200 protein-coding genes, 6 tRNA genes and 1 pseudogene (2 of these 207 only partly in view) are annotated in these 230686 nt (G+C 56.6%); 116 read left to right on the top strand and 91 right to left on the bottom strand.

Annotated features, from left to right (window positions below):
- Positions 1 to 839, top strand: partial view of a cation acetate symporter gene (locus CA948_RS10550; RefSeq protein WP_108727979.1) — the final stretch only. 880 nt of this gene lie to the left of the window's left edge; 839 of the gene's 1719 nt are visible here — the last part of the coding sequence; its start codon lies beyond the left edge, outside the window; it ends in the stop codon at positions 837 to 839.
- A gap of 225 nt (positions 840 to 1064) precedes the next feature.
- Here the strand turns inward: CA948_RS10550 and paaX are convergent, their stop codons facing one another.
- The 4 genes from paaX to CA948_RS10530 form a co-directional block, all read right to left on the bottom strand.
- The gene (gene paaX, locus CA948_RS10545) at positions 1065 to 2024 is read right to left on the bottom strand and encodes a phenylacetic acid degradation operon negative regulatory protein PaaX (RefSeq protein ID WP_094198276.1); all 960 of its coding nucleotides are present in this window, start codon (positions 2022 to 2024) and stop codon (positions 1065 to 1067) included.
- Between the two features lie 159 nt (positions 2025 to 2183).
- Positions 2184 to 3653, bottom strand: coding sequence for a phospholipase D-like domain-containing protein (locus CA948_RS10540; protein WP_094195858.1), 1470 nt, complete (start codon positions 3651 to 3653; stop codon positions 2184 to 2186).
- Positions 3654 to 3657: 4 nt separating this feature from the next.
- Positions 3658 to 3888 (bottom strand): hypothetical protein, encoded by a 231-nt coding sequence (locus tag CA948_RS10535; RefSeq protein WP_094195859.1) that lies wholly within the window; start codon positions 3886 to 3888, stop codon positions 3658 to 3660.
- A gap of 368 nt (positions 3889 to 4256) precedes the next feature.
- Positions 4257 to 4332 (bottom strand) — tRNA-His (locus CA948_RS10530).
- A 194-nt stretch (positions 4333 to 4526) separates the two neighbouring features.
- Between CA948_RS10530 and CA948_RS10525 the strand changes: the two genes are divergently transcribed.
- The 6 genes from CA948_RS10525 (at position 4527) to CA948_RS10500 (ending at position 9202) form a co-directional block, all read left to right on the top strand.
- On the top strand, positions 4527 to 5153 hold the full coding sequence (locus CA948_RS10525; RefSeq protein ID WP_094195860.1) for an L-threonylcarbamoyladenylate synthase: 627 nt from the start codon (positions 4527 to 4529) through the stop codon (positions 5151 to 5153).
- Positions 5154 to 5306: 153 nt separating this feature from the next.
- On the top strand, positions 5307 to 5957 hold the full coding sequence (locus CA948_RS10520) for a site-2 protease family protein (protein ID WP_094195861.1): 651 nt from the start codon (positions 5307 to 5309) through the stop codon (positions 5955 to 5957).
- Between the two features lie 79 nt (positions 5958 to 6036).
- The gene (gene dapA / locus CA948_RS10515; RefSeq protein WP_108727978.1) at positions 6037 to 6942 is read left to right on the top strand and encodes a 4-hydroxy-tetrahydrodipicolinate synthase; all 906 of its coding nucleotides are present in this window, start codon (positions 6037 to 6039) and stop codon (positions 6940 to 6942) included.
- On the top strand, positions 6939 to 8072 hold the full coding sequence (bamC, locus tag CA948_RS10510; RefSeq protein ID WP_094195863.1) for an outer membrane protein assembly factor BamC: 1134 nt from the start codon (positions 6939 to 6941) through the stop codon (positions 8070 to 8072). The genes dapA and bamC overlap by 4 nt, the downstream gene beginning before the upstream one ends.
- Positions 8073 to 8502: 430 nt before the next feature.
- Positions 8503 to 8823 carry a sigma factor-like helix-turn-helix DNA-binding protein gene (locus CA948_RS10505; protein ID WP_108727977.1) on the top strand — a complete coding sequence of 107 codons (321 nt, stop codon included), beginning with the start codon at positions 8503 to 8505 and terminating at the stop codon, positions 8821 to 8823.
- 10 nt (positions 8824 to 8833) lie between these two features.
- The gene (locus CA948_RS10500) at positions 8834 to 9202 is read left to right on the top strand and encodes a FecR/PupR family sigma factor regulator (protein ID WP_159086133.1); all 369 of its coding nucleotides are present in this window, start codon (positions 8834 to 8836) and stop codon (positions 9200 to 9202) included.
- A gap of 16 nt (positions 9203 to 9218) precedes the next feature.
- Here CA948_RS10500 and bioD read toward each other — a convergent pair whose 3' ends face one another.
- From bioD to mutS, 7 genes are all read right to left on the bottom strand, one after another.
- Positions 9219 to 9911 (bottom strand): dethiobiotin synthase, encoded by a 693-nt coding sequence (bioD, locus tag CA948_RS10495; RefSeq protein ID WP_108727975.1) that lies wholly within the window; start codon positions 9909 to 9911, stop codon positions 9219 to 9221.
- Positions 9908 to 11248: an adenosylmethionine--8-amino-7-oxononanoate transaminase gene (bioA, locus tag CA948_RS10490; RefSeq protein ID WP_108727974.1), complete on the bottom strand. Its 1341-nt coding sequence runs from the start codon at positions 11246 to 11248 to the stop codon at positions 9908 to 9910. The genes bioD and bioA overlap by 4 nt, the downstream gene beginning before the upstream one ends.
- Positions 11249 to 11254: 6 nt before the next feature.
- Positions 11255 to 12421, bottom strand: a complete 1167-nt coding sequence (gene bioF / locus CA948_RS10485; RefSeq protein WP_108727973.1) for an 8-amino-7-oxononanoate synthase — start codon at positions 12419 to 12421, stop codon at positions 11255 to 11257.
- Positions 12418 to 13614, bottom strand: coding sequence for a cytochrome P450 (locus tag CA948_RS10480; RefSeq protein WP_108727972.1), 1197 nt, complete (start codon positions 13612 to 13614; stop codon positions 12418 to 12420). The genes bioF and CA948_RS10480 overlap by 4 nt, the downstream gene beginning before the upstream one ends.
- A gap of 684 nt (positions 13615 to 14298) precedes the next feature.
- Positions 14299 to 15543 carry a benzoate/H(+) symporter BenE family transporter gene (locus CA948_RS10475; RefSeq protein WP_108727971.1) on the bottom strand — a complete coding sequence of 415 codons (1245 nt, stop codon included), beginning with the start codon at positions 15541 to 15543 and terminating at the stop codon, positions 14299 to 14301.
- Between the two features lie 430 nt (positions 15544 to 15973).
- On the bottom strand, positions 15974 to 17164 hold the full coding sequence (locus tag CA948_RS10470; RefSeq protein ID WP_108727970.1) for a JmjC domain-containing protein: 1191 nt from the start codon (positions 17162 to 17164) through the stop codon (positions 15974 to 15976).
- Between the two features lie 379 nt (positions 17165 to 17543).
- Positions 17544 to 20180 (bottom strand): DNA mismatch repair protein MutS, encoded by a 2637-nt coding sequence (gene mutS, locus CA948_RS10465; RefSeq protein ID WP_108727969.1) that lies wholly within the window; start codon positions 20178 to 20180, stop codon positions 17544 to 17546.
- Positions 20181 to 20399: 219 nt separating this feature from the next.
- On the opposite strand from mutS, the gene CA948_RS10460 reads away from it, so the two are divergent.
- The 5 genes from CA948_RS10460 to CA948_RS10440 all read left to right on the top strand — a co-directional run bounded on the left by CA948_RS10460 (position 20400) and on the right by CA948_RS10440 (position 28646).
- Positions 20400 to 21512: a YncE family protein gene (locus CA948_RS10460; RefSeq protein ID WP_108727968.1), complete on the top strand. Its 1113-nt coding sequence runs from the start codon at positions 20400 to 20402 to the stop codon at positions 21510 to 21512.
- A 12-nt stretch (positions 21513 to 21524) separates the two neighbouring features.
- The gene (locus CA948_RS10455) at positions 21525 to 23720 is read left to right on the top strand and encodes a TonB-dependent receptor (protein ID WP_108727967.1); all 2196 of its coding nucleotides are present in this window, start codon (positions 21525 to 21527) and stop codon (positions 23718 to 23720) included.
- A gap of 362 nt (positions 23721 to 24082) precedes the next feature.
- Positions 24083 to 25261: an efflux RND transporter periplasmic adaptor subunit gene (locus CA948_RS10450; protein WP_108727966.1), complete on the top strand. Its 1179-nt coding sequence runs from the start codon at positions 24083 to 24085 to the stop codon at positions 25259 to 25261.
- Entirely contained in the window at positions 25255 to 27213 is a 1959-nt protein-coding gene (locus CA948_RS10445; RefSeq protein WP_108727965.1) for an ABC transporter permease, read from the top strand. The genes CA948_RS10450 and CA948_RS10445 overlap by 7 nt, the downstream gene beginning before the upstream one ends.
- Positions 27214 to 27215: 2 nt before the next feature.
- A complete protein-coding gene (locus CA948_RS10440; RefSeq protein ID WP_238988584.1) occupies positions 27216 to 28646 on the top strand; it encodes an efflux transporter outer membrane subunit in 1431 nt (476 codons plus the stop codon).
- Here the strand turns inward: CA948_RS10440 and CA948_RS10435 are convergent.
- The 6 genes from CA948_RS10435 to CA948_RS10410 all read right to left on the bottom strand — a co-directional run bounded on the left by CA948_RS10435 (position 28599) and on the right by CA948_RS10410 (position 36380).
- On the bottom strand, positions 28599 to 29363 hold the full coding sequence (locus tag CA948_RS10435) for a glucosamine-6-phosphate deaminase (RefSeq protein ID WP_108727963.1): 765 nt from the start codon (positions 29361 to 29363) through the stop codon (positions 28599 to 28601). The genes CA948_RS10440 and CA948_RS10435 overlap by 48 nt on opposite strands.
- A gap of 131 nt (positions 29364 to 29494) precedes the next feature.
- Positions 29495 to 31339: an ABC transporter ATP-binding protein gene (locus tag CA948_RS10430; protein WP_094195879.1), complete on the bottom strand. Its 1845-nt coding sequence runs from the start codon at positions 31337 to 31339 to the stop codon at positions 29495 to 29497.
- Between the two features lie 408 nt (positions 31340 to 31747).
- Positions 31748 to 33355 (bottom strand): gamma-glutamyltransferase family protein, encoded by a 1608-nt coding sequence (locus CA948_RS10425; RefSeq protein WP_108727962.1) that lies wholly within the window; start codon positions 33353 to 33355, stop codon positions 31748 to 31750.
- Positions 33352 to 34383: a Bug family tripartite tricarboxylate transporter substrate binding protein gene (locus tag CA948_RS10420; RefSeq protein WP_108727961.1), complete on the bottom strand. Its 1032-nt coding sequence runs from the start codon at positions 34381 to 34383 to the stop codon at positions 33352 to 33354. The genes CA948_RS10425 and CA948_RS10420 overlap by 4 nt, the downstream gene beginning before the upstream one ends.
- Before the next feature lie 75 nt (positions 34384 to 34458).
- Entirely contained in the window at positions 34459 to 35385 is a 927-nt protein-coding gene (locus tag CA948_RS10415; protein ID WP_094195882.1) for a LysR substrate-binding domain-containing protein, read from the bottom strand.
- Positions 35382 to 36380 (bottom strand): LLM class flavin-dependent oxidoreductase, encoded by a 999-nt coding sequence (locus CA948_RS10410; RefSeq protein WP_108727960.1) that lies wholly within the window; start codon positions 36378 to 36380, stop codon positions 35382 to 35384. Before CA948_RS10410 ends, CA948_RS10415 begins: the two co-directional genes overlap by 4 nt.
- An 88-nt stretch (positions 36381 to 36468) precedes the next feature.
- On the opposite strand from CA948_RS10410, the gene CA948_RS10405 reads away from it, so the two are divergent.
- The 3 genes from CA948_RS10405 (at position 36469) to CA948_RS10395 (ending at position 39560) form a co-directional block, all read left to right on the top strand.
- Complete coding sequence (locus tag CA948_RS10405; protein WP_108727959.1) at positions 36469 to 37080, top strand: class I SAM-dependent methyltransferase; 612 nt, start codon at positions 36469 to 36471, stop codon at positions 37078 to 37080.
- A 526-nt stretch (positions 37081 to 37606) separates the two neighbouring features.
- Complete coding sequence (locus CA948_RS10400) at positions 37607 to 38419, top strand: mechanosensitive ion channel family protein (RefSeq protein WP_162496942.1); 813 nt, start codon at positions 37607 to 37609, stop codon at positions 38417 to 38419.
- Between the two features lie 148 nt (positions 38420 to 38567).
- Positions 38568 to 39560 (top strand): LysR substrate-binding domain-containing protein, encoded by a 993-nt coding sequence (locus tag CA948_RS10395; RefSeq protein WP_338021504.1) that lies wholly within the window; start codon positions 38568 to 38570, stop codon positions 39558 to 39560.
- A gap of 183 nt (positions 39561 to 39743) precedes the next feature.
- Here the strand turns inward: CA948_RS10395 and CA948_RS10390 are convergent, their stop codons facing one another.
- Genes CA948_RS10390 through CA948_RS10350 form a run of 9 tightly spaced genes read right to left on the bottom strand, consistent with a single transcriptional unit; the run spans position 39744 to position 48765 of the window.
- On the bottom strand, positions 39744 to 40673 hold the full coding sequence (locus tag CA948_RS10390) for an acyltransferase domain-containing protein (protein WP_108727956.1): 930 nt from the start codon (positions 40671 to 40673) through the stop codon (positions 39744 to 39746).
- A 2-nt stretch (positions 40674 to 40675) separates the two neighbouring features.
- Positions 40676 to 41638 carry a triphosphoribosyl-dephospho-CoA synthase gene (locus tag CA948_RS10385; protein WP_203226719.1) on the bottom strand — a complete coding sequence of 321 codons (963 nt, stop codon included), beginning with the start codon at positions 41636 to 41638 and terminating at the stop codon, positions 40676 to 40678.
- Positions 41628 to 42332 carry a malonate decarboxylase holo-[acyl-carrier-protein] synthase gene (mdcG, locus tag CA948_RS10380; protein WP_108727955.1) on the bottom strand — a complete coding sequence of 235 codons (705 nt, stop codon included), beginning with the start codon at positions 42330 to 42332 and terminating at the stop codon, positions 41628 to 41630. Before mdcG ends, CA948_RS10385 begins: the two co-directional genes overlap by 11 nt.
- Positions 42332 to 43045, bottom strand: coding sequence for a biotin-independent malonate decarboxylase subunit gamma (gene mdcE, locus CA948_RS10375; protein WP_094195890.1), 714 nt, complete (start codon positions 43043 to 43045; stop codon positions 42332 to 42334). The genes mdcG and mdcE overlap by 1 nt, the downstream gene beginning before the upstream one ends.
- On the bottom strand, positions 43042 to 43944 hold the full coding sequence (locus CA948_RS10370; RefSeq protein ID WP_108727954.1) for a biotin-independent malonate decarboxylase subunit beta: 903 nt from the start codon (positions 43942 to 43944) through the stop codon (positions 43042 to 43044). Before CA948_RS10370 ends, mdcE begins: the two co-directional genes overlap by 4 nt.
- Complete coding sequence (gene mdcC, locus CA948_RS10365; protein ID WP_094195892.1) at positions 43941 to 44291, bottom strand: malonate decarboxylase acyl carrier protein; 351 nt, start codon at positions 44289 to 44291, stop codon at positions 43941 to 43943. Before mdcC ends, CA948_RS10370 begins: the two co-directional genes overlap by 4 nt.
- Before the next feature lie 34 nt (positions 44292 to 44325).
- Entirely contained in the window at positions 44326 to 46008 is a 1683-nt protein-coding gene (gene mdcA / locus CA948_RS10360; protein ID WP_108727953.1) for a malonate decarboxylase subunit alpha, read from the bottom strand.
- Positions 46009 to 46065: 57 nt separating this feature from the next.
- Positions 46066 to 47346 carry an amidase gene (locus tag CA948_RS10355; RefSeq protein ID WP_108727952.1) on the bottom strand — a complete coding sequence of 427 codons (1281 nt, stop codon included), beginning with the start codon at positions 47344 to 47346 and terminating at the stop codon, positions 46066 to 46068.
- Between the two features lie 9 nt (positions 47347 to 47355).
- Positions 47356 to 48765 (bottom strand): short-chain fatty acid transporter, encoded by a 1410-nt coding sequence (locus tag CA948_RS10350; RefSeq protein ID WP_108727951.1) that lies wholly within the window; start codon positions 48763 to 48765, stop codon positions 47356 to 47358.
- A 363-nt stretch (positions 48766 to 49128) separates the two neighbouring features.
- On the opposite strand from CA948_RS10350, the pseudogene CA948_RS10345 reads away from it, so the two are divergent.
- Positions 49129 to 49356: pseudogene (locus CA948_RS10345) on the top strand (integrase); the annotation flags it as partial.
- Positions 49357 to 49391: 35 nt separating this feature from the next.
- Here the strand turns inward: CA948_RS10345 and CA948_RS10340 are convergent.
- Genes CA948_RS10340 through CA948_RS10330 form a run of 3 tightly spaced genes read right to left on the bottom strand, consistent with a single transcriptional unit; the run spans position 49392 to position 51978 of the window.
- Positions 49392 to 50582: an MFS transporter gene (locus tag CA948_RS10340; protein WP_108727950.1), complete on the bottom strand. Its 1191-nt coding sequence runs from the start codon at positions 50580 to 50582 to the stop codon at positions 49392 to 49394.
- The gene (locus CA948_RS10335; protein ID WP_108727949.1) at positions 50579 to 50998 is read right to left on the bottom strand and encodes a carboxymuconolactone decarboxylase family protein; all 420 of its coding nucleotides are present in this window, start codon (positions 50996 to 50998) and stop codon (positions 50579 to 50581) included. Before CA948_RS10335 ends, CA948_RS10340 begins: the two co-directional genes overlap by 4 nt.
- On the bottom strand, positions 50995 to 51978 hold the full coding sequence (locus CA948_RS10330) for an aldo/keto reductase (protein WP_108727948.1): 984 nt from the start codon (positions 51976 to 51978) through the stop codon (positions 50995 to 50997). Before CA948_RS10330 ends, CA948_RS10335 begins: the two co-directional genes overlap by 4 nt.
- Before the next feature lie 96 nt (positions 51979 to 52074).
- Between CA948_RS10330 and CA948_RS10325 the strand changes: the two genes are divergently transcribed.
- Positions 52075 to 52980: a LysR family transcriptional regulator gene (locus tag CA948_RS10325; RefSeq protein ID WP_108727947.1), complete on the top strand. Its 906-nt coding sequence runs from the start codon at positions 52075 to 52077 to the stop codon at positions 52978 to 52980.
- On the opposite strand, the gene CA948_RS17940 is transcribed toward CA948_RS10325, so the two are convergent.
- From CA948_RS17940 to CA948_RS10310, 3 genes are all read right to left on the bottom strand, one after another.
- Positions 52977 to 53087 (bottom strand): DUF3363 domain-containing protein, encoded by a 111-nt coding sequence (locus CA948_RS17940; protein ID WP_159086132.1) that lies wholly within the window; start codon positions 53085 to 53087, stop codon positions 52977 to 52979. The two genes, CA948_RS10325 and CA948_RS17940, sit on opposite strands and share 4 nt — an antisense overlap.
- A 529-nt stretch (positions 53088 to 53616) precedes the next feature.
- Positions 53617 to 54387 carry an IclR family transcriptional regulator gene (locus tag CA948_RS10315; protein ID WP_094195896.1) on the bottom strand — a complete coding sequence of 257 codons (771 nt, stop codon included), beginning with the start codon at positions 54385 to 54387 and terminating at the stop codon, positions 53617 to 53619.
- Between the two features lie 136 nt (positions 54388 to 54523).
- Positions 54524 to 55372 carry an RNA methyltransferase gene (locus CA948_RS10310; RefSeq protein WP_094195897.1) on the bottom strand — a complete coding sequence of 283 codons (849 nt, stop codon included), beginning with the start codon at positions 55370 to 55372 and terminating at the stop codon, positions 54524 to 54526.
- 108 nt (positions 55373 to 55480) lie between these two features.
- On the opposite strand from CA948_RS10310, the gene CA948_RS10305 reads away from it, so the two are divergent.
- The 3 genes from CA948_RS10305 to CA948_RS10295 are packed head-to-tail and all read left to right on the top strand — an operon-like array spanning position 55481 to position 58801.
- On the top strand, positions 55481 to 56272 hold the full coding sequence (locus CA948_RS10305) for an inositol monophosphatase family protein (RefSeq protein ID WP_009457824.1): 792 nt from the start codon (positions 55481 to 55483) through the stop codon (positions 56270 to 56272).
- Between the two features lie 58 nt (positions 56273 to 56330).
- The gene (locus CA948_RS10300; RefSeq protein WP_094195898.1) at positions 56331 to 57914 is read left to right on the top strand and encodes a TerC family protein; all 1584 of its coding nucleotides are present in this window, start codon (positions 56331 to 56333) and stop codon (positions 57912 to 57914) included.
- Between the two features lie 26 nt (positions 57915 to 57940).
- Positions 57941 to 58801 (top strand): undecaprenyl-diphosphate phosphatase, encoded by an 861-nt coding sequence (locus CA948_RS10295; RefSeq protein WP_094195899.1) that lies wholly within the window; start codon positions 57941 to 57943, stop codon positions 58799 to 58801.
- 1032 nt (positions 58802 to 59833) lie between these two features.
- Here the strand turns inward: CA948_RS10295 and CA948_RS10290 are convergent.
- The 3 genes from CA948_RS10290 to CA948_RS10280 form a co-directional block, all read right to left on the bottom strand.
- Complete coding sequence (locus CA948_RS10290) at positions 59834 to 60640, bottom strand: UDP-2,3-diacylglucosamine diphosphatase (protein WP_094195900.1); 807 nt, start codon at positions 60638 to 60640, stop codon at positions 59834 to 59836.
- Positions 60630 to 61139 carry a peptidylprolyl isomerase gene (locus CA948_RS10285; protein WP_199827856.1) on the bottom strand — a complete coding sequence of 170 codons (510 nt, stop codon included), beginning with the start codon at positions 61137 to 61139 and terminating at the stop codon, positions 60630 to 60632. Before CA948_RS10285 ends, CA948_RS10290 begins: the two co-directional genes overlap by 11 nt.
- A gap of 169 nt (positions 61140 to 61308) precedes the next feature.
- On the bottom strand, positions 61309 to 61920 hold the full coding sequence (locus CA948_RS10280; protein ID WP_230019128.1) for a tetratricopeptide repeat protein: 612 nt from the start codon (positions 61918 to 61920) through the stop codon (positions 61309 to 61311).
- Between the two features lie 265 nt (positions 61921 to 62185).
- Between CA948_RS10280 and cysS the strand changes: the two genes are divergently transcribed.
- From cysS to CA948_RS10235, 10 genes are all read left to right on the top strand, one after another.
- Positions 62186 to 63637 carry a cysteine--tRNA ligase gene (gene cysS, locus CA948_RS10275; protein WP_094195902.1) on the top strand — a complete coding sequence of 484 codons (1452 nt, stop codon included), beginning with the start codon at positions 62186 to 62188 and terminating at the stop codon, positions 63635 to 63637.
- Entirely contained in the window at positions 63622 to 64293 is a 672-nt protein-coding gene (locus CA948_RS10270) for a DNA-3-methyladenine glycosylase family protein (RefSeq protein WP_094195903.1), read from the top strand. The genes cysS and CA948_RS10270 overlap by 16 nt, the downstream gene beginning before the upstream one ends.
- Before the next feature lie 26 nt (positions 64294 to 64319).
- Positions 64320 to 65285, top strand: a complete 966-nt coding sequence (locus CA948_RS10265; protein WP_042483971.1) for an acetyl-CoA carboxylase carboxyltransferase subunit alpha — start codon at positions 64320 to 64322, stop codon at positions 65283 to 65285.
- Between the two features lie 130 nt (positions 65286 to 65415).
- Positions 65416 to 66363, top strand: a complete 948-nt coding sequence (tilS, locus tag CA948_RS10260) for a tRNA lysidine(34) synthetase TilS (protein ID WP_420866725.1) — start codon at positions 65416 to 65418, stop codon at positions 66361 to 66363.
- A gap of 170 nt (positions 66364 to 66533) precedes the next feature.
- Positions 66534 to 67787: an aspartate kinase gene (locus CA948_RS10255; protein WP_094195904.1), complete on the top strand. Its 1254-nt coding sequence runs from the start codon at positions 66534 to 66536 to the stop codon at positions 67785 to 67787.
- A gap of 60 nt (positions 67788 to 67847) precedes the next feature.
- Positions 67848 to 67940 (top strand) — tRNA-Ser (locus CA948_RS10250).
- Between the two features lie 379 nt (positions 67941 to 68319).
- A complete protein-coding gene (locus tag CA948_RS10245; protein WP_230019130.1) occupies positions 68320 to 68880 on the top strand; it encodes a hypothetical protein in 561 nt (186 codons plus the stop codon).
- 172 nt (positions 68881 to 69052) lie between these two features.
- On the top strand, positions 69053 to 69193 hold the full coding sequence (locus CA948_RS17695) for a hypothetical protein (protein WP_022983530.1): 141 nt from the start codon (positions 69053 to 69055) through the stop codon (positions 69191 to 69193).
- Complete coding sequence (locus CA948_RS10240; RefSeq protein ID WP_094195906.1) at positions 69183 to 70106, top strand: prohibitin family protein; 924 nt, start codon at positions 69183 to 69185, stop codon at positions 70104 to 70106. Before CA948_RS17695 ends, CA948_RS10240 begins: the two co-directional genes overlap by 11 nt.
- Positions 70107 to 70195: 89 nt before the next feature.
- The gene (locus tag CA948_RS10235; RefSeq protein ID WP_094195907.1) at positions 70196 to 70555 is read left to right on the top strand and encodes a DUF4870 family protein; all 360 of its coding nucleotides are present in this window, start codon (positions 70196 to 70198) and stop codon (positions 70553 to 70555) included.
- A gap of 32 nt (positions 70556 to 70587) precedes the next feature.
- On the opposite strand, the gene CA948_RS10230 is transcribed toward CA948_RS10235, so the two are convergent.
- The 3 genes from CA948_RS10230 to CA948_RS10220 form a co-directional block, all read right to left on the bottom strand.
- A complete protein-coding gene (locus CA948_RS10230; RefSeq protein ID WP_108727944.1) occupies positions 70588 to 71571 on the bottom strand; it encodes an AraC-like ligand-binding domain-containing protein in 984 nt (327 codons plus the stop codon).
- A gap of 210 nt (positions 71572 to 71781) precedes the next feature.
- Positions 71782 to 72852, bottom strand: coding sequence for a nitrilase (locus tag CA948_RS10225; RefSeq protein ID WP_108727943.1), 1071 nt, complete (start codon positions 72850 to 72852; stop codon positions 71782 to 71784).
- 219 nt (positions 72853 to 73071) lie between these two features.
- Positions 73072 to 73329: a hypothetical protein gene (locus CA948_RS10220; protein WP_094195910.1), complete on the bottom strand. Its 258-nt coding sequence runs from the start codon at positions 73327 to 73329 to the stop codon at positions 73072 to 73074.
- 113 nt (positions 73330 to 73442) lie between these two features.
- Here CA948_RS10220 and CA948_RS10215 point away from each other — a divergent pair, with 113 nt between their 5' ends.
- Both CA948_RS10215 and CA948_RS10210 read left to right on the top strand, forming a co-directional pair.
- Positions 73443 to 74033 (top strand): phenylacetic acid degradation protein PaaY, encoded by a 591-nt coding sequence (locus CA948_RS10215; RefSeq protein WP_108728744.1) that lies wholly within the window; start codon positions 73443 to 73445, stop codon positions 74031 to 74033.
- A gap of 16 nt (positions 74034 to 74049) precedes the next feature.
- The gene (locus CA948_RS10210; RefSeq protein WP_108727942.1) at positions 74050 to 74355 is read left to right on the top strand and encodes a hypothetical protein; all 306 of its coding nucleotides are present in this window, start codon (positions 74050 to 74052) and stop codon (positions 74353 to 74355) included.
- Positions 74356 to 74524: 169 nt separating this feature from the next.
- Here the strand turns inward: CA948_RS10210 and CA948_RS10205 are convergent, their stop codons facing one another.
- Genes CA948_RS10205 through CA948_RS10195 form a run of 3 tightly spaced genes read right to left on the bottom strand, consistent with a single transcriptional unit; the run spans position 74525 to position 78268 of the window.
- A complete protein-coding gene (locus tag CA948_RS10205) occupies positions 74525 to 75529 on the bottom strand; it encodes an extracellular solute-binding protein (protein WP_108727941.1) in 1005 nt (334 codons plus the stop codon).
- A 16-nt stretch (positions 75530 to 75545) separates the two neighbouring features.
- Positions 75546 to 77213 carry an ABC transporter permease gene (locus CA948_RS10200; RefSeq protein WP_094195913.1) on the bottom strand — a complete coding sequence of 556 codons (1668 nt, stop codon included), beginning with the start codon at positions 77211 to 77213 and terminating at the stop codon, positions 75546 to 75548.
- 5 nt (positions 77214 to 77218) lie between these two features.
- Positions 77219 to 78268, bottom strand: a complete 1050-nt coding sequence (locus CA948_RS10195; protein ID WP_108727940.1) for an ABC transporter ATP-binding protein — start codon at positions 78266 to 78268, stop codon at positions 77219 to 77221.
- A gap of 655 nt (positions 78269 to 78923) precedes the next feature.
- On the opposite strand from CA948_RS10195, the gene CA948_RS10190 reads away from it, so the two are divergent.
- The 3 genes from CA948_RS10190 to CA948_RS10180 are packed head-to-tail and all read left to right on the top strand — an operon-like array spanning position 78924 to position 81800.
- A complete protein-coding gene (locus tag CA948_RS10190) occupies positions 78924 to 80042 on the top strand; it encodes an NAD(P) transhydrogenase subunit alpha (RefSeq protein WP_108727939.1) in 1119 nt (372 codons plus the stop codon).
- 4 nt (positions 80043 to 80046) lie between these two features.
- A complete protein-coding gene (locus tag CA948_RS10185) occupies positions 80047 to 80367 on the top strand; it encodes an NAD(P) transhydrogenase subunit alpha part 2 (RefSeq protein ID WP_009457776.1) in 321 nt (106 codons plus the stop codon).
- Positions 80364 to 81800 (top strand): NAD(P)(+) transhydrogenase (Re/Si-specific) subunit beta, encoded by a 1437-nt coding sequence (locus tag CA948_RS10180; RefSeq protein ID WP_094195916.1) that lies wholly within the window; start codon positions 80364 to 80366, stop codon positions 81798 to 81800. The genes CA948_RS10185 and CA948_RS10180 overlap by 4 nt, the downstream gene beginning before the upstream one ends.
- Positions 81801 to 81883: 83 nt before the next feature.
- Here CA948_RS10180 and CA948_RS10175 read toward each other — a convergent pair whose 3' ends face one another.
- The 3 genes from CA948_RS10175 to CA948_RS10160 form a co-directional block, all read right to left on the bottom strand.
- Positions 81884 to 82219 (bottom strand): hypothetical protein, encoded by a 336-nt coding sequence (locus CA948_RS10175; RefSeq protein WP_108727938.1) that lies wholly within the window; start codon positions 82217 to 82219, stop codon positions 81884 to 81886.
- 343 nt (positions 82220 to 82562) lie between these two features.
- Positions 82563 to 82639, bottom strand: a tRNA-Arg gene (locus tag CA948_RS10170).
- A 580-nt stretch (positions 82640 to 83219) separates the two neighbouring features.
- A tRNA-Arg gene (locus CA948_RS10160) sits at positions 83220 to 83296 on the bottom strand.
- Positions 83297 to 83571: 275 nt separating this feature from the next.
- Between CA948_RS10160 and CA948_RS10155 the strand changes: the two genes are divergently transcribed.
- Positions 83572 to 84741 (top strand): alpha-hydroxy acid oxidase, encoded by a 1170-nt coding sequence (locus CA948_RS10155; protein WP_094195918.1) that lies wholly within the window; start codon positions 83572 to 83574, stop codon positions 84739 to 84741.
- On the opposite strand, the gene CA948_RS10150 is transcribed toward CA948_RS10155, so the two are convergent.
- The 7 genes from CA948_RS10150 to CA948_RS10120 all read right to left on the bottom strand — a co-directional run bounded on the left by CA948_RS10150 (position 84735) and on the right by CA948_RS10120 (position 89415).
- Positions 84735 to 85748: a glutathione S-transferase family protein gene (locus CA948_RS10150; RefSeq protein ID WP_108727937.1), complete on the bottom strand. Its 1014-nt coding sequence runs from the start codon at positions 85746 to 85748 to the stop codon at positions 84735 to 84737. The genes CA948_RS10155 and CA948_RS10150 overlap by 7 nt on opposite strands.
- A 14-nt stretch (positions 85749 to 85762) precedes the next feature.
- Complete coding sequence (gene wrbA / locus CA948_RS10145) at positions 85763 to 86362, bottom strand: NAD(P)H:quinone oxidoreductase (RefSeq protein WP_094195920.1); 600 nt, start codon at positions 86360 to 86362, stop codon at positions 85763 to 85765.
- Between the two features lie 179 nt (positions 86363 to 86541).
- On the bottom strand, positions 86542 to 86949 hold the full coding sequence (locus CA948_RS10140) for a PaaI family thioesterase (RefSeq protein WP_108727936.1): 408 nt from the start codon (positions 86947 to 86949) through the stop codon (positions 86542 to 86544).
- A 6-nt stretch (positions 86950 to 86955) separates the two neighbouring features.
- Positions 86956 to 87270 carry an I78 family peptidase inhibitor gene (locus CA948_RS10135; RefSeq protein WP_094195922.1) on the bottom strand — a complete coding sequence of 105 codons (315 nt, stop codon included), beginning with the start codon at positions 87268 to 87270 and terminating at the stop codon, positions 86956 to 86958.
- Positions 87271 to 87328: 58 nt separating this feature from the next.
- Positions 87329 to 87946 carry a DNA-3-methyladenine glycosylase gene (locus CA948_RS10130; protein WP_108727935.1) on the bottom strand — a complete coding sequence of 206 codons (618 nt, stop codon included), beginning with the start codon at positions 87944 to 87946 and terminating at the stop codon, positions 87329 to 87331.
- Positions 87939 to 88976: an adenosine deaminase gene (locus CA948_RS10125; RefSeq protein ID WP_108727934.1), complete on the bottom strand. Its 1038-nt coding sequence runs from the start codon at positions 88974 to 88976 to the stop codon at positions 87939 to 87941. Before CA948_RS10125 ends, CA948_RS10130 begins: the two co-directional genes overlap by 8 nt.
- Positions 88977 to 89034: 58 nt before the next feature.
- A complete protein-coding gene (locus CA948_RS10120; protein WP_108727933.1) occupies positions 89035 to 89415 on the bottom strand; it encodes a DUF423 domain-containing protein in 381 nt (126 codons plus the stop codon).
- A 92-nt stretch (positions 89416 to 89507) separates the two neighbouring features.
- On the opposite strand from CA948_RS10120, the gene CA948_RS10115 reads away from it, so the two are divergent.
- From CA948_RS10115 to CA948_RS10080, 8 genes are all read left to right on the top strand, one after another.
- A complete protein-coding gene (locus CA948_RS10115; RefSeq protein WP_108727932.1) occupies positions 89508 to 90512 on the top strand; it encodes a magnesium and cobalt transport protein CorA in 1005 nt (334 codons plus the stop codon).
- 41 nt (positions 90513 to 90553) lie between these two features.
- Positions 90554 to 92155, top strand: a complete 1602-nt coding sequence (locus CA948_RS10110) for an acyl-CoA dehydrogenase family protein (protein ID WP_108727931.1) — start codon at positions 90554 to 90556, stop codon at positions 92153 to 92155.
- A 102-nt stretch (positions 92156 to 92257) separates the two neighbouring features.
- Positions 92258 to 92830, top strand: coding sequence for a thermonuclease family protein (locus CA948_RS10105; RefSeq protein WP_234354385.1), 573 nt, complete (start codon positions 92258 to 92260; stop codon positions 92828 to 92830).
- Complete coding sequence (locus tag CA948_RS10100) at positions 92824 to 95010, top strand: ABC transporter substrate-binding protein (protein WP_108727930.1); 2187 nt, start codon at positions 92824 to 92826, stop codon at positions 95008 to 95010. Before CA948_RS10105 ends, CA948_RS10100 begins: the two co-directional genes overlap by 7 nt.
- Positions 95010 to 95987, top strand: a complete 978-nt coding sequence (locus CA948_RS10095) for an ABC transporter permease (protein ID WP_094195929.1) — start codon at positions 95010 to 95012, stop codon at positions 95985 to 95987. Before CA948_RS10100 ends, CA948_RS10095 begins: the two co-directional genes overlap by 1 nt.
- A gap of 7 nt (positions 95988 to 95994) precedes the next feature.
- Positions 95995 to 97449: an ABC transporter permease gene (locus CA948_RS10090; protein WP_108727929.1), complete on the top strand. Its 1455-nt coding sequence runs from the start codon at positions 95995 to 95997 to the stop codon at positions 97447 to 97449.
- A complete protein-coding gene (locus CA948_RS10085) occupies positions 97446 to 99131 on the top strand; it encodes an ABC transporter ATP-binding protein (RefSeq protein ID WP_108727928.1) in 1686 nt (561 codons plus the stop codon). The genes CA948_RS10090 and CA948_RS10085 overlap by 4 nt, the downstream gene beginning before the upstream one ends.
- An 84-nt stretch (positions 99132 to 99215) precedes the next feature.
- Entirely contained in the window at positions 99216 to 99692 is a 477-nt protein-coding gene (locus CA948_RS10080; protein WP_108727927.1) for a DUF1178 family protein, read from the top strand.
- Here the strand turns inward: CA948_RS10080 and CA948_RS10075 are convergent.
- Positions 99643 to 101520: a sigma-54-dependent Fis family transcriptional regulator gene (locus CA948_RS10075; protein ID WP_238988582.1), complete on the bottom strand. Its 1878-nt coding sequence runs from the start codon at positions 101518 to 101520 to the stop codon at positions 99643 to 99645. The two genes, CA948_RS10080 and CA948_RS10075, sit on opposite strands and share 50 nt — an antisense overlap.
- A 242-nt stretch (positions 101521 to 101762) precedes the next feature.
- Here CA948_RS10075 and exaC point away from each other — a divergent pair, with 242 nt between their 5' ends.
- Positions 101763 to 103289, top strand: coding sequence for an acetaldehyde dehydrogenase ExaC (gene exaC / locus CA948_RS10070; protein ID WP_094195934.1), 1527 nt, complete (start codon positions 101763 to 101765; stop codon positions 103287 to 103289).
- Positions 103290 to 103423: 134 nt separating this feature from the next.
- Entirely contained in the window at positions 103424 to 104572 is a 1149-nt protein-coding gene (locus CA948_RS10065) for an iron-containing alcohol dehydrogenase (protein WP_094195935.1), read from the top strand.
- Positions 104573 to 104734: 162 nt separating this feature from the next.
- On the opposite strand, the gene efp is transcribed toward CA948_RS10065, so the two are convergent.
- The 11 genes from efp to prpB all read right to left on the bottom strand — a co-directional run bounded on the left by efp (position 104735) and on the right by prpB (position 117713).
- A complete protein-coding gene (gene efp / locus CA948_RS10060; protein ID WP_003802564.1) occupies positions 104735 to 105292 on the bottom strand; it encodes an elongation factor P in 558 nt (185 codons plus the stop codon).
- A 72-nt stretch (positions 105293 to 105364) separates the two neighbouring features.
- Positions 105365 to 106504, bottom strand: coding sequence for an elongation factor P maturation arginine rhamnosyltransferase EarP (gene earP, locus CA948_RS10055; RefSeq protein WP_159086131.1), 1140 nt, complete (start codon positions 106502 to 106504; stop codon positions 105365 to 105367).
- Between the two features lies 1 nt (position 106505).
- Positions 106506 to 107717, bottom strand: a complete 1212-nt coding sequence (locus CA948_RS10050; RefSeq protein ID WP_238988581.1) for a DUF2863 family protein — start codon at positions 107715 to 107717, stop codon at positions 106506 to 106508.
- Between the two features lie 153 nt (positions 107718 to 107870).
- A complete protein-coding gene (locus CA948_RS10045; RefSeq protein WP_108727924.1) occupies positions 107871 to 109793 on the bottom strand; it encodes a TRAP transporter large permease in 1923 nt (640 codons plus the stop codon).
- Entirely contained in the window at positions 109790 to 110422 is a 633-nt protein-coding gene (locus tag CA948_RS10040; protein WP_094195938.1) for a TRAP transporter small permease subunit, read from the bottom strand. The genes CA948_RS10045 and CA948_RS10040 overlap by 4 nt, the downstream gene beginning before the upstream one ends.
- Positions 110423 to 110566: 144 nt before the next feature.
- Positions 110567 to 111727: a TRAP transporter substrate-binding protein gene (locus CA948_RS10035; RefSeq protein ID WP_108727923.1), complete on the bottom strand. Its 1161-nt coding sequence runs from the start codon at positions 111725 to 111727 to the stop codon at positions 110567 to 110569.
- A gap of 316 nt (positions 111728 to 112043) precedes the next feature.
- Positions 112044 to 114629 (bottom strand): bifunctional aconitate hydratase 2/2-methylisocitrate dehydratase, encoded by a 2586-nt coding sequence (gene acnB / locus CA948_RS10030; RefSeq protein WP_094195940.1) that lies wholly within the window; start codon positions 114627 to 114629, stop codon positions 112044 to 112046.
- Positions 114630 to 114768: 139 nt separating this feature from the next.
- Complete coding sequence (locus CA948_RS10025; RefSeq protein ID WP_094198281.1) at positions 114769 to 115044, bottom strand: GNAT family N-acetyltransferase; 276 nt, start codon at positions 115042 to 115044, stop codon at positions 114769 to 114771.
- Positions 115045 to 115055: 11 nt separating this feature from the next.
- Positions 115056 to 115457 (bottom strand): hypothetical protein, encoded by a 402-nt coding sequence (locus CA948_RS10020; RefSeq protein ID WP_094195941.1) that lies wholly within the window; start codon positions 115455 to 115457, stop codon positions 115056 to 115058.
- Between the two features lie 88 nt (positions 115458 to 115545).
- Positions 115546 to 116709 carry a bifunctional 2-methylcitrate synthase/citrate synthase gene (gene prpC / locus CA948_RS10015; RefSeq protein ID WP_094195942.1) on the bottom strand — a complete coding sequence of 388 codons (1164 nt, stop codon included), beginning with the start codon at positions 116707 to 116709 and terminating at the stop codon, positions 115546 to 115548.
- 104 nt (positions 116710 to 116813) lie between these two features.
- The gene (gene prpB / locus CA948_RS10010) at positions 116814 to 117713 is read right to left on the bottom strand and encodes a methylisocitrate lyase (protein ID WP_108727922.1); all 900 of its coding nucleotides are present in this window, start codon (positions 117711 to 117713) and stop codon (positions 116814 to 116816) included.
- A 253-nt stretch (positions 117714 to 117966) separates the two neighbouring features.
- Here prpB and prpR point away from each other — a divergent pair, with 253 nt between their 5' ends.
- Positions 117967 to 119880, top strand: coding sequence for a propionate catabolism operon regulatory protein PrpR (prpR, locus tag CA948_RS10005; RefSeq protein WP_108727921.1), 1914 nt, complete (start codon positions 117967 to 117969; stop codon positions 119878 to 119880).
- 45 nt (positions 119881 to 119925) lie between these two features.
- Here the strand turns inward: prpR and CA948_RS10000 are convergent, their stop codons facing one another.
- Complete coding sequence (locus CA948_RS10000; protein WP_108727920.1) at positions 119926 to 121386, bottom strand: MFS transporter; 1461 nt, start codon at positions 121384 to 121386, stop codon at positions 119926 to 119928.
- Between the two features lie 100 nt (positions 121387 to 121486).
- On the opposite strand from CA948_RS10000, the gene CA948_RS09995 reads away from it, so the two are divergent.
- Positions 121487 to 122302, top strand: coding sequence for a helix-turn-helix transcriptional regulator (locus CA948_RS09995; RefSeq protein WP_108728742.1), 816 nt, complete (start codon positions 121487 to 121489; stop codon positions 122300 to 122302).
- Positions 122303 to 122509: 207 nt separating this feature from the next.
- Here the strand turns inward: CA948_RS09995 and CA948_RS09990 are convergent, their stop codons facing one another.
- The gene (locus CA948_RS09990) at positions 122510 to 123499 is read right to left on the bottom strand and encodes a malate dehydrogenase (RefSeq protein ID WP_022983546.1); all 990 of its coding nucleotides are present in this window, start codon (positions 123497 to 123499) and stop codon (positions 122510 to 122512) included.
- A gap of 289 nt (positions 123500 to 123788) precedes the next feature.
- Between CA948_RS09990 and CA948_RS09985 the strand changes: the two genes are divergently transcribed.
- The 7 genes from CA948_RS09985 (at position 123789) to gltA (ending at position 129571) form a co-directional block, all read left to right on the top strand.
- The gene (locus CA948_RS09985) at positions 123789 to 124559 is read left to right on the top strand and encodes a GntR family transcriptional regulator (protein WP_094198283.1); all 771 of its coding nucleotides are present in this window, start codon (positions 123789 to 123791) and stop codon (positions 124557 to 124559) included.
- Between the two features lie 101 nt (positions 124560 to 124660).
- Positions 124661 to 125074, top strand: a complete 414-nt coding sequence (gene sdhC / locus CA948_RS09980) for a succinate dehydrogenase, cytochrome b556 subunit (protein WP_094195945.1) — start codon at positions 124661 to 124663, stop codon at positions 125072 to 125074.
- On the top strand, positions 125074 to 125457 hold the full coding sequence (gene sdhD / locus CA948_RS09975; RefSeq protein WP_094195946.1) for a succinate dehydrogenase, hydrophobic membrane anchor protein: 384 nt from the start codon (positions 125074 to 125076) through the stop codon (positions 125455 to 125457). Before sdhC ends, sdhD begins: the two co-directional genes overlap by 1 nt.
- 3 nt (positions 125458 to 125460) lie before the next feature.
- Positions 125461 to 127239 carry a succinate dehydrogenase flavoprotein subunit gene (gene sdhA / locus CA948_RS09970; RefSeq protein WP_094195947.1) on the top strand — a complete coding sequence of 593 codons (1779 nt, stop codon included), beginning with the start codon at positions 125461 to 125463 and terminating at the stop codon, positions 127237 to 127239.
- 13 nt (positions 127240 to 127252) lie between these two features.
- Entirely contained in the window at positions 127253 to 127969 is a 717-nt protein-coding gene (locus CA948_RS09965; protein WP_094195948.1) for a succinate dehydrogenase iron-sulfur subunit, read from the top strand.
- Positions 127970 to 127987: 18 nt separating this feature from the next.
- On the top strand, positions 127988 to 128248 hold the full coding sequence (locus tag CA948_RS09960) for an FAD assembly factor SdhE (RefSeq protein WP_003802528.1): 261 nt from the start codon (positions 127988 to 127990) through the stop codon (positions 128246 to 128248).
- Between the two features lie 18 nt (positions 128249 to 128266).
- Positions 128267 to 129571, top strand: a complete 1305-nt coding sequence (gene gltA / locus CA948_RS09955) for a citrate synthase (RefSeq protein WP_094195949.1) — start codon at positions 128267 to 128269, stop codon at positions 129569 to 129571.
- 178 nt (positions 129572 to 129749) lie between these two features.
- Here the strand turns inward: gltA and lldR are convergent, their stop codons facing one another.
- Positions 129750 to 130529: a transcriptional regulator LldR gene (gene lldR / locus CA948_RS09950; RefSeq protein ID WP_094195950.1), complete on the bottom strand. Its 780-nt coding sequence runs from the start codon at positions 130527 to 130529 to the stop codon at positions 129750 to 129752.
- A gap of 220 nt (positions 130530 to 130749) precedes the next feature.
- Between lldR and CA948_RS09945 the strand changes: the two genes are divergently transcribed.
- A complete protein-coding gene (locus tag CA948_RS09945; protein WP_094195951.1) occupies positions 130750 to 132513 on the top strand; it encodes an L-lactate permease in 1764 nt (587 codons plus the stop codon).
- A gap of 95 nt (positions 132514 to 132608) precedes the next feature.
- Here CA948_RS09945 and CA948_RS09940 read toward each other — a convergent pair whose 3' ends face one another.
- Positions 132609 to 134903, bottom strand: a complete 2295-nt coding sequence (locus tag CA948_RS09940) for an NADP-dependent malic enzyme (RefSeq protein ID WP_108727919.1) — start codon at positions 134901 to 134903, stop codon at positions 132609 to 132611.
- 520 nt (positions 134904 to 135423) lie between these two features.
- On the opposite strand from CA948_RS09940, the gene CA948_RS09935 reads away from it, so the two are divergent.
- The 5 genes from CA948_RS09935 (at position 135424) to CA948_RS09915 (ending at position 143839) form a co-directional block, all read left to right on the top strand.
- Positions 135424 to 138291 (top strand): 2-oxoglutarate dehydrogenase E1 component, encoded by a 2868-nt coding sequence (locus tag CA948_RS09935; protein WP_108727918.1) that lies wholly within the window; start codon positions 135424 to 135426, stop codon positions 138289 to 138291.
- A 34-nt stretch (positions 138292 to 138325) separates the two neighbouring features.
- Positions 138326 to 139543 (top strand): 2-oxoglutarate dehydrogenase complex dihydrolipoyllysine-residue succinyltransferase, encoded by a 1218-nt coding sequence (gene odhB, locus CA948_RS09930; protein WP_094195954.1) that lies wholly within the window; start codon positions 138326 to 138328, stop codon positions 139541 to 139543.
- Between the two features lie 161 nt (positions 139544 to 139704).
- A complete protein-coding gene (lpdA, locus tag CA948_RS09925; RefSeq protein ID WP_094195955.1) occupies positions 139705 to 141132 on the top strand; it encodes a dihydrolipoyl dehydrogenase in 1428 nt (475 codons plus the stop codon).
- 217 nt (positions 141133 to 141349) lie between these two features.
- Entirely contained in the window at positions 141350 to 142441 is a 1092-nt protein-coding gene (zapE, locus tag CA948_RS09920) for a cell division protein ZapE (protein ID WP_162496938.1), read from the top strand.
- Between the two features lie 75 nt (positions 142442 to 142516).
- Entirely contained in the window at positions 142517 to 143839 is a 1323-nt protein-coding gene (locus CA948_RS09915; protein WP_108727917.1) for a tryptophan--tRNA ligase, read from the top strand.
- Between the two features lie 289 nt (positions 143840 to 144128).
- On the opposite strand, the gene CA948_RS09910 is transcribed toward CA948_RS09915, so the two are convergent.
- The 3 genes from CA948_RS09910 to CA948_RS09900 form a co-directional block, all read right to left on the bottom strand.
- Positions 144129 to 144779: a CatB-related O-acetyltransferase gene (locus tag CA948_RS09910; RefSeq protein WP_094195958.1), complete on the bottom strand. Its 651-nt coding sequence runs from the start codon at positions 144777 to 144779 to the stop codon at positions 144129 to 144131.
- A 236-nt stretch (positions 144780 to 145015) separates the two neighbouring features.
- Positions 145016 to 145528, bottom strand: coding sequence for a hypothetical protein (locus tag CA948_RS09905; RefSeq protein ID WP_094195959.1), 513 nt, complete (start codon positions 145526 to 145528; stop codon positions 145016 to 145018).
- 3 nt (positions 145529 to 145531) lie between these two features.
- Entirely contained in the window at positions 145532 to 147880 is a 2349-nt protein-coding gene (locus CA948_RS09900; RefSeq protein ID WP_108727916.1) for a Tex family protein, read from the bottom strand.
- A gap of 160 nt (positions 147881 to 148040) precedes the next feature.
- Between CA948_RS09900 and CA948_RS09895 the strand changes: the two genes are divergently transcribed.
- The 8 genes from CA948_RS09895 to CA948_RS09860 all read left to right on the top strand — a co-directional run bounded on the left by CA948_RS09895 (position 148041) and on the right by CA948_RS09860 (position 157503).
- A complete protein-coding gene (locus tag CA948_RS09895; RefSeq protein WP_108727915.1) occupies positions 148041 to 150095 on the top strand; it encodes a DNA repair helicase YoaA in 2055 nt (684 codons plus the stop codon).
- A gap of 374 nt (positions 150096 to 150469) precedes the next feature.
- Positions 150470 to 151951 (top strand): SulP family inorganic anion transporter, encoded by a 1482-nt coding sequence (locus CA948_RS09890; protein WP_094195962.1) that lies wholly within the window; start codon positions 150470 to 150472, stop codon positions 151949 to 151951.
- Positions 151952 to 152214: 263 nt separating this feature from the next.
- Positions 152215 to 152580 (top strand): ethanolamine utilization protein EutQ, encoded by a 366-nt coding sequence (locus CA948_RS09885; RefSeq protein ID WP_230019153.1) that lies wholly within the window; start codon positions 152215 to 152217, stop codon positions 152578 to 152580.
- Positions 152577 to 153902, top strand: a complete 1326-nt coding sequence (locus CA948_RS09880; protein ID WP_108727914.1) for an NAD(P)/FAD-dependent oxidoreductase — start codon at positions 152577 to 152579, stop codon at positions 153900 to 153902. Before CA948_RS09885 ends, CA948_RS09880 begins: the two co-directional genes overlap by 4 nt.
- A 48-nt stretch (positions 153903 to 153950) precedes the next feature.
- On the top strand, positions 153951 to 154943 hold the full coding sequence (gene dctP, locus CA948_RS09875) for a TRAP transporter substrate-binding protein DctP (protein ID WP_094195964.1): 993 nt from the start codon (positions 153951 to 153953) through the stop codon (positions 154941 to 154943).
- Positions 154944 to 154963: 20 nt separating this feature from the next.
- A complete protein-coding gene (locus CA948_RS09870) occupies positions 154964 to 155470 on the top strand; it encodes a TRAP transporter small permease (protein ID WP_108727913.1) in 507 nt (168 codons plus the stop codon).
- Positions 155471 to 155472: 2 nt separating this feature from the next.
- Complete coding sequence (locus CA948_RS09865; RefSeq protein WP_108727912.1) at positions 155473 to 156768, top strand: TRAP transporter large permease; 1296 nt, start codon at positions 155473 to 155475, stop codon at positions 156766 to 156768.
- A gap of 51 nt (positions 156769 to 156819) precedes the next feature.
- A complete protein-coding gene (locus CA948_RS09860) occupies positions 156820 to 157503 on the top strand; it encodes a TetR/AcrR family transcriptional regulator (protein WP_108727911.1) in 684 nt (227 codons plus the stop codon).
- 253 nt (positions 157504 to 157756) lie between these two features.
- Here the strand turns inward: CA948_RS09860 and CA948_RS09855 are convergent, their stop codons facing one another.
- On the bottom strand, positions 157757 to 158554 hold the full coding sequence (locus CA948_RS09855) for an outer membrane protein assembly factor BamD (protein ID WP_199827906.1): 798 nt from the start codon (positions 158552 to 158554) through the stop codon (positions 157757 to 157759).
- A gap of 95 nt (positions 158555 to 158649) precedes the next feature.
- Between CA948_RS09855 and CA948_RS09850 the strand changes: the two genes are divergently transcribed.
- The 5 genes from CA948_RS09850 (at position 158650) to phaR (ending at position 163605) form a co-directional block, all read left to right on the top strand.
- Entirely contained in the window at positions 158650 to 159615 is a 966-nt protein-coding gene (locus CA948_RS09850; RefSeq protein ID WP_094195969.1) for an RluA family pseudouridine synthase, read from the top strand.
- The gene (gene pgeF, locus CA948_RS09845) at positions 159597 to 160364 is read left to right on the top strand and encodes a peptidoglycan editing factor PgeF (RefSeq protein WP_108727910.1); all 768 of its coding nucleotides are present in this window, start codon (positions 159597 to 159599) and stop codon (positions 160362 to 160364) included. Before CA948_RS09850 ends, pgeF begins: the two co-directional genes overlap by 19 nt.
- A 143-nt stretch (positions 160365 to 160507) precedes the next feature.
- Positions 160508 to 162139, top strand: coding sequence for a PHA/PHB synthase family protein (locus CA948_RS09840; RefSeq protein WP_108727909.1), 1632 nt, complete (start codon positions 160508 to 160510; stop codon positions 162137 to 162139).
- A gap of 126 nt (positions 162140 to 162265) precedes the next feature.
- Positions 162266 to 163003 carry an acetoacetyl-CoA reductase gene (phbB, locus tag CA948_RS09835; protein ID WP_009457629.1) on the top strand — a complete coding sequence of 246 codons (738 nt, stop codon included), beginning with the start codon at positions 162266 to 162268 and terminating at the stop codon, positions 163001 to 163003.
- Between the two features lie 59 nt (positions 163004 to 163062).
- Positions 163063 to 163605, top strand: coding sequence for a polyhydroxyalkanoate synthesis repressor PhaR (gene phaR / locus CA948_RS09830; protein WP_094195972.1), 543 nt, complete (start codon positions 163063 to 163065; stop codon positions 163603 to 163605).
- 5 nt (positions 163606 to 163610) lie between these two features.
- On the opposite strand, the gene CA948_RS09825 is transcribed toward phaR, so the two are convergent.
- On the bottom strand, positions 163611 to 164753 hold the full coding sequence (locus CA948_RS09825) for a GNAT family N-acetyltransferase (RefSeq protein ID WP_094198285.1): 1143 nt from the start codon (positions 164751 to 164753) through the stop codon (positions 163611 to 163613).
- A gap of 129 nt (positions 164754 to 164882) precedes the next feature.
- Between CA948_RS09825 and CA948_RS09820 the strand changes: the two genes are divergently transcribed.
- Positions 164883 to 165848 carry a hypothetical protein gene (locus CA948_RS09820; RefSeq protein ID WP_108727908.1) on the top strand — a complete coding sequence of 322 codons (966 nt, stop codon included), beginning with the start codon at positions 164883 to 164885 and terminating at the stop codon, positions 165846 to 165848.
- A 216-nt stretch (positions 165849 to 166064) separates the two neighbouring features.
- On the opposite strand, the gene CA948_RS09815 is transcribed toward CA948_RS09820, so the two are convergent.
- A tRNA-Met gene (locus tag CA948_RS09815) sits at positions 166065 to 166141 on the bottom strand.
- Positions 166142 to 166937: 796 nt separating this feature from the next.
- Positions 166938 to 167014, bottom strand: a tRNA-Met gene (locus CA948_RS09810).
- Between the two features lie 132 nt (positions 167015 to 167146).
- Here CA948_RS09810 and scpB point away from each other — a divergent pair.
- The 10 genes from scpB to CA948_RS09760 all read left to right on the top strand — a co-directional run bounded on the left by scpB (position 167147) and on the right by CA948_RS09760 (position 180378).
- Positions 167147 to 168076 (top strand): SMC-Scp complex subunit ScpB, encoded by a 930-nt coding sequence (scpB, locus tag CA948_RS09805; RefSeq protein WP_230019160.1) that lies wholly within the window; start codon positions 167147 to 167149, stop codon positions 168074 to 168076.
- Positions 168077 to 168078: 2 nt separating this feature from the next.
- Positions 168079 to 169905 (top strand): 23S rRNA pseudouridine(2605) synthase RluB, encoded by a 1827-nt coding sequence (gene rluB / locus CA948_RS09800; protein ID WP_108727907.1) that lies wholly within the window; start codon positions 168079 to 168081, stop codon positions 169903 to 169905.
- A 324-nt stretch (positions 169906 to 170229) separates the two neighbouring features.
- On the top strand, positions 170230 to 170721 hold the full coding sequence (gene rimP, locus CA948_RS09795) for a ribosome maturation factor RimP (RefSeq protein ID WP_094195988.1): 492 nt from the start codon (positions 170230 to 170232) through the stop codon (positions 170719 to 170721).
- On the top strand, positions 170718 to 172202 hold the full coding sequence (nusA, locus tag CA948_RS09790; RefSeq protein ID WP_108727906.1) for a transcription termination factor NusA: 1485 nt from the start codon (positions 170718 to 170720) through the stop codon (positions 172200 to 172202). The genes rimP and nusA overlap by 4 nt, the downstream gene beginning before the upstream one ends.
- 67 nt (positions 172203 to 172269) lie before the next feature.
- A complete protein-coding gene (gene infB / locus CA948_RS09785) occupies positions 172270 to 175326 on the top strand; it encodes a translation initiation factor IF-2 (RefSeq protein ID WP_108727905.1) in 3057 nt (1018 codons plus the stop codon).
- A gap of 3 nt (positions 175327 to 175329) precedes the next feature.
- Positions 175330 to 175743, top strand: a complete 414-nt coding sequence (rbfA, locus tag CA948_RS09780) for a 30S ribosome-binding factor RbfA (RefSeq protein ID WP_094195991.1) — start codon at positions 175330 to 175332, stop codon at positions 175741 to 175743.
- Positions 175744 to 175776: 33 nt separating this feature from the next.
- Entirely contained in the window at positions 175777 to 176529 is a 753-nt protein-coding gene (gene truB / locus CA948_RS09775; protein ID WP_022983561.1) for a tRNA pseudouridine(55) synthase TruB, read from the top strand.
- A 3-nt stretch (positions 176530 to 176532) separates the two neighbouring features.
- Positions 176533 to 178350, top strand: coding sequence for a translational GTPase TypA (gene typA, locus CA948_RS09770; protein ID WP_094195992.1), 1818 nt, complete (start codon positions 176533 to 176535; stop codon positions 178348 to 178350).
- A 364-nt stretch (positions 178351 to 178714) separates the two neighbouring features.
- Positions 178715 to 179905: an NAD(P)/FAD-dependent oxidoreductase gene (locus CA948_RS09765; RefSeq protein ID WP_094195993.1), complete on the top strand. Its 1191-nt coding sequence runs from the start codon at positions 178715 to 178717 to the stop codon at positions 179903 to 179905.
- A 14-nt stretch (positions 179906 to 179919) separates the two neighbouring features.
- Entirely contained in the window at positions 179920 to 180378 is a 459-nt protein-coding gene (locus CA948_RS09760; RefSeq protein WP_203226718.1) for a DUF1641 domain-containing protein, read from the top strand.
- A gap of 75 nt (positions 180379 to 180453) precedes the next feature.
- Here the strand turns inward: CA948_RS09760 and hisM are convergent, their stop codons facing one another.
- The 4 genes from hisM to CA948_RS09740 all read right to left on the bottom strand — a co-directional run bounded on the left by hisM (position 180454) and on the right by CA948_RS09740 (position 183426).
- Positions 180454 to 181155, bottom strand: coding sequence for a histidine ABC transporter permease HisM (gene hisM / locus CA948_RS09755; protein WP_094195994.1), 702 nt, complete (start codon positions 181153 to 181155; stop codon positions 180454 to 180456).
- Positions 181155 to 181844 (bottom strand): ABC transporter permease, encoded by a 690-nt coding sequence (locus tag CA948_RS09750; protein WP_042484236.1) that lies wholly within the window; start codon positions 181842 to 181844, stop codon positions 181155 to 181157. The genes hisM and CA948_RS09750 overlap by 1 nt, the downstream gene beginning before the upstream one ends.
- A gap of 16 nt (positions 181845 to 181860) precedes the next feature.
- Positions 181861 to 182655 (bottom strand): ABC transporter substrate-binding protein, encoded by a 795-nt coding sequence (locus CA948_RS09745; RefSeq protein ID WP_094195995.1) that lies wholly within the window; start codon positions 182653 to 182655, stop codon positions 181861 to 181863.
- Positions 182656 to 182757: 102 nt separating this feature from the next.
- Entirely contained in the window at positions 182758 to 183426 is a 669-nt protein-coding gene (locus tag CA948_RS09740) for an LOG family protein (protein ID WP_094195996.1), read from the bottom strand.
- On the opposite strand from CA948_RS09740, the gene polA reads away from it, so the two are divergent.
- The gene (gene polA, locus CA948_RS09735; RefSeq protein WP_108727904.1) at positions 183425 to 186142 is read left to right on the top strand and encodes a DNA polymerase I; all 2718 of its coding nucleotides are present in this window, start codon (positions 183425 to 183427) and stop codon (positions 186140 to 186142) included. The genes CA948_RS09740 and polA overlap by 2 nt on opposite strands.
- 104 nt (positions 186143 to 186246) lie before the next feature.
- On the opposite strand, the gene CA948_RS09730 is transcribed toward polA, so the two are convergent.
- Both CA948_RS09730 and htpX read right to left on the bottom strand, forming a co-directional pair.
- Positions 186247 to 187911: a Na/Pi cotransporter family protein gene (locus CA948_RS09730; RefSeq protein WP_094195998.1), complete on the bottom strand. Its 1665-nt coding sequence runs from the start codon at positions 187909 to 187911 to the stop codon at positions 186247 to 186249.
- Between the two features lie 243 nt (positions 187912 to 188154).
- Positions 188155 to 189036, bottom strand: coding sequence for a protease HtpX (gene htpX / locus CA948_RS09725; protein ID WP_094195999.1), 882 nt, complete (start codon positions 189034 to 189036; stop codon positions 188155 to 188157).
- Positions 189037 to 189281: 245 nt separating this feature from the next.
- Here htpX and CA948_RS09720 point away from each other — a divergent pair, with 245 nt between their 5' ends.
- From CA948_RS09720 to CA948_RS09670, 11 genes are all read left to right on the top strand, one after another.
- Complete coding sequence (locus CA948_RS09720) at positions 189282 to 190190, top strand: DMT family transporter (RefSeq protein ID WP_108727903.1); 909 nt, start codon at positions 189282 to 189284, stop codon at positions 190188 to 190190.
- Positions 190183 to 191034 carry a sulfurtransferase gene (locus CA948_RS09715; RefSeq protein WP_108727902.1) on the top strand — a complete coding sequence of 284 codons (852 nt, stop codon included), beginning with the start codon at positions 190183 to 190185 and terminating at the stop codon, positions 191032 to 191034. Before CA948_RS09720 ends, CA948_RS09715 begins: the two co-directional genes overlap by 8 nt.
- 194 nt (positions 191035 to 191228) lie before the next feature.
- Complete coding sequence (locus tag CA948_RS09710; RefSeq protein ID WP_094196002.1) at positions 191229 to 191495, top strand: exodeoxyribonuclease VII small subunit; 267 nt, start codon at positions 191229 to 191231, stop codon at positions 191493 to 191495.
- Position 191496: 1 nt separating this feature from the next.
- Complete coding sequence (locus CA948_RS09705; RefSeq protein ID WP_108727901.1) at positions 191497 to 192405, top strand: polyprenyl synthetase family protein; 909 nt, start codon at positions 191497 to 191499, stop codon at positions 192403 to 192405.
- Between the two features lie 113 nt (positions 192406 to 192518).
- Positions 192519 to 194384, top strand: coding sequence for a 1-deoxy-D-xylulose-5-phosphate synthase (gene dxs / locus CA948_RS09700; RefSeq protein WP_094196004.1), 1866 nt, complete (start codon positions 192519 to 192521; stop codon positions 194382 to 194384).
- 149 nt (positions 194385 to 194533) lie between these two features.
- Positions 194534 to 195337: a GTP cyclohydrolase FolE2 gene (gene folE2 / locus CA948_RS09695; RefSeq protein ID WP_094198287.1), complete on the top strand. Its 804-nt coding sequence runs from the start codon at positions 194534 to 194536 to the stop codon at positions 195335 to 195337.
- 143 nt (positions 195338 to 195480) lie between these two features.
- Complete coding sequence (gene rpsF / locus CA948_RS09690; protein WP_003802446.1) at positions 195481 to 195879, top strand: 30S ribosomal protein S6; 399 nt, start codon at positions 195481 to 195483, stop codon at positions 195877 to 195879.
- Positions 195880 to 195892: 13 nt separating this feature from the next.
- Positions 195893 to 196210 carry a primosomal replication protein N gene (gene priB, locus CA948_RS09685; protein WP_094196005.1) on the top strand — a complete coding sequence of 106 codons (318 nt, stop codon included), beginning with the start codon at positions 195893 to 195895 and terminating at the stop codon, positions 196208 to 196210.
- An 89-nt stretch (positions 196211 to 196299) separates the two neighbouring features.
- Positions 196300 to 196572 (top strand): 30S ribosomal protein S18, encoded by a 273-nt coding sequence (gene rpsR / locus CA948_RS09680; protein WP_003802444.1) that lies wholly within the window; start codon positions 196300 to 196302, stop codon positions 196570 to 196572.
- 18 nt (positions 196573 to 196590) lie between these two features.
- Entirely contained in the window at positions 196591 to 197046 is a 456-nt protein-coding gene (rplI, locus tag CA948_RS09675; RefSeq protein ID WP_094196006.1) for a 50S ribosomal protein L9, read from the top strand.
- Between the two features lie 270 nt (positions 197047 to 197316).
- The gene (locus CA948_RS09670; protein ID WP_094196007.1) at positions 197317 to 198687 is read left to right on the top strand and encodes a replicative DNA helicase; all 1371 of its coding nucleotides are present in this window, start codon (positions 197317 to 197319) and stop codon (positions 198685 to 198687) included.
- A gap of 304 nt (positions 198688 to 198991) precedes the next feature.
- Here CA948_RS09670 and CA948_RS09665 read toward each other — a convergent pair whose 3' ends face one another.
- The 5 genes from CA948_RS09665 to CA948_RS09645 all read right to left on the bottom strand — a co-directional run bounded on the left by CA948_RS09665 (position 198992) and on the right by CA948_RS09645 (position 203750).
- Positions 198992 to 199960 carry a bile acid:sodium symporter family protein gene (locus tag CA948_RS09665; RefSeq protein WP_108727900.1) on the bottom strand — a complete coding sequence of 323 codons (969 nt, stop codon included), beginning with the start codon at positions 199958 to 199960 and terminating at the stop codon, positions 198992 to 198994.
- A complete protein-coding gene (gene pdxA, locus CA948_RS09660) occupies positions 199957 to 200949 on the bottom strand; it encodes a 4-hydroxythreonine-4-phosphate dehydrogenase PdxA (protein ID WP_108727899.1) in 993 nt (330 codons plus the stop codon). Before pdxA ends, CA948_RS09665 begins: the two co-directional genes overlap by 4 nt.
- Before the next feature lie 116 nt (positions 200950 to 201065).
- Positions 201066 to 202790, bottom strand: a complete 1725-nt coding sequence (locus CA948_RS09655) for a PhoH family protein (protein ID WP_108727898.1) — start codon at positions 202788 to 202790, stop codon at positions 201066 to 201068.
- Positions 202791 to 202842: 52 nt separating this feature from the next.
- Positions 202843 to 203310: a peroxiredoxin gene (locus CA948_RS09650; RefSeq protein WP_108727897.1), complete on the bottom strand. Its 468-nt coding sequence runs from the start codon at positions 203308 to 203310 to the stop codon at positions 202843 to 202845.
- Positions 203307 to 203750 carry an Mth938-like domain-containing protein gene (locus CA948_RS09645; RefSeq protein ID WP_108727896.1) on the bottom strand — a complete coding sequence of 148 codons (444 nt, stop codon included), beginning with the start codon at positions 203748 to 203750 and terminating at the stop codon, positions 203307 to 203309. Before CA948_RS09645 ends, CA948_RS09650 begins: the two co-directional genes overlap by 4 nt.
- 166 nt (positions 203751 to 203916) lie before the next feature.
- Here CA948_RS09645 and alaC point away from each other — a divergent pair, with 166 nt between their 5' ends.
- The 5 genes from alaC (at position 203917) to speG (ending at position 208680) form a co-directional block, all read left to right on the top strand.
- The gene (gene alaC, locus CA948_RS09640) at positions 203917 to 205104 is read left to right on the top strand and encodes an alanine transaminase (RefSeq protein ID WP_108727895.1); all 1188 of its coding nucleotides are present in this window, start codon (positions 203917 to 203919) and stop codon (positions 205102 to 205104) included.
- A complete protein-coding gene (locus CA948_RS09635) occupies positions 205101 to 206399 on the top strand; it encodes a homoserine dehydrogenase (RefSeq protein WP_108727894.1) in 1299 nt (432 codons plus the stop codon). The genes alaC and CA948_RS09635 overlap by 4 nt, the downstream gene beginning before the upstream one ends.
- Positions 206399 to 207808 (top strand): threonine synthase, encoded by a 1410-nt coding sequence (thrC, locus tag CA948_RS09630; protein WP_108727893.1) that lies wholly within the window; start codon positions 206399 to 206401, stop codon positions 207806 to 207808. The genes CA948_RS09635 and thrC overlap by 1 nt, the downstream gene beginning before the upstream one ends.
- A gap of 94 nt (positions 207809 to 207902) precedes the next feature.
- Positions 207903 to 208082 carry a hypothetical protein gene (locus tag CA948_RS09625; protein ID WP_094196016.1) on the top strand — a complete coding sequence of 60 codons (180 nt, stop codon included), beginning with the start codon at positions 207903 to 207905 and terminating at the stop codon, positions 208080 to 208082.
- A 40-nt stretch (positions 208083 to 208122) separates the two neighbouring features.
- Complete coding sequence (speG, locus tag CA948_RS09620; protein WP_009461630.1) at positions 208123 to 208680, top strand: spermidine N1-acetyltransferase; 558 nt, start codon at positions 208123 to 208125, stop codon at positions 208678 to 208680.
- A gap of 315 nt (positions 208681 to 208995) precedes the next feature.
- Here the strand turns inward: speG and hpnE are convergent, their stop codons facing one another.
- The 3 genes from hpnE to hpnC are packed head-to-tail and all read right to left on the bottom strand — an operon-like array spanning position 208996 to position 212009.
- Positions 208996 to 210282, bottom strand: coding sequence for a hydroxysqualene dehydroxylase HpnE (gene hpnE, locus CA948_RS09615; RefSeq protein WP_108727892.1), 1287 nt, complete (start codon positions 210280 to 210282; stop codon positions 208996 to 208998).
- Positions 210279 to 211142 carry a presqualene diphosphate synthase HpnD gene (gene hpnD / locus CA948_RS09610; protein WP_108727891.1) on the bottom strand — a complete coding sequence of 288 codons (864 nt, stop codon included), beginning with the start codon at positions 211140 to 211142 and terminating at the stop codon, positions 210279 to 210281. Before hpnD ends, hpnE begins: the two co-directional genes overlap by 4 nt.
- Before the next feature lie 6 nt (positions 211143 to 211148).
- On the bottom strand, positions 211149 to 212009 hold the full coding sequence (hpnC, locus tag CA948_RS09605; RefSeq protein WP_108727890.1) for a squalene synthase HpnC: 861 nt from the start codon (positions 212007 to 212009) through the stop codon (positions 211149 to 211151).
- Positions 212010 to 212079: 70 nt separating this feature from the next.
- Here hpnC and alr point away from each other — a divergent pair, with 70 nt between their 5' ends.
- The 12 genes from alr to phoU all read left to right on the top strand — a co-directional run bounded on the left by alr (position 212080) and on the right by phoU (position 222811).
- Positions 212080 to 213210, top strand: coding sequence for an alanine racemase (gene alr / locus CA948_RS09600; RefSeq protein WP_108727889.1), 1131 nt, complete (start codon positions 212080 to 212082; stop codon positions 213208 to 213210).
- Positions 213211 to 213228: 18 nt separating this feature from the next.
- Positions 213229 to 213945: an SDR family oxidoreductase gene (locus CA948_RS09595; RefSeq protein ID WP_094196022.1), complete on the top strand. Its 717-nt coding sequence runs from the start codon at positions 213229 to 213231 to the stop codon at positions 213943 to 213945.
- 9 nt (positions 213946 to 213954) lie between these two features.
- Positions 213955 to 215340, top strand: coding sequence for a DNA repair protein RadA (gene radA / locus CA948_RS09590; RefSeq protein WP_094196023.1), 1386 nt, complete (start codon positions 213955 to 213957; stop codon positions 215338 to 215340).
- 5 nt (positions 215341 to 215345) lie between these two features.
- Positions 215346 to 216125, top strand: a complete 780-nt coding sequence (locus tag CA948_RS09585; RefSeq protein ID WP_108727888.1) for a sulfite exporter TauE/SafE family protein — start codon at positions 215346 to 215348, stop codon at positions 216123 to 216125.
- Positions 216126 to 216134: 9 nt separating this feature from the next.
- A complete protein-coding gene (locus tag CA948_RS09580; protein ID WP_094196025.1) occupies positions 216135 to 216854 on the top strand; it encodes a 3-deoxy-D-manno-octulosonic acid kinase in 720 nt (239 codons plus the stop codon).
- Positions 216855 to 216943: 89 nt separating this feature from the next.
- Positions 216944 to 218038 carry a polyamine ABC transporter substrate-binding protein gene (locus CA948_RS09575; protein ID WP_395014077.1) on the top strand — a complete coding sequence of 365 codons (1095 nt, stop codon included), beginning with the start codon at positions 216944 to 216946 and terminating at the stop codon, positions 218036 to 218038.
- 5 nt (positions 218039 to 218043) lie between these two features.
- A complete protein-coding gene (locus CA948_RS09570; protein WP_094196027.1) occupies positions 218044 to 219174 on the top strand; it encodes an ABC transporter ATP-binding protein in 1131 nt (376 codons plus the stop codon).
- Positions 219171 to 220088 (top strand): ABC transporter permease subunit, encoded by a 918-nt coding sequence (locus CA948_RS09565; RefSeq protein ID WP_108727887.1) that lies wholly within the window; start codon positions 219171 to 219173, stop codon positions 220086 to 220088. The genes CA948_RS09570 and CA948_RS09565 overlap by 4 nt, the downstream gene beginning before the upstream one ends.
- The gene (locus CA948_RS09560; RefSeq protein WP_094196029.1) at positions 220088 to 220894 is read left to right on the top strand and encodes an ABC transporter permease subunit; all 807 of its coding nucleotides are present in this window, start codon (positions 220088 to 220090) and stop codon (positions 220892 to 220894) included. The genes CA948_RS09565 and CA948_RS09560 overlap by 1 nt, the downstream gene beginning before the upstream one ends.
- 27 nt (positions 220895 to 220921) lie before the next feature.
- On the top strand, positions 220922 to 221266 hold the full coding sequence (locus tag CA948_RS09555; RefSeq protein ID WP_094196030.1) for a Spx/MgsR family RNA polymerase-binding regulatory protein: 345 nt from the start codon (positions 220922 to 220924) through the stop codon (positions 221264 to 221266).
- 39 nt (positions 221267 to 221305) lie between these two features.
- Complete coding sequence (gene rpiA, locus CA948_RS09550) at positions 221306 to 221989, top strand: ribose-5-phosphate isomerase RpiA (RefSeq protein WP_094196031.1); 684 nt, start codon at positions 221306 to 221308, stop codon at positions 221987 to 221989.
- Positions 221990 to 222076: 87 nt separating this feature from the next.
- The gene (phoU, locus tag CA948_RS09545) at positions 222077 to 222811 is read left to right on the top strand and encodes a phosphate signaling complex protein PhoU (RefSeq protein WP_009461659.1); all 735 of its coding nucleotides are present in this window, start codon (positions 222077 to 222079) and stop codon (positions 222809 to 222811) included.
- Between the two features lie 105 nt (positions 222812 to 222916).
- Here the strand turns inward: phoU and CA948_RS09540 are convergent, their stop codons facing one another.
- The 3 genes from CA948_RS09540 to argA form a co-directional block, all read right to left on the bottom strand.
- Positions 222917 to 224203, bottom strand: coding sequence for an EAL domain-containing protein (locus tag CA948_RS09540; protein WP_108727886.1), 1287 nt, complete (start codon positions 224201 to 224203; stop codon positions 222917 to 222919).
- Positions 224204 to 224712: 509 nt separating this feature from the next.
- Positions 224713 to 224985 (bottom strand): oxidative damage protection protein, encoded by a 273-nt coding sequence (locus tag CA948_RS09535; protein WP_009461661.1) that lies wholly within the window; start codon positions 224983 to 224985, stop codon positions 224713 to 224715.
- A 70-nt stretch (positions 224986 to 225055) separates the two neighbouring features.
- On the bottom strand, positions 225056 to 226411 hold the full coding sequence (gene argA / locus CA948_RS09530) for an amino-acid N-acetyltransferase (protein ID WP_094196033.1): 1356 nt from the start codon (positions 226409 to 226411) through the stop codon (positions 225056 to 225058).
- 72 nt (positions 226412 to 226483) lie between these two features.
- On the opposite strand from argA, the gene hrpA reads away from it, so the two are divergent.
- Complete coding sequence (gene hrpA / locus CA948_RS09525; RefSeq protein WP_094196034.1) at positions 226484 to 230275, top strand: ATP-dependent RNA helicase HrpA; 3792 nt, start codon at positions 226484 to 226486, stop codon at positions 230273 to 230275.
- Positions 230276 to 230432: 157 nt separating this feature from the next.
- On the top strand, positions 230433 to 230686 hold the 5' portion of the coding sequence (gene dnaE, locus CA948_RS09520) for a DNA polymerase III subunit alpha (RefSeq protein WP_108727885.1). 3223 nt of this gene lie beyond the right edge of the window; the window shows 254 of its 3477 coding nt (coding positions 1-254); it begins with the start codon at positions 230433 to 230435; the stop codon falls past the right edge of the window.

Below are 230686 nucleotides of genomic sequence, written 5' to 3'. Positions count from 1 at the left end.
GTACCGCTGGTTTGCCACACATCCTGATGCGCTTTTTCACGGTGCCTGATGCAAAAGAAGCACGTAAATCCGTGTTTTGGGCAACCACCTGGATTGGCTATTTCTACATCCTGACCTTCATCATTGGCTTTGGCGCTATCGTGCTGGTGTCCACCAACCCTCGCTTCCTTGAAGATGGCGGAGTGTTGATTGGTGGTACCAATATGGCCGCTGTGCACTTGGCTGATGCCGTGGGTGGCGACGTGTTCCTGGGCTTTATGTCGGCGGTTGCTTTTGCCACGATTTTGGCTGTGGTGGCCGGCTTGACTCTCTCCGGTACGTCGGCTGTGTCGCATGACCTGTACTCCACGCTGATCAAAAAAGGCGAGGCCACGAACGAGGAAGTCATGCGTGTATCGCGTACGACTACCTTGGTCCTGGGGGTGATTGCCGTGTTGCTGGGTATTCTTTTCGAGAAACAGAATATTGCCTTCATGGTGTCACTGGCCTTCGCGATTGCGGCTTCGGCTAACTTCCCGGTTCTGTTCCTGTCCATTATGTGGAAGGGTTGCACGACGCGTGGCGCGACAATTGGCGGCTTCCTGGGTCTGATCGTGGCATTGCTGCTGACCTTGCTCTCGCCATCGGTGTGGGAAGCCACGTTGGGTAATCCGGCTGGCACGGCTCCATTCCCGTATGCGTCGGCGGCGCTGTTCTCCATGCCGTTGGCGTTCCTGGCGATCTGGTTCTTCTCGATCACTGATCGTAGTGCTCGCGCCGAGATTGATCGTGCCGGTTTTGAGGCTCAGTCTGTGCGTTCCGAGACGGGTGTGGGTGCTGCAGCGGCGTCTGCACACTAATCTGCTCTGACAGGCCGGGCCTGAGCGCCCGAGCCTGATCCTGAAAACGTATAAAAACCCCGGTGTGATTCAGATCACACCGGGGTTTTTATGTGTCCCTGCGTCAGTCCCTGCGTCAGTCCCTGCGTCAGTCCCTGCGTCAGTCCCTGCGTCAGTCCCTGCGTCAGTCCCTGCGTCAGTCCCTGCGTCAGTCCCTGCGTCAGTCCGCAAGCTCAGGCGTCGGGCTTAGGCTTGGCTCTCGGATGGAACCGGCAGACCGTCAAAGCGTTCATAAAAGTAGGCTGCTGCTTCAGGTGCCTGCTCGTCTTCGGCCCGCAAGGTGGACAGAATATAGCGCTCGGCCTTGGCGCACACCAGGCGATACACGTCCCGACACAGCTCATAGGCCTGTTTGCCGGCCCAGCCCGCTGGCAATAGCTCAATGGGCAGTTGGGGGTCATGCAACTGAATACGGCGAAACTCGTGAATCAACAGGGTGCGAATCACAAAGGCCAGCTCGTCGTTGTAATCCTGTCCTGCCTCCAGCATGGCCAGGGCAGGCGCAAAACGCCGGATGAACTGCCCGTAGCCGCTGGCTACCTGGGCCAGATCCCAACTGTCCTGAATCAGTTGAGACAGGGGACGGGTTTGGGGAAGTTGGGAGGGCTCCAGCTTAGCGACATAAACCAGTGACTGAGCCTGGGTAGCCTGCAGGATGTAATCCAGAATGGTGTGATCCGGGTTCGGGTGCAGGAAAGCGGTGGGTGACAGGGCGCAAAACCCTTCCCACAGCAGTTCCTTGCGCAGGTCGGCGCGTTGTTTGGAATTCATCATCAGGGTGGGCATGCTGAAGATCAGTGTCCATTGACCATCCCAGGCTAGGTAAGTGGGGGTGTAGATGCGTTGATAGGCATGCTCGAAGCGTTGGCTGGCTTCGGGACGCAAAGTGTATTGACTGCGTCGGCCCTCGCGTTGTGCGCTTAGCCAACCTTCTTCGGCCAGCCGGTATACGCTGGTGCGCACCAGCCGGTCGCTGATCCCGAAGGGGGCCAGCAACTGAATCAGGCTTCCCAGCCAGAGTTTGCCGCCATGAGGGCGAATCACGTCCCCAAACAAGGTCATGACCAGGGACTTGGCACGGGGTGGGCGGTGTTCAAGGTGGTGGGCGGCCCATTGGGCCAGGTCGGAATAAGAAAGCTCGGACATTGTTTTTTTAAAGGCGCTCATGGCTGTATGGGAACGGCACGCCTGTCTGTGTTGACCGTTTAAGCGCTTGATTATACGGGGTGGGTGCGCAAGCGGATTGAAAGATTGTGCAAGCCAAGGGCTTTCCTTAGGCTTGCTGTCGTGTCATCGACGCACACCCTATAGATAGGGGCTGGCCAGCCAGATCAGGCGGTTACGCAAGCGTTTACCAAAACCAATCGAACTTAAGGACTCCAGGCTGACGGCTTCGGCCTCTTCAATCTCCAGATCAATCAGGTTCTGGATTTGGCGGGCCGTATCGCGGCTGTAAATTTCCACGTCCAGCTCGAAGTTCAAACGCAAGCTGCGCGGGTCCAGATTGGATGAACCAATATAGGACCAGGCGCCGTCAATGGTCATGAGCTTGGAGTGGTTGAAGGGGCCGCGCGCGCGCCAGACCCGGCAGCCGGCGCGTAGAACCTGATCCAGTTGGGCTGTCATGGCGTAATTGACCAGACGCAGATTGTTTTGTCCGGGGATGACGATATCGACCTGAACGCCACGGCGGGCGGCGGTATTCAAGGCCCCCAACAGGATCTGGTCGGGCAGAAAGTAGGGCGATTGAATACGGATATGGCGCTGGGCAATGGCAAACGCACCTTGCAGCATATGGTGGGTGCTGGCCATGAAGCGGTCAGGTCCAGAGGCAATGCAACGGGCGGGCACATGGGGCCGAGGCGCGGGCGTGGAGCTGGCATGCCAATAGGCGGGGGACAGGTCCTCGCGCGTGGTGAACTGCCAGTCGTGCCGGAAAGAGGCCAGCAACTGCATGACAGCCGGGCCCTCCAGGCGAAAGTGTGTGTCCTGGGACGGTTTGCCCTCGCTGTACTGCGCCATAAAGGACTCACGCAAATTCATGCCGCCGGTAAAGCCTACTGTGCCATCCACAATCAGTAGCTTGCGGTGACTGCGAAGATTGGCGTAGGGCATGCGTAAAAAACCCAGCGGGTTGGTCATGAACAGAGCGCACCGTATGCCTTCGCGGCGCAGCAATCGCACAATCGGCGTGCGCGAGTATTTCGCTCCAATGGCATCGACCAGCACTCGAATCTGCACGCCACGTTGATGGGCTCGTGACAGAGCACTGACGAACTCGCGCCCCAGGCGGTCGCTATCGAAGATATAGCTTTGCAAGGCAATGGTGCTGTGAGCCTGCTCAATGGCCTGCAGCATGGCGGGATAGGTCTGATCTCCACCGACCAGGACGCGTACATTATTGCCGTTGCGTAATTGGCTGCGGCTGACGCGATCGCCCAGAATCTGCAAAGAGCGAAACGGTGCGCCGACCAGGGCGCCAATGTCCGAGACGGGGGGATGCAGGTAAGTGACCTGCTCATAGAATACGTCCGCACTTTGTTCCAGGCGGCTTTGTCTGCGTACGCGGTTGATTCCCGCAATTAAATACAGAAATGGCCCCAGCAGCGGAGACATGATGATGACGCCCACCCAACTGATGGCTGCGCGCACATCGTTCTTGGTCATGGCGGCGTGAATGGCTGCCGATGCGCCCAGTATCACGCTGAGCGCCAGAGCCAGATGCGGCCAGTAATCGTGCAGCAGGGAGCGCAAATGGATCAGATGCTCTTGCATGGGGTCAATTGCTACGGTCGGGTAGGTCAGGACGTTGGTAAAGACTGTGCATCCAGGAAGGGTTCGGCTCACCTCGGGCAGCAAATTGCTGTAGACGCGAGGGGGAACGCCAGACGCCACCTCCTATGCCGGGCGACGGTTGGACGCCATACCAAAACCATTGGCCGTCTTCATCTTGTGCCAGCCAATCCCAATGGGCGGGTGCCTGATCCCAGCAGGGGAAACCGAGTGTCATCAGCAAACTTCCAGGAAATGGGACAGATTAGAGTATAAGAAAGTGTGGTTTTGTGCCAGTTTCTATTACAGACGACGCGGGCCGAAACGCTAGGCGTTTGATGGAGGGCGACACGGTTGACGAGCGGACCTGCTAATTTGAAGGGCGGGGCGGCGGGTGCAAGTCAAGGCAGGCAAGGGTTTCACATTCAAACACAGTTTATTGTCCTGCCCGAACGTGTGTGGGGGTGTGCGAAGGCGCCAAACTTGCTACGATGAACAAACGCAAAAAAGCCCGCTACGTGGCGGGCTTTCAAGTATGTTTTTTTCAGTTCCTGGCTTTGGCTTCTTTTAAGGAGATACGCAAAACGCTGGAAGCGGTAAATTTTTTGGGGTGACCGATGGGGCTCGAACCCACGACAACCGGAATCACAATCCGGGACTCTACCAACTGAGCTACGGTCACCACTGTTTACTGCTTTTTGCTTCAGGCCTACTTTAGGGTGGGCTGTGAAGTAAAAAATGTATTCTAGCATGCTTTTTTTAAATAATGCAACACTCATGCACGAATACGCCGACCCTGAGTCCTGCTCCGGTCTTGCCGGTCACGGTGTGGCTCAGGTTTAATGATTTCCCCTCGTAATAGCAAGGAAGCGCGAAATGTCTCAATTATTCGTCGTTCATCCCGAAAACCCCCAACCCCGCGCATTGGCTCAAGCAGCCGAATTATTGGCTAAAGGAGGGCTGCTCGCCATTCCTACCGATTCCAGTTATGCCGTTGTCGCTCGTCTGGACGACAAGTCGGCCGCTGACAACCTGCGTCGTTTGCGTGGCTTGGATGACCGTCATCATCTGACCTTGCTGTGTCGTGATCTGGCCGAGATCAGCCACTTTGCCAAAGTGGACAACCCGCAGTATCGCCTGCTGAAAATGGCCACTCCCGGTCCGTGGACCTTTATTCTGGAAGCTACCAAGGAAGTGCCGCGCCGCGTGTCGCATCCTTCGCGAAAAACCATTGGTATTCGGGTGCCCGACCAGAAAGTGGCCCTGGCCTTGATGGAGCAAGTGGGCAGCCCCCTGATCTCCACCACCCTGATTCCCGACGGTGAAGACGAGCCCTTGAACGATGCCCAGGAAATTCTGGACCGTTATGCGCATCAACTGGCGGCGGTTGTCGATGGTGGACCGTGCCCCTTGCAGGCCACTACTGTCATTGATTTGACGGGCCCAACGCCCGAAGTGTTGCGTCGCGGGTCGGGTGATCCGTCTACGCTGGGCCTGTCTTGATCCCTGACTGACACAAAACTCGCGTCCAAGTGCGTATCCGTGTTTCAATTCTGAACCTTGGGGCAGCACTCGCTGTCCCAATCAGACGGGCCGCGTGTAGGTGGCTTATCCTTTGTGAGTGGATAGTCCCACGGCCCGGACCCAAGGATCACCATGGACTCTTTTATACAGACCTTGACGGTCTATGCTTTGCCTGTCATTTTCGGCATTACGCTACATGAAGCCGCCCATGGCTACGTCGCGCGTATGTTTGGCGACCCCACGGCGATGCTGGCCGGTCGTATCAGCCTGAACCCACTGCGCCACATTGACCCTATCGGCACCATTGTGGTGCCTGCGGTTCTGTTGCTCTCCAGCGCCATGATGGGCATGGGGGGCATTTTGTTTGGCTGGGCCAAACCTGTGCCAGTGGATTGGGGACGTTTGCGCAATCCCAAACGCGACATGCTCTGGGTTGCCTTGGCCGGCCCGGCCTCCAATATGCTGATGGCTATTTTGTGGGTCCTTTATGCCCATTTGATGGTCAAGCTGGGGCAGGGTGACAGCCGCTTCTGGATGGGGATGGCAGTGGCTGGCGTACAGGTCAACCTGGTGTTGATGGCACTGAATCTGCTGCCTTTGCCGCCTTTGGACGGTGGGCGCATTGTATTTAGTCTATTGCCTAATCGTTGGGCCTATCATTATTCTCGTATCGAGCCTTATGGCATGATCATTCTGATCTTGCTGATGTTTACCGGTGTGCTCTGGACCCTGATGAGTCCTTTGATTGCACTGGGTGAAGGCATATTGAAATGGTTCTTATGATTTAACGGCTTATCCGTTAAACTTGTGAGTCATATTTTTTTTGGGCTATAGGGCCTTAAACCCGGAGATTCATCTCATCATGGCAAGTTCGGACTCTGCTATTTCCAATTTTCAGGGCAGTATGGTTGCCCTTGTTACACCCATGGATCCCAATGGGGGTCTGGATTTTGCCGCTTACCGAAAGCTGATCGACTGGCACATTCAGGAAGGAACGCGTGTGCTGGTGGTTGTTGGGACCTCGGGCGAATCGCCTACGGTGTCGGTTGATGAACACGCTGAACTGATCAAGATTGCCGTTGAGCACGCCGCCGGTCGTGTTCCGGTGATTGCTGGTGTGGGTGGCAACTCCACCCGCGAGGCCATTGAGCTGTCGCGTCACGCCCAGCAAGTGGGTGCAGATGCCGGCTTGTCGGTGGTGCCTTACTACAACCGTCCCACCCAGGAAGGCATGTACCAGCACTTTCGCGCTATTGCCGAAGCGGTGAGCCTGCCCCAGTTTTTGTACAACGTGCCAGGCCGCACGGTCGCCGATTTGCAGAACGATACCGTGCTGCGTCTGGCTCAAATCCCCAACATCATCGGTATCAAGGACGCAACGGGCGACTTGGCTCGTGGTGGCTTGCTGCTGCGCGATGCGCCGGAAGACTTTATTGTGGTCAGCGGTGATGATCCTACCGCTGCTGCGTATATCTTATTGGGCGCCAAAGGCAATATTTCCGTGACGGCCAACGTGGCCCCACGCCTGATGAGCCAGTTGTGTCAGGCTGCTCTGGATATGGACGTACCGACGGTACGCCGTTTGAATGCCTATCTGGCAGGTTTGAATAAGAACCTGTTTATTGAGGCTAACCCCATTCCCGTGAAATGGGCCGTTGCAGAAATGGGCCTTACTCAGCTGGGATATCGTTTACCATTGACGCCGTTAAGTGCACAGCATCACGAATTGCTGCGTCAATCCTTGAAACTTGCGGATCTTCTTCCATGATTGCTAAGCCAGTTAATAAAAGCCTGATAGGGCTGTCTTTGAGCCTATTGGTACTGTCGGGCTGCTCGACAATGGACCAGATAATGGGTCAGGGCGAGTCGGTGAATTACAAGAGTACGGTTGCAGGCGATCCATTGAGCATTCCGCCGGATCTGACCCAGGCTAACCGCGACGCACATTACCGTGCGCCAGAAGGTGTCACGTCTTATTCGGTCTACTCGCAAGGCCAGAATGCGCAGCAACTCAAAGGCGGGGCAGATGATATCCTGCCTCAGTCCGACGCCATCAAGGTGATGCGTGACGGTGATCTGCGTTGGCTGGTTGTAGACCGGCCCGTGGAAGACCTGTTCCCCCGTATTATCGAATTCTGGGGTGATCATGGTTTTACCATTCAGTCTCAAGATCCTCGTGCTGGTTTGATCCAGACCGATTGGGCTGAAAACCGTGCCAAGATTCCAGAAAGCTGGATTCGCAGCGCCTTGGGTTCCATCATCGACCAGGTCTTTGACAGCGGCGAACGTGACCGCTTCCGCACCCGCTTTGAGCGTGTCGGCAACAAGACCGAAATCTATGTGTCTCACCAGCATATGGAAGAGACACCGACGGCAGACGGCACCGCCTTTAAGTGGGTGTTTGCCAAAGAAGATCCCGGTCTGAATGCCGCCATGCTGGCTCGCATGATGGTGTTTTTGGGCTCGGATATTGAAACCGCACGTGAACAAGTGGCCAATGCCACCAAGGATCCTGCTGGCGTTCAAGTCCAGACCTCAGACAAGGGCGATCAGGCCGAATTGATGCTGAACGAGTCCTTTGATCGTGCATGGCGTCGTGTTGGCGTTGCCATCGACTCCGCCGGCTTCTCGGTTGAGGATCGTGACCGTTCCGCTGGTGAATTCTTTATCCGCTATCTGGATTCGGATACCGGCGAGAAGATCGAACAGCAAAACATTATTGGTCGCCTCTTCGGCAGCCGCAACACCGCCGAAGCCACTCCGTTCCGCATCAAGCTCAGTGCCCAAGGTGCAGGCACTCGCGTAACGGTGCTGGATCAGCAAGGCCAGGAACAGACGACGGCGACAGCCAAGCGCATTATTAATGTGCTGTCCACCAATCTGCGCCCCGGTAGCTGATTGTTGTAAGCTGGCCTGCGGGTCGCCTGGAAAAAGCCCTGGTTTCGTGCCAGGGCTTTTTTTATGTCTTTGCCCCGTACTGCGTGACCTTGCTCTTTTTCTCTTATCGAAGAAGAGCTAACAGGGGCAAGGAATACTATGAGGTCAAGGTGATTAGCGCTTGTTTTCCCTTTACAGAAGAAGAGGCACTTGACGGCCTTTTCCTGAAAGGACGCAGTACTTTTTTCAGGCTACGCTGGGCTTTGTTGGTAGTGTCTGTATTGCTGTTGCCCCTGAAAGTGGCGCAAGGCCTTTTTCTGGCAGGGGTTTGAGAGAGAGCACCTTTTATTTTCTGAGCAGAGTAAATCTTTATCGAGCAGGGCTGGACTTTCTCCAAAACAGTAAAGATAATAGGAACTATTATCATTTAGTGTGTTTTAGGGAGTGGCCCATGCTGAAATCGTTTTACCGTAACGGTTTACGTTTTTGCCTGCGCATGCTGCGTGGCTCACAAGCCTCTGTTCATGCTCCTTCAGAACCGGGGGCTCGTGTGTTGGCGATGATCGAGGCCTTGCCTCGTCGTCGTCGCGAAGCTTTTGTGCTGCATCGCTTCGAGGGGCTGAACTACAAAGAAATTGCGACTCGCATGGGCACTAGCCCCCGAGTGGTTGAGCACTATATCCGCATGGCTATGCTGGCGTGCCGTCACAATCCGGCACAGGCCAATCGGGTGGATGGGGTCGTGCCGCGTCCGGCTGGTTCGTATGTCTAAGGACGAGCACATGCAGCACATTGATGAGCAGGCCTTGAGCTGGCTGCTTAAACATCATGATCCCAAACACCGGAACGATGCCCGCAGCCAGTCCGCGTTCCGTGCCTGGCTGTCCATTGATCCCCAGCACCAGGCTGCTTTCTTGCGTTGGAAGCTGGAGTGGGAAGCGATGGATGGAATCAGCCAGGAGCAACTGACCAATTTGCGTGCAACATCCCGGCAAGCCGCAGCAGGGCAGGGAACATGGCGTCAACGCGTGCTAAATCGCTGCGTGGACGTCTGGTCTGCCAACCCCGCCTTGCGTTTTGCCTTGGGCGGCGCGGTGTGTCTGCTGCTGGGCGTGGCGTTTCTAGGTAGCGTCGGCAGCTACTTTCTTTAAGCTCCATAAAAAGCGCTTAGTCTTTATCTTCCCAGGGTGAACGTAGATAGTGCGCCGCTTGCTGGATACGATCATCCAGTGTGGTGGCATTCAGTCTTGGAATGACACCCAGACAAGGGCCGGGCAGATAGTCATGCAGCGTTTGCAGGTTCTCCTTGGTATAACTCATCTCCGGGGCGATGTGGTTGGCGACCCAGCCCAGCAGGGGCAAACCACTGGCGCGTATGGCTTGAGCCGTCAGCAAAGCATGATTCAAGGCCCCCAAACGTAAACCAACAACCAAGACCACTGGTAGCTGCAAAGCCTGCGCCAGATCGACGCCTGTCCGACCTTGGCCCAAGGGCAGCATGAAGCCACCCACCCCTTCGACGACGACATAGTCCGCTGATTTCACCGCTGCTTGAACCGTCTTTTGAATCAGAGTCGGTTCCAATTCGATGCCTGCTTGCTCAGCCAGAATATGAGGGGCCGCAGCCGGTTTAAACAGGTACGGTGTCAGCGTTTCCGGGGCAGCGTTCAGGCTGGAGTGCCGCGCCAGGGCATTCACATCCTCGTTGTGTAGACGGCCATTTATTTCTTCCGCTCCCGATGCAATGGGTTTGATGCCTAGCGTGCTTGCGCCGCTTTGGTTCAGCACGTGGAGCAACGCCGAGCTGACCAGCGTTTTGCCAATCTCCGTATCGGTGCCCGTCACAAAGCAGGCCCTCATGCGTATTCCTTTAGCAGGCGACCTAAGCCAGTCAATACATGTTCGATTTCTTTCGTACCCCATAGATAGCCGGGCATCAGATATACCGTATTGCCGATAGGGCGCAGCATCAGCCCCTGTTGCAGGGCAGAGTGGTAAAAGCGTCGTGCGAAGCCCTGGTGATCGTACCGGGCTGGGCCCGTGTCCAGATCAAAGGCCCAGATCACTCCGCAGCGGCGCAGATGCTGCATCTTGGGATATTGCCGATTCAGTTTGTGCAAGCCGTCATCAAGTGCTTGTCCCAGCGTTTTTTGCAGCTCGTAGACAGGGTATTGCTGAAACAGCTCCAAGGTGGCCAGCGCTGCGCGGCAGGCCAAGGGGTTGCCGGTGTAGGAGTGGGAATGCAGAAAGCCCCGACGCAAGTCCTGGTCATAAAAACCTTGATAAATCGTGGGGCTGGATAGCACCACGGACAAAGGCAATGTCCCGCCGGTAATTCCCTTGGACAAGCACAGCAGATCTGGCCAGATACCTGCTTGCTCACAGGCAAAGAAGGTGCCGGTACGCCCGCAACCCACAGCAATTTCGTCCAGAATCAAATGCACCTGATAGCGGTCGCATAGCTCGCGCACACCGCGCAGATAGTCGGGTGAGTGCATGCACATGCCAGCCGCACATTGCACCAGGGGTTCCAAAATCACAGCGGCAATATCCTGATGGCTATTCAGAATCTGTTCCAAAGACTGCAGGGCGTTTTCGGTGATCTGGCTGTGTTCGTCCGGGCTCTTGGCCTGCCGCAGATCGGGGCTGGCTGCGGTGTACTGCTGGCCTAGCTGTGAGCCGTAGTTTTCTCGGAACAAGGGCACATCGGTCACGGCTAGCGCACCCAGCGTCTCGCCGTGGTAGCCCTGTGCGATGCCTACGAAACGGTGCTTGTGCTCCTGCCCCTGGTTGCGCCAGTAATGCACGCTTAGCTTGAGGGCAATTTCCACGGCGGAAGCGCCATCGCTGGCATAAAAAGCATGGCCTAAGCGATGATCGCTCAAGGCGGCCAAGCGCTCGGACAGTTGCACGACCGGCTCGTGGGTCAGGCCGCAGAGCATGATGTGGTCTAACTGCTGTACCTGATCGCTAATTGCCTGCACCAGATGCGGGTGGCTATGCCCGAACAGGTTTACCCACCAGGAGCTGATGGCGTCCAGGTAGGCGTTGCCGTGAGCATCATACAGCCAGGCACCTTGGGCGCGTTTGATGGCCAGTAGCGGCACGCCCCGATCATGGTGCTGCATTTGAGTGCAAGGATGCCAGACCGCTTGCAAGCTGCGTTGGGCCAAAGGAGGGAGGGAGTTTGAGTTCATGGCAAATCACCGTAAAGAGTGGGCGGCTTCATGTAGTGCCTGGACCAGTTGTTCAATGTCTTGATGCCGGTGCGCGGCAGACAGGGAAATGCGTAATCGGGCTTGATGGCGGGGAACGGTGGGCGGTCGTATGGCCGGTGCCCAAATACCTTTTTGAAGGAGCGTTTCGGATAGCTGCAAGGTGGGTTCGACCTCGCCAATCAGCAGGCTTTGTACCGGCGTCTTGGACGGAGCCAAGCGCCAGGGCAGATTCCGGCTCAGGGTTTGCAGCGTTTGGATGTGTTCTGTCAGCAAGGTCCGCTGTGCTTGAGCTTGTTTGATTAGTTGCAGACAGGCCAGCAAGGATGCGCAATGAGCTGGGGCCAGCCCGGTGCTGTACACATAGCTGCGAGCCGATTGAGTGAGCCAGTCCGCCAGGCTATGGGAGCAGGCGATAAACGCGCCGCCTTGACCGGCTGCCTTGCCAAAAGTCCCCAGATAAATCAGGCGCTGACGTTGCGTGGCCTTGAGCTGAAAATGTTCCGGCGCGCCGCGTCCGTTTTCACCCAATACCCCCAGGCCATGCGCATCGTCCAGATACAACAAAGCATCGTGGCGTTCGCATAAGGCGATCAGTTCATCAAGCGGGGCAATCGTTCCGTCCATGCTGAACAGGCTGTCCGAGATCACCAGCTTGAACCCTGTCGTAGGGCGGCTGAGTAAGTCATCCAGGCGTGCCATATCCCTATGGGGATAGACGTGTAAACGGGCGCCGGATAGACGGCTGGCATCAATCAGGCTGGCGTGGTTCAGCCTGTCACAGAAGATCGTGTCGCCAGTGCCGACTAGCGCGGGAATGACACCCAAGCTGGCCTGATAACCACTGACAAAAAGACGGCTGGCCTCAAAGCCACTCCAGTCTGCCAGATCCTGCTCCAGTGCCTGAGCCTGTGCATGATGCCCACAAATCAGCGGAGATGCGGTGGCTCCGGCGACGTCCTGTGCTTGTAGCTGCTTGAGCGCTGGGTGCTGACTCAGCCCCAGATAGTCATTGCCGGCGAAATTCAGCAAGACCTGGCCATTGCGTTCGATATGCGCGTTTGGCAAGGGACGGCTGATGGCTCTTTGTCGCCACAGCTTCTTGGCTTTCAACGCCTTCAGTTGTTGATCCAGGTGAGAGAGAAAAGCACTCATGACAGCAAGGCCCGGTATTGAACCGACAAGCGGTTCCAGCCCCGATAGGCGGGAAGCTGAATGCGTTCACCTTGGCCTAATTGAAGGCGAGGTAATAAAGGCAGGAACTGCTCAAGCGTCAGCCTGGCTTCCAACTGCACCAAACCAGCACCCAGGCAATGATGAATTCCGTGGCCCATGGAGAGCTCGGCCTGATTGTTGCGATTGAAATCCAGCTCGTCGGGATGGGCAAAAATCTCCGGGTCCCGGTTGGCAGCGCCCAAAAGCAACAGCAGCAATTGTCCCTTGCGTAAATGCTGACCGTGCCAGTGCTGGTCCTGCATCAAACGTCTGGCTGTGTATTGAATCGGGCTGTCGTGGCGCAGCACCTCTTTGATCGCGGCAGGAATCTTCTGGGGATTCGATAGCAAGTCTTGCTGCTTTGTGCAGTCGTCCAGCAGAGTTTGAAACAAGGAGCTGAGCAGATGCCGGGAGGTTTCATAGCCGGCAAAGAGCAACATACAGGACTGCGCCAAACGTTCGCGCCTGCCTTGAAGAGAGAGTTGCTTGTCATGCAAAAGCCGCCAAGCCAAGCCACCTTCTTGTAGGTTGGCGCTGTTCCCCAGAAAGTCGGCCATATCCAACAAGGCGTCCTGCGTGTCCATCAACAAGGGCTGATCTGGTGTCGCTTGTCCAATAAAACGCGCCAGTTGCTCTGACCAGGCCTGAAAAACAGATAAGGGTAGCTGCTGCAAACCGAGTACATCCATCATGACCAAGGCGGGGAGCGGACGGCAGACTTCATCCACCAGATCGGCAGAGCCGTGCTGTAGTTTGTTTTCCAAGCCCAGGTGGATTTGCGCAACGCGCTTTTCAATGGTGCCGTGTAGGGTGTCCAAGGCCTTTGCGCTAAAGGCGGCATTCACCACTCGCCGGACACGGGTGTGACGGGGACGATCCAGAAACACCAGTGTCCTGGCCATCAAGCCCTTGAAGGTTTGCAGACGCGGGGAGGGATGAGCACCTGCTTGAGATACCCACCCACCAACACGCCGCACACTTAAATCGGGATGCCGCAGGGCGGCTTGGACATCGCCGTGCCTGTGGACCAGCCACGCCCCACCACAGAAATCCGCATCCCACACCAAAGGTGGCCCCTGGCGAAGGCGGGCATAAGCCGGATAGGGAGACGCAAGATTGAAATCGCCAAACATGACACTGTTTCCTGAAGATCAAAGCCAGCGCAGGCTAGCACCTGAGCCGGAAAGAGGCAGTCAGGAGATTGTTTCTATTAATTCTTTCAGGGTGTTTTGAGCTAATTAATGAGTTATTTGCCGTTTATGACTACTGTTAGCTGTTTTTGTGTGACTGTTTTTTACAATAAAATTGATGAGCGAATTCGAGGTGATGGTCTTTTCTTTGCAGAAACCCTTTTTTCCTATGATTTAAAATTTTGTTTAAAATCAGATGCTTATGGGGTGGTGTGAAAAAAGGGTTTTAGTCGCAAAAAAAGCCATAAGATAGAGCCTGATTAGCATTCAGGGATGAACGCTCTAGTTTGCTGCCGAGTAGGCAGCTTAGAAAGTTTGCCCGTGACGCGACAAGCGGGACAAAGAGTTTGCTGCCGAGTAGGCAGTTCAGAGAAAGTATGGGCTGTGCTTTTTGCTAGGCGTTAAGTGTGGCGCGTCGTAAGCAGTTGAGAAAAGCTTCTGGGTTTGTATCGTGCGCAGATAAGGTTTGCTGCGATAGAGGCCGCTGAAAAGGTTTAAATTTCGGATGCCCAGCTAGCTTTTTGTCGTAGGCCATTGCCTATCCAGTGGCAAGGCCAGTGCTGGTAGCGGCCCTGCAGCAATGGCAGGCTAGGACTACCGCCCTAGTCTGCTATTTATTCCAACTAATCACCGGGCATCAGATGCTGCTGGCAGTCCATCAGTACTCAGTTTTTCGGTTTTACGCTGCGGCAACTTCCCATTCAAAATAAAGTATGCCAACAGACCGATCACCAGTCCCCAGAAGGCCCCGCCGATGCCAAATAGTGTGATGTTGGCGGCTGAGGCCAGGAAGGTGATTAACGCTGCTTCACGCGATTTGACGTCCGCCATGGCGCCGGCCAGGCTGCCACCAATGGTTCCCAGTAGCGCCAAGCCCGCCAGGGTGGTGATGAAGGTTGCGGGGAAGGCCATGAACACGGCGGCCAGCGTCAGGCCAAAAACACCGACAAGAATGTAGAACACGCCGGCTGCAATTCCGGCAACCCAGCGTTTGGAGGGATCCTGGTGCGCTTCTGGCCCGGTGCAAATGGCAGCGGTAATGGCCGCTACATTCATGGCGTGAGAGCCAAAAGGAGCCATGATCAGCGAGCCCAGACCGGTTACCCACACAATCGGGTTGGCGCTGGTACGAAAACCGTCGTTACGCAGGACCAGCATGCCTGGCATGTATTGGCCAGTTAGCGTAATCAGAAACAAAGGCAAGGCCACGCTCAGCAAGGCATTGAGCGTAAACACCGGCATGGTGAACACCGGCGCGGCCAGTTCCAGTTTCAGGCCACTGAGGTCGACGCGATGCTCCAACAGCAAAAAGCTCAGGCCCAGGATCAGAATGCCCACCACAGCATAGCGTGCGGAAAAGCGTTTGATGATCAGGTAGGCCAGGATCAGCAAGCCTGCCAGTTTAGGGTCCAGTGTCATGCTGCCAAATGCCCCAATGCCAAATTGCAGCAGAATCCCGGCCAGCAGGCCGGCGGCGATGCCGTTGGGAATCAGGCGGATCAGGCGCTCGAAGTAGGAGGACAGCCCCAGGGCGACGAAGGCTGCTGCCGAGATCAAGTAGGCGCCGATGGCTTCTTCATACGGCGTGGTGGCCAGCGCGGTTACCAGGAAGGCGGCGGCCGGGGTCGACCAGGCGGTGATGATGGGCTCGCGCGAGACCCAGCTCAAGAGCAGGCCGGTAACGCCGACGCCAATCGAGATCGACCAGACCCAGGACGCGGTCAGCTCGGGGCTGAGCCCGGCGACCTTGGCGGCCTGGAAAACCAGAATAAAGGTGCCACCGTAGTTAACGATGACCGATATGAGGCCGGCCACGATAGGCGGGATCAGATCGCTGACTAAATAGGATGAGGATGATCGAGAGGTAGACATAGTGCTCTGCGCTTTCCAAAAGGAGAGATGACAAACGAGCACTAGTTATAGCGACTAAATGGACTGGTCTGATAGGACGCTTTTCTGGTGTAGGGCAGACCACTTTTGAATTAAGTAGGCGCCTGACTATATTGAGTGGGGTGGCTACGTGATTTTTGAGAGTGGCCCGAGCTGGATTGAAGCTGGGCTGTAAAGCCACTAATGCTGGCTTTATGACGAGTTGCTCGTCTTGTGAATCGCGTTTTTCATGATAGTACTTTTTATTGCTGCACGGCGTGAATAATGCTGCCGCAACCGCAACCGCAACCGCAACCTCAACCAACAAATATATCGGACTTTTGATTCTTGGCGGGCTAGAAATAAGAAAGCGGGGCAGCTTGCAGGCTGCCTCGCTTTTTTGCTGAACTCGCCAGAGTTAGTGGCTCGGTGCTCAGTTTTCCTTGAATTGCAGCCAGCCGTCGTCCAGCCAGGCATTGAGCATTTCACGTTCGTCTTCATCCAGGGCTTCAAAATGCTCGCCGGGGATTGAGAGCTGACGCTGGTCAGCCAACAATTTCAGCGCCGGGCTGGCCGGGCAGGGGGCCACTTCACCGTTGATATACAGCTCATCGCCCCGGTACATCATGCGCGAGCAGCGGTCCAGCGCCAAGCGGCCTTCGGGCAGCTCGGGGTCGTGTAAATCAACCGGATCTTCGGCAATGTCGAACCAGCTATTGCTGGGCAATTCGGTCAACCAGACACCCAGGAAGCGAGAGGCTAGTGCCTCATCAAAACGAATGGCATTCAAGGCATCCAGCGACTTTTGAATCAGGTTTTCCGGCAAGGCGGCAGGTGTGGTGCTGGCCTGTGCGTCCGGGTCGGTGTAGCGCTGTTGCATGGACTCGGGCATGGGTATTGGCGGGTCGGCATACAGACCAAAGCCTTCACCACTGGCGGCGGCCAGTTGATCTGAGGCGGCATCCATCAAACCCCGAGCCAGCGTTGCCTGGGTGGGCGAGCGAAAGCCGATGGAAATCGTCATGCAGTCGCCAATCGCAATCCCGTCATGTGCTACGTGCGGGGGCAGATACAGCATATCGCCGGGTTCCAGGGTGAACTCTTCCTCTACCTGAAAATTGCGCAAAATCTTCAAGGGCAGATCAGGCACCAGACTCAAGTCTTTTTGCTGGCTGATGCGCCAGTGACGCTTGCCGTGGGCTTGCAGCAAGAACACGTCGTAGCTGTCGAAGTGCGGGCCTACGCCACCACCGTCAGAGGCAATACTGATCATGGCGTCGTCCAGACGGGCATCGCCAATGAAGCGGAACTGACGCATCAGGGCAGCGGTATTGTCGTCGTGCAGATCTACGCTTTGTGCCAGGGCGGTCCAGTTGGGCTGCGAGGCGGGCGGCAGCTCGTCAAACGGCCCGGTTTCCATTTCCCAGTCGTCGCCGTCATGGATGATCAGGCGCGACTCGACTTCTTCGCGCGTTACCAGCTCGCGGATATTGTCTATGCTCAGCGAGTGCTTGAAATTAGGGATGGCGCCGCGTATCAATAACGGTTTGCGTTGCCAGTAGGTTTGCATGAACTCATGCGCGCTGATGCCGCCCAAAAGGGTCAATGGCTGATCGATAGTCATGGACTGCCCGAACAAGAATTAAATTAGCCCGTAGCTTAACTGATCCGGCCTGTCACGGCTTGGGCGCAGTCAGCTGATAAGACGTGTATGGCGCAAAGAAAGCAGAAAAATAGGGACAAAATGCTGTGTCCGCGTTTGGACAGGGATGATTGGCAATCAGGCAATCAGGCAATCAGGCAATCAGGCAATCTAGACAGGTACGCCGATGCTCAGGTTTCTCCCTAGGGGCCTGGTAGGTAGACTGGCTAAACCTTTGCTGATGCCGTGGGGTCTTTGGTGTCAATGACACAGAGCAAGCAAAGGTCGTCAGATTGGCATCCAGAGAGCAGGCTGAAAGAACGGCCTGAAAAGGGAGCCGCCCAGGCTCCCTAGGCTTTGTCTACCCAGCGGATTTCATCTCTTTTTTCCAGCGATACAGCAGATCCAGGGCATCGCGTGCGCTCAAGTCATCCACATCCAGTTGCTTGAACTGATCCAGCAGTTCCAGTGCCTGTTCTGTGGTCGGGTCAGACTCTGTCGCCGTGGCTTCAGGCGCACTACCTGCATTGAACAGATCCAGTTGTGCACTAGGATCATTTTGTGCTTCCAGACGGCTTAGTTCACGGCTGGCCTGACGGATGACTGCAGAGGGGATACCGGCACGTTGCGCAACCTGAATCCCGTAACTGCGACTGGCCGGACCTTCCTGAACTTCGTGCAGGAACACAATGCCCGAAGCCGATTCTGCGGCGGCCAGATGCACATTGGCAGCCGCAGGCAATTCGTTGGGCAAACGCGTGATTTCAAAGTAGTGCGTGGCAAATAAGGTCAATGCCTGATTGTGGCTGAGCAGGCGATGCGCGATGGACCAGGCCAGGGCCAGACCATCGTAGGTGGATGTCCCGCGCCCAATCTCATCCATCAGCACCAGGCTGTAGGGGGTGGCGCCGGCCAGAATCGCGGCTGCTTCGGTCATTTCCATCATGAAGGTGGAGCGGCCACCGGCCAGGTCATCAGCCGCGCCGATACGGGTAAAGATGCGATCGATCTGACCAATGCGGGCTGTGTTGGCCGGCACAAAGCTGCCGATGCGGGCCAATAAGGCAATCAAGGCAACCTGTCGCATATAGGTGGACTTACCACCCATATTCGGGCCGGTAATCAGCAACATGCGGCGTTGTGCATGCATCTCACAATGGTTGGGTGTGAAACGCTCGATACTGTGTTCCACCACGGGATGACGACCCGCTTCGATCCAGATGCCAGCTTGCTCGCTTAGTTCGGGGGCGACCCAGTTATTGTCCAGTGCATGCAGCGCCAGTGAGGACAGGGTATCCAGTTCCGCCAGGGCGCTGGAGCACAGGGCCAAGGGACCCGCGTAGCTTTGCAGCTTGTCCAGCAATTGATCGAACAGGAACTTCTCGCGGCTCAGGCTGCGGTCCTTGGCGGACAGGACTTTGTCCTCCCATTCTTTTAGCTCAGGTGTGATGAAGCGTTCGGCATTTTTTAGTGTCTGGCGGCGGCGGTAATCGTCGGGGACTTTGTCGGCCTGACCCCGGCTGACCTCAATAAAGAAACCATGCACACGGTTGTATTCGACGCGTAGGGTGGCGATGCCGGTACGCTCGCGCTCCCGGGCTTCGATCTTGACCAACACATCGCCGCTGTCGCTGGCCAAGCTGCGCAATTCGTCCAGGTCGGCATCGTAGCCATCGGCAATGACACCCCCATCTCGTACGAGCAAGGCAGGCTCGGAGGCGATAGCGGCCTGCAGCAAAGAGGCCAGCTCTGGGTCCAGCGCCAGGTTTAACAAATGCCCATACAAATGTTCAGATTGAGCAAAGTTGTGTTCTAGTTCCTGACGCAGCTCGGGTAGCGTTGCCAGCGCATCGCGCAAACTGGCCAGTTCCCGTGGACGCACGCTGCGTAAGGAAATACGCGTGGCAATACGCTCCAGGTCTGGAAAACGACGCAGGGCATGGCGCAGCACACCCAAAGGATCGCCTGCATTCAGGCTGGCGCTTTGCTGGGTTTGGAAAAATAGGGACACCACATCCTGACGTTGCTGGACGGCGTGGTTCAGACGCAAGGGATGGTGCAGCCAGCGACGCAGCAAACGGCTGCCCATGGGGGTCTGGCAATGATCCAGCGTAGAGAACAGCGTCGGGCTGGTTTCACCGCTAATGGTTTCGGTAATTTCCAGATTCTTGCGCGTGACCGCATCCAGCACCAGAAAGTCCGAACTATGCTGAACACGGATAGCCGTGATGTGAACCAGGGATTGGGATTGCGTGCTGCCGACATAACGCAGCAAGGCTCCGGCTGCTGCCGTAGCCGCAGGCAGATCGTCCAGACCAAAGCTGGCCAAAGAGTCCAGATCGAAATGGTCCAGCAGGGTTTCGCGTGAACCGTCTTGCGCAAAGTGCCAGTCCGGCAAGGTGTGGCAACTGGCTTGCGGCAGTTCCGGGGCAGGGCGCAGCGATTCGGGGTAGACCAGCTCGACGGGGCCGATACGGTTCAGTTCCGTGTCCAGCATGTCCGGCTCGCACTGGCTGACCAGAAACTCGCCACTGGCCAGGTTCATCCAGGCCAGTCCGACCATTTCCTGGCGTTGTACTTTGATGAGCGTGCATGCGGCGATCAGGCGATCTGCCTTGGGAGGCAGCAAGGCATCATCGGTCAGCGTGCCGGGGGTGACTACGCGCATGATCTTGCGCTCGACCGGTCCTTTGCTGGTAGCCGGGTCACCGACTTGCTCACAGATGGCGACGGATTCGCCCAAAGCGACTAAACGCGCCAGATACCCTTCCATGGCATGAAAAGGCACACCTGCCATCGGGATGGGCTCGCCGTTGGAGGACCCGCGCTTGGTCAGTGTCAGGTTTAGCAGGCGCGCGCCGCGCTCGGCATCGGCGTAGAACATCTCATAGAAGTCCCCCATCCGATAGAACAGCAGATGCGAGCCGGCCTCCGCTTTGAGCTGAAGGTATTGACGCATCATGGGCGTGTGGGCGGACAGATCGGCAGCAGAAGTCATAGCACAGTTACAGGTCAGGGAATTCAACAACAAGGCCGCCCAGAAGGCGGCTGAGTCGATATTGTAGCGAGGGCAGTCAAGCGGGGGGGGAGGGAAGCGGCTGATTTAGTCCCGCGTGTTTCCCCTTACGGAGCAGGGATATCCCGGTTTTGAGCATAGAGGTGCTTAATGCAATAATAGAAATGATAATCACTTCTATTTCGAAAACAGGATATGCCCATGTTCACACGTTGTCTTGCTTTGTCTGTCTTGTCTGCCGCTTTGCTCAGTGCCGGATCGCTTGCTCACGCCCAGCCGTCAGAGGCTGTCTCGCTGCCCTTGACGCCGGAGCTGGCACAAAAAACCTCGATTACGGCAGAAGGAGCCTTGCGCAAGGATCTGGCCTACGGGATTTATCAAGCGGTTTACAGCCCCTTTGATAATTCCTTGTATGTGGCCTCGGCAGAGCGGGCGCCGTCGGTTCGTGGCGGCGTGATCTATAAGCTGGACCCCATCACTCTGGATGTGAAGGGGACCATGTATACCGACCAGAGCAATTTCGGCCTGGCAAGGAACGCCTCGGGCGATACGTTGTACGTGACCAATAGTCTGGCTGCTGCCGTCTCCAAAGTAGGGCTAAAGGAGGACGGAAACATAGAGCGCGTCCACTTCAACAATAAGAGTTTTGATGACACCAAAATGGGTCCGCGCACGATTCGTCACGATCCTCAGCAAGGTCGTATCTATGTGGGAGCCGTAGGCGCGCCTGCCGTGATCTGGGTGTTGGATGATCGCACTCTGGAGCTGATTGACACCATTGAAAACGCTGGCAAATGGGTCACGGGGCTCTTGGTGGATTCGGCCTCGCATCGTCTGTATGCCGCCAATGGTGATGGTGAGGTGATGGTGGTGAATACCCAAACCAATCAGATTGAACAGCGCTGGAAACCGGCGGGCGTCAAACCCGCCTTGCTCTTGAATTTTGCGCTGGACTCCAGCCGCAATCGTCTCTATGTGACAGAGACCAAGGACCAGAAAACCGTGTATGTGCTGGATGCCCGAGACGGCAAATTGCTGCAGACACTGCCGGTGGGCGACGCGATGGATATCTTGTACAACGCCGATCGTGATGAGTTGTACTTGACGCATCGTGAGCAAGGCAAGGTATCCGTGTTGGATGGCGCCAGCTATGCGGTCAAGGCGCAGTACAACTTGCCTGATAACCCCAACAGCCTGGAACTGGGTCCGGACAGCCAGTTGTACGTAACCGTTAAGGCGCCTGCTACCCCGCAGTACAAGGCCAGCAAGCGTGAAAGTGTGGTGCGCATTGATCTGAAGAACATCAAGGGTTGATAGGTAATCGTGATGACTTCTTTATTCAAACCTTGCCTGGGACGCACCTTGGTCTTGTCCTTGTTTGCTCTTCATGTTCAGGCTCAGGCCCAAGACAATGTCAATCGTGCCCAGACGCCGGAGTTATCAACCATTACCGTCAATGCCAGTGCCGATGCGTCGCGTCAGGGTTTGCTGCCGGAGTATGCTGGCGGCCAGGTCGCCAGCGGAGGCCGGGTTGGGGTACTGGGTTCCCTGGACAATATGGACTCGCCCTTTAGCGTCAATAGCTATACCAGCCGCTATATCGAGCAACTGCAGGCGTCCACGGTAGCCGATGTGGTGCGCCATGATCCTTCTGTGCGTGTGGCCCGTGGTTTTGGCAACTTCCAGGAAAGTTTTTTCATCCGGGGCTTTTTGACGGCTTCCGATGATATTGCCTACAACGGCCTGTTTGGACTGCTGCCCCGACAAGCGACGGCTGCGGAACTGGCCGAGCGCATTGAAGTGCTGCATGGAGCAGGGGGTTTTCTGTATGGTGCCGCGCCCTCTGGCGGTGGTATTGGCGGCACGATTAACGTGCTGCCCAAACGTGCCGGTGAGAACCCGCTGACCAAGCTTGGTGTGGGTTATGGCAGTGGCGGGCAAAGCCAGATCAAGGTGGATATGTCGCGCCGTTTTGCCGATGATGCGGCCGGTATTCGCGTCAATGCCATCAGGCGTAGTGGCGATACGGCTGTCGACAATGAACATACCCGTCTGGATCTGTACACAGTGGGGATGGATTGGCGTGGTGAGCGCGTACGGTTGTCGGCGGATCTGGGCTATCAGGAGCACAAGCTGCGTGAAGTCCGGCCTAATGTGGCGTTAAAGGCGGGCCTGTCCGCCTTGCCGGACTTGCCTTCACATAAGCGTAACTTCGCTCAGCCCTGGACGTACTCCAATGAGGAAACCGTTTTCGGCACCCTACGCGGGGAATATGATCTGAATGATTCCATTACCTTGTGGGCTGCCTATGGCATGAAACATGGCAAGGAAGATAATCAGCTTGCGACTCAGACGGTCACGGATGCGGTATCTGGCAAAACCACTTTCTCACGTTTCAACAATTCCCGACGCGATGATGTGAAAACAGGCGAATTGGGTTTGCGGGCCCGTTTTGAAACCGGGCCTGTGCTGCATGAACTGGTGGCCGCCGCCTCCTTGTATGACCACAAGGAGAAAAACGCCTGGGCCATGGGCAGCAAGCAGGACAGCAATCTTTATGATCCCGTGAACCAGGCCTTGTCGCCCATCGCCTTTACAGGTGGTGATCTGGGGTCTCCGGCGTTGGTAGGGCGCACCAAATTGACCAGTTATACCCTGGGTGATTTGATGTACCTCTGGGATGATCGGTTGGAAGTGATGCTGGGTTTGCGCCATCAAATCATGGAAACGCGCAGCTATGACTACGGCACCCAAGCCTTGCAGCGCAAAGACCGTCAGCAACATACCAGCCCTGCAGCGGGTGTGGTGTTCAAGCTGACGGATGAATGGGCCCTGTATGGCAACTACACGGAAAGCCTGGCACAAGGTGATCTGGCACCGACTCGCTTTAATAACCAGCCGGTTCAAAACGCCGGGCAGCGCTTGTCGGCCTTTGTGGCCAAGCAAAAAGAGCTGGGGGTCAAGTACGACAACGGTTCTCTGGGCGGCGGGCTAACCTTCTTTACCACGACCAAACCGCGTGGCGTGGTCAATGACGATCTGCGTTTTGTGGAAGCGGGCAAGGACCGCCATAACGGGCTGGAGTTAAGCTTTTACGGTCAGTTGACCGATTCCTTGCGCATTCTCGGTGGCGTGACTGCCCTGGACACCAAGCAGAAAAACACGGGTGATCCGCTTAGCGAAGGCCAGCGAGTGATTGGCGTGCCGCGCTGGCAAGGCAGTCTGGGTTTGACCTGGGATGTGCCGCAGGTGACGGGCTTGTCGCTGGATACACAGCTATTGGCCACTGGTGCCCGTTACGCGGATTCGGCCAATGCAATCCGTGTGCCAGGCTGGGTACGCTGGGACCTGGGGGCCAGCTACCAGCGCAAGATCTCCGGTGTGCCGATGACGTTCAGGGCCAGTGTCGAGAATGTCGCCGATACGACGTATTGGGCTTCGGTAGGCGGTTATCCCAATAATGGCTATCTGGTCTTATCGCAGCCACGCACCTTCATGTTGAGTATGTCCGCCGAGTTTTAAGGACGGGGCAGGGGAGGCTCTCCCCTGCCAGCTTTTTACTGCCTGGTTTTTCCTGACAATGAGGTAATGCGATTCTCCGCTAATCCGATTCGGCCTTATATCGGTTTGTCCAAGCCTGCCGCGATAATTTTTACAAAATAAATGTCCGGAAAATGGGCTCTCAAACGTCTTTATAGAGAAGGCCTGAAAAAGGATCTCTTTCCTTGCCCCCCTGTTGCGCCGTTTTGCCAGGACTCTAGGCCCGTTGTTAAGCAGCGTTGAGCCAGTGTTGGGGTGAGCAAGCCCCTTTCTTTTTGACCACTATTATTTTTTGATCACCTGCCCGCCATGAGCCGGGCGGGTGTAGATCCACGGGATTATGTATGAAGTCCAAAGCAGTGAAGCGTCGCTGGGCGTTCGCCCTGGTGGCGGTGCTGGTATTGGGGGCGCTGGCCGCACAGGCCGGGCGCTCGTCAGAGCAATTTGAAACGGTAGCCGTAGAGCAAGGCGATATACGCGCGACCGTTGCGGCGGTGGGAACCTTGAAGCCCAGTCGCTATGTGGACGTCGGGGCACAGGTGTCGGGGCAGATTACGGCGTTGCCGGTTGCGCCGGGCGATCAGCTTGAGCAGGGCCAGTTGCTGGTGGAAATTGACCCCAGTGTGCAACAGGCCTCGGTCGATGCAGGCCGCGCGTCGTTGGCGGCGTATCGCGCTCAGTTGGCCGAGCAGCAGGCGCAGCTTGTACTGGCGCGCCAGCAGTTGACTCGTCAGCGTCAATTGGAACGCCAGCAGGCCAGCCGTCAGGAGGATATACAAATTGCCCAGGCAAATCTGGCGACGGCTCAGGCTCGTGTTGCCCATGTGCAAGCGCAGATGGAGCAGACTCAGGCCACGCTGAAAGCGGACGAGGCCCGATTGGGCTACACGCGCATTTACGCACCCATGAGTGGCACCGTTATTGGTGTACAGGCGCGTGAAGGGCAAACACTGAATGCCACTTATCAAACCCCCACTATTTTGCGTATTGCCGATTTGGGCACCATGACGGTGTGGACCAGCGTGTCCGAGGCGGATATCCGCCGTATCAAACCGGGTATGGCCGTGACCTTTACAACCTTGGGTGAGCAGGGCGAGACACAGGCGCGTCAATGGCAGGCTACGGTGCGGCAGGTCCTGCCGGCGCCCGAGGGCAGCGCGCAGGAAGAAACCGCCGCAGCCGCCCCGAGCGCCACCAAGGCCATCATGTATACGGTGCTGTTTGATGTGGACAATAAAGACGGCGCGTTGATGCCGCAGATGACCGCGCAGGTGCTGTTTGAAATTGATCGTGCCGATCAGGCTTTGCTGGTGCCCTTGGCGGCCTTGCGCCCTGACCCGCAGCGCGGTCCCGATGCCTTCAAGGTGCCTGTGCTGGAGCAAGGCAAGCTGCAGGAAAAACCGGTCAGCCTGGGGGTGCGCAATCGCCATCAGGTGCAAGTTGTGGAGGGGCTGGCTAACGAAGAGCAGGTTGTTCTGGCGGTAGTCACACCTGAGCGTGGCTGGCGGTGGTTGCAATGGTAGGGGCTGCACCGTCTTTGATTGAGCTGCGCGACATCTGCCGTATCTATGGTGGCCCGCCCAGCACCACACCGGCTGTGCAGGTTTTGTTCGATGTCAGCCTGAGCATTGAGCCGGGCGAGTTTGTGGCGATTGTGGGGGCGTCGGGATCGGGCAAGTCGACTTTGATGAACCTGCTCGGTTGTCTGGACAAACCCAGCAGCGGCACTTATCTGTTCCAAGGCCAGGATGTTGCACAGTTAAGCGCGGATGAGCTGGCTGCCTTGCGTCGGGAGACCTTTGGTTTTGTGTTTCAGGGCTATCACCTGATACCTACCGAAACGGCCAGTGAAAACGTGCAGATGCCCGCTATTTATGCGGGCCTGGACGAGGACACGCGTGCTGCACGTGCCGCAGAATTACTCAGCAGTCTGGGACTGGCGGATAAGCTGGACAATCGCCCAAATCAGTTGTCTGGCGGTCAGCAGCAGCGCGTGTCCATTGCCCGTGCCTTGATGAACGGTGGTCGAGTCATTCTGGCCGACGAGCCCACGGGTGCGCTGGACTCACGTAGCGGTGCGGAAGTCATGGCTTTGTTGCGCGAGCTGTCGGATTCCGGGCACACGATCATTCTGATTACGCACGATCATCAAGTGGCTGCGATGGCGGACCGGGTGATCGAGATTCGTGATGGCTGCATCTTGTCCGATAGCCGCCCCGATGCGGCCCAGGAAACAAGGGCCAAGCCGCCTTTGACGGAGTCGGTGCATCGCCGCTCGCCCTGGCTCTCGGAAATCAAGGATGCGGCACGTAGTGCCTTGCGCAGCATGCTGATCAACCGGCATCGCACCGCCTTGACCTTGCTGGGGGTGATTATTGGTGTGGCCTCGGTCATTGTCATGCTGGCCGTGGGCGAGGGCGCGCGTCAGCGGGTGATGGATCAGATGGGCACGATGGGCACCACCATCATGTACTTGAGCAGTTCCTCGCCTCCCAATGGTTTGCCCAAAGGACAACTGACCGAGGACGACTTGGAGGCGGTCGGTGAACTGCCCCTGATACGGCGTGTGATGCCGGTGATCGGTGATCCCATTACGGTGCGCAGGGGCCGTGTGGACCGGCAGGTGTATGTGTTTGCCGCCAATGAAACCATGCCGGATATTCACCGCTGGCAGTTGGCACAAGGCCGTTACTACACCGATGCCGAGGACCGGGATCTGGCCCCTCTGGTTGTGCTGGGACATCGTGCCGCCAAGCATTTCTTCCCCGATAGGGATGTGCCTTTGGGGCAGCAGCTCCTGATCGGTAATTCGCCTTTTGAGGTGATCGGGGTGATGCAGGAGCGCGGTGCCGACTCAGGCGCACAGGATTATGACGATATGGTGTTTGTGCCTTACCACGCGGCGCGTGCTCGTGTGTATCAGGCTCAGACGCAACCCGATTATGTGGTGATTGATGCGCGGGACAGCGCGACCGTTCTGGAAGCGGAGCAGGACATGCGCCAGTTGCTGACACAACGTCACGGTGGGCGCGAGGACTTTTCAATCGGCAATGCGGCGGCTCGCTTGCAGGCCGAGGCGTCCACGCGTCAGGCCATGAGCATGATGCTGGGCCTGATTGCCGCCGTGTCTTTGGTGGTGGGCGGTATTGGCGTCATGAACGTGATGTTGATGACAGTGCGTGAGCGCACGCGGGAAATTGGCATACGTATGGCCACGGGGGCGCGACAAAGCGACATCATGCGCCAGTTTCTGACCGAGGCGGTGTTGTTGACGATCACAGGTGGCTGCCTGGGTGTGCTGGTGGGGGCTGTGGTAGGTATTGGTTTGATTTTTGGAGGGGTGGATGTGGTGTTTTCCTTGCGGGCTGCTTTGGGTGCCTTTGGCTGCGCCGTGGTGACGGGCATGGTTTTTGGCTATATGCCCGCACGGACGGCGGCCGCACTGGACCCCGTTCAGGCTTTGGCGGGGGAGTAAGCATGGCTCAGTACCGATGGATAGCAGGGGCCATGAGCACGCTGGTGCTGCAAGCGTGCAGTTCCTTGTCCTCTGATCTGGACAAGACAGCACCGACGCTGCCCCAGGCTTATCAGCAACAAGGCAAGGTGGCTTCTGAGCCGGTTCTGACCCAGGTGGAGCCGCAGTGGTGGCGCGCCTATAACAGTCCCGCTTTGAACAGTCTGATGCAGGAAGCCTTGAAGGATGTGGCGGTGCTACGTCAGGCTCAGGCCCGGATCTTGCAGGCGCAGGCCCAGGCACGCATTGCCGGAGCCAGTTTGCTGCCGGAATTGCAGGGCAATCTGTCTGTGCAAAGAGATGCGCCGTTTTCTTCCTCGCATGGAGACTCTCGCTCGCAATATGTGGCCGGTGTATTCATGAGCTACGAGCTGGATGTGTGGGGGCGCCATCGTGCTCAGGCCGACAGCGCCGTGTTCCTGGCTCAGGCGGCGAATTACGAGCTGGACGTGCTGCGTGTCAGTGTGCAGGCGCAGGTGGTGCATTTAAGCTTGCAGGCTCTGGGTGATAAACAGCGGGTCGCCATTGCCCGTCAAAACCTGGCCGTTGCACAACGCTTGTTGAGTTTGCTGGAGGCCCGCTTGCGGGCGGGGGCGGCTTCGCCTTTGGAGCTGGCACAGCAACGTCAATTGCTGGCTTCGCAACAGCGCAAACTGTTTGTGCTTGAAGAGCAGGCCATGCGCACGCGGGTGGAGTTGGCGACCTTGTTGGGCCGTACTGAAATCATGCCTGAACCGCAAGAAGATATTGCCAGTTTGCAGGTGCCGGAGCTGGAGGCAGGCTTGCCTTCACAACTGCTTTCGCAACGTCCTGACATTGCGCGCATCGAGGCCCAATTGTCAGCGGCGCATGCCGATGTGCGGGTGGCGCGCGCTGCCCTGTATCCCAGCCTGACTCTGGGGGCGCGGGCAGGGGCATCGGGCAATCATTGGGAAGAAAGCTTGCGCCATCCGGTCTACAGCCTGATCAGTGGACTGGTGGCTCCTATCTTCAATGCGGGTCGTCTGGAGGCGGGCAAGGATTTGAGCGACGCCCGTTTGCAGGAGTGGCTGGTGCAGTATCGTCAGACCATTGTGCAGGCCTATATGGATGTGGAAGGTGTGCTGGCGCAACTGCATAGCCTGGATGCTCAGGCGCAGATCATGGAACTGGAGTGGGAGCAAGCCAGGCTAGCGTTTCAACTGGCCGAAGCACGTTATCGCTCCGGCTCGGAAACCTTGCTGTCTTTATTGGATGCGCAGCGTACCTTGTACGCCGCTCAGGATGTGCGCGTCAGCTTGATGCAGTCGCGTTTGCAGTCCCGCGCGGCGCTGTTCAGAGCGCTGGGCGGGGGCTGGCAAGCCGGTTCAGGCGGCCTGGCTGATCAGGGGACGGTGGCACAGGCTGGGGTCTAGCAGGCTGGCAGCGGCCTCGTCCAGCAGGATGTGGGTGTTGGCGTGCTGCTTCAAGGCAGTGAACGGCAGCTCGGGCGTGATACCGCCTTCCTGATAATTGAGCATGGTGCGAGCCTTGTGCTCGCCGGTGACCACCAGGGCAATTTCACGGGCGCTCAGAATATCGGCAATCCCCATGGTGATGGCCGATGCTGGCACTTCGTCCATGGAGTCAAAAAAGCGGCTGTTGTCGATACGGGTGCGCTCGGACAGGGCCACCACATGCGTGCGGCTGTCAAAAGGGGTACCCGGTTCGTTAAAGCCAATGTGGCCGTTGGTGCCCACGCCCAGCAGTTGCAAGGCGACACCACCGCTGGCAGCAATCGCCGCAGAGTAGTCCTGGCAGTGCTGTTCCAGTTCTTTGGTCAGGCCATTGGGCAGGTGTAGGCGCGCGGCATCAAAAGGCAATTGGCTGAACAGGTGCTGGTGCATGTAGTAGGCGTAGCTTTGCTCGTGCTCAGCAGATAAACCGACATACTCGTCCAGATTGAAGCTATTGATCTTGGACACATCCAGCGCATTGTCACGCGCGTCCTGCACGAAACGGGCGTAAATGGGTTCCATGGTCCCCCCGGTTGCCAGACCCAGCGTCGCTTGTGGATCCTGACGAATAATGTCCTGAAGACGGGCGCTCAGGTGTGTCGCAATGGCGGCGGAATCGGGGAAGACTAAAAACATGATTTTTTTCTTCGTATGGCTCAATAAGTTGAAAAAAAACTTCGCCGCAAGCACGGCGAAGTTTGATCTTTCGAGATTCTAATGGGACAAAAGCGTAACGTCAGTATTTTTTGCAAGCAAGTGACACCGGCTTAGACATCTTGTTTGCCGGTCTCTCCCAGGAATCCGCCGCTTTGACGAGCCCATAAACGGGCATACAACCCGCCTTTTTCCAGCAATTGCTGGTGGCTGCCTTGCTCGATGATGCGGCCCTGATCCAGCACAATCAAGCGGTCCAGTGCCGCAATGGTGGACAGGCGGTGGGCAATGGCGATCACTGTCTTGCCTTGCATCAGGGTGTTCAGGCTTTCCTGAATGGCGGCTTCCACTTCGGAGTCCAGTGCGCTGGTGGCTTCATCCAGTAACAGGATGGGGGCATCTTTCAGCATGACGCGGGCAATGGCCACACGCTGACGCTGGCCGCCGGACAGTTTCACACCACGTTCGCCCACATGCGCGTCCAGACCTTCACGGCCCTGGCGGTCGTGCAGTTGCGGGATGAAGTCGGCAGCGGCGGCACGCTCTACCGCCATATGCAGCAACTCGTCGTTGGCATCGGGGCGGCCATACAGAATGTTATCGCGCATGGAACGGTGCAGCAGGGAGGTATCCTGCGTCACCATGCCAATGGCAGCACGCAAACTGTCTTGCGTGACATGGGCAATGTCCTGGCCATCAATGCGGATGGTGCCGCTATCGACATCATGGAAACGCAGCAGCAGATTGACCAGCGTGGATTTGCCCGCGCCTGAACGGCCAATCAGGCCAACACGTTCGCCCGGTTTGATGACCAGATTGAGTTTGTCGATAACCTGACGGCTTTTATCGCGGTAGGCAAAGCTGACGTCCTGAAACTCGATACGGCCTTGCTCGATTTGCAGGGGCTTGGCATCGGGTGCATCCACCACGGTGGGTTTTTGCGTCAAGGTGTTGATGCCGTCCTGAATCGTACCCACGTTCTCGAACAGGTTGGTCAGCTCCCACATCAGCCAATGGGAATGGCCCGACAGCCGTAATGCCATGGCAATGACGGCCGCCACGACACCGGCAGTGGATTGATCAATCGACCACAAATACAAGGCCAGGCCCGCCGAGCTGATCAGCAAGACTGTGGCCAGGACGTGGTTGGTCACTTCAAACAGGCTGATCAGGCGCATCTGGGCATGGCCCGTTTCCTGGAAGCGGCGCATGGCGTTTTTGGCGTGATCTGCTTCACGACGCGTGTGGGCAAACAGCTTGACGGTATTGATATTGGTGTAGGCGTCGGTAATGCGGCCCGTCATCAAGGCGCGGGCATCGGCCTGCTCCGCCCCGACTTTGCCCAGACGGGGCACAAAGTAGACGCAGGCTAATGCGTAGCCCAGCAGCCAGAACAGAAAGGGCAGAATCAGCAAACGGTCAAAGCTGCCGGCCAGGATCAGAATACCGATCAGGTAGGCGCTCATGCCCACAACCACTTCCACAGCCATGAACAGGGTCTCGCGTACCGCCAGAGCGGTTTGCATGATTTTGGTGGTGATACGACCGGCAAACTCGTCGGCGTAAAAAGACATGCTCTGGTTCAGCATCAGTTTGTGAAACAGCCAGCGCAGACGCATGGGAAAGTTGATGGCCAGCACCTGGTGCATGACCAGCGTATGCAGGCTGATCAGGGCCACGCTGCTCAGTAAAACAGCGGCAATCGTCAACAGGGTGCCACCTTGCTGGCTCCAGAACTGGGCAGGTTCAATCGAGGGCAGCCAGTCCACGATATAGCTGAGCAGGGCAAACAGCATGGCTTCGTAGGCTGACAGGCCAATCGAGGTCACGGTCATCAAGCCAATCCAGCCACGCGAATTTTTCGTACAGGCCCAAATGAAGGGGAAAAAACCTGTTGGGGGAGGGGCGACGTGTTGTTCGGGGTAGGGGTTTAATCGACGTTCAAAAAATGACAGCACCGAATGGGCTCCAGCGGACGGCCTCAAGGATGACAGGGCCGTTTAGACAAATAGAAAACCGCTCCCGGGGGATGAAGCGGCCATTTTTGATGGTACAGCAGTCATTCTGCCTGGCTGAAGAAAACCTGATAAAAACACAGTCTTTGTGTCGTGGAAGTGTCAGATATTGACCACGGTGTACGTTTGGGCAGCGAGCAGGGCAGATGCCACGCAATCTTCTTTGTCAGAGCACGGGCTGCGTAGTGTCCGGCGCCTAGCGTTCGGGGAGGCTGAAAGGATGGGTACGCCAACGCCGCTGCTCGGACGAACTGTTTATCGAACAAGTCAGGGCGACTAAGAGGCATTTGGGCCCGGATCACGAAATCCAGGCCCGAAGCAGAGGCAATCATCTCTGGAAGGCAAGCAGGCTTAGTAAGCCACCACCTGCCCGTCTTTACGTGGGTCGGAGCCACCCACGTAATGATTGCCCTGGCGCAGAATCAGTTGTGCCCCGCCAAAAGCGAACACACCGCTGCCGGGTTCAACGACGACTTCATGACCACGCTCGCGCAGGGCCTGCACCAGAGCGGGGTCAAAGCTAGGTTCTACCGCCACGCCACGGCCACCTGTTACACGCCAGCGTGGCGCATCGGCAGCAGCTTGCGGGTTCTGGCCGTACAGCAGAACACGCAGCGCCATTTGCATATGGCCTTGAGACTGGAAGGGGCCACCCATCACACCAAACGACATTTGCGGCGTGCCATCGGCATTCATGGCAAAGGCAGGAATGATGGTGTGAGAGGGGCGCTTGCCACCGGCCACTTCATTCACATGGCCGGGACGCAGGGTAAAACCATGGCCACGGTTCTGCATGCTGATGCCGGTGCCGGGGACCACCACCCCGGAACCAAAACCCATATAGTTGGACTGGATCAAGGACACCATCATGCCGCTGGAATCGGCCGCGGTGACATAGACCGTGCCCGAAGGACCGGGCAGGCCGTGCTTGGGGTCGCCAGCCTTGTCCCTTTGAATCAGGGCAGCGCGCTCGCGCAGATAAGCCGGGTCCAGCAGATGCTCGGGTTGATGAATCATGTGCTCCAGATCGGCGTGGTGCTCGTACAGATCGGCAAAAGCCAGCTTCATGGCTTCAATGCTCAGGTGTACCGTGTCGATATGATCGAGCGGTTGCTGACCGACGCCGGCCTGCTCCATGATGCCCAGTGCCATCAAGGCCGCCAGACCCTGACCATTGGGGGGGATTTCATGAATGACCGATTGGGCAAAAGGATGGCTGATGGTGCCACACCAGTTGGCACGATGTTCGGCCAGATCCTGCTCGTCCATGGCACCGCCATGCAGGCGGGAGAAGGCAGCAATGCGTTGGGCCAGTTCACCCGTATAGAAGTCCTGACCCTGGGTGGCGGCAATGCGTTCCAGTGTGTTGGCCTGGTCTTGATTCTGGTACCACTGGCCCGCCACAGGCGCTTTGCCATCGCGTAAAAAAGCGTTGGCAAAACCGGGCTGATCGCCCAGGCGCTGACGGCCCAGTTCCCACAAGCGTGCAATAACCGGCGAGACCGGAAAACCTTCTCGGGCGTAATGAATGGCGGGGGCGGCGACTTGTTCCAGACTCAGACGGCCCAGCTTGCTGGACAGCTCGGCCCAGGCAGAGACGGCACCGGGAACAGACACGCTTTCCCAGCCCTTGTCGGGGACAGTCGCGTGGCCTTTGAATCGATCCGGCGACCAGCCACGAGGCGAGCGCCCGGAAGCGTTCAAGCCATGTAATTCTTTGCCATCCCAAACGATGGCAAAGGCATCACTGCCTATGCCACAACCCGTGGGTTCAACGACCGTCAAGGCAATGGCAGCAGCCAACGCTGCGTCAACTGCATTGCCACCGGCTTGCAGCATGCGCAAGCCCGCTTGTGCGGCTAAAGGGTGGGAGGTGCTGACCATGTTTTGGCCAAGTACCGCAGAACGGGCGGACGGGTAGGGGTTGTTCCAGTCCATACAGGTGTCAGTCTTGTTCATTGAATCTGTATTCCAGTCAGTTGGATCAGGCCTTGCCAACGTGCGCTGTCCTCGCGAACCAAAGAGACAAACGCTTCCTGGCTGGTGCTGCGGGGCAGGTCCACGCCCAATGCTTGCAGGCGTGAGCGTACGTTGGGGTCCTGAGTGGCATGGGTGAAAGCCTCATAAGCTTTATCACGGATCTCATCGGGCAGGCCTGCGGGTGCGTACAGACCAAACCAAGTCACTGATTCATAGCCGGGCAGGCCGGACTCTTGAAAAGTGGGTAAATCGGGGGCCAGCGGCGAGCGTTGTGGGCCGGTCACCGCCAGGGCGCGCAATTGACCGCTGTTTACATACGGCATTCCGGTGGGGATGGCGTCCAGTAAAACATGGATCGAGCCGCCCAGCATATCGTTAATGGCCTGACCGGTCCCCCGGTAAGGAACGTGCGACATGACGATATCGGCCTGATTCAAAAAGGCCTCGGTGCCCAGGTGCACGATGGTGCCATTGCCACTGCTGGCGTAGTTCAACTCATCGGGATGGGCGCGGGTGTACTCAATCAGTTCCGGCAGGGTTTGTACGGGGACGGACGGGTTCACCAGCAAGACACTGGCGGCATCACCCAAGTGGGCGATGGGGGTGAAGTCTTTGTCTGCATCGTAGGGTAAAGACTTGTACAGATGTGGCGCAATTGCGTGGGTACTGCTGGTGGTGAACAGGAGGGTGTAGCCATCGGGTTTGCTGCGGGCCACTTCGGCTGAACCAATGGTGCCGCCTGCGCCCGTGCGGTTGTCCACGATGATGTTGGTGTGCATCGCTTTGGCAGCGCTTTCGGCAATCAACCGGCTGATGACGTCAGTGGCACCACCAGTGGGAAAGGGGACGACCAAGCGAATGGGACGATCAGGCCAATCGCTGGCATGGGCCGCCGGAATGCTGCTGACGGCCAGAATGGCACCCAACAGGGTTTGGGCAAGACGTCGCCAGGGGCGGCGGATCGAAGGGGGGGGTGCGGTGCTTGCAGTGTTGCTGGGTGTTGTCATGGCTCTCTCCTCAATCAAGAGATGATAGAAAAGGCGATGATGCCGAACCAGCAACAAATAAGCAGGTCAGCGTTGCTATTTTGGCAAAGCCTGCGGGTCGACTTCAAGCTGCGGCAGCAACTCGTCCAGAAAGCGGCGAACAATAGAGGGCAAGCGGCGGCCAGCCAGGGCCTGTACTTCGATTTGGCGGTTCAGTAAGCCGCGTTCATGGATGAAACTGGCTTGCAGCAAACCTTGCTCAATCAGGTGACGGGCTGACAGCAGGGCCGACACGGTTACGCCTGCGCCGGACAAGGCAAATTGATGCAGGGATTGCATGTGATTGCTGCTGAATACCGGGTCCAGGCTCAGATTTTGGGCGCTGCAGGCCACGTCCATCATTTGCCGCACCGTGGTGTCCGGACCGGGCAAGGCCAGGGGGTGGGCCAAGAGGCTTTTCAGGCTGATGCGTTCGGTGCGGGTGACGGGGTGGCCGGGAACGGCCAGGGCCATGACGGGCGCATCGCGGCGGAACAAGGTCTTGATGTCTTTTTCAGCCGTCTGGGTGAATTTGATGCCGATATCTATCTGGCCGCTTAACAGCAGCATGCTGATCCGCTGTGGTGGCAGCACGTCCAGCAAAAAGCGTATGCCTGGGTGTTTTTCACGAAACTGCGCGATGCACTGGGGCAGCAGTTGGGCGGCTAAACCTTCCGAGGAGGCAATGCGGATCAGGCCGGTTTGCAGCCCTTGCAAAGCGGCAATATCGTGCAAGGTGCGCTCGGCATCCATGGCGCTGCGGCGGGCATGGGCCAGCAGCAATTCGCCCGCCGCGGTCAGGTTCATGCCACGGGCATGGCGCTCGAATAAGGCCATGCCCAGGTTTTCTTCCAGCCCGCTGATCTGGCGGCTGATGGCCGAGGTAGCCACATGCAGATTGCTGGCCGCCTGCGAGATAGAGCCACAACGCGCGACTTCCTGGAAGTAGCGCAGTGCGGTTTCTTGAAGGTGGCGTGGGTTCATATCAGACTGCCGCGCAACTGGGCGGCAATCTCGTAGGAGCGCAAGCGCTTGTTGTGATCAAAAATATTGGCGTTCAGCATCAGTTCGTTGGCGCCCGTTAGCTGAATGAACCCTTTCATCTGTTCAAGCACTTGCTCCGGATTGCCAATGGCTGTACAGCTGAGCAGGGAGTCCAGCAGGTGCTGGGCCGGTGGGCTGCATTGCTCGTAATAATCGCGCACGGGTGGGGGCAGTTGGCCGGGGCGACCGCTGCGCAGGTTCACAAAAGACTGTTGCCAGGAGGAGGCCAGTAGCTTGGCCTCGTCTTGCGTATCGGCGGCAAAGACGTTGTAGCCCAGCATGACGTACGGTTTTTCCAGATGCACGGAGGGCTGGAACTGACGGCGGTAAACCTCAATAGCATCCATCAACTGAGCAGGCGCAAAATGCGAAGCAAAGGCATAGGGCAAGCCTAGCGCGGCAGCCAGTTGAGCACCAAAGAGGCTGGAGCCCAGAATCCAGACCGGTACATTCAGACCACGACCGGGCACGGCCATGATGCGGTTGCGCGGTTCGTCGGACATATAGTCCATCAGCTCCAGTACATCGCGTGGAAACTGGTCCGGGTCGCTGTTCAGATTGCGGCGCAAGGCGCGGGCGGTTTCGGGGTCGGAGCCAGGGGCACGGCCCAGGCCCAAATCGATACGGCCAGGGTACAGAGAGGCCAGTGTTCCAAACTGCTCGGCAATCACCAGAGGAGAGTGGTTAGGCAACATGATGCCACCTGCGCCCACACGAATGCGGCTGGTTTGACCGGCAATGTGCCCGATCAGGACCGAAGTGGCTGCACTGGCAATACCGGGCATGCCGTGGTGTTCGGCCAGCCAGTAACGGTGGTAGCCCCATTGCTCGGCATGACGGGCAATATCCGCCGAACAGCGAAAAGACTGGGCCGGGGTGGAGCCCTGCACAATAGGGGATAGGTCTAGGACGGAGAGCGGATAGCTTGGCTTCATGGCATCGGATTCAAATTGGACTCGGGATATAGTCGATCCATCGTTAGGCAGCGTCAAGTAAACCCATAGCTTAGGCAAGGATGTTCAGATGAAAGAAACCAGTCGTCGCACCGTCAATCATTACCAGGATCATGCGCAGGCCTATCGGGACGGCACGTGGGACCATGACGTCAGTCAGAATCGCGACGCCTTGCTGGCGGCGATCGGTTTGCCGGGGCCTGTGGATATTCTGGATCTGGGCTGTGGGCCGGGGCGGGATCTGGTCGCGTTTCAGGCCATGGGCCATCGCCCTGTTGGTCTGGATGGTTGTGCCGCCTTTGTGGAAATGGCTCGTCAGCAAACTGGCCTGACTGTTTTGCATCAGGATTTCCTGGATTTGAACTTGCCTGCTGCTGCGTTTGATGGCGTGTTTGCTAACGCCGTGTTATTCCACATACCCAGTGCGGAGCTGTCCGCCGTGCTGACGGCCTTGCGGCACAGCCTGCGACCAGGCGGGGTGCTGTTTTCCTCCAATCCGCGCGGTCAGGGACAGGAAGGTTGGAATGGTCAGCGCTACGGTTGTTACTACAGTTGGGAGCAGTGGTCAGAGCGTCTGGAGCAAGCGGGCTTTGAATATATCAAGCACTTTTATCGCCCTACAGACAGGCCAGCGCAAGAGCAACATTGGTTGGCATCCTTGTGGCGCGTACCGGCCCGATGATGAGCGAATTGGTGAATCCCTGACCTGGCTACTTAGGGGATTGTTTTATAAGCCTATTTTTTGCTAATACAGGGGTTTTCCCTATTATTATGCACATCTTTTGTGGATAAGCCGGTTTTCAACAAACCGGTGCTTGCCCAAGGAAAAAAATGGTAAAGAATTGTCGATTCTCTGATCGCTTTGTGTAAGCGATTGATTATATTGAAATAAGTTCATTGATTCACGGTTTATCCTGTGACTTGTCCACATTTTATGGGGATAAGCGGGGCGCTGTTTCCGGATTTGGTTGATTTCTGTTCGCCGTTTTTAAGCCGCTGATACTACTGAAAGTTTTCCTGATTTGCCCAGTTTTTCCTATGAGCTATCCACAGTTTTCGGGGATAAGCTGGAAAGCTTAGTCCACTTGGGTTCATGTCCCCCCCAAGGCTATGATGCGCACTAGCAATGTTTACCCTTAGCGGCCAGTCCCTTCGGTGCTTTGCCTTTTAATTGAGGAGATTGAAACGTGGAAAAATTGCAAACCTGGATGACAGAGTTTCCCGCCGTTGTCGCGATTGCGCTTAATGTCGTGATCGCTTTGTTGATTCTGATCATTGGCTGGTGGCTGTCTGCCGTTGCCGGTCGTGCCATCAAGCGGATGGCAGCCCGCTCTCCCCGAGTGGACCCCACGATTGTGCCTATGGCCCAGTCTGTGACGGTTTGGACAATTCGTGTCTTTGTGCTGATCGCCGTACTGGCGCGGTTTGGCGTACAGACCGCCAGCATTATTGCGGTGTTGGGTGCTGCTGGTTTGGCCGTTGGTCTGGCCTTGCAGAACACACTGCAAAATATTGCCGCCGGCATCATGTTGCTGATGCTGCGTCCTTTGCGTGCCGGCGAGTTTGTGTCGGTAGTCGGTAAAGGCGACGGTACCGTGCAGGAAGTGGGGTTGTTCCTGACCCGTTTTGAACAAGTGGATGGCATTCAATTCACATTGCCTAACAGCCTGATCTGGGGTAACCCCATCATCAACTACAGCCGCAATGCGACGCGTCGTTTGGACTTTGGTGTGGGCGTGCGTTATGGCGATGATCTGGATCTGGCTATCAAGCTGTTGCAGGACTTGTTGAATGAACATCCGCAGGTGCTCAAGGACCCGGCCCCGGTGGTGATGGTCATGGAGTACAAGGACAGCGTGATTACGGTAAACCTGCGTGCCTGGATCAGTTCTGCTGATTTCTGGGATGCCCGTTTTGATCTGTTCCGCCGTGCGGTTCAGGTATTGAATCAGGCTGGTTTGCAGACTCCGGTTCCTGTGCGAGAAATCGTGCAATCGGGTGCGGAGAAAAAGGCCGCGTGATCCTGTTGGCTTCGGGCTTGGATGTCAGGTCTGCAAGCACATCATTCGGGCTTTTGACTCAGCTAAGTCTGAGATAAAGAAAAAATGTCCCAAGCCGTGTTGTTAGCGGCTTGGGGCATTTTTTTTGGGGTTAGCCTGAATTGGATTGATGTCAGGCTTGCTCCATACTGGTGGCCTTAGCGCTGTTTTTCTTCCCACCCCCACGATGTTTCTGATCGACGAAAAAATCACGGTACGACGCTTGGAAGTGTTGCTGGCTTTTCTGGAAGCTGGCACCATTGCCCGTGCCGCAGAACAGTTGGGCACCAGTGCGGTCAGTGTGCATCGGGCATTAAAGAGTCTGGAAGAAGGTTTGCGCTGCCCCTTGTTCTTGCAGGAAGGGCGCCACCTGGTGCCACAAGAGTCGGCACGTGAGCTGGCCGAGGCCGCCAAGGAAACCATCCGTACCTTACAGCATGGTATTGATGCTGCCCGTGAAGCCGGGGGCTATTCGTCGGATCAACTGCGCATTGGCTCCATGTATTCGCTAACAATACGTTTGGTGCCACGCCTTTTGGTAGAGCTTAAGGTCCACAAGCCTGCCATGCAGATTGATCTGGTGTTGGATTCCAACGAGAAACTGCTGCAAAAGCTGCGGGGCGGTCATATTGATGCCGCCTTGATCGAGTTGCCTCAAAAGCAGCCTGATGACCTGGAAATGCTGCCTGTTTTTCATGATGAGCTGATGTTTGCCGCCCCTGTGGATTGGCAAGGTTCGGACTTGTCCGTGGTGAATCTGGAGCGTTGCTCCCAGGAGCGCTTTGTGTCGCTGACCGACGATTTTGCGACTGGCCGGGACATGCAGCGCATGTTGGCCAAAGCCGGGTTCGATGCCGATATTGTGATGCGCACCGGAGACATCTTTTCTTTGATGAGCCTGGTCAGCGGCGGGGTGGGGTGTTCCCTTTTGCCAGCCCGTGCCAAAGAGGTTTTCTCTGACAAGATTCAGTGGTTCAGTCTGGAGCCGCCGTATCGACATTTACAGCGCATCGGTCTGGTGTGTATGAAGTCGCGCGAGCGTAGCCCGAATGTGTTGAGCTTGTTACGGGCCTGCCGGATCGTACGCACGCAGCTGGAAAAAGAAGGGCAGAAGTCTGCCTGATGTGGATCTGAAAACGGCGCCAGGTCCTTCTTTTGTTCTCTTTCTCTTGTGCATGGCTTCACAGGGCCGCTATTGAGCGCTGCTGGCATCCTCTGTCGGTTTGGTGCTGGCCGATTACGGCGGCCCAAGTGTTGAATCCTGATCAGGGACGGTGCATGTCCAGCGCACGATGTCGCGCTGCATTTATCCCGCCCAGCGTGACAGCCAGCGTTGCAAACCCTCCAGGGTTTGGAACTCGTCTACACAGCGTGCGGGAATATCGGGATAGCGTTGATTCCACATGCTCGCCAGGCTACGGCCAGGACCAATTTCCAGTACCACATTAGGCTGTCGTTCTTCAATCTGCTCCATGCAGGAATCCCATTGCACAGTTTGCATTATTTGCGCCGATAAGGCCTGGGCAGCGGTAGCGGCATTATGCACCCACACTCCGGCATTGGTGGGCCACGGCACGTTCGGGGCAGCCAGTGCGCTTTGATTCAGTTGCTCCTGAAAGGCGTGAGCCGCGCTGCTCATCCAATGGGTATGGGACGCAATATTCACGGACAAGGGTGTGCAACGAGCCCCTTGTTCTTGAGCAAACTTTTCCAGGGCACAGAGCTTGTCACGCGGGCCCGCACACACCGCACTATCGGGGCCATTGCGTATGGCCAAGGCGGCGCCCTGTGCTTGGCACCATTGTTCAATCGTCCGAATTGAAACACCGCTTATCGCCAGCATGCTGCTGTCTTGCCCGGCTCCGGCCTGGTCCATCAAGGCGGCTCTTTGTCCGGCTAGGGTGACGGTATCGCTGACAGATAAAACCCCGGCGACACAAGCGGCTGCCAGCTCGCCAATGCTGTAGCCCGCCACGGCGGCCAAAGATTGACTGGAGGATTGCAGGGCAGGGATTTGCCCCTGCAATTCCTGCCAGGCGGCCAGTGCGCAAGCGGTCAGCACAACTTGGGCATGGGCATTGGTGCTGGCCCAATTGGCGTCGAGCATGGCAGCGCGCCAATCGGGGACGTGCAATTGCTCCTGCATTTGCAGTAACAAAGGATTTGTTGGATTTATCCAGGGCAGCATGTCTGCGTATTGCATGCCTTGCCCGGAAAACAGCAGGGCGATTTTCATGCTCAGGCTCCAGTAGGGCGGCGCTGGCTGGCCCCGCCGGGTGCATACGCTTGCAATCGGTCCAGCCAGCAGCAGGCCGACAAGGTGTCGGCTGCACCTCCGGGGGACAGGCGGCGTTTCATGAAGGCTTGATGCAAGTCTTGGGCGCGTTGCATTGCGTCGGGGGTGAACGCACTGCCCGCCTGTAAGTATTGCGCGGCGCAGCGGCGCGCGTAGTGTAGTCCCTCCAGTCCGCCACGATGGGCCAGATTACTATCGTCAAGGACCGCCATAACAGAAAAGAAGGTATGCAAACCGACGGTCTGCAACTGCCGTTCTGCTACTGGTGTGCTGTGCGGAGACAAAATGTTGACAGCAGCTTGCCAGGCGGGCCAGGCCGTTTCAAACAAGGTGGGAAAGCCTTGGGCGGCTTCCTGGTTCGCGCCTTGCAAGCCATAGCGGCGTACCGCCCGTCCGCCCGGCAGTGCGGACGACGCTTGCTGGCTGCGGGCCTGTAAAGCCGCCCCCCATAATGTTTGAAGTTGGTCCCGAATCGTGGCGGGAGTCAGGGTGCGAAAAGGAAGGCAGGCGCCTGCGGCTGCGCACAACAGGCCCAGCATGAAAATGGCGCCACGGTGGGTATTGATGCCCCCCGTGGCGGCCTGCATGCGAGCCTCCGCTGCAATCCCGCGAGTTTGCAGCTGGCTGAATGGAACACGCTGTTGGCCCAGGGCCGCCATGTCAGAAAAATAATGGCGCAGAGCAAACAGACTGCGATAAAAGGTGCTGGCATCCATATCGTCATGGCTGCCGCTGTCGATCAGGGAAACCAGCCCCGGTTTGGGGGCCAGAATCAGCTCGTCATACAGCGCCAGAACGGCTGCCCGGCCTATGGCCGTGCAACTCCAGGAACGAGATGGATCCATGGAGTCGGGGGCAGTGGGTAACTGCGCCAATGCCCTTGTTTCAATTGCATCAAGCAGCATGAGAGGACTCCAGGCTAGGGGCGTGCTCGGGCCAGTCCGAGTGCGCCTGAATACGTAAACCATGCGTGTGTTTGATCATGACTTTGCGGCTGGCACCGCTGCGCCATTGCTGCCATTCACGCCAGGCAATGGCGGCGTCATCCGGAAACAGCAGCTCGCCATCCAGACGGGGGAAACCGGGCCATTCGTTGGCCGCACGTAATAGCTGCACCAGACGATCGGCCTGCGTGGCGCACTGCACGGGCAGCAGCAAATCCAGATCCGAGCCTTCACGTACATAGCCTTGTCCGGTGATCAGTTCCCAGCCATAACTTCCATAAATTTGAGCGGTGCAGCCGTGTGCCTGCATCTGTTGGCATAAGCTCAGCCAGTCTTGTGCCGAGGAAACCGGCAGCAAGGTTTGGGCTTCATGGGCGGGGGGGAAACTGCCCCAGCTCACGCTCCGAGCCTGGGGAACGATCAGGGACAGCCTTTGCCGTCCCCAAGCGGTCGGCAAAGGAATGCCCACTTGCAGTTGCCCGCTACGCAGCTCGCCCGGCTGACGGCTGACGACCAGCGGCCAGCCTCGGGCCTGCCATCTGCACAGGCATTGATAGGTGTGGCTGCTCGGCTCCAGATCAGCCAGCTCCTGATCCCAGGCAGTGCTGTCCAGCGTGATCAGGTGGTGACGGCGAGCGGGCAGTTGGGCGGTCATCAGGATGCCTGCAAGACCTGTTCAATGATCTGCGCAGCCAGACGGCGGCCACCACGTTCGGCACCCTCGCTGGCGCGGCGATCCTGATTATTGGACTGGGCCAGTGCCGCACGTAATGAAGCGCGCAGTTGCTCTGGCGAACTGCTCTCCCAGACAGACTCAATACCTCCCATGGCCACGTAGTTGCCGACGCCAGGCGCAAAGACCGGATTGGATTGCGCCAGCTCTTCCAACATGGCTTCGGGCAGTTTGGTGACGCGGGCCATGGCAGGGATGCGCATGACGCGGATCTCGGCTTCAGGCACGGCATAGCAGGCATCGGCAATCAGGCCGGAGGTGATGAAACCACCGGACAGAGCCTGGTCATATACCAGCCCAATGACTTTGTGGCCTTTGCGTCGGGCCAGATCCAGGCACATGCCCAAGTGAGCCATAGCGCGGTTGATGCCCAGCAGCTCATCGCGGCGGCGCAGTTGCTGGCCTTGGGTATCGACCAACAGCAGCAGGCTGCGGCCTGGATGGTTCTTGATGATGTCCAGCACGGCCTGTGCCTGGGTCAGGGCCAGAGCCACGCCGATGGGGGCGTGTTCGGTAGTCCCGATAACGGCCAGGGTCTGGCCATCAAACTCGGCATTGCCTTGCAAGAACAAACTCTGTTCGGTGATGCTGTGCTGCGTATCGAACAGCGATTGCACCAGTGTTTCCCATTTCATGACAGCGCCTCCTGGCGGCGTAATGCTTTGACGGCGGCCGCGTCCATCTGCCCGACGTGATCGCTTTGTTCCAGCCCCAGCGCTTGCCACAAGGTCTGGGCCTGATTGTCAGTGTGATCCCATTGCTCTACGGGCAGCAGGGCCGCGCGTTGTGCCAGCAACTGATGTTCCTGTTCCAGCTCTTCCAGGGTCACCGGGCCACGCGCCGGATTCTTCAAGCCTTGCACGGCAGCGGCGCGGAAAGCGGCTACCGTGTCAGGCACAAGGTCGTCACAATCGCCAGTCAGCCAGCGGTGTTTCCCGCCACTGGTTTGCCAGACCAAAGCGCGGTCTTTGGAGTCGTATTCTTCGACTCCGTGCGAGGCTTCAATCACTTCCGGGCCGGACATGGCCAGACGGCCTACGTCACTCATGATCAGGTGGTTGGTGCAGCGGGCCACAATGCCCATGCCACCAAAGCAACCGTTTTGCCCACCCACCAAGGCAATCACCGGCACACCGGCATTGCGCGTATCCAGCAAAGCGCGCATCACTTCGGAGACAGCAATCAAACCGGCATTGGCTTCGTGCAAGCGCACACCACCGGACTCCAGCAGCAGCACCACAGCAGCAGGGCGGTCGATCATGGCTCGGCGCAGCAGGCCAACCAGCTTGGCACCGTGGACTTCACCCACACCGCCGCCCATGAATTCGCCTTCTTGCGCCGCCACATACACGGTCTGCCCACCCAGCAAAGCATGGCCGATGGCCACGCCATCATCAAAGGAAGAGGGCACACCCAACTGCGCCAAGTGAGGGCTGCTCAAGCGCTGGGCAGGAGGCAGCCATTCGTGAAAGCTGTTCGCGTCAAACAGAGCCTGGACGCGCTGGCGGGCAGAACATTCCAGATAACTGCTCATGACGGTGTTCCTTGTGCTTGGCTGCGTGCCAGGGCTTCGCTGGCGGCCTGGTCCAGACGCAGGCTGACCACGGCCGGGGTCGCCCCCATATCGTTGATGTCAAAGTGAATACCGGCCAGCGGATGGCGCTGGTGAAAGTCCCGTACCACCGCATCCCAGATCGTGGAGAAGCCGCGTGCCGAGGTGTGAATATGGATGGTGCAGTCGGGGCTGTCCTTGGGCTCGGCCAGCACTTCCAGATTGCCCGAGCCTACGACGCCCACCAGCACCGGCTGGAAGGTGGCGATGGGCTCTTGTCCTTTGAAACGGTAGGCCAGGGTTTCCAGGCCATGAGGAAGGTTTGTCATCGTGATCTCCTAATGCAAATAGCGTGGCGGGCCATTACCAGTTACGAAAGCGTGCCGGCGGTTGATATAGCCCGCCGGAGGCCTGAACCAGATCCCGCATGCTGCGTGCGGCCAACAGATTGCGTGTGGCCTGGCGTGGGTCTATGCCCAGATCCTGGGGGCGACGGATGATGCCGCGATCGCGCAGGTTCTCCACCATGCGGGCATCGCGTCCCAGACCTACTTGTGTGTAGCCCGCAACGCCGCGTATGGCCTGTTCGCGTTCTTCGTCGGTACGGCACAGCAAGAGATTGGCGATGCCTTCTTCCGTCAGGATATGGGTGACATCGTCGCCGTACACCATGATGGGAGGCAGATCCATGCCGGTTTGCTCTTGCAGGGTCCAGGCGTCCAGAGTGTCTACAAAAGCGGGGGTCATGTGTTCGCGGAAGGTCTCCACAATTTGCACCACCAGCTTTTGACCACGCGGCGTACCGGCTGCACCCTGACGACCTTCGCGGGCTTGTTGACCGGCCTTCAACCAGGCGGGGCTGGTGTGGCGACGACCGCGTGCATCCGCGCCCATATTGGGTGCGCCACCAAAACCAGCAATACGGCCGAGCGTGGCGGTGGAGCTGTTGCCCTGCAGGTCGATCTGCAAGGTGGAGCCGATGAACAGGTCGCAGGCGTAGTGGCCGGCCGCCTGACAGAAAGCGCGGTTGCTGCGCATGCTGCCATCCGGGCCGGTGAAGAACACATCGGAGCGGGCACGCAGATAGTTTTCCATGCCCAGCTCGGAGCCGAAGGAGTGTACCGATTGCACCCAACCGGCTTCAATGGCCGGGATCAGGGCAGGGTGAGGATTCAAGGCCCAGTGCTGGCAAATTTTGCCTTTCAGGCCCAGCGACTCCCCGTAAGTGGGTAGCAGCAATTCAATGGCGGCGGTATCAAAACCGATGCCGTGGTTCAGGCGTTGCACGCCGTATCCCGCGTAGATGCCCTTGATGGCCATCATGGCCATCAAGACCTGGATTTCGCTGATCTGGGCGGGGTCGCGGGTAAACAGCGGTTCAATAAAGTGTGGGCGCGGAGCAGGCACCACGAAGTTCACCCAGTCGGCGGGAATATCCACGCGCGGCAGGCGGGTGGTCTTGCTGTCGACCAGCTCGTTGACCTGGGCGATGACAATGCCGCCGGAAAACGCGGTGGCCTCCACAATGGCCGGGGTGTCTTCGGTATTGGGGCCGGTGTACAGATTGCCGTGCTCATCGGCGGCTTGGGCCGCGATGAGCGCGACATTTGGGGTCAAATCGACAAAGTAACGGGCAAACAACTCCAGATAAGTATGAATGGCACCGATGTTCAGCCGCCCTGCCGAGGCCAGCCTGGCCAGGCGCGCACCTTGCGGGCCGGAAAAACTGAAGTCCAGGCGGCTGGCAATGCCTTTTTCAAACACATCCAGATGCTGGGGCAAAGCCAGCACGGATTGCACCATGTGCAGGTCGTGAATCTGCGCTGGGTCGACTCCTACCAGTGCGTCGGCCAGAAAATCGGCCTGCTTCTGGTTATTGCCTTCCAGGCAGACTCGATCTCCTACTTGTAATACGGCTTCCAGCAAGGCGCTGGCTTTATCCGTGCTGCATAGTTTGCCTTGCAAAGAGTCTCCCAGTGCGCGGCGGGCACGTTGCAGTCTTTGCTGGCGGGCTTGATTCTTAAGATTCCAGTTGCTGTCCGTCATTGGGTTTCCCTGTCATACCTCTGTCGATGTGATTCGTTAAACAAGCTGCCTGGCCCTTCAGGATCGTAGTTCAGGCAGCGCGATTGTTAAGGTGCCCAGACGATGGGCAATGCGGGTGGCCGCCTCGAGCAGTAGGTCGTCCTGCCCGGGGCGGGCGGCCACTTGCAGTCCTAACGGAAGCCCGTGGTTGCCAAAACCGAGTGGCAGGTTGATGCACGGAATGCCCAGCGCCGTCCAGGCACGGCACAGCACGGGATCGCCCGTGGTGTCGCGCGTAGGTGCCTCGCCCAGGGCAGCCGCGCTCAGGATCAGGTCCGCCTCGCCGAAGATCAGCTCGGGATGGCGCTTGACCTGATTGATCAGACCTTGGGCCTGGATCAGTTCGGCGGGCTGGGTCTGTGCGCACTTGTCCAGATAGGTTTGCAAGGCAGGCGAGAGCAGTTCCAGGTGCTGCTGGCGTTCATGGCTTAAATGGGCCAGTACCTCAGCCCCCATGACGGCTTGCTGCGCGTAGGTCAGTTCGCCAAACAGCTTGTCCTTGTCGCTAAGCTGAACCTCAAACTGGCCATCATCCGTTTTCAGATGGCCGACGCTTGCTTCCAGTCGATCACGCAGATCCTCTGCAATATCCTCCCACCAGGGTGTGTGCAAAAAGCTCAGGCGCAAAGGGGCTTGCAGCAGGACTTGCGATACTTCTGGCGTACTGCGCAGTGCGTTGAAAACACGGCGCACATCCTCCAGGCGCTGGCCCAAAATCCCCAGGGTATCCAAAGAGGGGCTGATGGTTTTCAGCCCGCTGCTGGGCAGGGCACCAAAGCTGGGCTTGAAGCCATAAATTCCGCAGAAGGTGGCAGGACGCACCACGGACCCCGCTGTCTGGGTGCCCAAGGCCACCGGAACCACATTGGCGGCCACGGCAGCGGCCGAGCCGGACGAGGAACCGCCCGGGGTATGCTCCAGATTCCAGGGGTTGCGTGTCTTGGGCGGGCTGAACAAGGCAAACTCCGTGGTGACGGTTTTGCCAAATGGCACGGCACCGGCCGCCATCAGGGCTTGCACAATGGCGGCATCCTGGGTGGGGCGGTTGTCGCGATAAATGGGTGACCCATAGGTGGCTGGAGCGTCCTTGGTATTGATCAAATCCTTGATGCCGATGACCAGCCCCTTCAAGGGGCCCGTGTTGCTCTCCTGTTCTTGGGCGATGCGCCGTACCTGCTCCTTGTCCAGATGGGCAAAGGCCTGAATCAGATCCTCGGTTTGCTCGTAGCGGGCAATCGCTGCTTCTGCCGCCTTCTGGCTGGATGTCATGTTTCGGGTAGCGAAATCATTCACAGACATGGCAAGTCCTTAGAGCGTGAAGGGGGCAATAAGAATGGCAATCGTCAACACGACGGTGCCAATCAGAAAGGCCACGACGGTAAAGCCCATGACTTGCCGTACATTCAAGCGTGCAATGGCCAGCACAGGCAGGAGCCAGAAAGGCTGGATCATATTGGCTACTGCTTCGCCAAAGGCCACTGCCATGGACATCAGGCCCAGATAGGCGGGGCTGTCCTGACCCATGGCCAAGGCCGATTGCACGGCGATGGGGCCTTGCACCCCCCAGTGTCCGCCACCGGAAGGAACAAACAGCGAGATGATGATGGAGGCGATAAAGGTCAGAAAGGGCAGGGTGTACTCATTGGCCCCGGTCACCAGCGCCGAGGACAGTATTTCCTCCAGAGCATGACCTCCTTGCATGGGGATATAGGCCAGCAAGCCCATGATGCCGCCGTACAGTGGGTATTGCAAAATCAGCGGGCCTGCTGTTTTGGCGGACTCGACAAAGGACTTGATAAAACGGATAGGGGTCCAGTGCAGCAGAGCACCGGTAACGGTGAACAGCATGATCATGGATGAGATGTTCAGCGCAAAACCGCTGCGCACGAAGTAGTACATACCCGCAGCAAAGAACAGTACGTTCAGAATCCATAGGTTTTCCAGTTTTTCGGCTGGAGTGTTGGGTTTGGTTTTGGGTAGATCCTTTTCAATATCTGCAAAGACAGCGGGGTCGGGAGGCAAGGCGTAGTCGGGCTCCATGCGCCAGATTGTCAGAAACAGCAAGATGATCAGGGCCACGACCGGGATCCAGCTATAGGGCTGGAAAATGGTCAGGCTAAAAGGCACCGTCATGCTGGTCAGTTGATGGATGACGTTGATGGGGCTGTTGGGGTCAGTATTGGCCAGGGCAATCGAGCTGGACAGACCTTGAGTCCAGAGCAGGTAGCCCATATAGCCCGAGGCAATCAGATAACCAAAGTGGACATGGGGCAGGCGGCGGGCAACCTGGCGTGCGACCAGGGCGCCAGCAACCAGCCCCAGGCCCCAGTTCAACAGGCAGAAGATTGAACCTACAGCAAAGCACAACAGGGCACCCTCAACTTGGGTTCGGGCACGGGATGCCAGCCAGATAATGGCGCGTTTTAGCGGTGGTGCTTCGGCCAGGGTGTAGCCTGTCACCAGAATCAGCACCATTTGCAGAGCAAAGGTAAAAATACTTTTAGGCCCCCATACCCCGCGATACCAGGCATCCACCATTCCTCCGGGGGTGGCACCATCAACAAACAGGGTAATCAGTCCTACAACCAGCAAGCTCAGGATGACGGCGAACAGATAGGGGTCCGGCATCCACTTTTCTACGTAACGCACGCAGATATTGGTAAAGCGGGTCAGCAAGTTTGGCCTGGGTTTGGCCGGGATGGCAGCAGTGGTGTTCATGATGAGCGTATCCTTTTTTTTGTCTCCCCGACCTGGCTAGCGGGTCGGCCTATGGTGTGTCCCTTAGGGGGCTTATCGTTGTGCCCACAAGATAGCGACAGGCCCGGCAGGGGATCAATAAAGCAAATGTCGGTTTATTTACGCGCGGCGAAACGATGGCGCGTTAACCCTAGGGAAAGAGAGGGGGGTGAGCCTGTGGACAGGCAACGGCGGCTATAAGGCCGGCTGTTTTCCCTGGTGTGGAGATATTTAGCTAAAACGAACGGATTTGAGGATCAGTTTGAATGGGGGCAGGGCGCTGTTTGAAACTGGGCGGTTTTTTTTGTTTCACCATGACTCCAGTGCCGCATTTCGTTGGACTGCGCCGACGCGAACCGCGTCATTCGCCGCATGTTCAATCTGGTCGAAGTTTGGGGCTATCGGCCCGGCAGTACCAATCCGTGCCGCCACGTTCCGATACTCCCCAACGGCAAGGCCACCCACCTCAGCAGCGACCAGGGCATGGGCAAGTTGTTTCGCCAACTGGACAAGACCGAGGAGCTGGAGAACGCCGTCATCCTGCTGGCAGTGCGGCTGCAATTCGAGTTTGCGAGTCCTCTTTGGCTTTTTTATAGAGACCCGCCAAGCTAAGAAGTGGGCGCTTTTATTAATATCACTGGAATAAGACTGGCTGCCATTGCACTGCCAACAATGACCGTCAATCCACTCAGGCTTGTCATGGACAGCACTATTCCTCCCAGCAGCGCACCTGCGCCAATAGCCGCGTTAAAAATGGCGACATAGATGGCTGAGGCGGGCATCGCTGACGATCCGGCCAATCTCAATATCCAGGTTTGAAAGCCGACAAAGACGATCGCGACGCCAGCCCCCCATCCCAGCAGCAGCACACCGACGATGAAGGCAGAGCTTCCAACGGGTAGGCATCCGATTGCGAGTACGCTTGCGGTCATCAGTGCCAAGGAGATCAGAACCAGACGCTTGAGATGACGGTCAATCAACTTCCCGGAAATCAAGTTACCCACGATGCCTGCGATGCCGAACACCAGTAGTAGCGTGCTGATGAGATTGACACGAATGCGCAGAGCACTTGAAAGCAGAGGCTCGATAAACGTAAAGGCAGCGAAGTGAGCGGTGATTGCGCAAGCCGTCGTCAGATAGATTCCCTGGAATGTTCGATTTTTGAGAACGCTGGTCAGTGCATCCAGGCCGATGGATGTTGACGCCGACAAGCGTGGCACGCTCCAAGCGATGGCGATGGTCGCTACCAGAGACAGTGCCCCTATCACCATGAATGCCGTTCGCCATCCATCGAGTTGAGCCAGCAGGTTGACCAGTGGTACACCCAGCACACTGGCAACGGATACGCCACCGAAAATAATCGACGTTGCCAATCCAACCTGCCGTGCGGGCACTAATTGCGCACCAATGGAGCCAATCATTGCCCAGAAAGCGCCGTGTGCCAGCGCCCCTATCATCCGCGCCCCCAGAAGCATAGAAAACTGTGCACTGAAAGCTGCGATCGCGCAGGAGACGGTCAAGACCAGCATCAAGCCGACCAAGAGCGGTTTGCGTGGCACTCGCCCCAGGAAAATGGCGGATAGCAGCGCAGTAAGCGCTGCTATCCAGGCATACGCCGTCACGATCAATCCTGCCTGGCCTTCAGTTTGTCCAAACTCGGTCGCCAACGGCGAAAGCAAGCCAATCGGGGCTAGTTCAGTCGTCACGATAGCGAATGCGCTAATGCCAAGCGCAATGAGAGCCAGCCAGGTGCGCCATGAAATGCTCTCCTGATTTGGAGGGGACGCGAACTGATTCATGCTGTCCCTCCAGTTGCTGGGCTCTGCTGGGCCTGTGCATGTGAGGCAAACGCTTTCCGTGCTGCACTGATGCCATTCATGCATGCCGGGACACCTGCATAGACGGCAATCTGTAGTAGGATTTCCACGATTTCGTTCCTGCTGACACCGACATTCAGTGCGGCCCGGATATGGAATTCGAGTTGCCCCGGTGCGTTGCCCATCGCCATCAGTGCAGCGACGGTCAGCATTTCGCGGGTGCGCAAGTCGATGCCTGGGCGCGATACTACATCGGTAAAGGCGAACCCCAGCACCAGTTCGGCAAAGTCGTCAGACAGTTCGTCGAGGTTTCTGGCGACCTTTTCGGGGGCCTGCGGGTCAAGTTGGGCCAGCAACGCAAAAGCCTGCTTGCGCCGTTCAGAACGAGGGCTGCTCATGCGTTGACCCCTTTCATACCTTCTTCGGTATAGCGGTCTCCGGCGACTGGTACTGCGTCGAGCGCACGCCTCAGTTCAGCCAGATCCTCTGGCTCCAGGCGAACCGATAACGCGCCCAAGTTGTCCTGCAGATGGGCGACGCGACGCGTACCAGGAATGGGCACGATGTCATTGCCTTGAGCCAATAGCCATGCCAAAGCGATGTGTGCCGTCGTGCATGTCTTGCGCACGGCGATGGATGAAATGACATCGACCAGGGAACGGTTGGTGGTGATGTTCTCTGGCTGGAAGCGTGGCAGGCTAGCGCGAAAGTCGCCTTCCTCGAAGGTCGCATCTTGCTGGAACCGACCCGTCAGAAAGCCGCGCCCCAATGGCGAATAAGCCACCAGGCCTATACCCAGTTCGCGGCAGGTCGGGAGAACCTCGGTTTCCACGTCCCGTGTCCACAACGAATATTCGGTCTGGACGGCTGCCACTGGATGTATGGCATGCGCACGTCGCAGGGTGGCCGCGCTGACTTCGCACAAGCCGATGCGGGCGACCTTACCTTGCTGTACGAGTCGGGCCAGGCCCTCCATCGTTTCTTCAATCGCCTGCGCAGGGTCTATTCGATGGACGTAGTACAGGTCGATCTGCTCGACACCAAGCCGCCGCAGCGAGGCTTCGCAGCATTTTCGTGCGTAATCTGGGCTGTTGTCGATGCTGCGTCGATATTCGCCGGGCCTGCGCACGATGCCAAACTTGGTCGCAATCTGCACCTTCGGTTTGCGTGTCGCAAGGAAGCGGCCTATCAACTCTTCGTTGTGATGTGGGCCATACATGTCGGCGGTATCGAGGAAGTCCACGCCCATGCCGATTGCCTGACCCAGCAGATGTAGCGCCTGCTCATCGTCGCGCGGGCCATAGAACTCGCTCATGCCCATGCAGCCAAGGCCGAGGGCGGAAACCTCCAGATCGTGTCCAAGCTTTCGTCTTTGCATTGCACTTCCCCTTACAAGATGGGGGAAGTATGACTTTCCAAAAGTGATTGGAAAATAGATAAAATAGGAAACTTATTTTCCACATTCGGAAAACAAATGAATGCTCAAATCCAATGGGATGACGCCCGTATCTTTTTGGCTATCGCGCGTGCAGGCACCTTGAGCGGTGCGGCCACCGCGCTTGAGATGGGCGTTGCTACCGTGTCACGGCGACTGGATCGCCTGGAAGCGGCGCTAGGCGTACCGCTGTTCAGCCGACATCAGAGTGGCTACAGCCTCACGGATGATGGTGAAGCCCTGCTGGAGCATGCTGAAGCACTGGAACATGCCGGGCAGGCTTTCGGAGAAGCCGCACAGCAGCAAGGGCAAGTGGCTGGATGTGTGCGCCTTGCCACCGCAGAGAATCTGGCCAACGTGCTCATCGTCCCCTCGTTGCCGAAGCTGTTTGCCACCCATCCTGAGCTGCGTGTGGAGATCGTCAGCGGTGTACAGACCGTGAACTTGCACCGGCGGGATGCCGATCTGGCTGTGCGGATGGTCAAACCAGAAGCGGGTAACGTCACGATCAAGCGCCTGGGCACCCTGGGATTCGGCCTTTACGGCGCTCGTGGATACGTCGATGCGCGTAGCGCCGGAGCTGATGCGGCCACCTTCGATGACGATAGCTTCATTGGCTGGGCCGAGTCCCATAGCCATCTGCCGGCCGCAAAATGGATCGCTCGCATGTTGCGAGGACGACCGTGCCAAATGGAAGCCAACACGCTGTCAGCACAGATGGCTGCCGCGACGGCTGGCATTGGATTGGCGGTGCTCCCGCACTTTCTGGCCCGACAGGCGGGGCTTATCTGCCTGCTGTCCGAACTGGGGGCAGATCAGCCAATCTGGCTGGCTATCCATTCCAACCTGGCGCACTCAAGGCGCGTCCGAGCAGTCGCCGATCATTTAATCCATGTATTTGAAGAACAACGATCAGAACTCGTCGGCCGTGTCTCCGAGCGCTAGAGACTTCGACCACGTTGCTTTCCAACATCCCAGGACACCCCGCTGGCGCACACCGTCGTGGCGAGTTGCTGCCCCAGCCGTTGTTCGATCGTTGGCCGCCATGGCACAAGGATGAACCCATGTCGTAGCCCAGCATCGCGTAGCGCGCACGGGTTAGGCCGGCCACACGTTTAACCATCGGCGATAGGTCGATGTTTCCGACTTACTCCGGCGGCAATGTCCTGCGCGGCCTGCTCCAGAGTGCGTTATTTCAAAGTTTCCTATCACGATGCCCCTATGTGGCACTCAGCACATTGAAGGCAGAAAACGGGAAAGGGCCGGGAACTCGCCTAACCCATTGCCCTGTATGAGCTATTGTTCCATTGCGCCAGCAAGAAAAATCTTGATAGTGGACATTTTCCAGGAGTTATCTTGGGATGGGTGCTGCTTGGGAAGGGGCCAGGCTTGTCGTCGGCGTAGTTTCCCTCGTTTTGACAGGCTGGGCTTGGGGGAGCCATCTGTGTTGATTGGAAAAGCAAGCAGAGGGAATAAGGGCGGGAGAGTAAAAAAGCAGTAAAAAAGCACACAGGGAGCGCCGTGTGCTGATGAGGGTTTTAACGGTCCCAGCACCGCTCAGAGACGGAAATCCACCCAGGCCTAAAACTTGTCGGCCACGGAATCCAGGGCCTCGCGCAGTAGACCGGCAATTTCTTTTTGACGCGGCGCAGGCATGCGTTCGGTAATCGCCGTGACACTCATGGCCAGAATGGGGCGGCCTTTGTGGTCGCACAGAGCGCAGCCCACACCCAAGGCACCGCGCACAGCGTAATTACCGACAACCGAGTAGCCACGAATGCGGGTGTTGGTAACCAGTTGGCGCATCTCGCGCTGGGTCATGCCGCCGTACTGGTCCAACTGATTGGCATTGCGCTCGATAATCTGTTCGATGGCCTCGTCTCCCAGTGTGGCCAGATAGGCCATGCCACCGGAACCTACGCCCAAGGGCTGACGCTTGCCGACATAAGTGGCCAGAATCTGTACCGGGTAGGGGCCGATTTCGCGCCATAGGCTAATGGAGTCGTCGCCATCGCGCCCCACCAGAAAAACGGCATCGCCGGTCAGTTGAGCTAGCTCTTGCATGATGGGCTGCATGATGGTGACTCGCGGGTCCAGCCCAAACAGGCCCTGATCCTGGCGCGTGGCGCTGTAGCGACGGCTATGGCTGCTGTTCTGGACCAGCCCGTGATCGATCAGAGCGGCCAGCAGCCGGTAGATGGTGGGGCGCTGTAATTGCGTGGCGCGTGACAAGTCAGTGACGCTCAGCCCTTTGCCTTGATGATTTTGCAAAGTCTTGAGCACCAGCAAGCCGCGTTGCAGGGTACGCGGCCCAGCCTGATCCTGCGGTTCTACGGTCTCGGGAGTGTTCATGCTTGAAAACAGCTAATGCTTACCGAAAAGTAACTCAGTAAGAATATACGCCAGCCGAGAAAGTGTCCACTGTGTGATCGCTCATTTCCGGTAGAGCTTCCTGCAAGCAGCGGGCAAGTGGGGCGGAGCGCAAGCTTTAGCGCTGTTCCGGGCCGGCCGATTCGTCTTTACGCTGCTCGGGAATAGGGTGACCTGCCGTTTTCGCGGTCTTGATCATGGCGGTACACAGGCCGCGCAACATATCGACTTCGTCCAGGCTGAGTTGGGCTCGCCCAAACAAGTGCTGCATGCGGGGCACCAGTTTTTTGGGATGCTTGGGGTCCAGGAACTTGACGCTTTCGATAGCCTGTTCCCAGTGTTGCAGCAACGCTTGCACCTTGGCTTGAGGCGCCAGTTCCTTGCCGGGGTCTGCCTTGCCATCGGTATTGGGCAGGAGGCTAGCACCACTTTCAGCCAGCAGGGCGTAGCGCAATTCCCAGGCGGCCAGTTGCAAAGCCTGGGCGACATTGAGCGAACTGTATTCAGGATTGGCTGGAATATGGCAGACGTACTGGCACTGGCTGATGTGATCGTTGGTCAGGCCCACGCGTTCGGTACCCAGCACAATGGCCACTGTGCCGGCGTGCTGGCGCAGATGTTCACGGCTCAGTTCGGCGGTCTGGCGTATATCGGCGGCTGGCGGTCCCAGGTAGCGGGGGCGGGCTGTCAGGGCAAAAGCCAGGGTGACCGGCTCCAGCGCATGCGCCAGGGTAGGCACAATCGTGGCCTGCTCCAAAACGTCTACGGCACCGCTGGCCAGTGAGATTGCCTGAGGGTTTTGTGCAACGTCCGGGTCGAGCGGGTCAACCAGACATAAGTCGCCAAAGCCCATGGTTTTGATCGCTCGCGCCGCTGCGCCCACGTTTCCAGGGTGGCTGGGTTGCACCATAATGAAGCGAACCCGGTGAAAATTATCATCAAATGCCGATGCTTGCGTCTGAGTCATTTAAAATAGCTACTTTGAAGCTACGCTTCCTGTGTCTGCTCACGCGATTTTGCCCTGCAACAGGGCACGCCAGGCAGGCTCAATTATTGTTAAAAAAACGGAATTTCCATGCACCCGATGCTCAATACCGCCATCAAGGCGGCTCGCCGTGCCGGCACCATTATCTCTCGCGCCAGTCTAGACCTCCAGCACCTGTCGGTTGCGCGTAAAGGCCCTAAAGATTATGTCACGGAAGTGGATCGCGCAGCAGAGGAAGCCATCATTGAAGTGTTGAGCGAAGCCTACCCCGATCACGGTTTTATCGGAGAGGAAACGGGCGAGCGCCCACCGCTGGAACCCGCAGGCGAAGGCACCCCTGAATACCAATGGGTCATTGATCCGCTGGATGGCACCACCAACTTTATTCACGGCTTTCCGTGCTACGCGATTTCAATTGCATTGATGCACCGTGGTCAGGCTGCCCATGCCGTTATTTACGATACCAATCGCAACGAAATGTTCACGGCCAGCCGTGGCGGTGGTGCTTTCCTGAACGACCGTCGTATTCGTGTATCGGGCCAGACTCGTTATCACGATGCCTTGATCGGTGCGCACGTGCCAGATTCGGGCGCGGGCGTGAAACCCACCTCCCCATTTGCCGATATGCTGGCCGAATGTGCGGCTGTGCGTCGCGTGGGTGCAACGGTTTTGGATTTGGCTTATGTGGCCGCCGGCCGTCTGGATGGTTTCTGCGCCGTCAACCTGCAACCCTGGGATTTGGCCGCCGGCACCTTGCTGGTGACTGAAGCGGGTGGTCTGGTCGGCGACTTTGAAGGCGAGCAAACCTGGAAAGAAACCGGCAATGTGATTGCCGCCAGCCCGAAGATCTTTATCCAGATGCTGTCGCACCTGCAAGATTAAGAACCTAGACCCCGGCACCGCCGGGGTGTTCTTTTAGTCACAGCGCCAAGGAGCTGAGATGGAGTGGTTGATGGACCCGACCGTTTGGGTTGGGTTGCTCACACTGGTAATTCTGGAAATTGTGCTGGGCATCGATAACCTGGTGTTCATTGCAATTTTGGTCGATAAGTTGCCGCCCGCGCAGCGTGATCGTGCTCGCGTGCTGGGCCTGTCCTTAGCCCTGCTGATGCGTCTTGGCCTGTTGACGGTCATGTCCCATCTGGTGCAGTTGACTGATCCTTTGGTATCCGTGTTTGGTCTGGATTTCTCAGGTCGCGATCTGATCATGATAGTGGGCGGCTTTTTCTTGCTGCTCAAAGGTACGCTGGAGCTGCACGAGCGTATTGAAAACCGCAGTGCTCACGCCTCCGGGTCGCGCATGTATGCCAGCTTCTGGGTCATCGTGGCGCAGATTGTGGTGCTCGATGCCGTATTTTCTCTGGATGCGGTCATTACGGCTGTGGGGATGGTCGATCACCTGCCTGTCATGATGGCGGCGGTGATTATTGCCATTGGCATCATGCTGGTGGCCTCCAAACCGCTGACGGCTTATATCAACAGTCGGCCTACGGTAGTTATTTTGTGCCTGGGCTTTTTGTTGATGATTGGCTTTTCCTTGCTGGTCGAAGGCTTTGGCATACATGTACCCAAGGGTTACTTGTATGCGGCCATTTCCTTCTCCATCCTGATCGAAATGTTCAATCAGTTGGCGCGTCGCAAGCTGCGTATGTTGCAAGCGGGTCGCCCCATGCGCGAGCGTACGGCCGAGGCTGTGCTGCGCATGTTGGGCAAGCGCCCCGCTTCGGGAGAGGCGGCCATTGGGCCGGATTTGCCAGGGGCATCGGCACAAATGGTATTTGGCCAGGAAGAGCGCAATATGGTTAGCGGTGTGCTGACCTTGTCCGAGCGCACCGTGCATTCGGTGATGACGCCGCGTAATGCCATTACATGGGTGAATATTCAGGACTCCCCCGAAGTTCTGCGCGACAAAATGACACAGGAACCTCATAGCATGGTGCCGGTCTGTCGTGGTTCGCTCGATGAGGTTATTGGCATTGGTCGAAGCAAAGAGTTACTGGCAGATCTGCTGATTCATGGTCATATCCGTGTGGATCAATTGCGTCAGCCGGTCTTTGTGTATGAGTCCATCGGAATTTTGGACTTGATGGAAACCATCAAGCAAAGCCGCGGTCAATTGGTCTTGGTAACGGACGAGTTTGGGGCGATTGAAGGGCTGGTGACGCCCTTGGATATTTTCGAAGCCATTGCGGGTGACTTTCCCAGCGAGGATGAAGCCCCCGATATTGTTCAGGAATCCCAGGACCACTGGCTATTGGATGGCTCCACGGACCTGCATCATCTGGAACAGATGCTGGGCGTGGATGGACTGGTGGATGAAGAGGAAGAATACGCCACCTTGGCCGGCTATTTGCTGACGCGTTTTGGACAGTTACCCAAGGTCGGTGATGTCTGTGAGCTTGAACAGCGCGATGCCGTGTATCGCTTCAAGGTTCAGGAGCTGGAGGGGCGTCGCATTTCCCAGGTCAGTTTGGAGCGCGTGCCCTACGACGATGAACAAATCGATCCCTTCTTGGCATCTTAATTTTTATTGGCTTTGATTCACACAACATGACCGAGCAAACCATTTATTTGTTGAAGGCCCTGTTTCTGGGGATTGTTGAAGGTATTACTGAATTTATTCCTGTCTCCAGTACGGCACACTTGCTGATACTGGGTTCCTGGATTGATTTTTCCTCGGGCGATGCCAAGGTGTTCGAGGTGGTTATTCAGTTTGGTTCGATTTTGGCCGTGGTCTGGATTTTCCGTGCGCGTCTGATTCAACTGATCATGGGAACCTTGCGTGGTGATCGCACTGAGATGATGTTCACCCGCAATCTGCTGATCGCCTTTTTGCCCGCTGCGGTGATTGGTGCCTTGACGATTCAATACGTGAAAGCCTTGTTCCATCACCAGATTGTGTTTGTGTTCACACTGGTGCTGGGTGGCTTGTTGATGCTGTGGGTCGAGCGCAAGCCACAGTATGCAAAGCACACGGCAGACGGCGATCAGGGTGAAACTGCCACTTCGCAAAAGGCCACGGCTTTTGCCTTGGAGCAGATCACCTGGAAGCAGGCTTTGGTCGTTGGTTTTGCCCAGTGCATTGCCATGGTGCCAGGTACGTCGCGTTCGGGGGCGACGATTATCGGCGGCATGTTGGCCGGTATTCAGCGCAAGACGGCCACGGAATTTTCTTTCTTTCTGGCTATGCCAACGATGTTGGCCGCCACGGTCTATGACCTGTACCGCAACGGTGCGTCCTTGAGTACAGATCAGAGCAGCGCGATTATTGTAGGCTTTATTGCCGCTTTCTTTAGTGCGCTGTTCCTGGTGAAGGCGGTGCTGCGCTTTGTATCCAGCCGTACTTATCGACCCTTTGCCTGGTATCGGATTGCCCTGGGTGGAGTGTTGTTTGTGTGGCTGATGACGTAGCCCGTTGTCGCTTTAGACGTTTGGAGATCCCCGCTTGGCTTAGCTGTCGGCGGGGATTTTTTTTCAGGGAAGTTCAGTAAATAGCCTCCTTCCACGCACACACTCTACCTACCTACCTACCTACCTACCTACCTACCTACCTACCTATCTGTCTGTCTGTCTGTCTCTTGATTGGTGTGCTAACTGGATAGGCACTTTTTTGGCGATTGTTGTGTTCAAGGGTTAGTTAGCAAATAGCGGGTTTGTCGCCAGCTAGTTGGTCTGGCTTGGCTTTTGATACGTGAGGAGAGCTTGGTCTCAGCAAGACTCCTCTCGGTTCGTCTCCCCCGGTGTCCGGGCTGACTACTTGCCGGTGCTGCGCACCGGTACCCTTGTCAGTGTTCGGATACGGGCGCGCCCTTAACTCGCGGGGTGTCTTGTCCCCTGGACAAGACACAAGCGCCCCGCTCAAACAGAAGGGCGCTTGCATCCCGTATCCGAACACCGCCTGCGGCAAGCTGTCTAAACCGCCCCGGATACCGGGGCAGACGAACCGAGAGGCTCACAGTGAGGTGGGGACAAGCAGCCTTGCGTTATTCATGGGCTGTTTTGTAGCAGGACTCCAGTTGTTGACTGTCACTTGATAGGAAGCAGGAGAAGGCATCTTGGCCGCAAGAAATATGGTCTCTTTTGTGTTTTTGAGGGGGCCGCTGGGCTCGATGGGCGAGTCAGGACTCTGGCCGCAGGCTTTTGCAGTATCCAGGATGCAAGCCCTGTGCTGTTTGAGCGGGGCGCTTGTGGTTCGTCCGGGGGACGAGCCACCCCGCGAGTTCACAGGGCGCCTGGATACTGCAAGAGACCAGGGAACCCGTGCACAGCACGGGCCGGAGACCCGCCAAGTCGAGCCCAGCGGCCCCCTCAAAAATGCTTATGCAGCTACCTTGATTCCTGCGGCCTGTCGCTGTCGCTCACAAGAATAAGCAGTTTCTCATCCCATGAACGGACGAAAAAACCCAACTTAAAACCAACTGCCTATAGCCGGAGTCAACGAAGTCAAACTTGCTGAGGTCCCAGTGTCTGGCACTGATCCTTTTTACCCCATTGGTGCAAACAAAGCTGCGTGCCTTCAATACTGATATAGCCGCCACGCCGTTCTTCTTTAGAGAAGTCAGACTCCCAATCCGGCAGTACCCATCGGCGTACCGGTTCAAAGCCGGGAATGTCGTGCACGGCGGGTCTATGTGTGTGGCCATGCACCATGGCGTGCACAGAGTGTGCCTCGCAGGCCGCGACAATCGCCGCAGGCTGCACATCCATAATCTCTTTGGATTTGTATTGCTTGCCGCGCTGGCTACCCGCACGGGCAGAGTCTGCAATACGTTGGCGCAGGCTTAACGGGCAGGCCAGGTACAGCTTTTGCAGCCAGGGTTTGCGTACCCAATAGCGAAAGCGTTGATAGGCCAGATCGTCCAGACAATACTCGTCACCGTGGGACATCAAAATCAAACCGGCAGAGGTATCCAGGACCACTTGATCCGGCAAGAGCGTGGCGTGGACATGTTGGGCGTAGGCCTTGCCCAGTAGGAAGTCACGATTGCCACGCATTAAATAAAGCGGATGTTGCTGCGCAAAAGAGCGCAGCGCCTCACTGACTTGAGCAAGCCAGGGGGCAGGGTGGGCAATTTGATCGTCACCGATCCAGGCATTGAAAATATCACCGCCCAGAATCAAGACGTGTGCCTGATGCTGGGCGGAGTGCAGAAACTGCAGGAAATCCTGGACGGTGTCTGGATTGTCCGGACCCAGGTGCAGGTCCGCGGCAATCCAGATAGTGCCCGCAAGCGTGAGCTTATTCGACAAGCGTGGCTTTTTCCAGAACGACGTCTTCAACGGGCACGTCTTGGTGGAAGCCCTTGTTGCCCGTGCGCACGGTCTTGATTTTGTCGACCACATCCATGCCTTCGATCACGCGGCCAAATACGGCGTAACCCCAGCCATTGGCGGTCGGTGCGGTGAAGTTCAGGAAGTCGTTGTCAGCCACGTTGATGAAGAACTGAGCCGTAGCCGAGTGTGGGTCGGACGTACGAGCCATGGCCAGGGTGTACTTGTCGTTCTTCAAACCGTTGTCGGCTTCATTTTTGACAGGAGCATTGGTCGATTTTTGCTTCATGTCGGCCTCAAAGCCACCACCCTGGATCATGAAGTTGTTGATCACACGGTGAAACACGGTGCCGTCGTAAAAACCGCTGGACACATAGTCCACAAAGTTGGCAACGGTGTTGGGGGCTTTTTCTGCGTTCAGTTCGATCAGGATGGTGCCCTGATTCGTCTGCAGTTGGACGCGTGGGGAGGTGCTCATAGAAGTGCCTTCAGAAGAAGTGGAAGAATCTGCTGCCATAGCCGGACTGCTCATCATAGGCATAGCCATACAGGCAGCAATAAGCAGGGTGCGCAAGCGACGAGCCTGATCACACCATTGAAATGTGCTTGCAAACATAAGAGAGGGACAATCCCGTCAAATAAAAATCTTATTGTTGCAGAATTTGGCCAGTTTGTTGCGCGCGCTGGGCTGCTTTGGGCACACCGCTGGCGGCGGCTTGACGATAGGTGTCATTGGCCAGCATCAATTGGACTTCACCCATATTGGCGCGAGCCAGTGCGTAGGACGGATCGGCGGTCAAGGCCATTTTCAGGGCCTCCAGTGCCATATCCAGCTTGTCTTGTGCAATGTACTCAGCCGCCAGATTATTCCAGGGCTCAGGAAGCTCCGGATAATAGGTGGTCATATCCTGATAGAGGCGGATTGCGCCATTATGGTCACCACTGGCCGACAGGGCACGTGCTTTCAAAAACAGCAGTTGCACATTGGCACCGGGTTCGCCACGGTCTTTGCGCTGCTCCAGCTGTTTCTCAATAGCTTGCAAGGCGTCAGCATGACGGCCTTGGGCAATGAGGGTGCTGATGCGCTGACTGATTTGAGCGGAGCTAAGCGGCAACGAGGTATCCACACTGGGCGCGAGCACGTCCAGTGCACGGGCCAGTCCCTTCCAGCCACGTTCAGGTTCGGGGGCGATATCGAGCAGGGGATCGTTCACCCGCACGGCGGGCGGGGGTAAATCGGGCAAGGATTGGGCGCTCACGTTGAGACCGAGGGCCAGCAAAAAGGCCAGGGTGCACGGAGCGAAAAACCGAGTCCGTCTAGGTGTACTGAGCACAGAGGGGGCGCCTATAAAATCTGGCTTGAAGACCAGGAAGGTTGGTAGATTGCTGCCTTTAACGAGGTCTGCTTGCTATACTTGTTGACCATCATTCTAACCTTGCCTCTTGCCGGGCGGGAAATACGGAACCTGATCCAAGGGCAAATTGTTCTGGCACAAGGTTCCGATTTTATGACGATTACAGGCCATGTTGCGCATTTATAACTCGTTGTCACGCTCTAAAGAGGTGTTTTCTCCGGTTGAACCGGGCCACGTACGTATGTACGTCTGTGGTATGACGGTGTACGACTTCTGTCATTTGGGGCATGCCCGTATGCTGGTCAGTTTTGACATCGTGCAGCGCTGGCTGCGAGCAAGCGGCTATCGCGTCTCGTATGTGCGCAACATTACCGATATTGATGACAAGATCATCCGCCGTGCCGTCGAGCGCAAGCAACTGATGTCACAGGTGACGGACTTTTATATTGCGGCCATGCATGCCGACGAAAAGGCCCTGGGTGTGCAAAGTCCCGATTCGGAGCCGCGTGCTACACAGTACGTGCCCGATATGCTGGGCATTATTGCCAAGCTGGAAGAGAACGGTCTGGCCTACCAGTCCGAGGACGGTGATGTGAACTATGCGGTGCGTCAGTTCCCCGGCTACGGCAAATTGTCGGGCCGCTCCCTGGACGATCTGCGTGCCGGTGAGCGTGTGGCCCTGAACTCGGCCAAGCGCGACCCCCTGGATTTTGTGCTGTGGAAGGCGGCAAAAGAAGACGAGCCTGCCGAATCCAAGTGGGAATCGTCCTATGGTCTGGGCCGTCCGGGTTGGCACATTGAGTGCTCGGCCATGAGCAAGGCACTGCTGGGTCAGCCCCTGGATATTCATGGCGGTGGCCCGGACTTGAAGTTCCCCCATCACGAAAACGAAATTGCCCAAACAGAAGGTGCTTTTGGCGGCCAGTTGGCCAATGTCTGGATGCACTGCGGTCCCCTGATGGTGGACTCGGAAAAAATGTCCAAGTCCCTGGGCAATTTCCGTCGCATCCGCGATACCGTGGCTCCTGAAGGTCTGGCCGACGAAGAAAGCAGCTACATCGCCAATCCGCGTGAAGCGGAAATGCTGCGCTTTTTTATTGTGCGCAACCATTACCGCAGTCTGCAAAACTACGCGCCGGACAATCTGCGCGACGCCCAACAGGCGCTGGATCGTCTGTACCAGACTTTGCAACACGTTCCTGCGGCCGAAGTGGACATTGATTGGACTCAAGGCCCCGCGCTGGCTTTTGCCGAAGCCATGAATGACGACTTCAATACCGCTGGAGCCATTGCCGTCCTGTTCGAGCTGGCTGGTCAGGCCAACCGTGACAAGGATGCGCAGGCAGCCGGCTTGATGCGTGCGCTCGGTGGGGTGATTGGTCTTTTGCAAGTGGAGCCGGCCGTTTATTGGCGCGCCAGCACACGCTTTGGCCAAGCGGGCAATGTGGCTGGTGCCGACTCCTTGAGTGATACCCAGATTGACGCGCTGCTGGCTGAACGCAGCCAGGCTAAACAGAACCGGGACTTTGCCCGTGCCGATGCCATTCGTGATCAGCTTAAAGAGCAGGGCGTTGAGCTGGAAGATCGGCCAGGTGGAGCAACACAATGGCGCAGGGCCTAAACGGCGTCCAATCCGGCCCCCAAGTTCGTTTGGTGGGCAAACCTGATTACTGGGACGACGCGTGCGCCCAGTTGATGAGGCGCGATCGTATCTTGCGCAAGCTCATCCCCCAGCACGGCGACTATTGCTTGCAACATCAGGCGCCGGCTTTCACCACCTTGGTGCGCTCTATCGTGGGCCAGCAACTGGCCTCGCGTACAGCGGACCAGTTGTGGCGTAAGCTGCTGGACGGTTGCGGTCAGGCGCTCTCGCCCAAACTGATTGTGGAACTGGGCTACGAGGCCTTGCATGGTTTGGGTTTGCCCAAACGCAAGGCTGAATACATTGTTGATTTGGCGACGCACTTTGATGCTCGTAAAATCGACCCCCAGGCATGGCAGTCCCTGTCTGACGAAGCCGTTATTGCTGATCTGTGCGCCATTCGTGGCGTGGGTCGCTGGACGGCAGATATGTTTCTGATTTTCAACTTGCACAGACCCGATGTTCTCCCTTTGGATGATGCGGGCCTGCTCAAGGCAATCTCTCTGCACTATTTCAGCGGCGAGCCGGTATCCCGGTTCGAGGCGCGTGAAGTTGCCCAAGCGTGGGCACCGTGGTGCACGGTGGCCACCTGGCATCTGTGGCGCAGTCTGAACACAGTTGCGGTACGATATTAAATTAGGCCTAAACCTTAAGAACCGACATGCGAAATACATTCCTGGAATTTGAGCAGCCTTTGGCCGAGCTCGAAGGCAAAATCGAAGAGCTCCGCTACGTGCAATCTGATTCCGCTGTGGATATTTCAGAGGAACTCAGCCGTCTGCAGCAAAAAAGCCAGACGCTGGCCAAAAATATTTACGCCAAGCTCACGCCTTGGCAAACGGCCCTGGTTGCTCGCCATCCGCAACGTCCCTACACGCTGGACTATGTAAACCAGATCTTCTCGGACTTTCATGAGTTACATGGCGACCGCATGTACGCGGATGACCTGGCTATTGTGGGTGGTCTGGCCCGTTTCAACGGCACACCGTGCATGGTCATTGGTCATCAGAAAGGTCGTGATACCAAAGAGCGCGCCCGCCGCAACTTTGGCATGCCGCGCCCCGAAGGTTATCGCAAAGCCTTGCGCCTGATGCATCTGGCAGAAAAATTCGGCATTCCGGTTTTCACGTTCGTGGACACCCCCGGTGCTTACCCCGGTATTGGTGCTGAAGAGCGTGGCCAGTCCGAAGCGATCGGCCATAACCTGTTTGCCATGGCCAAACTGCGTGTGCCTATCATCTCCACTATTATTGGTGAAGGCGGTTCGGGCGGCGCGTTGGCCATTGCTGTGGGAGATGTGGTGTCCATGTTGCAATACTCCACCTACGCCGTCATCTCGCCCGAAGGTTGCGCCTCAATTTTGTGGCGTAGCGCGGACAAAGCTCCTGTGGCGGCTGAAGCGCTAGCCATCACTGCCCCGCGTTTGAAAGAACTGGGTCTGGTTGATCGCGTGATCAATGAACCTATCGGTGGCGCGCATCGCGACCCCACTATGATGGCACGCCAATTGGGCCGCGCTTTGGCTGACGCCTTGCGTCAGGTCTCAGGCCTGAGCACCGAACAATTGCTGGCGCAGCGTATGGAACGTCTCTTGGCCTACGGGCGTTATCAGGAAGTTCGTGCCTGATCCATTGTCTTCCAGTCAGCTGGGGGGCTTTAGCCCCTCAACCCCGCTGCTGGAGGCGCTTGATCATCACCTAAGTTTTAAAAGTGGCGATAGTGTCGCTGTTGCCTTAAGTGGTGGTGCGGACTCGGCAATGCTGGCGGTACATGCCCATCTTTGGGCCAGCCGCCGCAACGTCACACTTCATTTTTTTCATATTCATCATGGCCTGCAAGCCATTGCCGATCAATGGCAAGCGCATGTGCATGATTTGGCTGCGCGTTTGCAGCGACCCTGTCACAGCTTGCGAGTCCAGGTACAGTCCCGCCGTCTCAGCGCGGATGGTATGGAGTCTGCCGCGCGTGATGCCCGCTATCAGGGTCTGGCTGAACTGGCGCATTTTGTTGGCTTGCAGCATGTGCTGCTGGCTCATCATCAGGACGATCAGGCTGAAACCGTTTTGATGCGTTTGCTGCGAGGCACGGGCACAACCGGCCTGGGTGCGATGGCTCCCCATATGCAGCGCGATGATCTGAATTACTGGCGACCCTGGCTGGAACAGCCCAGGGCTCTTATTCTTCAAGCCAGTGAAAATTTTGCAGCGGCCACAGGCTGGCAGGCAGTGCAAGACCCTACCAATATCAATCCTGAGTACACCCGTGGTGCAGTGCGCGACTTGCTCACGCCCGTGCTGGATGCACGCTGGCCGGGTTGGCAACGCCGTTTGCAACGACAAGCCCAGTTAAGCCGCGAGACGCAGGACGTATTGGACAGTGTGGCCCGCCAGGATTGGCAAGCTCTGGAGCCGGATGAGGCAGGCCGCAGTTTCAGCCTGAGCGCCTGGCGTCAGTTGGAACCGGCCCGACAAAGCATGGTGATCCGTTATTGGTTGCAAGCGCAGGGTGCAGGTTTACCCACGCATGCACGTCTGGCGGAGTTGTTGCGCCAGCTGCGCGGTGTCCATGCCCAAGGTCACGACAGAAATTTGATATGGAAGCAAGGACCGAATCTGATCCGCTGTGTGCGTGGTCGGGTGCAAATTGAATCTGCCTGCTCAGGTGAGCAGAAAAACAGTCTGGGGGCAGATCAATCTAACAAGTAAGTAGTTTGGGGTGGCCTGTGGCAGGAGCGTGGGCTATGGTGTTGAGTCGGCAAAGTATGTGTTTTTTGCGTGCGTATCTGGTAGAGCCTGCGCTTGGGGCACAGAAAGTCGTTAAAATAGTTGGGTTTTGTGTCTATCCCAGACCTTAGCCCTTTGATGCAGAGTAAAAGATGTCCCTGATCGTACATAAATATGGCGGCACGTCGATGGGCTCGATCGAGCGCATCCAGAATGTGGCGCGTCGGGTTGCCAAATGGCATGCCGCCGGGCACCAAGTTGTGGTGGTTCCTTCGGCCATGTCCGGTGAAACCAACCGTTTGCTAGGCCTGGCCAAAGAACTGAGCATTCAGCCTGATCCGCGCGAGCTGGATATGCTGGCTGCCACGGGTGAACAAGCCAGTAGCGCTTTGTTGGCCATGGCTTTGGCTGCCCAGGGCGTTCCCGCCCGCAGCTACGCCGGTTGGCAAGTTCCCGTTAAAACCGACAATGCCTACACCCGTGCCCGCATTAGTTCTATTGATGACACCCGCATCCGCCAGGATTTGGACGCAGGCCGTGTGGTCGTTGTGACCGGCTTCCAAGGTGTGGATGAAGAAGGCAACATCACGACCTTGGGTCGTGGCGGTTCGGACACCTCTGCGGTGGCGATGGCCGCTGCCATGAAGGCCAGTGAATGCCTGATCTTTACCGATGTGGACGGTGTCTACACAACTGACCCACGCGTTGTGCCAGAAGCTCGACGCATGAAAGTGCTGTCCTTTGAAGAGATGCTGGAAATGGCCTCCTTGGGCTCCAAAGTTCTTCAAATCCGGTCCGTGGAATTTGCTGGCAAGTACAAGGTGCCTGTGCGCGTCCTGTCCTCCATGACCGACCCCATGATTCCGCTCGAAGAAGAAATGTCTTCGGGCACGCTGATTACTTTCGAGGAAGACCAAAAAATGGAAGCTGCCGTTGTCTCTGGCATCGCCTTCAGCCGTGATGAAGCCAAATTCACCCTGCGCGCCGTCCCTGACACCCCTGGCGTGGCCTATTCCATTCTGGGCCCTATTGCCGCAGCCAACATTGAAGTCGATATGATTTTGCAGAACCTGTCGGTTCAAGGCACAACTGACTTCTCCTTTACCGTCAGCCGCAACGATGCGCTGCGCACCAAGGAACTGTTGATGAACCAGGTCGGTCCTGCTGTGGGCGCTGGCGAAATCGTGTTTGACGAAGCCGTGTGCAAGGTGTCCATCGTTGGTATCGGCATGCGTAACCACGCTGGTATTGCCAGCTCCATGTTCCGCGCCTTGTCCGAAGAGGGCATCAATATCCAGATGATCAGCACCAGCGAGATCAAGACCTCGGTCATCATTGCTGACAAGTACATGGAATTGGCCGTACGTGCTCTGCACAAGACGTTCGAGCTGGATCAGGAAAAATAATCCCTATAGCTATTTGCATTGGTTTTTTAAAAATGCTATAGTTACTTCTTTCCTAGAGCTGGAGACGTGGCCGAGAGGTTGAAGGTACTCCCCTGCTAAGGGAGCATACGGCTTATACCCGTATCGAGGGTTCGAATCCCTCCGTCTCCGCCAGCTGAAATTAAATTAAGCCCTTGTTTTCAAGGGCTTTTTTTATTGCCCGCCGCTTTTCGCGTGTGCCCAAGCCTGCCGGGAAAGAGCGATCAGGCACGTTGTCGACGCTGCGTTCAAGCCTGTTCTGAAGCCAAAATAAAAAATAATTGTTACCTTTATTCTGGGACAGAGTGAAGCCAATTTCACGGATAGTCCGGCTGACAAATTTCAGACAGTATGAAATTCAAACAGGGCAAGTCTTTTTAGAGCAAGACTATTAAAGAGTGAAATGCTGTGTCGTTTTTGGCACAGGCCAAGAAAAGCAGTGAATCTCGTGCTTACAATCAAACAAAGTGTTTTGCGTCGTTCAAGACGGCTGTCTTGTTTTTTAGGGCGAGCGATGATTAAACGAGTCCTCTGTATCTGTGGCATGGCCTTGATGGGCCTGCCGTTTTTGGCGTCCTCAACTGAGCTGGCATTGGATGACCAGGTCGTGACTCGTTATGTGCAAAGCCTGCACGATATTTTGCCAGTGCTCCAAACGGTAGAGCGCAGCGAGCCTGTTTGGGATGGGGGGCTGCCCGACGGTTTTCCTCCTGTGCTCGATGTCACTCAGATAAGGCGCGGTTCGGATCTGTACCGCCAATTAAATAGCCTGACGCAAAAGCATGGGTTTTCGGGGCTGGAGCAATGGGACGCTGTGGGGCAGCGTATTTGGCTGACGCGTCTGTATATTCAAGAGCGCGAAGATCTGGACTTGGTCTATGAACAGCTGGATGCGCTGGAGGCGGCTTTGCGTGATAATGCCCGCCAATACTCTACTGCCGAGCTGGAGCAGTTAATGCGTACTTTCCAGATCAGCAAAAATCATATTTTGCGCTTGATTGCCACTCGCAGTGATGTGCCTCCTGTGCAGGCGCATATGCCTGATCTGGATGCGGCCTTGGCTTCTTTGGAATAAAGGCGCAGGCCGCGTATCGCGTTGCCTAGGATGCTGCAAGGGCGTCCGTTTATGATTTCTTACCGGCAATATGGCCCATTTGTCATATTTTGACGCTTATTTTCTGAGCATGGCATAGGGAATCGGGGATAATTGCCGTCTGTTTGAAATCTAGTGGGAAGACTGAAGCGTCATGCGTATCATCTTGATTTTGTTGGGGGCCGCTGTGCTGGCCTACCTGATTGCCAAAGGCATACGGCAACTGATGGTGGAACGTCGTCAATTAAAAGACCAGACGCGTCAGCCACATAAAGGAAGCCGTGATGAGCACTGATAAAAATCCATTAACGAAACTGGCTGCTAAAGCGAAGTCAGAAGGTGGCACGACCAATTTCTCCAAGGGACTGGGCTTTCTGGGGGCCGCTGTTGTTATTTTCCTGATCCTGATTGTGGCCTCCATGGGCTCGTTCTTGCAGGTCGATCAGGGTGAACGTGGCGTGGTGCTGCGTAACGGTAAGTTGGTGCGCGTGGCCGAACCTGGCTTGGACTTTAAGGTTCCGTTCTTTGATACGGTACGCAAGATTTCGGTGCGTGATCACACGGTTCGCATGCAGCTTGAGGCGTATAGTTTTGACCAGCAGTCTGCCTCCATGGTGGCCTCGGTAACGTATCGAGTGCCTGAAACCGATGTGGCCCAGTTGTACTCCGAATACGGTTCGCTGGAAGCTTTGGAGGCCCGCTTGCTGGAGCGCAAGGCTCTGGACGTAATCAAGAACGTGTTCGGTAAGTACACCGCCGCTCAGTCCATTCAGAATCGTGAAAAACTCGGTGCTGACATTAACGAGGCCATGCGCGTGACGCTGGAGTCTGCCCCCATGCAGATGATGGGTGTACAGGTTGAGGAAGTGTCTTTTTCCAAAGCGTACGAGCAGTCGATTGAAAACCGCATGTTGGCCCAGGTTCAAATTGAAACCACGCGCCAGCAAAAAGAAACCGCTTCTATTCAGGCTGAAATCCAGGTGGTGCAGGCCGAAGCAGAGGCTCGCGCTCAACGCGAACGCTACATGGCTGAAGCCGATGGTATTCGTCTGCGTGGTGAAGCTGAGGCCAAGGCGATTTCTGCCAAGGCTCAGGCATTGGCCCAGAACACCAATCTGGTCAACTTGAATGCAGTGGAAAAGTGGGACGGTAAACTACCAGAAAGTCTGGTTCCCGGTTCTGCCATGCCCTTTATCGGACTGCGTTAATTTACTGACAGTCGTTAGCCCGAACAGCGTTTCTCCGGTAGCGTTACAGCAAAGGTAACGCTACCGTTTGTTTTTCCAAGGAGTGATCAATGAATGATGATATGAATCCGGTTCCACAAGACGAGGGTACCAAGCAGTTGGTCAACCTACGTAACCTGACATTAATCAATTACGCCCTGTACATCTTGTCCATGTTTGGCGGTATTACCGCCTTGGTCGCCATCATCATCAATTACATCAAACGTGATGAGGTTCGCGGCACTTACCTGGAGTCGCACTTCGATTGGCAAATCCGTACTTTCTGGTGGGGCCTGGTTGGCGTGGTGCTGTCGTTCTTGCTGATGGCGATTCTGGTCGGTTTTGTGACCATCGTGATTGTGGGCGTGTGGATCGTGTACCGCCTGGTCAAAGGCCTGTTGGCATTGAATGACGGCAAGGCCATTGCCTGATTGCCTGATTGCCAGAACGCCGGGCCGTCTGATCAGATAGGCTTTGAGTCTGCTTGGGCCAGGGCCCGCATATTCTCGCGGACCTCTTTCGGCGGCACTCCGAAGTGCCGTCGAAATGCCCGGCTGAAATGGGCAGAGCTGCTGAACCCCCAGTGGTAAGCAATTTCTGTGATGGTCCTGTGTTGATGGGCCAGTTGGCGTAAATCCTGTTCAGCGCCTTGCAAGCGCATGGACCAGATCCAGCTTGTCAGTGAGTTGGCCTCGCCCTCCCAGGCGCGGTGTAAGGTGCTGGGCGTCAGGTCCAAGCGTTTGGCAATTTTGCCTATATTCAATTGAGGATCGCGCAGATTCTCCAGTACATAGGCTTTGATGCGGTCGCGTCGTACAGACCCTGTGTTGTCCTGTAAAGGCAGGCCGCCCAGATTCTCTGCTAGCGCCGCCACCAGAATGCTGACCAAGCTGTCAGCAAGCGACGTATCTACACTGGGGCCTCCGGAAGGGGGGCAGTCGGTTAGCTCGCTGACCATATGGGAGAGCAAGCGTGCCGTGCCCGATTGCGCGCTGGTGATTTTGCAGGCTGTCATGTCCTCGGCATTGTGCAAACGATTGCGCAAAATGGAGCCGGGCAAAGAAAGTACATACTGCTCAAAGTCCTGATCAAACAGAAGCTGATAGGGACGGGTGGAGTCGTACAAGGCCAACTCACCGGGTTGCAGGTAAGCGGTCTTGTCATCCTGAACCAGCTTTCCCGCTCCGGCCACTTGTATGCTGAGCAGAAAAATATCCTCGGATGCTCTGGAGATTTGCAGCGGCGTGCGCAGGACTGTCTGTGTGGTCGAGGTGATATGAGAGAGGCTGACAGCGGCCAGTTCATGGCGCGTGATGGCACCGAAGAAGGGGGCAGAGGAACGGGAGGGGACGGTGCACTCCAGTTGTACATAGGCCTTATTGACGGCCTCCATCCAGTAGGGCGCGCGCCGGGTAGGGGGAATTGCCGTGGTGGACCATTGCTCCATTGATGACCTCTGCGTCGTGTATCCGAATGCTGACGGCAGGACTGCGATCAACTGGACTGACTAAGTATCAGGCAAGATCTTTGGTTTGCACCAGACCAGAAATAGTGGCGGGTGACGATAATTTCCGACCAGGATGAGGCGGTGGCCGCAACGAGAAGGCAAAAGAAAGCAAGGCCTGGGCAGTCTGTCCGGGCCTTGCTTTCTGGGCGATCAGGACGGTTCCTGCACCAACAGTGTGTCCGATTCCTGGATCTGGCTGATGGCAACTGGTGCAATCGTACTGGGTGTGAGTGGTTCGCAGGCCTCTTCCTTGATCAGGCTTTGGGAGTGAACCCGTGTCATGGGCTCACGGTGCCCCAAATCCAGTACCAAACGGGTAGCCTCAGGTTTGGAATAGTGACCTGCGGGGTCGTTGATTGCCTTGGCGAAGGCAATTTCTTCCATGTTCAGGTCGGCAATGATCAGGCCTTCGGCATCGTGCGGCAGGTAGGGGGCCAGTGTGCGTCCGTCTGGCGCAAAAATCATGGAACTGCCACCGCCCACGGTCAATAAGGAGGCGTTGTGCTCTCCCACTTCCAGCATGTCCAGCGTCTCTTGAGTGACCACACTGCTGGCGGCGATGGTAAAGCATTGGCCTTCGACCGAATAGATTTGCGAGGCAGCCATGTTTACTTTGGCGCTGAGAGCATGGGCCTGTTCGCTGTACAGCGAAAAAGACGGCCAGGCGGCAATGTGAATGGCTTCGTGCTGGGAGTACAGCGCGTACTTGCTCAAGGGAGACAGGTGCTCCCAGCAGCACAGCGCACCGACGCGGCCCAGCTCGGTGTCGGACACAATCAGATCACGGGCATAGCCTTCACCAAACACGGTGCGCTCGACATGTGTGGGTTTAAGTTTGCGGCGCGACCACAGCATCTCGCCTTTGTCGTCGATCAGGCATTGGCCCAGATACAGGCTGCCACCACTGCGTTCGCTATAGCCCAAGGCAATGAAAATGCCCAAGGTCCGTGCGGCCTGGGCAATGCGTTGAAATTCCACACTGTCCAGCGAGAGTGAGTTAGCATAGTAGCGGGCACTGTATTTCAGCGACCAGGCCGGTGCGCCCAACCAGACGTGGAAGGGGTAGCCTGGTAGCCAGGTTTCACCAAACACGATCAGGTCGCAGCCCTCATCGCGGGCCTGACGAGCCAGCTCAATGGTTTTATCAACCCCTGTTGCCAGATCGTAGTTGGGAGAGGCGGCCTGTACGGCGGCTGCCCGGACGATTTTTCTTGTCTGCATACATCCTCCTTGTCGCGGTATCCGCGATTCTGATCGTCAGACCGCGCTGCTTACCGAGCCCGGCCATTTTGGTTTGCGTCAGTGTAGGAGGGGTGGGCGGCGCTGAATTGACTGACAGGCGCAGGATGCTTGACTGGGAGTCGCAAGCATGAGGTCAGGAGGGGTTCATCCTGATCTGGCCGTCCATGCAGTGAACAAGCAGGGAGTGAACTATCCGGCCTAAGGTGCGAAGCTGTATTGCACCGTCAGCCCCATGCCCAAGACCCATAGAATCAGGGGAATGGGGCGCATCAGCAAGCCGGGAATGGCGCGCAGAATAAAGCCGATCAAGCGGGTGAACAGCCAGAGCAGGGGTGGCGATTGATCTTTTTCCTTCATATAGAGGATGCCTTGCGACAGCAAAAAGGACTGCGACAAGTAGGCGGCGTAAAACACCATGCCCAAGAAAAAAGCCAGCCAGTAATACAACATGCTCATAGGGTGCAAAAAGAGAGAGTACGGCGCATTATATCGGTCTGTAGCAGCTATGATCGTATTTTTGGCCGGACCTGGGGCCGGCTGTGGGTGCAGGCTTTTTGTACGAGGCAGGTATGCAAAATATTTATTCTATTGATGGGCTGGTGCCTGTGGTTCACCCCACGGCCTATGTTCATCCTACCGCTGTACTGATTGGTGACGTCATTATTGGTGAGGGCGTGTATATCGGCCCTTTGGCCAGTTTGCGAGGGGACTTCGGGCGCATCATCATGAAGGCCGGCTCCAATATTCAGGACACCTGTGTTATTCACGGCACGCATTATCAGGATACGGTGGTGCATGAGGATGGCCACGTCGGACACGGCGCCGTGCTGCACGGCTGCGTCATTGGTCGCAACGTGTTGGTGGGCATGAATGCGGTCGTCATGGACGCGGCGGACATCGGTGCAGACAGCATTATTGGTGCGATGGCCTTTGTGAAAAAAGGCATGCAAGTGCCTCCCCGCAGTCTGGTGGCGGGGTCCCCGGCGACGGTGGTCAAAGAGCTGGATCAGAAAGCCATTGATGGCAAATTCTTCGGCACGCGTATGTACCAGCGATTGGCGCAGCGTTCTTTGGCAACGATGCAACGCGTGGAGCCCTTGACGGAAGTGGAAGCAGACCGCCCGCGTTTGCGTGAAGATCAGATTTATCCGGTTGATTAAGCGAAGCGGGGCTTGAATGGAGATTTGCTTCCATCAGGATCCCGTTCTTGTTGCTGATTTATGCGCCGATTTGCATCAGTACGGGGCTATTTATTGGCACTCCATGCGCCCTAATTTTCGGCTTGTGTTTGATATGGTGAAACAACAGGGGCTGGAGGTTCTGCCCTTGGCGGCCAATGTAGGCGGGGACTTTTTAAACTACATCATTCGTCTTGATTGTGTCGAGCAAGAGGGTTTGGAGGCTACAGGACAGCGAGTCTCGGCGGCGATGGCTCGATGGATGGAGCTTGGTGAGCCGGTGCCGCATATTGAACGACTCTGAGAGGGTTAGAGCGGATCTTGCTTCTTTTTTGGGCGTCGTTTTTTAGCGGTGATAAAAAACCCTTGGTGCGGAGCGAAGCCCACACCAAGGGTTTTGTCTTGAGTTCTGATCAAGCAACTGGTGGGGTAGGCCCACTTGGCGTCGCTGTTCAGTTCGGGGCTTGGCTGGTTTATTTACCCGCTGCTGCCAACGCCTGTTTCCAGGCCTCGATGACTGTTTCGTACTCGGCAGCGGCCTTCAAGGGGTCGGTGCTGGCAATCTTGATCTGATCCAGATTAGGTAGTTTGGTCAGTTCGGCCACATTGATGTCGCTGCGGGTGGGGCGGCGGAAGTTCTCAACCAGTTCGGCTTCCTGAACCTCTTTGGACAGCAGAACATCGACCAGTTTGCGCGCTGCTTCCTGGCCGTTCTTGGGGTTCTTGATGACAGCTACGCCTTCAGGGGCGATGAAGGTGCCGTCTTCAGGGTAGACCAGCTCAATGCCTTTCTGACCACCAGCTACATAGGCGTAAGCGGCGTATTCCATGGTCACGCCCAAGGGGTACTCGCCGTTTGCCACACTTTTGTAAACCTGGCCCGAGCTCTTGGACACGATCACGTTGGCCGCCAGCTTTTGCAGGCCTTCAGCGCCATACAGTTGGTAGATGCCGTAAACCTGGTCGTAAGCACTGCCCGACGAGGCGGGGTCACCAATAATGACTTTGCCTTTCCACTGGGGATCGAACAGATCAGCCCAGGTCTTGGGAGCAGCCAAGCCTTTGAGCTGACGGTCGTTGACCATGATGACCATGACGTGCGCGTTGGAGCTGGTCCACAGGCTGTCCTTGCCGTGGAAGGCTTCAGGAATGGCCTTGTTCTCGGGCGACTCGTAAGCCTCGAAGTTCTGCTGGAAAGCGGCCATGGTGCCGTAGCCAGTGCCCCATACCACGTCACCGAGCGGGCTCTGCGATTCGGCTTCGATACGCTTCATCAAGGCGCCAGCGCCCGAAGTCACTTGTTGAATGGACAGGTCAGAAGCAGTCTTTCGAGCGATTTCCAGCGCTGTATCAATGGTTTGCACATTGTTGGGCGTGTACATCACGGCATTGGCGGCCAGGGCGGCACCGGACAGGGACAGGGCGCCGACACTGAAGGAGAGTGCCAGACCAGTTTTCAAAAAACGTGTAGTCAGCATAGTGAGCCTTTTTAGATTAGCGGCTGGAAAACAAATCCAGCTTGAGAAAACGGATAGCCAGATAAATCGGCACCAGAATCACGACCATCAGGATCACCCCGTAAGCCGAAGCACGGGCCAGAAAGCCGGCGTCGATCTGACGGAACATCTGGATGGGCATGGTTTCCATACCACCGTAATACAGCACGATAGTGGCGGAAATTTCAGCCAGTGAAGTGACCCACATCAGGATGGCCGCGCCCAGAATGGCGGGCTTCATCAAGGGCAGAACCACTTTGAAGAAACTCTGGAAGGGGCTGACACCCAGATTGATGGAAGCCTCTTCGATAGAGTCGGGAATGTTGTAGAGCGAGGCCGAGGCCGAGCGAATGGAAAAAGGCACTTTACGCACAAAGTACGCACCGGCCATGATCACCCAAGTGCCGGTCAGCACCAGCATGCCGCTGTTGTAGGTCTGGATCAGGGCAATACCCAGCACGGTGCCGGAAATGGCCAAAGGCAGCATCACCATATAGTCCAGTGCAGTCACCACGAACAAACGTTTTTTCACGATCAGGTAACTGCAGATCGTGGCAAAGCAGGTGCCTGCAACGGTGGCAACACTGGCCAGCATCAGCGAGTTCAAGATGGGCTCGGGGGCGTAGCGCAGGGCACGCTCCATATTGTCCAGGGTGAAGGTGCCGTACTGCATGACCGGGCCGCTGGCTTTGGTGAAAGCACCCATCAGCACGATAAAGGCCGGGATCAGCGAGAAGGTGACAAACATCACCGCACCGATGGTCAGCAAGATACCGGCCAGACCTTGAGCGCGAACCGGACGCGGGGCACGGCCTTGCTGCATCTGGAAGGTCTTGCGCTCCAGTACCCGTTTCTGAATGAATAACACCGCACCGACCAGAATCACGGACACCACGGCCAGCACGCCTTGCATGGTGGGGTTGCCGCTCATCTCGGACAGGAAGGTGGTGTAGGTCAGCGAGGACAGAACATCAACCTGACCACCCAGAATCATGGGGATGGAGAAGTTGTCTACGGCCAGCGTGAACACAATCATGGCATTGACCAGCAAGGCAGGCATCAGCACCGGGAAGGTCACGCTCAGCGCTCGCTTGAAGTTGGTGGCACCCAGGTTCACGGCCGCTTCTTCCAGCGTGCCATCAATGGCTTTGAGCGCAGCCAGCATGCCGATATACACGTAGGTGTAATCGTTCAGGATCAGCACGTAGGACATGCCGAACCAGCCATAGAAGCTGGGCAGATCAATACCGATGCTTTCCAGGGCCAGACGCACCACGCCGTTATTGCCCAGCAGCATCAGCCAGGCCTGCGAGACGATAATGTCGGGTAGCACGATGGTGGTTAAAGGCAGGATCGCCACAATGGCTTTGCCGGGGAAGTCGTAGCGGGCTACCACATAGGCCAGCGGGGCGCCCAGCAGTAAGGTCCCAACGGTGGAGATCAGCCCCAGTTTGATGGTGTTGAAGAAAGCTTCAACATAGCGCGGGTCGCTGAAGAAGGTTTCAAACCCATGCAGGCTGGGCATGCCCGTTGCCGGGTTGATAATGCTTTGATAGAACAGAGAGGCGAGGGGCCAGACGACCCAGAACACCAGCACCACCAGACAAATCAGGGCGGGCAGGAACCAGGGGGAACGAAGGGCCAGGGGTCTTGCAGCAATAGCCATGGGTCTTAGGCCTCGACCAGACGGCATTCAGGACTAAAGCTCAGATTCACCGAGCCACCTGCAGACAGATGTGGGTCCTGGGCGGCAGCAACGTCAGCAATAATGGGTTTGCCGTCGCTCAACTTCAGGCTGTAGGCCGTTTTAGTCCCTAGGTACTGGCGTGCCACGACTTGAGCGGGGATGCTGCCAGCCTGGGCTTCGGTATGCAGGGTGATGTTTTCGGGGCGTACTGCCAGCAGCACCTGGCCATCAGGGGCCGGGCTGTTTACCAGAATGTGTCCGCCGGCAATACTGACGGTGGTGTGATCGGCGTCCACATGTACACCCAGAGTGTCGATCAGGTTGGCCGCGCCAATAAAGTCGGCGGCATAGGCGGTACGCGGTGTGGCGTACATGGCTTCGGGGGTATCGAGCTGATCGATACGGCCCTGGCGCAACAAGGCAATGCGATCCGACATGGACAGGGCTTCTTCCTGGTCATGCGTCACGAAAATAGCCGTGATGTTGGATTCCTGCTGCAATTCGCGGATGACCTGGCGCATTTGAATACGCAGCTTGGCATCCAGATTGGACAAGGGTTCATCCATCAACAAGACACGGGGCTCGATCACCAGGGCGCGGGCTAGGGCCACACGCTGGCGCTGGCCGCCGGACAGCTCGGCCGGGTAGCGCTGGGCCATGCCGCCCAGCTCAACGCGGTCCAGGATATAGGCGACTTTTTTCTTGATGTCGCTGCTGCTGACCTTGCGCACCCGCAAGCCGTAAGCCACATTGTCAAATACGGTTTTATCGGGGAACAGCGCGTAGTCCTGGAACACCATGCCGGTCTCGCGTTTGTGCGCGGGCAGATAGGTAATATCTTCCTTGTCCAGAAACAGACGGCCTTCATCGGGGATGATGAAACCGGCAATCATACGCAGCAACGTGGTTTTCCCACAGCCGCTGGGCCCTAGTAACGTGAAGAACTCGCCATGCCGGATTTGCAGGCTCAATTCATTGATGATGGTGTTGCTGCCGTAGCGTTTCACTACGCGATCGATGTGGATTTCTGCCATGGGGATAGATCAGCCTGGGGCTCAAGAGTGCAGGTAAACCGACAAGCAGGGGAGCGCTTGCCTAGGCTTTAAAAAGAGGCAGCTCAGCGGCTATTGACGAGGTAAACCTAGCGGTAGCGGGATTCTGAGCGAACATTACAGATTAATGACAAGTTTTATAAGAAGTTGCTATCTTAGCAGCAGGCCAATACTTGTAGTTTTAATTATCAGGCGTCTAAGTCCAAGGCAAAGGCTGATTGGATCAGTGTTACCGGGCAGGCAAGCAAAAAAAATCCGTAGAACAAGCATCCTATTGCGATAATCAGGTGGTAGTAATGTGTCTTGCTTTTTCGTCTAAAGCGGTCTAGTGCGAGTTAGGGTTTCTTGTGTCAAATAAAGGCCCTTATAGTGAGTTCAAAAAGAATGGTGGTTTCCTGCAAAAGGCAGGGGCGGGAGAGGGATACAACGGGGTAGGTATTTATCCTGTTCAAGCAGGTCTGCAATAGGCCTGCTCATGCACATCCGAATTTATAGATGGTGTTCCGGTGTTGTGGACAGACACAGACCGGGCCGGAGAGGTTGTTGGGTCGTGTCCCCTTGGGGGACAGACTCACCCATCCGGGTACTGCACGTCGTCAGAGATCATAGAAGTTAGTTAATTAACTGGAGATTGAAGATGCGACTGGGTGTACTAAGCCCCCGGGGGACCGGGGAAAAGAGGGTAGCGGCCACGCCCGATACCATCAAGGCTTACCGCAAGGCGGGCCATGAGGTGATTATCGAGGCGGGTGCCGGACAGGGTATTGCCAGCTCGGATGCTGACTACGAGGCAGCAGGGGCAACGATAGGCGATCCCTATCAAGCCACCGTGCTGCTGGTAGTGGGCCCGGCTGATGTTGATTCGGCACGTTTACGTGCCGAGCATGTGGTCGTCGGTATGCTGGACCCTTACGAGAGCGAGGGTCTGGACAGGCTGGCCTCTTCGGGCTGCCAGGCATTTGCCCTGGAGCTGATCCCGCGCACTACGCGGGCGCAAAGCATGGACGTTCTGTCCTCACAAGCCAATATTGCCGGTTATGCCGCAGTGCTGAAAGCGGCCACCTTATATCCCCGATTCTTCCCCATGATGATGACCGCGGCGGGCACCGTCAAAGCGGCCCGAGTTGTGGTGCTGGGCGCGGGTGTGGCCGGTTTGCAGGCGATTGCGACAGCGCGTCGTCTGGGGGCGGTGGTGGAAGCCTCTGACGTGCGTCCTGCCGCGCGTGAGCAGATCGAGTCCTTGGGTGGCAAGTTTATTGACGTGCCCTACGAGACGGATGAAGAGCGTGAGGCGGCGCAAGGGGTAGGCGGTTATGCCCGTCCCATGCCCGCTTCCTGGTTGCAACGGCAGGCGGCGGTGGTGGCGGCACGTTGCGCCCAGGCCGACGTCATCATCACCACGGCATTGATTCCGGGGCGCCCTGCTCCGCGTCTGATTGCCGAGGATGTGGTGCAGTCCATGCGGGCGGGTTCGGTCATTGTTGATCTGGCCGCGGCCCGTGGCGGTAACTGCGCCTTGACCGAGGCGGATCAGATTGTGGAAAAACATGGCGTGACCCTGGTGGGCGAGACCAACTTCCCGGCCCGTGTGGCCGCGGATGCCTCTGCCTTGTACGCACGCAATATTCAACAGTTCCTGGGCTTGATGCTCAAGGATCAGTCTGACGAGCTGCATATCCCTGCGGACGACGACATTGTGAATGCCAGCCGCGTTGTACAGGGTGGCAAACGACTCTTTCCACAGCAGGGAGCTTGACGCCATGGATATTATTTCTCCCCTGGTCATTAACCTGATCATCTTTGTGTTGGCCATCTACGTGGGGTATCACGTGGTCTGGACAGTGACACCCGCTTTGCACACGCCCTTGATGGCGGTGACCAACGCGATCTCGGCCATCATTATTGTGGGCGGGATGTTGGCAGCGGCCCTGACCGAAAGCCCTTGGGCGCAGGCGATGGGCATTATTGCCACAGCGCTGGCCTCGGTCAACGTGTTTGGTGGTTTCCTGGTAACCCGCCGCATGTTGGAAATGTTCAAAAAGAAGGGCGCTAAAAATACGCCCAAGGAAGGGCAGTCATGATTTCCATGAATACCGTTACCTTGTGCTATTTGCTGGCCTCGGTGTGTTTTATTCAGGCCCTGAAAGGCTTGTCGCATCCGGCCAGCTCGCGTCGTGGCAACTTGTTCGGCATGGTGGGGATGGCCTTGGCCATTGCCACTACCGCTGTGCTTATTTATAGCCTGGCCCCTGAAGGTAAAGAGCTCTCTGGCTTGCTGCGGGTTCTGATTGGTTTGGTGATTGGTGGCGTGCTGGGCACCGTCATGGCGCGCCGTGTCGAGATGACCAAGATGCCGGAACTGGTGGCCTTCATGCACAGCATGATTGGTCTGGCTGCCGTGGCCATTGCGATTGCCGTGGTGCTGGAGCCGGTGGCCTTCGGGATTGGTTCGGCCGAGGTGGCTCTGCCTATGGGTAACCGTGTGGAGCTGGCTTTGGGCGCGCTGGTCGGTGCCATTACCTTCTCCGGTTCGGTGATCGCGTTTGGCAAGCTGTCGGGCAAGTACAAGTTTCGACTGTTCCAGGGCGCACCTGTCACCTTCAAAGGTCAGCACATGCTGAACCTGCTGCTGGGGCTGCTGGCCCTGGCTTGCGGTGTGATCTTTGTGATGACCCAGGCATGGTGGGCCTTTGGCGTGCTGCTGGCCTTGTCCTTCCTGCTGGGCGTGATGCTGATCATCCCGATTGGCGGGGCAGACATGCCCGTGGTGGTGTCCATGCTGAACAGCTACTCGGGCTGGGCGGCCGCAGGGATTGGTTTCTCCCTGAACAACTCCATGCTGATCATCGCCGGTTCGCTGGTGGGCTCCTCCGGTGCGATTCTGTCCTACATCATGTGCAAGGCCATGAACCGTGCCTTCTTCAACGTGATCCTGGGCGGTTTTGGTGCCAATCCGGAAGCGGCTGCGGGTGCTGCGGATCAGGGCAGTCGTTCGGTGAAATCCGGCAGTGCTGAAGATGCCGCGTTCATGATGAGCAATGCTGAGTCCGTGGTGATTGTGCCCGGTTACGGTTTGGCCGTGGCTCGTGCTCAACACGCTTTGAAAGAGCTGTCGGACAAGCTGACCAGCCAGGGTGTGAATGTGCGCTACGCCATTCATCCGGTGGCCGGTCGTATGCCTGGCCATATGAACGTCTTGCTGGCCGAGGCGGAAATGCCTTACGAGCAAGTCTTTGAAATGGACGACATCAATAGCGAGTTTGCTCAGACCGATGTGGTGCTGGTGCTGGGGGCCAACGATGTGGTCAACCCAGCGGCTAAAAACGATCCGGCTTCGCCGATTGCGGGTATGCCAATTTTGGAGGCCTACAAAGCTCGAACCGTGATCGTGAACAAGCGTTCCATGGCTGCTGGTTATGCCGGTCTGGATAACGAACTGTTCTATATGGACAAGACCATGATGGTGTTTGGCGATGCCAAAAAGACCATCGAAGACATGGTCAAAGCGCTGTAAACCCTTTCAGTTTTAGCGCAGGCAGTAAAAAAGCGCTCTGGTTCCTTGCGGGCCAGAGCGCTTTCTTGTTGGGTAGGGTGAGCTCAGAACTTGGGGCCGGAGCGCAACTGCTCGCACATTTGCTGGCGTTGTTCGGCTGTGGCTTTCTGTAGATCCTGACGACCCCGGTCCACACCTTGCTCAAAAGCTTTGTCAAAGTCCTCGTCATTGAGCCCCATGCTTTGAATGGAGGATTTCTGCTGTTTTTTCATCTCATCAAGCTGGGCCTGGCTGTAGTCACCGCACACTTCGGCGGCAGCATGCATGGCTCCGCCCATTTGGGCCAGTTGAATGGCAGGGCTGCTGTCCCGGGCGTAGCTATTGGTGCTGGCCAGAAGGAGGGCCGCTAAAGGCAAAAGAAGTTTTGTGCGCTCAAACATGGTCAATCCTGTCGAATAAGAAGAGGTCCGCGCAGATTGTGTGGGCTGGCAGGGGCGGGGAGGTCCTATCTGGCGGAAGTCGCTACTTTACACCGCTTGGCCCTGTACGATTCAGGCCCTTGGGGGGCAAGTAAGTGCAATAGATATTGTGCCCGGTTTTCGGTGACAGGGATTTGATCTGTTGGTGGGTGAGTAGTGGGGGGAGAAAAGAAAGCGGGAGGCAAAGAAAAAGCCCTGATGACAATGTCATCAGGGCTGATCTTTTCAGAGTCTCATCCATTGGGTTTTATCCCACGAGTTCTAACTCTGGTCGTTAATTTCAGTAAAGAAACCAACGTGAATATGGCGCGGCTGGCAAGATTCGAACTCACGACCCCTTGGTTCGTAGCCAAGTACTCTATCCAACTGAGCTACAGCCGCTAAAGAAGTGAAACTATAGCAGATTATTTATCTGGATGACAAGCCTAAAAAGCGTTTTTCTTGAAATAAAGGCAAAATTTTTCTGAAAAGACCAGAAAATAAGGTGTTGGCGGGGTTGTGACGCAAGGTGAGGCGAATTTAACCTGACACTGTGTAGTGTTTTTAAGCTGCGGATGCCTTTGACGAGGACTATCTCCTCGCTGGAGCGTTTGACGGCCTGAGTATTGCCGCCAATACCACCAAAGCGTGGTTTGCAGAATGCTGGTGGAAAGCGGGTGGATGGAGCTATGCCGTTCCCGTAACGGCATGGGTGCACGACGGGTTTGGGGATGCTGCGGGTATTGCGTTGTCAGAAAGACGATAAGGCTGTGAAGGAGCCGTTCCTGGCTATATAAAGCCAGGAACGGTAGTGCTCATTTTTTTGTTCAATCCTGCTCGTGTTGTTGTTGTTGTTGTTGTTGTTGTTGTTGTGGGTGCAGGCATGAGTGCCGTTCGGCCGTGTAGAGAAACTTTTTGCCGCCTGATATCCGAGTAGAAAGCAAAAAAGCCATTTCCGAAGAAATGGCTTTTTTACTGAATATGGCGCGGCTGGCAGGATTCGAACCCACGACCCCTTGGTTCGTAGCCAAGTACTCTATCCAACTGAGCTACAGCCGCTAAAGAAGTAAAACTATAGCACGACCATTTTGACTTGTCACCAAAATATCTGTTCTTTTTAGCAAAATAGTCTCTTTTTGGATTTCTCGGTATAGGGAAACGCTGGAAAGCCGCCAGGCGCAAGGCTTGTAGCCCTGCCCGGGACTGGTCACGTTCATGATTGGGCTCACGCAGAAAAATAGAGAAGGAAGAAACTTCGAACAGTCTGCTTCGGATGACTTGTCCCACAGGAAACAAAGCCGCATTATTACGCCATTGTTTTGGAGCCCAATGTCATGGATCTGTCGAAAATTACCTGCACTGAAGATTTCCGCCTGGCGGCTAAACGCCGCGTGCCCAAGATGTTTTATGACTACGCTGATTCCGGCTCCTGGACGCAGGGAACGTATCATGCGAACGAGCAGGATTTTCACAAACTGAAATTCAAACAGCGCGTGGCGGTAGATATTGACCATCGCAGCCTTAAGACCAAGCTCTTGGGTCAGGATGTGGCCATGCCCGTGGCAATTTCTCCCACTGGTCTGACGGGTATGCAGCATGCTGATGGCGAAATGCTGGCAGCCTTGGCCGCACGGGATTTTGGCATTCCTTTCACCCTGTCCACCATGAGCGTGTGCTCGCTGGAAGATGTGGCTCAGGCGACCCGCGCCCCGTTCTGGTTTCAGCTTTATGTGATGCGTGATCGCAGCTTTATTGAGAACCTGATCGCGCGTGCCAAAGCCGCCAATTGCTCGGCTTTGGTGTTGACCTTGGACTTGCAAGTGCTGGGCCAGCGTCACAAGGACATCAAAAATGGCCTGACCACACCCCCGCGTCTGACCATTCCTAATTTGCTGAATCTGGCGACCAAGCCTTATTGGTGCCGCAATATGTTGCGTACGCACCGTCGCAGCTTTGGCAATATCGTCGGTCACGCCAAGGGCGTGTCGGATCTGCGCTCCTTGTCGACCTGGACTGCCGAGCAGTTCGACCCGACCTTGAACTGGAAAGACATTGAGTGGATCAAGAATGCCTGGGGCGGAAAGCTGATTGTGAAAGGCATTATGGATGCGGACGATGCCCGTTACGCCGTCGATAGCGGCGCCGATGCCTTGATCGTGTCCAATCACGGTGGCCGTCAGTTGGATGGCGCACCGTCATCAATTTCCTGCCTGCCTGCGATCAGCAAGGCGGTGGGCGACAAGATTGAGGTGCTGGTCGATGGGGGAATCCGCAGTGGTCAGGATGTGTTGCGCGCCCGAGCCCTGGGTGCCCAAGGCGCCATGATTGGCCGTGCTTTCCTGTATGCCTTGGGTGCAGCAGGTCAGGCGGGGGTGGCTCGCCTACTGAAACTGATGGCCAATGAGCTGGATGTATCCATGGCTTTTTGCGGTCGTACCGATATCAATCAGGTAGACCGCTCCATCTTGCTCAATCCCGATATTTTTGATCGTCCCGGTTACTGAAGACCGATATGCAAGGGCCCTGGCTGGACCGGCAAATGACCGCGTCCGTGGGGCCCGTTCAGGTCCAGCACCGGGCCAGCCGGCACGATACCGCTCGGGTTCAGTTGATGATGGCTGCGGTAGTAGTGGATCTTGATGTGATCCAGGTTGAACGTGCTGGCCACGCCGGGCATTTGGTACAGCTCCAGCATGTAATTCCATAGATTCGGATAATCAATCAGACGGCGCAGATTACATTTGAAGTGGCCGACATAAACGGGATCAAAGCGAATCAAGGTGGTAAACAGTCGCCAGTCAGCCTCGGTCAGTTGCGTACCGACCAGATAGCGTTGCTGGCTCAGGCGGGCTTCCAGTCCATCCAGGCTGTCAAACAGGGCGTGAACCGCGGTGTCGTAGGCCGCTTGTGAGCGGGCAAAACCTGCTTTGTAGACTCCGTTATTGACGGTGTCATATACATGGGCATTGATCTGGTCGATTTCACCCAGCAGCTCGGCAGGTGCCATATCCAGACTGCGCGCCCCCAAGGTATCGAATGCGCTATTGAAAATACGCATGATCTCGGCCGACTCATTATTGATGATCGTGCCGCGCTGCTTGTCCCACAGCACGGGGACGGTAACGCGCCCGGTAAATTGTGGGTCTGCCTTGGCATAGAGCTGATGCAGGAATTGAGCATCCATGACTGGGTCCGGAACCACGCCATCGGCCGGTTCAAAGGTCCAGCCTTGATTGTCCATGATCGGGTTTACCACCGAGACCGAAATCAGCTTTTGCAGCCCCTTTAGTTCGCGCATGATCAAGGTGCGATGTGCCCAGGGGCAGGCCAGCGAAACATACAGGTGATAGCGGTTGGCCTGGGCAGGCTGCGCTGCCTGGCCTTCCGGGCCGGGGCCGCCATCGGCCGTAATCCAGTCCCGGAAGGCAGATTGGGCACGTTGAAAGGTATCGGACTGAGTGCTGCTGACAGGCTCGTTGCTGTGCCATTGTCCATCTATCATCATGCCCATCTGTGTACTCCGTTTTAGCCTTTCAGCTTGATTGCAATTTCAGCGATATGGCGGCCCTGGTAGCGCGCGCCGTCCAGTTCGTTCTGGCTGGGCTGACGCGAACCATCGCCACCGGCAATGGTGGAGGCACCGTAAGGGCTGCCGCCAGTGACTTCATTGATCAGGGTCTGGCCTGCAAAGCTGTAGGGCAGGCCCACCACGATCATGCCAAAGTGCATCAGGTTATGAATAATGGACAGCAGCGTCAGCTCCTGCCCACCGTGTTGGGTGGCGGTAGAGGTAAAGGCACCGCCTACCTTGCCATTGAGTGCGCCACGCGCCCACAGACCACCGGCCTGATCCAGAAAACTGGCCATTTGCGAGCTGATGCGTCCGAAACGGGTGCCGGTGCCCACAATAATGGCGTCGTAGTTTTCCAGGTCGGCAATGGTGGCGACCGGAGCGTCTTGATCCAGCTTGAAATTCGCTTTTTGGGCCACCGCTTCCGGGACCAGTTCGGGGACACGCTTGATGTCCACCGTCGCGCCAGCGCTTTGTGCACCTTCGGCTACCGCTTGAGCCATTTTTTCTACGTGGCCATAGGCGGAGTAATAGAGAACCAGGACTTTTGCCATTTGAACTTCTCCAGTAAAGCGATCAACAAGGAATCGGGCGGGGTAACGGCCCCAAGGCTAGGCTGGGACACATGTGCTATGACGATGATAGTCGGGCAAAGCCTGCTCTGACAAACCGTTGGGCGCACTGTTTTGTGTCAGAGTCTGTCTTGCTAAGCAAGCGGCAGTTCCGGGCAAAGTCAGCCTGGTAACAGGGCGTAGGTGGTGGTGGCGTGAGCCACCAGCTTGCCTTGATCGTCCAGCAGCTTGATATCACCAAAGACCATGCTTTTGCCACGTTTCAGTACTTGGGCGTGAACCAGCACATCCCCTTGGCTGACCGGGCGTACAAAACTGGTGTTCAGCGAAACCGTGGTCATGGGGCGAAACTCGCCCAGGCTTTGGCTGACGGCCAGCACCATGGCGGTATCGGCCGCAGCCATATAGACCTGACCGCAAACCACGCCGGCCACGTGTGTCAGTTGATCCGAGAAAGGCAGGCGCAATACAACGCCGTCTTCGCTCAGGTTTTCTACGCGCAGCTTCAGGGCTTGCACCCAGGGGGCGAACAGCGTGTCCAGCAAATGTTGGCTTTGGTCGTGAGTCATTGGGGATCAGCCGCAGTAAACAGAAATAATGTTGTTTTGTTCGTCTACGCGGATGTTCAGGCGGCTTGGGTCGTAGTCGGTGGTGTACATGCGGTCTGGGGCCAGTACGCGAGCTTTCGCAGCACCGGCTTGTTTAACAAGGCGCTCGACCTGGCTTTGGCTGGCGGTCTGGCCAGCAGGGCTCAAGGCGTCCGCATTGCACAGGCCAACAGGGGCGTCGCTGAACGAAGAGGTCGAGCTTGTTTGTGCGCTATTACCCGTGGCCGTGCAAGCTGCCAGCAAAACGGCGGGAAGGACGCTAAGTAGTACGGAAAGTCGCATGGGAAATCCTTAAAAGCAGCTGATACGCATTCAGCGTGAAGAATTAATAATACCTGTTCTACGCTGGGCGTTTAAGGCCTTTGACACTGCGTTTTGTGGTGGTTTTGCCCGGCTTGACCGATACCTGCGGATGCCGGGCAATCGAGTAGCGCAGGGGGGCCTTGGCCCAGGTTCCTGCATAGTCCACGCCAATACGTGGGCCGATCAGGATTTGCTCTGGCGGCAGAGCAGGAGCGTCCAGTAGATGCAAGGTAGGGGCGCACGCATCGGCACCGTTATAGGCCTTGTCGATGCCCAGTCCTTTGCACAGACGCCCCGGGCCAGACAGGGAAGGGCCATCCTGGGGCCAGGTCCATTGCGCTGCCCGCAGCAGGACGGCTGTGCCGTCGCCCGGCATGCCACTGACGATATTCATGCAGTGGTGCAGGCCATAAATCAAATACACGTACGCATAGCCAGCCGGGCCAAACATCAGCCGTGTGCGCTCGGTAATGCCGCGCCGGCTGTGGGCAGCCTGATCTTGAGGGCCCAAATAAGCCTCGGTTTCCACAATGGTGGCACAGCGCCTGCCGCGTTCGTCATTCAAAACCAGGGTTTTGCCCAGCAATTCTAGGGCGACGTAACGTGGATCGCGGGCAAAGAAGGCTCTTGGCAGATGCAGCGCGGACTTAGTCATTGCCGGGAATCTGCTCCAGCTTGTTTAACCAGGTCTGTTTTTGCTCCTTGGGTAAAAAGGAGGAGCGCAGGCTATTGGCTGCCAGGGTACGCAAATCAGCCTGCTGCAGATTCAGGGCCTGGGCGCTTTGCATATAGTTGTCCAGTAGGTAGCCGCCAAAATAGGCCGGGTCGTCCGAGTTCACGCAGACATTCAGGCCGCGATCCAGCAAGTGCTTCAAGTTGTGCTGGTGCAGGCTGTCAAAAACCTTGAGCTTGATGTTGGACAGGGGACAGACTGTCAAGGAAATGGCGTGGTCGGCCAAGTATTGCATCAGGGCCGGGTCGTCCTGGCTGCGGACGCCATGATCGATGCGTTCCACGTTCAGCAGTTGCAGGGCATCGCGGACATAGCTGGCCGGGCCTTCTTCACCGGCATGGGCGACCAGCCGGAAACCCAGATCTCGGCAACGGGCATAGACCTTCTCGAATTTGGCGGGCGGGTTGCCTTTTTCCGAGGAGTCCAGGCCAATCGCAATCCATAGGTCGGAATACTGATTACGTAAGGGCAGGGCGGCGTCCAACGTGGCAAAAGCATCGGCTTGGCTCAGGTGACGCAGGAAACTCAAGATCAGATAGCTACTGATACCCAGCTCGGACTTGGCCTGGCGGGCGGCGCGGGCAATTCCGGCAAACACGGTTTCCATGGCAATGCCGCGTGCGGTGTGTGTTTGCGGGTCAAACATGATTTCCGTATGGACAATGCCATCGGCCTGGGCGCGTAGAAAGTAGGCCCAAGTCATGTCAAAGAAATCCTGCTCGGTGATCAGGACGCCGGCCCCTGCGTAATACAGGTCCAGAAAGGACTGTAGATCGGTGAACTGATAGGCGGCTTGCAGGCTGGCCTGATCGGGATAGGGCAGCGTAATGTGATTGCGCTGGGCCAGCTTGAAAATCAAGTCCGGTTCCAGCGTGCCTTCAATATGAAGGTGCAGTTCAGCCTTGGGCAGTTGGCGGGTAAATTCGCGTAAAGAAAAAGCGGAATCAGACACGGGGCGCTCCTGTTAAGCACACTATGCGCCCCATTATACGAAGGCGTAGGCTCTGGGGTCAGGTGTCCTTGCCACGCCAGGCGGCTATTGCCAGAAAGAGCCAGGCCAGGATCATGGCCACCCCGCCAAGAGGGGTAATGGCCCCCAGCCATTTCACGCCGCTGAGCACCAGAATGTACAAGCTGCCGCTAAAAATCAGCACGCCAGCCAGCATCAGAATGGCGCTGCGGGATTGCCAGGCTGTATTTAGCTGCGAGCCTAACGCGGCAATCAGCAGCAGGCCCAGGCCATGTAGTAATTGATACAGCACGGCGGTATGCCAGGTCGCCAGGGCCGATGCGTCAACCATGGCACGCAAGGCGTGTGCACCAAACGCGCCCAGGCCGACGCCCAGAGCCAGAATCAGTGTGCCCAGGCACAGGATGGATCGTGATTTCATGTCTTTCCTTGCAAGTCGCTGCCGTCGCAGCGCGCAGGCAGGCCAGTGCTATTATCGAACAAAAAAACGGGCTTTGTCTGTAAGGAGACAGCATGCAAGAAATAGCTCCGGTCCCACCAGAGGAACAAGATGTTGTGGTGGCCGCGTATCGCTATCAGTCTGGCCAGCCAGCTCAGGTTTTGGATATTCATCACCTTGCTGCGCATGACCCCTTGCAGGATGGTTTTATCTGGATTGGCTTGAAAGACCCCAGTGAGGCCACCTTGCGCGAGGTGGGGGCGCAACTGGGTCTGCCAGACAATGCTGTTGAAGAATTGATTGCTCCTCATCGCCGTCCCAAGCTGCTGGAGTTCAGTAATTGCCTGATTGTGGTTGCGGTGACGCTGGGCCTGAAGGATTTGCGCCCGCTGTTGGGTACGACACAGATTTTGATTGCCCACGGTTTGTTGCTGACGGTGCGCCGTGGTTCCAACAGCAATTACCTGCCCTTGCGCGCCCGCCTGGAAAGTACGCCCGCTTTGCTGGCGCGGGGCAGCGACTTTGTGGCCTCGGAGCTGCTGGACTTGATTGTGGACCAGTATCAGACTTCGTTGGAGCAAACCGAAAAAGCCGTAGAAGCCATTGAGCAGCAATTCCTGATTCGAGGTTTCAAGGAAAACGATGTACGGCGTATTTATCGCTTACGGCGCGACTTGCTGCGTGTCCATACGGCAGTGTCGCCGCTGGCCGAATTGACGCGTCGCTTGTCGCGTATCGAACTTGAATATGTTGATGCGGAAAGCAGGGCCTATTTTGCTGAGGTTTCAGACCGTATTGCGCGCACGGCTGAGTTTATTAATAGTCAGCGACAAGCCCTGGCTTTTGCCTTTGAAGGCGGGTTGATGATCGGGCAGATGCAGCAAACCGATACCACCCGCAAGCTGGCCGCTTGGGCCGCTATCCTGGCCGTGCCAACTGCCGTGGCGGGGATTTATGGCATGAACTTCAAGTACATGCCGGAACTGGAGTGGACGCTGGGTTACCCCCTGGCCTTGGGCTTGATGGGCAGCGTGTGCGGATTTTTGTACTGGAAATTCAAAAAGGCCAAATGGCTCTAGCCTGAAGCAAAGAGCGACAAGGCCGAAATCAAGGAGGCGAGATGGCTCTGGAACAGCAGTTACAGAATCAGGTGCCGGATTTGATGGATGATGATCTGTTTGGCGAGGATCCGGCCCTACAACATTGGCAATCTCAATTGGCCTGCCAAGAGGCCCGGCAAAGTCTGGCCGACTACGGTCAGAAACTGGGCTCTGCCTATTGGCGTGAGCAAGGAGCCTTGGCCAATCGGCAGCCGCCGCAATGGCGAGGTTGGTCTGCTCAAGGGCAGCGAATTGATCAAGTGGATTTTCATCCCGCCTGGCATCATTTGCTGAGCCTGGGCATGGAGCAGGGTTTGCATATCTGGCCTCATCAGCCCCAGCCCGGCCAGCACCTGCTACGGGCCATGGGTTTTTACCTGCATGGTCAGATCGAGGCGGGCACTCTGTGTCCCTTGACCATGACGCGCGCCGCTGCGCCTTTATTGCAGTCTGACCCGTTTCAGGAGTGGGCGGCCAAGCTGGATATCAATCAGTACGATTCGTCCAGCCAACAGATGGTAGAAAAGAGCAGTGTGCTGCTGGGCATGGGCATGACAGAAAGGCAGGGCGGCTCTGATCTGCGTGGTTGCACCACCGAAGCGCACCCCGATGGGCAGGCTTTTCGTGTTTATGGCCATAAATGGTTTTTATCTGTGCCACAAGCGGACGGACATCTGGTGCTGGCCCGTGAGCACGAGCAGTTCTCCTGCTTCCTGATACCGCGCTATACCGAAGACGGTTTGAATCGCCGCTATATACGCAGGCTGAAAGATAAGTTGGGTAATCGTTCCAATGCCAGTGCCGAGATTGATTTTGATGGCGCTCTGGCCTGGCGTGTGGGCCAGGCCGGTCGTGGTATTGCTTTGTTGGCCGCAATGGCAGCTCGTACCCGTATTGATTGCGTGCTGGGCAGTGCGGCCCTGATGCGCCAGGCGTTGGTGCAATCTTTGCACTACTGCCAGCATCGACGCTGCTTTGGTAAACAATTGATCGATCAGCCCATGATGCAGGCGGTACTGCTGGATATGAGTCTGGAAAGCGAAGCCGCCACCCATCTGGCCCTGTTTCTGGTGGACCTGCAAGAGCGGGCCAACGATCCTGTCGCGCAGTCCGTGTTGCGTGTCCTGGCTCCAGCCGCCAAGTTCTGGGTATGCCGTCGGGCCATCGCCCTGTGTGCCGAAGCCATGGAAACCTGGGGCGGCAACGGTTATATCGAGGATGGCCCCATGCCGCGCTTGTTGCGCGAGGCTCCCGTCAATTCCATTTGGGAAGGCTCAGGCAATGTGATGTGCCTGGATGTGCAGCGCGCCTTGAGTCAGGAAGGCGTATGGGAGGCCTTGCAGGCGGACTTGCGTGCCCGCACGGGGGATGATGCGGAACTGGGGCAGGCGGCGCAGGAGGTGTTGAGCGCAGTCTCCCAGGCTGGCGGCCGTGTCTGGACGCAAAAACTGCTTACCCTGTATCAATCCTGCTTGATGCGCCAAGTAGCACCCGATGCCGTCGCAGACTTGTTCACGACTCATCGTTTACAACAAGGGCCCGCTGCCGTATTCGGGGTGGAGGGCGTGGAGCAGGCTTGCTGGTATTTGCACCGCAGCTGGCCCCGCCTGCAAGCGTCTTGACGCGGGCCTGCCTACTAGGGACATTGCTCTGGACAGGCGGTGCGCAGTATCTATAATTTGTTAGCCTAGTTTCTGCTACTCGCCTGGAGTGTTGTCCGCATCATGACTGTGTTTTCCCTGTCCGGCTTTTCTTCTTTGACTCGGCGCACAGCCGTTTGTGCTGGCATGGCGGCTGTGATGGCTGTCTGGGCCTTGCCTGTTCAGGCTCAAAACTTCGAGTTGACTGGGCGCGTGGTGCGGGTGGCGGATGGCGATACGCTGACAATTCTGCCCAGCAATAACAAGCAGGTGCGTGTGCGCCTGGCCAGTATTGATGCCCCTGAAACCACGAAAGACAGCCGTCGCCCTGGCCAGCCCTTTGCGGTGGCCTCGCGACGCTTCTTGTCGGATTTAGTGTCCGGCAAGCAATTGACCCTGTCTTGCTATGAGAGCGATCGCCATGGTCGTGCGGTATGCGATGTGCCCTTGGCCGATGGTGAAACCGCTAATCAGAAACTGGTGCGTGCCGGTATGGCAATGGCGAACCGGGAAAAGCGTGGCCGCTTCCTGCGTGACCCGCGCATTGACGGGCTGGAGCGCGAAGCCAAAGAGGACCGCGTTGGCATCTGGTCCGAACCCAATCCTGTGCCGCCATGGAAATGGCGCTATGACTGCTGGCGGCAAGGGCAATGTTAAGCCCTTGGCGGTGGGGCGGGCTGGCCCTGTTGTGTGTCGGATTGGCAGCCTGCTCCAAGCCCGTGAACAGCCCTTATCACGAAGAAAGCGCAGCGGAAAACACGCTGTACAGCGCATTCACGACTCGTTCTCCCAATCACCTGGATCCGGCTTTGTCCTATTCCGGTGACGAGACCCCATTTACCTATTCGATTTACGAGCCGCTGTACGGCTACCACTATCTGGATCGGCCGTATCGCCTGATCCCCAAGACGGCGGCCGAGCTGGTAGACCCGGTGTATCTGGACGCGCAAGGTCATCGTCTGCCAGCCGATGCGCCGGGTGAGCAGGTGGCCATCAGCCGTTACGACATTCCGATCAAGCAAGGCATTCGCTTTCAGCCACATCCGGCCTTTGCCTTGGATGAGCAGGGTGAGTTCCGTTACTACCCCATGCGGGCGCCGGATTTGAGTGACGCCTTTAGCATTGCCGACTTTGCCCATACCGGCTCGCGAGAGCTGACGGCTCACGATTACGTTTATGCCTTCAAGCGTCTGGCCAGTCCGCGTTTGGCCTCGCCTGCCTTGGGGGTGATGGCCGAGCATATCCGGGGCTTCAAGGAGTTCAGTGAAGAACTGGCCCGTATTGACAAGCAGGAGCCGCGTCCTCAATGGCTGGATTTGCGCCCCTTTACCTTGCCGGGTGTGCGCGCCCTGGACAAACACACGCTGCGTATTGAGGTCAATGGCAAGTATCCGCAGTTCAAGTACTGGCTAGCCATGACTTTTACTGCTCCTATGGCTTGGGAGGCCGAGCGTTTCTATAGCCAGCCACGCATGGCACAGCACAACCTGACGCTGGATAGTTGGCCGGTGGGTACGGGCCCATTCATGCTGACGGAGTCCCTGACCAACCGCCGCCATGTGTTGAGCCGCAACCCCAATTACCGGGGTGAGCCCTACCCGTGCGTGGGCGAGCCGGGTGATCAAGCAGCCGGTTTGCTGGAAGATTGTGGTAAACCCATGCCTTTCCTGGACAAAGTGGTGTTCTCTTTGGAAAAAGAGGGCGTACCTTTGATGGGCAAGTTCCTGCAAGGTTATTACGACATTCCGCAGGTGGAGCGGGGCGAGTATGGCGTGGCCATGACCGTAGCGGCACAGGATTCCGTCGACAAAGCCAATCTGTATCAGGAGCGCGGTTTGCAATTGCGTACGGCTCCCGAAGCGCAATTGTTTTATATGGGCTTTAACTGGCACGACCCAGTGGTCGGCCAGGGCGACACACCCGAGCAGTTCGAGAAAAACCGCAAGCTGCGTTTGGCTATCAGCATTGTGTTCGACTGGGAGCAGTACGTCTCCATTTTCATGAATGACCAAGGGCAAGCCGCGCATGGCCCCTTGCCGCCGGGCGTGCCGGGTTATCAGCCCTTGCCCCAGGGCGCCAACCCTTATGTCTACACCAGGGACAATGGTGTGGTGAAACGCCGCAGCCTGGACGAAGCCCGTGATTTGTTGCGGCAGGCCGGTTATCCCGATGGACGGGACAGTCGAACCGGTAAGCCCTTGATCCTGTATTACGACTCCATGATGGGGATGGGTTCGGATGCCACGGTGGATTGGATGCGCCGTCAATTAGCCCAAGTGGGCCTGCAATTGGAAGTACGTGCCACCGACTACAACCGTTTTCAGGACAAGATGAAGCGTGGCGCGGCGCAGATATTCCTGTGGGGTTGGGTAGCCGACTACCCGGATGCCGAAAACTTTTTCACCTTGTTGTACGGCCCTCAAGCCAAGAAAGATTTTGGGGGTGAAAACGCTGCCAATTATCAAAGTGCAGAGTTTGATCGTCTGTACGAGCAAATGCGTTTTTTGAATGACGGCCCGGACAAGCAGGCGGTGGTGCAGCAGATGATTCATTTGGTTCAGCACGATGCTCCCTGGATGTTTGGCTATGTCCCCAATGCGGGCGGTGCATACCAAAGCTGGGTACGCAATGCCAAGCCGTCCATGATGGTGCGCGACAGCATCCAGTATTACCGTATCGACCCTGAACAGCGCGTCGAGCGCATTGACCTTTGGAATCGCCCCGTCTGGTGGCCTGCTATTCCATTGGGCTTGCTGGCTTTGATTCTGGCGTGGGTGGTGCGCTCGCAGGCTCAGGCGCGTCGTCGCCGTGTGGCTTTGCGCAAGGAGAAAGACTGATGTTTTCCTATATGCTGCGGCGCATTCTGTATGGCGTGCTGATTCTGATCGGGGTCAATCTGCTGACCTTTGTGCTGTTTTTTGCCGTGAATACGCCCGATGATATGGCCCGTTTGTCCATTGGCGGGCAGCGCGTCAGCCAGACGGCGATTGAAAACTGGAAGGCAGAGCGCGGATATAACAAGCCGCTGTTTTATAACGCTCAAGCCGAGGGCAGCAAAGCGTTGACCGACACGATCTTCTACGAACGCTCGGTTCCCTTGCTGCGCCTGGACTTTGGCTTGTCGGATCAAGGGCAGGATATTGCCTATCAGATCAAACAGCGCATGGGCCCCAGTCTGGCCTTGGCCCTGCCCACCTTCTTTTTAGGTTTATGGGTGTGCATCAGCTTTGCCTTGCTGATGGTGTTTTTCCGGGGAACCCGACTGGACTTTTCAGCCGTCGTGCTGTGCGTAGTACTGATGTCCATTTCGGGGCTGTTCTACATCATTGCCGGGCAGTGGCTGTTTGCGCGGGTGCTCCGTTGGGTGCCGTTCTCGGGCTGGGTGCAAGGGATGGATAACTGGCGCTTTTTGGTCTTGCCGGTACTGGTGGGAATTTTGTCACGCATCGGGGCGGAATCGCGTTTTTATCGCAGCCTGTTCCTGGAGGAGGCCAGCCGTGACTATGTTCGTACGGCGCGCTCCAAGGGCTTGACCGAATCTACAGTTTTGTTCCGTCACGTGTTGCCCAATGCGCTATTGCCCATTTTGACGGGCACCGTATCGGCCTTGCCTTTGTTGTTCATGGGTAGTCTGATTTCCGAGTCTTTTTTTGGTATTCCGGGTCTGGGTAGTTTCACCATTGATGCCATCAATGCCCAGGACTTTTCCATTGTGCGTGCCATGGTGTTTTTAGGATCGATGCTTTATATCGCCGGTTTGATTCTGGCTGATATCTCCTACACCCTGGTCGATCCCCGCATTCGTTTCAACTGAGCCCGCCATGCCACAGTTCGTCTTTCTCTGGACCGATACCTTTGTGCTGGCACTGTTTCTGGCCATGGCGGTCTATACCTGGCGTGTCGTCAAGCGTCCCGCCTTGCGCTCGGCCTGGGCCAGTGTGGCACGTACGCCATCGGCCATGTGTGCCGCTGTTTTTCTGGTCTTTTTTCTGCTGCTTGGTCTGCTGGACTCCATTCACTATCGGCCGCTTTTGCCAGCGGCCCCGGGGCAGGAGGCCAGCACACCCAGTTATGCGCCTGTAGCTCGTTCGGCACTGGATGATGTTTTGAAAGCGGCGGGTCTGACAAAAGTTGAAAAGACGTATTCGGCTCCCTTGGCCCGCTTTCAGTTGACCAAGGAAAGCATGTTGATTGACGGCAAGCCCGTGCGCGACTTCCCGCGCCTGGTCAATGCCGGGGTTGGGATGGACACGCCTCAGGAGCACCGACAGGACCTTCTCCGACTCAGTCTGAAAGGCCTGTCTTGGGGGCTGCTGGCCAGTGTGGTGCTGGCTTTCTTGTTGACGCTTTGGGGGCGCAAGCAATCGATGGAAGCAGGCTGGGGGGCGGCATGGTGTTATTGGTGGCAGGGGCAGGGTTTGGTGAATTGGCGGCTTGTCTGGTTCAGCGCTTGCGCACTGGTGATACTGCTGTGTCTGGTTCTGAGCCTGAGCACGAATTACTACGTGCTGGGTACGGACCGCACAGGTAACGACATCATCTGGCAAGCCTTGAAAAGCGTGCGTACCGCGTTGGTGATTGGCACCTTGACCACCTTTGCCATGTTGCCGCCTGCCATTATCCTGGGCTTGGCCGCCGGATACTTCCGGGGCTGGGTCGATGATGTCATTCAATACATTTACACCACGCTGACCTCCATTCCCGGCGTCTTGTTGATTGCCGCCTGCGTGTTGATGATGCAAGTTTATATCGACACCCATCCCGATAGCTTCGACACCGTGGCTGCCCGTGCCGACCTGCGTTTGTTCATGTTGTGTCTGATTCTGGGCCTGACCGGCTGGGCGGGCCTGTGCCGCCTGCTGCGTGCCGAGGTGTTGAAACTGCGCGAGCTGGACTATGTGCAGGCCGCTCAGGCTTTTGGCGTAGGCCATTTGCGCATCATGTTTCGTCACCTCCTGCCCAATGTGATGCACATTGTGCTGATCACTCTGATTCTGGAGTTCTCCGGTCTGGTGCTGTACGAGGCGGTGCTGTCCTATCTGGGCATAGGCGTGGACCCCAGCATGCCTTCCTTTGGACGCATGATTGATGCCGCCCGCAGCGAACTGTCCCGCGACCCGATTATCTGGTGGGGTTTGGCCGGGGCTTTTGTGATGATGCTGGGGCTGGTTCTGTCCGCGAACATTTTTGCCGATGCGGTGCAAACGGCTTTTGATCCTCGTACCCGCCGATTCAAGACGTTGCGAGTCCGTCGCCCAGGAGGAGCCAAAGTATGAGTGAGCTTGAGAACGACTGCGCCGTGAAGCCCTCTACAACGCCTGCCGTGCTCAATATCGAGGGCTTGGAACTGCGCGTGCAGTCTGATGCCGGTGTGCAAAGCGTGGTACGCAATCTGTCTTTGGCTGTGCAGCGTGGTGAAACCTTTGCCTTGGTGGGGGAGTCCGGCTGCGGCAAAAGCATGACAGCGATGGCGATCCTGCGTCTCTTGCCGGAAGCTGCCTGGATGCAGTCCGGTCACATTGCCTTGGATGGACTGGAGTTGCCGCCTTTGCCTGAGCAACACATGCAGGATGTGCGCGGCAAACGCATCAGTGTGATTTTTCAGGAGCCGTCCACCAGCCTGAATCCGGTCATGTCCATTGGCCGGCAGATCAGCGAGGTGATTCGTCGTCATGCTGTAGCTCCTGCGGGGCAGGAAAGGGCAAGGGCTATCCAATGGCTGGAGCGTGTCGGCATCCCCGGTGCTGCCCAGCGCTACGATGATTTTCCGTTCCAGTTTTCCGGTGGCCAGAAGCAACGCATCATGATTGCGATTGCCTTGGCGGCAGAGCCCGATTTGCTGGTGGCCGATGAGCCAACTACTGCGCTGGATGTGACGGTTCAGGCACAGATTTTGCAGTTGCTGGCCGATATACAGAAAGAGATGGGCCTGGCTATTTTGCTGATTACGCACGACTTGCTGCTGGTGAAGCAATACGCCGACTATGTGGCCTTGATGCGGCACGGGCAAATTGTGGAAGCCGGGTTGGCCAGCCAGTTCTTTCTGCGTCCCAGCCATCCGTATGCTCGTGAATTGCTCGATGCCATTCCCACTTTTGAAAAACGTGGGCGGCCCTTGTCCCGCGCCATTGCGCCTATTGAAGCCGTAGCGCCGCGCAGTAGCGGCAAAGAGCTGGTTCTGGATATTCAGAACCTGTCTGTGTCCTACAAACAGGCCGGTTCCTGGTGGCGACGCTTGCCCGTAATCCCCGTGGTCAAAGACTTGAGTCTGCAACTGCACAAAGGCGAAACCCTGGCTTTGGTTGGTGAATCGGGTTGCGGTAAAAGCACGGTTGCACGTACCTTGATGCGTTTGCTGGATCACCAGGCGCAGATCAGTGGTCAGGTGCACATGCAGGGGCAGAATATTCTGCAAGTAAAAGGCAAGGCCTTGCGGCAATTGCGCTCACGTCTGCAGATTATTTTTCAGGACCCATATGGATCGTTGGACCCGCGCATGATGGTGGGCGATATTCTCTTGGAAGGCCTGACTGCCTTGCGCCCCGAGCTGGATGCCAAGGCGCGTCGCAAACGAATTGAAACGTTGGTGGAGCAAGTCGGCCTACCCAAGAACGCCCTGGATCGTTACGCGCATGAGTTCTCTGGTGGACAACGCCAGCGCATTGCGATTGCGCGCGCCTTGGCGGTTGAACCTGCCGTTCTGATTTGCGATGAACCGACCTCGGCCCTGGACGTGTCCGTGCAGGCGCAGATTCTGGATTTGATGCGTGAATTGCAAATGGAGCTGGGGTTAGCTTATTTGTTCATTACCCATAATTTCGGGGTTGTGGAGTATCTAGCCGATCGAATTGCTATTATGGCCAAGGGGTGTATCGTAGAGCAGGGCAGTGCGCAGCAGGTTCTGTTCCATCCACAGGAAGAGTTGACGCAGCGTCTGCTGGCCGCTGTGCCCCGTTAAGCCGCGCATGCCGTACTTGCCATAATTGGTTCGCCACTTCCATGTCACAATATGGCGGTTTATTCGCCCATTGATATACACATTATGAGCTTGAAGGTTTTTGATCTTGAGTGTGAACACGGCCATGTGTTCGAGGGTTGGTTTAGCTCACGCGAAAGTTACGATGAGCAGATCAGTCGTGGGCTGTTGTGTTGCCCCGTCTGCAACAGCCATGAGGTCAAACGCAAACTGTCGGCTCCACGTATCAATGTGGGTGCGCAAGAAAGCAGCACCGCTTCTGACTCTGCTCCCGTTCCGCCGCCTTTGCCCTCAACCATGCCCACCGAAGAGCAAATGCGGGTGATTCAAGGCCAGCTCTTGCAGGAGCTACGCTCGGTGATACGCAAGTCGGATAATGTGGGCACCCAGTTTGCCCAGGAAGCACGCCGTATGCACGAAGGCGATATTGAACCGCGTGCCATCCGCGGTCAGGCCACGGCGCAGGAGTATCAGGAACTGGCCGACGACGGCATTATTGCCATGCCGATTCCTGACTTTCTGGATGATGACCGCCTGCAGTAATGAGCGGCGACATTTCTTTCAGTCTGCGATGCAAGGTGCTGCGATGCAGCCCCAAGGCGCGCGCCGCTTGTGAAATATTTCCCTGATGTTGTTCCAAAGCCTGCTGCACAGCGGCGTATTCCTGTTCCTTCAGGGTTTGTGGCTTGGGGACGGCAGGGGGGCTTGTTTTCGTGATATTTCGGGCTGCTGGGGCGTCTGGCTCTTGAGCCAGCAGCGGATGCTCGACATGTAAACATGGCAGGGCAGGCAGATCCTGAGCCAACCACAGACGCCCAGGAGAATCTTGCACAATGATTTGCAGCAGTACCGATCGCAGCTGGCGATAATTACCCGGCCAGTCGTAGTTCTGCAGTGTTTGCAAGGCGTCGGGATGGAGCTGGGGTGCCATCTGGCCTTGTGCCAGAACGGCCAGCTCTCTGGAAATATAATCGCCCAGATCGTTGCGCTCTCTAAGACTGGGGACTGTGCAGACATAGTCTTGCAGCCGGAAGTACAAGTCAGCACGGAAGCGGCCATCACGTACCAGTTTTTCCAGCGGCTGATGGCTGGCACTGATCAACTGGAAGTCTAGACGGTGTGTGCGCTCCGAACCCAGTGCCTGAACTTCGCGTTCTTGCAGAACCCGCAGCAGACGGCTTTGCAAAGCGACCGGCATATCACCAATTTCATCCAGAAACAGCACACCGCCGTGTGCTTGACGCAATTTGCCGGCATAACCCTGACGACGCGCACCGGTAAATGCACCGGCTTCATAGCCAAACAGCTCGGCTTCAATCAGGGTTTCGGGCAGGGCGGCGCAGTTAATTGCCACAAAAGGGCCGGACTGCGACTGGCGGCGGCGATGTAGTTCTCGTGCCATACGCTCCTTGCCGGAGCCACTGGGGCCACTTAGCAAGATGGACAAGCCCATTTGCATGGCCCGCAACGCTGGTTCCAGCGCCTTTTCCTGCTGGGGAGACAACTGAGTTGTGTCCGCTGTCTCCGTTTGAACGTGTACCGCGCGGGCGGAGGCCGGGGCTTTAGTTGCCGTGCTCAGGTGTAGCGTTACAGGCTGACTTGTGCTTTTCGCCTGCTCCAGTACCGAACGTAAATCCTGGCCGGGCAGCTCCTGCCAGTCCTGGCGCAACATGCGGGCGGCCAGCTCATCGGCGGCCACAATCATGTCGTCTTCCAGAACCAGTCGACCACTGAAAGCGCTATTGAGCAGGCCAGGGTCGGTATGTAGATGCAGCAGGCGGCGGGATGGCGTGCACAGCGACTCCAGCATTTGGCGGCTGATCTGGCGGGCGTACAACTGCGCCAAATCCAGGGCGTAGTGATGCTCCAGCTCTGAAGGCCCGGAAATATCCAGCACCCCAATAATCTGACCATAAGGGTCATAAATGGGGGCGGCGTGGCAGCTTAGAATCCGGTTGTCAGGCAAATAGTGCTGACTGCCGTGAATCTTGATGGGCTGTGCGCAGAACAGGGCGGTGCCTATGGCATTGGTGCCGCGATGGTTCTCGGCCCAGCTTACACCCGCACGCAAGGCAACCTGCTCGGCCCGTTGCAGAAAATGCGGATCGCCCGCTTGTTGTAACACCGTGCCTTGGGCGTCGCACAATAAAACCAGACTGCGATGCGGATGCACCAGCGCGGCCAGATCCTGTACGGCTGCCGAAGAGTGATGCAATAAGTGATGCTGCTGTTCCAGCAACTGTCGCAGCGCACCTTGGCTCATGTCTCTGGGCTCTGCACTTAAGTCTGACTCCATCGTTTGGCAGCGCTCCCAGGATTGACGCCACATGGTTTCGTTGGTTTGCGGGCAAAACGCGTGTAGAGAAGTCATGAATGTGCTCCGGGAGGGGTGTCGCATCCTGCGACAGTGCTCACTTTTTGCGACAGTCGCTGTCGCAGCCTGCGACTGGAGGTTGTTCCATTATGGAGGCGGGCGGGCTTAGGATCGAGTCGGGACAATCGCTAGCTAGTTTGGCACGTTATTTGCTTTAGTTAAATCAGGATAAAGGCACCCCTAACCTTTCCCTGCGGTGTACGTCTGGTGACACCGAACTAAATCAATAAGGAGACATCATGAATCTGTCCGATCTCAAATCCATGGGCCTGGATCTGGAATTTCCCTTCAAGTCCCGTTACGACAACTACATTGGTGGACGTTGGGTGCCGCCGGTCGAGGGTGAGTATTTCGATAACGTCTCCCCCGTTACCGGGCAGGTGTTTTGCCAGGTCGCCCGCTCGGGTGCCGCCGATATCGACCTGGCGCTGGATGCCGCGCACAAGGTACGACACCAGTGGGCCAATACTGCGCCTGCCGAGCGCTCCGCTGTTTTGCTGCGCATTGCCGACCGTATTGAACAAAACCTGGAACGTCTGGCGGTGGCAGAAACCATCGACAACGGTAAACCTATCCGTGAAACCCGCGCGGCTGACTTGCCTTTGGCGGTCGACCATTTCCGCTACTTTGCCGGTTGCCTGCGTGCTCAGGAAGGCAGTCTCTCGGATATCGATGGCACCACGGTTGCTTACCACTTTCACGAGCCTATCGGCGTCGTCGGTCAGATCATCCCCTGGAACTTTCCGCTGTTGATGGCTGCCTGGAAACTGGCACCGGCCTTGGCGGCCGGTTGCCCCATTGTCCTGAAACCCGCCGAGCAAACCCCCGCTTCCATCCTACTGCTGATGGAAATCATTGGTGACCTGCTACCGGCTGGTGTGCTGAACGTTGTCACCGGCTACGGGAAAGAAGCCGGCCATGCCTTGGCCAATTCCAAGCGTATCGCCAAAATCGCCTTCACCGGCTCCACACCTGTAGGTCGAGAAATCCTGCACGCCGCCGCTGATCGCCTGATCCCCGCGACTGTGGAGCTGGGCGGCAAGAGCCCCAACATCTTCTTTGAAGACGTGATGCAGGCTGATGATGCTTTCCTGGACAAAGCCCTGGAAGGCTTGAGTATGTTCGCCCTGAATCAAGGCGAGATCTGCACATGCCCATCGCGCATTCTGATTCAGGAGTCCATCTACGAACGCTTTATTGAACGCGCCGTTGAGCGAGTCAAACGTATTCAGACTGGCAATCCACTCAATGCCGGGACGATGGTGGGTGCACAGGTTTCCGAGAAGCAGATGGAGCGCATTTTGGGTTACATCAATATCGGCCGTGAGGAGGGCGCACAAGCCCTGACCGGTGGTGAACGTAATCGTCTGGGCCAGGGCCTGGACAATGGCTATTACATCAGCCCCACCATGCTGCTGGGTAAAAACAGCATGCGTACCTTCCAGGAAGAAATCTTCGGACCCGTGGCCGCAGTGACCACCTTCAAGGACGAAGAAGAAGCTATCGCCATTGCCAACGATACCGAGTTCGGCCTGGGTGCTGGCGTCTGGAGCCGCGACGGCTCGCGTGCCTACCGCGTAGGCCGTGGTGTTGAAGCTGGCCGAGTCTGGACCAACTGCTATCACCTGTATCCTGCTCACGCTGCTTTCGGTGGCTACAAGCAATCCGGCATCGGCCGCGAAACCCACAAGATGGCCCTCAATAACTACCAGCAAACCAAGTGCCTGCTGGTCAGCTACAGCCCGAACGCCCTGGGCTTTTTCTGATCTCTTGATCTATTCGTAGTGCTGTTAGACCTCCCCCCATGCAATATGGGGGGATCCCTTCCTTGCGCGCTTTCAATGCGTATTGCCTTGAAGCGGCAAGGAGCTTCTTCTATCGTTAATTAGGAGTACGCACAATGACTGTCTCTGAGTTTTTCATGACCTCACACAATGTTCTGGGCCCCGGCGCCTTGGATCAGGCTATGCCGATTGTTGGGAGGATGGGCTTCAAAAAGGCCTTGATCATCACAGACTCTGATCTGGCCAAATTGGGTATGGCTAAACTGGTGGCAGACAAGCTGATTGCGCAGGGTATCGATACAGCGATTTTTGATCAGGTACAGCCCAATCCCACTGTAGGTAACGTCAATGCAGGCTTGGAAGCGCTGAAAGCACACGGTGCAGATATGATTGTCTCCCTGGGCGGCGGCTCCTCCCACGACTGTGCCAAAGGTGTGGCCCTGGTTGCCAGTAACGGTGGCAAGATTGCCGACTATGAAGGGGTCGATAAGTCCGCCAAGCCGCAACTGCCGCTGCTGGCCATTAATACCACCGCTGGCACAGCGTCAGAGATGACACGCTTTACCATCATTACCGACGAAACCCGTCACGTGAAGATGGCGATCATCGACCGCCACATTACTCCGTTCTTGTCAGTGAATGACTCAGAACTGATGGAAGGCATGCCCGCCTCGCTAACCGCTGCCACCGGCATGGATGCCCTGACTCACGCAGTCGAAGCCTATGTATCGACCATTGCCACTCCCATTACCGACGCCTGTGCGGTGAAAGTTGTCGAGCTGGTTGCTAAATACTTGCCTATCGCGGTGCGTGAGCCGCATAACAAAAAAGCCCGTGAACAGATGGCGTATGCCCAGTTTTTGGGAGGGATGGCATTCAATAACGCGTCGCTGGGCTATGTGCATGCTATGGCTCACCAGTTAGGTGGTTTCTACGACCTGCCGCATGGTGTTTGTAATGCCCTGCTGCTGCCGCATGTGCAGGCTTTCAATATGCAAGCGGTAAAAGGGCGTTTGGACGAACTGGGTAAGATATTGTCGGACAACAATCCTGACCTCAAAGGTCTGGATGTGATTGCAGCAATTAAAAAGCTGGCCGATATTGTGGGGATTCCGAAGTCGCTGGAAGAGCTGGGAGTGAAGCGGGAAGATTTCTCAGTTCTGGCTGAGAACGCACTCAAGGATGTGTGTGGAGCGACTAATCCGATTCAGACGGATAAGAAGACGATTGTGGGTATTTTTGAAGAGGCGTTTGGGGCGAGGTAAGAGCTGGCGGACTGAATACTGTGTTCGTTAAAGTTAGTGGTATCAAGTCTGCCGTTGCCCTGCCCAGAAGGCCACTCGGTGAATCTGGCAGGCAGGAAAAAGGGGCTGTTTTTACAGCCCCTTTTTTTTGCGCGTACCGCACTGGGCGGCACGACGTCTTTCTTACATCACGCGGCTGCGGTATTCGCCAGTGCGAGTATCGATTTCGATCTTGTCGCCGATGTTGCAGAACAGAGGCACGCTGATTTCGGTACCTGTGTTGATCTTGGCGGGCTTTAATACTTTACCGGAGGTATCGCCTTTCACGGCAGGTTCGGTGTAGGTGATTTCGCGCACGATGATGGTGGGCAGCTCAACCGAGATGGCACGACCTTCGTAGAAAACGGCCTCAACGGACATGTTTTCTTCCAGGTAGTCCAGAGCGTCGCCCATGCTTTCGGCTTCGATTTCGTACTGGTTGTACTCTTCGTCCATGAAAACATACATGGGGTCAGCGAAGTAGGAGTAAGTGCATTCGCGCTTTTCAAGCTGGACAACTTCAAATTTTTCGTCAGCTTTGTGCACGGCTTCGCTGTTCGAGCCGGTCAGCAGGTTCTTGAACTTCAGTTTGACAACGGCGGAGTTGCGACCGGATTTGTTGTATTCCGTTTTCTGAACGACCAGAGGGTCGCCATTGACCATCGCGACGTTACCAACGCGCAGTTCTTGTGCGGTTTTCATTAAAAAAACTCCGAATGGGACAGGCTCCGCCAAACGCAGTGTCAGGGAGCTTTTAAGAAGTAATCTGTTATTTTAGCGTTTTCGGGCGACTTGGGTGTAAAAACTCAGCAAACTGCTGGCCAAATCGGCTTGTTCAGCCAGTTTTGTACTATATGCACGGGCTTCTTGTTGCCATAGACGCAACACCTGCGGTTCCAGACTGCGGCGCAAGGCGGCGGCAGCGCCGGCCTGATCCGCACTGCTCCAGGCCAGATGCAGGGCTTGAACCGGCTCGGGTAGATTGCCGGTATCCAGCCAGGCTTGCAGCTTGTCCAGATGGGCCTGTTCTTCCTGTACGTAGGGCTGCCACAGCATGGGTTGCCCGGCCCAGATGGCACGCACCAGAGAGTCCTCGCCGCGCACGATATTGAGCGCACTGCGCCAGAGCAAGGCATCAAAGTCGGCCTGATTCACAGCGGGGATGCGTTGGATCAGCAGGTGGCCTTTGGCTAATTCCGGGAGGTGCTGGGCAACGGACTCGGGCACCAGCAGCAGGGTTTTCTGCTGTAGCGAGGACAGCACTTCGGGCAGAGCCAGCACGGGTGCATCGGGATAGCAGAACAGGAACATTTGCTGCATCTCGCCCTGGAGCAGGGCTTGGACGTGTTTCTGCGATACGCCCAGACGGTTCAGCATGGCCTGATAGGCCGTATCGTCCTTCAAGAAGGTGTCGCGGCGGGCCAGCAGATCGCTTTCACGCAGCAGGCCCCCTGTTTGCGGGACAAAGCCGGGAAAGAAGAAATATTTGTTCGCCCCACCTGCTTGCGGGGAGGGCAGGCCGTGGCAGCCCTGTACCCAGGGCTCGGCGCTTAGGTAATCCAGATTGATCCATACATGGCTGTCGGCCTTCAGTTGCCGAGTCATGGTCTCGGGCGGCTCGCAGGCAAAGGCCTCGATGACGAAGGGGTGTGGCGCGGGGTAGTCTTGGCGCGCGTTGTGCCAATGTTCGATATCTACACCTTGTAGACGCTGGCTTTGCAGGCCGCTTTGGATTTCGGACTGGATGCGGCTAAAGCTGTGCAGATCATCCACCCACAGGCGTAGCTGGGCGACCTCGGGTCTGGCAGCCAACTGACGGGCCAGCCGCCAGCACACGCCTATATCCCCCAGATTGTCGATAACACGGCAAAACAGGTCTATGGATACAGGCTGGGAAACAGTAGCGGTGTTCAATTTAGTGCAGTTGTACGGGGTCCAGATCGATTTCGTCCGGCAGTTCCGGGTGCTGCATCTCGCCGTTAATGTCCGGAAAGAAAGGCGCGTTGCAATCGTCGCAGGTCTCGGTGGAGTGTAGGCCCGGCAGGCGCTGAATCTGGACCAGGCCCAGGGTACTGAGCAGGGCAGCAATGACGTCCGGGATGTCGACATGGTCATCGCTGTGGAAAGAGGACTCGGCCTCTTCCTGACTTAATACAGGCCAGATACAACCATAAATGACGGTAGGCGAGGAAATGGTGCTAAAGCCCACGCGGTACTCTTCAATCTGCTCTTCACCGCAGGCGACAATGACGGCACGCAGTTGGTCGGGCGAGAGCTTGACCGCCGTTTGCAGCCAGGTGATGCCAGCCTTCAGAGCCAGTGGGCGAATCTCACGGTCCGACTCGCGGTTGTTCATGTAATACGCGTTAGGAGCCAGAAACTGCAGTTGGCAGCCGGTAAACAAAGGCGTGACGATGGCGGAATAACGCGCTACCCATTGTTCGACGCAACGCAGGTGCTCAGCTTGCAGATTGTCGCTGGATTGCTGCCAGCGAAACAGGGCTTGGCCTACCGGAGCCATGACTACGCCAATCAGAAAGCGGGCGTCGGCCAGCAGGCTGCTGGCTTCTTCTGGCTTGTTCACAGGGGCAGGGTCTTGGCTGTGGCCCAAGGCTTGCGCGGTCAGGCTGCGCGTCCACGCGTAGGCTTGCTGATAGGTTTGCGGCATCTCGTCGTAATTGACCAGATTGGGCAGCAGGGCGCACATTGTGCCTTCGGCCAGAACGGTGGCGCGTAAGGACTCTTCCAGTTCCTTGTGCTGTTGGGGCTTGAGTTCGCCTTGGGGTAATTGATAGCGTGTCCAGGCGGTCAGCGGAGCTGAAAACAGCAAGGCGTCGTACAACACGCCTTCATGCTCGATTTGCTGACATTCGGCGTGGGACTCGGCCAGTTCCATTAAAATTTCGTAATGCTGACTTTGCTGTTGGCTGCCCAGCAGTTCCAGCGTCTGTTCAACAGCCGTATTACGTCGTCCGCTATAGAGCTTGTCCAGCAATTTGGCGGTCAGCCCTTGCCAGTAGCGGTCTTCGATCTGCGAGCCAGAACGAACCAGCGCGTCCGTGTAATTGAGCAGCCGCTGGATTTCTTTGGGTTGTTGGGCGAGCAGTTTGGAGTTGAGTTGCGACATGGACATACAAAACCGGTAGAGGGACAGCTTAGTTTACCCTTTGCTACGACCGGGGTGTGTGAATGAGGGAAGCTCCCTAGAAAGGAGCGTGAGGCAAAAAACCGCCGCATCCGGAAATGCGGCGGCTTCTGTTGTGATGCGACTTGGCTGAGATCAGTACAGTACCCTGGGCAGCCAGAGGCCGATGTCAGGGAACAGGTACAGGACGATAATCGCCAGGATCTGGATCCCCATGAAGGGCAGCATGCCCAGGAAAATCTGGTTCAGGGTGACATGGGGTGGCGAGACGCCTTTCAGGTAGAAGGCCGACATGGCAACCGGCGGCGACAGGAATGCCGTCTGCAGGTTCAGTGCGACCAGCAGACCGAAGAACAGCGGATCGATCTGGTAGTGCGCCAGCAGCGGCAGGAAAATGGGCATGAAGATAATGATGATCTCCGTCCACTCCAGTGGCCAGCCCAGCAGGAAAATAACAACTTGAGCCAGGATCATGAACTGGATGGGCGTCAGATCCATCGACAGCACCCAGTTATTGATCAGTTCTTGGCCGCCCAGCAAGGCGAAGGCGGCCGAGAAGATACTGGAGCCGACGAACAGCCAGCAGACCATGGCACTGGTCTTGGCGCTGAGGTACACCGATTCGCGCACCATGGAAAAGTTCAAGCGGCGATAGGCGAAGGCCAGCAGGATGCCGCCCAAGGCACCCAAGGCCGCCGCCTCGGTGGGGGTACAAAGGCCGACGATGATACTGCCCAGCACGGCAAGAATCAGCATGGTCAGCGGAAAGAAGGAGCTGAGCAGCATCTTGAAGATTTCCAGCCGAGCGAAATTCAGCATGGTGTAGTAGAACAGCAAGGCCAGACTGCCCACGATCAGAAAGATCCAGAAGGTCATCGGCGCAGCCTGGCGCTCTGCTGTCCTGGCTTCTTCGGTGGCTGCTGCCTGCGGGGCGGGAGCCTCTGTACCCAGCTCGTTTGTACCCAGCGAAACGAGTGGCTCACTACCTTCGGGTTCGGACAGACCGCCAGCCCCCGGAGGTTCTGCCAGCCCGCCGCCACTGTAGTCATTGTCGAAACTACTGAAACCGCCGCCCATTTCCTGCAGCTCGTAGTGCTCGGCGGTCTTGGGCGCGGTGACCGATTGATAGCTAAAGCCCATGACAGCGAGGAAGATTGCAGCGGGCAGCAGGGCGACTGCCAGATTTTTTAACAGCAGCTTCATGGGTACATCGACATTGCGAGGCCCCTTCATGGCGCTGATCAGGCCGGGCACAGCACGATCCGTGATGGTTTCTTTGATGGTTTGCGCGAAGGCGGGCAGTGGCACAATCCGGTCTTCCGCCGAAAGAGGGGGCGCGACGCTGGGCTTGAGCTTGGCCAGGATGATCACGTACAGCACGTACATTACGGCCAGCAAGAGGCCTGGGAAGAAGGCTCCAGCATACAGTTTCACGACCGAGACACCGGCGACAGCGCCATACAGGATTAGCAGCACGGAGGGGGGCAGCAAAATACCCAGGCAGCCTCCCGCAGTAATGGAGCCGGCTGTCAGTTGTACGCTGTAGCCCGCCCGCAGCATCGCGGGCATGGCCAGCAGCCCCATCAGAGTCACCACCGCACCTACAATGCCAGTGGCTGTGGCAAAGATGGCGCAGGTGGCAATAGTGGCCACCGCCAGCGAACCAGGGATTCGTGCCATGGCCAGGTGCATGCCCTGGAACAGGTTCTGGATCAGATTTGCGCGTTCAACCAGATAGCCCATGAAGATGAACAGGGGCACCGCAATCAGGACATCGTTGGTCATGACGGCGTAGGTGCGCAGAACCATCAGGTCCAGGGTCTGCTGGATAGCTTGCTGTGTGCCCATGTTGCGGTACGCAAGCCAGGTAAAGATCACTCCCATCCCCATCAGCGTAAAGGCTGTGGGAAAGCCCAGCATGATGGTGACGACAATCAGGGCCAGCATGAGCAGGCCCAAATGACCATTGGTCATGTCTGCAGGTGCCGGCATGAACACGGCAATGCTCAGAACAATGCCGATCAGGATGGTAAGCCCGAACCAGATTTCTTTTCTCATGTCGGACTCCCTTTTTTGCCGCCGACTTTGACAAAGGCATCCAGTTTTTTAATATCGTCGCTGTTGACGTCCACCATGTCCATGAGCTTGTCCACATCGACTTCTTCAACGTCCTTGTCGCGCGAAGGCCATTTCCCGTCCCGCAGACAGCGCACGCAGTACACCATTTCCACAAAGCTTTGCAGTAGAAGGCACAAGCCTGCCAGCGGGATGATGGCTTTGAACGGGTAGATGGGCGGTCCGTTGGCCGTAATGTTCGAGTGCTCCATGATGGCCCACGACTCGGCAGCGAAGTAGTAGCCGGCCCAGAACATGGCGACCACACCGGGAATAAAAAACAGGATGTACAGGACCAAGTCCAGGCCCGCCTGCAGGCGGGGCGGGAAAAAACCGTACAGCACATCCCCACGGACATGGCCGTTCTTGGAGAGCGTATAGGCGCCGGCCATCATGAACAGGCTGCCATACAGCATGTTCATCATGTCAAAGGCCCAGGCGTGCGGGTTGGATAAAACGTATCGAGAGAAAACCTCGAAGGAAACGAACAGGGTCAATGCCAGGATTAGCCAGCCGAACAACTGGCCTATCCACGTATTGAACCGGTCGATAAAGGCCAGGATTTTCTGCATGGTCGGGTCACCTTGCTGGCGCGGAAAGGGTCTGATGTGTGTCGACTGCGGCTTTGGGCGCGGCCGGCCTGGAGTCAGGGAGGAGACGTCATCCACATCCGAGTAGACGGGATGACGCGGTACGATTGCCGATAGGAGCTAGCTTTAGGCTTGGGGGGCCTTGCGGCCGAAGTAGTGGTTGTAGGCCATACGACGGTTATTGTTGGTGTCCATGTCCCACGCCATGGCACGTGCCGCGAATGCGCGTTGCGACGCGTCGATTTCCTTGAAGAGGGGGTTGGTCTCCGCCTTTTTGGCGATGATCTGGTCCCAAACAACCAGTTGTTGCTGCAAGATGGCGTCGGGCGTTTTGTAGAATTTGACGCCGTCTTCCTTTTGCAGGCGCTGGTAGTCTTGCGAGTAACGGTCAACCGCCTTCCAGGACATGTCGGCCGATGAGGCCTCGACCGCGTTGTCGACAATGGCTTTCAGTTGTGTCGGCAAGGCGTTGTATTTGTCCTTGTTGAACATGATCTCGAAGGTTTCGGAGGCCTGGTGAAAGCTTTGCAGCATGCAGACCTTGGACACGTCCGGAAAACCCAGGGCGCGGTCTGATGCGGCATTGTTGAACTCGGCACCATCGAGCAGGCCGCGGTCCAGGGCGGGGACAATTTCACCGCCTGGCAGCGCGTTGACGGCAGCCCCCATTTCGGTGAACAGGTCGATAGCCAGGCCATTGGTACGGAATTTCAGGCCCTTGAGGTCTTCGGTCTTGGCGATGGGTTTTTTGAACCAGCCGAACGGTTGTGTGGGCATCGGGCCGGTCAGGAACGAGACGACATTGCCACCGATGGCATCGTACAGCTTGGCCAGCAACTCCTTGCCGCCACCGTATTTGTGCCATGCCAGCACCATATTGGCGTCCATGCCGAAGGCCGGACCAGACGAAAATAAAGCCAGGGCATTTTGCTTGCCGTAGTTGTAACCCAGTACGCCGTGGCCACCGTCCAGCGTTCCCTTGGAGACGGCATCCAGCAGGCCAAAGGCCGGTACCACTGCCCCGGCGGGCAAGACTTCGATTTTCAGGTCTCCACCGGTCATATCATTGATTTTCTTGGCAAAATCGAGGGCGAATTCGTGGAAGATGTCGACGGTGGGCCAAGTGCTTTGAAAGCGGAAGTTGATGGGACCCTGCGCGCGAGCGATGGCAGGAAAGCCCATCGTTGCTGCAGCCGCGGTGCCGACTGCCGCACCGCCCAGGAACTTGCGCCGAGATGCGCCAGTGTGTTCGTGTGGCGCGGTGCTTTTTTTGATCCTGTTTCTCATGAGGTGTGTCTCCGAAGTGGCTGTAAGCGTTCGAGAGCAAACTGCAGCAATCCGATACTGTTTTTCAGTTTTTCTTCAGTTTGCTTTCAGCTTTATAGGCGATTCAAACGCCAGACGTACATAAGGAGTAACCACAATGATAGTAGGGGTATACCCGTGGGCAGCCAATCGTGCATATGTGCACGGCCAACGTCGGCTGACGCTTGATACCCAGGCTTTTTTGTCTGTGTCTTGACAGGGGGATCATTTCAAAGCGGCAAAGAAAAACGCCTTCGCCGCATGAAGCGGCGAAGGCGTTTTTTGCAAGCGCTAGGGCTTACAGACCTACGGAGTCAGCAATTTCCTTGAACTCTTCGATCTGGTCGAAGTTCATGTAGCGATAGATGTCTTCGCTATTGGCTTGCAGGACACCCATGTCGGCCAGGTACTCTTCGCGGGTCGGGATGCGACCCAGACGCGAGCAGATGGCGGCCAGTTCAGCCGAACCCAGGAACACATTGGTGTTCTTGCCCAGACGGTTGGGGAAGTTACGGGTACTGGTGGACATGACGGTGGCGCCTTCGCGAACCTGTGCCTGGTTACCCATGCACAGCGAGCAACCGGGCATTTCCATACGAGCACCAGCCACGCCCAGAACGCCGTAGTGGCCTTCTTCGCTCAACTGTTGCTGGTCCATCTTGGTCGGAGGAGCGACCCACAGACGGGTTGGAATGTCGCGCTTGCCTTCCAGCAGCTTGGAGGCAGCACGGAAGTGACCGATGTTGGTCATGCAGCTACCGATAAACACTTCGTCGATCACGGTGCCGGACACGTCGGACATGGTTTTCACGTCATCAGGGTCGTTGGGGCAAGCGACGATAGGTTCGTGGATTTCAGCCAGGTCGATGTCGATAACAGCCGCGTACTCAGCGTCTGCATCGGGTTCCAGCAGCTCAGGGTTGGCCAGCCAGGCTTCCATGTTCTTGATACGACGCGAGATAGTGCGCTCGTCCTCGTAGCCATTGGCAATCATCCACTTGAGCAGCGTGATGTTGCTGTTCAGGTATTCGATGATGGGCTCTTTGTTCAGACGAACGGTACATGCAGCGGCGGAACGCTCAGCCGACGCGTCGGACAGCTCGAAAGCCTGTTCGATCTTCAGGTTAGGCAGACCTTCGATTTCCAGGATGCGACCGGAGAAGATGTTCTTCTTGCCGGCTTTTTCCACGGTCAGCAAGCCTTGCTTGATGGCGTACAGAGGAATGGCGTTAACCAGGTCACGCAGCGTGACGCCGGGCTGCATTTCGCCCTTGAAGCGCACCAGTACGGATTCTGGCATGTCCAGAGGCATCACACCGGTAGCCGCAGCAAAGGCCACCAGACCGGAACCGGCGGGGAAGCTGATGCCGATAGGGAAACGGGTGTGCGAGTCGCCACCGGTACCCACGGTATCGGGCAACAACATGCGGTTCAACCAGGAGTGGATGATACCGTCGCCTGGACGCAGGGAAACACCACCACGCGTGCTGATGAAAGCAGGCAGTTCGTGGTGAGTTTTAACGTCCACAGGTTTGGGGTAAGCGGCGGTGTGGCAGAAGGACTGCATCACCAGATCGGACGAGAAGCCCAGGCAAGCCAGGTCTTTCAGTTCGTCGCGAGTCATTGGGCCCGTGGTGTCCTGGCTGCCAACGGTGGTCATGCGTGGTTCGCAGTAAGTACCGGGGCGCACGCCTTGACCTTCAGGCAGGCCGCAAGCACGGCCAACCATCTTCTGGGCCAGGGAGAAGCCTTTACCGGAGTCGGCAGGGCTTTGTGGCAGGCGGAACAGGGTGGTTGGGGGCAGACCCAGTGCTTCACGAGCACGGGTGGTCAGGCCACGGCCAATAATCAGGGGAATACGGCCACCAGCACGCACTTCGTCGAACAGCACGTCGGACTTGACCTGGAATTCGGAGATCAGTTCGCCATTTTTGAAGGCTTTGCCTTCGTAGGGACGCAGCTCAACCACGTCGCCCATTTCCATGTTGGAAACGTCCAGCTCGATAGGCAAGGCACCGGCATCTTCCATTGTGTTGTAGAAGATAGGAGCAATCTTGCTGCCCAGACACACGCCACCAAAGCGCTTGTTGGGAACGAAAGGAATGTCTTGGCCGGTGAACCACAACACGGAGTTGGTAGCCGATTTACGCGAAGAGCCGGTACCGACCACGTCGCCTACGTAGGCAACCAGGTGGCCCTTTTCTTTCAGGGATTCGATAAAGCTGACAGGGCCTTTCTTGCCGGGCTCTTCAGGTTCGATACCTGGGCGTGGGTTCTTCAGCATGGCCAGCGCGTGCAGCGGAATGTCCGGGCGGCTCCAGGCGTCAGGGGCGGGGGACAGATCGTCCGTGTTGGTCTCGCCGGTGACTTTGAAAACAGTGACGGTCAGGCTTTCGGGGACTTCAGGACGGCTGGTGAACCACTCGCCGTCGGCCCAGCTTTGCAGCACTTCTTTTGCAAAGGCATTGCCCTTTTCGGCTTTTTCCTGGACGTCGTGGAACGAGTCAAACATCAACAGGGTGTTTTTCAGGCCGTTGGCAGCGATCTGGCCCAGTTCGGGCGAATCCAGCAGATCGATCAGAGGGCTGATGTTGTAGCCACCCAGCATGGTTCCCAGCAGCTCAGTGGCACGCTCGCGGCTGATCAAGGCACAGGTTTCTGTGCCCAGCGCGATAGCGGCCAGGTAAGAGGCTTTGACTTTGGCAGCATCGTCTACACCGGCGGGGACGCGGTGCGTCAGCAGGTCGACCAGAAATGCTTCCTCACCGGCAGGTGGGTTCTTGATGAGCTCGATCAGCTCGGCGGTCTGCTGAGCTGACAAAGGCAGCGGGGGAATGCCCAGAGCAGCGCGCTCGGCAACATGTTCGCGGTAAGAGTCCAGCATAGTGCGGGTGCCTATCGGTAAATGGTTGATATGAAAATGCAATAAATCGCGTGTTGCCCCAATTGTAATTTGAAGCGCACAGCGAAGCAATGGTCTTATATCTTATATAAGACTTGCGAAAGGCTGAATATTGCTGGGTTCAGGCCTGCAAGTCGGCGTATTCAGGGTGGCGGCGTAGATAGACCACGGCATAGCTGCAAATCGGGCGTACTTTCCACTGTTGGTTTTTCGCCGTCTCCAGTGCAAAGCGGGTCAGTTGCCCTGCAATGCCGCGGCCTTCCAGTTCGGGCGGCACGCGCGTATGGGTGATGCTCATGATGGCATCATCCAGTTCGTATTCGATCACGCTGCGCAGGTTTTCAACATCGCAGTAAAACAGATGTGCTTGCGGGTCGTGGTGGATCTCGGTGGTCAAGGCGGGCTCCTTCAAGTGGGGTTGGAGTGCAGGGCGATTAGAATCCAAACGGCCAGCATGCTGATCATGCCCAGAAAGCAGCCGCCCCACAGTCCCATCAGGGGCCATTTGACGCCCATGGGAACCTCGTCGGGCTGGACGTGCCTGAGCAAACGGTTGGCATTGCCAAACAGCGAGCTTTGGCGTTTGGGAAAATTCAGCCGTAAAAAATAATCCAGCAGTATGCCGGCCTTCAGGGGGAAACTGAGTTTTTCCCAGGGGTACTGGTCCAGATAAGGGTGGCGTAGCACCTGGTTGCTGCGGCGCAGATTGAACAGCAATAAATAAGCACCGGACACTAGTGTGGTCAGGGCACAGGCAATCATCAGAGTGCCGGCTAGCGGCAGGGCGTAGCGTACAAATTCAGAGAGCATGGAAGTCACCAGCAAGACGGCCCCGCGTGCGTAATGCAGCGGGGCCGTGAGTTAGATCACAGGCGAATAATAGCCCAGGATCTGTGACTTATGGGCGCTGGTCCAGAGGCACAAAGCTTTGGTTTTCAGGGCCAATGTAGTTGGCGGTAGGACGAATAATCTTGTTGTCCACGCGCTGCTCAATCACGTGAGCCGCCCAGCCAGCCGTACGCGCGATCACGAACAAAGGCGTGAACATGGCGGTAGGCACGCCCATGGTGTGGTAGGACACGGCCGAGAACCAGTCCAGGTTGGGGAACATTTTTTTCACTTCCCACATCACGCTTTCCAGACGCTCGGCAATGTCGTACATGCGGGTGTTGCCATCGGCCACGGCCAGCTCTTTGGCCACCGATTTGATGACTTCGTTGCGTGGGTCGGAGATGGTGTAGACGGGGTGACCGAAGCCAATAATGACTTCCTTGTTTTCCACGCGCTTGCGGATGTCTTCTTCAGCCTGGTCGGGTGTCTCGTAGCGCTTCTGGATTTCAAAAGCCACTTCGTTGGCACCGCCGTGCTTGGGACCGCGCAGAGCGCCGATCGCACCGGCAATCGCGGAGTAGAAGTCCGAACCCGTACCGGCGATCACGCGGCTGGTAAAGGTGGAGGCGTTGAACTCGTGCTCGGCGTACAGGTTCAGCGACACATGCATGGCTTTTTCCCACTCGGCCGAGGGCTTTTCGCCATGCAGCAGGTGCAGGAAGTGCGCGCCGATGCTGTCATCGTCGGTTTGCACATCAATCATTTCGCCGTTGTGGCTGTAGTGGTACCAGTACAGCAGGGCCGAACCCAGGCAAGCCATCAGACGGTCGGCAATGTCGCGCGCGTCAGGCAGGTTGTGGTCGTCTTTTTCAGGCAGCACGCAGCCCAGAACCGATACGGCAGTGCGCATCACGTCCATGGGGTGGCTGTGGGCAGGCAGGGTTTCCAGAGCGGTTTGCAGGGCCAGGGGCAGGCCGCGCAGGCGCTTGAGCTTTTGCTTGTACGCGCGCAGTTCGTCGCGGTTGGGCAATTTGCCGTGAATCAGCAAATGCGCCACTTCCTCAAATTCGCAAGCCTGGGCCAGATCCAAGATATCGTAGCCGCGGTAGTGCAGATCATTGCCGCTGCGACCGACCGTGCACAAGGCGGTATTGCCTGCCACAACGCCAGACAGGGCAACAGATTTCTTGGGCTTGAAGCCAGTGCTAGGGGTGTTCTCAGTACTGCTCATAAAGGTCTCCTGGTTGCTGGGCAGCCAGCACGAGGCTGGCTGCTAAATGGGGTTTTACCCGCGCAAAGGCCCTGTCAAAGGGCCGGGCGGGAGCCTGTGGGGGCTCAGGACTTCTTGTTTTTCTGGAACAGCTTGTCGAGGCTTTGCTCGTAAGCATGGTAGCCGATACGATCGTACAGTTCTTCACGAGTCTGCATCAAATCGATGACATTTTTTTGATGTCCGTCACGACGGATCGCCTGGTAGACAGCTTCGGCGGCCTTGTTCATGGCGCGGAAGGCGGACAGGGGGTAGAGCACCATGGCCACATTGGCCGAAGCCAGTTCTTGCACGGTGAACAAGGGAGTTTGACCGAACTCGGTAATGTTGGCCAGCACAGGCACATCCAGCGTTTCGGTAAAGCGGCGGTATGTGTCTAGGTCGTAGCAGGCTTCAGCAAAAATGCCGTCTGCACCCGCTTGCACGCAAGCCTGGGCACGTTCCAGGGCGGCGTCCACACCTTCAACCGCAATCGCGTCGGTACGAGCCATGATGAAAAATTCTGGGTCGGTACGGGCGTCAACAGCGGCCTTTACACGGTCTGCCATTTCGCCGGTGCTGACGATTTCTTTGCCGGGGCGGTGACCGCAACGCTTGGCACCCACCTGGTCCTCGATGTGGCAAGCGGCGGCGCCGAACTTGATCAGGCTTTTGATCGTGCGGGCGATGTTAAAGGCCGAAGCACCAAAGCCGGTATCAATGTCCACCATCAATGGCAGATCGCATACATCGGTGATGCGGCGAATGTCAGTCAGCACGTCATCCAGGGTGTTGATGCCCAGATCAGGCAAGCCCAAAGAGCCAGCCGCTACACCGCCACCCGACAAGTAGATGGCGCGGTAGCCGGCGCGTTGGGCCAACAAAGCGTGGTTGGCGTTGATGGCGCCGATGATTTGCAAAGGCTGTTCTTCACGCAGGGCCTGGCGAAAACGGGCGCCTGCCGATGTCAGTTGGTTTTGGCTCATTTGGGGCTCCAGATCACAAGATAAGAAAATGTCGTCAGCGTGATGCTGCGATGGGTTATTACTTCTAAAGCAAATGCTGTGCCAAGTTCAGCGGTGGAGATGATGAAAGCTCTGAAGCCAGACGAGGCGGGAATGTCTTGATCGCTCGCAGGTGTCCCTCTTTTTTGCAAATACGGTATTTCATTGTTTTGTGTTTCAATATTGAAACGTAATTTGAAACAATGTCGCATTGTTGATGCCTGGGTGAAATCACATGCCTTATCCTTCCCCCCTTCCTGCTCGGCTGCGTCTGGTGGCTTTTGGCCTGCATGGACTGCGTTCTCTCTTGGAAGAGTTGGTGCCGCAGTTCCGCGCCCAGGCCGAAATCCTGATCGTGGACAAAGCCTATGGCGAGGCTGTGCAAGCCGTGCAGGTTTTGCGACAAACCGGTGCAATCGACGTTCTGGTGTCCGCTGGTTCCAACGGCAGTTATTTGCGTGAGCATCTGGACTTGCCGGTGGTGCTGGTGCATCCGGGTGGCTTTGACATTATGGGCAGTCTGGCCTCGGCACAGGCCGAGCGTAAAGCCGTGGTGACCTATGGCGAAATGCCGCTGGAACTAATGGAGTTCGTGCAGCGTTTTGATCTGCCCGTGGAGCTACGCAGCTATCGCAGCGAGGCTGATGCACGTAGCTGTGTTCAGGATTTGAAAGAGCTGGGCGTGGAGTGGGTGCTGGCCCCCGGTCTGGTGGTGGATCTGGCGCGTGAGAATCAAATGGAAGGTGTGCTGCTGTATTCACAAGGAGCCGTTCGGCAGGCGCTGGAATCCGCTATCGAACTGGCCCGTGTTGCGCGCGCTGAAGCGGCCCGTCGGGATCGCTTGAATACGATTCTGGCGCAGTTGCGTGACGGTGTGGTGTCAGTGGACAGGGACGAGCGGATTGAAACCGTTAACCCGGCCATGGAGGCCTGGTTGGGCCAACCCGCCCAAGCCGTGATTGGCCGCCGCTTGGGTTCCTTGTACCCCGAACTGGATCTGGCCGGTACGCTGCGCAGCCTGGAAGTGCAACTGGATACGGTGCAGCAAGTGGCTGGTCGCACCGCGATTGTGACCCGTATGCCGATTTTGGAGCAGGGGCGCTTGAGCGGGGCCGTGCTGCTATGCCAGGACCCGGCTGCGATTCAGCGATTGGACCGCAGTTTGCGTTCACGCAGTCAGCAAGTGGCATCGCGTCATGCCCGGTACGAGTTATCCGATCTGGTGGGGCAAAGTTCGCCCATGTACAAGCTGCGTGCCCAGGCTCAGGCGTGTGCACAAAGCACGGCGACCACCCTGATTATCGGCGAGAGTGGTACAGGTAAGGAGCTGCTGGCTCAAGGGATTCATAGTGCCAGTGCCAGACGCGCACAGCCCTTTGTAGCGGTGAACTGTGCCGCTTTCCCCGACAGCCTGCTGGAAAGCGAGCTGTTCGGCTATGTGGAAGGCGCATTCACAGGCTCCAGCCGGGGCGGCAAAGTCGGGCTGGTGGAAGCGGCTCACACTGGCACCCTGTTTCTGGACGAGATCGGGGAAATGCCCTTGCCCTTGCAAACTCGTTTGCTGCGTGTGCTGCAAGAAAAAGAAGTCCTGCGTATTGGGGCGATTGAACCCACGCCGGTGGATGTACGTGTGATTGCGGCCACTCACCGGGATCTGGCCGCGCAAGTTAAAGAAGGCGTGTTCCGTCAGGATCTGTTTTATCGTTTGAATATTCTGGTGCTGCGTTTGCCGCCCTTGCGTCGGCGTACACAGGATTTGCCGGAACTGGTGGAGCATCTCTTGGCAAAAGTGGCCCAGCGTCTGGGTGGGGCTGTAACACTGAATCCGGATTGGCTGGCTGAGTTGTTGGAGCTGGGTCGTCACTACTCCTGGCCCGGCAATATCCGCGAGCTGGAAAACCTGATCGAACGTTTGATGGTCCTGGGCACAGTGCAAGGCGATCAGGCTGTGGTGCTGGAAGATATTGCGCCGGAGTTGCGGGCGGTGGTGGCCGAGCCTGCCATGCCAGCGCTGCGCGATCAGCAAGAGCGCAGCGAACAGGAGCATCTGGCCAAGGTGCTGGAAGAGTGTGGTGGGAATCGCGCCCTGGCCGCCCAGCAACTAGGGATCAGTCGCAGCACTTTGTGGCGGAAGTTGCGCAAAATGTGATGTTGGCCCCTGTGTGCCAGAGGGGGGGGCACAGAAGGCCGTTTTTTAGGTCTGTTGCGCGTCTTGATGAGCCCTGCTTAAAGCCAGTAATAGAAGACTGATCAGTACGGAGGCCAGCAGGTTGTAGCTCAGGCCGATTACAAAGGCAGAGGCATATTGTTCCGCCTGGGATGCGGCAGCGCTGCTAGCGTTTTGCCCTGCATTAAAGAGTAGTCCAACGACGGCAACCCCAAGGGCGGCTCCCACCTGCTGGATGCTGGAAATGACGCCTGATGCCATGCCTGCCTGGGCCTCGTTTACAAAACCCAGAACCAGATTCAACAAGGGGGTCATGATCAAACCTTGGCAGGCTCCTAAAAAAATTAAGGCCGGAATCAGGTGGACAGGTTCTGTTTGTGCGCCTGCCCAGGCAACCTGGCCGATCAGCCAGGCAAACGAGACGGCGTAGCCAGCAGCGCCAAGCGTAATCACACGGGTGCCGTAGCGTGTAACAAGTCGTGGTGCACTGAGAGAGGCTGCAACAAAGCCCACGCTGGCGGGGGCGAAAATACTGCCCGCGTGGAACGGACTTAAGCCCAGCCCACTTTGCAGTAAAAGAGCAAAGCAGAGAAAGAAAGAACTGGCGGTGGAGTACACCAACAAGACCAGTAGGGCTCCCAAGGCAAAACGGGGCTGTGCCAGAAGCTGCATATCCACCAAGGGTGGGTGTCCTGCGCATCGGCGCCTTTCTTGTTGCTTGTAAAAAATGACGAATAGTAAGCCGGCTGCGGCCAGAGCGGCCAGGCTGGAGGCAGGCCAGCCGTGCTCCGAACTTTGGATCAGGGGGATCAGTAGCAGGCTCAGGGCAAGGCTGATCAGGACTACGCCTGTACTATCTAGCCCTTGGCCGTGCGGGGCTCGGGTTTCAGGGATATAGCGGGCCAAGGAAATGGCCAGCAGCCCTATGGGGATATTGATCAGGAAAATGCTGCGCCAACCCAGGCCGAACAGGTCGGCATGAACTAGCCAGCCTCCCAGTATTTGCCCGGCAATGGCGGCTAGCCCCAGGGTCATGCCCAGCAAGCCAAAGGCGCGGCGGCTGTGATCGCCTTCAAAGTTGACCCGAATGGAAGCATAGACCTGGGGAAAGAGCAGGGCGGCAGCCAGGCCCTGCAATACTCTGGCGATGATCAATAAAAAAGCAGTGGGTGCCAGACCGCATAGGGCCGACGCCAGCGTAAAACTCGCCATGCCGATGATAAAGAGTCTGCGTCGGCCAAATAAATCGCCCAGCCGTCCGCCTGTAATGAGCAGCACGCCAAAAGCCAGTTCGTAGCCCGCCACGATAAAGCCGATCTGGCTGAAGCTGGCCGCTAGCTGGTTCTGGATATTGGGAATGGCGACATTGACAACGAATAGATCAAAAATGGTGACAAAGCCCGCCAGAAGTAATACCGACAGGCCCAGCCAGGCAGGAGTGTGGGAGGCGCCGGAGGGGGAGTGTGGAGAGTGAGTCTTGGAGTTCATGATGTGTGCTTCAGGTAAAAACCTGTGTATTCTTGAACTCTTTTTAAGCCATTACAATTTAACTGCTTATGCTATTACTGAAAGCAACGGGGTTCTGGTCATGAGAACGCTGGAACGAACGCGCCCGGACCTGTCAGCCTTTTTGCGGGCTTGTCGTGAACGGCTTTTGCCCGAGGAGGTGGGCTTGCCCAGCGGCGGGCGCCGTCGGACTCCGGGGCTGCGTCGTGAGGAAGTCGCCGCGTTGGCAGGGGTCGGGCTGACCTGGTACACCTGGCTGGAACAAGGGCGTGATATCGGAGTGTCGGCCCGCTTTTTGGATAATCTGGCTCGTGTCTTGAAACTGGACGCCGCCGAACGGCGCCACTTGTTTTTGCTGGCCCATGAGCGCCTGCCTGCCGAGCCAGGAGTCACCTGGTGTGTTTTGCCGCCCTTGGTGCGACGCTTGATGCATGATTTGCCTCATCCAGCGTTTGTTTTGAATCTGCGCTGGGATGTCCTGGGCTTTAATTCTTTGGCCGATGAGGTGCTGGGCTTGGGGGCGTATCCGCAGGGGCAGCGCAATCTGCTGTGGCAGATGTTTACGAACCCCGCTTTGCACGCACGCTTTGTGCCCTGGGAGGCACAGGCTTTGGCGATGTTGTCTGGTTTTCGCCGTGATTTTGCCCGCGCAACGGAAGGCACGGATATTCATGAGTTGGCCGATGAGCTCAAGCGTGTGTCACCCGAGTTCAAAATGGGATGGGAGCAGCATGATGTGCAGCCGCCTTGCGGTGGACGGCTTTGCTTGACGGTGCAAGGAGAGCGGCGCGAGTTTGAGCAAACCTCGCTCATCATTGATGAGAGCCGCCATTTGCGTCTGGTGGTGTATGTACCCGCTTTGCAGGACGGTAAAGGCGATGGAAGCGGTCCAGGCTAGTGTTGTATAGGGCTTGTAAAGTGCAAGCCGTAAGTGCTCAGTCGTGCTCTGATAGTGATGGCAGGGCACTGACCGTACGTGCCGGGTTTCAAGCACTTGGCACCAAGGACTTGGCATCGAGCATCAGATAGCGGGCAGCAGGCAGCAGGCAGCCGGCAAAAAAAATCCCCGCCGATCAGGCGGGGATTGCAGACACTGGCGGCTTAATTAACCCAGCAGGTCTTTCACACCGTCGCGCTCTTCCAGCAGCTCGTTCAGGGTGTGGTCCATGCGCTCACGCGAGAAGGCGTCGATTTCCAGACCTTCAACACGCTTGTACTCACCGTTTTCGGTGGTGACAGGGACGCCGTAGATGATGCCTTCAGGAATACCGTAGGAGCCGTCCGAAGGAACACCCATGGTGACCCATTTGCCGTTGGAGCCCAGGACCCAGTCACGCACGTGGTCGATGGCCGCGTTGGCAGCCGAAGCAGCCGAGGACAGGCCACGGGCTTCGATAATGGCAGCGCCGCGTTTGCCCACGGTGGGGATGAAGGTTTCGCGGTTCCAGGCCTGATCGTTGATGATGGCGTCAATCTTCTCACCGTTCACCGTGGCAAAGCGGGTGTCAGGGTACATGGTGGGCGAGTGGTTGCCCCAAACAATCAGGTTTTCGATGTCAGCAACAGCCTTGCCGGATTTGGTGGCCAACTGCGACAGGGCGCGGTTGTGGTCCAGACGCAGCATGGCGGTGAAGTTCTTCGCTGGCAGATCAGGAGCGGACTTCATGGCGATGTAGGCGTTGGTGTTGGCAGGGTTGCCGACAACCAGAACCTTGACGTCGCGGCTGGCCACTTTGTTCAGGGCACGGCCTTGGGCGGTGAAGATCTGGGCGTTGAAGGCCAGCAGGTCTTTACGCTCCATACCTGGGCCGCGAGGACGGGCACCGACCAGCAGGGCGATATCAGCATCTTTGAATGCGGTTTCAGGGTCGCTGTGGGCGGACATGCCTTGCAGCAGCGGGAAGGCGCAATCGTCCAGTTCCATCATGACGCCCTTCAGGGCCTTTTGGGCTTTCTCGTCGGCGAGTTCCAGCAACTGCAAGATTACAGGCTGGTCTTTGCCCAGCATTTCGCCAGAAGCGATGCGAAACAGCAGGGCGTAGCCAATCTGGCCAGCAGCGCCGGTAACGGCGACGCGCATTGCGGGTTTGGACATGAGAGTGAGACTCCGTTTTTGGGTTTGAAGACGGTGACGAAAAACACAGTTTAAATCTTTTGCAGACCGGACGGCTGGCGTGGAAAATGGTTTTTCGCAAGAGGAAAAGCCTCTTTTTTCACTGCGCAGACTAGACCAAAACGATAGCGGCGTCAAACGTCTTATATCTTATATAAGACATAAGAGCGTTAGACATTCGGGGCCGGTCATGCGAAAATTAGTGCACTGTCTATTTTATGAACAAATGCGCGCTGCAGGCTGTATTGATCGCGCATTTTTTATGAGCCCCATGTCTGATAACGTGCCGCCGCTACGCGCCCAGGAAATCGAAAAATCCGCTCCTAGCGCGGCCTATAGCCCTCTGTACCAACAGATCAAGGCTTTGTTGCTGCAGGGGCTGGATCGTGGCGAATGGAAGCCCGGCGAGGCCATCCCCAGCGAGCTGGAGCTGGCCGCCCGTTTTCAGGTCAGCCAAGGGACGGTACGCAAGGCCATTGACGAATTGGCGGCTGACAATCTCCTGATTCGTCGCCAGGGCAAGGGTACTTTTGTGGCCACCCATCACGAGGCCCGCGTGCGCTTTCGCTTTTTGCGCCTGGCCCCGGACGATGGCAAACCCGTTGCTTCCCAAAGCCGTATTCTGGATGTCCGCCGCATGAAAGCGCCCACGGATGTGGCTGTGCTGCTGGATTTGCGCACCTCCGATATGGTGGTGAACCTGCGTCGTGTCCTGTCCTTTGATCAGGCCCCGACTATTTTTGACGATATCTGGCTTCCCGGCTCTGTCTTTAAGGGGCTGACCCTGGAAGCTGTTGAGCAGAACAGGGGCCCGATGTATGCCTGGTTCGAGAGCAAGTTTGGCGTGAGCATGGTGCGCGCCGATGAAAAGATTGGTGCTGTCAGTGCGACCGCAGAGGCCGCCTCGGTCCTGCAGGTCGCTGTCGGCTCGCCGCTCCTGCACGTGGAACGCGTGTCCTATACCTATGGTGATCGACCGATGGAATTGCGCCGGGGTTTGTACCTGACCGAACGCTTTCATTACCGAAACACGCTTAGCTAGTTCGGCGGCATACGGTATTTGATACTGCACCGTAGTGTCAAATAGGTGAAAATACCAAGGTTAAAAATTTTATGACTTTTTTTATCTACTTCGAGGCCATCATGTCTGATACCGCACCCAAGCAGCGTCCGCAGTATCGCAATGTCAGCTTGCCGCAGATATTGAGCTACCGCATGCCCCTGGCTGCAAAATCGTCGATTTTGCATCGTGTCAGTGGTGCATTGCTGTTTCTTTGCCTGCCGCTCGTTTTATTGCCACTGTTCTCTTTGAGCGTCAGCTCTCCAGAGTCTTTCGAGACCTTGCGCAGCTACGTCGACAACCCTGTCTGTAAGCTGATTCTTCTGGTCCTCATCTGGGGTTACCTGCACCACTTCTGTGCCGGTATCCGCTATCTGACCTTGGACCTGCACCTGGGTAACGACAAAGAGTCCGCCAAGAAATCGGCCGGTCTGGTGTTCGGGGTTAGCTTGGCGCTGACCGTTGTGTTTGGTTTGAAACTGTTTGGGGTGTGGTAATGGCTAATCGTGAGCGCATTGGCGTAAACCGCCTGGTAGTGGGTGCCCACTACGGTACCTTGGACTTTCTGGCGCAGCGTGTCACCGCAGTCATCATGGCCATCTACACCGTGGTCATCATCGGCGGCATTCTGTTTAGCAGTGAACTGAATTTCGAGACCTGGCGCGGCCTGTTCTCGTTCACGGTCGGCTCCCTGCCTCTGGGTCAGTTGCTGGCAACCTTGTTCTTTCTGTCCTTGTCCTGGCACGCCTGGATCGGTGTGCGTGACATCTGGATGGATTACGTCAAGCCCGCTGGCCTGCGCTTGTTTCTGCAAGTGTTGACCTTGCTGTGGCTGGTCGCCAGTGTCGTCTTTTTTGCAAAAATTATCTGGAGTCTCTAAACCGTGGCTTCCATCACAAAATCTTTGCCCCGCCGTCAGTTTGACGTAGTGGTGGTCGGTGCCGGTGGCGCCGGTATGCGTTGTTCCCTGCAATTGGCTCAGGCCGGCTTGTCCGTTGCCGTGCTCAGCAAGGTGTTCCCAACCCGCTCTCACACCGTGGCGGCTCAAGGTGGTGTCAGTGCCTCTTTGGGTAACATGAGCGAGGACCACTGGTACTGGCACATGTACGACACCGTTAAGGGTTCGGACTGGCTGGGCGACCAAGACGCCATCGAATTCATGTGCCGTGAAGCTCCTCACGCTGTGTACGAGCTCGAGCACTTCGGTATGCCGTTTGACCGTAACCAGGACGGTACGATTTACCAGCGTCCATTTGGTGGTCACACTGCCAACTTCGGTGAAAAACCGGTTCAACGTGCCTGTGCCGCTGCTGACCGTACCGGTCACGCCATGTTGCACACCCTGTATCAGCGTAACGTGGCTGCCCGTACCCAGTTCTTCGTGGAATGGATGGCGCTGGATCTGCTGCGTAACGAAGCTGGCGACGTTCTGGGCGTGACCGCTCTGGAAATGGAAACCGGCGAAATCTACATTCTGGAAGGCAAGCGCGTGGTGCTGGCGACCGGTGGCGCTGGCCGTATCTGGGCGGCTTCCACCAACGCTTTCATCAACACCGGTGACGGCCTGGGTATGGCTGCTCGTGCCGGCCTGCCTTTGCAAGACATGGAATTCTGGCAATTCCACCCCACTGGCGTTGCCGGTGCAGGTGTGCTGATTACCGAAGGTGTGCGTGGTGAAGGCGGTATCTTGCTGAACAAAGACGGCGAGCGCTTCATGGAGCGTTACGCTCCCACCCTGAAAGACTTGGCCCCACGTGACTTCGTGTCCCGTTCCATGGACCAGGAAATCAAGGAAGGCCGCGGTTGTGGCGATGGCAGCTACGTGGTTCTGAAACTGGATCACTTGGGTGCCGACGTCATCAAGAAACGTCTGCCCTCGATTCGTGAAATCGCGATCAAGTTCGGTAATGTGGACCCCATCAAAGACCCGATCCCCGTGGTTCCAACCATCCACTACCAGATGGGCGGTATCCCCACGAACTATTACGGTCAGGTTGTAACCCAGACACCTACAGGCGAGAGCAAGATCGTCAACGGTCTGTACGCTATCGGTGAATGTGCCGCGACTTCCGTGCACGGTGCCAACCGTCTGGGTACGAACTCCCTGCTGGACCTGATCGTGTTCGGTCGTGCTGCGGGCAACCATATTGTGGATTCGCACCCCGAGAAAGATCACTCCCACCAGGAAATCAACGAGTCCTCTATCGAGTTCTCGCTGGAGCGCGTCAACCGTCTGGAGTCCCGTACGTCGGGTGAAAAGGCGCAGGACGTGGGCAACAAGATCCGTGTGGCCATGCAGGCCCACTGCGGCGTGTTCCGTACTCTGGATCTGCTGCACAAGGGGGTCGACCAGATCGATTCCCTGGTTCCCGAAGTCAAGGATATCTACTTCAAAGACAAGTCCAAGGTGTTCAATACCGCCCGTATTGAAGCGCTGGAAGTGGCCAACATGATCGAAGTGGCTCGTGCTACGACGAAGTCGGCCGCCAATCGTACGGAAAGTCGCGGTGCTCATGCCCTGAACGACCACCCAGAACGTGACGACGAAAACTGGCTGCGTCACACCTTGTGGTTCTCGGAAGGCAGCCGTCTGGAGTACAAGCCTGTCCAGATGAAGCCTCTGACAGCCGAAACGATTCCGCCCAAGGCCCGGACTTTCTAAGCAGGATACTGACATGAGCCAAAAACGTAAGGTCAAATTTGAAATCTATCGCTACGATCCTGATAAGGACGAGCGTCCCTACATGCAGAAAATCGAAGTCGAGCTGGAACCTACCGACAAGATGCTGCTCGATGCGATCCTGCGCATTAAAAACGACATGGACGACAGCCTGGCGCTGCGTCGCTCCTGCCGTGAAGGTGTGTGCGGTTCCGATGCCATGAACATCAATGGCAAGAACGGTCTGGCCTGCACCACCAACATGCGCGACTTGAAAGAACCTGTGGTCTTGCGCCCACTGCCAGGTCTGCCGGTTATCCGTGACCTGATCGTGGACATGACCCACTTTTTCGATCAGTACCATTCGGTCAAGCCGTTCCTGATCAACGATGCGCCTCCTCCAGAGAAAGAGCGTTTGCAAACGCCTGAAGCCCGCGAGGAGCTTGATGGTCTGTACGAGTGCATTCTGTGCGCCTGCTGCTCGACCTCTTGCCCATCGTTCTGGTGGAATCCTGACAAGTTCGTCGGTCCTGCTGGTTTGTTGCAAGCCTATCGTTTCATTGCTGACTCGCGTGACGAAGCAACGGGTGAGCGTCTGGATAATCTGGAAGATCCATACCGCTTGTTCCGCTGCCACACGATCATGAATTGCACGGACGTCTGTCCAAAAGGACTGAACCCATCGCATGCCATCGGCAAGATCAAAGAAATGCTGGTGCGTCGCGGTATCTAAAAAGGTGGGTATGTACCGATGAGAACATTGACGGAATTGGAGCGTGCGCGCCTGCGTTGGCGTGCGCGCCGGGGCTTGCTTGAAAACGACTTGATGATCACCCGTTTTCTGGATCAATACGAAAACGAGCTGACTGATCAGGACGTCTCGGCCCTGACCCGCTTGTTCGAAATGGACGATACAGTTTTGCTGGATGTCCTTCTGGCTCGCTCCGAGCCAGAAGGGCAGTACGCCACACCGGACATTCAGCGACTAGTAGACATTATGCGAAAGCTATAACCATTGAGGAAAAAAGTGATGGAATTGTCAGATAAAAAAGCCACGCTATCCTTCTCCGACGGTAGCCCTTCGGTTGAGTTCCCTGTACACAAGGGCACCGTAGGTCCGGACGTGATCGATATCCGTAAGCTCTACGGTCAGACAGGTATGTTTACCTATGACCCCGGCTTTATGGCAACGGCGGCTTGCGAATCCGGTATCACCTACATTGACGGCGACAAAGGCCAGTTGATGTACCGTGGTTACCCGATCGACCAGTTGGCACAAAAGTGCGATTTCATGGATGTGTGCTACCTGATCCTGAACGGCGACTTGCCAAACGCAGATCAGAAGCAGGAGTTTGATTCCCTGGTCACGAACCACACCATGGTTCAGGAACAGATGCAGCATTTCCTGCGTGGCTTCCGTCCGGACGCTCACCCCATGGCAATACTGACTGGCCTGGTCGGTGCCCTGTCGGCGTTCTACCATGACTCCACAGACATCACCAATCCTCATCACCGTCATGTGTCGGCTATCCGCTTGATCGCCAAGCTGCCTACTTTGGTTGCGATGGCGTACAAGTATTCTTTGGGACAGCCTTTCATCTATCCCAAGAATGATTTGTCCTACACCGGCAACTTCTTGCGCATGATGTTCGCTACCCCTTGCGAAGACTACAAGGTCAACGAAGTGGTTGAGCGTGCTCTGGATCGCATCTTCATCCTGCATGCAGATCACGAGCAAAACGCCTCGACTTCCACCGTGCGTCTGTGCGGTTCGTCTGGCACCAATCCTTTCGCTGCGATTGCTGCGGGTGTTGCCTGCTTGTGGGGTCCTGCCCACGGTGGTGCAAACGAAGCTTGCCTGAACATGCTCGAAGAGTTGCAAGCCAACGGCGGCATCGACAAGGTTGGCGAGTTCATGGAGAAGGTCAAGGACAAGAACTCGGGCGTTCGCTTGATGGGCTTTGGTCACCGTGTCTACAAGAACTACGACCCACGCGCCAAGCTGATGCAAGAGACTTGCAAGGAAGTTCTGGAGGCCCTGGGCCTGGAGAACGATCCTCTGTTCAAACTGGCCATGGAACTGGAGCGTATTGCTCTGGAAGATCCGTACTTCGTCGAACGCAAGCTGTACCCCAACGTAGACTTCTACTCGGGTATTGTTCAGCGTGCTATTGGTATTCCAACATCCTTGTTCACCGCTATCTTCGCCCTGGCTCGTACCGTAGGCTGGATCGCTCAGTGGAACGAAATGTTGTCCGATCCAGATTACAAGATCGGTCGTCCACGTCAGCTGTACGTGGGCCCAACCCAGCGCGACGTACCTGATCAGCGTTAATCACGGTGGGCTCAGAGGCCTGGATCAATCCAGGTATCAGTAGTCATTGTGCTAACTGAGCCCCTGGTTTTACGCAAGTGCACCAATATGTGGTGCACTTTTTTTTCGCCTTTTTTTTCTTTATCGGGGCACTGTTCAGACATGCTCTTGATACAACGAATCCAGTACAGACCAGGGTTCAGGGCTGCAGGAGCTGGTGGTTGAAACGGGAGAGCCGCTGCTCGCGGGCACTATTTTCTTCCGACTGCCGGACTTTGGCCTGCACATGATCCAGATGCCTGTTGATCTGGTCTCGGGCCAGATCAGCATTGCCTTCCAAAATAGCGTTCATTACGGCTTCATGCTGTTGGGTCAGTATCTCTACTTCGCGTGCATTGTCGAACTCGAACATGGCACGGCGGTTTTCCTTGACGGTGGAAAAGACCAGTTGGAACAGGCCATTCATGATCTGCAAGAGCACCACGTTGTGAGAGGCTTGGGCAATAGCCAAGTGAAAATGTGCATCAGCGCGGGCTGATAGCTCGGTATCCTGATTTTGTTGGTGCTCAACCATGATGTCAAAGCACTGCTTGATCCGTTTTTTATCCTCTTGTGTGGCCCGCATGGCAGCGTGCCAAACCGTACTGGCCTCCAAGGCTCGCCGTGCCTCCAGCACATCGTAGCGATACAAGGGGTCCTGGCTAAGGAGCTGCTCCAAAGGAGCGATGGCTTGGGCGGGCCAATTGATCAATTCGCTTTTCTGCACGAAGGTGCCGCCTCCTCGACGCGTAAACAAGACACCCTGTGAACTGAGTGTGCGTAGCGCTTCCCGTATGGGTACGCGGGACACATTCAGTTGGTCGGCTAACTGGCGCTCGGAGGGAATCCGGTCACCAGGCTGCAGTTGCTCTTGCTGGATGAGCTGGATAATTTTTTCCGTAATCTGGTCTGAGAGACGTGTTTTAGCGTGTGTAGTCATAAATCAATTCTAAGTGGTAAGACCAATTATTGTTTTTAGTGCCAGTATAGGGGTGAAAAAGGCTAAAAATATCAGGGTTTATGCCGGTAAATAAAAAGTGGTAATACCTCTATCATTCTCCAAGCGACAACAAGAGGGGGGCTGCACTAAGCCGAGGCTGACACCATGGTCTTAGGGCGCTTTCCACACAACGTGCGATCGATACGAAGGAGAACTGGAGATGAATCTTTTATACACCCTGATGGCCCTGGCGCCATTGTTGGTTGTGTTTTTGTTGATGGTGGTGCTGGGGCGCTCGGCGAAACTGTCTATGGGTACGGCCTATATTGTGACAGCCTTGCTGGCTTTGTTCGCGTGGGGCAGCCAGGCCGAGGTTGTTGCTGCAGCCACGCTCAACGGGGTGATGATCGCTCTGACCTTGCTGTTCATTGTCTTTGGAGCCATCCTGCTGCTGAACACCCTCAAGGTGGGCGGCGCGCTAGCAGCCATTCGCCAGGGCTTTATGGATATTTCACCTGACCGTCGTGTGCAGGTCATTATTGTGGCGTGGTTATTTGGATCCCTGATTGAGGGTTCATCGGGTTTTGGAACACCGTCTGCTGTCGGTGCCCCTTTGCTGCTGGCTTTGGGATTTCCCGCGATGGCGGCCGTGATGTCGGTTCTGGTCATTCAGTCCACACCGGTTTCGTTTGGCGCGGTTGGCACACCCATGCTGGTCGGTGTGCGCTCGGGGGTCGATAACAAGCTTGATGTAGCCGCGGCCATCGCTCCTATGCAGCCGATGGAGTATTTGCAGCAGATTGTCGAGAACGTGGCACTGATTCATGCCTTGACCGGCTTTGTGATTCCTTTGTTGCTGTGCGGCTTGTTGACGCGTTTCTTTGGTGAGCGCCGGTCCTTCGCGGAAGGCTTGGGCGCCTGGAAATTTGCCTTGTTTGCCGGCGTGGCTTTCACTGTTCCGTATTACTTGATTGCAGTGGTTTTGGGGCCAGAGTTTCCGTCCATGCTGGGTGCGATGGTAGGGCTGGTGATTGTCGTGACGGCAGCACGCAAGGGCTGGTTTGCGCCATCCAAGACCTTTGATTTCCCCGATCGCAGTCAGTGGCCTTCCCATTGGCTGGGCACGGTTGCCATGGACAATGTTGAAAGCAAGCAGACGTTTTCTGTGCTGCGAGCCTTCTCGCCCTATGTGCTGGTTGTGTTGCTGCTGATTTTTACCCGGACTGTCCCTGCTGTGAAAGCCTGGCTGACTGGTCCGTCTGCGACGATCAAGATTGAAGCGTTGTTTGGTACGAATATTACAACGTCGGTACAACTGTTGTTTTCACCAGGTGCGATCTTGATTCTGGTGTCCCTGGCATGTATCGCCATCTTTCGCATGAATGGACAGCAGTATATGCAAGGGGTCACGCAATCGCTGCGCACCATGGGCAGTGCTGCGCCTGCCTTGTTGCTGGCTGTGCCTATGGTGCAAGTGTTCATCAATTCGGCCGCTGCCGATGGCTCGATTGCCAGCATGCCCTTGGTCCTGGCCCAAGGTGCGGCTGCTGCTGCCGGTCAAGCGTGGCCAACGATTTCACCCTGGGTAGGTGGCTTGGGGGCCTTTATCGCTGGCTCCAATACGGTCAGCAATATGATGTTCTCGTACTTCCAGTTCTCGACAGCCCAGCAAATTGGTTTGAGTGTGGATCAGTCCGCCATCGTCGTGGCCCTGCAAGCAGTCGGCGGTGCGGCTGGCAATATGATTTGTGTGCATAACGTCGTGGCGGCGGGCGCCGTGGTTGGCATGTTGGGACGAGAAGGGGAAATTGTGCGCAAGACCCTGATTCCCATGGTTTATTACGTTATTCAGGCCGGCTTGATTGGGCAGGCTTTGATTACAGGTGCTGTAGGCTGGTGGCTGGCTGCCGCTGTTTTCCTGGCCGTGACCATCGGTGGTTTGAGCTTGTCTCGGGGCCGTCAAATGGCTCCGGCGATGGCGTAACGCGAGCGCCTGTCGTACATAACAGGGCTTGAATGAGGAATAAAAAACCGGATGTCGCATAAAGCGACATCCGGTTTTTTTATAGCTAGACAGGATTAGCTGTTTTGCTGGGCTTCTTGCTGGGCATCCACAACAGCCAGGGCTGTCATGTTGATGATGCGACGCACCGTGGCGCTGGTGGTCAGGATGTGGATGGGGCGAGCTGCACCCAGCAGGATGGGGCCCATGGCCACACCGTTGCTACCGGTCATCTTCAGCATGTTGTAGGTGATGTTGCCGGCGTCCAGGTTAGGCGTGATCAGCAGGTTGGCCGAACCGCGCAGCGTGCTGTCGGGGAAGGCTTTCAGGCGGATCTTCTCGGACAAGGCGGAGTCAGCGTGCATTTCGCCGTCCACTTCCAGGTCGGGAGCGCGTTCAGCCAGGATCTGACGAGCCTTGGCCATCTTGCGCGAGGACTCGGTCTGGCGGCTGCCAAAGTTCGAGTGCGACAAGAGCGCAACGCGAGGCACCACGCCAAAACGGCGAACTTCCTCAGCAGCCTGGATCGTCATGTCGGCGATTTGCTCGGCTGTAGGGTTCTCGTTCACGTGGGTGTCGCACACAAACAGGGTTTGTGTAGGCAGCATCAGCACGTTCATGGCTGCGAAGGTTTGGGCTTCTTTTTTCAGACCAATGACTTGTTCGACATAGTTCAGTTGGCTGTCGTAGTTGCTGGCCACGCCGCAGATCATGCCGTCGGCGTCACCGCGTTGCAGCAGCATCACGCCGATCAGCGAGTTGTGCTTGCGAATCATGGCCTTGGCGATGTCTGGAGTGACGCCTTCACGTGCTTTGAGCTTGTAGTAGGCGGTCCAGGTTTCGGTGAAGCGATCGTCGTCTTCCGGGTCCACGATTTGCACGTTCTTGCCCGCTTCCAGGCGCAGGCCTGCTTTCTTGACGCGCATGTCGATCACGCTGGGGCGGCCAACCAAAATTGGCTGAGCCAGCTTTTCGTCCACCACGGTTTGCACGGCACGCAATACGCGCTCGTCTTCGCCGTCAGCGTAAATGATGCGCTTGGGCGCGGCCTTGGCCTGCATGTACAACGGACGCATCAGCGGGCCGGTGTGGTAGGTCATGGCGATCAGTTTCTGACGGTAGGCATCCATGTCTTCGATAGGACGGGCGGCAACGCCGGAGTCCATCGCCGCTTGGGCCACGGCCGGAGCGATCTGAACGATCAGACGGGAATCAAACGGTTTGGGGATGATGTACTCAGGACCAAAACGCAGATCTTCGCCGCCGTAAGCGGTTGCCATATCGTCGCTTTGCTCGACCTGGGCCAGCTCGGCAATGGCTTTCACGCAAGCCAGCTTCATTTCCTCGTTGATCACGCTGGCACCAACGTCCAGGGCACCACGGAAGATGAAGGGAAAGCACAGCACGTTGTTGACCTGGTTCGGGTAGTCCGAACGGCCGGTCGCGATGATGCAGTCAGGGCGGGCAGCCTTGGCCACTTCAGGGCGAATTTCAGGCTCGGGGTTGGCCAGGGCCAGAATCAGCGGCTTGTCGGCCATGGTCTTGACCATATCGGCGCTCAGAACGCCAGGAGCCGAGCAACCCAGGAACACGTCAGCATCCACCATGGCATCGGCCAGTGTGCGGGCATCGGTTTCTTGAGCGTAACGAGCCTTGTTGGGCTCCATGTTTTCGTCGCGACCTTTCCAGATGATGCCGCGCGAGTCAGCCACGAAAATGTTGCTTTGTTTCACGCCCAGGGCCACCAGCAGGTCCAGGCAGGCAATGGCAGCAGCGCCCGCACCCGAGCAAACCAGCTTGATGTCGGCGATGCTCTTGTTGACGACCTTCAGGCCGTTCAGGACAGCGGAGGACGAGATGATGGCTGTACCGTGCTGGTCGTCGTGGAACACGGGAATGCTCATGCGCTCGCGCAGCTTCTTCTCAATATAGAAGCACTCGGGGGCCTTGATATCTTCCAGGTTCACACCACCGAGGGTGGGCTCCAGCGCAGCAATGATGTCGACCAGCTTGTCCGGATCGGTTTCATTCAGTTCGATATCGAACACATCGATGCCAGCGAATTTCTTGAACAGGCAGCCTTTGCCTTCCATGACGGGCTTGGCGGCCAGCGGGCCGATATTGCCCAGACCCAGCACGGCGGTACCGTTGGTGACCACGGCAACCAGGTTGGCGCGCGAGGTGTACTTGGCGGCGGCTTCTTCGCCTTCGGCGTGGATGGCCATGCAAGCAGATGCGACGCCGGGGGAGTAGGCTAGCGAGAGGTCATCTTGATTGGCTAGGGTCTTGGTGGGGACCACCGAGATTTTCCCGGGCGTGGGATACGCGTGATAGTCCAGCGCAAGTTTGGCCAGATCGGCGTTGGCATCCATGTTGGTAAAGCTCCTGATAGGATTTTCTAGTGTAAAAGTGAATCTAATTTATAAGAAATACAGTCACCAGGTAGGTGCTGATTTGTTATAGACAGCATATGTGATGGCAACGCTGGCTGCCTGCCTCAAGGTGACCAAGGGCAGGCAGGGCTCAGTTTGGTGGAAAAGGGGCCCGCGAAGCGCGTACTTGCTGCACCCGTTTAGCATATCGGAATTTTTCCTTCATGTGGGGCGGGCCAGAGGAGTCAATCATGATTTGATGCGCTTCTTTTGTAAGAATTCGCCCCTGTGATAGATCGATGTGTTTGTTAATGCCAACGGTCTGATGTAGTCCCTAAGCATTTTAGATGTCATTAATTGCGCCTTTTGTGTGCGGCGTTATACTAGATCGATACGGCTTGTATAAGGCGTCCTACGTTGCCTTCTGCTCCTGCTATCCGCTAACCGGCGAGGTCCGTGTCGCGGAAGGTTTTCCTGCATCTCAACACGAGTGAAACACTCGGATAGGTGAAGCGTAATAATGTCATCGCAAAAAGAACTGCTCAGTAACTCTTATCTGTTCGGGAGCAATGCTCCTTACGTCGAAGAACTCTACGAGTCCTACCTCGACAACCCAGGCTCTGTCGCCGACCAATGGCGCGAGTACTTCGATCAACTACAGCATCAGCCAGCTACTGACGGCCGCGACAGCACCCGCGATCAAGCTCACGCGCCTATTGTCGAGTCCTTCGCCCAACGAGCCAAAGCCAATGCCTTCCTGACCAGCGCGCAAGCACCGGACCTGACAGTTGCCATGAAGCAAGTGTCGATTCAGTCCATGATTGCTGCTTACCGCTCCCTGGGTGCACGCATTGCTGATCTGGATCCTCTGAAGCGCTCCGAACGCCCCAGCATCCCTGAACTGGATCCTGCTTTCTACGGCTTGACCGAAGCAGATCTGGACCAGGTCTACTCCGCCACCAACACCTACTTCACCAAAGCCGACACCATGACGCTGCGCGACATGCTCAAGGCCTTGCGTGACACGTATTCCCGTTCGGTGGGCGCAGAGTTCATGTATATCACCGACCCGGTGGTCAAGCGTTGGATCCAGCAGCGCCTGGAGTCAGTGCATGGCACAGGCTCTTTCAACGTTGAGCAAAAACGCAATATCTTGAAGCAGCTGACCGAGGCCGAAGGCCTGGAGCGCTTCCTGCACACCAAATACGTAGGTCAAAAGCGCTTCTCCCTGGAAGGGGGTGAAAGCTTCATCGCTTGTATGGATGAGGTCGTTAACCACGCAGGCGAGAACGGCGTTCAGGAAATCATCGTGGGTATGGCTCACCGTGGTCGTCTGAACATGTTGGTCAACATCATGGGCAAAATGCCCGGCGACCTGTTTGCCGAATTTGAAGGCCGTCACGCTGAAGGTCTGACCGACGGCGACGTGAAATACCACAACGGTTTCTCCAGTGACTTGTCCACCCGTGGCGGTCCGGTTCACTTGTCCTTGGCCTTTAACCCCTCCCACCTGGAAATTGTTAACCCAGTGGTCGAAGGTTCGGTTCGTGCCCGTCAGGATCGTCGTAGCGACGAGGACGGCAGCCAGGTTCTGCCTGTGCTGGTTCACGGCGACGCGGCTTTTGCCGGTCAGGGTGTGGTCATGGAAACACTGAACCTGGCCCAGACCCGTGGCTACGGTACCGGTGGCACGCTGCACATCGTGATTAACAACCAGATCGGTTTCACCACCTCTGACCCACGCGATACACGTTCCACACTGTATTGCACGGATGTGGTCAAGATGATTGAAGCCCCTGTCTTCCACGTTAACGGCGACGATCCGGAAGCCGTGGTGTTCGTGACTCAGCTGGCTCTGGATTTCCGCCGCGAGTTCAAGCACGACGTCGTGGTTGATATCGTCTGCTTCCGTAAACTGGGCCACAACGAGCAAGACACTCCCTCGATGACCCAGCCGCTGATGTACAAGAAAATTGGTCAGCACAACGGTACGCGCAAGCTGTACGCCGACAAGCTGGTTGCTCAAGGCATTCTGTCCGAGAACGAGCCTGAAGATCTGGTCAAGAGCTACCGTCAATTGATGGAAGACGGCAAGCGCACGGTTGAACCTGTTCTGACAGACTACAAGAACAAGTACGCCACCGACTGGTCCGCTTTCCTGGGCGCCAAATGGACTGACCAGGCTGACACCGCCTTGCCGATGTCCGAGCTGACACGCATCGGTGAAAAACTGACTACCGTGCCAGAGGGCTTTACTGTTCACCCACTGGTTAACCGTATGCTGAACGATCGTCGTGCCATGGCACGCGGTGAAGCTCAAGTGGACTGGGGCATGGGCGAACACTTGGCCTTTGCAACCTTGGTGAACAATGGCTACGCCATCCGTATTACCGGCCAGGACTCGGGCCGTGGTACGTTCACGCACCGTCACGCTGTGCTGCACGATCAAAAACGTGAGCGCTGGAACGACGGTACCTATATTCCTTTGCAAAACGTCTCCGAAGGTCAAGCCACCTTCACGGTGATCGACTCGGTCTTGTCCGAAGAAGCCGTGCTGGCCTTTGAATACGGTTATGCTTCGGCAGAACCTAATATTTTGACTATCTGGGAAGCCCAGTTCGGCGACTTTGCCAACGGTGCCCAGGTTGTTATTGACCAGTTCATTACGTCGGGTGAAGCCAAGTGGGGCCGTCATTGCGGTCTGACTCTGATGTTGCCACACGGCTACGAAGGTCAGGGTCCTGAGCACTCCTCGGCCCGTATCGAGCGTTTCTTGCAACTGTGCGCAGACAACAATATCCAGGTTGTTCAGCCCACCAACGGCGCCCAGATCTTCCACGTTCTGCGTCGTCAGATGATCCGTCCTTTCCGCAAGCCCTTGGTCATCATGACGCCCAAGTCCTTGCTGCGTAATAAAGATGCTACTTCGCCCTTGAGCGATCTGGCTGAAGGCCACTTCATGCCTGTGATCGGTGAAACGGATCAGGCGATTGATGCAGCCGCTGTCAAACGTGTTCTGGCTTGCTCGGGCAAGGTTTACTACGATCTGGTGAACCACCGCAAAGAGCTGGAGCGCAACGATATTGCCATTATCCGTGTGGAGCAGTTGTATCCATTTGCCCACAAAGCCTTCCAGGCTGAGCTGGCCAAGTACAGCAACGCCAAGGAAGTTATCTGGGTTCAGGACGAACCTCAAAACCAAGGTGCATGGTTCTACGTTCAGCATCACATCTACGAGAACATGACCGAAGGTCAGAAGTTGGGTTACGCCGGCCGCGCCGCGTCCGCTTCGCCCGCTGTTGGTTACCTGGCCAAACACCAGGAACAGCACAAAGCACTGCTGGAGCAGGCTTTCGGCGCTCGCAAAGGCTTCATGCTGACCAAATAACGCACCCCAAATTTTAAATACGGAAAATATAATCATGGCAATTACTGACGTTCTGGTTCCCCAACTTTCTGAATCCATCTCCGAAGCAACCTTGTTGGAGTGGAAAAAACAACCTGGCGAAATGGTTCAGGCTGATGAAATCCTGATCGAAGTCGAAACCGACAAGGTTGTCCTGGAAGTTCCCGCTCCTGCCTCGGGCGTGCTGAGCGAAATCGTCAAGGCCAACGGCAGCACCGTTACCTCCGGCGACGTACTGGCTCGTATCGACTCCGAAGGCAAGGCCAGCGCTGCTGCTCCTGCCGCTGCCGCTGAAGAAGCTGCGCCTGCGGCTGCCCCAGCCGCTGCTGCTCCTGCCGCCAGCTCCGCCGCTTCCTCGGTCGCTTCGCCTGCCGCTGCCAAGATCCTGGCTGAGAAAGGTGTGGAAGCCAGCTCCGTGGAAGGTTCCGGTCGTGGCGGTCGCATCACCAAGGGTGACGCCCTGGAAGCCAACGCCGCTGCTGCCAGCAAGCCTGCTGCCGCTCCTGTTGCTCCTGCTACGTTGTCCCTGGACGGCCGCCCAGAGCAGCGCGTGCCCATGAGCCGTCTGCGTGCTCGTATCGCCGAGCGTTTGCTGCAATCGCAATCCGAAAACGCCATGCTGACCACGTTCAACGAAGTGAACATGCAAGCGGTGCTGGATTTGCGCAAGAAGTACAAGGATCAGTTCGAGAAAGAGCACGGCGTCAAGCTGGGCTTCATGTCCTTCTTCGTGAAAGCCGCTGTGGCCGCTTTGAAGAAATACCCCGTGCTGAACGCTTCGGTCGATGGCAAAGACGTGATCTACCACGGTTACTTCGACATCGGTGTTGCTGTTGGTAGCCCACGCGGTCTGGTGGTACCTATCCTGCGTAACGCTGATCAAATGTCGATTGCTGACATCGAAAAGCAAATCGCTGACTTCGGTGCCCGTGCTCGCGACGGTAAACTGACCCTGGAAGAAATGACAGGCGGTACCTTCTCGATCTCCAACGGTGGTGTGTTCGGCTCCATGCTGTCCACCCCGATCATCAACCCACCTCAGTCCGCCATCCTGGGCATTCACGCCACCAAGGACCGTGCTGTGGTTGAGAACGGTCAGATCGTGGTTCGCCCCATGAACTACCTGGCTATGTCCTACGATCACCGCATCATCGACGGCCGCGAAGCCGTTCTGGGTCTGGTAGCCATGAAAGAAGCGCTGGAAGATCCTCAGCGTTTGTTGCTGAACGTCTAAGCACGTGGTCGTTTCAGTCTAGTATGTTTACGGCCAAGTGCTTGTTTCTAAGCCTTGGCCGGCTTTGTTTAAGGCCCTGGGGGCGGATTTACACCGCCTGATTCTTTCCCGCCTGACTTCTGGACGGTCCAGTCTGCCTTTTTCACATTTATGGAATTTTTATGGCTAAGCAATTTGATGTTGTCGTAATTGGTGCCGGCCCTGGTGGCTACATCGCCGCTATCCGTGCTGCTCAACTGGGTATGAGCGTCGCTTGCGTGGACGCCTGGTCCACCGCTGAAGGCAAACCCGCTCCTGGCGGTACATGCACCAACGTAGGTTGCATTCCTTCCAAAGCCTTGTTGCAGTCGTCCGAGCATTTCGAGCATGCCAATCTGCATCTGGCCGAGCACGGCGTGGATGTCAAAGGTGTGTCACTGAACCTGGACAAGCTGGTCGGTCGCAAAGACGTCGTCGTCAAGCAAAACAACGACGGTATCTTGTACCTGTTCAAAAAGAACAAAGTTAACTTCTTCCACGGTACCGCCTCCTTTGGCGGCAAGGTTGATGGCGGCTGGTCGGTGAACGTGGCCGGTGCCAACGCCGAAGAGCTGGTTGCCAAGAACGTCATCATCGCTACGGGTAGTTCGGCTCGTGCCTTGCCGGGCGCCGAGTTCGACGAAGAGCAGATTCTGTCCAACGACGGCGCTCTGCGTCTGCCCAAGGTTCCCAAGAAGCTGGCCGTTATCGGCGCCGGTGTGATTGGTCTGGAACTGGGTAGCGTGTGGCGTCGCCTGGGTGCCGAAGTCACTATTCTGGAAGGGGCTCCCGAGTTCCTGTCCGCTGTGGATCGCGATGTTGCCAAGGAAGCCCTGAAAGCGTTCACCAAGCAAGGTCTGAAGATCAATGTGGGCGTGAAAGTTGGCGAAATCAAAAAGACGGCCAAACAGGTCACCATCAATTACGTGGACGCCGCTGGTGCCGAGCACAAGCTGGAAGCCGACAAGCTGATCGTCTCCATTGGCCGTGTGCCTAATACCGCCGGTCTGGGTGCAGATACTATTGGTCTGAAACTGGATGAGCGTGGTTTTGTGGTTGTGGACGACGATTGCGCCACCAGCCTGCCAGGTATCTGGGCGGTGGGTGACGTGGTCCGTGGCCCTATGCTGGCCCACAAAGCCGAAGAAGAAGGTGTGGCGGTGGCCGAGCGTCTGGCTGGTCAGCAACCTCACGTCAACTTCGATACCGTGCCTTGGGTTATCTACACCTCCCCCGAAATTGCTTGGGTTGGCAAAACCGAGCAGCAGTTGAAAACCGAAGGCCGTGCATACCGTGCGGGCAGCTTCCCCTTCCTGGCCAACGGCCGTGCCCGCGCACTGGGTGACACCACCGGCTTTGTGAAGGTTCTGGCTGATGCCAAGACTGACGAAGTCCTGGGCGTACATTTTGTGGGCCCTGTGGCTTCTGAGCTGGTGGCTGAAGCCGTAGCAATCATGGAATTCCGTGGCGCGTCTGAAGATATCGCCCGTATTTGCCATGCTCACCCAACCCTGTCCGAAGCCCTGAAAGAAGCGGCCTTGGCAGTGGACAAACGCGCTCTGAACTTCTGATAGACTTTCAGGGTGTTGTTGGAAAAGGGCGGGCACAGGCTCGCCCTTTTTTTCGTCACGAAAGGCTGATCAAAGCAGTCTGTACAGGCTGTGATGCGTGAGATAATTGACCGCGCAGTATGCTCAGGCCCTGCATCAAAAGCAGTACTGCTGTGGACCGCAGTGCATGCTGGCAGACCACCACCTGTCCTGGACAGGTTCTTTTATTTTCAGTGATATGAATGTTCGCGAGTATTACCATCAGGCTTTAGCGGAAAAAGGCTATCGTGCCGACCAGGCACAGGAGCAAGCTATAGACCGGTTGCAACGCTATTACGACGAGTGGGTGGAGTTTCGCAAAATGCGCTCCGGTGCCTTGCGTCGTATGTTTTCCCGCCCGGAAGTGCCGCGTGGTGTGTACCTGTGGGGTGGCGTAGGGCGCGGCAAGAGCTTCCTGATGGACGCCTTCTACCTGACGGTGCCACTCAAGCGCAAAACCCGGATTCACTTCCACGAGTTCATGCGCGGCGTACACAAGGAACTGAATCAGGTCAAAGGCATGAGCGACCCATTGGATGAGGTCGCCAAGCGTATCGCCAAGCGTTATCGTCTGATCTGTTTTGACGAGTTCCATGTCTCGGATGTGGCCGATGCCATGATTCTGTACAAGCTGTTGCTGGGCCTGTTCGAGCGCGGTACGTCCTTTGTGATGACGTCCAACTACGAGCCCTCCACGCTGTATCCGGAAGGTTTGCATCGCGACCGCATTTTGCCCGCCATTGCGCTGATCCAGAAGAATATGGACATCATGAACGTGGACACCGGTGTGGATTACCGCCGCCGTGCGCTGGAGCAGGTGAAAACCTATCTGACGCCATTGGGGCCAGAGACCACCGCCGAGCTGCAATCCATGTTTACGGCCTTATCGGACACCGCCCCCCAAGAGCCTGTACTTAGCATCGAGAACCGTGATGTGAAAGCGGTGGCCTTGTCAGGCTCGGCTGTGTGGTTTGATTTCGAGACCCTGTGCGTTAGCGCACGTTCGCAGAACGATTATCTGGAACTGGCCAACCGTTTCCAGACCGTGATCCTGTCCGACGTTCCCCGTATGACAGCCCGTGATGCTTCCGCTGCACGGCGCTTCACCTGGCTGGTGGACGTTTTTTACGATCACAAAGTCAAATTTATTATGTCCGCGGCGGTGCCCGAGGAAGAGTTGTATGTAGATGGCCCCATGGCCAATGAGTTCCACCGTACTGTCTCGCGGTTGATGGAAATGCAATCGCGCGAGTACCTGGAGTCAGAACGGCGCCAGGCAGTTATTTTGTAGGTCTTGGGCGCGGCCGGTGGCCAATGCACCTGATACCTGACCCTGACACGTAGTTTTATAAGCGTATTTTTTATCATGACGACACGAGTACTGACCGGCGTTACAACGACCGGTATTCCACACTTGGGTAACTATGCCGGGGCGATTCGTCCTGCTATCCGTGCTAGCCAGCAAGCCGATGTCGACGCATTTTTCTTCATGGCGGACTACCACGCCCTGATCAAATGTGACGACCCGGAGCGCGTAGCCATTTCGCGCCGTGCGATTGCCGCCACCTGGATAGCCTGCGGCCTGGATGTGGAAAAAGTAACGTTTTATCGCCAATCTGATATTCCTGAAATTCCCGAACTGTCCTGGATGCTGGGCTGCGTGACGGGCAAGGGTTTGATGAACCGTGCGCACGCGTATAAAGCCTCCGTGGATAAAAACGAGGCGGCTGGCATGGAGCCGGACGACGGCGTGACCATGGGCTTGTTCAGCTATCCCGTGTTGATGGCGGCTGACATCTTGATGTTCAACGCGCATAAAGTGCCTGTGGGCCGTGATCAGGTTCAGCATCTGGAAATGGCGCGTGATATCGCCAAGAGCTTCAACCATTTGTATGGTCGCGGCAAAGAGCTGTTTGTACTGCCTGAGGTGCAGGTCGAGGAAGATGTGGCTCTGTTGCCGGGCCTGGACGGTCGCAAGATGTCCAAGAGCTATGACAACACGATTCCCCTGTTTGAAGGTGGTGCCAAAGCGCTGAAGTCCGCCATCGCCCGCATTGTGACGGACTCCAAAGGCCCGGGTGAACCCAAGAACCCGGATGACTCCCACCTGACCGCCTTGTACAAGGCCTTTGCGACGCCAGAGCAGACTCAGATCTTCCGCCAGCAACTGATCGAAGGGATGGCCTGGGGCGAGGCCAAAGAAGCTTTGCATCAGGTTCTGGAAACCATGATCGCCCCCATGCGCGAGCGTTATGAATCTCTGATGGCTCGCCCTCAGGACATTGAAGAACTGCTGCAAGTGGGTGCCCGCAAGGCTCGTGCCTATGCAACGCCTTTTATTCACGAATTGAAGGCCGCTGTGGGCCTGCGTGACCCGATCAGCGTGGCGGCTACCAAGACTGAAACCAAGGCCCGTAAAGCCCGGTTTGTGAATTTTCGCGACGAAGATGGCACGTTCCGTTTCCGCCTGCAGGATGCGGCCGGACATGAGTTGTTCCTGTCGCGTTCCTACGCTGATCCCAAACAGGCGGGCGTGGCGATCAAAGGTTTGCAGACTGAGGCGTTCGCCGAGGTCGTCAAACAAGATGGCTCGGAACTGCAAATCCATTGTGCCGGAGAGGAAGTCGCTCGCGTATCGGCAGATCTGCGTGATGCACTCGAAGCCGCTTTGGATTCGATGCGAGACTAAGTCGTGTGCCGGTGGCAGGATTGATTCTTTGCAAAGAACTTGCCCAGGATTGATCCTAGGTTGGATGCAGTAAGTCTCTTTGTGCCACCGCACCCTACCTTGAAGCACGTTTGAAAATAAACAGCCCCAAAAACGAGATGTTCATCTCACGTTTGGGGCTGTTTTGTTTTTTACTTTTTTATCAATACCTTGAAAGGTGGTTGAAGATAAAACCTGTGGCAGAGATATCCTGGGTATTGGCTTCAGCTACAAAGGCTACTCTGCATTTGCAGCTCCCTAAGGCAAGGGTTCAGGTCTGAGTCGTAGACCGCTGATCCCAGTTCTGGCTGGCCAGCTCCAATGCTGCAATATCTTCTGCACAGATCACGTCGCGCAAGGCCGTGAATTTTTCCTCTGGCCAGTCATATATTCTTAAGGCCAGCAGCCGCTCAATGCTTGCCTCATCAAAGCGTTTTCGCACGGGCACAGCCGGATTCCCGGCCACGATGGTATACGGTGCCACGCTCTTGGTCACAATCGCCCCCGAGGCCACCACAGCGCCTTCACCAACCTCGACACCGGGCATGATCATGGCCCGCATACCGATCCAGGCACCGTCCTGGATGTGGGTGTCACCTTTGCCCACATAGGCGTCCGTAATCTTGTCCACGAAGGGATACAGGCTGAACCAGTCCATGCGATGGGTATGGTTGCCGCCCATCAGAATCACGGCCTCGGCACCGATACATACGTAGTCGCCAATATGTAGCTGGTCCACCGGCCATTGAGAGTCCCAGGTCTTGCGGCTGTATTCGTCCCCGTACAAGTAACGCACCACGCTTTCTTCAAAACTGCCGGTCCAGGCATGGCTGTAGTAGCTGTGTGTGCCACGTATATGAATATTGGGATTGGATACGGTTTCGTGCAGGAGTTCGACCTGCGACCAGTGCTTTTGCACCATGCTTCTCCTTCTGGACCTTGCCGTGCTGGTTCTGGCTTTGCGCCAGTAAGGGCAAAGTGGGCTGTTCGTATTGAAGCCAAGCGAGGCTAGGAGGCTCGTTTGGTTGACCTTGATGGCGCGACTCGTCCAGTGCGCGTTGAGGCGCTTTGTATTCAAACCAGCCATAAAGCATCAAGCCCTGCGTAAACATTCATGCAGGGCTTGATGATGGGCTTAGGCCGGCAGGAATAGCCGCCTTATTCGGCTGGCTGGGCCGGAATATCCAGCTTTTCACACAGACTCAGAATTTCTTCCAGGCTCTCGCGTTTGACCACGATCAGTTGAAACTCCTCGTCATAGCTTTGGGCAAACTCCAGCAGACAGTAGGAGGGGTGAAACTCCTGCAACTGCTCGTTCGCCCATTGGAAAAAGCCATCTACGTCCTGAAAAGGCATGTCGTCGTAGGGAAAGGCGGGCAGGTCCTGATTTTCAAACGCGGCCAGAATTTCTTCCCACAGTTCATCGACGGTATCGGCCAGGGCCAGATAATCATCCAGTTCGTAGCTGATGGCCAGGATCAGAGCACCATCCGGATCGTGTTCCATCAGGTTCTGCGCGTGCTTTCCATACGCCTCACCCATCGCTGCCGGGCTGGCGCTGGCAGTCAGCACGGACCGGCTGATGGCTGCAATATCCTCTTCCTTCTGATCAAATCCGGTCAGCAGATTGAGCAGACGCGTCAGTTGGGAAAGGCGCTCGGTCTCAGTCATGGCTTATCTCCGAAGTTTGCTAAAGGCCGCTGCCATGGCACCGGTTGGTGCTGGTTCAGCTTGCCGGTTGGGGCGATTGTTTCCAGAGCGGCGTTGGGGAGCGTTGCTCGTGCTGTTGGAACCACGCACTGGGGCGCTGTCGTCGTTCAGGCGCATGGTCAAACCGATACGCTTGCGGGCGACATCCACTTCCTGGACTTTAACCTTAACCGTCTGACCCACGCGAACCACATCACGCGGATCTTTCACAAAGGTATCAGACAGAGCCGAGATATGCACCAGACCGTCCTGGTGTACCCCTACATCCACAAAGGCACCAAAGTTGGCCACATTGGTGACCACGCCTTCCAGAATCAGACCGGGCGTCAGGTCATTCAGGGAGTTGATGCCTTCCTGGAACTTGGCCGTCGTAAATTCAGGACGGGGGTCGCGACCGGGCTTTTCAATTTCGTTAAAAATATCACGCACGGTGGGCAAACCAAAGCGTTCATCCGTGAAGTCTGAAGGGGACAAACCTTTCAGTGCGCCGGATTTACCCATGACATCGCTGGCTTCGGTCTGCAGACGCTCCAGAATACGGGCGGCAACCGGGTAGGCTTCGGGGTGAACCGCCGAGGCGTCCAGAGGGTTGGCTGCGCCGGGAATACGCAAAAAGCCCGCTGCCTGCTCAAAGGCTTTTTCACCAAAGCGGGGCACGTCACGCAACTGCTTGCGGCTTTGGAAGGCACCATTTTCGTCACGCCAGGTGACGATGTTTTTGGCCAGCGTGTTGTTCAGGCCGGAGACGCGTGCCAGCAGGGGAGCAGAAGCGGTGTTGACGTCCACACCCACCGCGTTAACACAATCTTCGACCACGGCATCCAGGCTGCGAGCCAGTTCGCGCTGGTTCACGTCGTGCTGGTATTGGCCAACGCCAATGGATTTGGGGTCGATCTTGACCAGTTCGGCCAACGGATCTTGCAGGCGGCGGGCGATGGAGACGGCACCACGCAGGCTGACATCCATATCAGGAAATTCCTGGGCAGCCATTTCCGAAGCAGAGTACACCGATGCCCCTGCCTCGGACACGACGACGCGGGTTAGCGGCAGTTGCGGGAAGGCCGACTGCAGGTCAGCCACCAGTTTCTCGGTTTCGCGCGACGCTGTGCCGTTACCAATCGCGACCAGTTCAACTTGGTGGCGAGTAGCCAGACCGGCCAGGGTACGAATCGCTCCTTCGCGGTCACGACGGGGCTCAAAGGGGTAGACGGTGGCCGTATCCAGCACCTTGCCGGTTGCATCGATCACAGCGGCTTTCACGCCGGTACGAATGCCTGGGTCCAGGCCCAGAACGGCTTTATTGCCCGCAGGGGCGGCCAAGAGTAAATCGCGCAGATTGGCGGCAAACACGCGGGTGGATTCCTGCTCAGCTTGTTCGCGCAGACGACCAATCAGCTCGGATTCAAACGCCGTCAGCAACTTGACGCGCCAGGTCCAGCGGCAGACCTCGGCCAACCAGTGGTCACGTGGGCTGGCGTCGGCGGAAAAGTCAGCGCCAATATCGGTCAGCTCTGCCACTTTCAGCACACAAGGGTGGGGCAAGAGCTGATCCTGTTCGGGGTTCAGGCCCAGGCGCAGGTCCAGCGCACCTTGCTGACGGCCGCGCAACAAAGCCAGCACGCGGTGAGAAGGCAGTTGGCGCAGCGCTTCGTTAAAGTCGAACCAGTCGCGGAATTTGTCACCTTCCTGTTCCTTGCCTTCGGCAACCTTGGAGTACAGGTGGGCGGACTTCCACAGATAGTCGCGCATGGCTTCCAGCAGGTCGGCTTGCTCGGCAAAGCGTTCGGCCAGAATGTCGCGGGCACCGTCCAGAGCAGCTTTGGTCGTGTCGATCTTGGCTTCGGCATTCAGATAGCCTTCGGCCAGTGCCAGAGGGTCGGCATCCTTCTGGGCCAGAATGGCGTCCGCCAGCGGCTCCAGACCGGCCTCGCGGGCAATCTGGGCACGGGTACGACGCTTGGGCTTGTACGGCGCGTACAAGTCTTCCAGACGCTGCTTGGTGTCCGCCGCCAAAATGGCTTGCTCCAGCTCGGGCGTCAGTTTTTCTTGCTGGCGGATCGATTCCAGAATGGCATGACGACGCGATTGCATATCGCGCAAATAGATCAGGCGCACTTCCAGATCGCGCAGGACATTATCGTCCAGGCCACCGGTGGCTTCCTTGCGGTAACGGGCAATAAAAGGGACCGTGGCCCCGTTGTCCAAGAGCTCAACCGTCGAGGCGGCTTGTTGGATGCGGATGTTCAGTTCAGAGGCCAGTAGCGCCAGAATCTGTTGGTGATCCTGTTGCTGGGCGAGGGTTTCCACAGTCATTTCAGTTATGGGTCCATCGTTGTAAAAGGGTCTGCAAGCGCCGCATTTTGCCATAAAGACCGGCAGCGACCCAGAATTGGCAGGTATCATCTTGTATGTATTCCACTGTGATTGTAGACAGTTCTGTCATTCGTCACCTCTCCCTGAGCGGTTTTGCCCCATGTTGTTGCAGGATTATTCCGATATCTTTTCTCCCCAAGGCCCTCTGGCAGAGTCTGTCCCGCACTATCGTCCGCGGCAGGCTCAGTTGGAGCTGGCCCAAGCCATCAGCGAGACGGTCGCCGATTCTGGCGTACTGATCGCCGAGGCGGGCACAGGCACAGGCAAGACCTGGGCCTACCTGGTTCCGGTGTTCATGCAAGGCGGTAAAGCGCTGGTCTCGACCGGAACGCGTACCTTGCAGGACCAATTGTTCCGTCGGGATATTCCCCACCTGCGTAAAGCGCTGGCTTTGCCGGTCGATGTGGCCTTGCTCAAGGGCAGAAGTAATTACGTCTGTCATTACCATTTGGAACGGTTGGGGCAGGATGACCGGGCTCTGAAGTCTCGTGCGGAAATCGCTTATCTGCGTGCTATCCAGCTCTTTACAGAGCGTAGCCGTAGCGGCGACAAGGGTGAGCTGGCCGAAGTCCCCGAAGATGCGGATATTTGGCACCGGGTCACCTCAACGCGGGATAACTGCCTGGGGCAGGACTGTCCCTTTGTGCGCGACTGCTTTGTGATGAAGGCCCGCCGTCATGCTCAGGATGCCGATGTGGTGGTGGTGAACCACGCCTTGTTCATGGCTGATTTGGCCTTGCGCGAAGAGGGTGTGACGGATTTGCTGCCCAGCGTGGATCTGGTGGTGTTTGACGAAGCGCACCAACTGCCCGACGTGGCCACCCGTTTTTTGGGTAGCAGCGTGTCCTTGTATCAACTGACGGATTTGTGTCGGCAGATAGAAGCGGCGGGTCTGGCCCAGGCCCGTGAGACCGTGGACTGGAGCCAGGTCGCCCGCAAGCTGGAGCAAGCGGCTCGGGATTTGCATTTGCGTACCGCGTCGCTGGCGGCTCAAGGTGGCCGCGCCACTTTCCAGGCCTTGCCCGAGCCTGAGCTTTTTGATGAGGCGCTGGAGCATTTGCTGGAGACCTTCGATAAGGTCATCAAGATGCTGGCTATGGTGGCTGAGCGCCATCCTGATCTGGCAGCAGCGCATAAAAGTGCCTTGGAGATACGTGCACGCTTGTTCCAGTGGAGTCAGCCAGATCGCCAGGGCCGCCACGCCTATCTGCCAGAAAGTGAAAAAGATGAAGACCAGCCCGACGAATTCGTGCGTTGGGTAGAAAGTGGCCAGCACTATTTGCGTTTGCACAGTGCGCCTTTATCGGTGGCCAAGATTTTCTCGCGTTACAGAGGCAAGGAGCAGTCCTGGGTGCTGACCTCGGCGACCTTGTCGGTACATGGGGATTTCAATCATTTCAAGCGGCAACTGGGCTTGTTCGATGCCCGCACCGAAGCCTGGGCTTCACCGTTCGACTATCCGAATCAGGCACTGTTCTATGTGCCCAGCACCTTGCCGCTTCCCAGCCATCCGAATTTCAACCAGGCGTTCGTGGATGCGCTCATTCCGCTGATCAAGGCGGGTCAGGGCGGTGTGCTGGTGCTCTGTACGACCTTGCGTTCGGTCGAGCGGATTGCGGATATGCTGCGAGACCGATTTGATCGGGAAGACATAGAGCGCAATGTGCTGCGCCAAGGGGAGCGTTCGCGCCAGGTTCTGCTGGACGAGTTCCGTGCGCGTGGCAATGCGGTGTTGGTGGGCAGTGCCAGCTTCTGGGAGGGGATTGACCTGCCCGGTGATGCCTTGACACTGGTTGCGATCGACAAGCTACCCTTTGCTCCGCCGGATGATCCGGTGCTGGAAGCTCGTATCAAAGAATGCAAGGACAGAGGCGGGAATCCCTTTATGGAATACCAGTTGCCCGAAGCGGCCATTGCCTTGAAACAAGGGGCTGGGCGCCTGATCCGTACCGAGCGCGACTGGGGCGTGCTGATGGTGGGCGATACCCGTATTGTCGAGAAACCCTACGGCAAATTGCTGTGGCGTGGTTTGCCACCTTTCGCTCGGACTCGTGATCCTGCTCGTGCGCTGGCGTTTTTGCGGGAGCAAAAGGCCAAGCGGCAGAGCGATGAAGCAGGGCAAGTGACGATGGAGGACGGCCTGGAGCAGCCGTAAGGAGACAGTCGACCGACTGGTTTCTTGCCCCCAAACATAGTCCAGGCCAATCCTGGTGAGGTGTCTGTGTCCAAGGGCAGGGAATGCGTTTTGTTTTCTGAGTACAATCACGGCCATGGCTAACCTTGCTTACCTCACACTGAAACCGGTTAATTACCGGGGCGCAGCCATGCCTCGCGGACACTTTCATTCCGTCACACCCCCTTAGGGGGCACTAGCGCGGCAAGAGCGCTCTTTCCTTGCTTTGTCCTTTTCTCTGTCTGTCGCTGTTTGCCGCGACGGGCATGCCCATGTTTTTGCCTTGCGTGTCCAGACGGTGACTGTTTAGCTGGATACGGTAAGCGCGTCTCTCTTCTTTGCTAAATGCGGTGTTTATGTTTATTGAAAAAATCAGAACGGAATGGTTCTCCAACGTTCGGGGTGATTTGCTGGCTGGCCTGGTGGTGGCATTAGCCTTGATTCCGGAAGCCATTGCGTTCTCCATTATTGCCGGTGTGGATCCTAAAGTTGGCCTGTATGCCTCTTTTTCTATCGCGACGCTCATCGCTTTTGTCGGTGGCCGACCAGGCATGATTTCGGCTGCGACCGGGGCGATGGCCTTAGTGATGGTGACGCTGGTGAAAGAGCATGGGCTCGACTATTTGTTGGCGGCGACCATTCTTGCAGGGATGCTGCAAATGTTGGCTGGCTTTTTTCGCCTTGGGCAGCTTATGCAGTTTGTCTCGCGCTCGGTCATCACTGGCTTTGTCAATGCCCTGGCGATCTTGATTTTTATGGCTCAATTGCCGGAGTTGACGAACGTCACCTGGCCTGTTTATGCCATGACGGCGGCTGGGCTGGTCATCATTTATGGATTGCCTTATATCACCAGGGCAGTGCCTTCGCCCTTGGTGGCCATTGTCGTTCTAAGTATTGTCTATATGGTTTTTGAGCTGGATATCCGCACCGTGGGTGATATGGGGGCCTTGCCTGACAGCCTGCCCAGCTTTTTGATCCCGCAGGTTCCTTGGACATGGGAAACACTGCAAATCATTTTTCCTTACTCTGTCACCTTATGTGTTGTGGGTCTATTGGAATCCTTGATGACGGCCACTATCGTGGACGATATGACCGATACCACGAGCAACAAAGACAGAGAGTGTGTAGGACAGGGTATTGCCAATATCGCCACGGGCTTTGTAGGAGGGATGGCTGGCTGTGCCATGATTGGGCAATCGGTGATCAATGTGAAATCAGGTGGGCGTGGCCGACTGTCCACCTTAACAGCGGGCGTTGTGCTGTTGATACTGGTTGTCTTTCTGGGGGAGTGGGTCAAGCAGATACCGATGGCTGCCTTGGTTGCCGTGATGGTGATGGTGTCCATCAGCACATTCAATTGGCGTTCAATCAAAGACCTGGTCGTGCATCCCAGAACATCCAGTGTCGTCATGTTGGCGACGGTGGTGGTCACTGTTGCCACCCACGACCTGGCCAAAGGAGTGCTGACAGGTGTCCTGTTCTCCGGGGTATTCTTTGCACACAAGGTGCGCCGCATTTTGCACATCACCTCAAGCCTTAGCCAAGATGGCCAGACACGTACTTATATTGTTTTCGGGCAGGTGTTTTTTGCCTCGGCAGAGAACTTTTTTTCAAAGTTCGACTATCAAGAGAAAGTGCCGCATATCTGTATTGATGTGAGCCAGACACGATTTTGGGACTTAAGCTCGGTTGCGGCCTTGGATCGGGTTGTGTTGAAGTTGCGTCGTGGCGGTGCCCAGGTGCAGGTGCAGGGGCTCGATGCCAGTAGCACGACAATGATCGAACAGTTTGCTCGTTACCCCAGCAGTGACGGTGCGAGTCCCGTAAACCCTCATTAAATAGCGTGGCCGGCGCTGGATGCGCCGGCCTTAACTGCCATCGTCTGCTCCTTCCTGGGTTCTGAAGGGGACATTTCAGTCCCGGTCGTGCACCTCCAGCCCCACGCAATTGCCTGGAAATAATAATTCAAGCTTAAACAAGAATCTGGGTGCGACGCAGGGTAATCCCCATCCTTCAAGACATTGACGCTCTACATCAAGCTAACTACCATCACAACATACAGATATGTATGTTATGAATCCACTTATGTTTGGTGAAGCGAATGACGACAGAAAAAACGATGCCGCGGGTGATGCGTTTCAATGATTTGGCGTTCCAGCCTCGACAGGAAAAGCCCGAGATGGCGCAGTTGGCGGAGATTGTGGGTGAGCAAGATGGCACGCCTCTCAGTGCTGGTTATGCCCGTCTGAGCAAGGCGCGAATTGAATGGACTGTGCTTTACGACGAAGTGGTCACGGTAATTGAAGGCAGCATCAATATTCATACCCCGCAAGGTGTTTTGAAAGCAGGGCCCCTTGACTGCGTTTGGCTGCCCGCAGGTACTCCCCTGATCTACGAAGCAGAGTCTGCTCTGATCCATTATTGCCTGCATCCCAGCAACTGGGCCAGCGCACGGACGGCCGCATGAGCACCAAGAAAATTATGCACCTGCCGGAGAACGACAAGACCAATGGGTGGAGTCGGCTTCTGGCGCCTCGCATGGCCAAGCCAGCCTTAGGTAAAGATATACAAGCCGATTGGGTGATTGTTGGCGGTGGTCTGGCCGGTTTGGCCGCAGCTCGTCGCCTGGCAGAGAATCGTCCCGATGACAGCATCGTGGTGCTGGAAGCGGATCAGGTGGGTGAAGGGGCTCAAGGCCGAAACTCCGGCTTTGCGATTGATAGCCCTCATAACGTTGGCAGTTCCATGGGCGAACTGGACGCCGCCCGCTCGCACGTGCGCTTGGCGCGTACGGCAATTGCTTATCTAAGAACCCAGGTCGAGCGTTACGGTATCGAGTGCGACTGGAGCCCCATCGGGAAATTCCATGCGGCGGTTTCCGAGGAAGGCGTAAGCACAACCCTGAAGCCTACGCTTCAGGTGCTGGAGTCCTTGAAGGAACCGCATGAGTGGCTGGACGGTAAGGCTTTGCACGATAAGCTGGGATTCAAGCATTTCCGTACAGGTATTTACACCCCAGGCACGGTGCTGCTGAACCCGGCTGCTTTATCGCGTGGCCTGGCTGACAATATGCCTCCCAACGTCACCGTCTACGAAAAAACGCCGGTGTTGTCTTTGCAGCAAGGTGATGGCGTCACGCTGGACACCCCCGGCGGCAAAGTTCGTGCAGGAAAGATGATTCTGGCCGTGAACGTGTTCGCGGAGCAGTTTGGGTTTTATAGCGGCAAGCTGATGCCGATGGCCGCTCATGCCAGCTTGACTCGTTGCCTGACCGAAAGCGAACAGCGTGAATTGGGCGGTTTGCCCAGCTGGGGTTTGACGCCCGCCAATGCGTTTGTAGGTATCACCATGCGCCGCACCAATGACCAGCGCATTCTGATTCGCCAGCACATGACGTACGCCCCTAATTTGCGTAGCGATGACCAGAGCCGTCGCCGTGTTCGCATCGAGCACAAAACCCTGTTTGATGAGCGTTTCCCGAATCTGAAGAACGTGGAAATGGAGCACACCTGGACGGGCTTTATCTGCTTGTCCCGTAACGGCTCGCCCGGCTTTGGGCAGGTGGCGCCACATGTGTACTGCGCGGTGTGTCAGAACGGGGTGGGGCTGACCAAAGGTACGATCTCCGGCATGTTGGTGGCGGATCTGGCCTGTGGCGTGGATAACCCTTTGATTGCTGACATGCAGGCTCTGGGGCAACCCGATGCTTTGCCGCCACGGCCGTTTCTGGATGTGGGGGTCCGGGCCCGTTTGGGCTGGGAGTTGTGGCGACACCGAGCAGAAGCCTGACAAGTGAAGTTTGAACAACAAATTTAAAAGAGATACCCAGGAGGAGTTATGACGCTTTTGAGCAAGACTTTGCTGACGGTGATGTTCAGCCTGAGTGTGGCCACCGTGTCCGCACAAACCATGCGCATTGCAACAGACTCGGGCGCGCAGGGTTCGCCTAGCGGTGACGCTATCGAAAAATGGGCCGCGTTGATTAAAGAGGGCACGCAAGGCGCTTTGTCGCCACGCGTTTTTTATCAGAACCAGTTAGGAGGTCAGGAAGAGGTGTTCGATCAGCACATAGCGGGGGATGTGCAGTTGATGTTGAACTGGCCCATGACTTCCTATGACAAGCGCATTGCGGTGATCTATACGCCTTATATGTTCACCACCTGGGAAGAAGCCCTGGCTGCTTACCAGCCGGGTGGCTGGCTGAATGAAACGCTGGATAGTGTTTACAAGGAAAATGGTCTGAAGTTCTTTGGTGCCTGGCCTGAAGGCTTTAATGGCGTTGCTACCAAAGGCAAACATGCGTTGACGGTGGAGGATGCCAAGAGCATCAAGGTACGGGTACCTCCAATCTCCATAATGCAGCAGTCTGTGCAAGCCATGGGTTACCAAACGGCCGCCATTGATTGGGGGGAGGTGTTCACTTCCATTCAAACTGGCGTGGTCGATGGCGACGCGGCCAATGTCATTTATTACGACTACGAGTATTTCCGCGACACCTTGGATTATTACGTGCGCAGCAAGCAGCAATTCATTACTGGTGTGCTGTCCATGAACCTGGAAGCTTGGGAGGCCCTGAAACCCGAACAACAGGAAGTGATTCAAGCCTCCGCCACCAGCATCATGCAAGAGCAGTTTGCCAAGGCCCAGCTAGCGGACGCGGCTATTGTGGAGAAGTGGAAGGCGCTGGGCAAAAACTACATTGAACTCGACAAGGATCAGCTGGCCGCATTGGGTACGCATGTCCGCGCCAAAGTCTGGCCATCGATGCACGCTGAAGTAGGCGAGAACATCATGGCGCATATCGAGAAAAACGCCTCGGCTCTCAAGTGAACACCTTGGATCAAGGGAGTATGAGCGTGAGTGAGGGTATCCCAATGAAGCGCGGGCCGACCCTGGTTGCCCTGGAATGGCTGGCCATTGTGTCAAGCATCGTGGTGGCGGCAGGTTTGGCCTATGTGGTGGCAGCACGTTACTACCTGAACTGGCCGGCAACAGGAGTGCACACCATTGTGATGGTGGCGGCGATCTGGCTGTACATGACCGGGGCGCTGATCGCCAGTCAGTCCCGTCAGCATCTGGTGGTGGACTATCTGTCACATCGTTTGAAAACGCCACAAGCGCGTGCCATTCACCGTTTTATTGTGTCGGTACTGGTACTGATTATTGTGGTGGCCTTCGCTTATTGGACCTTGCGCATGTTCATGTGGGGCTCCCGCTTCTCCGCCACCATGGCGGAGCTGTCGATTCCTGTCTGGGTGCCTCAGTCTGCAATTGGCCTGAACGCAGTCGGTAGCCTGTTGTATGCCTTGCGCGATGTTTATCAGTCTTTGATGGCCTTGCGCCAGGGAGACGATTGATTATGCATGCTGGATTTTCTGTTCTCTTGCTGCTGTTCCTGCTGGGGGTGGGGGTGCCGGTGGCCTGGTCCTTTGCTGGCACGTTGTTAATGTTGACCTTGGTCTATGACGTCAATTTGAATACCTTGATGCTGCAAGGATTCCGTTCCTTGAACTCCCTGGTTCTGCTGGCCTTGCCCTTGTTCATCATGGCAGGTTATTTGATGCAGGCAGGCGGGATTGCTCATCGTTTGGTGGGTTTTGCCGAAATGCTGGTCAAGAATCGTCGTGGTGGCATGGGGGCCAGCATGGTTCTGGCTTCCGGGGTGTTCGGGGCGATTTCGGGGACTGCCTCGGCGGCAGTGGCTTCCATTGGCACCATCTTGGTCGACCCCATGGAGCAACGTGGTTATCCTCGTCAGTATTCGGCGGCCTTATTGGGTATTTCCTCCTTGCTGGGCATTCTGATCCCGCCGTCCATTACCATGATTTTGTTTGCCGTGGTGACCCAGCAATCCGTGGTGGCCTGCTTTGCAGCGACGGTCGGACCGGGCTTGCTCTTGATGTTTGGTCTGATTTTGTTCAATTACGTCGTGGCTGGACGCTGGTTCAAGGAGTCGCCTGCTCAGCCTGCGCACGAAACTCAAGGGCGTTACTCGCTCAAAACCTTGTTCTATGCCATCCCCGCCTTATGTATTCCTGCCTTGATTCTGGGCGGGATTTATGGGGGAGTCTTCACGCCCACAGAAGCGGCTGCGGTAGCTGTTGTGCTGGTCATCGGTATTGGCTGCTTTGTGTACCGTGAACTGACCATGAGCAAGCTGTGCGACAGCTTTGTACGTACGGCAGAGACCACGGGGACGGTCATCCTGATCTTGCTGTTCTCTTTCCTGATTGGCCGAATTCTGGTTGCGCAAGGCGTGCCACAGGACCTGGCCACTTTTGTAACCGGTCTGGTCGATAGTCCCATCGGAATTCTTTTGATGGTGAATATCTTTCTGGTTCTGGTGGGCATGATTATCGATGACGTGTCCTTGACCGTGGTGGTGGCTCCCTTGCTGCTGCCGTTGGTGGGGGCGGCAGAGGTCAACCCGGTACAGTTTGCCGCGATTGTGGCATGTGCAGTAATCGTAGGTTCCAACAGTCCGCCGATGGCACCTGTGCTGTATATGTCCTGCCGTATCAGTAAAGTAGCGGTACACCGCTCTTTTAGTCCGGCCATTGCCATGATTGTGTTTGTAGCCATTCCGGTTCAGTTGATTACCACCTTTGTGCCCGCCGTTTCCTTGGCGTTTCCACGAATGCTGGGCCTGTTGTAAGAGGAGCGCCGGTATACTTTGGCGATTAAAGCGACTCTACAAGCAGGCGATATGAGCGATAAGGAATTGATTGAACGTGTGGCCCAAGCCGGGGCGTTGAGCGAGCCTAATGTGCATTTGACGCGGGCGGATTGGCTGGAGGCCGCCATTCGCTTGTTTATGCAAGAAGGTGTGGAGGCGGTGCGCATCACCCGTCTGGCCCAGGTTATGGCCGTCACACGGGGAAGTTTTTATTGGCATTTCAAGGACAGGGACGATCTGCTTGATGGGCTGGTCGGTTTTTGGGAGCAAAAGAATATGCGCTCTACCATGCTGGCGCTAGAGAATGTGGACAATTTGCAAGATGGCATGTTGTCGCTGTTCTCCACCTGGCTGGACGTGTCCCGTTTCGAACCGGGTCTGGATATGGCCATGCGTGATTGGGCAAGGCGCTCCGAGCGGGTGCGTCAGGCGGTAGCGCGGGCGGACAAGGCTTGCATGAATGCCTTGGCTAATTTCTTTCAGCGTATGGGGTTGGAACAGATAGAAGCTCAGACCCGAGCACGGACAACGTACTTTTGTCAGATTGGCTATTACTTGATTGGCCTGCAGGAAAATCTGGAAGATCGTATGGTGTATTTGAATGACACCATGAAGATCTTGGGTGGCCAGCCTTTGGATCCGGCCAAGGCCAAGGCTTTTGCAGAGCGCATGTATAGCGTGCAAAAGGACAATGCCAAGAAAGTGGTGGGATAGTTGGATGCTCTGGAGCCGGTGGGCGTCAGGCGTGCCTAGGGGGCCACAGAGGAAGGAGCGTCCTGACTGATAGTTCTTGCTCTGAGGAGCAGGGCAAAGCGAGTTGCCAAGGAATATCAGTTTGAAGTCGGGAAACTAAAAGGGCCGAATCCTGAAGAGGATTCGGCCCTTTTTGGGACTGCGTTCAGTGAGACGTTTTATTGCCGCTTCACAAAGGCAGTCCGTATCATCTTGTGCTGCTTTGCTGCAAGGCTTAGAACCAGTTGATGGGGTTCCAGTAGTTAACCTTGGTATCCAAGCCTTCCGTGAAGTATTTTGAGTCAGGGAAGTTTTGGTCCATCACGCGTTTGGTGGTGTCGCGCAACTCGGTCTGGCCCATCTTGTCGTAAGACAGGTACATCAGGTACAGCGCACGTTCGGCGATGGGCACACCCTTGAAGTCCGTAATAACGGTTTGGGCACGGTTAACAGCGGCAACGTAGGCGCCACGTTTGTAGTAGTACTCGGCCACATGTACTTCGTTCTGAGCGATGGTGCTGACCAGCCAGGTTAAACGTTTGGCGGCATCGGGTGCGTATCGGCTGTCGGGGTAGCGTTGCAGCAGATCGTTAAAGGCTTCGTAGGATTCACGCAGACCTTTAGGGTCACGCTCGCTGGGGTCCTGCTGGGTAATGTTGGACAGGGCAGCGCTAGGAGGCGTAAAGGAGATCAGTCCTTTCAGGTACAGCATATAGTCGGTGCCAGGGTGGCTGGGGTATTGCTTCTGGAAGCGGTCAATAGCGGCCAGGGCTTTGCCAGGCTCTTCGTCTTTCCAGTTAATGTAAGCCTGGTCGATCAGCGATTGCTGTGCATATGTGCCGAAGGGGTAGCGGGACTCGACGGCTTCCAGGCGGGTACGCGCGTCTTTCCAGTTGCCGGCCGACATTTCTTCACGGGCGTCTTTATACAAACGCTCGGCGGTCCAACCCGAGGTGGGGTCAACTTCTTTTTTGGTAGTGCCGCAGCCAGCAAGCAAAGTGGCAGCCAGCATTAATGCGGCTACTTGGGCCAGCTTGGTACCACGAATACGTGGCAAGTTCAGGTTCAGGCGAGTCACAAAAGCGTCCTTGGTGTTAGCATTGCTGCTCAATTATATGATTTGTCGCCATGCCTGACACAGATACTGAAAAAGATAGTGTTGTTTCTTCCGACGCACTGCGTTTTATCCTTCCCATCACTGCGTCTCCCGATCGTCTGGACAAGACTTTAGCGCGGTTACTGCCTCAGCATTCGCGCAGCCGTCTACAGTCCTGGGTCGAGAGCGGGCATGTTCTCGTCAACGGCCAGGCCGTCAAGGTCAAGCATACGGTTTACCCCGGTGATACCGTGCTGGTCTGGGAGCAACAGGCCCCAGAAGACATGGCTTTTGAGCCCGATGACGTGGACTTCGAGATTGTGGCTCAAAGTGACTCCTGGCTGGTGGTAAACAAGCCAGTCGGTCTGGTCACGCACCCTGGCGCGGGTAACTGGCGCGGCACCTTGCTCAATGGTTTGCTGTTTCGCTTTCCCACTTTGCGACAGGTGCCCCGTGCCGGTGTTGTACACCGGCTGGACAAAGACACTTCCGGCTTGCTGGTGGTGGCTCGCACAGAAGTCGCACAAACTCACTTTGTCCGACAACTGCAAGAGCGTAGCATGGGACGCCAGTATCTGGCGTTGGTCCATGGTGTCTTGCCGGGCCAGGGCTCGGTAGATGAGCCAATTGGACGCGATTTGCGCGTGCCAGTGCGCATGAGCACTGGGCCATCCGTTGCCCCCAAGCATGCTGTAACGCATTATCAAATGTTGCGTCAGGGTTATGCGGGTGAAGAAGCGGTGACCGAAGTGGCTTGCCGACTGGAGACAGGGCGTACCCACCAGATTCGTGTCCATCTCAGTTCGATCAAGCATCCCCTGCTGGCCGATACCCTCTATGGTGGCCGCGTGGTTGCGGGGGCACAGCGTCAAATGCTGCATGCGCACGTGCTGGAGTTTGAAGATCCCGATACGGGCGAGCGCCGCAGCTTCTCGGCAGAGCCACCGGCTGATTATCAGTCTGTTGTAGAGTCTATTGAATGGCACACTCAACGTTGATTTCTACGGTTAGCGGCCCCGCACAAGCGGGGCTGCTTTATTTTTGTACGACTCGGGCCGGTGGCGTCAGCCAGGACGAGCGCGACAGCCTGAACCTGGGCTTGAATACCGGCGACGATCCGCAGCGGGTGCAGGTCAATCGGCAACGGCTTGCGGACTTTTTGAGTGCGGAGCCCATCTGGTTGGCACAGGTACATGGTACAGACGTGCTGGATGCGGATCAGGAGGTCCTGCCTGCCGTGCCCAGGCAGTTTGATGCCGCTATCACCACGCGCCGGGATCGCACTTTGGCCATCTTGACGGCGGATTGCCTGCCGGTTGTCATTTGGGATGAGCAAGCCCAGGTGCTCGGTGTGGCCCATGCCGGTTGGCGTGGGCTGCAAGCCGGAGTCTTGGAAAATACCTGGCAGGCGATGGCCGCCCGTTGTCCCCAAGCGCAATCCTGGCAAGCCTGGATTGGGCCGGCGATTAGCCAGGAGCACTTCGAGGTCGGGCAGGAGGTCTTTGATGCCTATGTTCTGGACGAGCCTGAATTGGCCGCCTTTTTTATTCGGGGAAAGCGCCCTGGAAAATGGCAGGCGGATTTGCCCGGTATTGCACGCCACCGATTGGAAAAATTGAGCCTCGGAAAAATAACTGTGCATTTAAGTGGCCTGTGCACGTTTCAAGATAATGATTTGTTTTATTCTTATCGGCGCTCGCCCTTGACTGGCCGACAAGCCACGATTGCTCGCCTGAACCCGCGTTAACGGTTTTTTGCTCGTTTTTAAATACCATATGGAATTTTTAATTCCGTCTATTGGCGCGCCAGCCTAATTAATTACCCCAATTGACTGCCTTTGTGACGAACGTCATGCTCTAAGCGTATTTGCAATTCGTTTACAGGTGGCAGATGTCGAGTAATAACAGTGCTTTTCAAGGTTTTGGCAAACCGATGGATGCTACCGGCTGTGCTGAACTTCAGGCTCGTTACATGCAGCAGTGGCAGGAGCTGTGGGACCAGGCCCAACGGGGAGCCTTGCCTGCCCCGCAGGATCGTCGGTTTGCGGATGCCGCCTGGCAGCGTAATCCTACCGCCTTGTTCAATGCCCATGTCTGGCAGCTTAGCGTTCAGGCCATGAACGAGATGCTGGACCTGATGGAGCTGGACACCGCACAGCGGGAGCGTCTGAGCTTTTCCATGATGCAGTGGGCCGAGGCTATGTCGCCCAGCAATTACTTGATGCTCAACCCCCAGGCTCTACAAACCATGATGGACACGGGCGGCCAGTCGGTGCTGGAAGGCATGTCCAACTTTATGGATGACTGGCAAAAGGGGCGCATGACCCAAACGGATGAAAGCCAGTTTCAGTTGGGGCAAAACGTGGGCACCACTGCAGGTGCCGTGGTGTTCCAGAATGATATTTTCCAGCTGATTCAGTACTCACCCACCACCAGCATGGTGCATGCCGTGCCTTTGCTGATCGTGCCCCCGTGTATTAACAAGTTCTACATTCTGGACCTGCAACCCGAGAACTCGTTCGTACGCCATGCCCTGGATCAGGGGCTGACGGTGTATCTGATGTCCTGGCGCAATCCCCAGCCGAACGATGCAGCCCATATCCATGCCCTGAGCTGGCAGGACTATCTGGAGCAAGGCGTGCTGGAGGCGATTCGCGTCAGCCAGGAACTGTCGGGACAGGAAAAAATCAATACGCTGGGCTTTTGTATTGGCGGCACCTTGCTGGCCAGTGCCTTGGCACTGGCGCGCAATAAAGGCCAGGATCCGGCCGCTTCCATGACCTTGTTGACCACCATGTTGGACTTTACTGACGTGGGTATGCTGAACGTCTTCATCGACGAGGCACAGGTCGCGTTTCGGGAGTGGCAGTTGGGGCAGGGCGGTTTGCTCAATGCCCGCGAACTGGCCAGTACCTTTTCTTTCTTGCGCCCCGCCGAGCTGGTTTGGAACTATGTGAACAGCAATTACTTGCAGGGCAAAAAACCGCCTGCATTTGATCTGCTGTACTGGAATTCCGACGGCACCCATTTGCCCGGTCCTTTCTTTACCTGGTATTTGCGTAATACCTATCTGGAAAATCGCCTGATTCAGAAGGGGGGCGTCCCCGTGGGAGAGCACCGTGCCGATCTGAGTCAGCTCGATTTGCCTGTGTACCTGTATGGCTCCAAAGATGACCATATCGTGCCCTGGCAGTCTGCCTATGCGTCCTTGCGGGCATTGCCGGCGGCCCAGCATCGGTTTGTGTTGGGAGCGTCTGGCCATATTGCGGGCGTGATCAATCCGCCTGCCAAGCAGCGTCGTAATTATTGGGTGCTGCAAGACGGCGAGCCGGTCGCCACGCTGGATGCCCAGCAGTATATGGAACGGGCTCAGTCCGTCCCCGGTAGCTGGTGGTCGGACTGGATTGCTTGGCTGGCGCCCTTGTCGGGCTCACGGCGTCGCGCAAAACGTCGATTGGGCCATGCGCGTTATCCCGTGCTGGAAGAGGCGCCCGGCAGTTATGTGAAAGTGCGCGCCAGTTAATTCTTCAGTTTTTCAGGTTTCGGGAGCAGGGTAATCAGCCTGCTTCCTTGATCCCGACGCCAGGCTTTTTCATTGCCCGGGCCGGCACAGGGATTCGAGCGTTGTCACCCCTTTCAGGAGATGGATATGAGCAGCAAAGTAGCTTACGTAACTGGTGGTATGGGAGGGATAGGGACAGTCATTTGTCAGCGCCTGGCCAAAGACGGGTTTACCGTAATTGCAGGTTGTGGCCCCAACCGTGATTTTCAGAAATGGTTGGGCGAGCAAGCCGAGCTGGGCTACACATTTCATGCTTCGGTGGGCAACGTGGCAGACTGGGATTCGACCGTCGAGACCTTTAAGAAAGTATTTGCCGATTTTGGCCGTGTCGATGTGCTGGTCAATAATGCCGGGATTACACGCGACGGAACCTTCCGTAAAATGAGCCAGGAAGATTGGCGCGCAGTGATCGACACCAACCTGAATAGCTTGTTCAACGTGACCAAACAAGTGATTGATGGCATGGTAGAGCGCCAATGGGGCCGCATCATCAACATCAGTTCGGTGAACGGGCAAAAAGGGCAATTTGGCCAGACCAACTACTCGACGGCCAAAGCCGGGATCCACGGCTTTACCATGGCCCTGGCTCAGGAGGTTGCCAATAAGGGGGTGACGGTCAATACTATTTCCCCCGGTTATATTGGTACGGACATGGTCCGCGCGATTCGTCCCGATGTGCTGGAGAAAATCGTGGCTACCATTCCGGTGGGGCGCTTGGGCACGCCCGATGAAATCGGGTCTATGGTCGCTTGGCTGGCCTCGGGTGATTCCGGCTTTGCCACTGGCGCGGATTTCTCCCTGAACGGTGGCTTGCACATGAGTTAAGGCTTGTTGCAGTGCATAGCGCGTGTTTTTGTTTTATTGATTAGGAAGTAAGCACCAGCATGGGATCCCCTCGACTCATCAAGAAATACCCCAATCGTCGCTTGTACGACACACAGGCCAGTGCTTACATCACGATGGTCGATGTCAAGCAACTGGTTCTGTCAGGCGAGGAGTTCGCGGTCGTCGATGCCAAAAGCGGCGAGGACCTGACGCGCAGTATTTTGCTGCAGATCATTCTTGAGGAAGAAAGCGGGGGTATCCCGATGTTTTCCACTCCGGTGCTGATGCAGATCATCCGCTTTTATGGCAATGCCATGCAGGGGGTCATGGGCTCGTATCTGGAAAAAAACATTCAGGCTTTCATGGAAATTCAGGAGCGCATGACCGAACAGTCCAAGGGCGTGTATGGCGGGCAGTTCGGCCCCGAGGCCTGGGCGCAATTCATGAGCCTACAGGCCCCTGTGATGCAAACCGTCATGAACAGCTACATCGACCAAAGCAAGAATCTGTTCGTGCAAATGCAGGACCAGATGCAGGATCAGACTCGGCAGATGTTCTCGGTCTTTCCCTTTGTGCCACCCGGCAAAGACAAGAAAGACTGATTTTTTTAGCCTGCCAGCGTTTTAAACGGGGTATGGCTGCTGAGAGTTTCCTGATAGCGGGCCACATGGCCCGCTTCTTCATGCACAAACGCTTCAATGGCGTGGGCAAAGCGAGGATCTGCAATCCAGTGTGCCGAGCTGGTGGGCGTGGGCAACAAGCCACGCGAGAGCTTGTGCTCGCCTTGAGCGCCACCTTCAAAAACACGCAGTTGCTGTGCAATGCAAAACTGGATTGCCTGGTTGTAGCAGGTCTCAAAGTGCAGGCCAGGCACGTAGCGGGTACAGCCCCAGTAACGTCCATAAAGCGTGTGTCCGTCCCGTAGCGACAGGGCGCAGGCGACTTCTTGTCCATGTTGTTGTGCCAGAATCAATACCAGGGATTCGGGTAACTGCTCGTGCAGGCGGGCAAAGAAATCCCGGTTTAGATAAGGATGTTGCCCGCGCTCTTGGTAGGTGTTGGCGTAGCACTGGTAAAAGTAGTCCAGATTTTGTTCGCTAATTTCTTGACCCTGCTTGTGTTCAAAGGACAGGCCTTGTTCGTACACCTTGCGGCTGTCCTGTCGCATTTTTTTGCGCTTTTGCTGGGTCAGCGAAGCTAGAAAGTCCTCGTAGCTGGCGTAGTCCTGGTTCTGCCAGTGAAATTGCACATCATGGCGAATCATGAAGCCAGCCTGCTCCAGAGCTTGCCTGTCGTCCGGATTGGGAAAGAGCACATGCACGGAGGACAACTGATTGTTCTGTGTCAGTTGAATCAGTTGTCGGGCCAGCAGAACCCGATCTTCATGAGAGTGAGCCAAAAGACGCGGGCCACTGACGGGCGTAAAAGGGATGGCGCACAAGAGCTTGGGGTAATAGTCCAGGCCGTGACGTTGATAGGCCTGAGCCCAGCCTTGGTCAAACACATATTCTCCCCGGGAATGGTGTTTCAGATACAGGGGCACGGCGCCACACAGCGTCTGTCCACGATGCATCAACAGGTAATGCGGTGACCAGCCTGTTTGTGGGGTAACGCAGCCAGCGTCGTCCAACGACCTTAGAAAGGCATGGCGGAGCAAGAGGTGATGACCCGATAGCGCATCCCAGCTTGCTGAGTCGAGCTTGTTCAGTTGGGTGCAAAGTGAAAACTGGATCGGTTCAGTGCTGACCATAGCAGTGGGGCCTATCTTGAAACAGGAGTAGGGCATAGGCCCTGACGGCTTTGTATACTAGCCAGCGTTTCATGCAAAGGGAAGGCTTGTTTGGCAGGGTTGCCGGCGCTTGCCCACTACGAGGGGTTCATGAAGAAAAAGATTGCCTTGATGTTGGGCAGCGCGATGGTGCTGGCCAGTTCGGTTCAAGCGGGGCCGGCTTGTGAGTATTTGCGTAATTATGTCGCTTTGCAGCCGCAATCTGGTGATGAGTTGCAGATGCAGGATGAGGATGGAGCTTGTCGAGTTCAGAATGGGCAGTGGTCGGCTGGTTTTTCGTCCATGCTGTTGGCTTTTGACGAGCTGGTGTTGCGCGATGAGGGATTAGCCTCCTATTCTGAGCAGCAAGAGATTCCTGATTCCATGGATTTAAGAATAAGCGGGATCTATGTTCTGACCGGGCTGCTGCCAGGGCAAGATTACATTATGCGTCTACAGGCAAAGCCGATGGATTTCTCCCTTGCCTACAAGTGGGACTCAGCGTCGGCGCAATTGTCTCTGGAGCAAGCGCGATTGCGTAGCCAGCACCTTAGGGAGGTTCGTGTTCAGGCTCAGTTTGGTGTTGAGTCTGCAGTAGGGCGCGCCTTGGGGGCAGACGATCTTGAACAGGCGGAGCTTAAAAGCCTGAATCTGTATTTGGATAATCAAAATCTGATCCAGTCCATGGTCATGCCCGCAGTGGTCTTGAGCATGAGTATGCACGAGGACCCGCGCCCCGCTATTGAAAAGGCCTTGTTGGCAGCACGCAGTGCGGTACAACTGATGCCCGATTCGGTGGCGGATCGAGACAGTCGTGATGCCTTGCTGGCATTCATCGCCCAACTGCCCGCACCCCATGGGCGCTTGTCGTTGGAGATGAACATGGATCCCTCCTGGCCAGTGGTACGCCTGGAGCCTGGCGTGTCTGTTGATCAAGCGCGTAAATTATTAGCTGGCCTGAGCTTGCAAGCCAGATTTGATACAGGACAGGTTCCTGCAGCCTATGTCTGGTTGCGTGATCATTTGCGCTATGGTTTGCATTTGTTCAGCCTTGGCCGAGCAGAGGCATCGAATTAGTTGACGTCAAGCACGGGGTTTTTAGGGGCCGGAGGTTCTCTTCCGGCTTTTGTGATTAGCCGTGTGAGCGCTGTTCAAGCTATAGGTATGGCTTGGGAGGACTGAACGTATCCAGGCCATGTCGCTTAACGTGTCGCAAGCAGCAACGCCTGATAAGGCGAGCACCTTGGAGCAGGACGAAAAAAAACCGCCGCATAAGCGACGGTTTTTTAAATTTGGTTGCGGGGGCAGGATTTGAACCTACGACCTTCGGGTTATGAGCCCGACGAGCTACCATGCTGCTCCACCCCGCGTCAGAAAAGTAACTATAACATAGTTTTTGATTATGTACATAGTGTGGCGTGTTTATTTCATTAATATTTGCCGATGGCTACTGGGAAGGGCATGAGGGCAGGATAAAACGGCCCTCAATTTTCTTGCGTCTTGCCGGTCGCAATGGTGTAATACAGACTGTGCTTACAGGTTCAGCCGGACTGGCATTTCTAAAAGCTCAAACGCGCAAGCGGCTCCCTGTATAGCGACCAGCTCGTATTGGCTGGCATCTAGCTGTGATAGCAGTCGGCTCCCCTACTAGGCGGGATGTCCCGGCAAAACGAATTTCTCTGTTTCTGGCTTTGCTTCAGGTTTAGGCAATCGATAACCCCTGCGGTGGTCTGTTGGTGCCTTGATGTTGGCATTTGACACTATAGACCTGCATTGCCCCGATCAGTTATTGCCCCAAATGTTGTTGTGCTGTTTTCGCGCCCTGTAAATCTCAGAAGCGCCAATTCAAATCCAGTCCGATAGGGCTTGCGGACATACTCATCATCAGCATGTGTGCTTACACAAAATTTTTAATTGCGTTTAATGCTGCTGTTTCTGGCGTTGGCCAGGGCGGTGTGTTTGCGTGCGCGTCCGCTCCGGTACAAAGCTCGGTGGCGATTCGGATGCATGCAGTGCTTGTGATTTTTGCTACGGTGTTGAAGGCTGGTCTGCGTGTTCTGGCGCTGGACTGCGCCGAGCGCAAGATTGAAGACCAAAACGGCGGGCAACAAAAAAGCCAGCGCGAATTGGCTGGCTTGTTTGATTCTGCTAAGCAGTTCCGGATGATGGTTGCGGGGGCAGGATTTGAACCTACGACCTTCGGGTTATGAGCCCGACGAGCTACCATGCTGCTCCACCCCGCGCCGGAAAAGATAAATACTAACATGGAATTTTTGTTTTATGCAAGTATCGCCAGAAAGTGAGGCTTCCCAGTAGTGACTGAAAGTGAAATAATCCGAGTCCTGGAGACGGCTTTGCTGTGTGCGCAGCAGCCCATGAACAGCGCCGAGTTGCGCAAAATGTTTGTCTCCCCGCCGCTGAGCGCGGATGATCTGCGCCGTTATCTGGCTATCTTGCAACTGGATTGGAAAGAGCGTGGCCTGGAATTGGTTCAGGTTGCCTCGGGTTGGCGCTTTCAAAGTCGCCCGGCCATGCAAGTATTTTTGTCCCGTCTTAGTCTGGAGCGCGCGCCCAAGTATTCGCGGGCCGTGCTGGAAACCTTGGCGATTATTGCTTGGCGGCAACCTGTTACCCGTGGGGACATTGAGGACATACGTGGTGTTAGTGTGTCGACTCAAATTGTGCGTACCCTGGAAGATCGGGGCTGGATTGAAGTTCTTGGCTATCGTGACGCACCCGGACGCCCGGCATTGCTGGGAACGACCCGTCAGTTTTTGAATGATCTGGGGCTGCGTTCTTTGGATGAGTTGCCCGCAGTTGAAGCTCTGGATTCCCTGGATGTGCTGTCGTCCTTGCCCAGCGAGCAAGCGGCTGCGTCGGCAGAGCAGGGCAATGCATCGGATCAAGGGCTGGGTCATCAGCAGGGTGAAGATCATCAGGATCAGAGCCGGGAGCAGGCGGCACAGCAGGCTGCAGAGCAAGCGTTTGCATCTGTGGCAACGCAGCAGGCTGGTTCTGAGGCAGGGCAAGAAATAGAACAAGAAGCAGAACAAGACGCTGCTTTGGAAGTGGGCATGGAGCCGCTGCAGGCTTCTGTTGCTCAGCTTGAGCTGGGGTCCGAAGCGGATTCCAAGTCAGGCAGTCAGGACAATTTGCTTGGGGCAGTTTCAGAAGCGGAGCTGCCACAAACTGAACAAGCTGAAGTGAATACGACACCGGACCCCGTGGATGAGGCCCAGGCTGCGGCTGGCCTATCGGATGTACAGGTACCGGATGAAATAAAAAACTCTGGAGTAAATGATTAAAAATGACTGATTCGCACGAGACGAACACAGCCTCTACGTCGGACGCCTCAGGCGCGGCCGACCCCAAGAATCCCCGCGCGAAAGGCCAAGGGCGTAAGTTGCGCACCCCGTTTCGCCGCCGTCGTGGCGATGCTGCACAAGAGTCGGCCCCTCGCCAGAATGAACAGGCTTTGGCTGCCGCTCCTGACGAGGCCAAAGCCCGTCCGGCCCGCCCACAGAATAATCGACGCAAACCTGCGCCGGCGGGTCGTCGCCAAGATGCACGCGGTGGCGCCGGCAAGCGCCCTGGCAGCGCTCAGAATGCTCGCTATTCAAACGCGGCTGACGAGGCACCAGTTGTGATTCTGGATGGTGATGATGACATCGCATTCAGCCACCTGGACAAGCAAAATCGTCTGTCGCAGCGTTTGGGTAAATACATGGGTAGCGATTTGGTGCAGCCCAAATTGCACAAAGTGCTGGCTGAGGCTGGTATCGGTTCGCGCCGCGATATGGAAGAGCTGATTGTTGCGGGCCGTGTCTCTGTCAATGGCGAGCCTGCTCATATCGGGCAACGTGTCAGCGCAGACGACAAAGTGCGTATTAATGGTCAGTTGATCAATCGTGCCAACACCAAGCGCCCCCCACGCGTGATTCTGTATCACAAGCCTGCTGGGGAAATCGTGACGCACGATGATCCCGAAGGTCGCGCCACGGTGTTCGGTCGCCTGCCGTCTCTGAAAGTGGGCAAGTGGTTGTCCGTCGGTCGTCTGGATCTGAATACTGAGGGTTTGTTGATTTTTACTACCTCGGGCGATATTGCTAATCGCATGATGCATCCACGCTACGGCGCCGAACGTGAATACGCAGTACGTGTTCTGGGCGAACTCAGCGAAGAGCAAATGCAGTCCATGCGCGATGGCGTGCAGTTGGAAGACGGCGTGGCCAAGTTCGGCCTGATCGAGTTCCTGGGGGGCGAGGGCAGCAATCGTTGGTATCGCGTCACGATCCACGAAGGTCGTAACCGCGAAGTGCGCCGTATGTTTGAGGCGATGGGTGTGACGGTTAGCCGTTTGATCCGGACACGTTTTGGTGATGTGGGCCTGCCTAAGAACTTGCGCCGTGGTCGTTGGGAGGAGCTGGACGCTGATGTGGTGATGGCATTTATGCTGCGTCTGGGTTTGGTGAAAGAATCGGATGACGAGGGTGGTCACCAGCGTCGTGAGCGTCAGCCTCTGTCTCATGACAGTGCCTTGCCCCCCGGCTTCGGTACGCTGGAGCATAACGGCCTGAGCGGTGCCCGCATGGGCCGTGGTGGTCGTGTGGCAGGTCGCGGTCGCTCCTCGAACAATGTACGTGTGAATGAGTCCGTCAGCGGCGCCTTGTTCATCAGCGGTGGTTTGGCCAATGGCCATCCCGATGGTGGTCGTCGTGAGCACGGTGGTCAAGGGCGTGGTACTGCGCGCAGCGGGCAGGGTGTTCGTGGTCAGCAGCGCGGTCGTTCGGCAGAAGGGCGCTCTTCGGAGGGGCGTGCACACGAAGGCCGTGGTCGCGAGGGGCGTTCGCAGGAAGGTGCGCGCGTACACAATGGCCGCCGCCCAGTGCGTGGCGATCAGGCGCGCGGTGAACCGGGGCGTAATGAGCAAGCCCGTGGCCAGGCTCGCGGAGGCCAGGAGGGGCGTGCGCCTTCGGCCCGCCGCAGTGCTTCCGATCGCGCCGGTGCCGGGCAAGCGCCTAAGGCACATGTGAAGAAAACAACAGTGGTGCGCCGTGTCAGCCGTCGTGATGATGACTGGCAGCCAGCCGGCTCGGCCGCTCATGAGTCCCACCTGGGACGCGGGCGTCGGTAAAGCCAAGTCGCGCGGACTTTGAGTTTGTGGCCCAAACCCTGCGGTTTGGGCCTGTAAGGCCGTGTGAATGCACGTATTTTCCGGTTTTCTGGTAGAATATAGAACTTGGCTCAGAGACGTTTGTGTCGGCTGGGTCTTTTTTGATGCTGCGCGCCAGCGAATAGGGCGGTCTTTCAAAGAAAAGACCGCGTGGATCATCCGGTTCGGTTGCGCCTGCAACTATCCCGAGTTTGACGTTGGCAATGCGCAAGACCAGGGCCCGCTTGACCCTCAAGTGAGCATGGTGACCATGGGCTGGCGTACAGCCCATTTTTTTTGGATTTTATGGCAGACATTCTGGCTTTGGCACAAGAGACCCTGGCGGGTACCGAGTACGAACTGGTGGACGTGGAGCGTGCGCCGCTAGGCTTGTTACGCATCGTCATTGATCACCCGGAAGGGGTGCGTATCGAACACTGTGAATGGGTGTCTAAACAATTATCGCGCGTTTTCGAAGTGGAAAACGTGGACTATAACCGCATGGAAGTGACTTCGCCGGGGATAGATCGCCCCTTGCTGCGCATTGGTGATTACGTGCGTTTTGCGGGCAGTCGGGTGCAGGTGCGCCTGCACGAAGCACTCGATAATCGGAAAGTGTTTGTGGGTACGCTCCACGCTCCTGAAGGGGCGCTACCGACTAGTGTTCCGCTGGATACCGTTTTTAGGCTGGAACTGGACGAAGCATCGGGCAAGCTGACGCAGGTCGAATTCACCTATGACCAGGTGGATCGTGCCAAATTGGATCCCGTTCTTGATTTCAAGGGTAAGAAGCGATGAGTCGCGAAATTCTATTGCTGGTCGATGCGCTGGCGCGTGAAAAATCCGTAGCGCGTGATGTCGTGTTCACCGCGCTCGAAAGCGCCCTGGCCTCGGCCATGAAAAAGCGCTTCAAAGAGGATGTCGATATCCGTGTGGAAATCGACAGGGAGACCGGCGCCCACGAAGGGTTCCGGCGTTGGTTGGTCGTGCCCGACGAGGCCGGCCTGCAAGAGCCCGATAAACAGGAAATGTTGTCGGACGCCCAGGAAATCGATCCCGAGCTGCAAGTGGACGATTACATCGAAGAGCCGCTCGAACCTATCGAGTTCGGTCGTATCGGTGCCCAGGCGGCCAAACAGGCCATTTTGCAAAAAATCCGCGACGCCGAGCGCGAGCAGGTTCTGAACGACTTCCTGGAGCGCGGTGAAACGATTGTTTCCGGTACGGTCAAGCGCATGGATAAGGGCGATGCCATTATCGAAATGGGCAAGATCGAGGCGCGTTTGCCTCGTTCGGAAATGATCCCCAAGGAAAATATCCGTGTGGGCGATCGCGTTCGTGCCTGGGTACAGAAAGTGGATTACGCCGCTCGTGGCCAACAGGTCATCTTGTCGCGTACCGCTCCTGACTTTATTAAAGAACTGTTCGAGAACGAAGTACCCGAGATCGAACAGGGTCTGCTGGAAATCAAGGCCGCTGCCCGTGATGCGGGTGTGCGTGCCAAGATCGCCGTTATTGCTTACGACAAGCGTATCGATCCTATCGGTACTTGCGTGGGCATGCGAGGTTCGCGCGTTACTGCCGTGCGTAACGAGCTGGGCGGCGAACAGGTCGATATCGTGTTGTGGGCCGATGATCCGGCCGAGTTTGTGATCGGTGCCTTGGCCCCGGCACATGTCGAATCCATTTTGGTGGACGAAGACAAACACGCCATGGACGTGGTGGTAGACGAAGAAAATCTGCCCAAGGCGATTGGTTCGCGTGGTCAGAACGTGCGTCTGGCATCGGAGTTGACCGGCTGGCAGATCAACATCATGACACCGGAAGAAAGCCGCAACCGACAGGACGAAGAGCGCGAAGAATTGCGCGCCATGTTCATGTCCCGTCTGGATGTGGACGAAGCCGTGGCCGATATTCTGATCGACGAAGGGTTTACCGGTTTGGAGGAAATCGCTTACGTGCCTATGCAGGAATTGCAGGATATCGAGGCCTTTGACGAGGAAACCGTCAACGAGCTGCGTGCCCGCGCCCGCAATGCACTGCTGAGCGAGGCCATTGCCAAGGAAGAATTGGTACAGACCGCGGTCAAGGAACTGGCAGGAATCGAGGGCATGACGCCCGAGCTGATCGCCGTACTGGCTGAAAACGAGATTACAACGCTGGATGAACTGGCGGAACTGGCAACGGATGAACTGTCCGAGATGACCGGCCTGGCGCAAGATGCAGCCAGCGACCTGATCATGCGTGCCCGTGCCCACTGGTTTGACGACGAGGCCTGATATGTCTAGCTAGGTCCCGCGCGTTGTATTCATTAAGAATAGTTGTAGTAAAGCAAGAGAGAGTCGAATGTCGAGTAACACTGTCGCCCAGTTCGCTCAAGAACTGAAAATGCCTGCGAATGTTCTGCTGGAGCAGTTGCGTAGCGCAGGTATTGAGCTCAAATCAGTTGATGACGCCATCACTGATTCGGATAAGGCGAAGCTGCTTGAATCGTTGCGCCGCTCGCACGGCAGTCAGGAAGGTCAGAAGATCACCCTGACTCGTCGTCAAACATCGGAGATCCGTCAGGATGACGGGTCGGGTCGTTCCCGCACGATTCAGGTGGAAACACGCAAAAAACGTGTGTTTGTAAAGCGTGATCCCTCCGAGCTGGTGGCAGAAGCCAATGCGGCATTGGCACAGGAAAATGCAAAGGAGCAAGCTGCTCAGGCCCAAGCGGCCAGTCAGGAAAAGCCGGCTGTTGAACAGGCGCCCGCCGCGCCTGTCAGCGAGCCCGTGGCTCCTGTGGCCGCCGCTCCCGAGACTCCTGTGCAAGAGCAAGCCCCTGTTGAGTCCAAGCCTGAGCCCAAGCCAGAGCCTGAGCCCGAGGTGGTCGCCGCTCCTGAGCCGACTCCTGTTGTTGAGCCCGCGCCCGAACCTGCTGCTCCTGCAGAGCCCGTTGTGGCTGCGCAGGAAAACCCAAGCCAACCCGAGCCCCAGCCTCAGGAACACGCCCCTGCGGCATCGGAACCCTCCGAAGCCGCTGCAGAGCCTGTTCAGGAAAGGGTCGAATCGGCTCCCTCTCCTACGGCCCAAGAAAAGCCTGTGGAACCTACTAAATCTGTGAACGACGCCCGTCAAGCTAACTCTGTGAATAAAAATCAGCACCCTCAAGGGACAAAAACGCCCACTTCGACTGGAAAACCTCGGGATATGGCCACCAATAGCCAGCGCCGTGCCGTGCGTGGCCCGGTGATTCCTCCTGTTGCCGCCGATGTGGAGCAAGACCAGGATCGTGATCGCGCCCGTAAGGCAGCAGAGGCGGAAGCCGCTGCGTTGCGCGATATGTTGAACCGTCCTCGTAAAGTCTTGCGTGCTCCCGAGCCAGAGGCTGACAGCAAGGCAGGTGCCAAGGGCGCTCAGAAAAAAGAGGTCAAAGGCGCCAAGGCTGAGAAGGTTCCAGGCAAACCCGTCAAGACTGACAGTACGCCTGGCTGGACCAGCGATGCCAGCCGCAAGAAGCAGCCTTCCAAGGCTGATGTGGCCTCCGCCGGTGCCGGTGGTGGTCGTGAAGGCTGGAAAGCCAACGCCAAGGCAGGCCGTGGCAAGGGTGGCCGTGGTGGCCGCAATGCTCAGGCCGAGCGTCGCGAACCACAAGTGGCAGAATTCATTGCCCGTGAAGTACACGTGCCTGAAACCATTTCGGTCAGCGACCTGGCTCACCGTATGGCCGTCAAGGCAGCCGAGGTGATCAAGCACCTGATGAAACTGGGTCAGATGGTCACCATCAACCAGGTGCTGGATCAGGAAACGGCCATGATTTTGGTCGAAGAGCTGGGTCACAAGGCCATTGCCGCCAAGCTGGACGATCCTGAAGCCTTCCTGGTGGATACGGATGCCCAAAACGATGCTGAACTGAAGCCTCGTGCTCCAGTGGTAACCGTGATGGGTCACGTTGACCACGGTAAAACGTCGCTGCTGGACTACATCCGTCGCGCCAAGATCGCGTCGGGCGAAGCCGGTGGTATTACGCAGCACATCGGTGCTTACAACGTGAAAACGGATCGCGGCACCGCCACTTTCCTGGATACCCCCGGTCACGAAGCCTTTACGGCCATGCGTGCTCGCGGTACCAAGGCTACGGACATCGTGATTTTGGTGGTGGCTGCAGATGACGGCGTGATGCCTCAGACTCGTGAAGCCATTCACCACGCTCGCGCCGCTGGCGTGCCACTGGTGGTGGCGATCAACAAGATCGACAAGCCCGAAGCTAACCCAGAGCGCGTCAAGCAAGAGCTGGTAGCCGAGGAAGTGGTGCCCGAAGAATACGGTGGCGATGTGCCCTTTATTCCTGTGTCGGCCAAGAGCGGCCAGGGCATCGACGAGTTGCTGGAAAACGTCCTGTTGCAAGCGGAAATGCTGGAGTTGAAGGCTCCGATTGATGCGCCTGCCAAGGGTACAGTGATCGAGGCCCGTCTGGACAAGGGTCGCGGTCCAGTGGCCACCATTCTGGTGCAAAGCGGTACCTTGAACCGCGGTGACAGCGTACTGGTTGGCGCTTCCTTTGGTCGCGTTCGCGCCATGTTGAACGAAACCGGCAAGTCGCTGAACTCGGCTGGCCCATCGATTCCAGTGGAAATCCAGGGTCTGACCGAAGTGCCAGCAGCGGGTGACGAACTGGTTGTGATGGCTGACGAGCGTAAGGCCCGTGAGATCGCCCTGTTCCGTCAAGGCAAGTTCCGTGATGTGAAACTGTCGCGTCAACAGGCCGCCAAGCTGGAGTCCATGTTCGACAACCTGGGTGAAGGTACGCAAACCCTGTCGCTGATCATCAAAACCGACGTGCAAGGTTCGCAAGAAGCTCTGGTGCAGTCGCTGGTCAAGTTGTCTACCGACGAAGTGCGCGTGGTGGTGGTACACGCGGCTGTGGGTGGCATCTCCGAGAGCGACGTCAACCTGGCTATTGCATCGAACGCGGTGGTAATCGGCTTTAACGTCCGTGCCGAGCAAAGCGCCAAAAAACTGGCCGAAGCCAACGGCATTGATCTGCGTTACTACAACATCATTTACGATGCGGTGGACGAGGTCAAAGCGGCTCTGTCCGGCATGCTGGCTCCCGAGCAGCGCGAAGAAGTCATCGGCATGGTTGAAATTCGCGAAGTCTACAACGTGTCACGTATTGGTAACATCGCCGGGTGTATGGTTACCGAAGGCGTGGTCCGTCGCGACTCGCAAGTTCGCTTGCTGCGCAACAACGTGGTGCATTGGAGTGGCTACCTGGATTCCCTGCGCCGCTTCAAGGACGATGTCAAGGAAGTGCGTTCCGGCTTCGATTGCGGTATCACACTGCGTGGCAACAACGACATCCAAGTGGGCGACCAGCTTGAGATCTTCGAGATCAAAGAGATCGCCCGGACACTGTAATTTATGGCACGACACAAGTCCAAACCAAACCCAGGGCGCAACCTGCGCCTGGCCGACCAGATCCAGAAGGATCTGGCGGTCCTGATCCAGCGCGAGATCGACATGACCCGCGCTGGTTTGATTACCTTGACCGGCGTGGAGCTGTCTCCTGACTACGCACACGCCAAAGTGTATTACTCGGTGCTGGGCGCCGAGCCCGAAGTCGCTCAGGCTGCTTTGACCGAGAAGGCCGGTTGGTTGCACTCGCTGCTGTTCAAGCTGCTGCACATCCATACCGTTCCAACTTTGCATTTTCATCACGACCGACAGTTGGAACGCGGCATGGAGCTCTCCAAGCTCATCGACAGCGCCAACCAGGCCGATAGCCAATTGACTGGCTCCGCGTCCAAGTCGGACGAACCAGACGAACAGCCCTGACGCGGCTGTTGTTTCTTCACGGATTGACACACAATGGCTACGCGAAAACGCGGGCAGTTGATTGATGGTGTGCTGCTACTGGACAAGTCCGACGGAATGTCCAGCAACCACGCTTTGCAGCGTGCCCGCCGCACTCTGGATGCCCGCAAAGCTGGCCATACCGGAACCTTGGACCCGTTTGCGACGGGTCTGCTGGTTTGCTGTTTTGGCCGGGCTACCAAAATTTCTGCCACGATGCTGGAAGCAGACAAAGCCTATGAAGCTACCTTGCAGTTTGGACAAGAAACCGATTCAGGCGACTTGACCGGCAATGTGGTGTCTCAGGCTCCGGCAGATTTTGCCGGCGTCACCCTCGAGGCGCTGGAAGCAGTATTGCCTGCTTTCCGAGGACCCATTACGCAGGTGCCGCCCATGTATTCCGCGCTCAAGCGCGATGGCAAGCCCCTGTATGAATATGCCCGTCAGGGTATAGAGCTGGAACGTGAGGCACGACATCTCGTGATTCACGATTTGCAGGTGCAAGACTTTACGCCGCAATCGGCGCGTTTGTTTGTACGTTGCAGCAAGGGAACCTATATCCGGACCCTGGCGCAAGACATTGGACGTGCTCTGGGGTGTTTTGCCCATCTGACGGCCTTGCGCCGGACAGAATTAGGACCTTTTCATATCGACGACGCCTACACCCTGGATGGGTTGCAGGCGATGGAAGACCCGATGTCGGCCTTGCTGGCCATCGAGAGCTTGCCTACCGAGATTTTGCCCAAAAAACTTCAATCAGAAGGATGAGTTATGAGACGCGCATTGCGCAATGTGGCCATTATTGCCCACGTTGACCACGGGAAGACCACCCTGGTCGATCAATTGTTGAGACAGGCAGGTACGTTCCGTGACAACGAACATATCTCCGAACGTGTCATGGACTCGGGCGATATCGAGAAAGAACGCGGTATTACCATTCTGGCGAAGAACTGTGCCGTCGAATACGAAGGCACCCACATCAACATTATCGACACCCCCGGTCACGCTGACTTCGGTGGTGAGGTCGAGCGCGTGCTGTCCATGGTTGATGGCGTGCTGTTGCTGGTGGACGCGGTGGAAGGCCCTATGCCTCAAACCCGTTTCGTGACTCGTAAAGCGCTGGAACTGGGTTTGCGTCCGATTGTGGTGGTCAACAAAGTTGACCGCCCTGGCGCCCGTCCTGACTTCGCGATCAACGCCACCTTTGATCTGTTCGACAAATTGGGCGCTACCGACGAACAGTTGGACTTCCCCATCATTTACGCATCGGGTCTGTCGGGCTACGCCGGTTTGACCGAAGACGTGCGCGAAGGCGATATGCGTCCTTTGTTCGACGCTATTTTGGAACACGTGCCCCAACGTGAAGACGACGTCAACGCACCCCTGCAACTGCAGATCTGTTCCCTGGATTACAGCTCCTACGTGGGCAAGATCGGTGTAGGCCGTGTGAACCGTGGCCGCGTGCGCGCTGCTCAGGATGTAGTCGTGAAATTTGGTCCTGATGGTGAAGTCATCAAGGGCCGCATCAACCAGGTTCTGAAGTTCAAGGGTCTGGAGCGTGTGTCGGTAGATGAAGCCGAAGCCGGTGACATCGTGCTGATCAACGGTATTGAAGAGTTGGGCATTGGTTGCACGGTAACCGATCCTGCTCACCAGGACGCCTTGCCTTTGCTGCGCATTGACGAGCCTACCCTGACCATGAATTTCATGGTGAACACCTCGCCATTGGCTGGCCGTGAAGGCAAGTTCGTGACCAGCCGTCAGCTGCGCGACCGTCTGGATCGCGAGCTGAAATCCAACGTGGCGCTGCGCGTTAACGAAACCGACGACGATACCGTGTTTGAAGTGTGCGGTCGTGGTGAGTTGCACCTGACCATTCTGATCGAAAACATGCGTCGTGAAGGCTACGAAATGGCCGTATCGCGTCCACGCGTGCTGATTCGTGAAGAAAACGGCGTCAAGATGGAGCCCTACGAGCAACTGACCGTGGACGTCGAAGACGGCCACCAAGGTGGCGTGATGGAAGAGCTGGGTCGCCGTCGTGGTGACTTGCAGGATATGGTTGCCGATGGCCGTGGTCGTACCCGTCTGGAGTACCGTATTCCCGCTCGTGGCCTGATTGGCTTCCAGGGCGAGTTCATGACGCTGACACGTGGTACTGGCCTGATGAGCCACACCTTTGACGAGTTCCGCCCCATGCGTGAAGGCGCGGTTGGCGAGCGTCGTAACGGCGTGCTGATCAGCCAGGACGACGGTGATGCCGTGGCCTACGCCTTGTGGAAACTGCAGGATCGCGGTCGCATGTTTGTGTCTCCCGGTGATGCCCTGTACGAAGGCATGATCATTGGTATTCACAGCCGCGACAACGACCTGGTGGTTAACCCCATCAAGGAAAAGAAACTGACCAACGTGCGTGCTTCCGGCAAGGACGAGCACATTGATCTGGTTCCACCTATCCGCTTGAGCCTGGAATACGCCGTGGACTTCCTGGATGACGATGAGCTGGTTGAAGTGACTCCCAAGTCCATTCGCCTGCGCAAGCGTTACCTGAAAGAACACGAGCGTCGTCGCAGTCAACGCGAAAGTTAATTCTTCGGGTTTTGCGATAGGAGAAAACGCCTGCTTGATGCAGGCGTTTTTTTTATTCTATATTGGCAGGGTTGGGCCATATGTGAGAAAGTTATTAAGAGGCTGGGGTGTATGCATAATCGCCCCAGCTTGTTTTTTAAATCGGCAAAGGGTGTGAGATAAATAAATTTGATTGGATAACTCATCAAAAAAGAAACGGCCGTTTTAATTTTTGCTTAATACTTATTTGATACAAATTGGCTGGACACATTACCAAGCTCGCTTTGCATAGTCTCAGTGATTGCTGTGTACCATCCTGTTTTTGCTTGATTTTTTTGTGAATCAGGGTGCGCTTCACAGTTTCCCCCCATTAAGGAGAATACTGATGGTGCAGCATATTGTGATTGTAGGTGGTGGTATTGGCGGTACGATGACCGCCAATCATCTGGTGACCAAGCTATACCCGGAAATTCGTTCGGGCAAAGTCCGCGTTACCCTGTTGTCCAATTCCCCCTGGCATTATTACAAGCCCGCTTTTATGTATGTGGCTTTTGATGCCTTTTTCCGGGACGAGCTGCGGCGACCGCAAATTTCCCTTTTACGCCCTGAAATTGATTTCCAGCTGGAGGAGGTCAGTGGCTTTGATTTCTCAGCCAGCCGTTTGCACTGCGCCAGCGGTAAGAAGATCGATTACGACTATCTGGTGCTGTCTACGGGTTGCGTGCCATCACCGGAAAAAATCGAGGGCCTGAAAGAGGGCGGTGATCATTTCTATCAGCACGCCCCTGCCCGTCAGTTGGCTGACCGTCTGAGCAGGCTGGAGAAAGGCCGCGTGCTGGTTACTGTCACCTTCCCCAAAACCCATAATGTTCCGCATCAGTGCGGCATCGCGCCGGTAGAAACTACCTTGATGCTGGATGAATACCTGCGTCGTCGTGGCGTACGGGACAAGGTGGAGATTGCCTATACCTATCCCACCACCTCCCAGCTCCTGCGTAATTGCCTGTTCATGCAGAACGAGGTTTGCCAGGTCTTACCGCCAATTTTTGAGGATAGGGATATCAAGCATCAACGTGGTTTTACCTTGAGCCGAGTGGACCCTGAACGCAAGATTGCGTATTCCGAGGAAGGGGCAGAAGAGCCATTTGACCTTTTGATGGCAACACCGCCAATTACGGCAGTTGCAGCGGTTCGTGATTCGGGGATCTCTCAAGCCGCCGACAACGAGGGCTGGGTCCCCACCGATCATCAAACCATGAAGGTGCTGGGCCTGGACAATGTGTACGTGCTGGGTGACACGGTGGACCTGCCCATCAGTAAAGCAGGTGGCTCATGTCACAACCAGTCGCCTGTGGTGGTCAATAATCTGGCCTCCGAGCTGCGATTCGGGCGTACTTGTGACGAATACGACGGCCGTGTGGTGGCGGTAGCCCAAATGGGTCTGGAGGGGGGGATGCCGCTCTGGTATGACTACAAGGAGGATGTGCATCCTACGCCGCCCACCAAGCTGGGTGGCCTGCTGCGCAAGGGCTTTAATCGGGGTATTTACTGGGCCGTGGCCCGTGGCTTGGTCTAAGTCAGGAGAGACAGATGAATTCGGTATCGGATAAATCCTTGAACCCCGGCGATGCGGGTGCGGCTCAGAAGTCCCCCTCTGCCCTGGAAAGCCTGCTTGGAGAGGATCCGGGCATCAAGGGCCTGGATGAGTTGATCGGCAAGATAGAACCCTTATTGGCTGGTGGTCGTTTGAATCGGGTGGTGGATGCCGTGTCCCTGCTGGCCGATCTGGTGGACATGACGGACGACTATATGCTTGAGAAGCTCATGAAGGGCTTTGAGGAGGGCGTAGGAGCCGCCTGGTCAGTTGGAAACGCGGCCCGTATGGCTGCGGATCAAGTGCGAGCCACGGAGACGACCCCGACTCTGATGGGCCTGATACGCCTGGCCAAGGAGCCAGAAGTGCGTCGCGGTCTGACTTTCTTTTTGATGATGGCCGGTGTGATGGGACGTCAGATGCGCTATCAGAACCTGGATCATACGGGCGATTGACAGGGCGCTTGTGTCGCTAAAGAAAAATGGGCCGCTTTTGCAAGCGGCCCATTTTTTTGCTCAGCACCTCAGCGTTTAGTGATTCAAGAACGCCATTTGGCGCTTTTCCACAATCCGGAAGGCACCCACCAAAATGAAAGACACGCACAGGTAAATCAATGCGGCAATCCCGTAGGAGGTGAAGGTCTGATAGGTGGCTGCATTGGCATCACGCGCGATCTTGAGCAGGTCGGGAACCGTGGCGGTAAAGGCCAGTGAGGTGGCATGCAGCATCAGGACCACTTCATTGCTGTAAGCCGGCAGGACACGACGCAGGGCTTGCGGCAAGATCACGCGGCGGTACAAGGTCCAGCCGGACATGCCATAGGCACGGGCCGACTCGACTTCACCAGAAGGCATGGAGCGGATGGCACCGGCAAAAATTTCGGTGGTGTAGCCGACTGTATTCAAGGTCAGCGCCAGAATCATGCAGTTAAAGCCGCTCATGAAGAAAGCTTCCAGTGCAGGCACCGATTTGACAATGGCCAGCTTGTACATGGCGGTGTAGATCAGCAGGATCTGCACATACAAGGGCGTACCACGGAAAAAATAAGTGAAGGCACCGATAGGGCGCGACAGCCAGGCTTTGCCGGAAACGCGGCCAATAGCCATGAAAATCGACAGGAAAAAGCCGATCACGACTGAAATCACCAGCAGCCACAGGGTCATGGCCAGGCCCGAGAGCTGACCATTGCTTTGGTACAGATAGGCGCGCCAGAATTCGTTCAGAACATCCATTAGAACTGCGCTCCTTTCACGCCAATGTTGTAGCGTCGTTCCAGGTAGCCCAGCCCGATATTGCTCACAGCGGTCAGGCCCAGATAGATCAGGGCGGTGATACCCACAAACAAGAAGGAATTGAAGGTCGCGTTCCCCGCGTTTTGGGCAATCTTGACCACATCGCTCAGGCCGATCAAGGACACCAGTGCGGTGGATTTGAGCAGGATTTGCCAGTTATTGCCCAGTCCGGGCAGCGCGTAGCGCATCATTTGCGGGATCTGGATGCGGTGCAGAACTTGCCAGGCGCTCCAGCCACAGGCCTTGCCCGCCTCCATCTGGCCTTTGGGGATGGCCATCAGGGCACCGCGAAAGGTCTCGGCAAAGTAGGCACCATAAATAAAGCCCAGGGTGACCACACCGGCACCGAAGGGATCGATCTCGATCATGTCCCATTCCAGCCAGTCTGTCAGTTCGTTCAACCAGATTTGCAGGCTGAAAAAGAACAACATCAAGAGCACCAGGTCCGGGACGCCCCGAATCAAGGTGGTATACAAACCGCCCACCCAACGCAGCAGCGAAGCGCGAGACAGTTTCATCAGGGCAGCGACCAGACCGAGTACCAGGGAAACCAGCAGCGAGAGCACAGCCAGTTTGATGGTTTCCCAGGTGCCGACCAGCAACTGTGGCCCATAACCGTAAAGCAACATGGTTCAGGTATCCAGGTCAGGGCGCAATGCGAATGTTTTCTTTTTGGAAGTATTTGTCGGCAAAGGTCTGCATGGTGCCATCGGCCTTCATTTCGCGCAGAACTTCATCAATGGTTTTTTTGAGTTTTTTGTTGCCTTTACGAATGCCCATGGCAATGGGTTCGTTCAAAATGGGGCTGTCGTCCACGGTACTGCCGGTCAGCTCAAAATCGGCGCCGGCCGGTTTGCTCAAAAAGCCTTCGATGGCGTTCTGGGCTTCCTGGAAAGTGGCGTCAACCCGGCCGCCGGCCAGGTCATTGAAGGCATCGGTATAGCTGGGGTAAGCCACAATGGTGACACCGTTATTGGCCCAGTTCTGGCGCGCATAGGTTTCCATGGTGGTGCCTTGCTGCACGCCCACACGCTTGCCTTTCAGGGATTCGGCGGTGGGCTCCAGGCCGCTGCCTTTGCGTGCGGCCAGGCGCACCGGCACGATGTACATGGGCTCGCTAAAGTCGATGACCCTGGCGCGCGCCTCAGTAGCTGTCATGGTGGAGTTGGCCAGATCGAACTTGCGGGCTTGCAGGCCGGGGATCAAGCTGTCAAAAGACTGGTCGATCCACACGCACTTGGCCTGCAGGCGTTTACAGATTTCGTTGCCGATATCGATATCAAAGCCTTGCAGCTCGCCACTGGGGTCCAGAAACTCGAAAGGGGGATAGCCCGCTTCCGTGGCAAAACGGATTTCGGATGGTTCGTCTGCGTGAGCGGCAGCGGGTACTAAAGCACTGCAAAAAGCCACCATCAGGAGGCGGGCAAGCATTTTGTTCATGTGAAGGACTCCGGCAAATATCGACTAGCTTGTGGCATTCAATACAAATTCGGCCCTGCTGATGGAGGGCCGAAGAAAGACTGCAAATTTAACCCGTACGCCTTACTGGGGCAATGCGGGTTCCGCCCTAGGCAGCACGCAGCATTGGTTGATGTAGCCCATGACCTCGTCCAAATCGTCGGTCAGGACCAGTAAATTCAGGTCTTTGGGGCCAATCAGCCCCATCTCCATTAAATGCTCACCAATCCAGTCGATCAGGCCGGACCAAAAGGAAGTGCCGATCAGTACAATGGGGGCGGGTGGGACTTTGCCTGTTTGAACCAGGGTCATGACTTCAAACAGCTCGTCCAGGGTGCCAAAGCCGCCAGGCAGGGCAATGTAGGCCCAGCTGTGCATGAAAAAGGTCGCCTTGCGCGAGTAGAAGTATTCGAACTGAAGACTGTGCGTCTGGTAAGGATTGTTGGTGGTTTCGTGGGGCAAGCGTATATTCAGGCCAACACTTTGCCCGCCTGCTTCGTATGCGCCTTTATTGGCGGCTTCCATCAGGCCAGGGCCGCCGCCCGCAATCAGGGTGACGCCCGCTTCGGCCAGCCGACGGCCCAGTTTCTGGGCCAGTTCGTAGTAAGGATGGCCGGGTTTGATGCGTGCGCTGCCGAAAACACTTACGCCAGCACCCATTTCTTTTAATGTATCGACCGCAGTTTGCAGCTCCTTCATGATGGTAGGAATCTGCTCAGAGGCCGGTAAACGGACGATTTTATTGTTAGACATGAAAAAAACCTTGTTGCTCGTTGATGGTTCCAGCTATCTGTACCGAGCGTACCATGCGATGCCTGATCTGCGAAACGCGCAAGGCCAGCCTACAGGCGCCTTGTACGGGGTCATCAATATGTTGCGCCGCCTGCTACAGGATTATCAGGCCGACTATATGGTATGCGTTTTCGATGCCAAGGGCCGCACCTTCCGGGACGATCTGTACGATCAATACAAGGCTAACCGGCCCTCCATGCCCGAAGATATGGCGGAGCAAATAGAGCCTATTCACAAAGCGGTACGCGCCATGGGCTGGCATCTGATTTGTCAGTCCGGCGTGGAGGCTGACGATATCATCGGCACACTTTCTCGTCTGGCGGCCGAAAACGGTATCGAGACGGTGGTCTCTACCGGAGATAAGGACTTGGCCCAGCTGGTCAATGAGCATGTGCAGCTGGTCAACACCATGAGTAACGAAAAGCTGGATATAGAAGGGGTCACCAATAAGTACGGAGTACGCCCAGATCAGATTATCGATTATTTGATGCTGATTGGCGACACTTCGGACAATATTCCGGGCGTACCCAAGGTGGGCCCCAAGACAGCCGCCAAGTGGTTAGGTGAATATGGCAGCCTGGATGAGTTGTTGCAGCATGCCGACAAAATCAAGGGTGTGGCTGGCCAGAATCTGCGCGATTTCAGCGCTAACTTTGAAATGACGCGCAAGCTGGTGACGGTCAAGCTCGATTGTGAGGTGCCTGGTTTTACGGGTGACTTCGGTGCGCTGGAGCCGGAGCCCCGTGACAATCCTGTGTTGCAGGATATCTATGAAACCTATGGTTTCCGCAGCTGGTTGCGTGAATTGACGGATGATCCCAAGCGCGTGCCTGCCCAGGATGCCCGCGTCCAGGCTGAAACGCCTGCGGCACCCGCTGAGCTGGATTATCAGACCGTCACGACGAAAGAGCAATTGCAGTCCTTGCTAAGCCTACTGGAGAAGGCCGAGCTGGTGGCGCTGGATACGGAAACCACGTCCTTGGACCCTTTGATGGCGCGTTTGGTGGGCTTGTCGGTGTCGGTCAAGGCGGGCCAGGCTTTTTATGTGCCGGTCGCTCACCGTGGTTCGCTGGATGTAGAGCAGTTGGATAAAGACGATGTGCTGGAAACTCTACGTCCCTGGCTGGAAAACGCAGAGGCGGCCAAGGTCCTGCACAATGCCAAATACGATACGCATGTCCTGCTCAATGAAAAAGTCAGCTTGCGCGGTATCCGCGAGGACACCATGTTGCAGGCGTATGTCTTGCAGTCGCACAAGCGCGTCAGCATGGATGAGCTGGCCTTGCAATGGCTGGGTTTGAAAGGCACGTCTTACGAGGATATTTGCGGCAAGGGTGCCAAGCAGATCGGTTTTGACGAGGTGGACATCCCTGTTGCGTCTCACTATGCCTGTGAAGATGCGGACTACACCTTGCGTTTGCATCAGTGCCTGCGTCCTCAAGTGGCCAAGCAAGAAGGTCTGGAGCGTATTTATTTGCTGGAAGTGCAGGCTTCGGATGTGCTGACGATTGTGGAGCGCAATGGCGTCAAGATTGATGTGCCTACCCTGGCGCGTCAAAGCCACGAGCTGGGCCAAAAAATGCTGGAGCTGGAAAACAAGGCTTACGAGTTGGCCGACCAGCCTTTCAACATGAACTCCCCCAAGCAAGTGGGCGAGATTCTGTTCGGCAAGCTCGGTATTCCGGTGGTTCGTAAAACGGCCAGTGGTGCTCCGTCTACTGACGAGGACGTCTTGACCCGCTTGGCTCAGGATTACCCCTTGCCGCAGGTGCTGCTGGAGTACCGTGGTCTGGCCAAGCTCAAGTCCACTTATACGGACAAGCTGCCCAAAATGGTGAATCCGGACAGTGGCCGTGTGCATACCCGTTATGCACAGGCTGCCGTGATAACCGGGCGTCTGGCCTCCTCCGATCCTAACTTGCAGAACATTCCGGTGCGTACGGCAGAAGGGCGTCGTGTTCGTGCCGCCTTCGTGTCCGAGTTGGGCAAAGTGGTCTCGGCTGACTATTCCCAGATCGAATTGCGTGTGATGGCGCATGTATCGGGTGACGCCAATTTGCAGCAGGTCTTTGAGCAGGGTGGGGACGTGCACACAGCGACCGCTGCCGAGATTTTTGGTGTGGATGCCAAAGATGTTAGCTCTGACCAGCGCCGTGCCGCCAAGGCGATTAACTTTGGTCTGATCTACGGCATGGGTGAGTTTGGTCTGGCCAGCAACCTGGGCATTACCCGTGATGCTGCCCGTGCTTATATTGATCGCTACTTCGCTCGCTATCCTGGCGTGGCCAGCTATATGACTCGCATCAAAGCCCAGGCTCATGAGCAAGGTTATGTGGAAACCGTGTTTGGTCGCCGCCTATGGCTGCCGGAACTGAAAGGTGCAAAAGGGCCGCGCATGGCCGGTGCAGAGCGTGCCGCCATTAATGCACCGATGCAGGGCACGTCGGCTGACCTGATCAAGATGGCCATGGTGGCTGTGCAGCGTTGGCTGGAAGAAAAGGGCCTGCGCACGCAGATGGTGATGCAGGTCCATGACGAACTGGTATTCGATGTACCTGAGGACGAGCTGGATATTTTGCGTGAAAACCTGCCTGGCCTGATGTGCAATGTGGCCAAGCTGGATGTCCCACTGGTTGCCGAGGTGGGGGTGGGCGATAGCTGGGAACAGGCGCACTAAAGGCTTTTGATAGACTCAACAGCAAGGCGACCTGATGGTCGCCTTGCTTGTTTTCGAGTCGCTGGAGTTTCGCGGGCCGGGTGTGGCACGCTTTGATGATGTATCTAGTCCTCGTTGGAGCGTACCCGGTTGGGAAGCAGCTCGTCGTGCTTGGCTAGAATCGGATAGGCTGCCGCGCTGACCAGATAGGAGTTAATGGTGCGCACGTCACGCAAGATCTCCAGATACAAGGAGCCTTGCTCGGCAACGTCCAACTGACCGGCCTTGATCTGGCGAAGATGACGGTCCGCAGCTGCAACTTCCAGTTCGCGGAAAAAGTCTTTTTCAAACGCCAGGAAGCGGGCCGTTTTGACGTCCTCGGCTACAAACAGAGCTGCGGCCTGACGTTGGTTGCGAATTAGCCTGTCCATGACCTTGCCGATCTCGGCTTGCTCTTCCGTTTGCAGTATCCAGCCCTGTTTGCGCAGCTTGGCCGTATGGCTGAGCAAGCCATTGACGCTGATGGTGGCGGCGTGCGAGATATTGGTGGAAAAAGTCAGAATATCGTTCAGGCGACGCGTATCTTTCTTGTTCAGGTTTTCCTGATCCATGCTGGCCAGATATGTAGTGATCAATGGCTCCAGACGGTTGACGGCATTGCTGATATAGCGCGCATGGTTAATGCTTTGGGCACTATTGCTCAGCATGTTCTGGCGGGCCGTGTCCAGGATCTCTTGCAACATATCAGACAGGCGCAGTGCTTCCCGCGCCGCATTGCCCAGGGCCACCGCAGGGACTTCCTGGGCAGATTGGTCCAGATACAAAGGCAGGCCAGGATCATCCGGGTCGGTGCGACGGGGCAGATAACGGCTCAGCAGGCGCGAATAGGGTTTGAGCAAAGGCAGGAACAAGGCCGCCACGGCCAGATTGAAGAAGGTGTGGAAGTTGGCCACGGCACGGGCGGGTTCATCGGTGAACCAGCTCATCAAATCCGGAATCCAGGGCAACACAATCATGCCAATCAGACAGCCAAACACACGTGTGCCTAAGTTGCCTATGGGCACACGTTTGTTGGCTGGGTCTTTCGTGCTGCCAGCCCCTTCCAGAATCGGATTGATGGCGGTACCCACGTTAGCACCCAGCACCAGCGCGTAGGTTAGCTGCGGGTCCATATGCTGATGGCTGGCCAGCGAGATGATCAGCACCACAATAGCCACACTGGAGTGCGCGGCCCAGGTCAGCAGTGCCGCCAGCAACATACCCGTCATGGGACTGCCTGCCAGAGCTTCCAGAATGGTTTGCAGCAGGGGGGCGTCCTGAATGGGCGAGAACAGGCCCACTAACTCATGCAAGGACAGCAGCAAAAGGCCTAGGCCAATAAAGACGCGGCCCAGGTCGCGTCGGCGTCCAGGCTCTTGCGAGCGGAACAACCAAACACCCAGAAGAATCAGGGCAGGAGCCAGCGCGGTCATCTTGAAGGACAGCAGTTGCACGATCAGCGTCGTGCCCACATTGGCGCCCAACATGGCGGCCAGGGCCGGAACCAGGGCAACCATGCCGGTGGCGGCAAAGCTGGTAATCATCAGACCGGTGGCGGTACTGCTTTGAATGGCGGCGGTAATGGCCGCACCCGCAAAAAAGGCGCGACGGGGGCGACCCAATGCGTGACCCATCCAGATGCCCAGTTCGGCACCGAAGGCGCGTTGCACACCGCTTTGCACCATGTGGATACCCCACAGGAGCAAAGCGATATATCCCCCGAAATCGAGAAGTGCGAAGATTTCTTTCATGGCTAAATAATAGCCCAGCGCATCTTACAAGCGTGAGTCTCAGAATTCAGGGGAGCACACTCAGGTCTTGGGGCTTATGCCGCGCTTGGACTGTAGGGGCAGGCCGACTCTGGTTGGTCTGATATTTTCAGGGGAGCTATGCATGGCAAGGAGGCAGTTTGCACTAAGAAATAAAACCGCCCCAAAAGCACACAGGCTTTTGAGGCGTTTTGTTGGGTTGTGCCGTTCAGGCTGCCGGTGTGCTTAGACCGATTGGGCGTTTTGCAAAGCCTGGATACGTGCCGCGATAGGAGGGTGGGATGCAAAGATCGCGCTGATCGAACGACCACCCGAAATACCGGAGGCCTCAAAGTTCTTGGGCAGCTCACCAGGAGCCATGCCACCCAGACGGGCCAGAGCATGGATCATGGGCTGGCGCGAACCCAGCAACTGGGCGGAACCGGCATCGGCGCGGTATTCACGCTGACGGGAGAACCAGGCCACGATGATGGAGGCCAGCACGCCAAAAATCAGCTCAAACACAAAAACCGAGGCGTAGTAACCCATGCCCACGTCGCGATCGTTGCGCAACAGCACGCGGTCCACAAAGTAGCCGGCCAGACGGGCCAGGAAGATCACAAAGGTATTCACCACGCCCTGGATCAAGGTCAGGGTGACCATGTCGCCGTTGGCAATGTGGGCAACCTCATGACCGAGCACCGCCATGACTTCTTCTTCGGTCATGCCGCGCAACAAGCCTGTGGACACGGCGACCAGAGCATCGTTCTTGAAGGCGCCAGTGGCAAACGCGTTGGGCTCGCCGTCGTAAATAGCCACTTCTGGGCGGCCAATACCGGCGCGGTCCGCCAGTTGGTGCACGGTATCGACCAGCCACGCTTCTTCCGCGTTGGCGGGGGCGTTGGGATCAATGACACGCGCGTTCACGCTTTGCTTGGCCATCCACTTGCTCATCAGCAAGGAAATGATGGCGCCGGTGAAACCGACCAAGGCCGAGAAAATCAGCAATTGAGTCAGATCCAGACCTTGCGCGTTCAGGTAACGTCCCACACCCAAAATATTCATGGAGGCGCTGAGCACCAGCATGACGGCCAAGTTGGTTATTAAAAAAAGGACAATTCGTTTCATGAATGCGGATTCCGGTATGACAAAAGAAATCGTGACCGTGGAAAGACGATCGGCCCGAATTTTAGCCTTGATTCCAGGCGTGATAATAAAAGATTCAGCCTTTAGTCAGCTTTTGATCAAGATAGTTTCTTGAGCTGTCTTTCAAGCTGTGGTCTAACTGGTCTGGATATGGGGTTACCGAGCCACTTTTGCAAGGCGGAGAGTATAGTAATGGCTTTCCCTTATTACTGATTTGGTCTGATCACATGCAGTCATTGTGGATGCTGGTAGCCTGCGCCATGTTTGCCATTATGGGGGCCTGTGTCAAAGTGTCCGCCGATGCTGGGGCGTCGATGGCACAAATCGTTTTGTTCCGGGGTGTGCCCTCGGTCCTGCTGTTAGTGTTCTGGGCCAAGAGCCGTGGTTTGCGGCTGGCCCCTCAAAGTTGGAAGCTGCATATCCGGCGTAACGTTTCCGGGGTCAGTTCCATGTGGTTGGGTTTTCTGGCCCTGGCAAATCTGCCCTTGTCCACGGCCGTCAGCCTGAATTACACCGCTCCCTTATTTATTGCTTTCTGGATGCTGGCCTGGGGTGGCACCCAGCGCGACCCTGTGCGTCTGATTGCGGTGCTCTTGGGTTTTATGGGTGTGATCGGTGTGCTGCGTCCCAGTATTACGCCCGATCAATGGTGGGCTGCCATGCTGGGCCTATGCGCCGGCGCTTTGAGCGCGGTGGCCATGATGCAGGTACGTGCTCTAGGACGTTCAGGTGAGCCTGAATGGCGCACCGTGCTGCTGTTTTCCTGTTTTGTCGTATGCTCCAGTCTGGTTGGCCTTTTGTGGGAAGGTTGGCGCGAACTGAGCTGGCGCGCCTGGCTGTCCCTGTTGGGCGTAGGCTTGTCTGGTTTGTTTGGGCAACTGACCATGACGCGTGCTTTTGGACTGGGTTCGGCCTTGTTGACCGCAGCCTTGCAATACACCACCATTATTTTCGCCGCCCTGATTGGTATCGCTTTCTGGGGGGATGTGCCTGACGGGGTAGCCTGGGCAGGTATGGCATTGATTATCGGGTCTGGCCTGTTGTCAGCCTGGCGTACCTACAGCGAGGATCGTATCTTGCGAGGTCAGGCCGCGGCAGCCGAGCGGGCTCCCGTCAAGGAGGCAGAACGTGTTTGAATTTCTGATTAGCGCAGAACAAGTCCAGGCCAATCTGAATAACTCAGAGTGCTTGATTCTGGATGTACGCCATGACTTGATCGACCATCAAGCAGGACGACGCGCTTATGAGCAGGGGCATATTCCGGGTGCGGTGTTTCTGGATCACGAGGTTGATCTGGCTGCACCCAAGACGGGGCTGAATGGCCGTCATCCTTTGCCCAGTCGTCAGGTGCTGGCCCAGCTTTTGCAGCAAAGCGGCTTGCGTGACGGCATGCAGGTTGTGGTCTACGATGCCCAGGGTTCCTTGTTTGCCAGCCATATGTGGTGGATGCTGCGTTGGTTGGGGCATCCCCAGGTCGCCATTCTGGATGGTGGCTGGCAGGCCTGGCAACAACTGGGCGGAGCCCAAGAAAGCGGCCCGGCTAGGCCCGCCCCGGCAGCGGCTGAATTGAGCATCCCTGAACAGGCGGCCATGCCTACCGTGCAAACGGATCAGGTACTGAAGAACCTGTCCAAACCTATTTTCACTGTGCTGGATGCGCGCGCTGCCGAACGATATCGCGGAGATGTGGAACCGATGGACCCGGTCGCGGGTCATATCCCCGACGCGTTGAACCGTTCGCACCTTAATAATCTGGATGAACAAGGGCGCTTCAAGCCGGCTGAGCAGCTACGTCAGGAGTATCAGGACTTGCTGGGGACGATTTCGGCAGAGATGGTGGTCCATCAGTGTGGTTCGGGTATTACGGCTTGTCACAATCTTTTTGCCATGGAATTGGCGGGGCTGTCCGGCTCCAGTATTTATCCAGGCTCCTGGAGTGAATGGGTCAGTGACGCCAGCCGGCCTGTTGCGCGCAGCTAGTCAAAGGCAAGAGACTTCTGGTGCTGAGAAAGCCGCCCCAAAGCGGCTTTTTTACTGTCAGGTGACTCCAAGGCTCGGCGCCCCCGGTAAAAAGCGTCCTCGTGGGAGGGCGGCAAGCCACAGGCTCCCGTACAATGCCACATCCAATTGTGGCCTCAGGTAGTCCGGACGGCCCTCATTGATCAGGAATAGTTATGGTTAAATCTCGCGATGATAATCAAAGTGCCCAGGCGCCAGACCAGCAGGATTTTGAGTCCGCTCTGGCGCAATTGGAAGCGCTGGTCGCTCGCATGGAAAGCGGGGCGCTGCCGCTGGAGCAGGCTTTGCAGGCTTACGAGCAGGGTGTGGAGTTAGCCCAATTGTGTCAGCGCAAACTAGACCTTGCCCAGGAACAGGTCAGTGTATTGCAGGGCAATCTGCTGCGTCCCTTGTCGGGGGATGAGGCTGTTGGAGATAGTTAAGATGAGTTCTACCAGTTTTTCTGATTGGCTGCAGGCGCGGGTTGAGCAAACTGAGACCGTACTGGATCAGTCCTTGCCCCCTGTCAGCCAGGAACCTGCTCGTTTGCACGAAGCCATGCGCTATAGTGTGCTGGGTGGTGGCAAGCGTGTGCGTGCTGCCTTGGTCTATGCCGCAGGCGAGGCCGCCCTGCAAGGCAAGCCTATGGCGGCTGCCCAACTGAAAGCATTGGAGCTGGCTGCGGCGGCGGTGGAGTTGATTCACGCCTACTCGCTGGTTCATGATGATTTGCCTTGCATGGACGACGATAAATTGCGTCGTGGTCGCCCAACTACCCATGTCCAGTTTGATGAAGCCTGCGCCATGCTGGCAGGCGATGCCTTACAGCCCTTGGCCTTCGAGCTGTTGGCGCAAATGCCGATTGCCCCTGCCTTGATCGTGCAAGCCATTACCCAATTGGCTCAGGCTGCGGGCAGTGCCGGCATGGCTGGTGGTCAGGCGATTGATTGTGAAAGCGTGGGCATTGCCCTGGACCGCGATCAACTGCAAGAAATGCACAGCATGAAAACCGGCGCCATGTTGCAGGCCAGCGTGTTGTTGGGTGGTATTGTGGCGGGTGCCTCATCCACTGTGCGTAATGGTTTGGAAGAGTATGCCCAGGCCGTCGGTCTGGCTTTCCAGGTCGTGGACGATATTCTGGATGTGACAGCCGATACCGCCACGCTGGGCAAGACAGCCGGTAAAGATGCGGCCGATAACAAGCCTACCTATGTCTCCATCCTGGGTATGGACGGATCGCGCGAGTTGCTCGGTGCCCTGAATGAGCAGGCTCAGTTGGCTTTGCGTCCCTTGGGGCCTGCCGCTGCGCGCCTGATGCAACTGGCTGACTATATCGTGGGCCGCAATCATTAAGCGACGTGGGCCTGTGCTACTTTGGCACAGGCCGCGAAGCGTTTTACAATAGCCGATTGGCGATTGTCTTTGGACAGTCGTTTCACTTATTTGCCCGGATAGACGTCTTTAGTATGACAACCGTTTCCCTAGAGCAGATTCAGTCTCCCGCCGACTTGCGCCAGCTTGATCAACGTGATCTTCCCGAGCTGGCACGACAACTGCGCGAGTTTGTTCTGCAGTCCGTATCCAAAACCGGTGGGCATTTGTCGTCCAATCTGGGCACGGTTGAATTGACCACCGCCTTGCACTATGTGTTCGAGACGCCCCACGACCGTATCGTGTGGGATGTGGGTCATCAGTCCTATCCGCACAAGATTCTGACTGGCCGGCGCGATCAGATGGGAAGCTTGCGTCAGCAAGATGGCATCTCCGGTTTCCCCAAGCGTTCCGAGTCCGAGTACGACGACTTTGGCACCGCACATTCCTCGACCTCGATTTCCGCGGTATTGGGTATGGCCGTGGCCTCGCGCAATGCCGGGATTGAGCGTCAGCACATTGCCGTGATCGGCGATGGCGCGATGACCGCTGGCATGGCCTTTGAAGCCCTGAACAATGCCGGTGTCACCCCCGATGTGAATGTGCTGGTGGTGCTGAACGACAATGACATGTCGATCTCCCCGCCGGTAGGTGCCCTGAACCATTATCTGGCTCGCCTGATGTCGGGCCGCTTTTACGCCGCTGCCAAGAATGTGGGCCGTGCTGTTTTGCAGCATGTGCCGCCCGTTCTGGATCTGGCGCGCAAGTTTGAAGGCCATGCCAAGGGGATTTTGTCTCCGGCCACGCTATTTGAAGAGCTGGGCTTTAATTACGTAGGCCCGATTGACGGCCATGATCTGGACGCGCTGGTCTCTACCTTGAGCAATCTGCGTGATCTGGGTGGTTTGCAGTTCCTGCATGTGGTGACCCGTAAAGGGCAGGGTTACAAGCTGGCCGAGGCAGACCCGGTGCTCTACCACGGCCCTGGCAAGTTCGATCCCTCGGTGGGTTTGGTTAAGCCAACGACCAAGCCGCGCCCGACGTTTACGCAGATCTTTGGCCAGTGGTTGTGCGATATGGCCAAGCAGGACCAGCGCCTATACGGTATTACCCCTGCCATGCGTGAAGGCAGTGGCATGGTGGAGTTCGAGCAGCAGTTTCCCCGTCGTTATTTTGATGTGGGTATCGCCGAACAGCACGCCGTCACGTTTGCGGGTGGCTTGGCCTGTGAAGGACAAAAGCCTGTTGTGGCGATTTACTCCACTTTCTTGCAGCGTGGCTACGATCAACTGATTCACGACGTGGCTTTGCAGAATCTGGATGTTACGTTTGCGTTGGACCGTGCCGGTATTGTGGGCGCAGACGGGGCAACGCACGCCGGTAATTACGACATCGCCTTTTTGCGCTGCATTCCAAACATGGTGGTCGCCGCCCCGTCGGACGAGAACGAAACCCGCTTGTTGCTGACCTGTTGCTACCAGCATCCAGGCCCCAGCTCGGTGCGCTATCCTCGTGGAGCAGGTATCGGTGCTGAAGTAGACCAGGCGCTGAACACTGTGCCGCTGGGCAAGGCCAATTTGCGTCGCCAAGGCAAGAATCTGGCCATTTTGGCTTTCGGACCCGTGTTGCACGAGGCCCTGAAAGCGGCCGAGGTTCTGGACGCTACCGTGGTGGATATGCGTTTTGTGAAACCCATGGACGAAGCCTTGCTGCAAGAGCTGGCACAAAGCCATCAGGCTTTTGTGACGGTGGAAGAAGGCTGTTTGATGGGTGGCGCAGGCAGCGCGGTACTGGAGTTTGTCAGCCGTGATGCGCTGGTGATGCCCGTGCTGCAACTGGGCTACCCTGACGAGTTCATTGATCACGGTGATCAGAAGAAAATAGCTCAGGATCTGGGTCTGGATGCCGCAGGCATCGAGCGTTCGATCCGTGAGCGTTTCTCAAGTTTGTTTGAGGTGTAAGGCAATTGCGACGTATTTGAGGTGTTAAATACCCCAATATGCGTGTTCTTGCTAAGGTTATCGAAGCTCGCTTGCTATAAGCGTAAGATAATAATTCATTATTGTTTTTATTTGCGGTTGCGGCTTTGTCGTGGCTGAACCTGATGGATATGAATACAGTGTCGGAATCGCCTTTGGCCATGCCAGATGTGCAAAGCAGCATGGATACACGCCGTGTTGCGATTCAGCGCGTGGGTGTGCGCGGGGTGCGGCATCCGATGATGCTGGACCTGCAGGGGCAGGCCGTGCCCACCGTGGCGCAATGGGAGTTGACGGTGGCCTTGCCGCCCGAAGAAAAAGGCACCCATATGTCGCGCTTTGTGGCTTTGCTGGAAGAGTATCGTCGTCAAGCCATGACGCCTGCCGGTTTTGTGCAGATGGCCCAGACCATGTTGCCCTTGCTCGGTGCCGGGCGTGGTGACATGACGGCCACCTTCCCCGTGTTTCTGGAAAAAGTGGCGCCCGTATCGGGGGTAGCCAGCCTGATGGACTACACCGTTAGCTGGACGGCGCGCGTCGGTGTGGATGCCCAGCCCGAATTTGAATTATCTGTGCTGGTTCCCGTCACCAGCCTGTGCCCGTGCTCCAAGGCAATTTCAGAGTACGGTGCCCATAATCAACGCTCGCACGTCACTGTGCAGGCCGTGTTTGCGGATCCGGCTGCGCTGGATTTGCCTACGCTGATCAAGTCGGTTGAAGAACAGGCGTCCTGTCAGCTGTGGGGCTTGCTCAAGCGCACTGACGAAAAATACGTCACCGAATACGCTTACGACAATCCTAAGTTTGTCGAAGACCTGGTGCGTGATGTGGCCGTCAGTGTGCGTAGCCTGCCCGGAGTGTTGCGTTATAGCATCGAAGCCGAGAATTTTGAGTCGATTCATAATCACTCTGCCTACGCAAGCGTGCAGGGTTAAGGCTTTTGGCTTGTCAGCCAGCCTTTCTTGGTGCTAGTATCTATGGTTTCTTGCTCGACCCGGATTGAATGGGCGGGCTGTCGCGCTTGGTGCCTGACTGTGTTTGCAGTAGGTAGTAGGCGATATCCACAAGGAGTTGTTCCATGCGTCACTACGAAGTAGTGTTCATTGTGCATCCCGATCAAAGCGAGCAAGTGCCCGCCATGATCGAGCGCTATTCGGCGATTGTTACTTCCGAAGGCGGTGCTATTCATCGTCTGGAAGACTGGGGCCGCCGTCAACTGGCTTACCCAATCCAGAAACTGGTCAAGGCTCACTACGTGTGCCTGAACATCGAATGCGGTCAGTCCACCTTGGACGAACTGGAGCATTCCTTCCGCTACAACGACGCTATCTTGCGTTACCTCGTCGCTGGCACGAAGAAAGCCCCTGAAGGCGCTTCGGTCATGATGAAGTCTGTCGAACGCGAAGAAGCACGTAAAGCAAGTACTGAAGCCAGCGCTCCTGCAGCCGCTGACGCTGAAGCTCAAGCTGAAGAGTAATAGCTCCGACTGCGTGAACCAGTTCTCTCTTGCCGGTCAGCTTATCGACATCAAGCCCTTGCGTTATACGCCGGCGGGTGTCCCAGCTCTGGAGTTGGTTCTGGAACACGAATCTTCCGTAATGGAAGCCGGTCACTCCCGGCAAATCGCTTTGACGATGCAGGCAGTGGCTCTGGGAAATAATGCATTGGGTCTGGCAGACACTCCTTTGGGAGCCCGTTTGCAACTACAAGGTTTTATTGCCCCCGCCCGTAAAGGCTCGACGCGTCTGGTGCTGCATATACAGCACTACCAGCGCCACTTTCCGGGACAAGGCTCTGTTACGGTTTGACTGGTCTGGCTCGATCGTCGCGAAGTGTTCAACACCTCGCTTCACACTGAATTCTTCCGGGTATAGCCCGGTTACTAACGAGGCACAAAATGGCTTTCCGTAGAGGCAAAGACAAAAAACGCAAATTTGCACAACAGAACCCACTGTTCAAACGCCGCAAGTTCTGCCGCTTCACCGTCGCTGGCGTTGAAGAAATTGATTACAAAGATCTGGACACCTTGCGTGATTTCATCCAGGAAAATGGCAAGATCATCCCTGCACGTTTGACGGGCACCAAAGCCCACTACCAGCGTCAGCTGGACACCGCTGTCAAGCGCGCTCGTTTCCTGGCTCTGTTGCCGTACACCGACAACCACAAATAATCCAGAGGAACCTTAGTCATGCAAGTTATTTTGCTCGAAAAAGTCGCCAACCTGGGTAATCTGGGTGACGTTGTGCGCGTACGTGATGGTTACGCCCGTAATTTCCTGCTGCCACGCAAAGTTGCCCGCCGTGCTACGGCTGCTGCTCTGCAAGAGTTCGAAGCACGTCGTGCCGAACTGGAGAAGCTGCAAGCTGAAAAGCTGGCCGCTGCTCAGGCTCAAAACGAAAAGCTGAACGGCCAAACTTTCACCCTGGTTCAAAAAGCCGGCGTGGACGGTCGTCTGTTCGGTTCCGTGACCACCATGGACATCGCCAATGCATTGCAAAATGCGGGCTTTGCCGACCTGGTCAAGACTCAGGTTCGTCTGCCCGACGGCCACCTGAAAGCCGTTGGCGAGTACTCCGTTCAGGTTGCTCTGCACCCTGACGTGACTGCTGAAATCAACGTTGTGGTTCAAGGCGACGTAGCCTAAGACTAGTGCGTTGACGCATGGTACATTCCTTCATGGGGTGTATCTGCCAAGCTAAGAAAAAGCCGGTGCAAGCCGGCTTTTTTGTTTTCTCTTCGTTCAGTCCGAGTAGCGCCAGCACGCCTGCCGCGTGGCTGTGTCCTCGTCTTCGGTCTTGTCAGCCCACTACGCTGTTGAGCCTGACTGTTCTGCCCCCAGATACACGTTTAAGACCGCACAACAGATCCTGTTGGCTGCGGCGTCGATTTTTTTCCTTGATTTGAAGGTATATGCATGGAAAGCAAGTCAGCCAAATCCGATTCAACATTGGATTACCTGAGGGTCCCGCCTCATTCCATTGAGGCGGAGCAGTCGGTGCTCGGTGGCTTGTTGCTCGATAATGCCGCGTTTGACCGAGTGGCCGACATTGTCACCGACGAGGACTTTTATCGTTTTGATCACAAGCTGATCTGGCAACACATTACCCGTTTGATTGGTCTGGCTCGTCCTGCCGACGTGGTCACGGTGTTCGAGTCCCTGTCGGTTGCGGGCAAGCAGGAAGAGGTGGGCGGCCTGGCGTATCTGAATGCCCTGGCCCACAACACGCCATCGGCTGCCAACATTCGTCGCTACGCCGAAATCGTGCGCGAGCGCTCCACGCTGCGCAAGCTGGTCACAGTAGCTGACGATATTTCCTCAGCTGCGTTTAACCCTCAGGGCAAGGAAGCCCGCCAGATTCTGGATGAAGCGGAAACCCGCGTGTTTCAGATCGCTCAGGAAGGGGCGCGCGGCTCTCAGGGTTTTCTGGAAATCCAGCCTTTGCTCAGCCAAGTGGTAGAGCGTATTGACGAGCTCTACCATCGTGAAGGCGACTCGGAAGTGACCGGGGTGCCTACGGGTTTTGTGGATCTGGACAAGATGACCTCGGGCCTGCAAGCCGGTGACCTGGTGATTGTGGCGGGTCGTCCTTCCATGGGTAAAACCTCGTTCTCCATGAACATTGGTGAACACGTAGCCATTGCCCAGGGTTTGCCGGTGGCCGTGTTTTCCATGGAAATGGGCGCGGTGCAGTTGGCTATGCGTATGGTGGGCTCGGTCGGTTTGCTGGACCAGCACCGCATGCGTACCGGCAAGCTGACTGCCGATGATTGGCCGCGCTTGACGCACGCGGTGCAGCAGGTGCAGGAAGCCCAGATTTACATTGATGAAACGCCCGGTCTGTCCTCCATGGAAGTGCGGGCGCGGGCTCGACGATTGGCGCGGCAGTGTGGCCAGCTTGGCTTGATCATCATCGATTATTTGCAGCTGATGTCCTCAAGCGGTGGCGAAAACCGGGCAACGGAAATTTCTGAAATCAGTCGTTCCTTGAAAGGCTTGGCTAAAGAGCTGAACTGTCCCTTGATTGCCTTGTCGCAGTTGAACCGAAGTCTGGAACAACGGCCCAACAAGCGTCCTGTGATGAGTGACTTGCGGGAGTCGGGTGCTATTGAGCAGGATGCGGACTTGATCTTGTTTATTTACCGTGACGAGGTCTACAACCCTGACTCACCCGACAAGGGCACGGCAGAAATCATTATTGGTAAGCAGCGTAACGGTCCTATTGGTTCGGTTCGTCTGACCTTTGCTGGCGCCAGTACGCGCTTTTTGGATTACATGCCGACGTAGTAAAGATTGGTATGCGATGCCTACTCGCTGGTGAGTGTTGCTAGGCATCGGGAGCGGGCTACCGCAGAAGAATTAAGGGGAGGCATTTGCCTCCCCTTTGTTATGTTTTACCGGACCAGAGGCAGACCATCAGCAGCAAACGCCACCGGCTCGGCTGGGAGTGGGCTTGTTCTGGCTTTGGAAGGGTGGATCTGAGTTTTGTTGTCCACAGCCTGCAAGCAGGGGAGAAGCCGGCGCGCTGGAGGTTTGGCGATTGATGGGCATAGATAGGCATTGAGGCTGTTTAAACAGCCTCAATGCCTTTTTAATCGCTGCGGGCAGCTAGTCTTTTCGCCAGCCACGCGCACACCAGTAGTTGCCACTGGTGAAACAGCATGATCGGCAAGATGATGGGCCCGACCATAGCACTGGGGAAAATGACATTGGCAATCGGGATGCCGCTGCTCAGGCTTTTATTGGAGCCGCACATCAGCAGGCTGACTCGGTCCTCAAAGGAAAAGCCCAGCCAGCGCCCCAGGTTCCAGGCCAGCACTTGCGCCAAGGTCAGCAGAACGGCGTTGGACAGTACAATCAGCCCTAGGGCACTGAGCGGGGTGGAGGACCATAGACCGCCCACCACCGCGCCTGAAAAGGCCGTATACACCACCAGCAGGATGGATCCCTGATCCACGACTTTCAGCAGTTGCTGACGTTTCATCACCCAGGCCCCTATCAAGGGACGCAGCAGATGCCCGAAGACAAAGGGGAAAAACAGTTGCAGCATGATCTTCCCCACCGCCTCCAGCGACACCGTTGCCTGGGCGCTGGTCGCACCGGCCAACATGATGCCGACCAGCAGGGGAGTGATGAATACGCCCAGCAAGGTAGAAGCAGAGGCACTGCAAATTGAAACCGGTACGTTGCCACGTGCCATTGCTGTCAGGGCTACCGCAGACTGCACGGTGCTGGGCAGACAAGCCAGAAACAGAACTCCCAGGTACAGATTGTCTGTCAGCCAGGGACGCAGTACGGCGGCCACGCCACTACCCAGAATAGGGAAGAGCACAAAGGTGACGGACAGAATCAGCAGGTGCAAACGCCAGTGGGACAAGCCACCCCAGATAGCCTCGCGTGATAGGCGGGCACCATGCAGAAAGAACAGCAGGGCAATCGCAATCTGTGTGATGTGTTGAAACAAAGGCACGCCCCAGCCTTGGGCGGGCAGCAGACTGGCAAGCGCAACCGTGGCAAACAGTTTCAGCAAAAACGGGTCAATCGGTAAACGCTTGATCATGCTTGGTGAGCGCTCATGGAAAGCGCCATACGGTAGGCATAGCCCAGGGAGGAGGCATCAGCCTTGCCCTGTCCGGCAATGTCGTATGCCGTGCCATGGTCCACACTGGTGCGGATAAAGGGCAGGCCGACGGTTACGTTCACGCCTTCGTCCAGACCCAGCAGCTTGATGGGGATCAGACCTTGGTCATGGTATTGGGCCACCACAATATCGAACTCCCCCTGACGTGCTCGCATGAAAATCGTATCGCCGGGCCAGGGGCCGCTGGCCTGGATGCCTTCGGCGCGGGCTTGTTCAATAGCCGGGCTGATCTGTTCTTTATCTTCCAGGCCAAATTTGCCGCCTTCACCGGCATGGGGGTTTAAACCGGCCACCGCCACACGGGGTTTGGCGATTCCGGCCTGGGTGCAGGCCAGTTGTGCCAGCCGTATGGTTTGCAGCACGCGCGCTTTCGTAATCAGGGAGGGGACGCGTGCCAGCGGTTCATGAATGGTGACCAGAATGGAGCGCAAGTGCTCGTTGGCCAGCATCATGGCGTAGTGCTCGGTGTGGCTGCGCTCGGCCAGAATCTCGGTATGGCCGGGGGCATCGATACCGCCTTTTTGCATGGCCAGCTTATTCAGCGGGGCGGTGACGATGGCACGGATCAGGCCAGCCTGGGCATCATCAATGGCGTGGCACAGGTATTCGTAGGCACCACGTCCAGCCAGGGCGTGAACTTCGCCATAGGGCAGATCTTCGGGCAGGGCTTGCCAGCGATTCAGTACGGCAATGACCCCTTTGGGCGTGCAAATGGGCTGCTTTACTTCCTCGACCCGCCAGTCCTGGGCAGCACCAATCAGAGTCAAGGCACGGCGCATTGCACCCGGATCGCCATACACGACGGCCGGGTGAGGCAAACCTTCAACCATCAGACGGGCGATAATTTCCGGGCCTATGCCAGCGGCATCGCCCATGGTAAGCCCGATGGGCTGTGCGGTACGTTTCATAACAGTCATTAAAAATCCCCCATGCTGCGTCTTCGATCGGCTTGTTGATCGTGGTGTAGCCTGGCGGTAAAAAAAAACCGGGTTCAAGACCCGGTTTGAGTGAGTAGAGATTCGGTTTAGAGTGCGTCGCTGGCGTAATCGGCCAGACGGGAGCGCTCACCACGTTGCAAGGTAATGTGGCCTGCATGCGGCCAGCCTTTGAATCGGTCTACTACGTAGGTCAGTCCCGAACTGCCCTCGGTCAGGTAGGGCGTGTCGATCTGGGCAATATTGCCCAGGCAGACGATTTTAGTTCCAGGGCCGGCCCGCGTCACCAGTGTTTTCATCTGCTTGGGTGTCAGGTTCTGCGCCTCGTCGATGATCAGGAACTTGTTCATGAAGGTACGGCCACGCATGAAGCTCAGGGATTTGACCTTGATCTTGGAGCGCACCAGTTCCATGGTGGAGTTGCGCGGAGCCTCAGTGCCTTGGGGATTGCTCAGGTTGCCGGAGGACTTGCCGGTGCCCAGGTGCAGGACTTCCAGGTTGTCTTCCAGGGCCCCCATCCAGGGCTGCATTTTCTCTTCTTCAGTACCAGGCAGAAAACCGATGTCATCACCCACGGGCACCGTGGCACGGGTAATGATGATTTCGTTGTAGCGCTTGGTCTCCAGGGTCTGGGTCAACGCACTGGCCAGGGCCAACAGCGTTTTACCCGTACCGGCATGACCGAGCAGGGAGATGAAATCAAAATCCGGGTTCATCAACAGGTTCAGGGCAAAGTTCTGTTCGCGGTTGCGAGCAGTAATACCCCAGACATTGTTTTTGCCGTGGCTGTAGTCGCGCAAGGTCGCCAGTACTGCAGTATTGCCGGCGGTCTCACGTACCTGGGCATACAAGGGATCATCGCCTTCGGTAAACACGAACTGGTTGACCATGAACTGGCTGCATAGCGGCCCGCTGATGCGGTAGAAGGTGGTGCCACCCTGTTGCCAGGACTCCATGTTCTTGCCGTGTTTGGTCCAGAAGTTGTCCGGCAAGGGCATGACACCGTCATACAGCAAGTCGGAGTCATCCAGCACGTGATCGTGGCGGTAGTCTTCGGCCAGCAGGCCCAGGGCCTTGGCTTTCAGGCGCATATTGATGTCTTTGGACACCAGGACCACTTCGCGCTTGGGCATGCTTTGGGTCAGGGCATTGACCACGGCCAAAATCGCGTTGTCAGCCTTGCCCAGCGGCAGTTGGATGGGCAGGCTGGTATCCAGGGCACTGGTCTGGAAGGTAACGGCGCCCAGCGCTTCGGTATTGCCGATGCCATCTAGATTAATGGGTTTGTCCAGACCATGATCGCCCACCAGACCTTCCAGGGATCGGCTAACCTGGCGCGCATTGCGAGCCACTTCTGACAGGCCTTTTTTCTGGTGATCCAGCTCTTCGAGCACCATCATGGGCAAGAAGATGTCGTGCTCTTCAAACTTGAACAGCGAATTGGAGTCGTGCAGCAAAACGTTGGTATCCAGCACAAACAGTTTGCGCTGAGTAGGGGCCAGACGAGTGCGTTTGCCCGACGTGTTGGTCGTGGGCTTGGGCTGCTGGACCGGACTGGCGGCGGCACTTTTGCTGGGAGCTGGCTTGGCGGCGCTGGCGGGAGCTGTTTTGGCCGCCGGGGCTGCCGGCGCTGTTTTGGCAGGCGCCGTCTTTTTTGCGCGTGGCTCAACAGCGGCTTTGCGGGCTGGAGCGTTGGGGCTGGCAGGAGGAGATTCGGGTTCGTCTAGTGGTACGGGTGGATCGGCAAGGATGACACTGTCATCTTTTTCGCTAAGCAGGGTTCCCAGCTTGGTGGGCAACGTTGGTAGCGGCATATAACACGTACTCCTGGTTGTGTGCCGACCCGCAGGCCGGCACGGTAAGGTTTCAGGCGGCTTGCTGGACAGCCTGTAATACAGCTTGGACGTGGCCGGGCACTTTGATGCCACGCCATTCTTGAATCAACACACCTTGGGCGTCGATCAAAAAGGTGCTGCGCTCGATGCCACGTACCTGTTTACCGTACATGTTTTTCATTTTCATGACCCCAAACAGTTCGCACAAGCGCTCGTCGGTGTCGGCAAGCAAAGGAAACGTCAGGGCTTGTTTGTCGATAAAACGTTCGTGCGAGCTGAGCGAGTCGCGCGAGGCGCCAATAATTTGCGCGCCCGCCGCCTGGAACTCGGGCAGAGCGTCGCGGAAATCTTGGGACTCGGTGGTGCAGCCTGGCGTGTTGTCTTTGGGGTAAAAGTACAACACTGTCATTTTACCTTTCAGGTCAGCCGCGCTGAACTCGCCCTGGGTGGAGGGCACGGAAAAGTCGGGGATAGGGGCACCAATTTGTACGGCAGTCATGCTTTTTCCTGTATCAGTAAGGCCGCAACAACTTTGCGGCCTTCAGCCATGAGGATATTGTAGGTTCTGGCAGCGGCCTGGGTATCCATGATTTCCACACCTATGCCCCACTGCAGCATTTCCTGCGTGACAGCGGGGTGCAAAAAGTGCTGGCGCTGGCCAGTGCCAATCAAAATCAATTCGGGGGCATTGTCAGGGCGCGCTGGCGGGGCGTCGTCCAGAAAGGCCATAGGGTCTTGCTGGACCGATTCCAGTCCCGCAATCCGGCGCAGCAGCACGGCTGTCAGCTCGGATGCGCTTTGAATGGCCAGGTCCTGAACCGGACCTTCAGGGCTAAAGAAGATGGAATGATCGTGGTTTTGAAAGTTGATCGCCACGTAGCCCTCTCCGTAGGCGGTGATGGCATTCATGGCTGGATTGTGTTCGCGTTGCAGTTGCACGATGAGTCTCTCCGGTTTTCAGCTTCGATGATAGCGCAAAGCGTCAGCGTCGATGCGGCACCTGATCTGTTTGCAGTGATTCTCAGTAAGTCAATCATGGATTAAACTCTTTGATTCACTTTTACCTTTTGGTCTGGGTCTTCGCTTTTTCTCATTAAGGAATACCATGATTCGCTTTCCGCGCATCGAGCGTTTGCCGCCTTACGTGTTCAATATTACTGGCGAGCTGAAAATGGCCGCCCGCCGTCGTGGCGAGGACATTATTGATATGTCCATGGGGAACCCAGACGGAGCGACACCGGCGCACATCGTGGAAAAGCTGGTCGAGGCGGCTACCCGCCCTGACACTCATGGATATTCTGTCTCCAAAGGCATCCCGCGTCTGCGCCGCGCCGTGACCAATTGGTACGAGCGCCGCTACAATGTGCACTTGGATCCGGATAGTGAAGCGATCGTTACCATCGGTTCCAAAGAAGGCCTGGCCCACTTGATGCTGGCAACGCTGGACAAGGGCGACACTGTGCTGGTGCCCAATCCCAGTTACCCCATTCATATCTATGGTGCCGTTATTGCCGGTGCCAATATTCGTTCGGTGCCCATGATCCCCGGCGTGGATTTTTTCGAGGAAATCGAAAAAGCCGTGCGGGAGTCCATTCCCAAGCCCAAAATGATGATTCTGGGTTTTCCCAGCAATCCGACAGCCCAGTGCGTGGAACTGTCCTTTTTTGAGCGTATTGTGGCGCTGGCACGCGAGCACAATATTCTGGTGGTACATGATCTGGCCTATGCCGACATTACCTTTGACGGCTACGTGGCCCCCTCCATCATGCAAGTGAAAGGCGCGCGCGATGTAGCGGTCGAGTTTTTTACCATGAGCAAAAGCTACAATATGGCTGGCTGGCGTATTGGCTTCATGGTGGGCAATGCGTCACTGGTCAATGCTCTGGCACGTATCAAGAGCTATCACGACTACGGCACCTTCACACCGATTCAGGTGGCCGCCATTGCGGCGCTGGAAGGGCCACAAGATTGTGTCAAGGAGGTGGTGGAGCAATACCGCCGCCGTCGCGACGTATTGGCCAAGGGCCTGCATGAAGCAGGCTGGATGGTCGATGTCCCCAAGGCATCAATGTATATCTGGGCCAAGATTCCCGAGTTCTACAAGGACATCGGTTCGCTGGAGTTTGCCAAGCGCTTACTGAGCGATGCCAAAGTAGCCGTATCCCCCGGCATCGGCTTTGGTGAGTATGGCGACAACTATGTGCGCTTTGCGCTGATCGAAAACGAGCAACGTACCCGTCAGGCGGTACGCGGCATCAAAGAAATGTTCCGTAAGGACGGATTTGTTCAATGAGTCCTATCAAAGTAGGTTTGCTGGGTTTGGGTGTGGTTGGCAGCGGCACCTGGAACGTATTGAAACGCAATGCAGATGAAATCGCTCGCCGCGCTGGTCGCCGTATTGAGGTGGTCGCTATTGCTGTGCGTGACCTGGAAAAGGCACGTGCGCTGGTGGGGGACGACGTAACCCTGACCACAGACGGCATGGACGTGGTGCGCAACCCCGAGATCGATATTGTGGTCGAGCTGGTGGGGGGCGACACCTTGGCACGCGAATGGGTCATGGAAGCCATTGCTCAGGGCAAGCACGTGGTCACCGCTAACAAGGCGCTGTTGGCCAAGCATGGCAACGAGATTTTTGCTGCGGCTCACGAGCGTAGTGTCATGGTGGCGTTTGAAGCTGCGGTGGCTGGCGGTATTCCCATCATCAAGGCGATTCGCGAAGGCCTGACGGCCAACCGTATTCAGTGGCTCGCTGGTATTATCAACGGCACCACCAACTACATCCTGTCCGAAATGCGCAACCGTGGCGTCAGCTTTGCTGAAGCCCTGGCCGATGCCCAGCGTCTGGGTTACGCCGAAGCTGATCCTACTTTCGACATTGAAGGTGTGGATGCGGCGCACAAACTGAGCCTGCTGGCCTCCTTGGCCTTTGGTATTCCAGTGCAATTTAGCAAGGCCTACGTGGAAGGCATTACCAGCCTGGCACTGGAAGACCTGCAACACGCACAACGCCTGGGCTATAACATCAAGCTGCTGGGAATTACCCGTGCCCGCGAAGAAGGTATTGAGCTGCGCGTACACCCCACACTGGTTCCGCTGCAAAGCATGCTGGCCAATGTGCAAGGTGCCATGAACGCGGTGCTGGTGCATGGCGATGCTGTGGGTCAGACTGTGTACTACGGCGCTGGTGCCGGTGCCTTGCCAACCGCGTCGGCGGTGGTGGCCGATCTGGTAGACGTGACCCGTCTGCAAACCGCAGAACCCGAACACCGCGTGCCCTATCTGGCCTTCCAGCACAACGCCATGTCCGATACCCCCATCCTGCCTATGGATGAAGTGGTGTCCTCGTACTACCTGCGTTTGCGTGTGGACGATCGTCCTGGTGTTTTGGCGGATGTGGCTCGTATTCTGGCGCAAGCCTCGATCTCGATCGGTTCCATGTTCCAGGAACCGGCTGGCGAACAGGCCGATATCATCTTCCTGACGCACGAAGCGCGTGAAGGTGCCATCAATGGCGCTATCAGCCAGATTCAGAATCTGCCTTTTGTACAGTCCGCCGTGACCCGTTTGCGCGTGGAGAATCTGTAATGAATTACGTATCCACCCGTGGCGGCATGAAAGCCCAGCCATTTTCGGACATCTTGCTGGAAGGCTTGGCTCCGGATGGTGGCTTGGCCATGCCAGAAAGCTACCCTCAAGTCAGTGCAGAAACGCTGGAATCCTGGCGCGCACTGAGCTACCCCGAACTGGCCGCCAAAGTGCTGGGCTTGTTTGTCACCGATATTCCGGCGGACGAACTGTCCGCCTTGACGGCACGTGCTTACGCACCCGGCGTGTTCGACAGCGAGCAGGTTGTACCGGTCAAGGACCTGGAGCCTGGTTTCTCTTTGTTGGGCTTGTCCCAAGGTCCAACCCTGGCTTTTAAAGACATGGCCATGCAGTTTCTGGGCCAAGTGTTCGAGTACGTACTGACACAACGCAACAGCACCCTGAACATTGTGGGCGCCACGTCTGGCGACACAGGTTCGGCGGCAGAATACGCCTTGCGCGGCAAGCGTGGCGTCAGCGTGTTCATGCTCTCGCCTTACGGTCGCATGAGTGCTTTCCAACGCGCTCAGATGTACTCCTTGCAAGACGACAACATCCACAACCTGTCGGTGAAAGGTGTGTTCGATGATTGCCAGGATATCGTCAAAGCCTTGGCTGGTGATCTGGAGTTCAAGTCCAAATGGCATCTGGGTGCCGTGAACTCCATTAACTGGGCCCGTATTTCCGCTCAGGTGGTGTACTACTTCTGGGGCTGGCTGCGCAGCACGAACCAGGCTGGTCAAAAGGTGTCGTTTGCCGTTCCTTCGGGTAACTTCGGCAATATTCTGTCGGGTCACATTGCTCGTCAGATGGGGCTGCCTATCGCCAAGCTGGTTCTGGCCACCAACGAAAACAACGTGCTGGAAGAGTTCTTCCGCACGGGCATTTATCGCCCGCGTGGTTCCGAGCAAACTTACGCTACGTCCAGCCCGTCCATGGACATTTCCCGCGCCTCCAACTTTGAGCGCTTTGTGTTTGATCTGCTGGGCCGTGATGGCAGCAAGGTCAAGGCATTGTGGGAACAATTGGCCAAAGAAGGCCAGTTCGATCTGAGCGAGCATCTGCCACGCTTCCAGGAAGAGTTCGGCTTTGTGGCCGGTGCCAGTTCGCACCAGGATCGTCTGAACACGATTGCCCAGGTGAATCAGCAGTACCAGACTCTGATCGACCCGCACACGGCGGACGCCGTCAAGGTGGCTCAGAACTTCCGCGAAGAAGGCATCCCCATGCTGGTGCTGGAAACCGCGCTGCCTGCCAAGTTCTCCGAGACGATTGAAGAAGCGATTGGTCAGCCTGCGCCAGTGCCTGAGCACTTGCGTGGTCTGGCAGATTTGCCGCAAAAAGTGGTCGTGATGGATGCCGATGTCGCTCAAGTACGTCGCTACATCGAGGAACACGCCCCCACCTGATGCCAGCTACCTGCGCTGGTTCTTTGCTGGCGCAGCCATAGCGGCTAGGTCGTCGTTTCAAACCCCGATTTTGATCTTCCTGCTGGCCTGACTGATGTTCAGTTTGCTCGGCAGGAAAGCAGAAATCGGGGTTTTCGCGTTTTTGGCCGGTTATGCAGCAACAAGACTGGCAGGGCTGTGGCTTGGCAGCCAACTGAACTTTTTCTATCAGGCCTTCATCAAAAACACGGAATATGCGGGCATGATGTCTATGGCCTTTGGTATAGGCAGATAGGCGGCTCGTCTATCGAACATAGAGAAAGGATAGAAAAACCATGAGTAAAACGACCCACGTTAAATTACGCCCTCTGGAGCGTGAGGATTTGCGCTTTGTGCACTTGCTGGACAATAACGCCAGTGTGATGCGCTACTGGTTTGAAGAACCTTACGAAACCTATGGCGAGCTGGCAGCTCTGTACGATGAGCACATTCACGATCAGCGTGAGCGCCGTTTTGTGGTGGAGTGGGAAGGGCAGCCATCGGGAGTGGTGGAACTGGTGGAAATTGATTATGTACACCGCCGCGCAGAGTTTCAGATCATTATTGCACCGGAGTTTCAGGGTAAGGGAATTGCCTCGCGGGCGACTAAGCTGGCTATCGAGTACGGCTTTGGGGTGCTGAATCTGTACAAAATCGTGCTGATTGTGGACAAGGAAAACCACAAGGCTATCCATATCTATCAGAAGTTTGGTTTCCAGGTGGAAGGCGAACTCAAGCATGAGTTCTTCATCAACGGTCAATATCGGGATGTGGTGCGCATGTGCCTGTTTCAATCGGAGTTTCTGGCTGCTCATAAGCCCGCGCAGACTTTGCTGACACCGTCGGCGCAATAGTGTTTTGCCTCAGTAGCGCTTGTTTTAAGGGTGTCTTAAGCGTGGTCTTCGTCGATGGCCGGGTTTCTTGTCATGACTCTGTTTGATTGCCTTGATGCGAAGTGAGCGTTTGCCGGTTCGTGCAGGATCGCTTTGCAAAGGGCGGATGCCGTAATAGTCAGAGTAGCTGCCAAAGCCGAGCCTAAGGTTCAAGCCAGGCCAGGCTACGCCAAGCAGAGTCAGGTCGGAGCTAGAGCAAAAGCTGGACAAACGGGTAGCAGGAAAGACGGATACTCGGCACATTCTTTTTGGCTGTGACCCGCTCAGACCTGGTGCTTACAGATGTGCTGCTTTCAGACCGCTGCGTACAGCGCCTTCCAATACACCGGGGTAGCCGGTATCGGTCCAGTCTCCTGCCAGACGAATGGCAGCCCAAGGTGTTGCTACTGAAGGACGACGCAGGCCGGGCACAGCTGCAAAAGTGGCCCGCTTTTCGATAATCAGCTCGCTGGCGCGTACGGCTGGCATGGCGTGCAGATGCTGGGTTTGAGCGCGCACCTGCTCGATAATGGCGGCAATAGCCTGCTCACGATCCAGGGCTTGCAAACGTACCGCGTCGCTGATGATGATCCCTACCAACGTTTCGCCGCTGCCTGGTTTCAAGGCGCTGTGATCAAACAGCCATTGCCCACCGCTGCCGCTGCTATCGTCTAGCATTAACATGGAGTGGGGCAGGTTCCAGGCTTGCTCCAGTTCCAGATACAGGGTGGCGATAGGGATATAGCTAAACGCCTCCAGATCCGCCAACAACTGTTCGCTGGCTGGGCTGCTAGGCAGGCTATGCAGCAGGCGAGCAGCTTGTACGGGAGGACAAGCCACGATGGCAGCATCAAATTGCAGGCCATCAATGTGTACGCCCGATTCTGTTAGCTCCAGCCTTTGTACCCGGTGGCCTAGCTGTAGCTGAATATCGCGCAGGGCGGGTTCGCACCAGAGCTGGCTTAAGTCTGTCAGCGGGATCAAGGTTTGGCTGGCTTGTCGGGGACCGCCCAGGCTGTCGCGCAGGACATGGGCAAACAATTGGGCGCAGGCTTGTTCAATCGGGGTGTTCATGGCGGCCACACACAGCGGTTGCCAGAATAAGCGGATGACATGCTTGTCTTGTTGATGCTGCTCCAGAAGCTGCAACACGGTCAGACCGGCTGGGGTGCGCCATTGTTGTTTCATCAGCCAGCGGCACAAGCGCGCCAGCTTGATTTTTTGCGACCAGCTCAGGCCTTGGGCACCCAGTAGGCCAGTCAATACATGGAAGGGGGCGGGCAGGGGGCGATTGCGTAGGCGGAAATGCCCATCGGCCGAGATTACGTCCAGATCCTTGCGTTCCATACGGGAAGCTTCGTCCAGGCCAATTTCCCCCATCAATCCCAGAATGACGGCGTAGGCGCCCAGCATGATGTGCTGGCCGTTATCGGTGTCGCGCCCCAGATTGGGGCTGTGGATACGGCGGGCACGCCCGCCTATATGGCGCGAGGCTTCAAAGACACTGACTTGATGGCCTTGGGTTTTCAGTCGCCAGGCAGCGGCACAGCCCGCCCAGCCCGCCCCGATAACCGCGACTTTCATCGGCCCAGTTTGCGTTGCAAGCTGCGGCCGCCCGATACCCAGGTTTTCCAGGCCAGCCAGAACTTGCGAATGGGCGTCAGCGAAATGCGCTGTTCCAGCACATGCCAGCGATCATTGGCAATTTCCACCAGCAGGGCATGGTAGATGGCTGCCATCAACAGGCCGGGGCGTTGTGCCCGACGGTCAACAGCAGGCAGGGCGCGCATGGCTTGTCGGTACAGGTCCTGAGCACGTTCGGTTTGAAAAGCCATCAAGGCCTCGAAACGCTCCGAGTGCTGCTGGTCCAGAATCTCGTGGGGCGACACCCCAAACTTGTCCAGATCTTCCTGGGGCAAGTAGATGCGACCACGACGGGCGTCATCACCCACATCGCGGATGATATTGGTCAGTTGAAATGCCAGGCCCAGCTTCTGTGCATAGTCGCTGGTCTGTTCTTGGGTTTGACCGAAAATACGCGCCGACAGCAGCCCCACCACGCTGGCGGCGTGCCAACAGTAACGTTCCAGCTCGCTCCAGCTTGGGTAGTGCATCTGGTCCAGATCCATTTCCATGCCGTCGATCACGGCCAGCAACTCGTCCTGTGGCAGACCAAACGCTTCAATATGAGGAGCCAGGGCCTGCATCACCGGGTGATGGGCACGGCCCTCATACAGATCAGCCACCTGTGTGCGCCACCACACCAGCTTCATGCGGGCGACGGACTCTTCGTGAACCTCGTCCACGACATCGTCCACCTCGCGGCAAAACGCGTACAGCGCCGTGATGGCGCGACGGCGCTCAGGCGGCAGAAACAAAAAGGCGTAGTAGAAGCTGGAGCCGCTTTGGGCTGCCTTGTTCTGACAATACTCGTCTGGGCTCATGGACGTTCAGGGTCGGTAAGAGGTACGGCTCAGGCCGCGGGTAATCAGGCGTAGCCAGTCCATACGGGACAGGGTGGGGCGATGGCTAAAGACATCAAACTTTACCGCTTCCAGGCGTTCCAGAATACGCAGGCCGCCCAGTACCATCATTTTCAATTCCAGGCTGATGCGCCCGGACAGGTGGGAGGACAGCAGCAGTCCGGCTTGCAGGCGCTGACGGGCATCGGTCACCAGCAGCTGCATCATTTCCTGCCATCGTGCATCGGCCTCGGGCTGACGCAGCAGTTGCGTGCGGGCCTGGATGTAATCGTCATCCAGATCATATTGGGCCAGCAGGTCTTGCGGGATATAGACACGGTTCTTGTGCCAGTCCAGTGCCACGTCCTGCCAGAAATTAACCAGTTGCAGCCCCGTACAGGTGGAGTCGGCCAGCTCGATCAGCTCTGGGCTGTGAGCTTGATACAGATGCAGCATCAAGCGGCCAACAGGGTTGGCCGAGCGGGTACAGTAATCCAGCACCTGTGCCATATCGCGATAGCGGTGGGTGGTCACGTCCTGGCGGAACGCAGACAGCAGGTCCAAAAAAGGCTTGAGCGGCAATTGGAAGTTGCTGATGCTGCTGGCCAAAGGGACAAAAATTTCGCTGTGCGGGGTATCGGCCAGGACGGGCTGGTGATATTGCAGTTGTTCTATTCCGGCTTCGAACTGCGCCAGCAGTTCCAGGCGCTCGGCAGCGCTTAAATCGCCTTCATCGGCAATGTCGTCGGCGCTGCGGGCAAAACGATAAATATCGGTGACCGGTCGGCGTAGCAGACGAGGTAGCAGCACAGAGGCGACAGGGAAGTTTTCATAGTGCTCGATAGACATAGTCCGCCAGTATACGGCTTTCGTTTCCACTAGGGCTGGTTTAGACTTTCGTATTGCTTCGGGGAGAACCATGCCACGTCCTATCTCGGCCACCATTCATATTGCGTCACTGCGTCACAATCTCGATATGGTTATTCAGAGCCTGAATAACGCTACGGCTCCATCGGGTGTAAAACGGCCTCATATCTGGGCCGTCATGAAGGCCAATGCTTACGGTCATGACATCGAAAATGCGGTGCGGGCTTTCAGTGCCGCCGAAGGCATGGCGATGCTGGATTTAAAAGAGGCCATACGCTGTCGGGCTGCCGGTTGGACCGGCCCTATCATGTTGCTGGAAGGTTTTTTTCAGCCAGAAGATCTGGAGGTGCTGGCCGAGTTCGGTCTGACCACCGTCATCCATTGCCATGAGCAGCTCAAGATGCTGGAGCAGTGGAAAGGCGGGGTAGCCTTGAATGCCATGGTCAAGCTCAATAGCGGCATGAACCGCCTGGGTTTCAGCGTGGACGATTACCCTGCCGCGTTCGAGCGCGCCCAGCGTCTGCAAAAAGCGGGCAAGCTGGGCACGGTTGGGCGCATGACGCACTTTGCGCGCGCCGATGACAATATCGACGCCACGCTGGAGCAGATTCGCTGCTTTAACCGGATTACCGACGGTTTGCCCGGCCCGGTCAGTGTGTGCAATTCTGCCGCGACTTTAAGCCCCGACCTGGGGGCGTACATGCCCTCCGGCCCGGATCACTGGGTACGTCCCGGTATCTGCCTGTACGGCAGTTCCCCCTTTGCAGAGAGCAGTGCCGATGATTTTGGTTTGCAGCCCGGCATGACGCTGGCTGCAGAAATCATCAGTGTGCGCGGCGTCAAGCAGGGCGAGGGCATTGGTTACGGCCATACCTATCTTGCCGAGCGGGCCATGCGCATTGGCGTGGTGGCTTGCGGCTATGCCGATGGTTACCCGCGCCATGCGGGAACCGGCACCCCTATTACCGTCAATGGTGTACGTACCCGTTTGCTTGGCCGTGTCTCCATGGACATGTTGGCAGTAGACCTGACCCCGGTGCCCGCCGCCGGAGTAGGCAGCCAGGCGGTGTTGTTCGGTCAAGGCGGGCCCAGTGTGGATGAAGTTGCCGCAGCAGCGGGAACCCTGGGCTACGAATTGATTTGTGCGGTCGCGCCACGCGTGCCGCGCTTCATCCAGGATTAACACCCATAAGGCATAGCCATGAAGAATAAATGTGTACTCGTTACCGGTGCTACCAAAGGTATCGGCTGGGCAATCAGCCAAAGGCTGGCCGATGCCGGGGCCCACGTGGTGGGTCTGGCCCGTCACACGGAGAATATTGATTTCCCCGGTTATCTGTACTCCTGCGATTTGAGCAATGCAGGCGAAACCGAGGAAATGCTGCGCGTTATCCGCGAAAAATACCCCGTTGATGCGGTGGTGAACAATGTGGGTATGGTCGCGCCCGAGCCCATTGGTCAGGTGGACCTGGGCAACCTCTATCAGGTGTTTGACCTGAATGTGCGTGTGGCGGTGCAAGTGGCCCAGGCGTTCATCCCCTCGATGAAAGCGCGCAAGGAAGGCCGCATCGTCAATATTTGCAGTCGTGTCGTGCACGGCGGTGCCGACCGCACCAGCTATGCCGCGGCCAAAAGTGCCTTGCTGGGTTGTACCCGCACCTGGGCGCTGGAGCTGGCCCCTTACGGCATTACCGTCAATGCGGTCTCTCCTGGTCCGATCGAAACCGAATTGTTCCGTGCCAATCATCCCGTCGGCAGCGAAGCTGAACAACGCAGCCTGTCCTCCATTCCCTTGGGGCGGTTTGGGCAGGCCGCGGAAGTGGCTGCGGCGGTTACTTTTCTGCTCAGCGATGAAGCCGCTTATATCACCGGCCAGAATCTGGGCGTGGATGGCGGTGGCAGTCTGGGCGGACGTTAAGGAATTTCTATGGCCACCAGTACTCGTGCGGCCCGCAAGGCCAAAGTTGTATTTGTTTGCACAGAGTGCGGGGCAGATACACCTAAGTGGGCAGGCAAATGTCCTGCCTGTGGGGCGTGGAACAGCTTGCAGGAAACGGTGGAGACACCGGCGGCGGCCAGTGCTCACCGTTTCGCTTCCCTGGCCGGTTCCAGCCCGGTTCAAAGTCTTTCAGAGGTACAGGCACGGGAATTGCCACGTGTGCCTACCGGCATAGGTGAGTTCGATCGTGTTCTGGGCGGAGGGTTGGTGGAAGGGGGCGTCATCCTGATTGGGGGCGATCCCGGAGTCGGTAAGTCGACGTTGCTGCTACAAGCCATGGCGGCCTTGGCCCAGCAAACCAAAGTGCTGTATGTGACGGGCGAAGAGTCCGCCGAACAGGTCGCCTTGCGTGCTCGCCGTCTAGGTGTGCCTACTGAAGGCGTGGATCTGCTGGCTGAAATTCGTCTGGAATCCATCAGCCAGGCTTTGCAGTCGCATCAACCCAGTGTGGTGGTGATCGACTCGATTCAAACCCTGTATTCCGATCAGCTCAGTGCGGCTCCAGGCTCGGTGTCGCAGGTGCGCGAATGTGCAGCCCAGCTCACCCGCTTGGCCAAGCAAAGCGGCACCTCCATGATTTTTATCGGTCACGTCACTAAAGACGGGACGCTGGCCGGGCCACGAGTGCTGGAGCACATTGTGGATACCGTGCTGTATTTCGAGGGCGACACGCATTCGTCCTTTCGCATGGTGCGGGCATTCAAGAACCGCTTTGGCGCGGTCAATGAGCTGGGTGTGTTCGCCATGACGGAAAAGGGTTTGAAAGGGGTCAGCAATCCGTCGGCCCTGTTCTTGTCGCAGCATTCTCAGTCGGTCGCCGGTTCCTGCGTCATGGCCACTCAGGAAGGCACACGGCCTTTGCTGGTGGAAATTCAGGCCCTGGTGGATACAGCACATGTACCTAATCCGCGCCGCTTGTCTGTGGGCCTGGAAAGCTCCCGTTTGGCCATGTTGCTGGCCGTGATGCACCGCCACGCAGGTGTGGTTACGTACGACCAGGACGTGTTTGTTAATGCCGTGGGGGGTGTCAAGATTACTGAGCCAGCCGCCGACCTGGCTGTGCTGCTGGCTATTCTGTCTTCCCTGAATAACCGTCCCTTGCCACGCGGTTTGGTGGTGTTCGGGGAAATTGGCCTGGCCGGTGAAATTCGTCCGGCCCCGCGCGGTCAGGAGCGTTTGCGCGAAGCGGCCAAGCTGGGTTTCAGCATCGCGCTGATTCCCAAGAGCAATGCCCCGCGCCAGGCGATTGAAGGCTTGGAAATCTGGGCGGTAGATCGGGTCGAGGACGCCGTCGATCGTCTGCGCAACCTGTAATTGCCATGTTAAATCTTGAGTTGATCCTGGCTTGTTTGCTGGGAGGTGCGCTTATTGGCTACGCCGGTGGTGTGCTGGGGATAGGCGGCGGTTTGCTGGCCATTCCGCTGCTGGGCCTGATTCTGGACATGGATCAGCAAACCGCTCAGGGGACGGCTCTGATCATGGTGGTGCCAGCGGTGCTGCTGACCGTGCGTCAGTATCATCGCCGCAATCATATTGATTTCCGCCGGGCTGCTCTGGGGGCGGTTTCTTCCATCATCTTTACCTGGCTGGGGGCGCGTCTGGCCTTGGGTATGGATGCGGTCTTGCTGCGTCGCATTTACTCTGTATTTGTGATGGCCATTGCCCTGTATTATTTCGACCAGAGTTTGGGTTTTTCCCGGCGGCGTCGTCGCAGTGACAAGCCGCGTCCGGACCCGGAGTCGTTTGGCCAGCTGTGGTATATCGCGGTAGGCATGATGGCGGGCTTGGCCGGGGGCGTATTTGGTGTGGGCGGTGCGGTGCTGGTAGTGCCTTTTCTGACCAGCCGCATGGGTTATAGCCAGACCGGTGCGCAAGGCTTGGCGCTGTCCATGATTATTCCCGGTACGCTGGTTGCCTTGGCGACCTATGCTTTTCATGGCCAAGCAACCTGGCAGATCGGGATACCGATGGCGATAGGCAGCCTGATGCTGGTGCCGTTTGGCGTGCGTCTGGCCTATCGCCTGCCTGAGAATCGTCTGAAGTTTATTTTTGCCTGCATGCTGGTACTGATCGTGACCTTGTTGCTGGTTCGTGCCTGAGGAGCTGCTGTGAGCACCCATTCCGAAACTGTCTATGCTTTGCCCGGTGGCGGTGCCTTGTTGGCGCCGGCGTTGGCCAATCAACTGGATCTGGAACCGGCGGCCTTGCAACGCTGGTTCGAGGCGGCCTCCTATGGCGATCAGGCCAGCAAAGTCGGGCAGGGCGGCCGTCAGGCTGCCTGGTTTGTGAATGGCCCTTTTGGTCAGGCCGTATTACGTCATTATCGTCGTGGTGGTCTGGTGGCTCGCTTCAATGATTCCGCCTATCTCTGGCAAGGTGCATCCAATACCCGCAGTTGGCGAGAGTTTCAAGTGATGTCTTATTTGCACAACAAGGGTTTGGCTGTTCCCGAGGTGCTGGCAGGGGCGTGGTGGCGACAGGGTTTTTGGTACCGTGCGGCCCTGATAAGCCGGCGGGTGCCCGATGTGCAGCCTTTGACTTTGTGTCTGGACCGCGCCTGCCCTGAGCTAGTGGCGCGCGAGATTGTCCGCATGCACCAATTCGAGGTTTGGCATGCTGACCTGAACGCCTACAATATTTTGCTGGATGCGAATGACAAAGTCTGGCTGATCGATTTTGACCGTGCACGACAGGGGCCTGTCAGCCCCGCCCAGGCGCTGGGTAATGTGCACCGTCTCAGGCGATCTTTGCTCAAAGTGTGTGGGCCGCGTGGCGATAGGTGGTGGCAGCAGATGTTTTCTGCTTACCGTCACCAAACGCAGCGTTAATTACGACTACGGGCTTTAAAAAAGCTTTATCATCTCGCCTTTTGGGTTTTTCGCTTTCGATAGGAAGGGGACTCGTGATGTCTTTTGGGATGAACACACCACAGGTACTCGCCGGCCTGCTGGCCGCTGCTGCCATCATGCCTGTTGCACAGGCACAAAATCAGGTTGTTAACGTTTATAACTGGGCTGAGTACACGGCCCCCGATACCTTGTCTGGCTTTCAGGAAGCCACAGGCATTACCGTGCGTTATGACGTTTACGATAATAACGACACCTTGCAAGCCAAGTTGTTGACGGGCAAATCAGGGTACGACGTGGTGGTTCCTTCCACGCATTATGCTGCGCGTCAGATCGAAGGTGGTTTGTTCCAGAAGCTGGATAAAAGCCAGATCCCCAATTGGTCCAATCTGGACCCGGACATCATGGCCTTGCTCTCGGATGTGGACCCTGGCAACGAGTATCTGATCCCGTGGGGCTACGGCACCAATGGCTTGGGTTACAACGTCACCAAAGTCAAAGAAATCATGGGTGAACAGGTGGACCTGGGCAACTGGGACATGCTGTTCAAACCGGAAAATGCCGAGAAGCTGAAAGGCTGTGGCATTTCCATCCTGGACGAAGCCGCCCAAGTATTTCCCGCCGTGCTGCACTACATTGGCAAAGACCCCAACAGCAGCAACGAAGCGGACTACCGCGAGGCCTTGGATCTGCTCAAGACCATTCGTCCTTACGTGCGTCAGTTCAGCTCCTCGGGATATATCGACGAACTGGCTGCGGGTGATCTGTGCATGGTCTACGGTTTCTCGGGCGATGTGATGATTTCGGCTGACCGTGCGCGTCAGGCGAAAAAACCGTATGCCATCGACTACTACATTCCGCAAGGTGGGGCACCTATCTGGTTCGACACCATGGCTATTCCCAAGGGCGCGAACAATGTGAAAGAGGCCCACGCCTTTATCAATTACATTGAAACACCAGAGGTTCATGCCGCCATTACCAACACCATGTTCTACCCGAACGCCAATAAAGAGGCGCGCAAGTTCGTGGTCAAGGAAGTGGCCGACAACCCCATGATTTACCCCTCGTCTGAAGTCTCCAAGACCTTATTCGTGATCAAACCTCAGCCATTGAAAGTGCAGCGCCTGCAAACGCGCCTGTGGGCTGAACTCAAGTCTGGACGCTAGGCATCATGCAAGATATCCGTACCGGAACCTCGCCCTGGATGGATGGCGAGGATGCTTTTGTGCGTGTGGACGAAGTCGTCAAGATTTTCGGCGACACGGTGGCCGTCCAGTCGGTAAGTCTGGACGTGGCTCGTCACGAGATTTTTGCGCTGCTGGGCAGTTCGGGCAGTGGCAAGTCCACCTTGCTGCGCATGCTGGCAGGGTTTGAGGAGCCGACTTCCGGTCGGATTTACTTGGACAACGAGGACATTACTGACCTGCCGCCTTATCGGCGGCCAGTCAATATGATGTTCCAGTCTTACGCCCTGTTTCCGCACATGTCGGTCGAGGCCAATGTGGCGTTTGGTCTAAAGCAAGAGGGGGTGCCCCGCAATGAGATCCACGAGCGCGTGTTCGAGGCGCTGGACCTGGTGCAGATGGCGGGCTTTTCGCGCCGCAAACCCAATCAGTTGTCGGGTGGGCAGCAACAGCGTGTAGCCCTGGCGCGTAGCCTGGTCAAACGCCCCAAACTGCTTTTGCTGGATGAGCCCATGTCGGCTCTGGATAAGCAGATTCGTCAGAAAACGCAGATCGAGCTGGTCAAGATTCTGGAGCGCGTGGGGGTGACCTGCATTATGGTCACTCACGATCAGGAAGAGGCCATGACGATGGCCAACCGGCTGGCGGTGATGTCCGACGGGCAGATCATCCAGTCTGGTACGCCTTACGATGTGTACTCCTTTCCGAATTCGCGGTTTGTGGCGGGTTTTATCGGCTCCACCAATTTGTTCACTGGCGTGGTGACGGTGGACGAGCCGGATCATGTTCACATTGAATGTGAGGAGTTGAACAGGCCCTTGTATGTCAGTCACGGGATCAGCGAACCGCTGGGTATGGACGTCTACGTGTCCGTTCGTCCCGAGCAGATCAAGGTGGGCCGCGAATTGCCCTCGGAGGATACCAACTGGGGCCACGGCATTGTGACCCACGTATCCTGGATGGGCAGTTACACCCGCTATCAGATTCGTCTGGATGCCGGCATGTTGATCGAAGCGCAAATGCCTAGCGGCACCTTGGCTCAACCTGATGCTCCGGGTGTGGATGAAGAAGTCTACGTGTCCTGGTCCGACGATAGCGCAACGGTACTGAGCACATGAAGAACCTGTCCTGGCGCAAACTGCTGCCCACCAGTCGCACGCTGGTGGTCGCGCCCACATTCTTGTGGATGATTTTGTTTCTGCTGGTGCCGTTTTTGCTCGTGCTCAAGATCAGTTTTGCCGATCTTGATTTCGGGGTGCCACCGTATACGCCCTTGGCCCAGTTTGCCGAGGAAAGCATTTCCTTTGTCCTGAACCTGCGCGGCTATATCCTGCTGTTCAGCGATAATCTGTATTTGGCGACCTACGTCAGTTCCCTGAAGATGGCCGCTGTCACCACGATCTTTTGTATTTTGATCGGCTACCCGGTGGCCTACTACATTGCGCGCTCTGCACCGGCTGTGCGTAGCCTGCTCTTGCTGGCGGTGATTTTGCCATTCTGGACCTCCATGCTGCTGCGCGTCTATGCCTGGGTAGGCATTTTGCGCGGCGATGGCCTGCTCAATCAGGTCTTGCTGTGGATAGGCATTATTGATGCGCCTTTGGAAATTTACCGCACCGACCTGGCTGTTTATATCGGTTTGATCTACGCCTATCTGCCGTTTTTCATCCTGCCCTTGTATGCGAATCTGGTCAAATTGGATATGCGCATGCTGGAAGCGGCTTATGATCTGGGCGCCCGTCCCTGGTCGGCGTTCTGGCACATCACTTTTCCCATGTCCATGTCCGGCGTGATTGCTGGTGCCATGCTGGTGTTCATCCCGGCAGTGGGCGAGTACGTGATCCCGGAAATGCTGGGTGGTGCCGATACCTTGATGATGGGCCGCGTCATGTGGACCGAGTTCTTCAATAATGCAGACTGGCCCATGGCCGCTGCCGTGACTTGCGTGATGGTCTTGCTGCTGATCATTCCTTTGATCTTTTTCCAGTACAGCCAGATGCGACAAATGCAAACGCAACGGGGAGGCCGCTGATGACCAAGCCTAATCCCTGGTTGCGTGCCCTGGTCCTGACACTGGGCTTCGGTTTTCTATACATACCGATTCTGTTCCTGATTGTCTTTTCATTTAATGAATCGGCCATCATGACGTCTTGGTCGGGCTTTTCTTTGCGCTGGTACGAATCCCTATTTCAGGACAGGGCCTTGCTCAGCGCTGCCAAGCTGTCTTTTCTGATTGCTGTGTTGACGGCCACCATGGCCACGATTTTGGGCACCTGGGCCGCCTATGTGCTGGCTCGTATGGGCCGCTTCAAGGGATTTGCGCTGTATATCGGCTTGGTCAGCGCACCGTTGGTTATCCCGGAAGTCGTGTTGGGCATTTCCTTGCTGCTCATGTTTGTGGAGCTGAACTCCTTGTTTGGCTGGCCGGAACAGAACGGTATTTTCACGATCTGGATCGGGCACGTGGTGCTGTGTACCGCCTATGCCACTGTAATTCTGCAATCGCGCATGCGTGAGCTGGACCGTTCTCAGGAAGAGGCGGCGCTGGATCTGGGGGCGACTCCCTTACGAGCGTTTTTCCAGGTTGTGTTGCCTTCGATCGTGCCGTCCTTGATGGCGGCCTGGTTGCTGGCTTTTACCTTGTCGCTGGACGATGTGGTGATTGCCTCTTTCCTGTCTGGCCCGGGTTTTACCACCTTGCCGGTGGAAGTTTTTTCGCGTGTCCGTCTGGGGCTCAAGCCCGAGATCAACGCCCTGGCAACCCTGCTGATTTTGGTGATCGGTATTTTTGTGATCGTCGCCAATCGCTTGCAGGTACGCCGCGAGCGTCGCGCCTGATTGATAAGGAGTCTTGCCGTGTTCACGATGTATGGTTTGAAAAACTGCAGCACCTGCCAAAAGGCGATGGCCTGGTTTGAGCAAAATGGTCTGTCGTTGACCTTTGTGGATTACCGCGAACATCCCTTGGAAGCGGCCCGTTTGCAACAATGGGCGCAGGAGCTGGGCGGTTGGCCCAAACTGGTCAACCGCGCTTCCATGACCTGGCGTAATCTGCCGGCGGAACGTAAAGAACCGCAGGACGATGCCCAATGGCTGGCCTTGATTGCCGAGTTTCCTGCCCTGGTACGCCGTCCCTTGCTGATTACGCCCGAGGGTGAAGTCAGCGTGGGCTTTAACGAAGGCAAATTTGCTGCTCGTTTTCTCAAGTAAACCAAAGGGGGGCCCAGCCCCCCGATTTTTATATCTGCCATGTACACACAGTCCGAACTCAAACAACAGGTGGCTCAGGCCGCCGTTGAATACGTCCTTCCTTTCCTGACTCCTGATTCGATTCTGGGTGTGGGTACGGGTTCCACGGTTGATCTGTTTATTGATGCCCTGGCGGCGCACAAGCATGCCTTCAAGGCTGCAGCTTCCAGCTCGGAACGCTCGACCGCTCGCCTGCAAAGTCTGGGTATTGACGTGCAAGACTTAAACACCATCGAACGCATGGACTGGTATGTCGATGGTGCTGACGAAATCGACGCTGCCCTGAACATGACCAAAGGTGGTGGTGGCGCACTGACTCGCGAGAAAATTGTGGCGTCAGTCTCGGACAAGTTTTTGTGTATTGTGGACGACTCTAAATTGGTGGATCGGCTGGGTGCGTTTCCCTTGCCGGTGGAAGTCATCCCCATGGCCAAAAATGCGGTCGCCCGTCAGTTGCGTGCTCTGGGCGGTAATCCCGTCGAGCGTGCGGGCTTTGTCACCGATAACGGCGGCCTGATTCTGGACGTGTCCGGCTTGTCCATTGAAGACCCGGCCGCTTTGGAAGCGCGCATCAACAATATGCCCGGTGTGGTATGTTGCGGTCTGTTCGCTATTGCCCCGGCCAGCGTGGCCTTGATTGCCGGTCAACAAGGTGTGCGTACCCTGTCTGGCGACGGTTTCTGAAATTTAATGTCTCTGTCATAATCGGTGCTTAATCTATATACGGATTAAGCGCTGGCGCGAGCCATTTTGCTGTTAAAGAAGGCCACTATGAACGAACATACCAATAAGCAGTTTCACTCCGATCTGGAGGCCACCCGTTCGCTGTTCTTGCAGATGGGCGGTATTGTTGAATCTATGGTTCGCAGTGCGACCGAAGCCCTGCAAACCGGGGATATGTCGCTGGTTGACCAGGTTCGCGAGCGTGAAAAAGAAATCAACCGCCTGGAGGTGGAGATTGACGAGCGCATCACCAACTTGATCGCCCGTAATCAGCCCACCGCCATTGACTTGCGCATGTTGTTGTCCATCTCCAAAATGCTGACCGACATGGAACGCTGTGGGGACGAGGCCGAGCGCATCGCCAAGATGGCGCGCCGTTTGCACGAAGGTACCGCAGGCTATGAGCCGGTGGTCGAACTGCGTCACATGAGCTCCTCGGTGGCTGGCATGATCAACGACGTGCTGGACGCCTTTGCCCGTCAGGATGCCGTGCACGCGGCACAGATTGTACGCAGTGACAAGGAAGTGGATCGTGAGTGGAAGGGTTCGCTGCGTCACATCATCACGTACATGATTGAAGACCCACGTACGATCTCGCACTCTATTGACCTGATCTTTATTGCTCGTGCGCTGGAGCGCATTGGTGACCACGCCAAGAACATGGCTGAACGTGTAATCTACATGGTGCGCGGTGACGATGTGCGTCACACTGGTGTGAAAAATACCGAGCGCACGGCGCGCGGCGAGCCTTTGCCCGAGCCAGAGTCTGAAGACAAAGCCTGATTCTGATCCCGGCCTTCTTGCTTCAAGCCTTGCATGGTTTCATGCAAGGCTTGTTGGTTTTCAGCGCCGTGAAAAGCAGCCGGTTTTTAGCGGGACGGCGATGTTTCAGAAACCAAAGCCGTAGCCCTGGGGAACGTGTCCGGGATAGAACTGGGTACGAACGAGCACCGCATCTTGGACTGTGATCAAAGCGGGTGAGTCCCACCAGGATGGCGTCAGGGTAGGCAGGGCAAGCAGATAGCCTTGTACGCCGTGTGCGCCAGACTGGCGCACCAACTCAAGGTCAGTCTCGTCCTCTACCCCTTCAATCACGACATAGGGGCAGTAATCGGCGCAGACATTGACCAGATTACGCAGCAAGTGGGCCGGTTGTCCGGGGCTGCGTGCCCGCAGCAAAATAGAACGATCAATTTTGATAATGTCGGCGTGGGTCTGGGCCAGAAAGGCCAGCGTACTATTGCCTGAGCCGGTATCGTCCAGCGCAATGCGCACGCCCAGATTCTGCAATTGTGCAATCAGACGCAGCGCGGTGGGTTTGTGGGCAATGGTGCCGGTTTCAGTTACTTCCAGAATCAGGCGCTGGGCGACATCTGGACGGCTGTCCAGATAGCTGAACAAGTCTTGCCACCACAAGTCATCCTGCAAAGAACCAGCGGACAGGTTGGCACCCAGACACAGAGCCGTTTGTGTGCTGAGCAGTTTCACCACGCTGCCCAGGACGCTGCGATCCAGCCGCGAGATCAGTCCCAGTCGCTCCAGGGCGGCAATTGCCTCGGGCAGGGAATAGTCAGTACCGCTGCTGTGGCGAATCAGTGCCTCTTCATAAAAATCTTTGCTCTTGTGGTGCTCACTTAGGTGAAAGAGGGGCTGAAAAGCCAGCACCAACATGCCGGTTTGCAAATCATCCAGCATACGCACTGCCAGGCTCATGTCGTCCCGGTAGGTCTTGGCCCAGACCTTGTGCCAGGCCGCCAGCGTGGCCGGATGGGTGTGAGAGCAGGGGTTGGGTGTTGGAGGGTGGAGCAGATCCGTATCGTACTGCCGGCTGTCATAGTGATAGGCCATCTGTGTATGCAAGTAGATGCGGTGCTCGTCCTGAGTGATGGGATCGCACTCCAGGGCTGCGCCCAGCAATTGGGCCAGTGCGTTGGGGTGGGTGCGCTCAAAGCGGTTCTGCTTACTCAGTTGCTTGAGGGCAATCAGGACAAAATCCCCCTGGATAAGGATCTCGTCTGTATTCAACCCACAATCCAGCAGCCTTTGCTGCACCGTGTCCAATACGAAAGCATGGAACTGTGGCCCATACAAAGCCTTCAGATAGCTCAGATTGACCAGCCACAGGCGCAAATGGGTGGAGTACTGGGCAATCTCGGGGAGGTCTAGGCGGCACATGAACTTCTTTTCCTGTGGGTAAAGCAGTAAGTGGCTGTGCTGTTCAGGTCCGGCGCAAGGCGCCGAGCTTGGTTGCTCAGACATGGACACGTGATGGGCCTGTGTGGCTCGGGCTAGGCGAGCCAGTATTGAATTGGCGCAGGACTGTGCCAAGGCATGGCGGCAGCGTTGGGGAAGGGCATGCTCCCTGCAGCATTATTCCTGTGTTTGTGCTGCGCTCCATGCTTGGCTTGGGTGCTCTGCAAGCACATTAAGGCCAGCCGTGATTTTGTGCTTTAGGGCGATTCATAATTATAGAAAATTTCCATTTCTTTTGATTTTTAACCAGTCTGAAACTGACTTGTCGCGCAGTGTTTCATTTAATTACTGTTATGGGTGGCGTGCGAAAGGGGGATGGTTTGCGTCTTGGGCAGGGAAAGGCAAAGAGACGGGAGCAGAAATAAAGAAACCCCGGAGCACGATGTCATGCTCCGGGGTCGGTCGCCTGTGGTCAGCGAGTGGGGCTGGCCCTAGGCGGAAGGGGCGGTGAAGCCGTCGGCTTCCACATCCTTGTCTTCAAACAGATACTGCTCCATTTGTTCTTTCAAATACGTGCGGGCACGGGCGTCAGCCAGATTCAGGCGGTTCTCGTTCACCAGACGGGTTTGCACATCCATCCAGTTGGCCCAGGCCTGTTTGGAAATTGAGTGCCAGATCTTGGTGCCCAGTTCGCCGGGGTAGGGGGGAAACTCCAGGCCCTCGGCTTCCTGTTTCAGCTTCACACAGTGAATCATGCGTGCCATATGTGTTCCTTTTCAATCAAATGCGTGGATGGGCGTATTGTACTGAGGGGCGCAGGACGGTCAAACCGGCTTACAGCTTTTTAATAAAGACCATGCTGTTGCGCGATCGGTTGTAATGCGACTGTTTGCCTTTAGGCAGATCAGATACGCCACCTTGCACAAACCCACGCTTGATAAACCAGTGAGAGGTGCGCGTGGTCAGCACGAACAGGCGCTTGAAACCGGCTGCACGGGCCTTGGCCTCGGTGTGCCGCAAAAGGATTTCGCCTTCGCCCGAGCCTTGCCATTCGGGGTGCACGATGAGACAGGCCATCTCGGCCATGCTTTCTTGTTCGTAGGGGATCAGGGCAACGCAGCCGTAAATAATGCCGTCATGCTCCAGAACCGTGAACTGCTCTACTTCGCGCTCGATGACAGAACGACCACGGGGCACCAGGGTGCCGTCAATTTCCAGTGGTTCGATCAGTTGCACAATTGCACCCACATCGTCCAGATTGGCCGGGCGCAAATCGTCCAGCGAATCTTCCACCACCATGGTACCCACCCCATCGTGGGTGAAGATCTCCAGCAAAATGCTGCCGTCCTGCTTGTAGGGCACCAGGTGTGCACGGGCAATACCGCGTTTGACTGCTTGCGAGGCATAGCGCAAAAAGGTCGAGCAGTCCTGATCGAGTTTGCCCGAGGCCAGCAGGCCATCGGCATCGGCACGGGCCAGTTCCGAGTCAATATCCAGATTATTGGAGTGACCAATATGTTCCGGTGTCAGGAAAATCAATTTTTCAGCGCGCAGCGCGATGGCCGTGCTGGTTGCCAGATCTTCCATATCCAGGGTAAAGGCCTCCCCGGTTGGAGAAAAACCCAAGGGAGAGAGTAGAATAAGCGCACCTTGATTCAGGATGACGCGCATGGCGTCCACATCAAGTTTGCGCACCGAGCCAGAGTGCTTGAAGTCCAGGCCATCAATGACACCCACAGGACGCGCGGTCACAAAGTTGCCCGAAATAATGCGAATCTGGGCATGTGACATGGGGGTGTTGGGCAAACCCTGACTGAATGCGGCTTCAATATCCAGGCGAATTTCACCGGCGGCCTCTTTGGCGCATTCCAGAGCGACGGCGCTGGTCGGCTCGGTACCACGGCCAAATTGCGTGGTTTCCCCTTTCAGGCGTAGCTGTTCATTGACTTGGGGGCGTGAACCGTGCACCAGCACCAGCTTGATGCCCAGCGCCGACAGCAGCGACAAGTCCGGGATCAGGGTGTAGAGCAATCCATCGTTGATGAGCTCGCCCCCAAAAGCCACCACGAACGTCTTGCCTCGAAAGTCGTGTACATAAGGCGCCACTTCCCTGAACCATCGCACAAATTGTGCCTGGGACTGATCAGGTGTTTCGATGGCGTTGTACGAGTCGGGGATGTCTGTGTTCATTGCGGGGGATCTTTGCGTCCAAATGGTTTCAAGCCAAAATTATAATGATGTCTGTACCAGAAACTACCTTTCATGCACGAGTCCGACGAATTGACTGAAAATCCACCCTCTTTACCAACAATTTCCTATCCTGATGACCTGCCAGTCAGCGCCCGACGGGCCGAAATTGCCCAGGCAATCAAAGACCATCAGGTGGTCATTGTGTGTGGTGAAACCGGCTCGGGCAAAACCACCCAATTACCTAAAATCTGCCTGGAGCTGGGGCGCGGCCTGCAGGGCAAGATTATTGGTCATACCCAGCCGCGCCGTCTGGCGGCTACATCGGTTGCCAAGCGTATTGCCCAGGAGCTGCAATCGGAGATTGGTGACTGGGTAGGGTATCAAATTCGTTTCAACGACAAGACCGGACCGCGTTCGGCCATCAAGTTGATGACGGACGGGATCTTGCTGGCCGAGTCCCAGCGCGATCCCTTGTTAAGCCGCTACGACACCATCATTATTGACGAGGCCCATGAACGCAGTCTGAACATTGACTTTCTGCTGGGCTTTTTAAAGCAGTTGCTGCCACGGCGTCCGGATTTAAAGCTGATCATCACCTCGGCCACCATTGATGCCGAGCGTTTTGCGGAGCACTTTGCCCACAAGGGCAAGAGGGCGCCCGTGATTGAAGTGTCGGGCCGTCTGTATCCCGTGGATATTGTGTATCGCCCGATTCTGGATCCGTCCTTGGTCGATGCCGAAGAACGCCGTTCTGCCTCCGAGGAAGAGCGGGATCTGATGCAAGGCATTGTGGATGCGGTGCAGGAATGCGCCCGGCACGGCACTGGCGATATTTTGGTGTTCTTGCCCGGCGAGCGCGAGATCCGTGAAGCCACCGAGGCACTGGAAAAAGAAAAGCCCATCAATACAGTGATCCTGCCTTTGTTTGCGCGTCTGTCGCAGGCGGATCAGGAACGTATTTTCCGCCCCAAAGGCAATGCGCGCCGTGTGGTGCTGGCGACCAACGTGGCCGAAACTTCCTTGACCGTGCCTGGCATACGCTTTGTGGTCGATAGCGGCCTGGCGCGTATCAAGCGCTATTCCTGGCGCAACAAGGTCGAGCAGTTGCGCATTGAAGCGATCAGCCAGGCCTCGGCCAGCCAACGGGCAGGGCGTTGTGGTCGTATTGGTCCCGGTATCTGTATTCGTCTGTATGACGAGCAGGACTTCAAGAGCCGCCCCCCCTTTACCGATCCCGAGATTCTGCGCTCCTCGCTGGCCTCGGTGATTCTGCGCATGAAGGCCCTGCATCTGGACGATGTGGAAACCTTCCCCTTTGTGGAGCCACCGACTGGCCGCGCCATTGCCGATGGCTATCAAATCTTGCAAGAGCTGGGCGCGTTGGATGAACAGCAGCGCCTGACCAAAGTTGGCCGTTCCCTGGCCAAGCTACCGGTGGACCCGCGTGTGGCCCGCATGATTCTGGCCGGTCACGAACATCATTGTTTGACAGAAATGCTGATCGTGGCCTCGGCCATGTCCGTGCAAGACCCGCGAGATCGTCCTGTCCATGAACGTGAAGCGGCCAATCAGGCCCATGCCCGTTTCAATGACGACAAGTCCGAGTTTCTGTCCTATGTGAAGCTGTGGAACTGGCTGGAAGCCTTGTCACAGGAGCAAAGCTCGCAGCGCAAGTTTGCCAATAGCGTTAAACAGGCCCTGCTGTCACCCTTGCGGATTCGGGAGTGGCGTGATGTCCATACTCAATTGCGTAGCCTGGTGCAGGAACAGCGCTGGGTCGCCAATCCCTCGGCTGCCACTTATGAGCAAGTGCATCTGGCCTTGCTGACGGGGCTGATCGGCAATATTGGCTATAAGAGCGAAGAAACCGGCGTCTATCAAGGCACGCGTGAGCTGCGTTTTGTGATTCACCCCGGTTCCAAGCTGGTCAAGAAAGCAGGCCGCTGGATTCTGGCCGGCGAGCTGATGGAAACCACGCGCCTGTTTGCCCGCTGTGTGGCGCGTATCGAACCGCAATGGATTGAAAAAGTTGGCGCCCATTTGCTGCGTAAAACCTGGGGCGACCCGCGTTGGGAGAAAAAGGCCGGTCAGGTCGTTGCCAATGAGCGTGCGACCTTGTACGGCTTGCTGATTTACAGTGGCCGTCGCATTCACTTTGGCCGCATTGATCCGGTGCAGGCCCGTGAATTGTTCTTGCGTCAGGCTCTGGTGCCGGGCGAGATTGATTCCAACCTGCCTTTCCTGCGCCATAACCGTCAGCAAATTCAGGCGGTAGAGCGTTTGGAGCACCAATCGCGTCGTCCTGACATTCTGGTGGATGAGGAACTGATCTACGCCTTTTACGATCAGCGCATCCCCAAGGACGTGTACCAGACTGCCACATTGGAAAAATGGTTCAAGGGTTTGTCCAAGGAACAGGCTAAGGGCCTGGAGCTGAACCGCGACGAGCTGATGCAGCACGACGCAGCCGGTATCACCACCGAGGTGTTTCCGCGCTCGGTTCAATGGCAGGGCGTGAAGATGGCGCTGGATTATCACTTCGAGCCGGGTTCGGTGCGCGATGGGGTGACCTTGAGTGTCCCCTTGTTCGCCTTGAACCAGATCGACGCCGCGCGTTGCGAATGGCTGGTGCCCGGCATGTTGAAGGAAAAAGTGCTGGCTTTGCTGAAATCCTTGCCACAGCGTATTCGCCGTCATTGTGTGCCCTTGCCCGATTACGCGGCCGCCTTTCACCAGCGCTGGTTTGAAAAAGCATCCGATCCCGGAATGAGCCTGCTGGATGCGATTTCTCAGGATATGTGGGCGCACGTCAAACAAAGACCACAGCGCAGCGATTTCAAGCCGGAAACGTTGGCGACTCACTTGTTCATGAACTTCCGAGTGATTGACGAGCATGGTCGCATGTTGTCGGGCGGCCGTAATCTGGACCAGCTCAAGGCCGAACATGGCCGTCAGGCGCAGGCGTCCTTCCAGCAGATGGCTGCCAGCGACGAGCAAGTGGCGCAGGTGCTGGATCACGAGCAACTGACCAGTTGGAGCTTTGGCGAACTGCCCGAGCTGATGGAAATCAAGCGCAAAGGTCGCAGCTTTATTGGTTACCCGGCCTTGATCGACAAGAAAACCCATTGCGATCTGGACGTATTTGACGACCCGGCTCAGGCCCAGCGTCAGCACCGTTTGGGTTTGCGTCGCTTGTTCCGTTTGGCCTTGCGCGAGCAAGTGCGCTTTCTGGAAAAGAACATTACGGATCTGACCCGCATCAGCATGCTGTATATCAATCTGGGTACGCAGGAACAATTGCGGGATCAGATTATTGATGTGGCCCTGGAGCAGTCCTGCATGATGGAGCCGTGGCCGAAAAACCAGGCCGAGTTTGAGGCACGCGTACAAGAAGGTCGCAGTCGCTTGGGTCTGGTGGCCCAGGAAGTAGCGCGTTTGGCCGGTCAGATTCTGAATGAGTGGAGTGCCGCCCAGAAAAAACTGGCGCAAATCAAAGCTCACCCCGAGGCCTTGAAAGACATACAGCAGCAATTGAATGCCTTGATGCCCACCATGTTTCTGGAAAGCAATGAATACGCGCAGTTGGCTCATATGCCGCGCTACCTGAAAGCCGTACAAACCCGGGTGGACAAGCTGCGAGCCGATCCGGCCCGCGATCAACGCTTGATGCAGGATATGTCAGTTTTGCTGACGAAGTACCAGCGTGCCGTTGCGGCGCTCAAAGGCGCCACCGATAGCGGTTTGCGGGACTTTCGCTGGATGCTGGAAGAGTTGCGCGTGTCCTTGTTTGCGCAAGAGTTGCGAACTCCCATGCCGGTTTCGGTCAAGCGTCTGGAAAAAGCCTGGGCTGCCTTGCAGCGCTAGGTTGTTTGTTGTTTTGGTATTGGTCGGTAGGGGGCGGGTGATTGTGCGTTTGTTGTTCAGCCAGATGTGAACCAATCGAAACATATTGCCTGCCCTTATTCACCCTGAGCATCGCTTCAGGGCCACCAATGTCCATTGGCTTAAGTACAATTCCATCATGAGCGAAACCACCCCTTCCTTTGTCCATTTGCGATCCCACTCGGAGTTCTCCGTGGTGGACGGCATCGCCCGTATTCCCGAAATGATCAAAAAAGCGCAGGCCTATGGGCAGCCTGCATTGGCGTTGACGGATTTGTGCAACTTGTTTGGACAGATCAAGTTCTATACCTCGGCGCGTAAAGCCGGGCTGAAAGCCATCATGGGTTGTGATATTTGGCTGCAGAACGAGGAAGACCGCGAAAAACCGTCACG

The sequence above is a fragment of the Alcaligenes aquatilis genome (genome assembly GCF_003076515.1).
In the GTDB taxonomy this organism is placed as follows: domain Bacteria; phylum Pseudomonadota; class Gammaproteobacteria; order Burkholderiales; family Burkholderiaceae_B; genus Alcaligenes; species Alcaligenes aquatilis.
This window is presented reverse-complemented; position numbering and strand designations above follow the sequence as displayed.

Excerpts from the sequence above, each read along its gene's own strand:
- CA948_RS09720 (WP_108727903.1), top strand. The coding sequence starts at position 189,282 with ATGCAGTCATTGTGGATGCTGGTAGCCTGCGCCATGTTTGCCATTATG.
- CA948_RS10115 (WP_108727932.1), top strand. The coding sequence starts at position 89,508 with ATGCAAGAAATAGCTCCGGTCCCACCAGAGGAACAAGATGTTGTGGTG.
- infB (WP_108727905.1), top strand. The coding sequence starts at position 172,270 with ATGTCGAGTAACACTGTCGCCCAGTTCGCTCAAGAACTGAAAATGCCT.
- CA948_RS09555 (WP_094196030.1), top strand. The coding sequence starts at position 220,922 with ATGTATGGTTTGAAAAACTGCAGCACCTGCCAAAAGGCGATGGCCTGG.
- phbB (WP_009457629.1), top strand. The coding sequence starts at position 162,266 with ATGAGCAGCAAAGTAGCTTACGTAACTGGTGGTATGGGAGGGATAGGG.
- CA948_RS09935 (WP_108727918.1), top strand. The coding sequence starts at position 135,424 with ATGTCATCGCAAAAAGAACTGCTCAGTAACTCTTATCTGTTCGGGAGC.
- CA948_RS10305 (WP_009457824.1), top strand. The coding sequence starts at position 55,481 with ATGCACCCGATGCTCAATACCGCCATCAAGGCGGCTCGCCGTGCCGGC.
- CA948_RS10220 (WP_094195910.1), bottom strand. The coding sequence starts at position 73,329 with ATGAGCATGTTGTATTACTGGCTGGCTTTTTTCTTGGGCATGGTGTTT.
- CA948_RS10385 (WP_203226719.1), bottom strand. The coding sequence starts at position 41,638 with ATGCTGCTTGATGCAATTGAAACAAGGGCATTGGCGCAGTTACCCACT.
- rpsF (WP_003802446.1), top strand. The coding sequence starts at position 195,481 with ATGCGTCACTACGAAGTAGTGTTCATTGTGCATCCCGATCAAAGCGAG.
- prpB (WP_108727922.1), bottom strand. The coding sequence starts at position 117,713 with ATGAGCCAAAACCAACTGACATCGGCAGGCGCCCGTTTTCGCCAGGCC.
- CA948_RS10315 (WP_094195896.1), bottom strand. The coding sequence starts at position 54,387 with ATGAACACTCCCGAGACCGTAGAACCGCAGGATCAGGCTGGGCCGCGT.
- CA948_RS10520 (WP_094195861.1), top strand. The coding sequence starts at position 5,307 with ATGGACTCTTTTATACAGACCTTGACGGTCTATGCTTTGCCTGTCATT.
- CA948_RS09560 (WP_094196029.1), top strand. The coding sequence starts at position 220,088 with ATGACCAAGCCTAATCCCTGGTTGCGTGCCCTGGTCCTGACACTGGGC.
- nusA (WP_108727906.1), top strand. The coding sequence starts at position 170,718 with ATGAGTCGCGAAATTCTATTGCTGGTCGATGCGCTGGCGCGTGAAAAA.
- paaX (WP_094198276.1), bottom strand. The coding sequence starts at position 2,024 with ATGTCCGAGCTTTCTTATTCCGACCTGGCCCAATGGGCCGCCCACCAC.
- argA (WP_094196033.1), bottom strand. The coding sequence starts at position 226,411 with ATGAACACAGACATCCCCGACTCGTACAACGCCATCGAAACACCTGAT.
- CA948_RS09860 (WP_108727911.1), top strand. The coding sequence starts at position 156,820 with ATGAGCGATAAGGAATTGATTGAACGTGTGGCCCAAGCCGGGGCGTTG.
- CA948_RS09985 (WP_094198283.1), top strand. The coding sequence starts at position 123,789 with ATGTCTGATAACGTGCCGCCGCTACGCGCCCAGGAAATCGAAAAATCC.
- wrbA (WP_094195920.1), bottom strand. The coding sequence starts at position 86,362 with ATGGCAAAAGTCCTGGTTCTCTATTACTCCGCCTATGGCCACGTAGAA.
- lldR (WP_094195950.1), bottom strand. The coding sequence starts at position 130,529 with ATGACTACACACGCTAAAACACGTCTCTCAGACCAGATTACGGAAAAA.
- phaR (WP_094195972.1), top strand. The coding sequence starts at position 163,063 with ATGGGATCCCCTCGACTCATCAAGAAATACCCCAATCGTCGCTTGTAC.
- CA948_RS10210 (WP_108727942.1), top strand. The coding sequence starts at position 74,050 with ATGGAGATTTGCTTCCATCAGGATCCCGTTCTTGTTGCTGATTTATGC.
- bioF (WP_108727973.1), bottom strand. The coding sequence starts at position 12,421 with ATGAGTGCTTTTCTCTCTCACCTGGATCAACAACTGAAGGCGTTGAAA.
- phoU (WP_009461659.1), top strand. The coding sequence starts at position 222,077 with ATGAACGAACATACCAATAAGCAGTTTCACTCCGATCTGGAGGCCACC.
- CA948_RS10410 (WP_108727960.1), bottom strand. The coding sequence starts at position 36,380 with ATGAAGCCAAGCTATCCGCTCTCCGTCCTAGACCTATCCCCTATTGTG.
- cysS (WP_094195902.1), top strand. The coding sequence starts at position 62,186 with ATGTTGCGCATTTATAACTCGTTGTCACGCTCTAAAGAGGTGTTTTCT.
- CA948_RS10270 (WP_094195903.1), top strand. The coding sequence starts at position 63,622 with ATGGCGCAGGGCCTAAACGGCGTCCAATCCGGCCCCCAAGTTCGTTTG.
- CA948_RS09740 (WP_094195996.1), bottom strand. The coding sequence starts at position 183,426 with ATGTCTAACAATAAAATCGTCCGTTTACCGGCCTCTGAGCAGATTCCT.
- CA948_RS09650 (WP_108727897.1), bottom strand. The coding sequence starts at position 203,310 with ATGACTGCCGTACAAATTGGTGCCCCTATCCCCGACTTTTCCGTGCCC.
- CA948_RS10215 (WP_108728744.1), top strand. The coding sequence starts at position 73,443 with ATGCAAAATATTTATTCTATTGATGGGCTGGTGCCTGTGGTTCACCCC.
- CA948_RS10435 (WP_108727963.1), bottom strand. The coding sequence starts at position 29,363 with ATGTTTTTAGTCTTCCCCGATTCCGCCGCCATTGCGACACACCTGAGC.
- CA948_RS09760 (WP_203226718.1), top strand. The coding sequence starts at position 179,920 with ATGAATTCGGTATCGGATAAATCCTTGAACCCCGGCGATGCGGGTGCG.
- exaC (WP_094195934.1), top strand. The coding sequence starts at position 101,763 with ATGAATCTGTCCGATCTCAAATCCATGGGCCTGGATCTGGAATTTCCC.
- CA948_RS10445 (WP_108727965.1), top strand. The coding sequence starts at position 25,255 with ATGGTAGGGGCTGCACCGTCTTTGATTGAGCTGCGCGACATCTGCCGT.
- dctP (WP_094195964.1), top strand. The coding sequence starts at position 153,951 with ATGACGCTTTTGAGCAAGACTTTGCTGACGGTGATGTTCAGCCTGAGT.
- odhB (WP_094195954.1), top strand. The coding sequence starts at position 138,326 with ATGGCAATTACTGACGTTCTGGTTCCCCAACTTTCTGAATCCATCTCC.
- hpnE (WP_108727892.1), bottom strand. The coding sequence starts at position 210,282 with ATGAAAGTCGCGGTTATCGGGGCGGGCTGGGCGGGCTGTGCCGCTGCC.
- mdcG (WP_108727955.1), bottom strand. The coding sequence starts at position 42,332 with ATGACCGCCCAACTGCCCGCTCGCCGTCACCACCTGATCACGCTGGAC.
- CA948_RS10405 (WP_108727959.1), top strand. The coding sequence starts at position 36,469 with ATGAAAGAAACCAGTCGTCGCACCGTCAATCATTACCAGGATCATGCG.
- CA948_RS09960 (WP_003802528.1), top strand. The coding sequence starts at position 127,988 with ATGAGAACATTGACGGAATTGGAGCGTGCGCGCCTGCGTTGGCGTGCG.
- CA948_RS09895 (WP_108727915.1), top strand. The coding sequence starts at position 148,041 with ATGTTGTTGCAGGATTATTCCGATATCTTTTCTCCCCAAGGCCCTCTG.
- CA948_RS10185 (WP_009457776.1), top strand. The coding sequence starts at position 80,047 with ATGGATATTATTTCTCCCCTGGTCATTAACCTGATCATCTTTGTGTTG.
- mdcC (WP_094195892.1), bottom strand. The coding sequence starts at position 44,291 with ATGACAAACCTTCCTCATGGCCTGGAAACCCTGGCCTACCGTTTCAAA.
- CA948_RS09880 (WP_108727914.1), top strand. The coding sequence starts at position 152,577 with ATGAGCACCAAGAAAATTATGCACCTGCCGGAGAACGACAAGACCAAT.
- radA (WP_094196023.1), top strand. The coding sequence starts at position 213,955 with ATGGCCACCAGTACTCGTGCGGCCCGCAAGGCCAAAGTTGTATTTGTT.
- htpX (WP_094195999.1), bottom strand. The coding sequence starts at position 189,036 with ATGAAACGAATTGTCCTTTTTTTAATAACCAACTTGGCCGTCATGCTG.
- CA948_RS10190 (WP_108727939.1), top strand. The coding sequence starts at position 78,924 with ATGCGACTGGGTGTACTAAGCCCCCGGGGGACCGGGGAAAAGAGGGTA.
- mdcE (WP_094195890.1), bottom strand. The coding sequence starts at position 43,045 with ATGAAATGGGAAACACTGGTGCAATCGCTGTTCGATACGCAGCACAGC.
- CA948_RS09730 (WP_094195998.1), bottom strand. The coding sequence starts at position 187,911 with ATGAAAGAAATCTTCGCACTTCTCGATTTCGGGGGATATATCGCTTTG.
- CA948_RS10505 (WP_108727977.1), top strand. The coding sequence starts at position 8,503 with ATGCTGAAATCGTTTTACCGTAACGGTTTACGTTTTTGCCTGCGCATG.
- CA948_RS09820 (WP_108727908.1), top strand. The coding sequence starts at position 164,883 with ATGAAGAAAAAGATTGCCTTGATGTTGGGCAGCGCGATGGTGCTGGCC.
- CA948_RS10475 (WP_108727971.1), bottom strand. The coding sequence starts at position 15,543 with ATGTCTACCTCTCGATCATCCTCATCCTATTTAGTCAGCGATCTGATC.
- CA948_RS10150 (WP_108727937.1), bottom strand. The coding sequence starts at position 85,748 with ATGGGCATGATGATAGATGGACAATGGCACAGCAACGAGCCTGTCAGC.
- CA948_RS10065 (WP_094195935.1), top strand. The coding sequence starts at position 103,424 with ATGACTGTCTCTGAGTTTTTCATGACCTCACACAATGTTCTGGGCCCC.
- CA948_RS10415 (WP_094195882.1), bottom strand. The coding sequence starts at position 35,385 with ATGAACCCACGCCACCTTCAAGAAACCGCACTGCGCTACTTCCAGGAA.
- CA948_RS10455 (WP_108727967.1), top strand. The coding sequence starts at position 21,525 with ATGACTTCTTTATTCAAACCTTGCCTGGGACGCACCTTGGTCTTGTCC.
- CA948_RS10235 (WP_094195907.1), top strand. The coding sequence starts at position 70,196 with ATGAATGATGATATGAATCCGGTTCCACAAGACGAGGGTACCAAGCAG.
- thrC (WP_108727893.1), top strand. The coding sequence starts at position 206,399 with ATGAATTACGTATCCACCCGTGGCGGCATGAAAGCCCAGCCATTTTCG.
- CA948_RS10045 (WP_108727924.1), bottom strand. The coding sequence starts at position 109,793 with ATGAGAAAAGAAATCTGGTTCGGGCTTACCATCCTGATCGGCATTGTT.
- CA948_RS09990 (WP_022983546.1), bottom strand. The coding sequence starts at position 123,499 with ATGTCCAAACCCGCAATGCGCGTCGCCGTTACCGGCGCTGCTGGCCAG.
- CA948_RS10400 (WP_162496942.1), top strand. The coding sequence starts at position 37,607 with ATGACAGAGTTTCCCGCCGTTGTCGCGATTGCGCTTAATGTCGTGATC.
- hpnC (WP_108727890.1), bottom strand. The coding sequence starts at position 212,009 with ATGTCTATCGAGCACTATGAAAACTTCCCTGTCGCCTCTGTGCTGCTA.
- CA948_RS09540 (WP_108727886.1), bottom strand. The coding sequence starts at position 224,203 with ATGTGCCGCCTAGACCTCCCCGAGATTGCCCAGTACTCCACCCATTTG.
- CA948_RS10100 (WP_108727930.1), top strand. The coding sequence starts at position 92,824 with ATGTTAAGCCCTTGGCGGTGGGGCGGGCTGGCCCTGTTGTGTGTCGGA.
- CA948_RS09705 (WP_108727901.1), top strand. The coding sequence starts at position 191,497 with ATGAGTTCTACCAGTTTTTCTGATTGGCTGCAGGCGCGGGTTGAGCAA.
- CA948_RS09765 (WP_094195993.1), top strand. The coding sequence starts at position 178,715 with ATGGTGCAGCATATTGTGATTGTAGGTGGTGGTATTGGCGGTACGATG.
- CA948_RS09940 (WP_108727919.1), bottom strand. The coding sequence starts at position 134,903 with ATGGATGCCAACGCCGATCTGGCCAAACTTGCGCTGGACTATCACGCG.
- rpiA (WP_094196031.1), top strand. The coding sequence starts at position 221,306 with ATGTACACACAGTCCGAACTCAAACAACAGGTGGCTCAGGCCGCCGTT.
- CA948_RS10000 (WP_108727920.1), bottom strand. The coding sequence starts at position 121,386 with ATGAACTCCAAGACTCACTCTCCACACTCCCCCTCCGGCGCCTCCCAC.
- acnB (WP_094195940.1), bottom strand. The coding sequence starts at position 114,629 with ATGCTGGACTCTTACCGCGAACATGTTGCCGAGCGCGCTGCTCTGGGC.
- CA948_RS17695 (WP_022983530.1), top strand. The coding sequence starts at position 69,053 with ATGCGTATCATCTTGATTTTGTTGGGGGCCGCTGTGCTGGCCTACCTG.
- CA948_RS09840 (WP_108727909.1), top strand. The coding sequence starts at position 160,508 with ATGTCGAGTAATAACAGTGCTTTTCAAGGTTTTGGCAAACCGATGGAT.
- CA948_RS09900 (WP_108727916.1), bottom strand. The coding sequence starts at position 147,880 with ATGACTGTGGAAACCCTCGCCCAGCAACAGGATCACCAACAGATTCTG.
- CA948_RS10040 (WP_094195938.1), bottom strand. The coding sequence starts at position 110,422 with ATGCAGAAAATCCTGGCCTTTATCGACCGGTTCAATACGTGGATAGGC.
- CA948_RS10425 (WP_108727962.1), bottom strand. The coding sequence starts at position 33,355 with ATGAACAAGACTGACACCTGTATGGACTGGAACAACCCCTACCCGTCC.
- CA948_RS10255 (WP_094195904.1), top strand. The coding sequence starts at position 66,534 with ATGTCCCTGATCGTACATAAATATGGCGGCACGTCGATGGGCTCGATC.
- tilS (WP_420866725.1), top strand. The coding sequence starts at position 65,416 with ATGCTGGCGGTACATGCCCATCTTTGGGCCAGCCGCCGCAACGTCACA.
- CA948_RS10110 (WP_108727931.1), top strand. The coding sequence starts at position 90,554 with ATGGCTCTGGAACAGCAGTTACAGAATCAGGTGCCGGATTTGATGGAT.
- CA948_RS09625 (WP_094196016.1), top strand. The coding sequence starts at position 207,903 with ATGTTCAGTTTGCTCGGCAGGAAAGCAGAAATCGGGGTTTTCGCGTTT.
- CA948_RS10390 (WP_108727956.1), bottom strand. The coding sequence starts at position 40,673 with ATGAAAATCGCCCTGCTGTTTTCCGGGCAAGGCATGCAATACGCAGAC.
- prpR (WP_108727921.1), top strand. The coding sequence starts at position 117,967 with ATGCCTTATCCTTCCCCCCTTCCTGCTCGGCTGCGTCTGGTGGCTTTT.
- CA948_RS10370 (WP_108727954.1), bottom strand. The coding sequence starts at position 43,944 with ATGAGCAGTTATCTGGAATGTTCTGCCCGCCAGCGCGTCCAGGCTCTG.
- CA948_RS10105 (WP_234354385.1), top strand. The coding sequence starts at position 92,258 with ATGACTGTGTTTTCCCTGTCCGGCTTTTCTTCTTTGACTCGGCGCACA.
- CA948_RS10180 (WP_094195916.1), top strand. The coding sequence starts at position 80,364 with ATGATTTCCATGAATACCGTTACCTTGTGCTATTTGCTGGCCTCGGTG.
- CA948_RS10335 (WP_108727949.1), bottom strand. The coding sequence starts at position 50,998 with ATGAGCAGCCCTCGTTCTGAACGGCGCAAGCAGGCTTTTGCGTTGCTG.
- CA948_RS09710 (WP_094196002.1), top strand. The coding sequence starts at position 191,229 with ATGGTTAAATCTCGCGATGATAATCAAAGTGCCCAGGCGCCAGACCAG.
- CA948_RS10450 (WP_108727966.1), top strand. The coding sequence starts at position 24,083 with ATGAAGTCCAAAGCAGTGAAGCGTCGCTGGGCGTTCGCCCTGGTGGCG.
- CA948_RS10080 (WP_108727927.1), top strand. The coding sequence starts at position 99,216 with ATGAGCTTGAAGGTTTTTGATCTTGAGTGTGAACACGGCCATGTGTTC.
- CA948_RS09745 (WP_094195995.1), bottom strand. The coding sequence starts at position 182,655 with ATGAACAAAATGCTTGCCCGCCTCCTGATGGTGGCTTTTTGCAGTGCT.
- CA948_RS09865 (WP_108727912.1), top strand. The coding sequence starts at position 155,473 with ATGCATGCTGGATTTTCTGTTCTCTTGCTGCTGTTCCTGCTGGGGGTG.
- CA948_RS09635 (WP_108727894.1), top strand. The coding sequence starts at position 205,101 with ATGAGTCCTATCAAAGTAGGTTTGCTGGGTTTGGGTGTGGTTGGCAGC.
- CA948_RS09850 (WP_094195969.1), top strand. The coding sequence starts at position 158,650 with ATGCCTGACACAGATACTGAAAAAGATAGTGTTGTTTCTTCCGACGCA.
- CA948_RS10245 (WP_230019130.1), top strand. The coding sequence starts at position 68,320 with ATGATTAAACGAGTCCTCTGTATCTGTGGCATGGCCTTGATGGGCCTG.
- CA948_RS10310 (WP_094195897.1), bottom strand. The coding sequence starts at position 55,372 with ATGACTCAGACGCAAGCATCGGCATTTGATGATAATTTTCACCGGGTT.
- CA948_RS10340 (WP_108727950.1), bottom strand. The coding sequence starts at position 50,582 with ATGAATCAGTTCGCGTCCCCTCCAAATCAGGAGAGCATTTCATGGCGC.
- CA948_RS09575 (WP_395014077.1), top strand. The coding sequence starts at position 216,944 with ATGAACACACCACAGGTACTCGCCGGCCTGCTGGCCGCTGCTGCCATC.
- CA948_RS10535 (WP_094195859.1), bottom strand. The coding sequence starts at position 3,888 with ATGACACTCGGTTTCCCCTGCTGGGATCAGGCACCCGCCCATTGGGAT.
- typA (WP_094195992.1), top strand. The coding sequence starts at position 176,533 with ATGAGACGCGCATTGCGCAATGTGGCCATTATTGCCCACGTTGACCAC.
- CA948_RS10470 (WP_108727970.1), bottom strand. The coding sequence starts at position 17,164 with ATGACTATCGATCAGCCATTGACCCTTTTGGGCGGCATCAGCGCGCAT.
- CA948_RS09570 (WP_094196027.1), top strand. The coding sequence starts at position 218,044 with ATGCAAGATATCCGTACCGGAACCTCGCCCTGGATGGATGGCGAGGAT.
- pdxA (WP_108727899.1), bottom strand. The coding sequence starts at position 200,949 with ATGAAACGTACCGCACAGCCCATCGGGCTTACCATGGGCGATGCCGCT.
- CA948_RS10540 (WP_094195858.1), bottom strand. The coding sequence starts at position 3,653 with ATGCAAGAGCATCTGATCCATTTGCGCTCCCTGCTGCACGATTACTGG.
- CA948_RS10295 (WP_094195899.1), top strand. The coding sequence starts at position 57,941 with ATGACCGAGCAAACCATTTATTTGTTGAAGGCCCTGTTTCTGGGGATT.
- CA948_RS09825 (WP_094198285.1), bottom strand. The coding sequence starts at position 164,753 with ATGGTCAGCACTGAACCGATCCAGTTTTCACTTTGCACCCAACTGAAC.
- CA948_RS10085 (WP_108727928.1), top strand. The coding sequence starts at position 97,446 with ATGAGTGAGCTTGAGAACGACTGCGCCGTGAAGCCCTCTACAACGCCT.
- CA948_RS09595 (WP_094196022.1), top strand. The coding sequence starts at position 213,229 with ATGAAGAATAAATGTGTACTCGTTACCGGTGCTACCAAAGGTATCGGC.
- CA948_RS10200 (WP_094195913.1), bottom strand. The coding sequence starts at position 77,213 with ATGGCTATTGCTGCAAGACCCCTGGCCCTTCGTTCCCCCTGGTTCCTG.
- folE2 (WP_094198287.1), top strand. The coding sequence starts at position 194,534 with ATGAATACAGTGTCGGAATCGCCTTTGGCCATGCCAGATGTGCAAAGC.
- alr (WP_108727889.1), top strand. The coding sequence starts at position 212,080 with ATGCCACGTCCTATCTCGGCCACCATTCATATTGCGTCACTGCGTCAC.
- dapA (WP_108727978.1), top strand. The coding sequence starts at position 6,037 with ATGGCAAGTTCGGACTCTGCTATTTCCAATTTTCAGGGCAGTATGGTT.
- rimP (WP_094195988.1), top strand. The coding sequence starts at position 170,230 with ATGGCAGACATTCTGGCTTTGGCACAAGAGACCCTGGCGGGTACCGAG.
- CA948_RS10440 (WP_238988584.1), top strand. The coding sequence starts at position 27,216 with ATGGCTCAGTACCGATGGATAGCAGGGGCCATGAGCACGCTGGTGCTG.
- CA948_RS10460 (WP_108727968.1), top strand. The coding sequence starts at position 20,400 with ATGTTCACACGTTGTCTTGCTTTGTCTGTCTTGTCTGCCGCTTTGCTC.
- CA948_RS09890 (WP_094195962.1), top strand. The coding sequence starts at position 150,470 with ATGTTTATTGAAAAAATCAGAACGGAATGGTTCTCCAACGTTCGGGGT.
- CA948_RS09665 (WP_108727900.1), bottom strand. The coding sequence starts at position 199,960 with ATGATCAAGCGTTTACCGATTGACCCGTTTTTGCTGAAACTGTTTGCC.
- CA948_RS09915 (WP_108727917.1), top strand. The coding sequence starts at position 142,517 with ATGACGACACGAGTACTGACCGGCGTTACAACGACCGGTATTCCACAC.
- CA948_RS10395 (WP_338021504.1), top strand. The coding sequence starts at position 38,568 with ATGTCAGGCTTGCTCCATACTGGTGGCCTTAGCGCTGTTTTTCTTCCC.
- truB (WP_022983561.1), top strand. The coding sequence starts at position 175,777 with ATGGCTACGCGAAAACGCGGGCAGTTGATTGATGGTGTGCTGCTACTG.
- CA948_RS10480 (WP_108727972.1), bottom strand. The coding sequence starts at position 13,614 with ATGTTTGGCGATTTCAATCTTGCGTCTCCCTATCCGGCTTATGCCCGC.
- CA948_RS10285 (WP_199827856.1), bottom strand. The coding sequence starts at position 61,139 with ATGAGCACCTCCCCACGCGTCCAACTGCAGACGAATCAGGGCACCATC.
- CA948_RS09750 (WP_042484236.1), bottom strand. The coding sequence starts at position 181,844 with ATGTTGCTTTACGGTTATGGGCCACAGTTGCTGGTCGGCACCTGGGAA.
- polA (WP_108727904.1), top strand. The coding sequence starts at position 183,425 with ATGAAAAAAACCTTGTTGCTCGTTGATGGTTCCAGCTATCTGTACCGA.
- rluB (WP_108727907.1), top strand. The coding sequence starts at position 168,079 with ATGACTGATTCGCACGAGACGAACACAGCCTCTACGTCGGACGCCTCA.
- speG (WP_009461630.1), top strand. The coding sequence starts at position 208,123 with ATGAGTAAAACGACCCACGTTAAATTACGCCCTCTGGAGCGTGAGGAT.
- CA948_RS10135 (WP_094195922.1), bottom strand. The coding sequence starts at position 87,270 with ATGCGACTTTCCGTACTACTTAGCGTCCTTCCCGCCGTTTTGCTGGCA.
- CA948_RS10420 (WP_108727961.1), bottom strand. The coding sequence starts at position 34,383 with ATGACAACACCCAGCAACACTGCAAGCACCGCACCCCCCCCTTCGATC.
- rbfA (WP_094195991.1), top strand. The coding sequence starts at position 175,330 with ATGGCACGACACAAGTCCAAACCAAACCCAGGGCGCAACCTGCGCCTG.
- CA948_RS10090 (WP_108727929.1), top strand. The coding sequence starts at position 95,995 with ATGCCACAGTTCGTCTTTCTCTGGACCGATACCTTTGTGCTGGCACTG.
- bamC (WP_094195863.1), top strand. The coding sequence starts at position 6,939 with ATGATTGCTAAGCCAGTTAATAAAAGCCTGATAGGGCTGTCTTTGAGC.
- CA948_RS10355 (WP_108727952.1), bottom strand. The coding sequence starts at position 47,346 with ATGTCTGTGAATGATTTCGCTACCCGAAACATGACATCCAGCCAGAAG.
- CA948_RS10130 (WP_108727935.1), bottom strand. The coding sequence starts at position 87,946 with ATGACTAAGTCCGCGCTGCATCTGCCAAGAGCCTTCTTTGCCCGCGAT.
- CA948_RS10035 (WP_108727923.1), bottom strand. The coding sequence starts at position 111,727 with ATGAGAAACAGGATCAAAAAAAGCACCGCGCCACACGAACACACTGGC.
- dxs (WP_094196004.1), top strand. The coding sequence starts at position 192,519 with ATGACAACCGTTTCCCTAGAGCAGATTCAGTCTCCCGCCGACTTGCGC.
- CA948_RS09885 (WP_230019153.1), top strand. The coding sequence starts at position 152,215 with ATGACGACAGAAAAAACGATGCCGCGGGTGATGCGTTTCAATGATTTG.
- CA948_RS09965 (WP_094195948.1), top strand. The coding sequence starts at position 127,253 with ATGAGCCAAAAACGTAAGGTCAAATTTGAAATCTATCGCTACGATCCT.
- CA948_RS09905 (WP_094195959.1), bottom strand. The coding sequence starts at position 145,528 with ATGACTGAGACCGAGCGCCTTTCCCAACTGACGCGTCTGCTCAATCTG.
- CA948_RS10265 (WP_042483971.1), top strand. The coding sequence starts at position 64,320 with ATGCGAAATACATTCCTGGAATTTGAGCAGCCTTTGGCCGAGCTCGAA.
- CA948_RS10325 (WP_108727947.1), top strand. The coding sequence starts at position 52,075 with ATGAATGCTCAAATCCAATGGGATGACGCCCGTATCTTTTTGGCTATC.
- CA948_RS10050 (WP_238988581.1), bottom strand. The coding sequence starts at position 107,717 with ATGTCGCAACTCAACTCCAAACTGCTCGCCCAACAACCCAAAGAAATC.
- CA948_RS10075 (WP_238988582.1), bottom strand. The coding sequence starts at position 101,520 with ATGACTTCTCTACACGCGTTTTGCCCGCAAACCAACGAAACCATGTGG.
- CA948_RS09995 (WP_108728742.1), top strand. The coding sequence starts at position 121,487 with ATGAGAACGCTGGAACGAACGCGCCCGGACCTGTCAGCCTTTTTGCGG.
- prpC (WP_094195942.1), bottom strand. The coding sequence starts at position 116,709 with ATGAGCAGTACTGAGAACACCCCTAGCACTGGCTTCAAGCCCAAGAAA.
- CA948_RS10195 (WP_108727940.1), bottom strand. The coding sequence starts at position 78,268 with ATGGCAGAAATCCACATCGATCGCGTAGTGAAACGCTACGGCAGCAAC.
- pgeF (WP_108727910.1), top strand. The coding sequence starts at position 159,597 with ATGGCACACTCAACGTTGATTTCTACGGTTAGCGGCCCCGCACAAGCG.
- zapE (WP_162496938.1), top strand. The coding sequence starts at position 141,350 with ATGAATGTTCGCGAGTATTACCATCAGGCTTTAGCGGAAAAAGGCTAT.
- CA948_RS09945 (WP_094195951.1), top strand. The coding sequence starts at position 130,750 with ATGAATCTTTTATACACCCTGATGGCCCTGGCGCCATTGTTGGTTGTG.
- CA948_RS09565 (WP_108727887.1), top strand. The coding sequence starts at position 219,171 with ATGAAGAACCTGTCCTGGCGCAAACTGCTGCCCACCAGTCGCACGCTG.
- mdcA (WP_108727953.1), bottom strand. The coding sequence starts at position 46,008 with ATGACGGACAGCAACTGGAATCTTAAGAATCAAGCCCGCCAGCAAAGA.
- CA948_RS09535 (WP_009461661.1), bottom strand. The coding sequence starts at position 224,985 with ATGGCACGCATGATTCACTGTGTGAAGCTGAAACAGGAAGCCGAGGGC.
- hpnD (WP_108727891.1), bottom strand. The coding sequence starts at position 211,142 with ATGAGCCCAGACGAGTATTGTCAGAACAAGGCAGCCCAAAGCGGCTCC.
- CA948_RS10225 (WP_108727943.1), bottom strand. The coding sequence starts at position 72,852 with ATGCAGACAAGAAAAATCGTCCGGGCAGCCGCCGTACAGGCCGCCTCT.
- gltA (WP_094195949.1), top strand. The coding sequence starts at position 128,267 with ATGGAATTGTCAGATAAAAAAGCCACGCTATCCTTCTCCGACGGTAGC.
- CA948_RS10205 (WP_108727941.1), bottom strand. The coding sequence starts at position 75,529 with ATGCTGACTACACGTTTTTTGAAAACTGGTCTGGCACTCTCCTTCAGT.
- CA948_RS10155 (WP_094195918.1), top strand. The coding sequence starts at position 83,572 with ATGGATCTGTCGAAAATTACCTGCACTGAAGATTTCCGCCTGGCGGCT.
- rplI (WP_094196006.1), top strand. The coding sequence starts at position 196,591 with ATGCAAGTTATTTTGCTCGAAAAAGTCGCCAACCTGGGTAATCTGGGT.
- hisM (WP_094195994.1), bottom strand. The coding sequence starts at position 181,155 with ATGGATGTTCTGAACGAATTCTGGCGCGCCTATCTGTACCAAAGCAAT.
- CA948_RS10175 (WP_108727938.1), bottom strand. The coding sequence starts at position 82,219 with ATGTTTGAGCGCACAAAACTTCTTTTGCCTTTAGCGGCCCTCCTTCTG.
- bioA (WP_108727974.1), bottom strand. The coding sequence starts at position 11,248 with ATGAACTCAAACTCCCTCCCTCCTTTGGCCCAACGCAGCTTGCAAGCG.
- alaC (WP_108727895.1), top strand. The coding sequence starts at position 203,917 with ATGATTCGCTTTCCGCGCATCGAGCGTTTGCCGCCTTACGTGTTCAAT.
- CA948_RS09655 (WP_108727898.1), bottom strand. The coding sequence starts at position 202,790 with ATGCCGCTACCAACGTTGCCCACCAAGCTGGGAACCCTGCTTAGCGAA.
- CA948_RS10300 (WP_094195898.1), top strand. The coding sequence starts at position 56,331 with ATGGAGTGGTTGATGGACCCGACCGTTTGGGTTGGGTTGCTCACACTG.
- CA948_RS10500 (WP_159086133.1), top strand. The coding sequence starts at position 8,834 with ATGCAGCACATTGATGAGCAGGCCTTGAGCTGGCTGCTTAAACATCAT.
- CA948_RS10095 (WP_094195929.1), top strand. The coding sequence starts at position 95,010 with ATGTTTTCCTATATGCTGCGGCGCATTCTGTATGGCGTGCTGATTCTG.
- sdhD (WP_094195946.1), top strand. The coding sequence starts at position 125,074 with ATGGCTAATCGTGAGCGCATTGGCGTAAACCGCCTGGTAGTGGGTGCC.
- CA948_RS09670 (WP_094196007.1), top strand. The coding sequence starts at position 197,317 with ATGGAAAGCAAGTCAGCCAAATCCGATTCAACATTGGATTACCTGAGG.
- CA948_RS09585 (WP_108727888.1), top strand. The coding sequence starts at position 215,346 with ATGTTAAATCTTGAGTTGATCCTGGCTTGTTTGCTGGGAGGTGCGCTT.
- CA948_RS10240 (WP_094195906.1), top strand. The coding sequence starts at position 69,183 with ATGAGCACTGATAAAAATCCATTAACGAAACTGGCTGCTAAAGCGAAG.
- CA948_RS10120 (WP_108727933.1), bottom strand. The coding sequence starts at position 89,415 with ATGAAATCACGATCCATCCTGTGCCTGGGCACACTGATTCTGGCTCTG.
- efp (WP_003802564.1), bottom strand. The coding sequence starts at position 105,292 with ATGAAAACCGCACAAGAACTGCGCGTTGGTAACGTCGCGATGGTCAAT.
- CA948_RS09870 (WP_108727913.1), top strand. The coding sequence starts at position 154,964 with ATGAGCGTGAGTGAGGGTATCCCAATGAAGCGCGGGCCGACCCTGGTT.
- CA948_RS09910 (WP_094195958.1), bottom strand. The coding sequence starts at position 144,779 with ATGGTGCAAAAGCACTGGTCGCAGGTCGAACTCCTGCACGAAACCGTA.
- mutS (WP_108727969.1), bottom strand. The coding sequence starts at position 20,180 with ATGACTTCTGCTGCCGATCTGTCCGCCCACACGCCCATGATGCGTCAA.
- scpB (WP_230019160.1), top strand. The coding sequence starts at position 167,147 with ATGAACAGCGCCGAGTTGCGCAAAATGTTTGTCTCCCCGCCGCTGAGC.
- lpdA (WP_094195955.1), top strand. The coding sequence starts at position 139,705 with ATGGCTAAGCAATTTGATGTTGTCGTAATTGGTGCCGGCCCTGGTGGC.
- CA948_RS10525 (WP_094195860.1), top strand. The coding sequence starts at position 4,527 with ATGTCTCAATTATTCGTCGTTCATCCCGAAAACCCCCAACCCCGCGCA.
- rpsR (WP_003802444.1), top strand. The coding sequence starts at position 196,300 with ATGGCTTTCCGTAGAGGCAAAGACAAAAAACGCAAATTTGCACAACAG.
- CA948_RS10140 (WP_108727936.1), bottom strand. The coding sequence starts at position 86,949 with ATGACTCACGACCAAAGCCAACATTTGCTGGACACGCTGTTCGCCCCC.
- CA948_RS10330 (WP_108727948.1), bottom strand. The coding sequence starts at position 51,978 with ATGCAAAGACGAAAGCTTGGACACGATCTGGAGGTTTCCGCCCTCGGC.
- CA948_RS10020 (WP_094195941.1), bottom strand. The coding sequence starts at position 115,457 with ATGCTCTCTGAATTTGTACGCTACGCCCTGCCGCTAGCCGGCACTCTG.
- CA948_RS10350 (WP_108727951.1), bottom strand. The coding sequence starts at position 48,765 with ATGAACACCACTGCTGCCATCCCGGCCAAACCCAGGCCAAACTTGCTG.
- bioD (WP_108727975.1), bottom strand. The coding sequence starts at position 9,911 with ATGAGGGCCTGCTTTGTGACGGGCACCGATACGGAGATTGGCAAAACG.
- sdhC (WP_094195945.1), top strand. The coding sequence starts at position 124,661 with ATGTCTGATACCGCACCCAAGCAGCGTCCGCAGTATCGCAATGTCAGC.
- CA948_RS10230 (WP_108727944.1), bottom strand. The coding sequence starts at position 71,571 with ATGGAGCAATGGTCCACCACGGCAATTCCCCCTACCCGGCGCGCGCCC.
- hrpA (WP_094196034.1), top strand. The coding sequence starts at position 226,484 with ATGCACGAGTCCGACGAATTGACTGAAAATCCACCCTCTTTACCAACA.